This is a genomic window from Mariniflexile maritimum, from assembly GCF_009746565.1.
In the GTDB taxonomy this organism is placed as follows: domain Bacteria; phylum Bacteroidota; class Bacteroidia; order Flavobacteriales; family Flavobacteriaceae; genus Mariniflexile; species Mariniflexile maritimum.
This window is the reverse complement of sequence record NZ_WRPN01000006.1, coordinates 1-195,760: the sequence shown is the minus strand read 5'-3', so window position 1 is coordinate 195,760 and position 195,760 is coordinate 1. Positions and strand designations below refer to the sequence as shown.

Sequence of the window (195,760 nt, the reverse complement as noted above, 5' to 3'; positions counted from 1 at the left end):
TCCATGCGTAAAAAATTGAAAAATAAATACTAAATTTAACCACAAATGAATCGATTTTGAGCGCTTACTTAGCTATGCTCACTTTCATCCGCTGCAAGTGGTTCACTTTGCCCGCCCTATCCAATTATTCCATATATTATCTCCATCCGTATATGCTACTTGAAGTTGTGATGAAACAAAATTCGGGTCATATACATCATTAGGTTCTCTTTCTCTTATGCAATACATTCTATCACTAGTACCATCATAAGCAAATCCTACATTATGAAAAACAACTGGAGTTACATTATTATCTCTAGATGTCAATCCATCAATAAAAATTTCCTGGCTAGTATTTAAAGTTGGACTAGAAAGGTTGGCTAAGTCAATATCTTTACTATAAACTTTTGCTCCTGACGAATCTCCTTGAGTATAAAATAGTAAAAACCGCCCTTGACCATTTACACTTGTTGCGCTTGGCTGACCCACACCCCAATAGGTTGTTCCAGCAAATGATATTAATGGATTCCCTCCCCATTTGACCCATGGCCCCTCTGGACTATCCGCTAAGGCAATTCCAATTTGATTATGATTATTGTCCAATTGATCTGTACCTAAATAAAACATAATCCAAGAGTATGTATGACCATTGTAAGCAAAAGAACCCTGTTTTATATCTGGGTCACAAACATGTTCGTCATCCCATCCAGAACCAGAAGGAGTTAGGGCAACTTGTTGTGATCCCCACACCCAATTAGATCCTGAAAGTGTAGCTTTTCTCCAATAAATATAATCTTCAATCTGTCCACTATTTGGGTTTTTACAATAGTAAATATATCTAACACTACTTGAAGTTTGTATATATGACGGGCAATAATTATAAAAACTTCCTGAGACATCATTAAACTCTTGATTTACTTGGGATTGACCGATTAAGCTATTAAATAGCAATAATAAAGTAGTTATAATTCTCATAATTTTTAGTTTTTAAAAGTTATAGTCATTGAAGACCGTTTAACTGATGGTTAATTAATAAGTTAGTTTAGTAATTTAAAGTTAGTTAGTAATTTAAGCTTTATGGTAAACTCTTAATTCCTTCAATGAATTATTAAAAAAACTAATCGTAAATCCAATAAAACAATGAATTTATTTTGTAATTACAGGCTCAATATACAAATAAAATTGAATAGAACAAACGTTTGTTCTATTTATTTTAAAAAAGATCAATTTCACAATAATAATTATAGTGCTGGTTTTTAGTCGAAAAGAAAAAATATATAAATAACGTGAGTTCGATATAAAAAAGGTGATGTTTTTATAAGAAAAAAGCAAAATGTTGTACCTATGTTGTACCCAAACAAAAAAAACCTCCCGAAAACGAGAGGCTTTTAACATTTTTTTAAAATGTTGTAAAGTACGGGCGGGGAGACTCGAACTCCCACACCTCGCGGCATTAGATCCTAAGTCTATTGAGATTTTGTACAATTATGATCTGTACTGAAATAAGGCAATCAGTTTTTTATACAAATAATAAAATTTCCTTTCAATACACTCTCGTTGCTTTATGCAGAGTGTATTGAAAGGAATTCTTTTTCAAGCCTTTAAAATTATTGGCTAAATGGCTTGAGTTTGTTCTTTCTTCGTTTCAAATCTAATTTGGAGGTTTTGTATATCCTCGCTTATCTTGGTCTCCACTACCTTTGCATAAATCTGTGTGGTTGTTAGCTTGGTATGTCCCAATAGTTTTGATACGGTTTCTATGGGTACACCATTGGAAAGCATTACGGTCGTTGCGAAGGTGTGCCTTGCTATATGGAAGGTCAGGTTCTTTTGTATTCTGCAAACATCGGCTATCTCCTTTAAATAGGAATTCAGTTTTTGATTGGAGATAGTTGGAAACAGCCTTTGTTTGTTTATTGCGTTTGGATATGTTTCATACTTTTTAATTATGTCCAGTGCTTTTGATAGTAAGGGTATCTTAACCGGTACACTGGTCTTTTCCCTTTGGGAATATATCCATTGTTTGCCATCTATCCCTTTACATATATTATCGGTTGTTAAGTTCATCACATCGCCATAGGACAGCCCTGTATAACAACTGAAAACAAACAGATCCTTTATCAATTGCAACCTTTGGATTGTAAACACTTTGTTTTCTATGCTTTGCAGTTCTTCCGAGGTCAAGAAACACCTCTCCTTTCTTTCATATTTTGCCTCAAACTTTATAAAGGGGTCTTTATCCAACCATTCCATTTTAAATGCCAGGCTTACCATTTTTCGTAACCGCTCAATATGTTTCATAACGGTATTGTTGCCCATCTTGTTCTGATGCCTTAAAAAGCGTTCAAAATCTATGATGAACTTATACCCCAGTTCTGATAGGTACATATCGGTCGTTTTGTGTTTTTCCTTTAGAAAGAGAAGGATATACTTATGTGTGGTATAATAGTTCTTTTGTGTGCCCCAACGCAGTGTGTCCTTCATGTGGATGTTATGGTATTCAATGATATCTGACAGTGAATGGCGGGTTTCTGTTTTCCCTAAAAAATGGGCTTTGATAATATCCGAGGTTACTAGACTGTTTCTGCTTTGCAGTTTTTGGTAACATTCGAACAGTCTTGCATAAACTTGCTCTAGGTAGGCATTGACAAGTTTGTTTGATTCACATGTGCCTTTCAGCCTGTTCTTAGTGGTGTCCCAATCTGAAATAAGGACTTTTCGCTTTAGGGACAGTTCTGAGCGTTTTCCGTTTACCGTGATTCTGGCATAAAGAGGGGCTTTCCTGTTCTTGGCACTTGCCAGTTTTAACCAAAACAGGACACTGAAGGTGTTTGAATGTGTCATAATCTTTCATTTTTAAATTAAACTTTAAAAACAAAAGTCAAATCAAATCATTCGGTTACCTTTTTTATGGGTTTCCACAGATGGTAACCGAATAGGTCACTTTTTTTACCAAAGTAAAGCAAATTAAATGTGACCCTTTAAATTGCAAAAACTTGATAATCATTCGATTACCAAGTTTTTGACACTATTTGATATACTAAAAAGTCGGGGTGGCAGGATTCGAACCTGCGACCTCCTGCTCCCAAAGCAGGCGCGATAACCGGGCTACGCTACACCCCGAAATACTCTCAATTTCATTGCGATTCAATATCTGCGACCTTCCCGCCAAGGACGGGACGCGATAACCGGGCTACGCTACACCCTGTATAAAAGTTCGTTAGAACTTAAAATTTTAATTTTCAAAATTTAACCAATTCCAGTTGCTTTTGAATCAAATAAATTTGGTTTTGTTAATGCGGAGAGACGGGGACTCGAACCCCGGCGACAGTTACCCGTCGACAGATTAGCAATCTGCTCCATTACCACTCTGGCACCTCTCCTTAATTTTTATGAACTTATGCAATAAATTTGCGGTTGCAAATGTAGTCTATACTTAACAAGAAAGCAACTATTTTATTTTGTTTTTTTTAATTTTTATTCGGGATACTCTATCCGTAAATGGTAAATGTTTGCCAACTTGTATTTTAACACTTTTTTTATCGATTGGATTTCTTTGAATGTAATGTTTGCATTTAAAAATTGACCTTCTTCTATCTGTTTGCTTATTATCGTTTCAACAAACGCATCGATTTTGGCTGATGTAGGGTCTTTTAAACTTTTTGAAGCGGCCTCAACGCTATCGCACATCATCAATATAGCGGTTTCTTTACTGAAAGGTTTGGGCCCTGGATAACTAAAGGCCGATTTATCTGTCTCGGAAAAATCGCTTTTTTCCTGCATATAAAAATAATACACGACACTGGTACCATGATGGGTTCTAATAAAATCAATGACCCTATCTGGAAGATTGTACTTTTTTGCTATTTCAATGCCATCAATAACATGGGCCGTAATTATTCGGGAACTTTCTTTCGATGAGAGTTCGTCGTGCGGGTTAATGCCCGTCGATTGATTTTCGGTAAAATATGTTGGGTTTTTCATCTTACCTATGTCGTGATATAAAGCACCTACGCGCACCAACATGGCATTTGCGCCTATTTCATGGGCAGACGCTTCGGCTAAATTGGCCACATTTAAGGAATGGTGAAACGTTCCTGGTGCCTTGTTGGAAAGCTCTTTAAGTAATTTGGAATTCGTATCTGAAAGTTCCAAAAGTGAGACATCAGAAACCAATCCGAAAATTTTTTCATAAACATAGATAAGAGGTTGCACAAATAAGGTTGCCAAACCACCCAAGATAAACCAAATAAACATTTCCCAACGTATGGTTTCCACACTTCCTTCATGTATCACAAAAAAAGCAAAATAGGCCACAATATACACCAAGGTTATCTGCCCTACCGAAATAAACAAATTTGCCCGTTTGTAAAGTTCAGAAACCGTTAATATGGTTACAATGCCGGCAAGTATTTGCAAAAACATGTATTCATAACTGTTTGGCACAATAAACCCTAACAGCAATACGGTAATTACATGTGCAAACAGGCCTAATCGCGCATCAAAAAATGCCTTGAATATTAGGGGCAAAATACAGATGGGCACCACGTAAACAAACTTCGAATCATAGTTAACAACCAATGTGGTTATAAATATCATCAATAAAACGTTAAAAAAGATGAAGGTTACCTTGGTATTGTTTTCATACACTTCTTTTCTATATTTCCTTAAAAAAAGAAACAACATCAACAATGCCAATGCCACCAATAAGGTGTAGGCAAACACGATCCAGTAATAACTGGATTTGCTCCACACCTGCGATTCAAATTCAAGTTGGAGCGATTTTAGTATTTGATAGTTGTTAACATCTACAACTTCCCCTTTCGCTATAATTAAAGTGCCTTTTTCAACACTGCCCCGGGCATAGGCAATTTTGTCCATGGCTTCTTGAAGCGCTTTTTCAGTAAACGATTTATTAAAGGTTAGGTTAGGCTGAATGATATCGAAAAACAACGAAAAAAAATCGGTTTTAAACCCAATGGAATTGGTTTTGGAAAGCACTGTTTCAATTACAGGTATAATGGCATCCTGTTTTATAATATCAGAAAAAAAACCGTCTTGCTTCTTCACGCGGTTATCCAATAGGGCAATGATCCGTTTTTCTGAAAAATCATGACTTTCATTGGAAATACCAAAGGCATACAAGGCTTCAATTATTTGCTGCCCGGTTTTGTACAGGTTGTTGCGTATGTTTTTAGGAATCGTATCCGAAAACACCGTTCTAAACTGTTGGGCATAAGCGTTTTCCACCTTGGGCTTAATGCTTGGGTCGATATCGAAATATAAAATGGAATTATCGGTAACCGTTTGTTTTTCGGCTGTTATCTCTGCATCCGATTTTAAGATGGCAAAGTTAAAAGGCGCCAATAAATTTTCAGATTGCCACGGTTTCCCTTTTTCAAAATCGTACTTGAATTTTCCGCTTTTCGGAAACATATATACAATCAAAAACGTTGCACCAATAAACAACAGCCCTTTATATATTAAGGAATGGTTTCTGTACAATTTATTAATAAAGTTATCCATTTATAAAGTTAATGAAGCCAAATGTAATAAAATTATAAGCGATTTCCATTTTTTATAATGATTGAATGGTTCAGGTTTCTGCCAAAAAATCATTATTTTCGCGGGTAATAAGTTTAATCGTTTTGTAATGAACAAAGAAGTCGTAATTGTTTCGGCCGTTAGAACGCCCATAGGAAGCTTTATGGGCACGCTTTCAACGGTTCCTGCACCAAAATTGGGCGCTGTGGCAATAAAAGGCGCCATAGATCGTATTAATTTAGACCCCGCTTTGGTTGATGAAGTGCTAATGGGCAATGTCGTTCAGGCAGGAACAGGTCAAGCTCCAGCCAGACAAGCGGCCATTTTTGCGGGTATTCCCAATACGGTACCCTGTACCACCGTAAATAAAGTATGCGCCTCTGGCATGAAAGCCGTTATGCAAGCGGCTCAAAGCATAGCGGTGGGCGATGCCACTATTGTTGTGGCCGGAGGCATGGAAAATATGAGCTTGATTCCTCATTACTTATATGCAAGAACCGGTACAAAATTTGGACCTGCCCCATTAATTGATGGGTTACAAAAAGATGGATTGGTGGATGCCTACGACCAAAACGCCATGGGAGTATGTGCCGATGCTTGTGCCAAGGAACACCATTTTTCTCGTGAAGCACAAGATGCCTTTGCAATACAATCGTACAAGCGTTCGGCGGCAGCCTGGGAAGCCGGTAAATTTGACAATGAAATTATTCCTGTTGAAGTGCCCCAACGTCGTGGTGAACCCCTTATCTTTAATAAAGATGAAGAATTTACCAACGTTTTTTTAGATAAAATTCCGCAATTAAAACCAGTCTTCTCTAAAGATGGCACCGTAACGGCCGCCAATGCTTCCACCATAAACGATGGCGCAGCGGCCCTGGTGTTGATGAGTAAGGAAAAAGCCCTTGAACTGGGTTTAAAACCTCTCGCTACCATAAAAAGTTATGCCGATGCCGCCCACGAACCGGAATGGTTTACCACAGCGCCCGCCAAGGCACTCCCTAAAGCTTTGCATAAAGCAGGAATAACCATTAAGGATGTCGATTTTTTTGAGTTTAACGAAGCCTTTTCGGTGGTTGGGCTGGCCAACATGAAACTCCTGGGGCTTAACGACAGCAACGTAAACGTAAATGGTGGCGCGGTTTCGCTAGGGCATCCCTTAGGCTGTTCGGGCGCAAGAATTATTGTTACGTTATTAAACGTATTGCAACAAAACAATGCCAAAATGGGCGCTGCAGCCATTTGCAATGGTGGTGGCGGTGCTTCTGCAATTGTTATTGAACGTTAATCTATATTATTTTTTTATTGTTATTATTTATTGGTTATGAAGCTTAAGAACGAACATTTCATCACATCTCTAGAAACATTTTCAAAATAAATGCATAAAATAATTAATAAAAATAGCCAATAAACAATCGTTTATGCACTACGGAATTTGTAATTTAAGCATTGTACCCCTTAGAAATGAACCTGCCGATACAAGCGAACTTGTGTCGCAAGTTTTGTATGGTGAAATTTTTAAGATTTTGGAACAACGTAAAAATTGGAGCAAGATTAGACTTTCTTTCGATCAATACGAAGGCTGGATAGACAGCAAACAATATATTGAAATTACCGAAGACACCTATCTGCAATTGGAAAACGGCCCCTTAAAACTATCGCTGGATTTGGTCGAGTTTATTGAAGATAATGAGGCCCAATTATATCCTATTTTATTGGGTTCAACATTAAACGGCCTTTCCATTTTAAACCACAGGTACGATGGCCACTTTACAACTTCCATAAATGCAAAAGAGAACATTGTATCTACGGCATTTCTATACTTAAATTCGCCTTACTTATGGGGCGGAAAAACACCTTTTGGAATTGATTGCTCGGGGTTTACACAAATGGCCTATAAATTAAATGGCCATAAGCTACTGCGCGATGCCTCACAGCAAGCTACACAAGGGGAAGCCTTGAGTTTCATTGAAGAAAGCGAACCCGGAGATTTGGCGTTTTTTGATAATAATGAAGGGGTGATTACCCATGTTGGCATTATAATGAAAGACAACTACATCATTCATGCCCACGGAAAAGTGCGCATTGACCGCCTGGACCATTCGGGTATATTTAATGTGGACAAAAAAATGCATACCCATAAATTACGGGTAATCAAAAAAATAATTTAAGCAAAAAAAAACAGCCGCAAATTACGGCTGTCTTCCTATATAAAATAACTTTTTTAGTTTCCTGCTTCTAGAGCTTCCACTTTGGCTTTCATTTCGTTATGTTTTGCCGTTTCACCAATAATGCTATAAATATTCATTAAGGTTTTGGCGGCACTTATGTTTTTGGAATCAATTTCGAGTGCCTTTGTTAAATAAGGAATGGCACTTTTATAGAGTTCCTGGCGTTGAACCCTTAATTCATCGTACCTTAAATCGTCTTTTTTGGAAGTCCCCAAACCGTTCATTTCCTTGATGATGGATTCCTCTTTTGATAAAATTAAGGCAGAAAGGTTGATATAGGCATTAATGTACTTGGGATCCAATTCAATAGCTTTCTGATAATAGGCCCGTGCTTCCTCTGGATGCCCGGATTCTCCAGAAATAACACCTAAATTATATTGCAATTCTGGGTTGTTGGGGTCCATTTGGGTTGCTTTTTCCAATAAATTTTTAAACTCCTCTGTTTTGCCCATTTTATAATAAATATTTGCTTCGGACAATAGCAGGTTTATATCATCTGGACTTTCGGCACGTGCCGCTTTCATGGCCTCTAGTGCTTCATCATCTTTTCCCTGGCTTACATAAATTAACGCTATGTTTTTAACAATTTCAGGTTTTTTTGATTCGGTTATGCGCTCTCCCGGTTTAATATGGCTTTTAGCTTTCACGTATAGATCGCGTGTGCTTTTATCCAAAACTTCTTCTTCATTCGTTTCTTTGTTGATGGCGAAGTATTGTTTTTCAATGCCAGTATAACCTAAATCTTTAAGTTCCTCATAAATAGATAAGGCTCTGTCGTACTCCTGAACATTTACAGCGGTAGCGGCTGCATAATAAAGAAACACGGTATCTTTTGTGCTTAGGCGATAGGCTTTTTCAAAATATTTTGAAGCAGAGGAATAATCTTTGTTTTCATAAAATTTATTGCCTTTTGTTAAAATACCATTCACCATGGTTTGCTTTAATTGGGCAATCTCGGTGCCGTAGCCGCTGGTTACTTTTTTCAAATCTTCCAAGGCAGTTTCAATATCGTTAATAGAAGCGGCGCCACCGGCATATAATGCTTGTGCATGCAAATAATGATATTGATCTTTAAGTTTATCATCCATAGATGACATCATGGTTTCGGCTTGCTTCAAAGCTGTTTTTGCTTCGGCATAATTGTTCCCTTTTAAAGCTTTCTCAGCCTCTTTTAATTCCTTCTTCTGCGCGAATGAAAACGCACTCAGTGAAATGGCTACAGCTATGATAATCTGTTTTTTCATTTTTTGTAATATTTAATTTGTACTATTTATTTAAAGTTCTGTGTTATTTTCATCACTAGTATCAAGAGTTGTGCCAGCATCCAACCCATCGCTATTTTCAATACTTTCTGAAGCATCCATTTCATCTTCATCATGCATTACCTTGGCAACGGCCGCTATGGAGTCGTTGTTTTTAAGGTTAATGAGTTTTACGCCTTGGGTCGCTCTTCCCATAACCCTTAAATCCTTAACTTCCAACCTAATGGCGATGCCCGATTTGTTGATGATCATTAAGTCATCGGTATCGGTTACACTTTTTATGGCCACTAAATTTCCTGTTTTTTCGGTAATTGAAATGGTTTTAACGCCTTTTCCGCCACGGTTGGTAATTCTGTAAACCGGTTCGCCGTCTTCGGGGTCGTCAATGTACGAACGTTTTCCGTAGCCATTTTCAGAAACTACCAGTACCGATTCCTCTTGCGGGTTTTCAATGGTAACCATGCCAATAACTTCATCGTTTTTATTGGCAAGGGTGATGCCCCTTACGCCCGAAGCGCTTCTACCCATTGGGCGGGTTTTTGCTTCTTCAAAACGAACCGCTTTACCCGATTTTAGCGCCAACATCACTTGGCTTTCCCCTGTGGTTAAGCGCGCTTCCAACAACATATCGTCTTCTTTAATGGTAATGGCGTTGATACCGTTGGTCCTGGGGCGCGAATATTGCTCCAGCAAGGTTTTTTTAACCTGACCTTGTTTGGTTGCCATAATGACATAATGACTGTTTATATAATCCTCATCCTTAAGGTCTTGGGTGCATATAAACGCTTTTACAGCATCATCCTGTTCAATATTGATTAAGTTTTGAATGGCGCGCCCCTTAGAGGTTTTACTGCCTTCGGGAATTTCGTAAACGCGCATCCAGAAACATTTTCCTTTTTGGGTGAAAAACAACATGTATTGATGGTTGGTACCAACGAATAAATGTTCCAGAAAATCCTCGTTTCGGGTGGTGGAGGCTTTTTGCCCTACACCGCCCCTGTTTTGGGTTTTGTATTCGGACAGGGAAGTGCGTTTGATGTATCCCGCATGTGAAATGGTGATGACCACTTTCTCATCGGCAATCATATCCTCAATGCTTAAATCGCCTCCTGCATATTCGATGGTTGAACGACGCTCGTCGCCATATTTCTCCCTCACTTCAACCAGTTCGTTCTTGATGATTTCCATACGACGCTCTTTTTTCTCCAAGATGTCTTTTAGGTCGATGATGAGCTTCATAATATCTTCATACTCTGAACGCAATTTATCTTGCTCTAAACCAGTAAGTTGACGCAAACGCATCTCTACAATGGCCTTGGCCTGAATTTCAGAAAGTTCAAAACGCTTTATTAAGTTTTCCCGCGCTTCATCGGCATTTGAGGATGCTCGGATAATGGCTATAACCTCATCAATATTATCAGAGGCAATAATCAAGCCTTCTAAAATATGGGCGCGTTCTTCCGCTTTGCGCAACTCGAAGGTCGTGCGCCTTACCACTACGTCATGGCGGTGTTCAACAAAATAATGAATAAGTTCCTTTAGGTTCAGCAACTGCGGACGCCCATTGACCAACGCAATATTATTTACGCTGAACGACGATTGTAAGGCCGTATATTTGTATAATTTGTTAAGTACGATATTGGGTATGGCATCGCGTTTTAGCACGTAAACGATGCGCATGCCGTTTCTGTCCGATTCATCGCGAATGGTAGCAATGCCCTCCAGTTTTTTCTCGTTTACCAAATCGGCCGTTTTTTTGATCATTTCCGCCTTATTGATCTGGTAAGGAATTTCGGTTACGATGATACATTCGCGCCCTTGCACTTCCTCAATATTGGCTTTACCACGTATGACGATACGACCGCGACCCGTATGGAACGCCTCCTTAACGCCATCGTATCCGTAAATGGTACCGCCCGTTGGAAAATCGGGGGCTTTTACGTGTTTTATCAATTCATCAATTTCAATACCGTTGTTTTCAATATAGGCAATGGTGCCGTTTACAACCTCGGTTAAATTGTGCGGTGGCATGTTGGTTGCCATTCCCACGGCAATACCCGATGCACCATTAACCAAAAGCCCCGGAATACGCGTTGGTAACACGGTGGGCTCTTGCAGGGTATCATCAAAATTCAGTTTGTGGTCCACAGTTTCCTTGTCGATATCTGCCAGCATATCCTCAGAAATCTTGCGCATACGTGCTTCGGTATAACGCATTGCCGCAGGACTATCGCCATCAATCGAGCCAAAGTTACCTTGGCCATCTATCAACATATAACGCAAACTCCACTCTTGTGCCATACGCACCATGGCATCGTAAACCGATGTATCACCGTGTGGGTGGTATTTACCTAAAACCTCTCCCACGATTCTTGCCGATTTTTTGTGCGCTCCAGTAGCCCTAACCCCTAATTCGTGCATACCAAACAGTACGCGTCTGTGTACGGGCTTCAAACCATCTCTTACATCTGGTAGGGCACGTGACACAATGACCGACATTGAGTAGTCAATGTAAGCCGTTTTCATCTCATCTTCAATATTAATAGGGATCAATTTTTCTCCTTCTGCCATAAATATTTTAATTAAGTTTTTATGTGTTTTTCAAAACATGCTAATATACGCATTTCAATAGTCATGGTAAGTGTTTTCAAGCTGTTTTTTCGTGTTTTTTATTAACAATTAACGCTGCTTTTTTCGTTGATAAATAAGCCTTAAAAAACTTTGATTTTATAAAGTTTTTTTTGTCAATTAGCAACTTTCATAAGTGATTTTTAATTTTTTTTTAAAAGTTATATGGTATCGCCCCATTTCATTGGTGTTTTTCTCAAAAAAAATTCTTGTAAATGGCGATTTCACACATTTTAGGGTATAGTTTTTGCCGTTAGTAAAATGTTTTAGTATTTTTAATGCAGAAAGGAAACAAATTATGGATGATAATTTTTCACCAAGAGTAAAAGACGTTATAGCTTACAGCAAAGAAGAAGCCCTGCGCTTAGGCCACGATTTTATTGGAACGGAACACTTAATGCTTGGGCTTTTACGCGATGGCGATGGTAAGGCCATAACCATTTTGAACGCGTTGGACGTTGATTTAAACCACCTACGGCGCAAAGTGGAAATATTAAGTCCGGCAAACCCCAATACGGCCGTGGCATCGAACCAGAAAAAAAACCTGCACTTAACAAGGCAGGCAGAGCGCGCGCTAAAAACAACCTTTTTAGAGGCTAAACTTTTTCAAAGCACATCAATAAATACAGCGCACCTGTTGCTCTGTATTTTAAGAAACGAGAACGACCCCACTACAAAACTTTTAAACAAGTTGAAAGTTGACTACGATAATGTTAAAGAACAATTCAAATTTATGATAACTAACGATAGTGACTATAGAGAACCCAAAGCCGAATCGTTTCAAGATGACGACTCGCATATTGAGGATGAAGGCTCCAAAGATATTTTCAACACGCCCGCAGGTAAAACCAATAAAAAATCCAAAACACCCGTATTGGACAATTTTGGGCGCGATTTAACGGCCTTGGCCGAAGAGGGCAAACTCGACCCCGTAGTTGGAAGGGAGAAAGAAATTGAACGCGTATCGCAAATTTTAAGCAGAAGAAAGAAAAACAACCCGCTTTTAATTGGCGAACCCGGTGTGGGCAAATCGGCCATAGCCGAAGGGTTGGCACTGCGCATCATCAAACGGAAAGTTTCCAGGATCTTGTTCAACAAGCGCGTTGTAACCTTAGATTTGGCCAGTTTAGTAGCGGGCACCAAATACCGCGGCCAATTTGAAGAGCGCATGAAGGCCGTAATGAACGAGCTTGAGAAAAACGACGACGTTATCCTGTTTATCGACGAAATTCACACCATAGTTGGTGCAGGAGGTGCTACGGGAAGTTTAGATGCCTCCAACATGTTCAAACCTGCGCTGGCACGTGGTGAAATTCAATGCATTGGCGCCACAACCTTGGATGAATACAGGCAATATATTGAAAAAGATGGTGCTTTGGAACGCCGTTTCCAAAAAGTAATTGTAGAACCTACCACTGTTGAAGAAACCATTGAAATCCTAAACAACATCAAGGCCAAATACGAAGAGCACCATAATGTTGATTACACCCCCGAAGCCATTGAAGCCTGCGTGAAATTAACAAGCAGGTACATGACCGAGCGTTTTCTGCCCGATAAGGCCATTGATGCCTTGGATGAAGCCGGATCGCGCGTACACATAACCAACATTGAAGTGCCCAAACAAATCATTGAGCTTGAAAAAGAACTTGAAATTGTTAAGGAAACCAAAAACTCGGTCGTTAAAAAACAAAAATACGAAGAAGCCGCAAAACTTAGGGACGACGAAAAACGCATTGAGAAAGAATTAGCCATTGCCCAAGAAAAATGGGAACAAGACACCAAACAACACCGAGAAATTGTTACCGAAGATAATGTTGCCGATGTGGTTTCGATGATGACAGGCATTCCCGTAAACCGGATTGCACAAACCGAAATCAACAAATTGGCCGAATTGCCAAAACTCATTAAAGGCAAGGTTATTGGCCAAGACGAAGCGGTAGCCAAGGTTGTAAAGGCCATTCAGCGCAACCGTGCAGGCCTAAAAGACCCAAACAAGCCCATTGGCTCGTTTATATTTTTAGGTCAAACCGGGGTGGGCAAAACGCAATTGGCGAAAGTACTTTCCAAAGAATTGTTTGACAGCGAGGATTCGCTTGTTAGGATAGACATGAGCGAATACATGGAAAAATTTGCCATTTCCAGATTGGTTGGCGCACCTCCAGGCTATGTAGGCTATGAAGAAGGCGGCCAACTAACCGAAAAAATACGTCGGAAACCATACGCTGTTATTCTTTTGGATGAAATTGAAAAAGCGCACCCCGATGTATTCAACATGCTCTTGCAGGTACTTGATGATGGCTATTTAACCGATAGTTTGGGACGGAAAATTGATTTTAGAAACACCATCATCATCATGACCTCCAATATTGGTGCCCGAAAATTGAAGGATTTTGGAACCGGTATCGGCTTTGGTACGGCCTCGCAAAAATCGCAAGAAGATGCCAACGCAAAAAGCGTTATTGAAAACGCCCTAAAAAAATCGTTTGCACCAGAGTTTTTAAATAGAATTGACGATGTAGTGATGTTCAATGCCCTTGAAAAAGAAGACATTGACAAGATTATTGACATTGAACTAAACAAACTGCTGTTAAGAATAAAAGATTTAGGCTATATTTTAAAATTGAGCGACAAAGCCAAGGATTATATTGCCGAAAAAGGGTTCGATAAACAATACGGCGCACGCCCCTTAAAACGGGCCATTCAAAAATATGTTGAAGATGCTTTAGCGGAAGAGATTATTACGTCGCATGTTGAAGAAGGCGACGAAATAAGCATCGATTTGGATGAAAAAACCCAAGAACTGAACATCAGCATTAAAAAAGCCGAAAAGCCCACCGAATCGTAGCAGGCCCCTTTTTTTTAAGGACTTTACGAAAACCGGGATGGGACTGTTTGCAAAAACGCTATTACGAACGCAGTAAAACAAACTGTTGATTAAGAACGAAGCAACCTGTAAGTTGGTGTTACGCAACTAACAGGTTGCTTTTTTATGAAAAAATGTGGAATACCACCCCGGTCTTCTACCACCTCTCGGGAGGAGGGCAATTAGAGCGTGCCGTTAAATGCCTTTTGCAACAGGCTGTTAAACAACAACTCGCTTTTTTGTAGGGCGTCTTGGGCTTGTTGTTTTTGTTGTTCTATAACCTGTACACGCTCTGCAAATTGGGTTTGGAGGTGGATTGGGGGATAAATAAATTCTAAACTTTCAAGAGGTTTTTGAGTAATTTTTGGTTGCCCCGAAAAATCTGCAAATCTATTTAAATTATATTTTTTAAAAGCTTCAAAACAAAAAATAAGATTCATGCTTTGTTTAAATGTTTTAATGTAAATGGCATTATCTGTAACCCATATTTTCCCATTTGTAATATGAACGCTACCACAATAAGCACCAACTCTACCAATTATAATTGTAGCATAATCAACCAACCAATCCTTAGAATAGCCAGTAATCCCATTACCACCATAAGTAGGAAACCTAAAACTATCATTTAAGTTCTTAGTTGGATTATATCTACCACTTGAATATTTGAATAAATCTTTTCCTAAATAAACATCCCACCCCATCGGGTTCGTAACAGGGTCACCGAACATATCCAAAAAGAGGCTTTGGGTTAGGGCGTCGTATTTGGCGATAAGTTGTTGGTTTAGTTGGCGCAGGGTGTCGGCTTCATCTAAAATGGCGGCGATGCGCTTTTGGGTTTCTAGGTTGGGGAGGGGGATTTCTAAGTTTTCTAAAGAAGCTCTAGATATATGGGGTATAGTTGCTCCAGTACAATTTTCTCGCAAATAATTAAACTTTGATTGCAAGAACCTTCCACAGTAATTTGGGTGAATAATTTCAACTTTTTTTGGTGTTAATTTGGCTAAAGTACTACCTAAAACACCTTCTAAATTATATCCTATTGTACCAGCATTTGCACCATCCCAAGCAATTAAAATATCATTTTTATCACACAACACATTCTTTGGGTCTATTTCTGCATATTTCCAATTAAAATCATTTCTTAAGTCTTCAATTTGAATATACCGCTCACCAAAATTAGATTCTTTCGCTTTTTTACCCTTTTTAATATTAAAAATATCCTTTACTACCATTACCAAATCATCTTTCCCCAATTAAACTAATTCCATACCTTCTTAATTAACAGATTGCTTCGTGCCTCGCAATGACGGTGTGGCTACTCGCAATGACGTCATTACGAGGGAGGCACGACCGAAGTAATCTGTTTCATGTTAGTTCTTTTTCATAAGATTGCATCGTGCCTCGCAATGACGGTGTGGCTCCTCGCAATGAAGTTGTCGTTCTTGCCATGACTGTTTTTTTCAACTTTTTTTGGCTTCTTTGGGCACGCGAAACAACAAAATAATGCCTATCAAAAAAAACGCGAACAAAAACAGGATGGCATGCCGCATGGTTTTCATTTGATCGACCACCGCAAAAATGGACATTCCAATAACAATCCCTATTTTTTCGGCCACGTCATAAAAGCTAAAGTACGACGTGGTATCATCGGTTTTTGGCAAAAATTTGGAATAGGTCGATCGTGCCAATGCCTGTATGCCGCCCATAACCAACCCCACCATAAACGCCGCAACGTAAAATTGCATGGGCGTAACCATAAAATAAGCATAAAAACACAGGGCCATCCATATCGCATTAATAACGATAAGGGTATTGATATTACCAAATTTTCCCGAAGCACGCGAGGTTGTTTCGGCGCCAAAAATAGCCACCAACTGTATCAATAACACGCTCACTATCAGGCCTGTGGTTTTTTCACTTTCACTGGCCCATAAAATTTCCTTTTCCCCAAAATACACGGCCATCAGCATAATGGTTTGTACGGCCATACTAAATACAAAAAAGGCATACAAATAGCGTTTCAGCCTTAAATTGCCTTTTAGTTGCTTCCAAACCAATTGCAGTTCCCTAAAACCGTTCAAAACAACCGACCTTGTAACCTTATGGCCTGAAGAAACCCCTTTTGGCAACACATAAAACGTATATTGGCTAAATAAGGCCCACCAAACACCAACCGTTATAAACGACACTTTCATGGCCTTTATGGATGCGGCATTTTTTTCGGCTTCGGTAATGCCTATATCAAAGCCAAACCAGTTGGGTTTCATAACCATGGCAAGGTTTAAGAGCAATAAAATAACACTTCCTATATATCCAAATGAAAACCCTTTGGCGCTTACCTTATCTTGCTGTTCAGGAAAGGCAATGTCGGGCAAATACGAATTATAAAACACCAAACTGCCCCAAAAACCAATTAAGCCCATAAAATAAAACGTGATACTGGCGTAAATATGTTCTAAACTGAAAAAATAAAGACCAATGCACCCAACACTGCCAACATAACAAAAGAATTTCATGAAACTTTTTTTGTTGCCCACATAATCGGCAATACCAGACAGAATGGGCGATGTAAAGGCAACCACCAAAAACGTGAATGCGGTAACTATGGAAATTAAAACCGTGGGCTTCATTTGAAAACCAAATGCCGAAATCAATTCATCCGCGCTTGAAAACAAAGTAGCGTAAAAAAGCGGAAATATGGAAGATGCAATGGTTAGGGCATAAACCGAATTGGCCCAATCATAAAATGCCCAAGCGTTCAATAATTTTTTACTGCCCTTTTCAGGTTGGTCCATGGTAATTAATTAGGTTTAAAAACTTATTATTCAAAAAAAACCGTCAAGTTTCAATCTTCATTTGAAAAATTGAAAACCATTGAAATAAAATGAGTATTTCAATAAAAAAGCCACTCCTTTTTAAGAGCGGCTTCAAAGTAAACAAATATTTTTATTATAATTTATTAAATGATTATTTAAATGAGGTTACACCAAATTTTTCGGCTTCGGCCTTCGCTTTAGGTGCCAAGGCTGTTAAATTTGCTATGCGCGATTCGTTTGAAGGGTGCGTGCTTAACAACTCTGGTGGTGCTTGACCGTTGGCTAGGGCGCTCATACGTTTCCAAAGTTCGGCGGCTTCGGCGGGGTTGTAGCCTGCTATGGCCATTAAATAGAGCCCAATTTGATCGGCTTCGGTTTCATGGCTTCTACTAAAGGGTAGCATTACGCCCACTTGCGAACCAACGCCGTAATATTGATTGAAGGCATTTCTGGATTGCTCGTCTTTAATAACAACATTTCCGGCAATGGCCACACCTTGTTGCACATAAGCGGCGCTCATACGCTGTTGCCCGTGGTTGGCCAATGCGTGTGCCACTTCATGCCCCATAATAGCGGCCAAACCTGTTTCGCCTTTAGCAATTGGCAAAATACCCGTGTAAACAACTATTTTTCCACCGGGCATGCACCAGGCATTAACGGTTTTATCGTCCACCAAATTATATTCCCATTTATAGTCGTTTAAATAACCTGCGTAACCATTTGCAGTTAACCAACGTTCTGCGGCAACGGCAATTTTTTGGCCAACTCTTGTAACCATAGCGGCATCGGCGGTTCCCTTTACCACTTTGTTCTCACTTAAAAATTGGTCATATTGTGCAAAAGCCGTTGGAAACAGTTGTGAATTTGGCACTAAAGCCATTGTTTTTTTTCCTGTGAAAGGGTTTACGGCACACGACACAATGAATGCGGCACTCCCTAACATAACGAATATGTTTTTTAGTTTCATGGTATTGGTTTTAATTATTAATAAATGTACAAAATTTGCTGTTTCCTTTTAAGACACGCCTGCAAATAATTGGTCACTTCCATTTTTTATATCACAATCAAGGTGTTATGTTTTAACATATCATACGACAAATTTAGTAATTCGGACTTTCAAATAAGAAAACAAATGAAAAGATTATTGACTTTATGCATTACCTTATTTCTTTTTTACTGTAATGGGCATGCCCAAAAAGACTCCAAAGCAAGTTTCGAGGTTACAAAAACCGATAAGGAATGGAAAGCACAACTTTCTGAAACCGCTTACTACGTGATGCGAAAAGGGGGAACGGAACGCGCCTTTTCCAGTGAATTGAATAAAAATTATAAAAAAGGTACCTACGTTTGTGCGGGTTGCGACACCCCTTTGTTTAAAAGTGACCATAAATTCGATTCGGGTACCGGTTGGCCCAGTTTTGATAGAGAAATAAAAGGAAACGTTGCGTTTTCCAATGGCTCGCTGTTATACGGCATTGAAGAACACTGTGCCACCTGTGGCGGGCATTTAGGACATAAATTTAATGACGGCCCAAAAAACACCACGGGCATTAGGCATTGTATTAACGGTGTGGCACTTAAATTTATTCCTGCCGAATAAATTTTAAAGTATATTTGGTTTTTTTAATTTCAATAACATTATGGAACATTATTTAACAAGTGCCATCAAACAGTTTGAATATTATAAAAGCTTGGGCGACAAAACGTTTGATAGGCTTACTTTTGAAGCATTGCAATGGCAAAGCAGTGAGGCTTCCAACTCGATTTCAATCATTGCAAAGCATCTTGTAGGCAACATGTTAAGCCGATGGACCAATTTTTTAACCGAAGACGGCGAAAAAACCTGGCGCCAACGCGATGCGGAGTTTGAGGACAGTTACACATCCAAAGAAGATTTAATAGCCGCATGGGAAAGCGGTTGGCTATGCTTGTTCAAAGCTTTAAAATCATTAGAGGCTCCTGATTTAGAACGGATTGTGTATATTAGAAACGAAGGCCATACGGTTACAGAGGCCATTAACAGGCAACTGTGCCATTATGCGTACCATATTGGGCAAATTGTGTTTTTGGGAAAACTTTTGAAGGGAAACGACTGGGAATCGCTATCCATTCCGAAAGGAAAATCGACCTCCTACAACCATGCCAAATTTGAAAAAGAAAAAGACATTCGCCACTTCACGGATGGTGTTTAGCTGAAATTGGAACCCTATTTAACAATGAAAATTAACTAAAAAACGGTTAGCTCCAATCAAGGAAGTTATTCGTTAGTCGTTGTTCGTCAATCATTCCGCTTCTTTCAAACGCCGCTTAAACGGCCTAATTATCAAGCGTGCTTCCCTGTCAAAACGCACATAATTATACACCCAATTTACAAAAACCACCATCCTATTTCTAAATCCTATTAAGAAAAAAAGGTGAACAAACATCCAAACGTACCAAGCAAAAACACCTTGAAATTTGAATTTGGGCAAATCAACTACCGCTTTGTTTCTTCCAATAGTTGCCATGGCACCTTTATCCTTATATTCAAAAGGCTTCATGGGTTTCTTTTCAATTAAACGCACCATGTTGTCGCCCAACTGTTTTCCTTGTTGAATGGCAGGTTGTGCCATCATGGGCAAACCGTTAGGAAACTCATTGGTAACCATGCAGGCTATGTCTCCAACAGCAAAAATATTCGCAAATCCTTTAACTTGGTTAAATTCATCAACTAAAAGCCGTTCGCCCTTCGTTATATATCCACTAGCATCCAAACCTTTTATGGTAGCGCCTTTTACACCTGCTGCCCAAATTAGGGTAGCAGTTTCAAAGGTTAAATCGGTGTTAGTCGTTACTGTTTTCCCATCGTAACCTGTTACCCTGAGGTTTTTCCAAATATTAACACCTAATTTTTCTAAAAAATCTTCAGCTTTTTCAGAAGCTTTCTCACTCATGCCATTTAAAATACAATCACCCGATTGAATGATGTGTATTTGTGCCAAACGTGTATCCAAATCGGGGTAATCTTTAGGAAGAATGCCTTTTTTTATTTCTGCCAGTGCACCCGCCAACTCAACTCCTGTTGGACCACCGCCTACGATCACAAAATTCATAAGGGCATTACGTTCATGCAAATCGGAAGTTAGTAACGCATCCTCAAAATTTTCAAGAATTAAGCTTCTTAAATTAAGCGATTGTGGTATGGTTTTCATGGCCATACTATTTTTTTCAATTTCAGCATTTCCAAAATAGTTGGTTTTAGAACCCGATGCCACCACTAAATAGTCAAATTTAAGTTCGCCAATATTGGTAATCACCTTATTTTCAGCAGCAACTATTTCTTCAACATGTGCCAATCTGAAATGAAAATTAGGAAAATCCTTAAGTACTTTACGAATGGGATACGCAATTGAATCAGGCTCTAAACCGCCTGTTGATACTTGATACAACAAAGGCTGAAACGTATGATAGTTATGTTTATCCAATAACACAACCTGCACTTCTTGTTTTGATAATTTTTTTGCCAACGCTATGCCAGCAAAACCGCCACCAATAATTACAATGCGCGGAAAACTTGTTTTTGGTATGTTCATAAACTAATGCTTGAAAGCAAAGGTAACAAAAGATATAAATTTATAGATTTCTAAATTCATTATTAAAAATAGGTTTCGTAAATTCGTAGCCTGAAATTAACGATTAAAAAAATCTCATGAGTAAATACGATATTATTGTTCTTGGAAGTGGGCCCGGAGGCTATGTTACGGCTATTAGAGCATCGCAATTAGGCTTTAAAACGGCCGTTGTTGAAAAAGAAAATCTTGGTGGCGTTTGTTTAAATTGGGGCTGTATTCCCACAAAAGCACTATTGAAATCTGCCCAAGTTTTTGAATATCTTAAACATGCCGGAGATTATGGTTTAACCGTTAATGGCTATGATAAGGATTTTAGTGCGGTTGTAAAACGTAGCCGAGGTGTGGCCGATGGCATGAGCAAAGGCGTTCAATTTTTAATGAAGAAAAACAAAATTGATGTTATTGAAGGCTACGGCACGCTAAAACCAGGCAAAAAGGTTGAAGTTGATGGAAAAGAATACAGTGCCGACCATATCATTATCGCCACTGGAGCACGTTCGCGCGAGTTGCCTAGTTTGCCACAAGACGGCAAAAAAGTTATTGGCTACAGGGAAGCCATGAGCTTACCAAGCCAACCCAAAAAAATGATTGTAGTGGGTTCTGGCGCTATTGGCGTAGAATTTGCATATTTCTATAATGCTATGGGAACCGAGGTTACCATTGTAGAGTTTTTACCAAATGTGGTGCCTGTTGAAGATGAAGATGTATCAAAACAACTTGAAAAATCATTCAAAAAAAGCGGTATCAACATTATGACTTCTGCCGAAGTAACCAAAGTTGATACTTCGGGCGAAGGCGTGAAAGCAACCGTTAAAACCAAAGATGGCGAACAAGTTTTGGAAGCCGACATTATATTAAGTGCCGTTGGCATTAAAACAAACATTGAAAACATAGGACTGGAAGATGTAGGCATTGTAGTTGACCGCGATAAAATTCTGGTAAACAGTTTTTACCAAACCAACATACCCGGTTATTACGCTATTGGCGATGTTACACCTGGTCAAGCGTTAGCGCACGTCGCTTCTGCAGAAGGCATTTTGTGTGTTGAAAAAATTGCAGGATTGCATGTGGAAGCCTTGGATTATGGAAACATACCGGGTTGTACCTACGCCAGTCCAGAAATTGCCAGTGTTGGTTTAACCGAAAAACAAGCCAGAGAGAAAGGGTTTGATATTAAAGTTGGAAAATTCCCGTTTTCAGCATCTGGAAAGGCAAGTGCCGGCGGTAACAAAGAAGGTTTTGTAAAAGTTATTTTTGATGCCAAATATGGTGAATGGTTAGGTTGCCACATGATAGGTGCTGGCGTAACCGATATGATTGCCGAAGCTGTTTTAGGCAGAAAACTTGAAACCACCGGACACGAAGTATTAAAAACCGTGCACCCACACCCTACCATGAGTGAAGCGGTAATGGAAGCGGTGGCCGATGCTTATGGCGAAGTAATTCACTTATAGACTTCATAGATTATTAGATATAGAAAAGGTTTCAGAAATTCTGAAACCTTTTTTTATTAAATACAGGTTTAAAATTCTAAGATTCTAAAAACCTAAGATACCTTATAAAAAACTTTGGATAGCCAACTCATAACTTTGCATCCCAAAACCAAGAATGACCCCTTTAGCATGCACCGAAATATAAGACTGGTGCCTAAAGGCCTCACGACCAAAGGTGTTGGAAATATGCACCTCAACCACGGGCGTTTCAATGCCTTTTACTGCATCGCCAATTCCAATGGACGTATGTGTGTATGCGCCTGCATTAAGTATGATACCATCGCAGTTAAAGCCCACTTCGTGCAATTTGTCAATAATAATGCCTTCAACATTCGATTGGAAATAGTCTATTTGAACCAATGGAAACTTGCTTTTAAGTTGCTCTAAAAAGTCGGTAAACGATAAACTGCCGTAAATATGGGGTTCGCGCTTTCCCAACAAGTTTAAATTAGGCCCGTTAATGATGATTAGTTTTTTCATATTTCAAAAGTATAAAAAAAAGACATAAAAAAAACCGAAGGGATGAACTTCGGTTTTTTAGGGACACATACTTAATCATAATTGAAAAACCACACCTAAATTAAATGCCGACGTGGCATTGAATACGCTAAAATCTGCATTGAATAAATCAATAAAACCATTATATCCTTGATACTGGATATATAATTGTGTAGCATCGGCAATATCAAATTTATAACCTATACCTGCGCCCAAACCTGCATCAAAAGAACTTTCTATTGCATCTTTAATATCAATTTCCCCTCCAGGTGTATCGCCTTTAGCACTTGCCAAAAACCCCACGGTAGGACCAAAATTTAAGAACCAGTTTCTGTTGGAACCAAAATGCCAATTGGCGTGTAAAGGAATTGCTATATAGTTCAACTTATCAATATAATCTTGACCCGATGACGTTATTTTAGTCCCTTTTGAATCATAAACCAAACCGGAACGAAGACTCCATCGGTCGTTAAAATAATACTCTGCTATAACGCCAACATTAAAAGCGGTTCTAACTTTATTATTCAGGTTTTCTGAACTTGTATAGTTGGACAAATTTAAACCCAATTGTGGGGCTAATGTAAAATCGCCCGATTTATTTTGAGCGCTCAACGCTGTAATTGCCAAAAAGCAAACGACAACAAATAAAGGTTTTTTCATAAATAGTTTTAATTATTTGATTATTAATAGTGAACTCATTTATTAAACACTCCCAAAAGCAACCAAAATCATTAAAAAGTTTGCTTCAATAAATTAGTTACTTTTACAGGATGAAATGGGAACAAGCACTAAAAGATTATCAATTATACCTAAGGATTGAACGTGGTTTATCGCAAAACTCCATAGCTAATTATGCGTTTGACATAAAAAAACTAATGGCGTATTTAGAAGCACATGCTATCAAAGAATCGCCCCTTACCATTTCAACCGAAACCATTCAGCAATTTATTTACGAAACCGCCAAGGTGGTAAACACCCGTTCGCAATCGCGTTTAATATCGGGCTTGCGCAGTTTTTTCGGTTATTTGGTTTTTGAAGATTACATTGCCTCCAATCCTTTAGATTTGATTGAATCGCCAAAAATAGGGCGCAAACTTCCCGACACGCTTTCTGAAAAAGAAATAGACGCTTTAATACAAGCCATCGACTTAAGTAAGCCCGAAGGTGAACGCAACCGTGCCATGCTAGAAACTTTATATGGCTGCGGGTTGCGTGTTAGTGAATTGATCCATTTAAAACTTTCCGATCTGTTTTTTGATGAAGGCTTTATTAAGGTTACGGGAAAAGGCGACAAACAGCGTTTTGTGCCTATTGTAGCCATAACCCAAAAATACATTAACATATACCGAAATGAGGTTCGTTGCCATATTAAAACTTCCCATGGGTTTGAGGATACGCTATTTTTAAACAGACGGGGCAAACAGCTTACGCGAGCCATGGTGTTTACCATTATTAAACAACTTGCCACCAAAATTGGACTTAAAAAAAGTATTTCGCCGCATACGTTCAGACATTCTTTTGCCACGCATCTCTTGCAAAATAATGCCGATTTACGTTCCATACAACTTATGCTGGGTCACGAGAGCATTACCACCACCGAAATTTACGTGCATTTAGACAAAGGACATTTAACCGAGGTTGTTGAAAAATACCATCCGAGGCGGTAAATGGGTGTTGAGTTGTTGTGTTGTTGAGTTGTTGAGTTGTTGAGTTGTTGAGTTGTTGAGTTGTTGAGTTGTTAGCAAAATTAAAAAATCCATCTTAACTCTTGACTCTTGACTTTTGACTTTTGACTTTTGACAAAACAAAAAAATCCGGCATAAAGCTGGATTTTAATTAATTTATTGTGGGATTCCTGCTTTCGCTGGAATTTTATTTTGCAATGTTAACAGCTCGGGTTTCCCTAATTACAGTAACCTTTACCTGCCCCGGATAGGTCATATCGGTTTGTATTTTTTGTGAAATGCTGAATGATAAATCGGCCGCCTTTTGGTCGTCCACCTTTTCGCTTTCCACAATCACCCTTAACTCACGGCCTGCTTGAATAGCGTAGGCCTTTTTAACACCGTTAAACCCGAAAGCAATATCTTCCAAATCTTTTAAGCGTTGGATATAGCTATCCAAAACCTGACGACGTGCACCAGGACGCGCACCTGAAATAGCATCGCATACCTGAACAATGGGTGCCAACAGCGATTTCATTTCAATTTCGTCGTGATGCGCTCCTATGGCGTTAACCACTTCATCCTTTTCCCCATATTTTTCAGCCCATTGCATACCAAGTATGGCGTGTGGGGTTTCCATATCGGTTTCAGCATCGGGCACTTTACCAATATCGTGCAATAAACCAGCGCGTTTGGCTAGTTTTGGATTTAAACCTAATTCAGCAGCCATCACACCACAAAGTTTTGCCACTTCGCGCGAGTGTTGCAATAAATTTTGTCCGTAAGACGACCGGTATTTCATCCTACCTACCATTTTGATAAGCTCTGGATGCAGGTTGTGAATGCCCAAATCGATAACGGTACGTTTACCAACCTCTATTATTTCCTGTTCAATTTGTTTGGTTGTTTTTTCAACAACTTCTTCAATGCGAGCTGGATGGATTCTGCCATCGGTTACCAATTTATGCAACGATAAACGGGCAATTTCGCGTCTAACCGAATCAAAACACGATAAAATAATGGCCTCTGGGGTATCATCAACAATTATTTCTACACCAGTAGCGGCTTCAATGGCACGAATGTTTCTTCCTTCACGACCAATGATGCGACCTTTTACATCATCCGATTCTATGTTGAAAACAGATACGCAATTATCAACTGCTTCTTCGGTTCCAATGCGTTGGATGGTATTGATGATGATTTTTTTGGCATCCTGTTCGGCCGTTAATTTAGCCTCTTCCATAGCACTTTGGATAAAAGCCATGGCATCATTTTTAGCTTCGCCCTTTAATGACTCTACCAGTTGCTCCTTGGCGTCTTCGGCCGAAAGGCTAGAAATAATTTCTAGTTGTTGTACTTGGTTTTTATGGAGTTTATCGATCTCTTCTTGCTTTTTTTCCAGCACTTCCAATCGGTGGTCATAATCCTTTTCCTTTTCTTCTAGGCTATCGTTTAGTTTTTTGCTTTTGGCCAATTCATTTGATAGCTGCGACTCCTTATCGCGGATGCGCTTTTCAACCTCCGCCATTTTTTTGTCACGGGCCAGTATTACTTTTTCGTGTTCCGATTTAAGCTCAATAAACTTTTCCTTGGCTTGAAGTATTTTATCTTTTTTTATTGATTCACCTTCGCTATTAGCCTCTTTCAGAATGAGCGTTGCACTTTTTTTAGCTTCCTTTACCAGTTTGGAAGCGTTGTTTTTTTCCAGAACCTTGGCAATGATAAAGCCTATGACAAGTCCTAGCACTATGCCCACGGCTATTAATATAAATTTATCCATTCGTGTAATTAGTTAATTTTAGTATATAAAAAAGCCTACATCAGTTTGAAATTTTGTATAAACTCCTTAAAAACAAGTTTAGGGCTAACAAGCTGATCAAGGATCTGCGGTACTGAAATAAATCCAGCGGATGCAGCTTGCTTTTACAACTTAAACTCACCCTTTTTAAAGAATTAACGTTGAGTTTATCAAAAAAAATAACTAATGTAGGCAGTAACTTAGTTTATTTTAAAGAACGTTTAAGAGACCAAATGAGCTTGCAACAACTGGTTTAAAGCATTTAGTTTTTCTTCTACATGCTCGTTTACATACTCTTTATCAATAGCTTTCTGTTCAACTTGGGAGGCAAATTGCAGGGCGCACATGGCCAGTACATCTTGCTTGTCCCTAACAGAGTAACTTTCTTCAAATTGCTTAATCATGGCATCAATGTCTTTAGCGGCTTTTCGCAAGCCTTCTTCTTGGCTTGCATCAATGGTTAGGGGGTACACCCTATTTGCTATAGACAATTTTATTTTAAGCTTTTCCGCCATTGGATTTCTAAGTGCTTAATCGGACAATTGCGCAATACAATGATCAATATCCCTAATTAATGCGTTTATTTTAAGCTTGGTTTCTCGTTTATTTTCGTCACTACCCAGTATCGAATTTGCTATTTTAAGCGCTTCATACTTTTCTTCCCAAGTGGCAATATGCTGTTTTTGGTTTAGAATTTCTTGCTTTGAAGCCTCCAGTTCTTGACTTAGTTTAGAGTTGGCATGCTTCAATAGCTCAAGTTTTTGTAATACTTTGTTTATTTTGCTTTCTAACGAATGTACAATATCTTCAATATTACTCATTTGCAAATTTCAATACTTATCTCACAAAGTTAACATACCTGTCTATAAATTACAATTGTTTTTCAATAAAATTTAAAAATTCTCGTTATTGCCCTAAATCGGGGCTAGCGACCTGATTTTTGTTTTATTCTTTTGCCCATTCATATCTTATTGATATTTTAGCAACAACTGTATTCATTATGCGATTCATCCTATCCCTCTTTTTAAGTGCGACGCTATTTGTAAATGCGCAAAACAATTATCCACAAGACTATTTTAGCTCCCCATTGGAAGTACCGCTTATTTTGGCTGGCAACTTTGGGGAACTGCGCTCCAACCATTTCCATTCAGGACTGGACATTAAAACCCAACAGCGTGAAGGCTTAAGGGTTATTGCTCCCGCCAATGGGTTTGTAAGCCGCATAAAAGTAGCCCATTTCGGCTACGGAAAGGCCCTGTACATTACCCACCCCAATGGTTACACAACGGTTTATGGGCATTTACAAAGCTTTTCGCCCGAAATTGAGGCCTTCATCAAACAAAAGCAATATGAACAAGAATCTTATGAGGTTGAAGTGTTTCCTGCTGCCGATTTACTGCCCATCACAAAAGGCAACCTGATAGCTTACACGGGCAATTCGGGTGGTTCCGGCGGGCCGCATCTGCATTTTGAAATTCGCGATAAAGAAGAACGCCCCATGAACCCCATGCTTTTTGGCTTGGATATAAAAGATACCACCAAACCCGTTGTAAGCGCATTGTTTGCCTTTCCTTTAGATGAAAACGCTTCCATAAACAAAACAAATACCAACCAAAAGTTAAGGCTCATTCCTTTAAAAAATGGCGATTACAACGCAGAACCTGTTGAAGCTTTTGGCAATATAGGTTTTGGCATTGAAACCACCGACAGGCAAGACCTAGCAGCCAACGCCAATGGGGTTTACAACATACAAACCTTTTTTAACGGCAGTCAAAATTTTGAAGTCGATTTTAGCGTGTTCTCTTTTGATGAATCGTCCTGCCTTAACCAATATATTGACTACGAACATTATGTAACCAAACGGCAACGCATCCAAAAATTGTTCAAAAAAAACAACCCATTAAGCATGCTGAAGCCCATAATAAACGACGGCGTTTTAAACATTGCAGACAGCATCTCATCCATTTATAAAATACGCGTGTCCGATTTCAAAAACAATGAAACCTTTGTATCCATTAACATTAAAGGGCGTAAGCCAACCAACACAAAGCCACAAACACCTAAAACCACTCCTTATTATATTACGGCTTCCCAACATACCAGTTTAAAATCTGGAAATATTGCCGTAGATTTTTATCCTGAGACCTTTTACGAAAACTTTTATATGGATTTTAACGTGAGGAACGACACCCTAACCTTGCATAAGGATATAGTACCTACCCGCAAAAACTTCACCATTAGCTATGATATTAGCAACTACAAGGATGCCGATAGGGACAAACTATTTATTGCCCGCTTGGTAGGCTTCAAAAATTACCCCGTATATTCTTCAACCAAAAGAAACGGTAGTGTTTTATCAACAAGCACCAAAACCTTGGGCACCTATGCGCTCGCTACTGATACGGTTGCGCCAACCATTTCGCCATTAAACTTTAAGGACGGACAATGGTTGAGCAATTTCAGGTTTTTAAAAATTAAAATAGACGATGCGCTTTCGGGCATATCAAACTACCGCGCCACGATAAACGGCAAGTGGATTTTAATGGAATACGACTATAAAACTAACACATTAACCTACGATTTTAATGATAATACAGCCATAGAAACCAAGAACAATTTAAAAGTAATCGTAACCGATAATGTTGGAAATAGTGCTACTTTTGAGGCATTGTTTTACCGAAAATAAAAAATTATTTATCCATTTGAAAACAAAATTTCAAGTTTCCATTGCGCTATTGTTTGCCACGCTATTTGTAGGCTATGGCCAAACAGCTACCATAAAAGGTGTTATTTTAGATGAAACCAACACGCCCATTTTAAACGTAAACATTAAAGCCGGCAACAAGGGTACCGTAACCAACGCCAATGGTTTTTATTTGTTGGAAATTCCAGCAAACACCGATGTTTCAGTAGAATTCACCCATCTTTCCCATAAAAAAGTGGTGGCAAAATTCAATTTAAAAAATGGCGAGGATTATGAGTTTAACCCTGTAATGAGCACTTCCGTTGAACAAATAGCCGCTGTCATGGTTACCAACAAACGCCAAAAGGAGGTTGCGGGCATTGTTAGCCTAAAACCCGAAACCATACGGAAGATTCCGGGTGCGAATGCAGGTGTTGAAAACCTATTGCTCACGCTTCCCGGTGTGAGCAACAACAACGAATTAAGCACACAATACGCGGTACGCGGTGGCAATTATGATGAAAACTTAGTGTATGTAAATGATATTGAAGTGTATCGTCCGTTTTTGGTACGCTCGGGCCAACAGGAAGGCTTAAGTTTTGTAAACACCGATTTGGTACAAAACGTCGATTTTTCGGCAGGTGGTTTTCAAGCAAAATATGGCGATAAATTATCGTCCGTTTTAGATATCACTTACAAAACCCCCTATCAATTTGAAGTGAATGCCGATATAAGCTTGCTTGGTGGCAGTGTTTCGGTTGAAAGCATCAGCAAAGATTCTAAATTTTCGGGCATTGTTGGCGTGCGTTACCGCGACAATAGCCTATTGGTAAAAGCCAAGGAAACCGAAACCAATTACAAACCTGCATTTGGCGATGCCCAAGGGTATTTTACCTATATGTTTTCCAGTAAATTCCACTTAAGTTTTTTAGGGAACGCATCCCTTAACAAATACAATTACCAACCACAAACAAGACAGACCAATTTTGGCACTTTAGCCGACCCCATTGCGCTTTTGGTGTTTTATGAAGGTCGGGAAAAAGACCGTTACCAAACCTATTTTGGGGCTTTTAAAGGCACTTATTTTGTGAATAACGATTTAACCTTGAAAGCAATCGCCTCCAGATACCACACCACCGAAGAAGAGTATTTTGATATTTTGGCACAGTACCGATTGGGTGAAGTAAACACCAATATTGGTGATGAAAATTTAGGCGACGTTGAATTTAGCCGCGGTGTTGGTAGCCAATTAAACCATGGTCGCAACGATTTGGATGCCCTAATTACCAACATTGAACATAAAGGCGATTTTAAAATGGGGGAAAACCGCTTCGAATGGGCTTTAAAATACACCAATGAAGATATTCGCGACCGCCTTATAGAGTGGGAAGTTATCGATTCTGCTGGATTTTCCATTCGTCCGCCCAAAACGACACCTGTAAACGAGCAACCTTATATACCATATAGCGGCCCTTTGGAAGCATTTCAAAACGTAAGGGCCGCCAATTACACAACCATAAACCGCTTGCAAGCATACGCCCAATGGAGCAAACGCGCCACCATAGGCACAAGCGACGTTTGGTACAATGCGGGAGTTCGGGTGCATAATTGGTCGGTAAGCGACAAAAACACTGCCTCCAAATCAAACCAAACCGTTTTCAGTCCGCGGGCACAATTCGCCATAAAACCCTATTGGGAAAAAGACATGCTTTTTAGAATAGCGGCCGGTTTATACTACCAACCACCATTTTACAGAGAACTGCGTGATGCAAACGGCGTTGTGCAACCAAATGTAAAAGCGCAACAATCGTTTCACTTGGTTTTAGGAAACGAGTATAGCTTTAAAATGTGGGAACGCCCCTTTAAGCTCACTTCCGAAGCCTATTATAAAAACCTGAACGATGTTAACCCTTATACACTTGAAAACGTGCGTATTCGCTATGCTGCCAACAACAATGCCAAGGCTTATGCATACGGCTTGGATATGCGATTAAATGGCGAGTTTGTTCCGGGCACCGAATCGTGGTTTAGTTTTGGCTATCTAAAAACTGAGGAAAACATTAATAACCAAGGCTATATTGCCCGCCCCACCGACCAGCGTTTAAAATTTGCAGCTCTTTTTCAAGATTATGTACCCAACGTACCTAATATGAAAATGTACTTGAACTTGGTTTACAATACAGGGTTGCCCGGTGGATCGCCCAGTTATGCCAACCCCTACGACTACCAAAACCGCTTGCCCGATTACAAACGTGCCGATTTAGGTCTGCAATTTGTTTTGGTGGATGCCAATAAACAATTTAACAACGGTTGGAAAAAACCGTTCAAGGAACTCTCGTTTGGGTTTGAAATTTTCAATATGTTCGATGTGCAAAACGCTATCACCAACACGTGGGTACGCGATGTTTATACCAAACGCCAATATGCCATACCCAACTATTTAACCCCCCGTGTGTTTAATGTGCGTACAACCATGAAATTTTAAAACGGTTGTTTTGTATATTTGGTTAAGGGTATTTGGTGTTGGTTCAAAAAACAAACAACAGGAGTACCTTTTGTTATGTTATCATAAAAAACACAAATGCTATGAGAACATTTATTGCCTTTCTGCTTCTAGCAACAATAACCCATCATTCTTTTTCCCAAAACTTTTCAACTAAAAGTGGCGGCAACTGTTATCGTTTGGAAATACCAAATTACATGGTTAAAACCTACAATTTGAATGATGTTGCCACCTTGCAATACAACAATATCGTAAAAGAAGCCTATGTTATTGTTATTGAAGATTCAAAGGACGAGTTACAATCTTTAAGCATGGTGTTTCAAAATGCTAGAGAATTTTTAGAAAACTTTACTAAAGACTATCAACTTGAAACGCAAAACAGAACCCTTTCCGAAATAACGGAATTTGAATCAAACAAAAACCAACATGCACAAGTTGAAATGAGCTGGTCTAACGAAGATGGCCATTTTTATATGCTGATAACCACCGTTGAAACCAAAGAACATTTCTATAAAATTTTGTGCTGGACCATTCTTGAAAACAAAGACTTATTGAAAAATGATTATTTAACCATTTCAAAATCCTTGGTGGAATAAAAAAACAAAAAAACTTAGATTTTATGATACTTGCTCTTGTTATATGAAATGGATGCAAATAGTTTGTAATCCACAGAACTAACAAAAAAATTAACGCATCAAAAGCTCGATATTTAATGGCAAAAGAGACTATTTATCAGCTATTTTAAAGTCTGAAAACCAATTAAAATCCAGCAGGCAACAAAACCGTATAAAAATGAATTGCTGTTGTAAGCCTACCCACTAAAACCCTCCTTGCCAATTGTCTATTTGGTTTTTATTTGCTATATTATGTCCGCGTACTGAAAAAGCATGACCAAAAAAACAAAAAAAATACTCAAAATTATATTCATTATTGCAAGCATATCCTCGTTGTGGTTCGTGCCCTGGATTTTGGTCAAGGCTTGGATTTTACCGCTTCCCGACACGGTTCAAGAACAAGTAGATGAAGCCCTTGGATATGGGTTTGACGGCATGATCGTTTATGTGGACCAAGCTGGTAAACCGCCGGCGTTTTATACAGGTGGCTGGAAAGACCGAAAAAACAAAATACCGGCCAACCCAAAATCGTTGTTCAAAATTGCAAGCATTAGCAAGTTATATGTTGCCGTTTCTATTACCAAATTAGCCAAGGAAAAACGCTTGTCCTTAAATGAAACCCTTGCCCATTATTTCCCCGAGCTTGTAGGCAGAATTGAAAATGCGGAAAGCATTACCTTGAAAATGATGGTACAGCATCGAAGCGGCATTCCCAATTTTACCAATAATCCGGCGTTTTGGAAAGATGAACAAAAAAACGGCAAAAACGCCCTTGAATTTGCCCTCGATTTACCAGCTAGTTTTAAACCCGATGATGGCTACGAATATTCAAACACAAATTATTTGCTGCTTCGTAACATTATTGATAAGGTATTAGGATACAGCCATGAACACTATATTAAAGAGAAAATATTGAAACCATTGAAACTGAACAATACGTTTTTTTCGCTTAACGAAGTGGATTTAAAGGATGTTATGAGCGGCTACTATGTGGGTGTTGAAGACGATTTTAAGACCAACGAAAATGGCATGTTGGCTACGGCAGAAGACGTGGGCCTGTTTTTGCGTGCCCTAAACGATGGTCCCGTATTCGATGAAGGGGAACAAGAAATATATCCTTATGTTTATGAGCACGGAGGCCTAGTTCCTGGGTATCAAAGTCTTGCAGAATACCATAAGGACATCAATACGGTTGTGGTTCAATTTATCAATACAACTAATTTTGATGGCTATGAGTGGAACTTATCGGAAATTATCATTAACCGCATCGTTAAAATACTGAAAAAAGAAAAAAGCGACTAACATAATATCCTTAAAAAAGCCAATTGTATTTTCAACACAAAACGTAAAAGTTCATAAACAGTTAACGGCATAATGATTGCCAATTTTTTTTTTACTGAAAACTGCCAATGCACCTTAATTCTAATTTCTATCCGGTATCTGTTTTAAAATTTCCAGTACAAACTTCCAATATTTTTGCACCGATGAAATTTGGGCGCGTTCATCGGGCGAGTGTGCACCTTTAATGTTCGGCCCAAAACTAATCATATCCATATCAGGATAATGTTGCCCTAAAATGCCACATTCCAATCCGGCATGGCATGCTGCAACGTGCGGTTCTTCACCTGTTAGGTCAGTATAAATTTGGGTCATTATTTTTAAGATGGGCGATTCCATGTTAGGGGTCCACCCTGGATAGTCGCCCGAAAAATCGACTTCACAGCCTGTTAATTCAAAGGTGGCGCGCAACGTATTTGCCAAATCCATTTTAGAACTCTCTACCGATGAACGCGTTAAACAGGAAATTTTAATTTTGCCATTTTTTACCACTACCCTAGCGATATTATTGGAGGTTTCAACCAAATTGGGAATATCGGCACTCATGCGGTACACACCGTTTTGCGCTGCGTACAGAGCTCTGGTAAGTCCTTCTTGAATCCCTAAATCCATGATTTTTTTTGGTGTTTCGCAGGCTTCAATAACAATTTTTAAATCGGGTTCCTTGGTTTTTAATTCCGCTTTTATAGCTTCGGCATGTGCGTTCATCTCCAACAAAAACGTTTCTTTGTGCATGGCATCAATGGCTACAATCGCTTTACTTTCTCTTGGTATGGCGTTGCGCAAACTACCGCCATCAATTTCAGAAATGCGCAATCCGAAGTTTTCAAAGCCATCAAACAACAAGCGGTTCATAAGTTTATTGGCATTACCCAACCCTTCATGGATTTGCATACCCGAATGTCCGCCTTGTAACCCTTTTACGTTTATTTTAAAGCCTATTTTGAACTCGGGTGTTTCCTCTTCAACATAGGTTCTGGTAGCTGTAACATCAATACCGCCGGCACAACCTACGCCCAATTCATCATCTTCTTCGGTATCTAAATTTAAAAGGATTTTACCTTCTAGCAAACCGCCTTTCAAGCCTTTTGCCCCTGTCATACCGGTTTCCTCATCAATGGTAAATAAGGCTTCAATAGCGGGATGAGCAATGGTAGTGCTTTCTAAAATTGCCAGTATGGTAGCAACGCCCAAGCCGTTATCGGCACCAAGGGTTGTGCCATCGGCATGTACCCAATCGCCAGAAATATACATTTTGATACCCTGTGTATCGAAATCGAACGCGGTGTCGTTGTTTTTTTGGTGCACCATATCCAAATGCGACTGCAATACCACGGTGGTTTTATGTTCCATACCCGCTGTGGCCGGTTTTTTGATGATAACGTTACCAACCGCATCCTCAAAGGTTTCCAAGCCTAGGTTTTTTCCAAAATCTTTTATAAAAGCGACCACTCGGGCTTCTTTTTTTGAGGCGCGCGGTATGGCGTTTAAATCGACGAATTTATTCCAAAGTTGTTGGGGCTTGAGCTGTCTTATTTCTGAATTCATGATGCTTTTATTAAGTTTTGCAAAGTTACTAAAAATCACTTTAAACAGTACCAAACCATTGCTATTACTCCTGATGGTAGCGGCATCCTTTTTGCGAAACATGGATGATATGCAATAACCTAGTGAAAACCAGTAAATTTGATAAGATACCGAAACAAGTTCGGGACTGTTTCGCAAAAAGATATAGCGGACAGCAGGAAGAAACCTTAATAAATAAACACCTGCCATAGGGTACAAATTTTTATTACTTTTGATGCATGCTGAAAAAAACAAAAACCATTATTGCATTTTCGATTATTCCACAGTATTTTTTGGTGAAATGGCTGGCCAACTACCCCGATTTTGTGGAACGATTTTATAGCAACGGTATTTACCCGTACATTTCGCAAACATTCAGGTTTATGTTGGGTTGGCTGCCGTTTTCGTTTGGCGATGTGGTGTATGCGTTTGCAATTATTTATATGGCGCGGTGGGTTTTTAAAAATTTTAAGCGTTTAAAAACAGATACAAAAGGGTGGTTTTTGGATGTGTTTTCGGCGATTTCGATGGTTTATTTTGCATTTCACTTGTTTTGGGGGCTGAATTATTACCGCTTGCCACTGCACAAAAGTTTGCATTTGGAAGCTGATTATACCACCGAGCAACTTATAAAAGTAACCGAAACCCTTATTTCAAAATCGAATATGCTATACAGCGAAATTGCCGGAAACGACACGCTTAAAATTGATATTCCCTATTCAAAATCGGTTATTTTTGAAATGGCACCAACAGGTTATGCCCATTTAAAAAACAGCTTTCCGAAGTTGGAATACCACCCAAAAAGCATTAAAAAATCACTTTTTAGCTATCCGTTAACCTATATGGGTTTTAGTGGGTATTTGAATCCGTTAACGGGCGAAGCGCATGTTGATGGGTTGATTCCCACGTATTTATTTCCAACAACAACCACGCACGAAATGGCGCACCAGTTGGGTTTTGCCGCTGAAAATGAGGCGAATTTTATTGGGTGTTTGGCCGCCATAAACCATGATGATATTTATTTTAAATATTCGGGTTACACCTTTGCATTGCGCTTTTGCCTTAATGAAATTGCGCGTCGTGATGAAGCGGTTTTTGATACACTTTACAACACGGTTAACAAGGGCATTTTAAACAATTATAAGGAAGCCCGCGATTTTTGGGATAGCTATGAAAACCCATTGGAACCGTTCTTTAAATTAACGTACAGCTCGTACCTAAAAGCCAATAAACAGGCAAAAGGCATGGAAAGCTACAGCTATGTGGTGGCGCTTTTGGTTAATTATTTTGAGAATACTAACATTTAAAATTACTTTTGTCATCACATGAACAAACTGATAACAAGCCCCCAAAATCCATATATTCGACAACTGGTGCAATTAAAAGACAAATCGCGCGAGCGCAAAAAAAGCGGTTTGTTTTTAATTGAAGGAATAAGGGAAATTTCGTTGGCATTAAAAGGTGGTTATGCATTGGAAACACTCTTGTTTTATCCTGAATTATTTTCGGAAGAACAGCTTAATAATTTAACAACCAAACAGCTAAACACTATTGAGATTTCAAAAGAAGTTTATGAAAAATTGGCCTATCGCGATACTACCGAAGGTGTTCTTGCAGTTGCGAAATGCAAAACCCATAATATTGACGATTTAACATTTGACACGAAAAACCCATTAATTTTAGTTGCCGAAGCACCCGAAAAACCCGGAAATATTGGTGCCCTTTTACGAACCGCCGATGCCGCCAAGGTTGATGCGGTAATTATTGCCAACCCCAAATCCGATTTGTACAACCCCAACATCATTCGCTCTAGCGTGGGTTGTGTTTTTACCAATAAAGTTGCGATTGGCACCACTTCAGAAATTATTACCTTTCTAAAAGAAAAACATATCGCTATTTATTGTGCAGCGTTACAAGCTTCAAAAAATTATACTACCCAAGATTTTACCAAACCTACCGCCATTGTTGTGGGAACGGAAGCGACCGGTTTGAGCGACGTGTGGTTAAAAAGTGCAACACAAAACATTATTATTCCCATGCAAGGCGACATCGATTCCATGAACGTGTCGGTTGCAGCGGGCATTCTTGTTTTTGAAGCGAAACGGCAGAGAAATTTTCTCTGAAAATTTATCAATAATCAAAACACAAATCCCAAGCCCTATCATTAACAATTGAAATTTGAATTTATAAAAATCGAAAGTTTTACATGACAGCTAACACCCTTTTCTACATCATCATCGCCATCATCAGCATCAATTTTATTGTTGACAAAATTATCGATGCCTTGAACGCCAAACATTTTAACGATGCCCTTCCTAAAGAATTACAAGATGTTTATGATGAAACGGCCTATAAAAAATCGCAAAAATATAAAGCCATTAACTATAAATTCGGCTTAGTAACATCCACGTTTTCAATGGTTTTAACTTTAGGCTTTTTATTATTTGATGGGTTTGAGTTTGTTGATACCATCGCACGAGGTTTCAGTGAAAACCCCATCATTGTCGCCCTTATTTTCTTTGGAATAATCATGATTGGTAGCGACATCATCACAACCCCATTTTCATATTACAGCACATTTGTAATTGAGGAAAAATTCGGTTTCAATAAAACCACCAAAAAAACCTTTTTTATGGATAAACTAAAAGGTTGGTTGATGATGGCTTTTGTTGGCGGCGGAATTTTAGCATTAATCATTTGGTTTTATCAATGGGCCGGCAGTAATTTTTGGCTCTATGCTTGGGGCTTGGTAAGTGTTTTTGTGGTGTTTATGAATATGTTTTACTCCAAACTTATTGTACCGCTTTTTAACAAACAAACACCGTTGGAAGCGGGCAATTTGCGCCATAAAATATCAGAATACGCCAACAGCGTCGGGTTTAAGCTCGATAAAATTTTTGTGATTGATGGCTCCAAACGGAGTACCAAAGCAAACGCCTATTTTTCGGGCTTTGGAAACGAAAAACGCGTAACGCTTTATGATACGTTGATACATGATTTGGAGGAAGATGAGATTGTAGCAGTGTTAGCCCACGAGGTAGGACATTATAAAAAGAAACACATCATTTTCAATTTATTTGCCTCGATTTTGCTTACTGGGTTCATGCTTTTTATCTTATCGCTTTTTATTTCAAACCCCCTATTATCACAGGCGTTGGGCGTTGAAATACCGAGTTTTCATATTGGGTTGATCGCTTTTGGGTTGCTTTATGCACCCATTTCAGAAATTACGGGATTGGTTATGAACTGGTTTTCAAGAAAATTTGAATACCAAGCCGATGCTTACGCAAAAAACACATATAAAGCAGAGCCGCTTATTTCATCATTAAAAAAACTATCAAAAAATAGTTTGAGCAACTTAACACCGCACCCTGCGTATGTGTTTATGCACTATTCGCACCCTACCCTTTTGCAGCGTATTGTAAACTTGCGCAAATAGAAAAACCTTTCAGATTTTGGTTTATGAAACAAAACCTGAAAGGTCTTTAGAGTTTATAAATTAATATGCAATCCAATATTTACATTTCTTCCACGCGTGGAATAGCCATTTAATTCCTCGAATTCCTCATTTAAAATATTCGTGATGTTGGCAAACAGGGTTACTTTGTTATGGATTATTTTCTGACTGATATAAAAATCGAAAAGACTATAGGATTTTAAATTTACAATATCGTTTTGAAAGGTGGAAGCATTATAAACAGCATCCGAACGGTCATCATTAAATTGATAGGATACACTTAAAAAAGTAGCTTCAGAAAGCTCGTATAAAAGGGTTGCATTTACTTTAAGCTCTGGAATGCGCAACCTTAAATCTTCTTCAACGTGGGTGTAGGTCGCATTTCCTTTAATTTTTAAATTATTTAACAGACTGTAATCGGCACTAAATTCCACACCGCTTGCGGTAAATGAATCGGCTACGTTTTGGTATTTATAAACAAAATTACCTAAATCGACAAAATCAATAAATTGGGTTTCCTTTCTGTTAAAATACACCACGCTAAAGGTTGCTTTTTGGGTTATATTAAGTTCTGCGCCCAATTCCACGGTTTCATTTTCTTCGGGCTTCAAATCAATATTGCCATAGGTTGGTTCAAACAATTGGTACAATGATGGCGTGATGTATGCCGTACTGTAAGTTGCCAACCCTTTAAGATAACCAAAACCCAAATGTTTTTTATAAGAAGGATTTAAACTATATACGGTATGCGAACCATATTCTGAATGGTTGTTTAAGCGGGCGCCCGCATTGATGTTCAATCCAAAATTGGAGATATAAACCACATTTACATACGGGTCGGTGCTGGTAAATTTAGAAATATCGGGGTTAATGCTTTGTTGCAGGTTGGTACTGCCATACGGTATTGCTAAACTTTCCATGTTGTTTTTTTGAACATTTAAGCCTAAAACCGTGTAAAAGTCCTCATTAAACTGGTATCTATTAAACACGTCGGCAATCATGCTTTCTGCTTTATAAATGGCAGGATAGCTAGAACTTACGGCATCGCGTTTCGTATTATTATAGGCTGCATTTAGGTTGATGCTTCCGTTTTTATAGCTAAACTCTGGCGCGATACCAACACGATATTGATTGGTTTTTGTAACGTCCTTCAGTTCCAGGCCTGAGTACAGATCATCAAAATCGGCCTTAAAATCGTCAAAACTTCCGTATAGGGTCATTTTAAACTGTTCAGAAACCCGATACCCTAATTTCAGGTTACCGTTTATGGAATTGAAGGCATCTTTATCCGTTTCAATTGATTTTAACGACGATAGCCCACTGGTATATTGGTTGCCAAAACTTGCCAAATAACTAAAATTATGAAGTGTACCGTTAACGGACACCGAATTTCTAAAATCCTCAATGGCATAGCCTTGGTTGTTTTGGGATTGGTTGCTACCTATAACGCTTTTAAAATTTGCCGCAATCACATTTTTTGAAGCTTCCTTAAGCTTAATATTAATAACGGCCGTAGCTGCCCCCGAGCCATACAAGCTACTGGAAGCGCCTTTTAATATTTCAATACTTTCAACTTGATCTGCATTTAGCAACCGTAAATCATAATCGTTGGCAATTTGCGATGCATCGGTTAAAGCTACACCGTCAATAAGCACCAAAACCTGCCTGTTTCTTCCACCACGAACATAATAACTTAAGGTTTGTGCGGCATTGCTTTTGGTGCCGTTAATCTCTATTCCGGCCGTGGCATTAAGTATTTCGGCAATCGACTTGCCTTGTAAATGCTGCAATTCAATTTGTGTGATCTTGGTAATAACCTTACCCGAATTTTCACGTTTTAGCTTAAATCGTGAATCTGTAATAACAACTTCATCAAGTTGCTCAACTTTAGTTGAATCAATAACGCTTCGAAACCCTTCGAACGCGACCGGAAAGTATTGCACACTTTTTTGTGCAAAACCAACCATGGACATCCCTAAAAACAGGACACCCAAAACATGTGTTTTTTTGTTCATTTTAATGACTAATAAATCGAGAACCGCATGGCAAATCATACGCAAACTTTTATCCCGAAAGTTTAACTTATTTGTTTTGAAAATGGCAGGTCTCCTGACTTGCGTCCTCATGTTGGTCTTCCCAAAGAAAAATCTTCAGTGACATTGAAGTTGAACATGAAGCGTTGTAGCTTACAGTTGCGGGAACAGTTCAAGAATGTAGAGAAACGAATATGTATTTTAGATTTCAGAATTTTTTTTCAAAATTCGTTAATCGTTAATCATAAATCGTCAATCTTTTCACTTGATTCCCTTTTAATCGACCCAATACCCCACTGCTATTGGGATAAAGTACGTCGAACCAAATTTCAGCGCAAAGATACTTATAATAGTTAAGATTGAAGATAGAAAACTTACTTTTTCTTGGTAAGTTTATAAGCCAAATAAATAAAGCCCACCAAAAAATGGGCAATTATAATTCCTGCTACTATATATATTGTTAAATTTGACCCGTCTCGCATACTTGCAGAATTTCATCAAAAATAATGGCAATGAAAAAAATGAACGGTGACTTTTGTTACACAAAAAGCAATAACTTAAACTTTGTTGTGTTGTTGTTTTTGGTTTTCGTGTTTCATTGCAAAAACGAACCCAAAAAACAACCTGAAAATATCCTTGAGGGCAATCCGTTGGAACTTAAATATGCCACCGGTTTTTCAGTGGAAGAATACAACGGTTATAAAATTTTGGAAATAAAAAATCCGTGGCCAAAAGCCGAAAATAAGTATCGCTACTTATTGGTTAAAAACAAAAAAACACGGGTTCCAGAAGGCGATTTTAATGCAACCATCAACCTTCCCATTAAAAAAATAGTGGTTACCAGCACCACGCATATCCCTGCCCTGGAACTTTTGAAGGTGGAGCAAACCTTGGTTGGCTTTCCGGGAATTGATTATATTTCTTCAGAAAAAACACGGAAACGTATTGACAACAATTTGGTTAGGGAATTAGGTAAAAACGAAGGCATTAACACCGAAGTTTTGCTGGCATTGCAGCCAGATGTTGTGATTGGTTTTGGGGTTGATGGTACTAACCGAACCTTTGAAACCATAAAAAAATCGGGCGTTCCGGTTATTTTTAATGGCGACTGGGTTGAGGAGTCGCCACTTGCAAAAGCTGAATGGATAAAGTTTTTTGGTGTTTTGTTCAACAAGGAAAAAGAAGCCGATTCTATTTTCAAAACTATAGAAATCAATTATTTAGAAGCAAAAAAACTAGCTTCAAAAGCGCAAAACAAACCGACTGTTTTAAGTGGTGCCATGCACAACGATATTTGGTATTTACCTAACGGTACGAGTACTGAAGCACAACTTTTAAAAGATGCCAACACTAATTATTTATGGAACGATTCGCAAGGAACGGGCAGTTTATCGCTTAATTTTGAAACGGTTTTCGTAAAAGCTAAAGATGCCGATATTTGGTTAAGTCCGTCAAATTACGAAACGTTAGAAGCCCTTAAAAATGGCAATTCGCACCATGCACTATTTAAAGCATTCAAAAATAAAAGCATCTATTCTGCAAACAATACCAAAGGTGCATCGGGTGGTGTTTTGTATTTTGAACTGGGCACGACCCGACCCGATTTGGTTTTAAAAGACATCATTAAAATTTGTCATCCAGAACTACTAAAAAATGATGACCTTTACTTTTTTAAACGTTTAGAATAAGTGCCAAATTCAAATACATACAAATTTTCATTTTTAGCATTAGGTACCTTGCTTATATTATGCTTTTTCGCAAACATAAGCTTAGGTTCCGTTTATATTCCTTTTAAAGATGTTTTTTACAGCCTAATTGGTACCACCACCGAACAAGAAACCTGGCAAAACATTATTCAAAATTACCGATTACCCAAAGCGATTACCGCTATTTTAGTCGGTTCAGGTTTGGGTATTTCTGGGCTATTAATGCAAACCCTTTTTAGAAACCCATTGGCAGGCCCATTTGTATTGGGTATCAGTTCGGGGGCTAGTTTGGGCGTAGCATTGGTTATTTTGGGCTCATCGGTTTTTGGCGGTATTTTTGCAACGTTTTTAATTTCAAAATGGAGTATTGTATTAGCAGCTAGCTTGGGCAGTTTTTTGGTGCTGCTCGCCGTTTTGATGGTTTCTATAAAAGTACGCGATACCATGGCAATCCTCATCATTGGCCTTATGTTTGCAAGTATTACGGCCGCTATTGTGAGTGTACTTTCTTATTTTGGTTCCGCACAACAGTTACAACAATATATTTTTTGGGGCTTTGGTAGTTTGGGCAATTTATCGTGGGATGAATTGGCCATTTTCTTTGTAATTTACTGTTTTGGCATTGCAATTTGTTTAGCATCCATAAAATCGTTGAACACCTTACTTTTAGGCGAAAACTACGCTAAAAGTTTGGGGTTGAACATTAAAAGAAGCAGGTTGGCCATCATCATTTCAACCAGTTTATTAGCTGGTACCATTACAGCTTTTACAGGCCCCATTGCGTTTATCGGGTTGGCAATTCCGCATTTAACACGTCAGGTTTTTAATACTTCCAACCATAAAATATTACTGCCCGCCGTATTTTTGTTTGGTGCCATCGTGATGCTTGTTTGCGACAGTATTGCGCAAGTGCCGAATAGCGATTACACCCTACCTATAAACGCCATTACCTCGTTAGTGGGTGCGCCGGTGGTGATTTGGCTGTTGGTACGAAAACGGAAAATGGTGTTTTGAATTGGACGTGTTAGAGAAATTAGATTGTTAGACTATTAGATTTTTAGATAAAACTTAATGAATTAGTGGAGAAAAAACACCAACATATCATATTAAAAACCAACGATTTAGCTATTGGGTATCAATCTAAAAAGTCACAAACCCTTGTTGCTTCAAATATAAATATTGCATTGCGCCAAGGCGAATTGGTAGGTTTGGTTGGGGGTAATGGTATTGGAAAATCGACTCTATTACGAACACTTACCCATGTTCAAAACGAATTAAAAGGCAGTGTTTTTATAAACGGCAAGAACATAAAACACTATCCTGCGCTTGAATTGGCCAAAGTGATGAGCTTGGTACTCACCGAACAGATGATGTCCAAAAATCTTTCGGTTTTTGAGCTGGTGGCATTGGGCAGGCAACCCTACACGAATTGGGTTGGTAATTTATCTGAAAATGATATTGATATGGTTAACAAAGCCATCAACCAAACCAATATTTTAGATTTAAAGCACAAAAAATGTTTCGAGTTAAGCGATGGCCAACTTCAAAAAGTGATGATTGCGCGCGCCTTGGCACAAGATACCGATTTGATAATTTTAGACGAGCCCACCTCGCACCTCGATATGTACCACAAAGCCTATATTTTGAAACTGCTTCAAAAATTGGCTAAAGAAACCCATAAAACCATTTTGTTTTCTTCACACGAAATAGATTTGGCCATTCAATTGTGCGATACCTTAATTGTGATGTCTGAAAACAATGTGGTGTCGAACACACCTTGCAATCTCATTTCAAAAGGCACTTTTAATACCTTATTCCCAAAAGATTTAATTGCTTTTGATGAACTTACCGGAAGTTTTAGAGTGAAGAAGTAGTGTTGAACCTATCAAAATCGGTCGCGGTTTTCATTTAAACAACCTCTGCGAATCGGTGCAACAACTTTTCAGTCAAAACTTCAGCTTCCCATCTACAAACTTCAAACGAAAACATTTATATTTGATAAATTTTCTATATCATCTATGACCGACTTCATCCTTCAAATTCTAATTATACTCATTTTCACTGTTATAGGTTTCTTGTTGGGCAGCTATTTCAACAAACTAAAGAGCAGGAGCCAACAAAGCACACTTGAAGAGCGCAACACCAATTTACAACAGCAATTAACTGATTTTAAACAATTTAAAGAAGCTGAAACTACAAAACAAAATCAAATTTTCAATTCCCAACTTACCGATTTAAGAGAAACCATTTCTAAAATTGAAACAGAACGCGAAGAAATCCGCAGGGAAAAAGAGTTTTTAAATTCGGAATTAACGCGCAGAAACACCGAATACGAAAACCTGCAACAAGTAAGCTTAAAGCGCGATGAAGAAATTGAATTGCGCCAAGAGCAACTTCGCAAAGATTTTGAGCTATTGGCAAACAAGATTTTAGAGGAAAAATCGGAAAAATTCACCCTTCAGAATAAAGAAAACATCAAGAACATTTTAAACCCGCTTCAAGAAAAAATCAAAACCTTTGAAGAAAAAGTCGATTTAACCCAAAAGGAAAGCATCAGCATGCACTCAGCCCTAAAAGAGCAATTATTGGGCTTAAAAGACCTAAACCAGCAAATGACAAAAGAAGCCACCAACCTAACCCGCGCCTTAAAGGGCGATAGCAAAATGCAGGGAAATTGGGGGGAATTGGTTTTAGAACGCGTTCTGGAAAAGTCTGGTTTAGAGAAAGATAGGGAGTATTTTGTACAACAAAGCTTTACCTTAGCAGATGGAACGCGCGTACTGCCCGATGTGGTATTGCACTTACCCGACCATAAAAAAATGATTATTGACAGTAAAGTGTCCTTAACCGATTACGAACGTTTTGTAAACGCGGAAGATGATGATAAAGCCCCATTTTTAAAAGCGCACATCAACTCTATTAGAAAGCATGTTGACCAACTTTCTGAAAAAAATTATCAAGATTTATATGATATAGAATCGCCCGATTTTGTACTCATGTTCATACCCATTGAACCCGCATTCGCCGTGGTTGTGAATGAAGACAATAGTATTTACAACAAAGCTTTTGAAAAGAATATTGTTATTGTAACGCCTTCTACCCTGTTGGCTACGCTTCGTACCATCGATAGTATGTGGAACAACGAAAAACAACAACAAAATGCCATTGAAATTGCACGACAAGCAGGTGCTTTATACGATAAATTTGAAGGTTTAATGAGCGACCTAATTGGTATTGGCAAAAAAATTGATGCTTCCAAAACCGATTACAATGCGGCAATGAACAAACTTTTTGAAGGTAGTGGCAACCTCATAACCAGCGTTGAGAAATTAAAACGATTAGGGGCCAAAGCTAAAAAATCGCTACCCGAAAATATTTTAAAACGAGCAGAAAAAGAAATTGAATAAACTTAGAGCGCTATGAAAAATGTCTTAATTAAAATCGGAATTGGTCTTTTTGTAGTCCTTATCGGCTATTTCTGTTTCCTTTATTTTGCGCATTACAGTGATGGTATCCGTGCGGGCGAACTGGTAAAATTCAGCAAAAAAGGGGTAATTGTAAAAACATGGGAAGGACAGATAAGCCAAGGGGTTTCCGAATCGCTCCAATTTGAATTTTCAGTTGAGGACAGTCAAGAGCAAGTAAAGCAAGACCTAATAAATTTGCAGGGTAAATATGTGAAACTACACTATTTTGAGCGCTATAAAAAATTATTTTGGTTGGGAGACACCAAATATTTTATAACCAAAGTAGAAGAAAGCACAAAACCAAATTAAAGAAACTATTGATGCCCTTTTATGGAAAGAAATTACAAAACAACCGAAGCATCCCAAGTAACCATGACGCAGCTCATGCTGCCATCGAACTCAAATTTTAGCGGAAAAATACATGGCGGCTACATTCTTGGGCTTATGGACCAAATTGCATTTGCGTGCGCCTCCAAACACTCTGGTAATTACTGTGTTACGGCATCGGTAAATAAAGTCGATTTTTTAAACCCCATTGAAGTTGGCGAACTTGTTACGCTTAAAGCATCCATCAATTTTACAGGACGTACCTCTATGGTGGTTGGGGTAAGGGTGGAATCTGAAAACATCCAAACCGGCGAAAAAAAACACTGCAATTCATCGTACTTTACCATGGTAGCAAAGAACAAACAAGGTGAAAACGTGCCTATCCCGGGGATTATTTTAGACACCAAAAACAAAGTGCGCCGCTTTGCCAGAAGTATTGCCCGACAAGAACAGGCCAAAAACCGAACCACCGCTTTTAGAACCTCGGAATTTAAAATGGAACTTTATTTGGATTCGTTACAGGGTCAAAATGCAAAGATGGAATTGGTAGAAAACTAAAGGTTTTACTTAATAAACATAAAAAGAGCCGCAGTTGCGGCTCTTTTTATGTTTTTACCCACAATCGTATATTATTTGTTAAGGTACATTTTTCGGCGGGAATAGATTTCGTAAAATTCATCATCCTTCAAACTATCAATAAACAAGATACTTTCGCCGGTACTCTTCATTTCTGGCCCCAATTTTTTATTCACATTCGGGAACTTGTTAAACGAGAAAACAGGCTGCTTGATGGCATAACCGTTTAATTGCGGATTAAAGTTAAAATCTTTCACCTTATTATGACCTAACATTACCTTTGTTGCATAATTTACATACGGTTCGCCATAGGCTTTCGCTATAAAAGGCACGGTTCTGGAAGCTCTTGGGTTGGCTTCTATAATATAAACCACATCGTCCTTAATGGCAAATTGAATGTTTATAAGCCCTACGGTTTTAAGCGCCAAAGCTATTTTTTTGGTATGATCCTTAATTTGTTGCATTACCAAATCGCCTAAATTAAAGGGCGGCAACATGGCATTACTATCGCCGGAATGGATACCACAAGGCTCGATATGTTCCATGATACCAATAATGTAAACATCTTCCCCATCACAAATCGCATCGGCTTCCGCTTCAATGGCGCCTTCAAGATAATGGTCCAAAAGCAATTGATTCCCAGGCATCTGGCTTAACAAATCAACCACATGTTTCTCAAGATCTTCCTTGTTGATAACAATTTTCATGCCCTGGCCACCCAGCACATAAGAAGGCCTTACCAATATTGGGAAGTCCAAAACATCGGCAATCGCCGAAGCTTCATCGGCAGTTGTAGCGATATCGAACTGTGGGTAAGGGATGTTGTTTTCCTTCAATAGATTTGAAAAATGCCCCCTATCCTCAGCCAAGTCCAACGATTCAAAACTGGTACCTATAATCTTAACGCCCCATTTTGTTAATTTTTCGGCAAGTTTTAAAGCCGTTTGACCCCCTAATTGTACAATAACACCTTCTGGTTTTTCGTGCTTGATGATGTCGTAGATATGTTCCCAAAAAACAGGTTCAAAATACAGTTTATGTGCCGTGTCAAAATCGGTCGAGACGGTTTCAGGGTTGCAGTTAATCATAATGGTTTCATAGCCACACTCGGCAGCAGCCAAAACCCCATGCACACAACAATAATCGAACTCGATCCCTTGGCCTATCCTATTTGGGCCAGAACCCAGAACAATGATTTTTTTCTTATCGGTAACCACACTTTCATTAGCTGGGTAGCGGTTGCCATCGGCAGTTTCCATGTCACTTTCAAAAGTTGAATAGTAATAAGGTGTTTGGGCCTTAAATTCGGCAGCGCAGGTATCAACCAATTTATAAACCCGGTTCACGCCAAATTCTTCACGCTTATTATAAACTTGGCTTTCCAAACAACCCAACATGTGTGCTATTTGCCTATCGCCATAGCCTTTTTGCTTCGCTTCCAGCAATAAATCTTTTTGAATGGTATCAATTTTATAGGTGGAAATTTCCTTTTGAAGCAAAAACAATTCTTCATATTGCTTCAAAAACCACATATCGATTTTTGTGATTTCATGGATGCGGCTTAACGGAATTCCCATGGCAATGGCATCGTAAATGATGAACACCCGATCCCAAGATGCATAGGTTAATTTTTCGATTATTTGGTTATAATCTTTGTTTTCCTTTCCGTCTGCTCCCAATCCGTTGCGCTTAATTTCAAGCGATTGGGTGGCTTTATGGAGGGCTTCTTGAAAGGAGCGCCCAATGCCCATAACTTCACCAACCGATTTCATTTGAATGCCCAAAACCCTATCAGAACCCTCAAATTTATCGAAATTCCAACGTGGTATTTTAACTATTACATAATCCAACGTAGGCTCGAATAAGGCCGAAGTGGATTTTGTGATTTGATTTTGTAACTCATCCAAATGGTAGCCAAGGGCTAATTTGGCCGCTATTTTGGCAATAGGATACCCCGTTGCCTTACTTGCCAATGCCGAAGAACGCGACACACGTGGGTTGATTTCAATGGCAATAATATCTTCCTTTTCATCGGGGCTTACCGCAAACTGCACGTTACAACCGCCAGCAAAATCGCCAATACTGCGCATCATGTGAATGGCCATATCGCGCATTCTTTGGTAGGTTCTATCGCTTAGGGTCATGGCTGGTGCCACGGTTATGGAATCTCCTGTGTGGATGCCCATGGGGTCCATGTTTTCGATGGAACAGATGATGACTACATTATCATTGGCATCGCGCAACAGCTCCAATTCATATTCTTTCCAGCCTAACAAGGCTTTATCGATCATGACCTCGTGGATGGGTGAAATTTCTAAACCGCGGGTCAACAATTCATCAAAATCTTCTTCTTTATGAACAAAAGAGGCACCGGCACCGCCCAATGTAAAGGAGGCCCTAATTACGAGCGGAAAGCCAAACTCTTGCGCAATTTCCTTTCCTTTTAGGTAAGAAGTGGCCGTAGCCTGAGGTGCCATAGGTATCCCTATTTTAAGCATCAGTTCCCTAAATTGCTCCCTATCTTCGGTTATGTTGATGGCGGCAATATCCACTCCAATAATTTCTACATTAAAATCTTTCCAAATCCCTTTTTCATCGGCTTCAATGCACAAATTCAATGCTGTTTGTCCGCCCATGGTTGGTAAAACGGCATCAATTTGAGGGTGCTCTTTCAGTATTTTAATGATCGATTTTGTAGTAAGGGGCAACAAATACACGTGATCGGCCATGGAGGGATCGGTCATAATGGTTGCCGGGTTTGAATTGATAAGGATGGTTTCAATACCATCTTCTCGCAACGATCGTAAAGCTTGTGTTCCTGAATAGTCGAATTCGCATGCTTGCCCAATAACAATGGGGCCAGAGCCTATAATTAAAATGGATTTTAGTTTTGGATTTTTCGGCATTTTTACTGTTTAAATAGTGTTTTTATTATTAGTTTACAAAAGTAGTGATTCGTAGATATAAAAAAAGGCGTTACACTTAAGTAACACCTTTAAAATATTAACAATTGTTAATCATTATTTTTTATGTCTTGCTTCAGATGACACAGATAATTTTTTTCTTCCTTTAGCTCTTCTACGAGCAAGTACTTTTCTTCCATTAGCAGAAGCCATTCTTTCTCTAAAACCGTGCTTGTTTCTTCTTTTTCTTTTTGATGGCTGAAATGTTCTTTTACTCATTATCTTGTATCTTTAAAATCTGAATTGTACTTTTTTATTTGCTATTTTGGCTTTCTCCAAAACTGAGCGCAAATATACAAAGACTTTTTACTTTGGCAAATGTTATTTTAAAAATATTTCCAATTAATTTTCTTATCGTAAAATCGCGGTTTTATGCTAGGTTTTTTTTGGTTGAGCGGTGGTTTTTTGTTAAAAATCTATGGATTGATTTTGATAAAAATTTAGTTTCTTTGCAATCTAAAATGAAACATTCAATCTTGAAATTGCATGTTATAACATAACAACCCATAAAATGTACAATAAAATCATTAAACTTATTATAGCTACTGGTATTTTTGGATATGCCATTTATCAATTTATTGAGGGAAACATAGGAAACGGCATCATGTACATTTTGCTGTCCTTAATATTTGTGTTTCTATATTTTAAGAACGAATTTATTTTACTGGCATTTTTAAGATTGCGCAAACAGGATTTTCCGGGAGCTAAAAAATGGTTGGACAAAATTAAAAACCCGGAAGCTGCTTTAGTTAGAAAACAACAAGGGTACTACAATTATTTGCACGGTTTGATGGTGTCGCAAACCAACATGAACGAGGCCGAGAAATATTTTAAGAAAGCCATTATGTTGGGCCTTTCGATGGACCATGATATGGCGATGGCAAAATTGAACCTATCGGGCATTGCTTTTTCAAAACGCCGAAAATTGGAAGCCGAAAAACTACTTCAAGAAGCTCAAAAACTAGATAAACAAGGCATGCTAACCGACCAGATTAAAATGATGAAAGACAATATGAAACGCGCGCAAATGCCCAACCAACATTTTGGTGCCGGCGGTTCAATAAGGGCGCAAAAACGCCGTGGTTAACCCTTCCTTGTAATTGAAAAATTTAAAAATCATATTTTCCAGAGAAATATGATTTTTTTTTGCCTTAAATATTCTTTAGGCAAAATGTGTTTTCCTGCTACAACTACTTTCTTTTTTCTATCTGTTATCTTTTTAAGCATCAAGCACCAAGAAAATATTATTTATATTTAGTCTAAATAAATTTTGCGGAATTCATTTTCAATTCTATATTTGCATCGCTATTTAAAATCAATCTAAATAAAATCATGCAAAAAACAATCACTTTACTAGTATTACTTGCTATGCAAGTATCTTTTTCACAATCAAAAATAACGGGAATAATCACAAACGAGGCCAAGGAAGGTATTCCATTTGCCAATGTTTTAATTGAAGGCTCTACAAAAGGTACATCGGCAAACGAACACGGTTATTTTGAAATTTCCAATGTTTCTGCTGGAAACTACGGTATCCAAGCATCGGCAGTTGGCTATAAATCGGTAAGCAAGACCATTTTTTTAAAAAACAACGAAACCATTTCTGTTTCATTTCATCTAATAAGCGATTCTGAATTGGACGAAATAGAGCTTTTTGGAAATCGCCACAAGCATCCAGACAAAATTGAAGCGCTTACACGATTGCCTTTAGCACCCTATGAACAAATTCAAAGTATTTCGATTATTTCTGAAAAAGTAATAGAGCAACAAGGCAACCTTACCATTTCGGATGCCACAAAAAACGTACCCGGAGTTTACACATTTGCAACCTACGGAAACAAACGCGAAAGTATGTCGTCGCGCGGTTTTAGAGGAATTCCTATTTTGAAAAACGGTGTTCGTGTCCATTCCGATTTTAGGGGAACTGGCATTTTAACCGACATGCAAGGTGTTGACAACATTCAGGTATTAAAAGGGGCCGCCTCCATTACACAAGGTGTAGCAACCGATTTGGGAAGTCCGGGAGGCGTTATAAACATTGTTACAAAAACACCAAAATACTATACTGGCGGAAACGCTTCCATCCGCTTGGGCAGTTTTGGACAAGCACGCACAACGTTTGATGTATTTGGCCCTATTGACAAAACCGAAAATCTAGCCTTCAGGATTAACGGCGCCCTAGAACGTGCCGATAGTTTTAGGTCGGGTGTCTCTTCTGATCGTTTTTACATCAATCCGTCCTTTGAATGGAAAGTGGACCCAAAATCGACCATAACTCTTGAAATGGATTATTTTGATGATAGCAGAACCCCCGATTTAGGTACAGTAAACCTAGCCGAAAATGACATTAATGCTATTTACAACTTACCCAGCAACCAATTTTTAGGCTATGACAATGACAAATCGCTCACAAAAAACGCAACCTATTCGGTGAGATTCAATAGAGATTTAACCGACAAATTAAGTTTAAAAGCCGCTTTGTACACGTCTAGCTTAAATTTGGATGATAAAGGTGCCAGTTTAGGGGCCGTTGTAAAGGATGGTTCCGGAAACGCAATTTACAACCAACGAAAACGTGGCTATTCAACATCTACACGTAATGATGACAACAGCGTTTTACAATTCGATTTGGTTGGCGACGACTTGAAAACGGGCCGTATTTCGCACACATTCCAAGTTGGCTTTGATTACAGAACAACAAAATTCGGCACAACAAACCAAAGCATTTCAACCATCGATACCATTGATGTTTTCACAAACAATACGCGAATGTTACCAAATGTTTTAGCATTTGGAGTGTTAAGTGAATCTGGCTCAGCATCAAGAGCATTAGGCATTGTAGCTCAAGATGTTATCACCTTTAACAAATGGTTGAAAACATTTATGGGCTTCCGTTACAGCACCACACAAACCGATGCTGAAACTGAAACTACCGAAAGTGATGCGTTTAACCCATTGGCGGGAATCATTGTAATTCCTATTGAAAATATCAATGTTTTTGTTTCGTACACCAACAGTTCGTACCCCCGAACAGGTACACGCTTGGATAGTAATGGCAAACAATTGGGCAATGAACGTTTTGACCAATTTGAAACGGGCATAAAAACCAACTGGCTGGAGAGTCGCTTACGCCTAAATTTCACCTTCTTCAAAATAAACAATAAAGATATTAATCTACCTGTTTACGATGAAAACTGGGTTGCAACAGGCTACTACCAAAAAGGAGGAAACGACGAGCGAAAAGGCATTGAAGTTGAATTAACCGGCCGTATTTTAGAAAACCTAGAGCTCATTACCGGCTATTCCTATATTGATGCACAATATAAAGAACACACCTCTTATGTGTATGGTTCTGCACCTTTGAACACGCCAAAACACACATTTAATGCTTACGCAAACTACACGTTTCGTGGTAGTTTGGAAGGCTTATCCGCAGGTGCAGGCATCTATTATACAGGCGACAGACCCATAAATGACTGGAGTTCGGGCGCCGTAACGCACCAAGGCATTGTTCCAAACCAAAAACCATTTAATGTTGCGGCCTATACACAAACCAACCTGCAAGCTGCTTATGTATTTAACGCACACTGGAATTTCCGGTTTTTATTAAACAATATTTTTAACAAAATTGGCTATAACGCTTACAGAACCAGCTACATAAACCAAACCGACCCAAGAAACTTTGCCGGAGTACTAACCTATAAGTTTTAATTGGTAAAAAAATCATCGAAATAATATCTAAAAACAGTCATTACAAAGAACGAGGTAGCATGTAATTTTTTTACAATCAACTTATTGCTCGCGTCTTGCAATGACTAAACACCGGCTTTTTAGACAAACTAATTTTCGATTAACATCTATTTATAATGAAGAAAAAAACCTTTAGAATTAGGAAATTTATTAACGACATCCATTTGTGGTTAGGTTTAAGCAGCGGCATCATTCATTTTTTGGTGTGTTTAAGCGGTACTATTTTGGTTTTTGAAGAAGAAATTAAATCGTTTTTTTCTGAAGAAATCATTGTTGAAGCCACCTCAAAAAAAGCAACCATTGAAAGTTTAACGCAAACATTGAAAACATCAAACAATGGATTTGTAACAGGCCTTACTATACCTTCAACAAACAATGGGGCGTACGAGTTTTTTGTAAAAAAAGATTTAAAAGAGCGCCGTGGCTCGCAAGTATTGGTGAATCCTTACACTTCAAGCATCCACAAAGTTGAGAAAACAAGTGCAGATGCTTTTTTGCTAACCATGTTCAAACTTCACCGCTGGTTGCTTTTTGACGCAGCCATTGGGCGCCCCATTGTTGGAATCGCTACGATTATTTTTTTAGTGCTTGCCGTTTCTGGCATTGTGTTATGGTTTCCTAAAAAGCTTAAATGGAAAAACGTTAAGCAAGGCTTTAAAATTAAAACCAGTGCCAACTGGAAACGTATTAATCACGATTTACACAACACACTTGGGTTTTATGCTTGTTTTTTTATACTCATAATGGGCATTACAGGGTTATGTTGGTCGTTTGATGGCTATAAAAAAGGGTTAGGAAATTTAATAGGTGCTGAAATTTTCAACAGAAAACCCCCAGGATTTAAAACTGAAAAAACACTCAAAAAAAAGAGTATTTCCATTGATGAAGCCATTGCCATAGCCAATAAAACTTTCAATTACAATGGCGAACTTTCAGTGTCCTTTCCAAATAAAAAAAACAATTATTACATGTTCAGAAAAACAAATGATGCGCATTGGTCGCCCGTAACAACCGATAATTTATATGTGGACCCTTCAGGCGCGATTTTGGCAGTTGAACGATTTGAGGATAAACCACTGAACACAAAAATAGCATCGTTAATTCGTCCTATCCATACGGGTGAAATTTTCGGTACGTTGTCAAAAATCATTTATTTTTTAGCCTGCCTAATCGCTACAAGCTTACCCATAACAGGTACTATTATTTGGTTGAACAAACTTAAAAAGAAACGGAAATAAAATTTTTGAAACAAATTGTCAAAATACTGTTTTTAAGCTTTAAGAAGAAGATTAGCAAGGTTTTTAATCTTCTTTTTAAGGCTTCCAGTTTTGAAGTCTGTCAAGATACAAATACGATTCCACGAATTTTCTGTGCGCAGGACCTGACATTTTTTCAACCAAGTTCAAGGCCGAAATGTAGCTCGTTAAATTACCGTTTGAGGAACTGAATTTTCCATCTTCAACATAACTTACCAACGAATCGTTTTGTACTTTTAGTTTAGGGTAATCCTTTTGCAGTTGTTTGCCACCACCAATCCAGGTTACTATTTTTTTGCCATCGGCAATACCGGAAGTGCCTATTAATTGCGCACCACCGCAGTTACTAACCGTGTACTTGGTTTCCTTGTTTTTTTCTTTTATAAAATCAACAATCGCTTTGTTGTGCACTTGGGCATACATATCATAGGCACTAGGCACAAAAAGAACTGTTAATTCCGGACAGTTGTTGAAGGTGAAATCGGGCAGCAGTTTTAAACCTTCTTCCGTAGTGATGGGGTTTGCAGTTTCGGCTATGGTAATCACGTTAAATAGTTGTTTGCCCTCTTCTGAAGGTTTTGCGAACACATCGGAAGCCGCCGTTACTTCGGTTTGCAATACCCCGTTATACATTAAAAGCCCAATGGTTGGTAATTTCGCGTTAAAAGGTTTTAAGTGCTTCGTTAAGGTGTCCGATGCTATTTCGGTGGTTTGTTGGGGTTCTGTAAGACCATTTGTTTTTGACTTATCGGAATGACAATTGTATAAAACACAGGCTATCAACACAATTGCTACTAAAGAGAGCTTTTTCATTTTTAATTATGGTTTCGGTTAAATTCTCAAACAAAAAACAAGCAAATTCGTTAATTGTAATACCCTTTCTCAGGTATTTCAATAGTGTAACTTTTTCCTGTTTTATTGTTAAGCTTGGGCTCTCTCAACCAGGGGTTGTGTATTTTTAGTATTTTGTAATTGATGCCATATTTTTCGGCAAATTTGGTGAAATCGGTAACTTCAGTATTAACTTGAACATTATAGGTAGGTACGTTATTGTACAAATCTTTTTCCCTGAAATTAAAACCATATTTAGCAGGATTCGTCATAATTTCCTTCAATGCCACGATACGGAATACATAACGGCCGGTTTCTTCGCCCAACAATAAATCGTAATAATTGGAAACATTTTGTTCTTTTAAATACTTTGAAATGCCCGAATTTCCGGCATTATAGGCCGCAGCAGCAAGCGTCCAGGAACCTAATTCTTCTTTGGACTTTAATAAATATTTGCAAGCCACCTCGGTTGATTTTGCTATATGGTAGCGTTCGTCCACATTTTCATTTACTTCCAAACCATTTTCTTTCGCAGTAGCTGGCATGATTTGCCAAACACCGCGCGCACCCGCTGGGGAAACGGCGTTGGTAAGTCCGCTTTCAATAACGGCCAAATATTTAAAATCGTCTGGAATACCATGCTTTTTCAAAATAGGTTCTATGATGGGAAAGTACTTTTTGGCACGCTTAAACATCAACAAACCGTTGGATTGCCAATAGGTATTTACCAACAATTCCTTATCCATGCGTTCGTAAATATCGGGACTTTTAAGGGGCATTGCTTCACCGGCAAAATCTAAATTTTCGGGTATTTGAAGCGCATAAACGTTATAATCGTTTATTAACTTCTTCTCAAAATTTTCATCGGTTGGCGCTTCTTGAATTGCGTAAACAAACAACGCACATAAACTTAACAACCCAATAAACGCCAATATTTTTTGTACAGTCTTCATTTTCAACAAGTTTTATCGAAAGTTAAAAATTTTCATTCGTTATTTAAAATTATCTTTGGTAAATTTTCGTTAAACCATTTATACTTATTTATTATCATCACATGCGTACCACCTTTTACCCTTACGCAATTTGAAATGTTTTTTATAGGAAATACCGCATCATTATCGCCATGGATATGCACCAAATTGGTTGAGTAAGCATCCTGTTTCCAGCAAACCATTTCCTTTATGGCCCACGTTAGGTAACCACTATCGGTAACCGAAAGATATTTTTTATATAACTCGAGGCGTTTGGCTATATTGCTACCAAAAGCATATTTTGCCAAAAGCTCGATATTTCCAACCAGTTGCGTGGGCAACAACTTGTAAGCCATGGTTGCTTTTGCCAATCGCATTTTTTGGGGCAACTCGCTGGTTAACTTTATGCTGGATATAATAATAAGTTTTTTAACCTTTAGGTGCTTGCTCATTTCCTGCACCAAAACACCCCCAAAGGAAACGCCTACCAAAACAACATGTTCATGTTTAATTTTCGCAACCATTCGTAATGCATAGTGACCGATGGTTTCGTTTTTTAGTGGCAAAAACCACTCTAAATAATAACTTTCAAACTGAGTGTTAGGCAATTCAATATATTCAAATATTTTTGAGCTTGCTGCCATTCCGGGCATAAAGTAAACTGGTATTGGTTGTTTTGGCATCATTGATACAATAAAATAAAAAGTAATTGCTTATTTTATAAGGCATTAACGGAAATTTTACTTTTTAGTAACGATTATTTTCCGTAAATTTGCATTACAAAATTATGTAAATAGCACGCACTATTTTAAGATTTTCCTAAGAAATAAACATACTTACCATGATTGATGCTGCAGAATTAATAGACAATGATTTTTTACGCCAGTTTGAAATTAAAATCGACAATCATTTAGCCAAAATTGAATATTCCCTGCAAGAACGAAAGATTTTTTTAACAAAACTTATCATTCCAGAAGAAATTAATGCCGAAGATTTTAGCAAGGAATTTTTATCTGCGGTGTTTGAACAAATTGAAGAACGCAATTTAAGTGTGGTGCCTACAAGCCCTGAAATTGCGAAGTTTGTGAGAAGCAATAGAAAATACAAACGCATGCTTCCTGTTGGTTTGCGAATATGATTTTTTAGGTTACGATTTACTAAAAATACAGAATCCGAGGTTTATAACTTCGGATTTTTTTTGTTTTCGCATTTATTGCTTTGTGTAAACCAATGTTATATCTTTTGTAGCAACCACTTGGGTAAAATCTTGATTGTAAACTTTTAGGGCATCATTAAAAATACGCGTTAAAGTATTGCCGGCAAGGGTTGCTGGCCGGTCGTCAATCAAAATCAAGCGCCCTTTCAACGTAAATTGCGCCGCTAAACCAATAATGCCCACATCATCACAAGACACATTAAAAAAATAGGTATCGGGAGTGCCCGTTACCAAACTAATTTGAATGGCAGGGTTAAACGTTTGGTTGGAAGTTACGATGCCATTTGATTGAAAAACCAAGGTCTCATTATTAGAGCAACTTAATTCGTTGAGTAAATTCACGTTCGCAAGGCCATCGTTGTTTAAATCGAAACCGTCGGCAACGTTATAGGCGGTAAGTTTCCAAACACCTTCAACCGTTAAGTCATCATCGGCATCTTGATAGCAACTCGTGAACAATAGCAGGGAAAAACACAAAAAAACGATTATTCTGTTCATATTTGGGGCATGAAGCTTTTCGCTGTTAAATGTATGAATATGAACTTTGTTTATAGAAAAAACAAGTTAAACGGACTATTATTCGGGTTATTGCCAATTATTTACACGTTAATTTGAAAGAACGCCTGCAAACTCAAATCGCACCAAACCATCGGCATCAATTTTTGTTAGGGTTACGTCATGCAAGGTATTTACCAATTCTGGGTTCCATGGTGCTTTTACTTTCACATAATTTTCAGTAAAGCCATGTATGTAGCCTTCTTTGTTTTCGCTTTCAAACAATACGGTTCTTGTGGCACCTAATTGGCTTTCGTAAAAGGCGCGACGTTTTTTAACCGACAAACCACGCAACATTTTACTGCGCTTGTTCCTAACGTTCATGGGCACAACACCTTCCATTGCAACCGCTTCGGTATTATCGCGCTCAGAATAGGTGAACACATGCAAATAGGAAATATCCAATTCGTTTAAAAAGTTATAGGTTTCTAAAAAATGGGCATCGGTTTCACCCGGAAAACCAACAATAACATCCACGCCAATACAAGCATGAGGCATAACTTCCTTAATTTTTGAAACCCTATCCACATACAGTTCACGCATGTAACGACGCTTCATTTTTTTAAGAATAGCATTACTGCCACTTTGTAGCGGAATATGGAAATGAGGTACAAAAGCCCGGGATTTTGACACCAAATCGATGGTTTCGTTTTTAAGCAGGTTGGGTTCAATGGAAGAAATGCGCAACCGCTCGATGCCTGCAACCTTATCCAATTCGGTTACCAAATCCAAAAAGGTGTGTTCGTGGGTTTTGTTTCCAAATTCACCCTTACCATAATCGCCAATATTAACGCCCGTAAGCACAATTTCCTTTATGTTTTGGGCTGAAATCTCTCTGGCATTTTGCAACACATTTTGCATGGTATCGCTACGCGAAATACCGCGCGCCAACGGAATGGTACAGTAAGTGCATTTATAGTCGCAACCGTCCTGAACCTTTAAAAAGGCACGGGTTCTATCGCCAATGGAATAACTGCCCACATAAAAATCGGCTTCTTCAATTTCGCACGAATGTACTTCACCAAAATCGTTCTTGGAAAGATCGTTTAAATAATCGGTAATCTTAAACTTTTCGGTGGCGCCCAAAACCAAGTCAACACCCTCAACATCGGCCAATTCCTGCGGTTTTAATTGTGCATAACAACCCACGGCAGCTACAAACGCTTTGGGGTTTACTTTTTGTGCCTGCTTTACAATACTTTTAAAACGCTTATCGGCATTTTCGGTTACCGAACAGGTGTTTATCACATAAATATCGGCGGTTTCAGAAAAATCCACACGATCAAACCCTTCATCTGCAAAACTTCTAGCAATGGTAGAGGTTTCAGAAAAATTAAGCTTACAACCCAAGGTGTAAAAGGCAACTTTTTTTCGAGAATCCATTTCTTTTAATAACAAGGTGCAAAGTTAATAAAAAAAGAGCGTTCCAACCCGAAACGCTCTTAACATTACAAATAGGTAATCCTTGTTAATAAATTTGAGAGACTCTTTTGTTACTAATAGCAAAATAATCTTTTAATTAGGACACGGCAACGGGCAAAAAGTCACACTTATTTTTTTTTACCAATCAAATTATTAGAATTGGCTAATAAAAACTTTATTTTTGAAGGGTTAAAACATGTTATTTTGGCAATAAAACATCGTGCACATTTAAACTTTTTCATGCTTTTATTATTGGCACAGCTTTGTATGTCCTGCCATGATAAATCTTCAAAAATAGCCAACACAACTGTGTTTCGGTACAACGAGCACAAAAATATTGGCTCGCTGGACCCCGCGTTTTCAAAGGACATTGCCGATATTTGGGCCACCAACCAATTGTTTAACGGCCTTGTGCAAATGGATGATGCGCTAAACGTACAACCTTGCATTGCAAAACGTTGGGAAATTTCAGCAGATGCACTAACCTACTCGTTTTTTTTACGCGATGACGTGTATTTCCATAACGATATTTTATTCGGAAAAGATTCTACAAGAACGGTGAATGCCACCGATTTTGAATATAGCCTGAACCGCTTGCTGGACAAACAAATTGCATCGCCCGGAAGCTGGGTTTTAAGTAAAGTTGAACGTTTTAAAGCAGAAAACGATAGCCTTTTCACCATAAAATTAAAACAGCCTTTCCCTGCGTTTTTAGGACTGCTTACCATGAAATACTGTTCAGTTGTACCTAAAGAAATTGTAGAACATTATGGAAGCGGTTTTCGATCGCACCCCATTGGAACCGGCCCTTTTAAATTTAAACGTTGGGAAGAAAACATAAAATTGGTGTTTAGAAAAAACACCCGTTATTTTGAAACCGATGCAAACGGTAAAAATCTACCCTATCTGGAAGCCGTTTCCATCACATTTCTACCCGACAAACAAAGTGAATTTTTACAATTTGCACAAGGTAATATCGATTTTGTGTCGGGGTTGGACGCATCCTATAAAGATGAAATTTTAACGGCAAACGGACAGTTGCGAGACCTTTACAAGAACGATGTAAACATGATTCGAGGGCCGTACCTAAACACCGAATACCTAGGGTTTTACATGGATACGGACATTCCCGAAATTCAATCGGAACTCATTAGAAAAGCCGTAAACTATGGTTTTGACCGAAAAAAAATGATGATTTATTTGCGTAATGGCGTGGGCATTCCCGCCAACGGTGGCTTTATACCTAAAGGATTGCCCGGTTATAACGAAACCACCGGGTTTGATTTTCAACCGGAAAAAGCAAAACAATTAATTGCACAGTTTAAAAAGGAAACGGGCTTAAACAACCCTAAAATAACCATAACCACCATTGGTAATTATTTAAGCTTTTGCGAATATATTCAACGCGAACTTCAAAAAATTGGGTTAACGGTTGATATAGATGTTATTCCTGCGGCAACCTTAAAAGATGCCAAAGCCAACGGAAAACTCGCTGTGTTTAGAGCCAGTTGGGTTGCCGATTACCCAGATGCCGAAAATTATCTATCGCTATATTACAGTAAAAATTTTGCGCCAAACGGCCCTAATTATTCCCACTTTAAAGATGTACAATTTGATAAATGGTATGAAGAAACCTTTACAATTACCGACACAAAGAAACGCGAACAACTCTATGCAAAAATGGATAGTTTGATTATGAAAAAAGCACCCGTTGTTGTGATGTTTTATGATGAAGTGGTGCGTTTTACACGTAAAAATGTAGTTGGCCTAGGCATTAACCCTATTAATTTATTGGAACTGAAAAAAGTTTATAAAAAGTGATGACCTTTTTATTTTATGCCGATGAGTGGTTATAACCAACCAATTAACCATCATGGCACTTCTGTTGGCTACAACAGTACTTTCCTGTAGTAAAAACGACGATTCCAACAACAACAGTGATCGCGTAGGGTCTCCCGAAGTTTCCATGAACCTTTCAAATGGTTCTTTTAAAAATATGTTGGTGAAATACACCACGTGCGCCCATTAATGGTAAGATATTATTCAGAAACAAAAAAATAAATATCATCATCACCTTTACCGCCATCCCGTTTTGAAGCGAAATAGCCAAATGTACCATTTGAATTTGTAATAAAGCAAAAATCATCTTGATTGCTATTAATAGGCTTGGGTAGTTTTACGGCTTTTTCAAAGGTACCGTGGGTGTTCATTTTACTTTTGTAAATATCGAAATTCCCAAAACCGCCCGGTCTGTTTGAAGCAAAATATAAGGTATTATCGTCTGCAATAAACGGAAACATTTCTTTACTGTACGAGTTCACTTGGCTTCCTAAATTTACAGGTTCGCCAAACGTATTGTCCCCTAAAACAGCTACTTTAAAAATATCCGAACCGCCTTTTGTTGTTTCCTTTCCGCCTCTTAAATTTGAGGTGAAATACAATGTTTTTCCGTCTTTGCTTATTGAAGGATGGGCATAAGAATATTTTGGATTACAAAACGGTAAGGTTTTAAAATTGGTCCAACCCACACCGTTTTTATGTTCGCCAACTTTTATTTGAAAATTATCTTCATCAATGGCGTTATCAGTAAGGGTTGTGGTTATATAAAGTTGTTTTCCGTTAGAAGACATGCTTGCACTTGTGATGTAATTCAGTTTTTCAGCAGGGTCAATTTCAATGTTTTTAATATTTTGAATCGCTCCGTTTTCAATATCACCTTCAAAAACAGTAAGGAGCGGGTTTCCTTGAAAACGCTTCAACCGGTCTTTTTTATCCAATAAATAAGAAGTGAAAATTATTTTGGAATCGTTAACGAGCATCAATCCAAAATGAGGGTATTCATTATTAATCGACACGTTTTTAACGGTGAATTTTTCCGTTTGTGAAACCCCGATACCACTTATTAGAATGATGATGCTTGTTAGTAGTTTCGCCATTTGAATACTGTATAATACTCAAATATACAAAAAACTAATCCCTTCGATACTTTTTGGTCTCTTCAAAAACGTGCTCTAAAATGGCCTTGTCTGCATCTGTAAACGGAATTTCGCGTCTGGCCATAACAATTTCGGCCACCTCAAACGCTTTTTTTGTTAAGTAGGTAGTAAAGCCGCCGTTACCGCCCCAGCTAAAACTGGGTATAAAATTTCGCGGAAAACCACTTCCAAAAATATTGGCACTAACGCCTATAACCGTTCCGGTATTGAACATGGTATTGATACCGCATTTGCTGTGGTCGGCCATCATGAGTCCGCAAAATTGCAAACCGGTTTTCGCAAAACTTTCGGTTTCGTAATCCCACAAACGGACTTCAGCATAATTGTTTTTTAAATTGGAACCGTTCGTATCGGCGCCCAAATTGCACCATTCACCAATCACGGAATTTCCTATATAACCATCATGCCCTTTGTTTGAGTTGGCAAAAAAAACCGCATTGTTCACTTCGCCACCAACTTTACAATAAGGCCCTACGGTTGTTGGCCCATAAATTCGAGCACCCATTTTTACGATACCTTTGTCGCACAACGCGAAAGGGCCACGTATGAGGCTGCCTTCCATAATTTCGGCATGTTTACCAATATAAATGGGACCTTTGGTTGCGTTTAGGGTAACAAATTCCAGTTGGGCGCCTTCTTCAATAAATATATTTTCGGCGGCAATTACATGGTTGCTCGACGGTATGGGTCTTGATTTTCTACCATCGGTTAGCAAATTAAAATCTTCTTGGATGGCCTCACCATTTTTAGAGAATATATCCCAAGTGTGCTCAATTTTAATAACCTCATCAACAAACTCGATGGCCTCGTAGGTTTCAAAATCGACTTCTTCCTGGGTGTCCTTTGAAAAGAAAGCGATCACATCTTCATCTTTAAAAATGGCTTGGTTTTCCTGCAAGTTTTTAATCATTTCAACCAGTTCCAAATTTGGCAGGTATGATGCGTTTATCATCACGTTTTCATCCATTTCAACCATTGGGTATTTATCGGACAAATAGTCTTCGGTGATGGTTGTGGTGGTGGAATCTAAAAACGTTTCCCATTTTTCGCGGATGGTTAAAATTCCAACTCTTATATCGGCGACAGGACGCGTGAATGTGAATGGCAACAGATTGTTACGCGATGGCCCGTCAAAAAGGATGTAGTTCATTTTAAAGCTAAAAGTTAAAAGTTAAGAGTTAAAAATTCGTATTCCAACTCTAAACTTACTGTTTATCAATTCAAAAGTAGAGTAATTGAGTAAAATAAAAAAGCCTTCAATATAAATTATTGAAGGCTTTTTTAACATATTGTTAAGTTTATTTGCTAAACTTGGCATATTTGTTTTTAAATTTATCGATACGTCCGGCAGTATCAACCAATTTGGATTTACCGGTGTAGTATGGGTGCGATGTTCTAGAAATCTCCATTTTAATAAGTGGGTACTCTACACCATCAACCTCTAAGGTTTCGTTGGTGGTTGCAGTAGATTTTGTTAAAAACACATCATCGTTGGACATGTCCTTGAACGCTACTATTCTATAATTACCTGGATGTATATCTTTTTTCATCGCTTAAAGCTTTAATATTCTTTTCAATTTTGGTTTGCAAAAATAAGTATTTTTTACAACTGTACAACACTTTTTTATAATTTTTATTTGCAACAAAAATGTAACGATTTGCTATCTTTGGGTACTCATTAAGAAACTAACACCACAAATATATTATTATGAATAACACTTTAAAATCAATCGCAACCAATTACGGTCTTTATCTAGGCGCTCTTTTAGCGCTATTCACCGTTGTTTCTTATGCCGTAAATCTAGAACTTCTTACCAATATGTGGTATGCTATAGTCATACTTATTGTCATCATCACTTTGGGAATTTTATCGGTTGTCAAGGTTAAACAGGCCCAAAATGGGTACGCCAGTTTTAAGGAGGCATTTACCTCTTATTTTATCACCATATTACTTGGCTTGGTAATCAGTACCTTGGTTTCATATTTACTTTTTAATTTTATTGATACGGATGCCGCTACTGTTTTAAAAGAAAAGACCATAGAAAAAACCGTTCAGATGATGGAAAATTTTCACGCACCCAGCGAAGGGATAGCTGAAGCAGTAGAAAAAATCGAATCGCAAGATCAATTCGCCATTGGCAATATTTTAAAAGGATTGGCCGGTTACCTGGTGTTTTTCAGCATAATCGGCTTAATAGTTGCCGCCGTCATGAAAAAAAACAATCCCGACACAGAATAATTCTGTATTTTTGAAGCATCAATTTTTTGAAAACTTGTTAACCAGATATTGATGGACGAACCATCTAACTGGTATTGAGCTATTTGTTATTTAGATAGATCGCCTTAACAACAAATAACTTAACAACCATTATCGTCAAACTGTTGAAAAACCAGAAGTCCCACAACTAAACGCAGAGTTTCAACTAACGAAAGAAACCAATGGATATATCAGTAGTTATACCGCTACTTAACGAACAAGACGCTTTGGGCGAACTACACGATTGGATTGCAAAGGTTATGCAGTCCAATCATTTTTTATATGAAATTATTTTTATTGATGACGGCAGTACCGATAATTCCTGGCAAATTATTACCCAACTTGCAGCAGAAAACCCAAACGTAAAAGGCATTCGGTTTTTAAAGAATTTCGGCAAATCGCAAGCCCTACACGCCGGTTTTGAAAAAGCCTCGGGCAGTGTGGTTATTACCATGGATGCCGATTTACAGGACAACCCAGACGAAATACCCGAACTTTACAACATGATTGTTACCGGTGGTTTCGACTTGGTTTCTGGCTGGAAAAAAGTACGCTACGACTCCGTCATCTCAAAAAACCTACCCTCAAAGCTATTTAATTGGGCTGCCAGAAAAACATCGGGCATTCAATTGAACGATTTTAACTGCGGACTAAAAGCCTACAAACTAGAGGTGGTTAAAAACATTGATGTAAATGGCGAAATGCACCGTTACATTCCCGTTTTGGCAAAAAATGCCGGATTTTTAAACATTAGCGAAAAAGTGGTTCAGCACCAAGCCAGAAAATATGGCGAAACCAAGTTTGGCATGAACCGTTTTATCCATGGTTTTTTGGACCTTATCACTATTTGGTTTTTATCGCGTTTTGGCAAACGCCCCATGCACTTATTCGGTGCTTTGGGCTTCATTATGTTTGCCATTGGCTTCGGCTTTGCGCTTTATTTGGGTATCGACAAATTATTTTTAAACCCAACGGGCAGGCTCATTACCGAAAGGCCCCAATTTTATTTATCGCTTTCAACCATGATTATTGGCACCCAATTTTTTGTGGCCGGTTTTTTGGGTGAAATTATTTTACGCACAAAATCAGATAAAAAAAGATATTTAATTAAAGCCGAAATAAATTAAAATTAATACCTTTCAAATTCAGAAAATCCCATTTCAAAAAAGTCCTTTATAAAAATTATTATTTTACAATTGATTACTTTTGAAACCTATATTTCAGAGCATTATGATACACATTGAACCAAAAATTTTAGACCGTATCAATACGTGGTTAACCCCAACTTTTGATGCAGAAACCCAAAGCATTATAAAAAACAGCATTGCCTTCAACCCAAAAGATATTCAGGAAAGTTTCTATAAAGACCTCGAGTTTGGCACGGGTGGCATGCGCGGTATTATGGGCGTGGGCACTAACCGCATCAATAAATACACGCTGGGCAAGAGCACACAAGGATTGAGCAATTATCTGCACAAATCGTTTCCTAACGAAACCCCAAAAGCAGTGATCGCCTTCGATTGCCGAAACAACAGTAAATCGCTTGCCAAGGTAGTTGCCGATGTGTTTTCAGCAAATGGCATTGAAGTGTATTTGTTTGAAGATTTACGGCCAACACCCGAATTATCGTTTGCCGTAAAACACCTTAATTGCCACTGCGGCATCGTGTTAACCGCATCGCACAACCCACCAGAGTACAATGGCTATAAAGTGTATTGGCAAGATGGCGGCCAATTGGTACCACCACAAGATGGCGACATTATTAATGCCATTGACAGTTTGCAATATGCCGATATTAAATTTGAACCCAACAATTCGTTGATACATTATATAGGCAAAGAGGTTGATGATGTTTTTATAAACCAATCGGTTAAAAATGCCAGTTTTAACACTCCACAAGATGCCAAGGATAAATTAACCATCGTATTTACATCGCTACACGGCACATCCATAACCGCGGTTCCAGAAACCTTAAAACGTGCCGGTTATAAAAATGTTCACCTTGTAAAAGAACAGGAAGTACCCAACGGAAATTTCCCAACGGTAGCATCACCAAATCCTGAAGAACCCGCTGCTTTGAAAATGGCCTTAGAGCTTGCCGAAAAAGTAAATGCCGATATTGTTATTGGTACCGACCCCGATTGCGACCGATTGGGTGTGGCGGTTAGAAATTCGGAAAACAAGCTGGAATTGCTTAACGGCAACCAAACCATGCTGATGATGACCGCCTTTTTGCTGAAACAATGGAAAGCCCAAGGAAAAATAAAAGGAAAGGAATTTATTGCCTCAACAATTGTTTCAACGCCCATGCTAACCAAAATTGCCGAAGCTTACAACGTTGAAAGCAAGATAGTATTGACCGGTTTCAAATGGATTGCAAAATTGATTAAAGATTTTGACCATCTTGATTTTATTGGTGGCGGCGAAGAAAGTTTTGGTTTTATGGTAGGCGATTTTGTGCGCGATAAAGATGCCGTTACCTCTACCCTTTTAGCCTGCGAAATAGCAGCACAGGCAAAAGCTACGGGCAGTTCTTTTTATAATGAATTGGTAAAACTGTATGTAGAACATGGTTTTTACAAAGAAAAATTAGTGTCGTTAACCAAAAAAGGTATTGAAGGTGCCGCAGAAATCAAGCAAATGATGGCCGATGCACGCGAAAATCCATTAAAAGTGGTAAATGGCGCCAAGGTTTTAAAAATTGATGATTACGAACTATCAACTTCCAAAAACATCATTACGGGCGAAACCTCATCGATTGACATTCCAAAATCGAACGTTATTATTTACCATTTAGAAGATGGTAGTCAAGTAGCGTTAAGACCAAGCGGTACCGAGCCAAAAATAAAGTTTTACGTGAGCGTGAATACCGCTTTAAAATCGAAAGCGGATTTTAACAAAACAGAGGCTTTACTGGATGCAAAGGCCGATGCGATTTTAAAAGACATGAACCTTATTTAATGAAGCAATTTTTTAATATCCTTAGGTATGCAAAACCTTACAAGCGTCATGCGTTAGGACATATTTTATCGAACATTTTATATGCCTTATTTGGCGCCCTATCGTTTATTGCACTTATACCTATGCTCGATATCCTATTCGAGAAAAATCAAGTAAAACCAACCGTTAAGCCCGCTTATGAGGGGCTTTCCTCTTTAAAGGATTTTTATAAAGATTATTTGGCGTACCAAGTAAACCTGTATGCCGAAAACGACCCTCAAAAGGCCTTGCTTATGGTTGTAAGCCTTATTATCATACTGTTTCTTTTAAAAAATATTTTTGGTTATTTGGCAAATTACTTCATGGTATTTTTAAGGAATGGCGTGGTAAGGGATTTAAGAAATGCCGTTTACAAAAAAACGGTTGAATTGCCACTATCCTATTTTTCTGAACAAAAAAAGGGCGATATCATGTCGCGTGTTACAAACGATGTTTCAACGCTTCAATACTCCATGTTGCCCGTTCTGGAGTTAATAGCACGAGAGCCTTTAACCATCCTTTTTACGGTAGCCATGATGATGATCATCAGTTTAAAACTTACTATGTTTGTGTTTGTTTTTATTCCGTTATCGGGCATGATCATTTCCAGGATTGGCAAAAGCCTAAAACGAAAATCGGATCGTGTTCAAACGGAACAGGGCATCATTTTATCCATTCTGGAAGAAACCTTAACCGGATTGCGCATTATAAAAGGCTTTAACGCCGAAGAAAAATTTGATACAAAATTCCAAGATTCTTCAACCCGCTCCTATCATTATTCAAATAAACTATTTAACCGTCAAAATTTAGCGGCACCTACCAGCGAGTTTTTGGGCATTTTGGTTATTTCCATTTTATTATGGTATGGAGGGCAATTGGTTTTGGTCGATAAATCGCTGGATGGCAGTTCATTTATCGCATACATGGGGCTTGCTTACAACATTATGGTACCTGCAAAGGCCATAGCTAGAGGACTATACAACATCAAACAAGGGGATGCCGCTGCCGAACGTATTCAGGAAATTATCGATACGCCCAACCCATTAAAAGATAAGGATGGAGCGGTTATAAAAACAGGGTTTGACTCTGAAATTGTGTTTGACAACATCTCCTTCAAATATGAAAATGAATACGTTTTAAAAGATTTTTCATTAAAAATCCCTAAAGGAAAAACCGTGGCGCTGGTGGGGCAATCGGGTAGCGGAAAGTCAACCATAGCCAACCTAATAACCCGTTTTTATGATGTTAACAAAGGAAGTATTTTAATTGATGGCTTTGATATACGCAATTTAACCACCAGTTCCCTTAGAAACCAGTTGGGAATTGTAACACAAGACGCCATTCTGTTTAACGATAGCATAAAAAACAACCTCAAACTAGGAAAAGACAATGCTACCGATGCCGAGGTTATCGAAGCCCTAAAAATTGCCAATGCCTGGGAATTTGTTAAAGATTTGCCCAATGGTATTGAAACCAATATTGGCGATGCGGGCAACAAACTTTCTGGTGGCCAAAAACAACGCCTAAGCATTGCGCGTGCCGTTTTAAAGAGTCCGCCCATCATGGTTTTAGACGAAGCAACCTCAGCCCTCGATACCGAAAGCGAACGTTTGGTGCAAGTGGCCTTGGAAAATATGATGAAAAACCGCACCTCAATTGTTATAGCGCATAGGCTTTCAACCATTCAAAATGCCGATGAAATAGTAGTGCTGAATAAAGGTGAAATTGTTGAAAAAGGCAAACACAACGAACTCATTGCCAAAAATGGTATTTACAAAAAACTTGTTGACATGCAAAGTTTTGAATAACAACAACTTACTATAAAAACAAAAAAGGATAGAGATTTGGGGGTTCTATCCTTTTTTTTATCCATGTTAGACTTGGGGACGACTAACACCATAAGTAGGTTTCTGGAGCAAACATATAACAAAAAACAATAATCCACAAGAAAAAATGCATTTAATCGTGTTTATTGTGTATTTTATCGATTATATTTTTGCAATCAATTGATTTTCAAGTGTTTGTTATTTTTTGAAAATTTTTCTTCTAACGCCTTTAAACTTTTAGTAATTTAAACCGTCTAAATTAAAACTGGTTTTGTGATTGACGAAACACAATTATTAGAACAATTAAAATCGGAAACCCATAAAGAACAAGCCTTTAAAGCCTTAATAACGCTTTACAAAGAGCGTTTGTATTGGCACATTCGCAATATGGTAAAGTCGCATGACGATACCGACGATGTGCTTCAAAACACCTTTATTAAAATTTACAACAACATCCATAACTTTAAGGGCGACAGTAAATTATTTTCATGGATGTACCGCATTGCCACCAACGAAGCGATAACCTTTATCAACCAACAAGCAAAACGCTTTCAAGTCACCAGCGAAGAAGTTTTGGCACTGGCCGTAAATAAATTAAGTGCCGACGTATATTTTGAAGGCGACGCCATTCAACTTAAATTACAAAAAGCCATTGCCATGTTGCCCGAAAAGCAACAATTGGTATTTAACATGAGATATTTTCAGGAATTAAAATATAGCGAAATGTGCGAAATTTTAGAAACCAGCGAAGGCGCACTCAAAGCTTCCTACCACATAGCCGTTAAAAAAATTGAAGCCTATTTAACCGAAAATTAAACCTTTTATAAAAAATAAAGTCTTATTAATAAGATGAAAACAAACACATTACATACCATAAAAAACACCGGTTTCACAGTTCCAAAAGGTTATTTCGATACGTTGGAAAACGAAATTCTGTGCGATATCAAATTAAAATCGCTTGCAACAAAATCGGGCCATGAAATACCCGATGCTTATTTCGATACCTTGGAAAACAACATCATCAACACCATAAACTCAAAGAAAGAAGTTAAGGTTATCAAACTGGTTACATGGCAAAAAATAGCTTCAGCATCCCTAGTTGCCGCAAGCGTTCTTTTAATGTTCCATGTGTTTTTCAACACCAACAAACCTATAACCATCGACGCCATTGAAACCGCCAGTTTGGAACAGTATATCCTAAATGAAGATTTGGATACCAATGAGTTTGCATCGCTTTTTACAGATGAAGAACTATCGGAAATACATTTAATTAATGATGGTTTTAACTCTCAAACATTGGAAAATTACCTGATTGACAATCTGGAAATTGAAGACATCATTACGAAATAAATCAAAGAAAAAATGAAAACACTTACAAGCATCCTATTCATTCTGGGGTTTTCAATTATCACCTTTGGGCAACCAAACAGAGATAAAATAAAAACCCTAAAAATTGCGTACATAACCGAAAAACTGGATTTAAGCGAAAAAGAAGCGCAACAATTCTGGCCCATTTACAATAGCTATGAAGAAGAAAACTCAAAATTAAGAGGTGATGCTTACCAAGCGCGTAAAAAAATAAATTTTGAAACACTATCCGAAGAAGAAGCCAAACAATTTTTAAAGGAAACACGCTTAAACGAGGCAAAACGACAAGCCGCCGAAAACGATTTTATCGATAGGTTAACAAAAGTTATTTCGGCAAAAAAAATAATCATGCTCCATAAAATTGAAGACGACTTTAAGCGCAAAATGTTTGACGAATATAAAAAACGGGGGCGCAACTAATCAATAAATTACATAAAAAAGCAAAAAAAAGAGGATCTTAAAAAAGCCTCTTTTTTTTTTTGCAAACCAAATGGATTTCTTCAAAACTTAAAGGCAAAAACAATAAACTTAAAAACCAATAAACAAATAAAACATTTAAAACGTAACTTTGCACACTTATTTACAAACCATGCGATTACACAGAAATTTATGCTTTTCGGTTATTGACGGATTGACCCTAATTTTTAATGAAGGCCACTATGCCGATAAAGTGATTCAACAACTTTTAAAACGCGACAAACGCTGGGGCGCCCGCGATCGAGCCTTTGTTGCCGAAACCACTTACGATATAGTTCGTTGGAAACGCCTATATGCCGAAATTGCCGAAGTTAAAGAACCTTTTAACCGCGACAACCTATGGCGCCTATTTGCAGTTTGGGCAACTTTAAAAGGCATCAAATTACCCGATTGGAAATATTTTGAGGAAACACCCACCCGAAAAATCAAGGGCCGCTTTGATGAACTTTCAAAAATTAGGAAATTCAAGGAATCCATTCCCGATTGGATGGATGCCTTAGGCGAAAAAGAGTTGGGAAATAGCCTTTGGACCAAAGAAATCAATGCTTTAAACGAGCAAGCCGAGGTTGTGCTAAGAGTGAACACCCTTAAAACTACCAAAGAAAAACTACAGGCCGAATTATTCGACTTGGACATAGAATCCGATTTTTTGCCCGATTACCCACATGCCCTAAAACTAAAGGAGCGTGCCAACGTATTTACAACCGAAGCATTTAAAAACGGTTTATTTGAGGTACAGGATGCCTCGTCGCAATTGGTCGCCCAATTTTTAAACGTGCAACCCGGTATGCGCGTGGTGGATACTTGTGCAGGCGCGGGTGGCAAAACGCTGCATATTGCTTCCTTAATGGAAAACAAAGGACAAATTATTGCTTTGGATATTTATGAAAACAAACTCCACGAACTTAAACGGCGCGCCAAACGAAACGGAGCGCACAATATAGAGCCCCGCGTTATCGATTCAACCAAAGTCATTAAAAAACTGTACGATAAGGCCGATCGTGTGTTAATTGATGCCCCGTGTTCTGGCTTGGGTGTTTTGCGCAGAAACCCCGATGCCAAATGGAAACTACAACCCGAATTTATTGAAGACATTAAAAAAACGCAACAGGAACTATTGCAGCAATATTCAAGAATGGTTAAGGTTGGCGGGCAATTGGTTTACGCAACTTGCTCGGTATTACCTTCCGAAAACCAAGAACAAGTTCATAAATTCTTAGCTTCCGATAGCGGAAAAAGTTTTACATTTATAAAAGAAAATAAAGTGCTGGCACACAAATCGGGTTTTGATGGCTTTTACATGGCGCTTTTGGAACGTAAACAATAAAATTATGAAACAATTTTACTATTTATTTTTATTAGTTACCGGGTTTGCATTTTCGCAAATTCCTTCAGGCTATTATAGTACTGCAACAGGAACGGGTACTGCCTTAAAAACACAGTTATTTAATATTATCAACAATAACACAAATAGTTCTTCAACTGCCAATTATGGCGATTTGTGGACTTTATATAATGAAACTTCCTTTAAAGATTTTTATTATGACAACGATGGCACCATAGTGGATTTATACACCGAAATCCCAACTGGAACAGACACTTACACATTTACCCCAATAACAAAACAATGCGGAAATTACACTAGTGAAGGTGATTGTTATAATAGAGAGCACGTCATTCCAAAATCATATTTTGGAGGAAGTGATGTATATCCCATGTATTCTGATGCGCATTTTGTTTTGCCCTCAGATGGCTATGTAAATGGAAAGCACAATAACTATGCATATGGCGTTGTAGGCGCTGCAACTTATACCTCCTCAAACGGCACCAAATTAGGTAGTAGTTTAAATTCGGGGTATTCCGCTGGATTTTCAGGAATTGTTTTTGAGCCAATTGATGAATTTAAAGGTGATATTGCCAGAGCATATTTTTATTTTGCTACTTGTTATCAAAACCAATTAGCAACTTTCAAAAGTAATTTTTCAGCAAGTGAAGTGAGCGTGATGTTTGATGGAACCTCGTTCCCAGCATTTGATTCAACTTTTTTAAATATTCTATTAACTTGGAATAATTTAGACCCGGTAAGCCAATACGAAATAAACAAAAATAATGCGGTGTACGCGTTTCAGGGAAACAGAAATCCTTACATAGACCATCCAGAATATGTAACCCAAATTTGGAGTAATCCTTTAACAACAAACGATGCCTCCATAGCCGATTTCAACATATACCCAAATCCGGCCAAAGAAAACACCCTTTACATTACTGCAAGCAACACACAACACATCCTACAAGTTGAAATTTTCAACATTTTGGGCGCGTCTGTATCAAAACAACAACTAAGCAATAAAGCAAAGGAAATTAACATAAGCCAACTAAACAAAGGCATTTACCTCGTTAAGTTCACTTCCAAAAATGGAAGCCTCACCAAAAAGCTTGTGAGGCAATAACCACCAAGGCGATTCAAAAAAGAATCGCTTTTTTTATGTTCAAAACTCGTGGATAACTCCCTAATTAATGGCATTTTTTAAGCTAAAATTTCAACTAAAAAAAGTAAATTTGCCCTTTATTTCAAACAAATATAAACCCATACCTAATGATTCATTTCTTTGGAAACGCAAACAGCACGGTTTTTGCTGTTCAAACCACAAAAGAATTAGCTCCCGAAACCATATCCAAATTGGTATGGCTATTTGGCAACCAGCCTAAAATAGAACAAGCATCCATCGATGCTTTTTTTGTTGGGCCACGTGCCGCCATGATAACCCCATGGAGCACCAATGCGGTAGAGATTACCCAAAATATGGGCATTACAGACATCATCCGTATTGAAGAATTTCAAGCTGTAGCTGAAGATTTCAAAGGTTTCGACCCCATGATTTCTGAAAAATTCAAAGGATTGAATCAAGAATCATTCACCATCAATATCAAACCAGAACCGATACTTAATATTGAAGATATTGCCGCTTATAACCAAAAAGAAGGCTTATCATTAAGTGATGAAGAAGTTGCATATTTAGAAGGTGTTGCCAAAAAAATTGGTCGTCCGTTAACCGATTCCGAGGTATTTGGGTTTTCACAAGTAAACTCAGAACATTGTCGCCATAAAATTTTCAATGGCACGTTTGTGATAGATGGTGTTGAAAAACCAACCTCACTTTTCAAATTAATTAGAAAAACATCTGAAACACACCCCAACAGTATTGTTTCAGCCTATAAAGATAATGTGGCTTTTGTTGAAGGCCCTAAAGTGGAACAGTTTGCACCAAAAACCGCCGACAAACCCGATTTCTATGAAACCAAAGATTTTGAATCGGTTATTTCATTAAAAGCAGAAACCCATAACTTCCCAACTACCGTAGAACCTTTTAATGGTGCCGCAACCGGTTCGGGAGGTGAAATTCGAGATAGACTTGCAGGCGGAAAAGGATCGCTTCCATTAGCAGGAACCGCGGTATATATGACCTCGTATTCTCGCTTAGAAGAAAACCGCCCATGGGAAAAAGCCTTTCCAGAACGCAAATGGCTGTACCAAACGCCAATGGATATTTTAATAAAGGCTTCAAATGGTGCATCAGATTTTGGAAACAAATTTGGGCAACCACTTATTTGCGGTTCAGTTTTAACCTTTGAACATGAAGAAGATGCCAGAAAACTTGGTTTCGATAAAGTGATTATGCAAGCAGGTGGTATTGGGTATGGCAAAAAAGACCAAGCCTTGAAAGACAAACCACAATTGGGCGATAAAATCGTAATTCTTGGTGGTGAAAACTACCGTATTGGCATGGGTGGTGCTGCGGTATCATCGGCAGATACGGGTGAATTTGCATCAGGCATCGAATTAAATGCCGTACAACGTTCCAACCCTGAAATGCAAAAACGTGCTGCCAACGCCATTCGTGGTATGGTTGAAAGCGACAAAAACTACATCGTTTCCATACATGACCATGGTGCGGGTGGCCATTTGAATTGTTTATCGGAATTGGTGGAAGATACTGGTGGAAACATAGATTTAGATGCACTTCCTGTGGGCGACCCTACCCTTTCTGATAAAGAAATTATTGGTAACGAATCGCAAGAACGTATGGGCTTGGTGATTGATAAAGAGCATATCGATATCCTTCAACGTATTGCAGACAGAGAACGTTCGCCTATGTACACGGTTGGTGATGTTACAGGTGATGATAGATTTACATTCGAGTCTAAAACCAACGGCCATAAACCCATGGATTTAGCGATGGAAGATATGTTTGGCAGTTCGCCAAAAACCATTATGACCGATAAAACCATCCAAAGAAATTATAAAGAACTAAGCTATAATTCCGATAATTTCCATGATTATTTAGAACAGGTTTTACAATTAGAGGCCGTAGCTTGTAAAGATTGGTTAACTAATAAAGTAGATCGTTGTGTGGGCGGTAAAGTGGCCAAACAACAATGTGCTGGTCCCTTGCAATTACCGCTAAACAACGTTGGGGTTATGGCATTGGATTATAAAGGAAAAGAAGGCATCGCAACCTCTATTGGGCACTCGCCTATTTCAGGATTGATCAATCCGGTGGCAGGAAGCAGAAATGCCATTACCGAGGCCCTGACCAACATTGTTTGGGCACCTTTAAAAAATGGTTTGCAATCGGTTTCATTGTCTGCAAACTGGATGTGGCCTTGTAAAAACGAGGGTGAAGATGCCCGTTTATATGAAGCGGTTGAAGCCGTTTCGGAGTTTGCCATCGATTTGGGCATCAATGTTCCCACCGGAAAAGATTCGCTTTCCATGAAGCAAAAATATCCCGATGGTGATGTTATTGCTCCGGGAACGGTTATCATTTCTGCCGCTGGAAATTGTAATGATATTAGTAATGTTGTGGAGCCTGTATTTAAGAAAAACGGAGGCTCTATTTACTATATCAATATATCTCAAGATAGTTTTAAATTAGGCGGAAGCGCGTTTGCACAAATATTGAACAAAATTGGAAACGATGCACCAACAGTTAAAAATGCGTCGTATGTAAAAACCGTGTTCAATACCCTTCAGAAATTAATAAAAGACAAACAAATTGTTGCTGGACACGATGTGGCTTCTGGTGGTTTAATTACTACCTTGTTAGAATTATGTTTTGCTGATAATAACTTGGGGGCTGAATTGGACCTTACTGCTTTAGCTGAAAAAGATTCCTTAAAATTATTGTTTGCTGAAAATGCAGGTATCGTTATTCAAGCTAAAGATGCTTCCATCGAAAGTGTTTTTTCGGAAGCAAATATTGATTTTTTCAATATAGGAAACGTAACCAATAGTGATGTTTTAAGCATCATAAACGGCAATGAAGTTTTTACTTTAACCATCTCTCGTTTACGCGATGTTTGGTACAAAACGTCATTTTTATTAGACCAAAAACAAACTGCTAATAATTTAGCTGAAGCGCGTTTCAACAACTATAAAAATCAACCATTAGCATATACATTCCCTAGTCATTTTACAGGGAAATTAAAAGACGTCATTGCGAGTGAAACGAAGCAATCTGCTACCAAGAATGAGATTGCTTCGTCGCAAACTCCTCGCAATGACGAGAAGCGGCCCAAAGCCGCCATTCTTCGTGAAAAAGGAAGCAACTCCGAGCGCGAAATGGCAAACGCCATGTATTTGGCAGGTTTTGATGTGAAAGACGTGCACATGACCGATTTAATTTCGGGTCGTGAAACCTTAGAGGATATTCAGTTTTTAGGAGCTGTTGGAGGCTTTAGCAATTCGGATGTTTTAGGCTCTGCAAAAGGTTGGGCGGGCGCCATTAAATACAACGATAAAGCCAATAAAGTGATACAGGATTTCTTCAAACGGGAAGACACCTTATCGGTTGGGATTTGTAATGGTTGCCAATTATGGATGGAGTTAGAACTTATCAACCCAGAGCACGATGTTCATGGTAAAATGCTTCATAACGATTCGCATAAACATGAAAGTTCATTCACTTCAGTTAAAATTCAAAAGAACAATTCAGTCATGCTTTCAACATTGGAAGGCACAACGCTTGGGGTTTGGATTTCGCATGGCGAAGGTAAATTCAAATTGCCATATTCTGAAGACAAATACCAAATCGTGGCCAAATATGCTTACACAGAATATCCACACAACCCAAACGGTTCCGATTTTAATACGGCCATGCTATGCGATAAAACAGGCAGGCATTTGGTAACCATGCCTCATATTGAGCGCTCGACGTTCCAGTGGAATTGGGCCTATTACCCTGAAGGCAGAAAAGACGAGGTTTCACCTTGGTTGGAAGCCTTTGTGAATGCCAGGAAATGGTTGGAACATTTAAAGTAGGAAGCTGCAAAACCATTTTTAACTCAATGCGACATACGAAGCAATCTGTAAATTATAAACCGATTGCTTCGATTCGTTTTTAACGACGCTTTAAGTTGTTTTTCTAACTTTTTACCATTAGGCTTTATTCCCGAATAAATAACCATACGGCATCCCAACAAAAAGGACCCCGCCAACTATATTTCCTAGAGTAGCAGGCACCAAATTGCTTTCAAAAAAGTGCAACCATGTAATTGGAGCCCCTTCAAAAATAGCAAGTGGGATAAAATACATATTGGCCACACTGTGCTCAAACCCTAAAGTAACAAAGGCCATAACCGGCAACCAAATGGCAAAAATTTTACCAACGGTATCTTTTGCCGCCATACCTTGCCATACAGCCAAACACACCAACCAGTTGGCACCAATGCCTTTAAGAAAGGTTTCTAAAAAGGTATGGCTTGTTTTGTTCATTGCAACGTTTCGCACCGTTTCTGCAAAGGGCGTACTGCCAACAATATGGGTTAAATGCGTAATAAAGTAGGCCACAAAAAGAGCTCCAATAAAATTCCCAACATATACCAAGCCCCAGTTTTTAAGAACCGTATTTATAGTTTGCTTTTTACTTAAAACACTCGGCACAAAATAGGCATTGTTTCCTGTAAAAAGTTCGGCACCCACGATAACGACCAAAATAAGGCCAACGGGGAACATAGCGCCAAAAAGAAACTTGGTTATCCCAGGATTTGTTGCTGCCAACCCTGGCGAACCGCCCCCTACTACAAGAGCCAGTAACCCACCAAAGGCAATGTAGGCACCTGCTAGAAATGCAAGAATCAATGTTTTATTAATTTTGTACGATGCCTTGTTTTGCGCCAGTACATTTACTATTTCAATAACTTCCTTAGGGTTATTCATACGCTGTTTTTACGTTAATTTATTTTCACTTCCCTAAAATATTTTTCTAAAATTTTAGTGGCGGCCTTTAATTCTTCAGGGGTATTTTCACGGGCATCCTTTAATTGGTAATCCCAACCCAAAGATTCCCATTTATGGATTCCCAATTTATGGTAGGGCTGAATTTCAATTTTACGAATGGTTTTATAATCCTTAAAATGGTTTCCAAGGGCGTGCAGCAATTCGGGCGCATCCGTTATCCCGGGAATCAACACATAACGCAACCACATTTTTTTTCCGGAAGCTTCCCGGTATTTGGCAAAATTAAGTGCCGTATCCTTATTCGGCATGCCCGTAAGGGCCAAATAGCCTTCTTCGGTTATGTGCTTGATGTCCAACATCACCAAATCGGCATAGTCATCCAACAATTCTTTTGAAAAATGGTTCAAAATCCTGCCGTTTGTATCAATGTTGGTATTAATACCTTCCTCTTTCAACCTTTTAAAAAACGGAATAAGTGCCTTTGCCTGCAACAATGGTTCGCCACCCGATACGGTAACGCCCCCTTTTTTACCAAAATAGGGCTTTGTTTTTAATGCCATTTGAACCAATTTCTCGACCTCATAGTCTTTGCCCCCAGAAGTTGCTATGGAATCTGGATTATGACAGTACAGGCACTTTAATTTGCAACCTTGCAGAAAAATGACCATGCGAATACCGGGACCATCGTGGGTTCCGAAGGTTTCAATGGAATGGACGCTTAATATGTTATCGTGGGTTTTGATGGCTTTGTATTTAAAGGAACATCCAATAAAATAAGTTTTGCAACCCTTTTATTGGATGTTCACCATTTTAAATTTATAAATTACATGGATTTATGAAATGAACGGTTGATAACATCCAACTGCTGTTCGCGGGTTAAACGCACAAAGTTAACGGCATAACCCGATACCCGAATGGTTAACTGTGGGTATTCCTCGGGGTGCTCCATGGCATCCATCAAGGTTTCCTTGTTTAACACGTTCACGTTTAAGTGTTGCGCGTTTCTTGAGAAATAACCATCCAAAATAGTCCCTAAGTTTTCAATGCGTTCTGCTTCGTTAGCTCCCAACGATTTTGGCACCATCGAGAAGGTATTTGAAATACCATCCTGTGAATCGTCATAATTAATTTTTGAAACCGAATTTAACGATGCAATGGCACCTTGGGTATCGCGCCCATGCATTGGGTTTGCACCTGGAGCAAACGGCACGCCTTTGGCTCTACCATCGGGTGTTGCGCCTGTTTTTTTACCATAGGCCACGTTGGATGTGATGGTTAAAACCGACATGGTAGGTTCGGCATTTTTGTAAATGGGCAGTTTTTTTAATTCGTTGTTAAAATCGGCTACGGCATTTGCAGCTAAAGCATCAACACTATCATCATCATTACCATAACACGGAAATTCACCTTCAATTTTAAAATCGATTGCTAAACCTGCTTCATTCCTTATAGGTTTTACCTTGGCGAATTTAATGGCAGAAAGCGAATCGGCCACAATAGATAACCCTGCAATTCCATAGGCTAAATTGATGCTTGGATTGGTATCTATCAACGCCATTTGCGCTTTTTCATAATAATACTTATCGTGCATGTAATGAATGATGTTCATGGAATCGTTATATACACGGGCCACTTCTTTCATGGCTATTTTGAAGTTTGCCATTACCTTATCAAAATCCAGGTATTCATCGGTATATTCAGGGATACCATTTACCATTAAAGTGCCGGTATTTTCGCAACGTCCGCCATTAATTGCCAACAATAATGTTTTTGCCAAATTGGTACGTGCGCCAAAAAACTGGATGGATTTGCCCAATTCTTGAAAAGACACGCAACAAGCAATACCATAATCGTCTGAACCACGGTTGGTACGCATCAACTCATCATTTTCAAATTGGATGGAAGAGGTATCGATGGAGACCTTGGCACAAAAATCCTTAAAGTTTTGCGGCAGGTTTTCAGACCAAAGCACCGTGATATTGGGTTCTGGTGATGGCCCTAGATTGTATAAAGTGTGCAAGAAACGGAAAGATGTTTTGGTTACTTTGGTTCTTCCATCAGAAAACATACCGCCAATGGCCTCGGTTACCCAAGTTGGATCGCCGGCAAAAATATTGTTATAGTCTTCCATTCTTAAATGGCGAACCATGCGCAATTTCATTACAAATTGGTCGATATATTCTTGAGCCTCCACTTCGCTAATGATGCCTTCCTGCAAATCGTTTTCAATGTAAATATCTAAAAAAGTAGATACGTTACCTAACGACATGGCTGCTCCATCTTGCTCTTTTACGGCAGCTAAATAAGCCATATAGGTCCACTGCACCGCTTCTTGGGCGTTTTCTGCAGGACGGGTTAAATCGAGGTTGTATTTGGCACCCAACTCGATCATTTCCTTTAACGACCGTATTTGTTCTGAAACTTCTTCACGCAACCGAATGGTGGCTTCGGTCATTGGGCCGGTAATATTTTCTAAATCGGCTTTTTTAGCGTCCATTAAAAAATTGATGCCATACAAGGCCACACGACGGTAATCGCCAATAATGCGGCCACGGGCATAATTATCAGGTAGGCCGGTTAAAAATCCCAGTGAACGGAATTTTTTTATTTCAGATGTATAAGCATCAAAAACACCGTCGTTATGGGTTTTAACGTATTTTGAAAATAATTCGGTTAACGCATCGTTTGGCTTTAAACCATGTTCCGAAAGGGCTTTTTGTACAACTTTAAAACCACCAAAAGGCTTCATGGTACGTTTTAACAACACATCGGTTTGCAACCCTACGATCACTTCATTTTCTTTGTCAATATAACCAGCATCAAAAGCGCTAATGGTTGAAACAGTTTCAGTATCAATTGAAAGTACGCCGTTGTTTTTGCGTTCTGCTTTGGTTGCCGCTTTGCAAATATCCCATAGCTTTTGGGTTTTTTCGCTGGGGCCTACCAAAAATTCACCAGTGCCATAATAAGGCGTTATGTTGAGGCTAACAAAATCACGGACGTTTACTTTCTCAGTCCAAATGCCACTTTTAAATTGTTTTACTTCCATCACTCTTTATTTTTTGTGTTGTATTATTCTATTTTTACATGACAAATGTATTGCCTTTATTAACTCAGAAAACTGATATATATCATAAAAAACCCCTAAAAACGCTAATTATCTTACGAAAACGTTTGAAATATGGCCTTAATGAAAAACAAAAAAATAAATAAATTTTGACATGGATAATATGATGCATTTTCGGGTTAATATAGCACACCATGCCTCAACAACCTGTTTAATATTTACAATAAAAAAAGCCCTAAAAAGACATTTATCAGCAGTATTTAGATTTTGAATAACGAGTGGAATTGAGCTGTTTAAGGTTTGGACATGAAAAAACACCCCCTGAAAATGTTTTTTAAGCACTTGGAAAAAATCAATTAAGATTGATTACATGATAGCAAGGCAACAAAAATTAAAACCTCAAAAAACATAAAAATATATGCAATATGATACTTACAAAACATGCTTATATTTTTGTTCTGTACCGAACCTTACTTTACAAAAAGTTTAGAAATACCCTGAACCTTAACCACATAAATTCCTTTGGACAGATTGCTTACATTGATATGTCCCGACACATTTTGAATACTTTTTTCTAGAACCACTTTGCCTGTAATATCTACAATAGTAATTCTTCCTATGGCTTTATCCTTTGATAAAACATTCAAATAATCCCCAATTATTGGGTTTGGGTAAATTTTCAGGTTTTGAACGTCTGGAGTTTTTTGGGATACACTTAGTGCCGGACTTCCCCCAAAACCAACAGTAACACCAACATCTGTGGTTTTATATGGTAAAAAAGTGCCTCCAGAGCCAAACTCTTCAGCTCCAGCATCAAATAAAGCAGCAGGTCTTATACCTCCTAGAATATCTTTATCCAAAAAGGTATAGTTTCCCAATCCGTAATCTATTGCGGCACTACCGCTGCTTATTCTATAAAAATAGGCGGCAGGGACCAACAATCCAGAAGGAACGTTTACGTTTCCGGTGGCTGTAACAGTCCCAAAAGAATCCCAAATTCCCGCTTGCTTCATATTATTTTCGTATTTTGATAATGCGCCCGTAAGCTGTGTTACAACTTGGATGGCTCTATTTGTACTTTCGTTGGCTATTGTGGCATCCAGAAATATGATATTGTTGCCTAGTATCACATTGTCGGGCGCAACACTTTGTGAAGCATCAAATTTAGTCCCAACTCGTATTCCATAATCACAATTTACAAACGTATTGTTTATAATGGTTGTATTTTTTACGGGCAAATAACCATTTAAAACACCATCTGTCCTGCCGTTTGCAATATTAATACCTCCAACTCCGTTGGACAGACTACCATTTTCATACCTAGATCTAACGTCTTGAATATAATTATTGTAAATCTTGTGGCCTTCACCCATTACCCGAACACCTGCACTAAACGGGTTACCATTTGCGAAAAAGAAGTTGTTAAATACCTCACAATTATTACCGTGCCTGAGCGTTAAAGCCCCTTGATAATTTTCAAAAGTATTGTTATAATATTTATTGCTCCCGCTTTTATTGGAAATCACCTCAATTTCACCACTAAAATTATAAAAATAGTTATTATAAACTTCAGTAAATGAATCCGATAAAGAGGTTGCGCTATTACCAATCCTAATGGCATCTTGGTCGTTATCTTCGTTTACAGCGTTTATGGGCGTTCTTCCAGCAAAATAATTATGGTGAATTTTAGTATAATCTGCCGCGGAAGTGTTTCTGTTATCGTTAATAATACTGCCTATACCATACTTACCAATGAATGAACAATAGCTTATTTCATTGTATTGACCTTCGATAAGAACCCATTTATAGGTGCTGGTTTTTTGCGATTCCGTTCCGTTATAGGTATCAATCTTGATGTTTGTAATCTTACAATGATTACAATCTGTGTTTGAACCTTTAAATTCAATAATGGGGCGACTGGTGTCCAAATTTGAAGGGTTCTGGAACACGAGCCCCTCAACAACTATGTATGAACCTCCCATTCTAATCCACGATTTTCCTTCAATGAATACACTGCCTGGGGCTTGAGCCTTTATAGTTATTGGGGTTGCAGAAGTGCCATTTTTTGCAAAATTAAGTTGAACATTGGTCCACGTACCAGTTGCTAAAGTAATGGTGGTTCCCGGCACAGCATTGTTAATAGCGGTATTTAATTCTGCATTTGTGGTCACCGTTTGGGCTTGCAGAAAACATCCAAAAAACACCATGTAAATCGCTGAATAAGTAGTAAGGGCATTCATGCATTTTAGGTTTAACTTAAACAAAAAATTGGTTTGCCAAACTGGATAACCAATTTAGCAAACCAAATATACTAAAATAAACTAGAAACACTAAACGGAATTGCAACTAAGTTGAATAATGGCATCCAACAGGTTAAAACCATTTAACGCATTGCTTCTTTAATGGCTGCCTGTGCCGAAACCAAACGAGCGATAGGCACTCTGTAAGGTGAGCAACTTACATAGTCCATACCGGTATTGTAACAAAATTCAACCGAACTTGGTTCGCCACCATGTTCACCGCAAATGCCAACCTTCAACTGTGGTTTTACGCTTCTACCACGTTCGGTTCCCATTTTAATCAATTGCCCAACACCCTCTTGGTCCAGTACTTCAAACGGATCGACTTTTAAAATGCCCTTTTCAATATAAACTGGTAAAAATTTACCGGCATCATCACGAGAATAGCCAAAGGTCATTTGCGTTAAGTCGTTTGTTCCAAAGGAAAAGAAATCGGCTTTCTCGGCAATTTTATCGGCCATTAAAGCAGCTCTGGGAATTTCTATCATCGTACCAACTAAGTACTCAATACTATCTTGACGTTCTTCAAAAATTTTACTTGCAGTGCTTCTAATAATGTTTTCCTGCATTTCAAATTCTTTAACCGTACCCACTAAAGGCACCATAATTTCCGGGTTACAAATAATGCCTCGGGCTTTTAAATTAAGTGCCGCTTCAATAATGGCGCGGGTTTGCGTCTCGGTAATTTCGGGGTAAGTATTGCCCAAACGACAACCTCTATGCCCCAGCATGGGGTTGAACTCTTCCAATTCGGCCACTTTATTTTTTACGGCCTGAAGTGAAATATGCATTTCATCGGCCAACTCTTTTTGGGTAGCCAATTGATGGGGCACAAACTCGTGCAACGGTGGGTCCAACAAACGAATGGTTACCGGAAGTCCATCCATGGCCTCAAAAATACCTTCAAAATCAGAGCGTTGCATAGGTAACAAATCTTCTAGGGCCTGTTTTCTGCCTTTCACGGTATCGGCTAGAATCATTTCGCGCATGGCCTTGATTCTGTCCACCTCAAAAAACATGTGTTCAGTACGGGTTAAGCCTATTCCTTGAGCACCAAAATTGCGGGCTACTTTAGCATCTTTAGGTGTATCGGCATTGGTTCGCACTTTCATAATGGCGTATTTATTGGCCAAATCCATAATTTCAGCAAATTCGCCACTCAATTCCGGTTCAACGGTTTCAACTTTACCTTCAAAAATATTTCCTGTTGAACCATTTAACGAAATCCAGTCGCCTTCATGGTACTCGTGACCATCGATAGTAAAGGTTCTGGTTTTATAATTTATGTTTAAAGCCCCGGCACCAGAAATACAACATTTGCCCATACCACGAGCTACAACAGCCGCATGCGAGGTCATACCGCCACGAGCGGTTAAGATGCCTTTGGCCACATTCATGCCTTCCAAATCTTCAGGAGAGGTTTCAATGCGCACCAAAATACTGTTTTTAAATTTTGAGGCCTCATCTGCAAAAAACACTATTTTCCCAGTTGCTGCCCCTGGAGATGCTGGCAAACCCTGTGCAATAACATGGGCCCGTTTTAAGGCTTTGGGGTCGAAAACAGGGTGCAATAATTCGTCTAATTTCGTGGGCTGTAAACGCAACAAGGCTTCTTTTTCGTTAATCTTGCCTTCTTTTAATAAGTCCACCGCAATTTTAACCATGGCTGCTCCCGTACGTTTCCCGTTTCGGGTTTGTAAAACCCATAATTTTCCGTCCTGCATGGTAAATTCCATATCTTGCATATCGCGGTAATGGTTCTCTAGGATTTGTTGGTACCCATTTAGTTCTTCAAAAATGGAAGGCATCAATTCTTCCAAGGAAGGATAGTTTTCCAAACGGTCGGCTTCATCTATTTTAGCCAATTCTGCCCAACGTTGGGAACCTAATTTGGTAATTTGCTGAGGCGTTCTTACCCCTGCAACCACATCTTCACCCTGTGCATTTATGAGATATTCACCGTTAAAAACATTTTCGCCCGTACCCGCATCACGAGTAAAACAAACGCCTGTTCCCGAATTATTTCCCATATTGCCATAAACCATGGCCTGAATATTTACTGCGGTTCCCCATTCGGCTGGATACCCGTGCATGTTGCGATAATAAACGGCCCTATCGCCATTCCAACTATTAAACACAGCAATAATGGCGCCCCAGAGCTGTTCCCATGGGTCGGTTGGAAAACTGTGGCCCGTTTGTTTTCTTACCGCATCTTTAAAATCGTAAACCAAATCTTTTAAATCTTGAATGGTAAATTGGGTATCCAGTTTAATACCGCGTTTGTCTTTTAGGTGATCCATAATTTCCTCAAATGGATCTACATCATCCTTTGAGGCCGGTTTCATTCCTAAAACCACCCCGCCGTACATTTGTATAAAACGCCGGTAGGAGTCCCATGCAAACTGCTCGTTATTGGTTTTTTTTATCAGCCCCAGTACCACATCGTCGTTCATGCCCAAGTTTAAAACGGTATCCATCATACCGGGCATGGAAACCCGTGCTCCAGAGCGTACAGAAACCAAAAGCGGATTATACTTATCGCCAAAAGTGCATCCCATGGACGATTCAATATTGGCTATGGAGTCTTCAACTTCTTCTTTTATTAGTTCTATAACTGCTTCTTTTCCCAATAAATTATATTCCGTACAAACTTCGGTAGTAATTGTAAAACCCGGTGGTACTGGTATGCCAATAGCGCACATTTCGGCCAGATTAGCACCTTTGCCTCCCAAAAGATTTTTCATTGAGCTATTGCCATCGGCCTTTTTATTGCCAAACTTAAATACCCTAGCTTTTACATCGTGTATTAGTTCCATAATATTAAGATTTACATATAATTAACGCATCAAGTTATAAACTATTAATTTCTATTTTAATGACTTATGTCATATTCCCAAAAATATTATTTAGCGTGCATTATCATAATAATTAGCCTCTTTTATGTTGCCATATTTGAAATTCTTATTTAATTTCATACTTTGCAACACTAGAAACGTATCAAAAACAATTAATGGCAGCTATTACTAGGATTTTTGACCTTCCATATCATCAATTAGAAACCTATAATTTAGAAAAGGCTTTTACCACCAAATATGATGGGAAATGGAAAGCGATTTCTACCAAGGAGTTTGTTGCACAGGCCAATGCCATTAGCCGGGGCTTGCTACGTTTGGGCATTAAGCCGAATGATAAAATTGCCGTTATTTCCTCGACCAATAGAACCGAATGGAATGTGCTGGATATTGGCATCCTGCAAATAGGCGCACAAAACGTGCCTATTTATCCAACCATCTCTTCCGATGATTATGAGTATATATTGAACCATTCTGAATCACAATATTGCTTTGTCTCTGATATAGAAGTGCTAAAAAAACTAAATACCATAAAAAAAAATACGGCTCTTAAAAATGTTTATACGTTTGATGCCATTGCAGGCGAAGACCATTGGACTGCTGTTTTAATTTTGGGTGAAGACCCCAGCAACCAAGAGGAAGTTGAATTAAGAAAAAACGCCGTAAAACCGCAGGATCTAGCAACCTTAATTTATACCTCGGGCACCACCGGAAAGCCCAAGGGCGTGATGCTTTCGCACAATAATATAATATCCAATATTTTAGACAGTGAAAAACGCGTGCCTTTTCATTACGGGAAATCGAAAGCATTAAGTTTCCTGCCGGTTTGCCATGTGTTTGAGCGCATGATTTTATACCTATATATGTACTGTGGCGTAGAAGTATATTTTGCCGAATCCATTGAAAAAATGAGTGACAACCTTAAGGAAGTAAAACCCAATGTAATGACGGCTGTTCCGCGGTTATATGAAAAGGTTTTCGACAGCATCATGGCTAAAGGCGCAGAACTTAAAGGCATCAAAAAAATGTTGTTTTATTGGGCCGTAGATTTAGGCCTTAAATTTGAACCTTACGGACAAAACGGGTGGTGGTACGAACTGCAATTAAAACTTGCCCGAAAACTCATTTTTAGCAAATGGCAAGCTGGCTTAGGCGGCAGTCTGGAACTTATGGTTTCTGGAAGCGCAGCCTTACAGCAACGGTTAACCCGCATTTTTGCAGCAGCCAATTTACCAATTATGGAAGGTTATGGGCTTACCGAAACATCGCCCGTTGTATCGGTAAACGATATGCGCGATGGTGGCTTTAGAATAGGTACCGTTGGAAAAATTATTGATAACGTAGATGTTAAAATTGCTGAAGACGGCGAAATACTGGTAAAAGGCCCCAACGTGATGCTAGGGTATTACAAAGACCCCGAAAGAACAGCCGAAGTAATGACAGGCGATTACTTCCATACAGGCGATATTGGCGAATTTGATGCCGATGGTTTTTTAAAGATAACCGACCGAAAAAAAGAAATGTTTAAAACCTCGGGCGGAAAATATGTAGCGCCCGCACTTATTGAAAATGAATTTAAACAATCGCGCTTTATAGACCAAATAATGGTTATTGGCGAAGGCGAAAAAATGCCAGCGGCTTTAATACAGGTCAATTATCAGTTCGTTAAGGAATGGGCAAGACGCCATAAAATTAATTTGAACACAACCGAAGATATTGTTTCCAACCCATTGTTGCACGAGCGGATCCAAGCGGAAATTGATACCGCCAACAAAAATTTTGGCCATTGGGAACAAATCAAAAAATTTGAAATCACCCCAGATATCTGGAGCATCGACGCAGGTCACCTAACGCCCACATTAAAACTGAAGCGTAAGGTTATCAAAGAAAAATACGCCAACCTTATTGAAAAAATATACAGGTCGTAAAGTTTTTTAATCTCCAAATCATATTTTAATTTCGTTAAAATAACGTTATATATTATGCATGCATAATATATTTTTATATATTTGAAATTAGCTACCAAAAACTATGAAGGAAAAAACCATTGATTACATATTAAGAACAACATGGCTTGCAGTACAAAAAATGTACAACGAAGAAGCCGCAAAATTTGGAACAACCATGGCAACTGGCTTTACCTTATTAAGCGTTGACCGCGAAAAGGGCACCCCCTCAACCGCCCTTGGCCCCATGATGGGCATGGAAGCCACCAGTTTATCGAGAATATTAAAAACAATGGAAGAAAAAGGGTTGATTGAACGCAAACCAAACCCCGAAGATGGCAGGGGCGTAATCATTCACCTTACCGATTTCGGACTTGAAAAAAGAGATTATTCAAAAGAGCGTGTGCTAAAATTCAATGAAACCATACGCAAAAATATTTCAGAAGAAAAATTAAACAACTTTTATGAGGTTGCCGATTTAATAAATGAACTTATTTCCAACAAAAAAATATACGACCAAAACGACAAGTAAAATAACATGAGCAAACGAAGAATTAAAAAAGTGGCCATTATTGGCTCTGGCATTATGGGTAGCGGTATTGCATGTCATTTCGCTAATATTGGCGTAGATGTGCTGTTGCTAGACATTGTCCCACGTGAATTAAACGACGCAGAAAAAGCCAAAGGTTTAACGCTTGACAACAAAGCAGTTAGAAACAGGTTGGTTAATGATGCCTTAGCTGCTTCATTAAAATCGAAACCCTCGCCTATTTACCACCAAAGTTTCGCAAAACGCATCACTACCGGAAATTTAGAGGATGATATTGCAAAAGTTGCCCATGTGGATTGGATTATGGAAGTGGTTGTTGAACGCCTTGACATAAAAAAGCAAGTGTTCGAGAAATTAGAAAAACACCGAACCCCGGGCACTTTAATAACTTCAAATACGTCGGGCATCCCTATTCATTTTATGAGCGAAGGGCGTTCGGAAGATTTTCAAAAACATTTCTGTGGCACCCATTTTTTCAATCCGGCACGTTATCTTAAATTATTTGAAATCATTCCAGGGCCAAAAACCTCGCAAGAAGTTTTAGATTTTTTAAACGGCTACGGCGAACAATTTTTAGGAAAAACAGCCGTCATAGCCAAAGATACACCTGCTTTTATAGGAAACCGCATCGGCATATTCGGCATTCAAAGCTTATTTCATCAAGTAAAATCATTAGGATTAACGGTTGAAGAAATTGACAAACTAACAGGCCCCGTAATTGGAAGGCCCAAATCGGCAACCTTTAGAACCGTTGATGTGGTTGGATTGGACACCTTGGTACATGTGGCCAACGGTATTTATGAAAATTGCCCAAACGATGAAGCCCACGAACTTTTTAAACTGCCCGATTTCATCAATAAAATGATGGAAAACAAATGGCTAGGAAGCAAAACAGGACAAGGTTTTTACAAAAAGGAGGGTAAGGACATTTTGGCCTTAGACTTAAATACCCTAGAATATAAGCCTTCAAAAAAAGCAAGTTTTGCTACTTTAGAATTAACAAAAACGGTTGATAAAGTCATCGACCGATTTAAAATATTGGTTTCAGGAAAAGATAAAGCAGGCGATTTCTACAGAAAGAACTTCGCTGCCATGTTTGCCTATGTTTCCAATAGAATTCCTGAAATTACTGATGAATTATACAAAATAGATGATGCCATGAAAGCCGGATTTGGTTGGGAACATGGCCCTTTTCAAATTTGGGATGCCATTGGCGTGGAAAAAGGCATTGAAATGATGAAAGCTGAAGGTTTGCAACCTGCCGCTTGGGTAAGCGAGATGTTGGCATCAGGAAGCAACTCATTCTACACCGTAAAAAACGGAGCGACCTATTTTTACGATATTCCGAAGAAATCACAAGAGAAAATTCCGGGTCAGGATGCCTTCATTATTTTGGATAACATACGAAAATCAAATGAAGTCTTTAAAAACTCAGGCGTTGTTATTGAAGATTTGGGCGATGGCATTTTAAACTGTGAATTCCAATCTAAAATGAACACCATTGGTGGCGATGTGCTGGCTGGTTTAAACAAAGCCATCGATTTGGCCGAAAAAGATTTCGCAGGCTTGGTTATAGGTAATCAAGCAGCCAATTTCTCGGTGGGCGCCAACATAGGCATGATTTTTATGATGGCCGTCGAGCAAGAATACGATGAATTGAATGCCGCCATTAAATATTTTCAAGACACCATGATGCGCATGCGATACTCGGCTATTCCAACAATTGCCGCTCCTCATGGCATGACGCTTGGTGGTGGTTGCGAATTATCCATGCACGCCGATATGGTGGTAGCTGCTGCCGAAACCTATATTGGTTTGGTAGAATTTGGCGTGGGCGTTATTCCCGGTGGCGGTGGTTCTAAGGAAATGGCTTTGCGGGCATCGGATACGTTTAAAAAAGGCGATGTGGAACTCAACACGCTTCAAGAGTATTTCCTAACTATAGGTATGGCAAAAGTAGCAACTTCGGCCTACGAAGCCTTTGATATGGGCGTACTCCAAAAAGGAAAAGATACCGTTGTAGTGAACAAAGACCGCCAAATAGCCACTGCAAAAGCCCATGCCAAATTAATGGCAGATGCGGGTTATACACAACCTGTTAAACGAACCGATGTAAAAGTGTTGGGCAAACAGGCGTTGGGCATGTTTTTGGTGGGAACCGACGCAATGGAAGCGGCCCATTATATAAGTGAACACGACCAGAAAATTGCCAACAAATTGGCTTACGTGATGGCTGGTGGCGATTTATCGGAACCAACGCTGGTAAGCGAACAATATTTACTGGATTTAGAACGTGAAGCTTTTTTAAGCTTATGCACCGAGCGTAAAACCTTGGAACGCATCCAACACATGTTAAAAACGGGGAAACCACTAAGAAATTAGACACATTAGATTCTCAGATTTCCAGAGTATTAGAAATCTAAATGGTCTAAAAATCTAATCGTCTAAAAAATCTAAAAAAATGAAACAAGCATATATAGTAAAAGCATACAGAACCGCAGTTGGCAAAGCTCCAAAAGGTGTTTTCCGATTTAAACGTGCCGATGAGTTGGGTGCGGAAACCATCCAATACATGATGAAAACATTGCCCAATTTGGATGTAAAACGCATTGACGATGTGATAGTTGGCAACGCGATGCCCGAAGGTGCGCAAGGTTTAAACATGGCGCGGTTTATTTCATTAATTGGCCTAAATAGTGTTGACGTTCCCGGGGTTACCGTAAACCGTTTTTGTTCTTCAGGCCTCGAAACCATAGCCATTGCAGCGGCAAAAATTCAATCGGGAATGGCCGATTGTATTATTGCTGGAGGTGCAGAAAGCATGAGTTCGGTACCTATGACGGGCTTTAAACCAGAGCTGAATTACGATACCGTAAAAGCTGGACATGAAAACTATTATTGGGGCATGGGCAATACTGCCGAAGCGGTGGCAAATCAGTTTAAAGTATCTCGCGAAGACCAAGATGAATTTGCATACCATTCGCATATAAAAGCGTTGAAAGCACAAGCTGAAAACCGGTTTCAAGATCAAATCGTTCCAATTGATGTTGAACAGGTTTTTATAGATGAAAATGGCAAAAAAGCGACCAAATCATACACCGTAACCAAAGATGAAGGCCCACGTGCTGGAACAAGTTTGGAAGCTTTGGCAAAATTACCTCCCGTATTTGCCGCTGGTGGTAGCGTAACCGCAGGTAATTCATCACAAATGAGTGATGGTGCTGCTTTTGTGATGGTTATGAGCGAAACCATGGTAAAGGAATTAAACCTAAAGCCCATTGCGCGCTTAGTAAATTATGCCGCTGCTGGTGTAGAACCAAGAATTATGGGTATTGGCCCTGTAAAAGCCATACCAAAAGCTTTAAAATTAGCCGGCTTAAAACAAAGCGACCTAGAATTAATTGAACTTAATGAAGCCTTTGCATCGCAATCGTTAGCGGTTATTAGGGAATTGCATTTGAACCCAGATATTGTTAACGTTAATGGTGGTGCCATAGCATTAGGGCATCCTCTGGGTTGTACGGGAGCAAAATTATCGGTTCAATTATTTGATGAAATGCGTCAACGAAACATGGCAGGTAAATACGGAGCGGTAACCATGTGCGTTGGTACCGGACAAGGGGCTTGTGGAATTTTTGAATTTTTAAACTAAGATTCAAGATTATTAGAACCAAGAAACAAGACGAAGCATAACTTCAAAAAACGAAAAGGAACTAGTAAAAGTTCAGATAAACACTTCAATAAATACTAGAAGATGGTTTAGGATCTGCTTTTGAATGGGAAACTCAATTGCATGCAGCTTTTAATGAAAGCTATGTTTCAGAGGAAAACTTTAAAGAATTAGAACAAAAAATAAAACAAATACAAAATGATTTCAAGTTTTAAATCAGGACTAAAATGATAAGTCTTGTTTCCTGATTCTTGAATCTCTAAATCCAAAATAATATGGAATCAACAGAAAAAGACATTTTAAGAGGTGGCCAATTCTTGGTGAAAGAAACAAACTGTGACGACATTTTCACCCCTGAAGATTTCACGGAAGAACAACAAATGATGAAAGAAGCGGTTAAGGAATTTGTTGACAGAGAGTTATGGCCCAACAAAGCGCGTTTTGAAACCAAAGACTTTGCATTTACCGAAGCATGCATGCGAAAAGCAGCCGATTTAGGCTTTTTAAGCGTTGCAGTACCAGAAGCCTATGGCGGTTTGGGCATGGGGTTTATCTCCACCATCTTGGTATGCGACTACATTTCTGGTGCCACAGGTTCATTTAGTACCGCTTTTGGTGCCCATACCGGTATTGGAACCCTTCCTATAACCCTGTATGGTACCGAAGAACAAAAACAAAAATATGTACCAAAGTTGGCTTCTGGCGAATGGTTTGGCTCCTATTGTTTAACCGAACCCAGTGCTGGTAGCGATGCCAATTCCGGAAAAACGAAAGCTGTTTTATCTGCTGATGGAAAATATTATAGCATTACTGGTCAGAAAATGTGGATTTCAAACGCAGGTTTTTGCAGTTTAATGATTGTATTTGCGCGCATTGAAGACGATAAAAACATTACAGGTTTCATTATTGAATACGACAAGAACAACCCTAATGGCATTACTCTGGGTGAAGAAGAACACAAATTAGGCATTCGTTCATCATCAACCCGACAAGTGTTTTTTAACGACACCAAAGTACCGGTTGAAAATATGCTTTCAACGCGTGGCAATGGTTTTAAAATAGCCATGAACGCCTTAAACGTGGGTCGTATTAAATTGGCCGCAGCCTGTTTGGATGCGCAACGTCGCGTTATTTCAGAATCGGTTAAATATGCCAACGAACGCATACAATTCAACACCCCAATTGCCAGTTTTGGCGCCATCCAACAAAAAATTGCAGAAATGGCCACCAATTGTTGGGTAGGTGAAACGGCTACCTACCGCGCCTCAAAAAACATTGAAGATCGCATCACCATACGGCAAAACAATGGAAAAGATACGCACCAAGAAGCTGAATTAAAAGGCGTTGAGGAATATGCCATTGAATGTTCCATTTTAAAAGTAGCCGTATCAGAGTTCACGCAAAAATGTACCGATGAAGGTATCCAAATTTTTGGTGGCATGGGCTTTTCCGAAGATACACCTATGGAATCGGCATGGCGCGATGCCCGTATCGCTCGAATTTACGAAGGCACCAACGAAATTAACCGCATGTTAAGCATTGGCATGCTTATTAAAAAAGCCATGAAAGGCCATGTTGATTTGTTAGGGCCAGCCACAGCAGTTGCCAACGAATTAACTGGGATTCCATCTTTTGACATCCCAGATCATTCAACCTTGTTTTCAGAAGAAAAAAGCATTATTGCCAATCTTAAAAAACTATTCTTAATGGTTGCCGGTGCTGCGTTACAAAAATATGGTGAGGAAATTGAAAAACATCAACAATTGATGCTGGCCGCTTCCGATATTTTAATCCAGATTTATTTAGCGGAATCTGCCATTCTACGAGCGGAAAAATTGGCCAAAAAAGAAGGGGAAGATCAAGTAAAAGAACAAATAGCCATGGCCAAATTAAACTTGTTCCATGCTATTGATATTATTGAAACCGCCGGGAAACACTCCATCATTTCATTTTCCTCGGGCGATGAACAACGCATGATGCTTATGGGCTTAAAACGTTATATAAAATATGTGAACATGCCTAATATTATAGAATTACGAAATATTATTGCAAGCAAAGTCATTAAGGAAAACAACTATTGCTTTTAAACAATTCAGACTAACTCACTTTTAAAAGCGTTTCAGGATTTATTTTTTGAAACGCTTTTTAATTTTAAGTATTTTAGTAAAAAATTAGCTAATGACATACCGTCCATATATCCTATTGCTCTTTCTTATGGTGCCACTATTTTTTTCTGGGGCCCAAATTCTTTCAGAAAAAAACAAATTCACAAAACAAGATACCTTACGTGGTAGCATCACCCCAGAACGCGCTTGGTGGGATGTAACCTATTATCATTTGGATATTGCCGTGAATCCGGAAAAAAAATACATTTCAGGAAAAAACACCATCCACTATAAAGTATTGAAAAGCAATACCGTGATGCAGATTGATTTGCAGCCACCTTTAAAAATGACCAAAGTGGTTCAAAATGGAAAAACCTTGGAAGTAAAACACGAAGGCAATGCCCATTTTATCAATTTAAAGGAAAATCAGCCCATTGGAAGCATTCAAAAGTTAGATGTTTATTATGAAGGCAACCCAAAAGAAGCCGTAAACGCCCCTTGGGATGGCGGTTTTTCGTGGAAAAAAGATGCGAACGGCAACCCTTTTGTTGCAACATCCTGCCAAGGTCTGGGCGCCAGTGTTTGGTGGCCCAATAAAGACCACATGTACGAGGAGGTGGACAGCATGCTAATAAGCGTTACCGTACCAAAAGGTTTGATGGATGTTTCAAACGGCAGACTTAGAAACATTGAAAAACACGAAACCACCACCACTTACCATTGGTTTGTAAACAACCCCATTAATAATTACGGCGTGAACGTGAATATTGGGGATTATGCTCATTTTTCCGAAATATATGATGGTGAAAAGGGCCCTTTGGATATGGATTACTATGTATTGAAAAACAATCTTGAAAAAGCCAAAATCCAATTTAAAGATGCACCAAAAATGATGAAAGCCTTTGAACATTGGTTTGGGCCCTATCCGTTTTATGAAGACGGCTATAAACTGGTTGAAGTGCCCTATTTGGGCATGGAGCACCAAAGTTCGGTAACCTATGGCAATCAATACAAAAATGGGTATTTGGGAAGCGATTTATCACAAACAGGTTGGGGCTTAAAGTTCGATTTTATCATCGTACATGAATCGGGGCACGAATGGTTTGCCAATAGCATTACGAATAAAGATATTGCTGATATGTGGATTCATGAAAGCTTTACGGCTTATTCTGAAAATCTATTTTTGGATTATTACTACGGAAAAAAAGCTTCATCCGAATATGTAATAGGAACCCGCAAACGCATTGAAAATGACAAACCAATTATTGGAGCCTATAATGTAAATAGCGAAGGTTCTTCCGATATGTATTATAAAGGTTCAAACATGCTTCACACCTTAAGGCAGCTTATTGAAAATGATGAAAAATGGCGGCAAATTTTACGTGGCATGAACAAAACGTTTTACCACCAAACGGTTACCACTAAGCAAATTGAAGATTTTTTATCAAAAGAAACAGGCATTGATTTAACCGCATTTTTTAATCAATATTTAAGGACTACAAAAATACCGACTTTAGAATATGCCATTAAAAACAACGAATTAAGATACCGCTGGACCCAAATTGTTGATGCTTTTGATATGCCAATAAAAATAATAATTAACGGAAAGGAACGGTGGATTTATCCAAAAGCAGAATGGAAAACGCTTTCTTTAAAATCAAAAAATGCTAGTTTTGAAATAGATCCCAATTTTTATGTGTATTCAAAAAAATTGTAGCGTTTTAGAAGAAGAGAAACTATTCCACCCGTTTCAAGCCTTCAACATCCTCAATTCTAATTTGTTTGCCCATAATGGAAATTAATCCTTCTTTTTTGAATTGGGACAATACCCGAATGGCCGATTCGGTTGCAGTACCTACAATGTTTGCAAAATCTTCGCGCGACAACAAAACACTTAACGTTCTATCGGGGTTTACCCCAAAGTTGTCCTGAATATAAACCAAGGTTTCGGCTAAACGTTGCCTTACCGATTTTTGTGCCATGTTTACAATAATATCATCGGCCTCTTTTAAATCTTGCGCCATTTCCTTTAGTACATCAAAAGAAAATTTAGGGTTGCTTTGTAGGTCGCCAATTATTTCTTGCTTTGGCAAAAAACACACTTCCATATCGTTTAAAGCAACAGCTTGCAAGTTAGAAACCTGGTCGGTAACTAAAGAGCGCTGACCAATTAATTGGCCCTTCACAACAATTTTAACTATTTGGTCCTTACCGTTTTCACTTAATTTTGATAGTTTGCAGATACCGTCCTTAACACAATATACGCCGTTTATGGCTTCACCTTCTTCAAAAATAACCTCGCCTTTTTTAATAAATCTGGAGGTCTTGCAGTTGGAAATACGAACCAATTCTTCCTTACTTAAAGATTTAAGCGCGTTAAACTGCTTTATAATACATTGTTCACACTTACCCATATTCATTAATTGAGGTTTCACAAAATTAATCAAAATAACACAAAGTACCCCAGTAACATGTCTTTTTAATGCAATACTAAAAAGGGAATATCTTTATAATAACTAATTTCCTTTACCGTGGGGTGAAATAAAATTTTATGGAAATAATTTAAGTTTTTTGCTAACATGGCAATCATGTTTATTTCCCTGTTATCAACAAATTTTTGCACAGCATCTTCGATGTGCTTATTGGTTAAAAAATGAAAACTGTGTGGGTAGTTTTCAAAATAATCGTTTAAATAATCTTTGTTCCGTTGCTGTTCGTCGGTTAGCGCATCACCAAACCTATTAATGTGCAAAACCCTAACGGCTGCGTTGTGGGTTTCCATAATATCTGAAATGGGCTGTAAGACCTTGGTTTTACAGAAAATTGAAAAATCGGTAGGAAAAGCTATTTCTTTGGGTTTTACAAATTTTGCGTTTTCAGGCACTACAATTGTGGTGCATTTTACTTTGGTAATAACGTTGCCCGCATTGCTGCCAATAGGTAGTTTTTTTAAACAAGATTCCCCTTTAGTTCCCATAACTATAAGGTCTATATGTTTTTCTTCCACTTGTTTTCTAATGGAATCTATCATATAGTTACTATCTGAAATTGTAAAAAAACGGTGCTTTGGATTTATGGGAAACGATTCGTTTATTTGATGCAAAGTTTCTTGCAAACGCACTTTTGAAGGCTTTACAAGCAACTCATAATCCGATTGTTGATTTGCGCCGTACGTTAAGTTTTCGTCCTCAGAAGTTGAGGCCGTATTAACGTGCAACAAATAAAAGTTGCATGCCGACTTGCTGAAAAACTGGAGCGCATACTCAATGGCATTCCATGCGTTTTCAGAGAAATCGGTCGGTACTAAAATATTCTTCATGCTTATTTGTCTAGTAAAAACAAAAGTAATGGCATGAATTTTAATGAAATATGACCAAAATCATAACGCCGGCATTATGGCCAAAAAATCACTCTATTTGCTGCAATTTATTGAGGTCTAGTATCTTGATGTCCCTACCTTCAATTTCAATAAGGCCCATTTCCTTAAAACTTGATAAGGTTCTAATCAAACTTTCCAATGCGATACCTGCAACACTGGCCAAATCGTTTCTTGAAATACGAATGGATTCTTGGGGTTTTCGGTTTAATTTTTCAGCAAATTTAAGTATGGTTGTTGCGGTTCGTTTTTTTACCGAGCTGTAAGCCATTTGCAGCAATTGGTCCTTTACGCCCGTTAGATCGTCGGTTAGTAATTGAATAAGTTCTAAGGTTACTTTATGGTTGCTGTTTAACACGTTTTTTAGTTCGTTTTTGGAAATAGCTACCAATTCGGTATCCTGTATGGCTGCGGCGGTTTCTTGGTAAGGTATGTTTTGGGTGAACGAAGTATAGCCAAACAAATCATCTGCTTTATGCAAAGCGGTGGTGAGGTCTTTGCCCTGTTCGTCCAATTTATGGCACTTAACCAATCCTTTAATGATTAAATAAATGTTGTTTGAATTTTGCCCTTCTTCATAAATAACATCGCCAGAGGCCACATTAATTGAGGTGCCATTATCATCAAAAAAGTTTTTTAGGTCGTTAAGGGTTCTAAGCTCATCATCGTTTTCAATGGCGTTTTCCTGTGCATGATTGCTTCTATCTTTCAAAATGGCCGCTTTTGCCAACCTGCTTTCTATGGCGCTTATTAGTTCATCTTCCTCAAATGGCTTGGTTATATAATCGTCGGCTCCCAAATCCATTCCCTTTCTAACGTCCTTACGCTCGGTTTTTGCCGATAAAAAAACAAACGGTATGTGCTTGGTTTTTTCATTTTTTGAAAGTGCGTCCAAAACGCCATAGCCATCAAGTTCTGGCATCATGATGTCGCAAATGATAATATGTGGCAAGGTGTTTTTTGCCAGTTCCAAACCAATTTTACCATTGGGGGCGGTAATAACATCATATTGGGAAAGCTCTAATAATTCTGCCGTATTTTCCCGTAAAACGACGTCGTCTTCTATCAATAATATTTTTTTCATTGCTTTGCTTTATTTGGTAAAATAAAAGTGAATTCACTGCCAACGTGCTCTTTACTTATAAAACTTATAGAACCTCCTAGGTTTTCTAAATGGCTTTTTACAATGTTCAGGCCAATGCCTGTGCCTTGTGTAAGCAATGCATTTTCGGCCCTAAAATAGCGATTGAAAATGCTTTTTTGGTCGTTTTCGGGAATACCAATACCGTTATCCTTTATAATGAAGGTGCTATACGTTTCATCTTGCGTAATTTGAATATCAACCAAGGTGTTTTCCGAAGAATATTTAATGGCGTTGTGCACGAGGTTTGATAGTGCCAATTCTACGATTTTTTCATCTTGGAACAGCGCATAGTCGTCAATATTTTCAGGATAATTGATGGTTTGGCCTTCCTTTAAAAGCATGTTGGCGTTGTAAACTACCTCATTAACCACTTTGCTTATTTTAAACGTACTGAAATTGTAGGTTATTTTTCCGGTTTCTAATTTTTCAATCGATAAAAAGTCGTTCAAAATATTATTAAGGTAGTGCACCTTTTCTGAAATTGTTTTGATATGCTTATCGCGCCTATCCTGTTGTTCGGACAATTTATATTTTCCCAACAACATGGCAGACGTTAAAATACCGCTTAATGGTGTTTTAAATTCATGGGAAACCAACGACAAGAATTTGGTTTTCAACTCATTGAGTTCCTTTTCCTTTTTCAGGGCCTCTTTTGTTTTGTTCTGGGCCTCGATGCGCTTTTTTATTTCGGCATCGCGCTCAAGGTTTACCATTTTTAAGGCTTCAACGGTATTGCTAAGTTCTTGAGTACGTTCGCTTACCTTTTTTTCTAGTTTGGTATTGAGTTCCTGCAATTGGAGCTCGTGTTGTTTCCGAATTGAAATATCAATAACCAAGGCCATCACAAACGAATTTCCGTCAATCTTTAATGGGTTTAGGCCCACTTCAACCGGAAATGCACTGCCATCTTTTCGCGCTCCAAACAAATCGCGCCCTTTACCCATTTGCCTGCTTTCTTGGTGCTTTACAAAACCATGAAAATAGGCACCGTGTTTGGCATGGTACTTTTGGGGAATTAACAGTTCCAGTTGCTGGTTAACAATTTCTTCTTTGCTGTAACCAAACATGGCCTCTGCAGAGGCATTTGTGGCAACTATTTTTTGCGTGTTATCCACCACAATAACACCCTCGGAAACGGCTTCAAATAAAATATTAAAAATGTCCTTACCGTCTTTAAACATTATAGCAAAGCGTTTTTGTAATTATAAAAGACCCCAGAATTTGTACGCAACCCGTAAACCCTACTCTCTGGGGTAGAGAACCATTTTGAATTTCTAATGTGCTATAATACATACCTAATTTTTGAAGCGGTGTAAAAATAGCAAAAACATGACAAATATCATATTTAAAAGCGCTTCAATTCATATTTTTGCGACAGGTATATTTGAGCGAATAATAAATGGACAAACACACGTGTTTTCATTGTGGATTGGATGCCACTGCATCTAAAATCACTTTTGACGATAAAGTATTTTGCTGTAATGGTTGTAAAACAGTTTATGAAATTTTTTCTGCAAACGATTTAACCTGTTATTACGATTTACAGCAAGCCCCAGGCGCTACCCCAAAAGACATTGAGGGCAAATACAATTTTTTAGAAAACACCAAAATTATAGAGCAACTTTTAGAATTTAACGATGGCAGCACACAAATAGTTACCTTGTACATTCCCCACGTGCATTGTAGCTCGTGCATTTGGATTTTAGAAAACCTCAACAAATTAAACCCAGCTATAAGCGCATCGATTGTAAATTTTGGCAAAAAAACCGTTCGCGTAACGTTTAATGCCGAAATGCTTTCGCTTAAAAACCTAGTTGTTTTATTAAGCAGCATTGGCTACGAACCTTTTATAAGTTTGGACGATTACAGCGTTGGGAAAAAGCACATAGACCGCTCCTTAATCTACAAATTGGGCGTTGCGGGTTTTGCCTTTGGCAACGTGATGTTTTTATCGTTTCCGGAATACTTTCAGGTAGGCGAATTTTGGCTGGAACAATTTAAACCGTTTTTCAGGTGGCTCATGTTTGCCTTTTCACTTCCCGTAGTGTTTTATTCGGCCCAAGATTATTTTGTTTCGGCCTATAAAGGACTGCGCTCCAGATTATTGAATATTGATGTACCCATTGCTCTGGGCATCATTGTTTTATTTACAAGAAGCACCATTGAAATAATTTTCGATTTGGGTTCCGGTTTTTTCGACAGCTTAACCGGTTTGCTGTTCTTTTTGTTGCTCGGGAAATTCTTTCAGCAAAAAACCTATGCTTTTCTTTCGTTTGAACGCGATTACAAATCGTATTTCCCCATTGGCATTACCAAAATAACTTCCGAAGGCAAGGAAGAAGCCATACAAGTGTACGATATTGTAAAAGGCGACCGACTTTTAATCAGGAACGAGGAACTGATACCGGTGGATTGTATTTTAATAAAAGGACGTGCCCGCATTGATTACAGCTTTGTAACCGGCGAATCGAGAACGGTTTCAAAACAATCGGGCGACAAGCTTTTTGCCGGCGGAAAACAATTGGAAGGCAGTATTGAGGTGGACGTACTGAAATCGGTTGAGCAAAGTTACCTAACGCAACTTTGGAGCAACGACGTATTTAAAAAAGACAAATCGCTGGCATTTAACAACATAACCAACACCATAAGCAAGAATTTTACCATTGGCATTTTGCTCATTGCCGTTGTTGCCACCACTTTTTGGCTGGTAGTCGATTCCAGTAAAGCCATCAATGTGTTTACTTCCGTATTAATTATTGCATGTCCATGTGCTTTGGCGTTGGCGGCACCTTTTACCTTTGGAAATGTTTTAAGAATTTTAGGCAATAAAAAGTTCTATCTTAAAAATGCTTCGGTTATTGAGCAGTTGGCGAAAATAGACACGCTTATTTTTGATAAAACAGGCACCATAACGGCCCACAAGGAAACGACCGTAAACTACGATGGTTTACAGCTTTCAGAAGATGAAACATCGTTATTAAAAAGCACCTTACGCGGATCAAACCATCCTTTAAGTAGGTCGTTGTACGCCCTTTTGGATGCCCACGACATCGTAACTTTAGATGATTTTGAGGAGCATTTGGGCAAAGGCATACAGGCCAATTATAAAAACAATACCATAAAGGTTGGGTCGGCCGCTTTTGTGGGTCATGCCACAGATGCCGCCACTTTAAATACCGCTGTTCACATTAGCGCTAACAACCAATACAAAGGCAAGTTCACTTTTTACAATGCCTACCGAAAAGGCTTGTCGCATTTGTTCAACGTTCTAAAAAAAGACTACGATTTGGTTATTCTTTCAGGCGACAATGAAGGTGAAAAAGAAAATTTAACGAAACTTTTGCCAACAAAAACGAAATTGCTTTTTAACCAAAAACCAGAAGATAAATTAGAATACATTAAATACCACCAAAGCGAGGGTGCCCATGTGCTGATGATTGGCGACGGCCTAAACGATGCTGGAGCCTTGGCACAAAGTAATGTGGGGATAGCCATTTCAGAAAACGTGAATGTGTTTTCACCTGCCTGCGATGCTATTTTGGATGCCTCGAAATTTAACCATTTGGGCGACTTTATCAACATGTCCAAATGGGCCCTAAAAATCATCAAATGGAGTTTTGTACTGTCCTTTATTTACAATAGTATCGGGCTTTATTTTGCTGTTACCGGGCAATTATCGCCTGTGGTAGCCGCTATTTTGATGCCCTTAAGCTCTATAAGTGTTGTAGCGTTTACCACCGTTGCAACCAATATTGTTGGCCGAAAAATACCTATATAATTCGTTGCAGCACAAGAATTATATTGAAAATGGAGTACTTTTAAGCAGGTTCCATTGGTTATTAAAAACCTGACGATAAGAAAACAATAAAAAACATGACAAATGTCATATTTTAGATAATTTGATGAAACTATTTTTGAACCGTAACTTCAAGTAGGTATGAGTGTTATTTATATTTTGTTGGCTGTAAGCGTTACAGTTGCTATCGTTTTTTTTATTGCCTTTATTGTAGCAGTAAAAAGAGGGCAGTATGACGACAGTTATACCCCATCTGTACGGATGCTATTTGAGGACGAACTTGTTAAAGTTAAAAAACCAAAAAAAATAAATACTAACCAATTAAAAGACTAACAATTACAACTATGGAAATGCAACAATTTCATTACGATAATAAAATCGTTAAGAATTTTATTTACGCAACTATATTATGGGGAGTTGTGGGAATGACCGTTGGCTTAATGATAGCCTATCTTTTTGTTTTCCCAAATTACATGGAAGGTATTTCATGGCTAAGCTTTGGTAGATTAAGACCCTTACATACCAACGCCGTTATTTTTGCCTTTGTGGGAAATGCCATGTTTGCAGGTATTTACTACTCGCTTCAAAGGTTGCTTAAAGCACGTATGGCAAGCGACCTACTAAGCAAAATAAACTTTTGGGGCTGGCAACTTATTATTGTTGCTGCAGCCATTACCTTACCCTTAGGCTACACTTCATCAAAAGAATATGCCGAGTTGGAATGGCCCATAGACATTGCCATTGCCCTAGTATGGGTGGTTTTTGGTGTTAATATGATTTGGACCATCTTAAAAAGAAGGCAACGCCATTTATATGTTGCCATTTGGTTTTATATCGCTACGTTTGTTACAGTTGCAGTCCTTCATATTTTTAATAGTTTAGAGCTTCCGGTAACAACCTTAAAAAGTTACTCTGTTTACGCCGGTGTTCAAGATGCCTTGGTACAATGGTGGTATGGGCATAATGCCGTGGCATTCTTTTTAACAACACCGTTTTTGGGCTTAATGTATTACTATGTTCCCAAAGCGGCCAACAGACCAGTGTATTCATATCGACTTTCAATTGTTCACTTCTGGTCGTTAATCTTTATCTACATTTGGGCAGGTCCGCACCATTTGCTATATTCCGCATTACCAGAATGGGCACAAAATTTAGGAGTTGCTTTCTCTGTTATGTTATTAATGCCATCTTGGGGTGGTATGATAAACGGTCTTTTAACCTTGCGAGGGGCATGGGACAAAGTTCGCGTTGATCCGGTATTAAAATTTATGGTGGTAGCTATTACCGGTTATGGTATGGCAACCTTTGAGGGGCCCACCTTATCATTAAAAAACGTAAACGCGATTGCGCACTTTACCGACTGGATTATTGCACACGTACACGTTGGCGCCTTGGCATGGAACGGCTTTTTGGCTTTTGGTATGATTTATTACCTAATCCCAAGGTTATTTAAAACAAAACTACACTCTATTGCCCTTGCAAACCTCCATTTTTGGGTGGGTACCCTAGGTATCATCATGTATGCCCTACCGCTATATGTTGCAGGATTTACCCAAGCAAGTATGTGGAAGCAATTTAACCCTGATGGCACCTTAACCTACGGAAACTTTTTAGAGACCGTAACCGAAATTATGCCTATGTACTGGATGCGCGCCATTGGTGGCACCTTGTACATCACAGGGATGCTAATATTAGTTTATAACGTAATTGTAACCATTAAAAAAGGAAGCAAAGTTGAAGACGAATTGGCCGAAGCACCAGCACTGGAGCGCGTTACCAAAAAACGAACTGCTGGCGAAGGATGGCATACCTGGTTAGAGCGACGCCCAGTACAATTAACCATTTTGGCAACTGTGGCTATCTTAATAGGTGGTATTGTTCAAATAGTACCAACAATTATGGTAAAATCGAACATCCCAACCATAGCGAGCGTAAAACCCTATACGCCTTTAGAATTGGAAGGACGAGATATTTACATCCGCGAAGGTTGCGTAGGCTGCCATTCTCAAATGATTCGCCCCTTTAGAAGTGAAGTAGAGCGTTATGGCGAATACTCAAAAGCAGGCGAATACGTTTACGACCATCCATTCCTTTGGGGAAGCAAGCGTACCGGTCCGGATTTACACAGGGTTGGAGGCAAATACAACGACAATTGGCACTTTAACCACATGTACGATCCACAGGCCATGAACGATAAATCGATCATGCCACGTTATCCATGGATAATTAAGAATGAATTGGACAAATCGAATACAGAGGCTAAAATGAAAGTTATGGTAACCCTAGGTGTTCCATATACCGATGAGGAAATTACCAATGCCCAGGCCAATATGCTGGCTCAAGGAACAAAAATTGAGCAAAGCCTTTATACCGATCCAGATTTCGTGAATTCGTATGAAGCAGACAAAAAATATGCTGCCGAAAACGGTGAACCATTCGTTGAAATGAAAAATCGTGAAATCGTAGCTTTAATAGCCTATTTACAACGCCTAGGCACCGATATTAAAGTTGAAAAAGCAACAAATTAACCACTAAACCTAATAACATGCTAAAATTTGTAAAAGGCTATATGGATAGTATAGATGGAATAGAAATTTTTCCCATCATCTCCTTGCTTATATTCTTTACCTTTTTTGTGGGTCTTTTTTACTGGGTATTTACCGCTAAAAAAGAGTATATAAAAGACGTTAGCAATCTTCCATTAGACAACCAAAACGACCAAATATTATGAGAAATTTAATTCCATCTTGGGTACGGGTGCCCATTGTATTCTTTATCATTTTCGGAGTTGTAGAATATGTTATCGATTCTGGCTCGAAACCGGCATTTATTGTATATCCTGCCGTAATGCTATTTCTCTTCCTCGTACTTTTAATCTTAATCGCTATTGAAGCCATTGTAAGCGCACTTGAAAACGTGATGCTCCATAAGTTAGATGATGAAGCAAAAGCACGCTTTCTGGCCGAAAAAGAGAAATCGTTCAATTTTAATTGGATAAAAAACCTATACAATAAACTTGTGGGCGAAAACAAGCCCATTGAATCGGAAGGCGAAATTGTGCTAGACCATAATTACGATGGCATTAAAGAACTTGACAACAACCTGCCGCCTTGGTGGATTTGGGGCTTTTATGCATCCATAGTTTTTGCAGCAGTTTATCTTTTAAGATACCATGTTTTTAATGGCCCTACACAGATTAATGAACTCGAAACAGAGATTGCTGAAGCTAGAACTGCCGTTGAAGCCTACAAAAAAACGGCCAAAGATTTGGTTGACATAAACACCGTATCCTTACTTACCGATGCAGCCGACATTAATGCCGGTAAAGCAACTTTTGAAGCCAACTGTGTGGCATGCCACATGGCCGATGGCGGTGGTGGTATAGGCCCTAACCTAACCGATGACCATTGGATTTTAGGTGGCGGTATTAAAAATGTGTTCCATACCATTTCAGAAGGTGGCCGTTCCGGAAAAGGGATGATCGCTTGGAAAGCCCAATTGAAACCATTGGAAATGGCCCAAGTGGCAAGCTATGTGTTAACAAAATTACAGGGTACCACGCCTGCCAACCCCAAAGAAGCCGAAGGCGAGGTTTGGGTAGATGAAAACGCAGCACCTGCTGAAACAAATACCGCTCAAGTTGACACTTTGGCAACCAATGTAAACTAACACGAGTTTAAGAGCCAAGAATTATTATAACAAGAGTAGAATAGACCAATTCTTGGCTCTCTTTTAAATAGAAATAAAAAATGGAAACCCCAGATAACGAATCATTTAGAGACTCCATAGGTACCGTAACGCAAGAAGGAAAACGCGCTTGGGTTTTTCCAAAAAAACCTAGTGGAAAATTCTACAAATACCGAAAATGGGTTAGTTACTTTTTATTGGCATTTTTCTTGTTGGCGCCTTTTGTGAAAATAAACGGCAATCAGTTTTTAATGTTCAATGTGCTTCAACGCCGTTTTAACATCTTCGGTTTTCCGTTTTGGCCACAAGATTTTTACCTATTTGTAATTTCCATGCTTATCGGGGTGGTTTTCATCACGTTATTTACTGTTGCTTTTGGTAGGATTTTTTGTGGATGGATTTGCCCCCAAACCATTTTTATGGAAATGGTTTTTAGGCGCATTGAATATTGGATTGAAGGCGACCGGGGCAAACAAATAAAACTGGCAAAACAACCTTGGAACGCTGAAAAAATAAGAAAAAAAGGATTGAAGTTCGCTATTTTCCTATTGATTTCATTCCTTATTTCCAATATATTTCTAGCTTATTTAATAGGAAGCGACAAACTTATCCAGTACATTTTGGATGGGCCTTTTAGCCATTTAAGCACCTTGTTTTCGTTACTTATTTTTACGGCCGTTTTTTATTTTGTATTTGCTTGGTTTAGGGAACAGGTTTGTATTATTGCCTGTCCTTACGGCCGTTTGCAAGGTGTACTTTTAGACACCAAATCGATTGTGGTTGCGTACGACCATAAACGGGGCGAACGCGATAACGGCAGAAAAAAATGGCGAAAAAATGAGGACAGACAAGCGTTGGGCTTTGGCGATTGTATTGATTGTTTTCAATGCGTACATGTTTGCCCAACGGGTATCGACATAAGAAACGGCACCCAATTGGAATGTGTAAACTGTACCGCATGCATTGATGAATGTGACAGTATTATGGAAAGCGTTAACCTACCAAAAGGATTGATACGTTACGCCAGCGAAGACAATATTGAAAAGAAAGAACCTTTTAAGCTTACAGCCAGAATGAAAGGTTATATAGCGGTACTTACCATTTTAATTGGTTTATTAACGGGCATGCTATTTTTAAGGAATGATGTTGAAGCCACCGTTTTAAAACTGCCCGGGCAGTTATTTGAACACAAGGCAAATAATATAATTAGCAATGTTTACACCTACAAACTGGTAAACAAAACAACCAACAATATTGAAAACGTAAGCATAAAACTGCTTTCGCATAAAGGCACTTTAAAATTGGCCTCGTCCAATAATAATTTTGTGGTGCCTAGTCGTGGCATCGCTCAAGGCACCTTGTTTGTTGAGATTAACAATGCCGCTTTAAGTGGCGACCGAAATAAGATAAAAATTGGTATTTATGCCAATGGTGAACTGATTGAAACCACTACGGCCAACTTTTTAGGGCCACGAAGTTATAGATAAATTGCAACTCTTTTTGGCCTTAAAACCCTGAAAGCGTTACGATTTGCAACGATTGAAACAGTTAAAAATGTGCTACCTTATGGGTTTAAAATGGCCCTGGCTAACAGGTGCATTAGGGATTGAGGCATTGTTGGAGCTACTTGAAAAGAGCGACTGCCGAAAGCCCGACCCGAAGGAACGAGGGGAATGCCATTGTAAAGTTAGAAGTTAGAAGTTAGAAGTACAAAGTTGGAATTGGCCGTTTCTTGAAAATTAGCCCTCGGGGTTTGAAAACAAGTAGTAACTAAAAACAGGTTCCTGCCTACGCAGGAATGAACGATATGAAAATTAATTGGGGTACTGGAATTGTAATTGCATTTATTGGGTTTATTAGCTTTATACTTTACTTTGTTATTAGTATGAATTTTAACGCAAAGTACGACCATGATTTGGTGACCGAAGATTATTATGCTGAGGAGTTGACCTATCAAGATGATATTGATAAACTTGACAATGCTGAAAAACTTGATGAAAATATTACTTATAAAAAAACCGACGAAGGCTTGTTGATTAGCTTTCCGAAAGCCCTAGATATTACTAAAATTACCGGAAAAGTGTTCCTATATAGACCATCTAACAAACAATTAGATTTTGATACTGCTATTTCATTATCTAAACCTTATTTGCTCATACCTGACAACCGTTTGGTAGATGGTCGTTGGAACATTAAAATAGATTGGCAATATAATGGAATTTCTTATTTATTTAAAGAATCTATAAATTATTAACATGCTTGTAACGGCATTTGTTTTAGGATTGGTGGGCAGCTTGCACTGTGTGGGCATGTGTGGGCCTATTGCTTTTATGCTGCCTGTGGACCGAACAAATGCATACAAAAAAATATCGCAAATTACTGTTTACCAAGCTGGAAGGCTTTTTGCCTATAGCTTAATAGGACTTGTTTTTGGGCTTATTGGCAAGAGCCTTTATATTTTTGGGTTTCAGCAACAGCTATCAATTGCCATTGGTATTTTAATGATTTTATTTGTTGTTGTGCCGTCATCGGTTTTCAATACTTATAATTTTTCCAAACCTATTTATCGGCTTATTTCAAAAGTAAAATCGGCTTTGGGCGCTGCCTTAAAGAAAAAAACGGCCGATACGTTTTTAACCATTGGTTTTCTTAACGGGTTTTTGCCTTGCGGATTGGTATATATGGCATTGTTTGGCGCCATTGCGAGCGGCAACGCTTTAGAGGGCAGTTTGTACATGGCAACATTTGGTTTGGGCACCGTACCTTTAATGACCACCGCAATTTATTTTAGCCATTTTTTAAAAGGTGCAGCCAGACAACGCATCCAAAAAATAATTCCTGTATTTGTGGTTATTATTGGCATCATTTTTATATTTCGTGGGTTGGGATTGGGCATTCCTTACCTCTCGCCCGCCCCTGTGAACGAGCTGGTTACCGGAGCTATGGAATGTCATTGATTTGAATACACCACTTTAAACCTAACGTGGCCGCTTTGTTTATAATCTGAAAATTTCGTTTAGTAGCAACCACTTTTCACCTTTTTTTGCGATTGGCACTTTTTGTTGGTATTTCCACATAAGCGTTTCCCATGCCTGAACTTTAGGGTTGCTGGCATCTAATTGGGATTTCGCTTCAAAAGAAAACGAATCATCAACTTCCATTATCATGAACAGCCTGTTGCCTTTGTTATAGATTTCCATATTAATTATTCCAGAGGTTTTAATACTTTCCAAAACCTCGGGCCATACTTTTTTATGATGCTCTATATATTCTGCAATTAAACTTGGGTCGTCTTTTAAATCGCAGAAAAGGCAATAACGCTTCGTTTTCATTTTCAATACAACTACGAATTAATAACTCTTTTAACCCTATAAGCATAAAACCCATAAAAAGCTACGAACAATAAACAAATAAGTGGCAGTATAAATGAAAAATGAATTTCAGTAATACCACCTGTTACTATATCTCCAAAAACTTCGGTTCCATTAACGGTATCACCAAAATCCATGATAGCTGCTTGAATTTTTGGTAAAAAAGCACCTCCAACAATGGCCATTATTAGTCCGGAAGATGCCAATTTTGCCTCCTCGCCCATATCCTTTAGGGCAATACCGTAAATTGTAGGAAACATAATGGACATGAACACCGAGACCAAAACCAAACAAATTAAGCTTAATATGCCTGTGGTTAAAATAACACCTAAGCACAACAATGAACCCGCAAGCGCAAAAACCGTTAACATTTTTACAGGATTAATTTTACGCATAAGTGCAGTACCTATAAATCTGGTTGAAACAAAAAGTAACATGGCAGAAATATTCCAATAGGTACCATCAATTTTATGGTCAACCGGTAAACCTTGATTTAGGTATTCAACCAACTGAAAAATAGCAGTCCAACACATGATTTGTGCGCCAACATAAAACATTTGGGCCAAAACACCCAAAATATATAATTTATTTTTAAATATAAGGGACAACGATTGTTTAATTGAAAGGTGTTTACCCAAGTACATGGCGGGAATTTTTGTTTTCCATATTATTAAAAAAACCAGCAAAACAAAAAGGCCTACCCCTATGTACGGTGTACTGATAACATCCAAATCGTGGGCTTTAATTTTTGCTGCCTTTTCGGTTCCTAAGGCAACAATTTCAGAACTATTGGAATAATCAACGGACAGCAACCTATCTAAAACCATAAACTTGGCAATCATCATTCCTGTAAGCGACCCTAAGGGGTTAAAGGATTGTGCCAAGTTTAAACGTTGCGTTGCGGTAGAAGGATCACCCATTGAAAGTATTAAGGGGTTTGAGGTGGTTTCCAGAAAACCAAGTCCGCAGGTAATAACAAAAAGCGATATTAAAAAATAGTCATACCTACCCTGTAAGGCAGCGGGATAAAATAAAATAGCCCCAACGGCATACAGCGCAAGCCCAAATAGAATACCAGATTTATAACTAAATTTTCTAATAAAAAGTGCCGCTGGAACAGCCATGACACCATAACCAAAATAAAAAGCAAACTGCACGTTGTAAGCCTCTTGATTGGATAGTACCATTACTTTTTTAAATGCGGCCACCATAGGATTTGTTAAATCGTTTGCAAAGCCCCATAAGGCAAAAATTGAAGTAGTAGCGATAAACGGTATCAGTAATGCTTTAGGAACAACGGGGGTTTTTATTGTTTTATTCATTGATGGTTTCGTTAGGTGTTTCAATTATTCGGTTAAAAGAGCGCGGTCTAGGTGCACATAGCCACCATCTATAAATATATATTGCCCTGTGGTGTGCGATGCCCTATCGGAAATGGTAAACAAACAGGCATCGGCAATTTCTTGGGGCGTTGTCATTCTATTTTCCAAAGGAATTTTTTTAACAATTGATTTTAGTTTTTCTTCGCCGTTTTCCAAGGTTTTAATCCATGTATCATAAGCTGGCGTCCAACTTTCTGCAATTATTAAAGCGTTTACACGGATGCCTTCTTTAATTAAATCGACAGCCCACTCCCTGGTTAAACCTAAAACGCCTCCTTTAGAAGCAGCATAACCTGACGTTCCGCCTTGCCCTGTCATACCCACTTTTGAGCCAATATTTAATAGGTTTCCTTTTGATTTTTTGAGGTAAGGCAAGCAATATTTTGTGGTAGCGAAGTAACTGATTAAATTAAGTTTTAACGACTGCACAAAGTCATCAACAGATGCCTCCAGCCCTACACCATCATTAACACCAACGTTATTAATTAAAGCATCAATACGTCCATATTTATCTGCAATTACTTTAACTGCTGCTTCAATTTGCTCTGGTTTGGTAACATCGGTTTTCACGAAAAGGGCGTCAACACCTTTGGTTTGTAGTTCTTTTTCATAAGCAAACCCGCGGTCGTTACGGCAAATAATGACTGGTATGGCGCCTTCATTCGCTAAGGCTTGCACAATGGTTTCACCTATACTACCTTTTATACCCGCAGCACCCGTAACTACGACTACTTTATCTTTTAAATGTAAATCCATATTATAGATTATAAAATTTTATAGCGTTTGCCCCCATGATATTTTGTTGCTCATGGGCGCTTAATTTTGAAATGAAATGGCCTACCAATCCTTTTACTTTTGAATAATTTCCTGCCACCAAACACACAGGCCAATCAGAACCAAATAGTAAACGATTGACACCGAAAGCTTCTAAAACCAAATCCATATATGGGTGGATTTGTTCGGGTTTCCAATGGTTATAATCGGCTTCGGTTATCATGCCGGAAAGTTTACAAAACACGTTTTCTTGCTTTGCTATTTCCTGCATTAAAACCGCCCAACCATCATAAAAACCATCTTTTATATACGGTTTTGCAATGTGGTCGATGATGAATTTCTGATTTGGAAAACGTTTTACAAATTCTAAAGTCGACCCCAATTGATGCGGAAAAATTAAAATATCGTAAGTATAATTATGTTTTTCAAGCAATGAAACGCCTCTTAAAAAATTGGGGCGAAGCAAAAAGTTGTGGTCTGCTTCCGCTTGAACCACATGCCTAAAGCCTTTCAGTTTTTTTTGATGCCTGTAAACTTCCAACTTAGCGTCAATGGTATCGTTTCTCAAATCAATCCAACCCACAACACCTTTAATAAAATTGTATTCTGAAGCCAACTTCAACAGGAAATCGGTTTCTGCCGGGTTTTGGTCTGCTTCAACAGCTACACAACCATCAACACCGTTTTCTTGATATACTTTTGCTAAATCATTGGGCATAAAATCCTTTCGGATAACTGCCATAGCATCATCTATCCAAGCGTGTTTTACAGGATGGTATTGCCAAAAATGTTGATGACTATCTATAATCATGTCCCCGAGTAAGCTACTACGTTTTGTTTTGAAACCCCTAAACCTTCAATACCCAGTTCCATCACATCGCCCGGTTTTAAATATACGGGCGGCTTTAGGCCCAAACCAACGCCAAACGGTGTTCCTGTGGAAATGACATCGCCCGGAAGCAGCGTCATAAACTGGCTGATATAGCTAATGGCTTCTTCAATGTTAAAAATAAAATCGGAGGTAGAACTGTTTTGCATCATTTCACCATTTAATTTCAACCACAAGTCTAAATTATTTGGGTTTTTAACCTCATCTTTCGTGGCCAAAAATGGGCCTAGGGGCGCAAACGTATCGCATCCTTTACCTTTACACCATTGACCTTCTCTTTCAATTTGAAAAGCACGTTCGCTCACATCGTTATGCAACACATACCCAGCAATGTGATTATATACTTCTTCTTTAGAAATGTACGATGCTTTTTTGCCCATAACAACGGCCAGTTCCACTTCCCAGTCGGTTTTTGTACTTCCTTTTGGAATAATAACATCATCATTAGGCCCTACAATGGCCGTGGTTGATTTAAAAAACAGTACAGGTTCACTGGGCACTTTCATACCTGCTTCGGCAGCATGTTTTGCATAGTTTAAACCGATGCAAACTAATTTTGAAGGACGACAAATGGGGGAACCCAACCTCGTTTCTTCAGAAACTTGAGCGCATTTTGACTCGTTTATTTTTAACCACTTTTCAAGCCTTTCAATGCCATCAGTTTCAAAAAATTGTTCGGTATAATCTTCTCCAAAAGTTGATACATCTATTCTATTTCCGTTAGGCAATTGAACTCCTGGTTTTTCTTTTCCAGCTTCGCCAAATCTTATAAGTTTCATTTTATGTTTATTTGTTGAATTGTTTATCCGTTTAGTTTTATAAAACCGCCATCTATTGGGAAATCGGTTCCTGTGATGAACGATGCTTCATCAGAGCATAAATACAATGCCAAATCTGCTACTTCTTGTGGCTTGCCCATGCGACCAATGGGTTGGGTTTTTGATAGTTTTTCAAACATTTCTGCTTCTTTTCCGGGGTAATTGTTCTTTAAAAATCCATCAACAAAAGGGGTGTGAATACGTGCGGGCGACATGCAATTGCATCGAATGCCGTAGTTTATGTAATCTTTTGCTACCGAATAGGTCATGGTTAGGGTCGCGCCCTTTGACATGGAATACGCAAACCTATCATTTAGCCCTACCGATGATGCGATGGATGCCATATTTAAAATAACCCCTCCATTTTTCTTCATGTGCGGAATGGTTGCAAAAATGCAGTTATAAACACCTTTTACGTTCACGCTGTAAACGCGGTCTAAATCTGCTTCGGGCGTATTTTCAACATTGCCAATATGGGCAATACCTGCGTTGTTTATCAAAATATTGATGCTGCCTTTTTTTGAGATGTTATGAATAACTTTAACAACATCTTCTTGATTTGCCACGTTACATTGGTGTACCTCCGCTAAACCCCCATTGCTTTCAATTTCATTTTTTGTGATTTTTGCATTATCGCTATCCATTTCTAAAATGTGAACATAAGCACCTTGTTCCGCGAAGGTTTTTGAGATGGCCTTACCTATACCGCTTCCTCCACCCGTAACGATTGCTATTTTATTTTTAAGACTAAATTTCATTTTTTTATATGTGTTTTTAAATAAAATATGCCCTATAAACTTTAAATTACAGTAAAATTAACCATCGCTTTAATGACTTTGTTTTTGGGGTCGAGCCAAGAGTTAAAATTCTCAATCATTTCGGTAAAATTTACTTGATGCGTTACAAAGGCTTTTGTTGGAAATTTATTTAGGTTTTGAATTACAAAATCAAAATCTTCCAGGGTGGCATTCCTGCTGCACATAATGGTTGATTCTTTGGCATGAATAGCCGGATGGCTAAATACCAACTCACCTTTAGACAAACCCACCAAAACATAGCGTCCGCCATGCGACATATAATTTATGCCATTTTCAAGGGCTCTTTTATTGCCAGTACAGTCGAAAACAGCGGTTGCTAAATCGCCATTTGTAATTTTGGAAACCTCTTCAACAGCGGTTTCAGATACTTTTATAACATGCCTTACGCCTATTTCATTTTTAACGAACTCCAATCGTGCCTCATCAACATCTAAAGCAATGACTTCAGCGCCTTTAATTTGGGCTAATTTCATCAAACCTATACCAATAGGGCCACAACCAATAACTACAATGGTTTCTCCGGCAAGCACATTTGCGCGCCTAATAGCATGTGCGCCAATGGCTAAAGGCTCTACAATGGCCATTTCTTCATAGGAAAGTTCTTTAGCAGGGATTAACAAGTCGGTTCTTACTGAAAATTGTTCTTGCATACCGCCATCGGCATGTACACCCAACACCCTAATATTGCTACAACAGTTTGTTTTTCCTTGTGAGCACGCCAAACAGGCACCACAGCTTACATAAGGCATCACAATAACGTTATCTCCCACTTTTAATTTTTGTTCATTTTCACCAATATCCAATATTTCGGCAGCCAATTCGTGCCCTAGAATTCTTGGATATGAAAAAAATGCCTGATTCCCGGAATAGGCATGTAAATCGGTGCCGCAAATACCCACGCGGTGTATTTTTAACAGTGCTTGATTATCTTGATTTTTAGGAATGTCCTTTTCCTTTAATGTGAATTTGTTTGGTTCTTCACAAACAATATACTTCATATTTAATAAGTTAACTTTATTCTTCCGTTTCAATTTGAAGTGAAGCCGATGAAACGCCCCCTTCTGCTGAAACCTTTAATTTTATGTCCTCATTCTTTTTGTTCGATTGGATGATAACCAAACATTTTCCGTTAAAGGCGTTTATTTTTGAAGCTTTAAACGATGACAAATTTGCTTGGTAGCCATTATCGACCCCAACTATTTTTCCGCCACCCGATACTTCAAAATGAACTAAATTGTTGGCTTTGGGAACAAAATTTCCTTTTTCATCCAAAATGTTGATGGTTACATATACCAAATCGTACCCATCACTTTTTATAATGTCCCTATTTGAAACCAATGCTATTTTTGATGGTTCGCCGGCAGTATGGATTTCTTTTTCCAAAACCACTTTGCCATTTTTTCTTGAAACCGCTTTTAAGGTTCCTGGTTGGAAATTAACCTGCCAACACACGTGCAAATCATCAGCTTGTTTCGATTTAGCGCCTAAAGATTCGCCATTTAAAAACAGTTCAACCTCATCGGCATTGTTGTAATAGGCCCAAATATCGACTTCTTTTCCTTCTTCCCAATTCCAATGTGGGAACACGTGCAAAACAGGTTTGGTAGTCCATTCACTTTGGTACATATAATACACGTCTTTGGGGAAACCTGCCAAATCGACCACCCCAAAGTAGGAACTTCTTGCAGGATAGGGGTATGGAATGGGTTCGCCCAAATAATCGAAACCGGTCCAGATAAACAATCCGGAGATAAAATCTTGCTTCTTAACGGTTTTCCAGGTTTCCTCATGGGTTGCGCCCCAATAAGCAGACACGTTATCATAGGCTGAAGCGGTAAAATCGGCATTGCCATCAAAGGGCTCGTTATGTGCCGGCGGCCATCTTCTTATGCTATCCGAAGGCATATCGTATTGCCCCCGTGTTGCCAAAGCCGACACACTTTCAGAAGCTATGATTTTTTGGTTGGGAAACCATTTTGGGAAATTTTCATAATCGGTATGTTTGTAATTGAAGCCCAAAAGATCTAGTGCACCCGATTTATAGATGAAATTTTTATCGGGATTATTTTCGGTCAACGCACAGGTTACGGGTCGTGTTGCATCTAATGCTTTAACGATAGCGACCAATTCTTTAGCGATGATGGTGCCCGTAAAATCGAATTGCTCGCGAATTTCATTGCCAATACTCCACATCATCACCGAAGGATGGTTTCTATCGCGTTTAATGAAATCTTCCAAATCTTGCTTATGCCATTTATCCCAATCGAGGTTATAATCGGCTTTTACTTTTTTCTTTTTCCAAACATCAAACGCTTCATTTTGAACTATAAAACCCATTTCATCACACAGTTGCAATAGTTCTTTTGAAGGCGGATTGTGCGCTGTTCTTATAGCATTCACGCCCATTTCCTTCATTATTTGTAGTTTTCTACGGATGGCATGCACGTTGGCAACAGCCCCCAAAGCGCCATTATCGTGGTGCAAACAAACCCCTAAAATTTTGGTGGCTTTGCCATTTAATGAAAAGCCTTTTTGGGCATCAAAGCTAAAATACCGGATGCCTAGTGGTGTTTCGTAATTGTCAACCAACTCGGAATCTTCATAAATTTTGGTAACCACTTTATACAGATAAGGATTTTCTAAGCTCCAAAGGGTTGGGTTTTCAATTTCAAGCTGTACCGATTTGGTAAACGCTATTTTGGGAAACAGTTTTTCAAGGGATGCATTTCGGCCCACTTCGTTATCATCCGCATCGAAAATGGCGGTAACCAATTTGAACTTTTTTATCAATCGGGAATCGTTCTGGATGGTAACTTCGTAATTAATGGTTGCTTTTTTATTTGATACCTTGGGTGTTGTAACAAACGTTCCCCAATGCGATACATGTAATTTTTCAACAGCTACCAACCGTACATTCCTGTAAATGCCAGAGCCCGTGTACCACCGTGAGTTTGGCTGTTCGGAATTATCGACCTTTACCGCAATGATATTTTTTTGTTCGCCGTAATTTAAGTGGTCGGTTAAATTGTACATAAACGAACTATAGCCATAAGGCCGCTTTCCTAAATATTTGCCGTTTATCCATACTTCGCTGTTTCGGTAAACCCCGTCGAACTCAATTGCAACCGATTTATCAACCCACGCCTCGGGAACGGTAAAGGTTTTGCGGTACCAACCTATGCCTGTGGGCAGTGCGCCACCTTCGGGTCTTGCTGGATTTTCTTCGCTAAATTCGCCTTCAATACTCCAATCGTGGGGTAAATGCAGCGTTCGCCAATCGGAATCTTTAAAGTCATCTTTTATGGCTTCGGGGTGGTTACCCAATTTAAAGTGCCAATCGAAATTAAAATCCTCAACAATTCGCACATCCTTTTCCTCTGGTAAACATGCGGTAAACAAACATAGTACAGTGCCTAGTAAAACAAATTGTTTTAATAATACTTTTTTCATTTTTAAAATATTACTGAAATTCAAACGATTCTAATCGCAATCCCTTCATTTGGTGTGATTCTAATGTTATTTTATATGTTCCCGCATTGATATAGCCCCCTGTTGTTGTATTTAGGATGCGCCATTTTTCATGGGCCATTGGAAATTCTATTTCATCATTTTTGAGCAAGGTTCCATTGGCGTCTTCAATCGTTAGCCGCACCTTAATTGGGGCCGTATGCAGGTTCATAAACCGGTAGCGCATCAAATAAATATTGGCAACGCCCGGATTTACCGTAAATGTAATACTGTTTTTTGTATTTTCGGTAAATTCTATGTAATCACTGCTCTTAAAAAAGGCTTTTTTTATTCCAGTTCCTGTTGTTTTGGCTATTTCTGCTTCCAATTTTAGAACGGTTCGTTCCTCTTGTTCTTCCCCCATAACATAAACTGGCACAACAACTATTGAAAACATATTTTTGTTCTCTTGATGGCCTTGAGGACCAAACGTTACTTTTTCACCTTTTTTTACTTGTTTTTTTAGCAGTTGGAATTGATTTCCTTTTGAATTTTGAATCGTATCGGGAAGTTTCTCAAAACCGATAAGCCAAGGCCATGTTTCGTTAATTTTTGAATCTAAAATAACATAAACCGTGGCGTTTTCTTTTGAAATGAACGATCCTGACACATCGGTTTTAGCCGAATTTGAAAACCGAATATAATCGGCCCCAAAAAGTTCTGAAGGCAATTTGTTGAATTGCACGTTGGCATTTAGATACTGTTTGCTGTTGGTATCCAACCACGAGCCCAATTCAAATGCAACAGTTGCAGAAACATCCAAGATATTTTTTGGCGATGGTTTAACTGGTTTTACAGTTTTATCTTTTGTTGCTATGGCAATGGCCGAAATGATAGCTTGACCTGACGCCACATTTGGAAAAGAAATTTTCAGTTTCCCGTTTTCACTTTTGGCGTGGACCACTTTTTTTAATGCGGTATCGTGTCCAACCTCGCTCCAAATATCCAAATCCTTTAAAACAACTTTTCCATTTATTGCCACGTCAAACAAACGCCAATTTTTGCAATCCATTCCGCCTCCTGTTCCGTACCAAGGTTCCGTAAAATAGAGTTCTACTTGATAGTCGCCATCGGGAACAGGAAATTCGTAACTTAATGTATCGGTGCCATATCTAAAATTTTGAAATAAATTCCAATCTTTAGTGCCTACAATCGGGTCATTTGTAGAGCGTTGACTGGCATAAAAAGCTGGTAAATTATCGAAATTATCAGTCCATGATAAAGAGCCCCAAGTATGGTCATCCGTTTTATGAACATCGGCTAACCACGTATTGCCATAGGTGTCTTTATAATCATCGCCGCCACTATTAACGCGGTATAGATAATTAAGGTAGGATGCCGGTTTTAAAATATCGTTTGATTTGGAAACCAAACCATCAAAATGGGGGGCTTTTGGTAAGTTGTTCAAAACGATATAATCCTTTGCCACCGCTTCACCATTTACATAACCAATGGCGTACAGAACATTATATTTTATATCAACATTGTTCCATTGAAAATGCTTTCCTAATCCAGGGTTTTTAAGTTTTCCTAAGGATTCATGATTCACATCATTAAACAATTCCACCGCGTCGCAGTTTGAATACACGTCAATACCACTTTTAATTCCAGCATTTACCCAACGATTTGCCCACGAATGCGATACAATATAAACCATCGGATTTTTTTCCTTAGAAACATAATTGGCGCGATACATATAAAACGCATCCAGAGGTTCGCCCCAAATGGTGAAAATGCCCTTGTAATTTACCGGCCCAACCTTATCAATATCCCGAAAACCTTCACCATTTTGGGTACGCCCAGGATTTTCATGGGAATACAACAACCAATGGTACTGCCCAACGATTTTATCGCTTACGGATTCTGCCTCACGGACTTTTATTTCCATCAACTGTGAAAAGCGGTTTTCACTCAGTTCGCCTTTTTGGTTGAATGCGCCTTCGGAATGCAAATCGGCCGTTCTCCAAGCACCATATTCACCGTTTAAAAGTTGTTCGGTTAATTCTTCACCGTAATTAAAGGGGTTGCCACCGTAAGTCCCTGACCAGTTTTGAACCACGTTCCAATCCGTGCCCTCACCGCCATTACAAGTGGTAACGATGCGTTGTTTGGCCGAGGTTGGGTCCAATTCCCGAATGATTTGAGTACATGCTTCCGCAAATTCCTTTGGGATGGTGCTTTCGTTTTGCAAACCCCACATCACCACGGATGGATTGTTCCGTCGTTCTTTAATCCAGTCCTTCAACAAGGTTTTAAAATTTTCTTTAAATTCTGGTGTATCGTACCAAATATGTGCCGAAAACTGGCTCCAGAACAAAATGCCTGCTTCATCTAAAAGTTCTTGGTATTTTAAATTATGGGGTTGGTGCCCTTCGCGAAACGCATTATAACCAGCCGCTTTAACTTGCTCTATCCTTGTTTTTATTTCGGTATCGGAAAAGGAATGGCTCTTTCCTATTAAATGTTCGTATTCGCAAGTGCCGTTTATAAAAACAGGTTCATCATTTAAAAAGAAGCGATTATCATCGCCTTCCCTAGTTACTGGCCAGCTTACCCAACGGATGCCATAAGGTGTGGTTAAGGCATCCATCAAGGTTCCGTTTTCATATATTTTTGTAGAAAGCTGATATAAATACGGATTATCGGGTGACCATAATTTAGGATTTAAAATTTCGGGTAGGGTTTGCTTTATTTCTTTTGAACTTGACACGTTTTTTACTTCATTTTTAACTGAAGCCACTTCATTCCCATCTTCATCTAAAAGTGCATTGACAACCGTGATATTTTTTGATGAATGACCATAGTTCTTAAGTTCCGTGGAAACATGCAGAAGGGCTTTTGCTTTTGAAGTTGTATCGTCGTTCCAAATATGGACACCGAAAGGTTCAATCCTAACCTTATTGGTAATGACCAATGAAACGGGCCTAAAAATGCCCATAGGTTGCGAGCCTTCGGAAAAACCCCATTCCCCCGAACAGCCACCGCAAACCCAAGGCAAATCGGCTATAAAAGCAGGATGTGCCGCTTTTACAACAATGCTGTTTTCTTTTTCAAAACTAACAGCATCTGTAATATCCAATGTAAATGTGATGCGTCCACCTTTGTGTTCGCCAACCTTTTTTCCATTTACCCAAACGGTGGCATACGAACCAACGCCTTCAAAAAACAAAAAATGTTGTTTGCCTTTATTTGAGCTATCTAATTTCAATGTTTTTTGGTACCAGGCCGTGCCATGCAAATTACCATGCGGCATACGGCGATAGCCATAATATTGATCCCAGTTGTGCGGTACGGAGACGTGCTTCCAATGGGCATCTGTTTTTAGGTTATTCACAAAATCGCTTTCAGTTTCCTTTAAACTATCCAATACAATGGTTTTCCAATCTGGATTTAAGGATATTGTTTTGCGCACATCACGCCCCTGGCCTTCACTTTTGCATGAAAATAAGGCGATAAAAACTAAAACGGTTATGTAATGTATATACTTCATATTAATAGAAAAGCCAATCGACGGCATCCTTTTCATCATCCCCAATCAACCCAACATCGCGCGATGTTATGGTTTGGTTGGCATCAATAAACCCAAGAATCAAGACACGGCCTTTTCCCAAAACCAATTCGTTTTCTCCCTTTTCAAATTGATAGGTATGGATGTTAACGCGTGGCAAGGCCTTCAATTTAATGGCGTTTGCCAAAACAACTTCCGCTTCGCCGCGCGCATTTCCTGCGGCATTGGTTTCCAAACTTGGCGGAAACAAAAAGCGTTTTTGGTCGGTATTGAAATAGCCCACCACCAATTTTACCGGTTTGTCATTTTTGAATTTAAGATGCGTTCCTTCCGAATTTTGGGTATCGGCAACAAACGAAATGCCCTTTAAATTTTGCAGTTCTGGTGCTATTTCCAAAATTTCAGATTCTGGAATGCCGTAAACTTGGGTTCCTTTTTTTACATTATAAGTCCCTTTGCTTTCACTTAACAAAGCAACCGCAACTTGCTCCCAAGGTTTTCCTGCCTCTCTTGCAATTTTTCCATCCTTGGAAGCTTTTAAAAGACTGATATTACGTTTAAAATTGGCCAATTCCCGTTCATAATGTGGCAATAACTCTTGCCAGGTTTTATTGTTTCCGTCGTCGCCACCAATGGGGATCCTACGTTGGGCGGTTTGCATGCTATTGGCATACCAATAGGCATCTTTGGTTAAATTAACCAACTCTTGATAATGTTCTAAGCTTTTTTCCAAATGCGGCAGTGCCTTGTCTAAATCCGAAATGTCATTGGAATAACCATAGCGCAACACCAACATGGCGGCTTCTACCTTTTCTGAAAAGAAATTAGCAAAGGCATTATAACAATGCACATCGTTTTTCAATCGCTGAAACTCTGCTTTGTCCTTTGTTACTTTTTCAGCAGCTTTATCAATGGCCTCCGCCGCTAGTTTACCATGTTGCACAATCTCATCAATGATTTGGCGCGGGGTTTCGCCCACATGGGGTTGGTTTTCCCATTCCTTTTTGGCGTAATCCAACAGAATTTCGCCAACAGGCCCGCACGACTCGTAAAACCCGGGATACACACGCCATTTATACGGATTTACCAATTGGCTTTCAAACATGCCCAAGAGCAGGGTTTGTCGGTTCCCTTCGGTTATTCCGAATCTGCGCAAGGTTTTTGGCGCTATTTCACCTGTTTCTTCATAAGCTTTTAAAATTTGATTACCAGCTTCGGCATCAGTTCCGAATTTATCTGACAATTGTTTACCCCAAAACTTCATTTCATCTTGTCTATCCCTTTTATCGTTCCAAGCATAGCGCGCCCAGGCTTTGTACCAAATCCAATCCCGATCCATTTCCAATAGTCGTGGTTCGGTTTTATCGGGTGCATAGGGCCAATCCCAGTAGGAGGTTTGCGGGTACAAATGCAGTGCGTTGGCACCATGTACCTTGTGCATGGCGTTTACGGTTTTTTGGATAAAATCTGGCGAGCCATAACGGAACGGTTCCAAATTTGCCAAAATATGGACGTTTGAAATGTGTATGGAGCCCAAGGCGCTTAACGCTCTGTGCGTTTCTGCCCACGGGCCGCGGGGTTGGTACGTGGTCAAGGATTCGCCGGTGTACTTGCTCATGGTGTATAAATTATTGTACAAAGGCAAGGCTTTTTCCATAACCAAGGGCGCATCGGTGTCGTGCGACCTTAAAATAATGGGCGGTTCCGCCGTTTTTCCCAAGACCTTTAAGCCGTTTTTCACGCCCGGAATGATGGTTTTTGTAAACCATTCCACATCATCATCCACGGTGTTCATGGCTTCGCCCAAAGCAACCAACAAGCCCACGTTTGGGTATTTTTCAATAAAAGCGGTGATTGATTTTTGCGTATAATCGGCAATTACGGGCGTAATGGGCCTAGATCTATCTTGGGTCTTGATGTTATAATGTTCCGCAAAAGGCTTGGAAACGATGATGTTGTAAAACATTTGAATGACCCAAATTCCGCGCTTATCGGCTTCTTCGGTAATGAACTTAAAGATGTCCTCGTTTTTTTTGAAATCTTCTTCGCTCACTTCCAAAGCAAAAGGGTAATCGTCCAGTTTTACCAACGATGCAAATGGGTGGCCGTTCCATAAGTACAAGGAATTGTACCTGTTTTCAACCATCATGTCCAAATACTTTATCCAAAGGTCCCTATCATAAAACCATGGAAAATTTTCGGGGGTATAGGGGTATTCATAAACATCCCTTCCTTCCAAATAAGCTGTTTTTTGGAGGCCGATGCAGGTACCGCGAAGCACCATTTCGGGGCCATCTTCCATATTAATTCCGGAAGGCAACGCGCCACTTTGGTTGATTTGTTCAGCCAACTCCAAAGTGCCATACAAAGCACCCGAAGCATCTGAACCTTCAATGGAAATGGTATTGCCCTTGGTTTTTATCTGAAAACTTTCTTTTTTAGAAGTGTCATTTCCTTCTGAAACTATAATGACCCTATCCTTATTATTTTCGGGGGTTTCTGAAAAAACAGAAACTTTATAACCCTTATCTGTCAATGCTTTTGAAAGTTTTTCAACACCAAACTTGATTCTTGGTGATGCTGAACCTTCAACAATGCTTATGTTCCTTTCATTTGAACATGAAACCAACAGAATTATCAGCAGGAATTTTAGGTACCTCATTATTTACTGGTTTTTGATTCGTTATTTTTAAAAATTTTCTTTAGGTAGGCTACGTTTGCACCGTAATTGCCTACTACATCGCGTACCATGCTGGTGTCCCGGGAACGCTCCACAGTGAGCCAACCTTTCCAGTACATGCCATCCAAGGTTTTTTTGATGGCAGGCAAATTGATAGCTTTGTCGTTTTCCAACCAAGCCCCATCGGTATTTGATGCGTGAATTTGCCCAATATTATCACGCCCCAATATTTTAAGTTCCTTGGAAATATCGCGCCCGTTTTCAATGGCATTGGCAAAATTGAATGAAATTTTAATATTCCTGTTATCAATTTCCTCCAACAATTTCTTTTCCTCGGAAGCCGATAACGAGGTTTCAATGGCTATAATACCGTTTATCTTTTCTACCGCTTTCCCTGCCCAACGCAAACGCTCAACAATAGCGGGCCTTAATTCTGGGTTTTTCACCAAATCGCCTTCTGTTCCCAATGGCAAAAAGGCCACTTCCACATTAAAGGTTTTCATCACTTCAATACAATCGGAAACCATTTTTTTATAGCTTTCGCGTTTTGCAAAAGACTGTGCGTAAAACCCGGACATCGCAATAGCGCTAATACCCACACCCGTTTCAATCATTTTATCCTTAAAAACCCTCACGCTGGCAGTATCTCCATTTACAAACTTACTATCAAACGTTTCCCGATTGCCCAAACCGCCCATATCCATCTCGATGCCATCGGCGCCAATGTCTTTGGCACGTTCAAACGCACCAAGTTTTTGGCGTTTTAAAATCATCCAATCGCAAACGGCCACTTTATAGCGCTCTTGTGTTGGCCCTGGCCAAATGCCATCTATTATAGGGAACGACACCAATTTTGTCGGGTCAATTTTTACATATTTTATTTTTTGCCTGCGCCAAGTGTAAATACAATGCAACATTCCATCGGACCCTTGAATGATGGCTGGATATGAATATTGACTGATTTTTGAATCCTCTAAAACCAAGGACGCCTCCCAATGAATGCCATCTTTTGAAAGCGCAATATTCAATGGGCTTCTATAACCTTTTGTTTCCCCTTCATCTGGCCAAACGTGATTGTAAATCAACACATGTTGCCCATTTTTCATGGTAACCGCGTCGGTACCAGAGCTGTTGTTGGGCATATTCAACAGTTTTAAATCGGACCAGGTTTTACCATCATCGTCGGACCAGGTGCTGAACAAATGCCTGTTTCTGGTTCTGCCAATTTGTTGAAGTTTTCCGTTTTTATGGAACAATATGCTCGGTTGAATGGCATTGATGGAGTCTTTTCCTTTAGGAAGCGTGTCGCCCATTTTCCACGTTTTACCAAAATCGGGGGTGGATTCCATTCGTAAGTTCCAGCCGTGTTCTTCGGTGCTCGATGGCAAAAGCAGCGTGCCATTTTCCAATAGAACGGGTTTATTTTTTATTGGCCCCAAAAAGCCCTCAGGCATTTTTTCTGGTTTTGACCACGTGTCTCCCCCATCGGAGGAACGCATGAGCATGCCCCACCAAGTGGATGGACTGGGCCCTACTTTATAAAACAGCATTAAATCGCCCTTTGGAATTTGGTACAGTACAGGGTTCCAGGTTGGGTATCGCAGGGTATCGTTCTGTACGCCGTTTGCAACCTCAACCCCTTCTGTCCATGCGCCATTTTTGCGTTTGCTTACCCAAATACCAACATCAGGATGCCTTTCGTGCGTACCACCAAACCATGAGGCCACCAAATCGCCGTTGGTCGTTTCTACAATGGTTGCCGCATGGCAAGACGGATAGGGTGGATTTTCATTAACAAACTCCTCTACTACAATGCCCTCTTTCCATGTTTTGTCTGCCAATGCCATTTTCTTTTCTATAACCGGTTTACAACTTCCTAAAAATAAAGCACTTAACAGTATCAGGGTAGTTTGCATTCGTTTCATTTTCATCTCATTATTAATTTAATTCTGAATTATTTTAGTTTACATGGATTGAATAAGTACCCGATTTCAACTCTAAAACAAGCTTGTTTGCCTCTGTTCTATAATTTTTTGAACCCTTATCCAATCGGTCCTTATTGATGCTTACTTTTGAAGGGTTGGTGGTTGGCACATACACCAATGCACTTGTATTTGCAGGAATGGTAATATGCCATTCCAAATGGTTTTTAGACTTTTTCCAATGACTTTTGATAAGTCCGTAAGAAGATTTATACGAAGCATTTACATAACTAAGCCCCGCTTCAAAATCGGGTTTCATAATGATTTGTTTGAAGCCGGGATCCGCCTCACTCGATTTAATGCCTGCCATATTTTCGTAATACCAAACCAATAAATCGCCCAACAACATTACGTGGTTTTGGGAATTCATTTCGGGATCGGCCGTATTGCCGTTCCATAATTCCCAAATGGTAGTGGCGCCGTTTTCAACCATATAGCCCCAGCTAGGGTAGGTTTTGTTTGACGCTAGTTTGAATGCCAAATCCCCTCGCCCATTTTCTGTTAAGGTCCGCATTAAAAACTGTGTGCCAACAACACCGGTACTTATGTGTCCGTTTTTCACAACCTCAACCTCGTGTGTTAAGTTTTTGAATACCTCATTTTTTAAATCGTCTGGCACCATACCAAACGCTAAGGGCAACACATTGGCCGTTACGGTATTATTGGCATAGGTGTTGTTTTTGTTCAAATATTTTTTGTTGAAGGCTGTTTTAATGCGTTTGGATAAATCATCAAAATGTACAATATCGTTTTTGTCGGCACCCATAATGGTTGCAAACTTTTTCATGGTTTGAAGCAGGTGATAATAAAACGCACTCGACAACACTTCGCCATCGGTTAAGCGCGTTGGGTCTTGCGACCGGATAATTTCCAACGATTCCGGTGGCACGCACCAATCGCCGTATTTATCCTTTGCTATCAAATCATTTTTCAAGTAATTCGCTTCCATATAATCCATCCATTTTTTCATGTAGGGATAATGGTTTTTAATCACGCTTTCATCAGCAAATTGCTTGTACAACATATCGGCCACTTTAATGTAGGCCCCTTGCCATGTTACGCCGTCGCCGTAATAACGCCAAAAGGCCGGTGCCACATCGGGAATGCCACCGTCCAAGGTTTGCGAAAACTTAATATCGTCCAGCCATTTTGCGTACAAGGTTTGGTTATCGAACAAGAAACTTTCGCCGTAAGCTCCCGTAGTTCTATCGCCCAACCAAGGTTGACGCTCATTGCGTTGCGGACAATCAATGGGCATGCCCTTATAATTTCCGCGAATGCCCCAATAGGCATTTTTGAAAATTTGGTTCATGGTTGGGTTGGAACAGTCGAACGTTCCCGTGGTTTCCATGTCATCATAAACCACTTTCCCTAAGAAGTTATCCAAGGTTGGTTTTGTTTTAAAACCCGAAATTTCCACGAATCTAAACCCATGATATACAAATTTTGGTTCCCAAATTTCTTCACCTTCGCCTTTTAAAATGTATGTATCGGTAACACGGGCATCACGTAAATTGGCAATATAAAGCGCGCCGTCTGCTTTTAAGGATTCGGCAAATTTCATTGTGATGGTATCGCCCCGATTTCCTTTCACTTTTAGTTGCAACCAGCCCACCATATTCTGGCCCATGTCTAAAATGTAAGTGCCATTTTTGGTTGCAGTTATGGAAATTGGCTTCACCTCACCCATCACCTTCATATTTGGGGTCATTTGCGCTTCCGGAAAGCCGCCCGGTTCTTCAACCCAAGTTAAATTTAACCAATTGCTATCGTCAAAATTATTTGTATTCCAATTCGGTATTTCATTTCTGGCATCATACACTTCACCATCATATTCGTTGTTTGCCCGAATGGGGCCGTTTGGTGTAAACTTCCAAGTTTCATCGGTTTTTATGGTTTCACTTGTGCTATCCTCGTATTCAACATCCAGTTGCAATGCCATTTTAGGAAACCCAAAACTTTTGATTTTATAGGGTTTGTATTCTTGTCGCATGGCAAAAAAACGACCGTTTCCTAAAATAGTACCTAATACATTTTCGCCTTGTTTTAATTGGGAAGTAACGTCAAATACATTGTACTTTACGTTCTTGGTATAATCAGTAGGTACTGGTGCCAAAACCTGATTTCCGATTTTTTCCCCGTTGATGTAGAATTCATACAAACCCATGCCCATTAAATAGACTTTGGCTTTTTTTACGTTCTTTTTTAAATCGATTTGCTTTCTAATATATCTAGCTGATAATTTTGAAAACTGGCTCACACTATCGCCCGGAAACAACTGGTTATAACCAATCCATCGCGTTGATTTCCAATCGGCATAGGTTAAAATACCCATGCTCCAATGTGCGGTATCACTCCATTCGGTTTCGCCTTTATTCGTCCACACTTTTACTTTCCAATAGGCTTCATCCTTACTATCCAATTTTTTTCCTGAATAGGTTATATTTATTGACGCATTGCTTGATACTTTGCCAGAATCCCATAAATCGGCATGGTTATTTTTTAATTTTTCGGCAGAAGAAGCTACCAAAACTTGATATTGGGTTTGCTCCACTTCTGTTTCATTTGTAATGATTTGCCAACTCAATCGTGGCTGCAACACATCAATCCCTAACGGATTTGTGAGCATTTCACATTGAAGATGATGCAACTTTATATCACTTTGAGCCATCGCCGAAAATGAACAAAGCAGCAAAACGACATATTGAAATATTTTCTTCATTTGTATATTTTATTTTGAAATGAGTTTTTCTAATTTTTCAGATGAAGCTATTTCCTTTCCATTCCTGAAAATCTTAAACCCTTTTCCCTTGTTATATTTTTCACCTGTTTTGTCCCAAAGAATGGTAATTATATCGCCATGGTACAACACATTATCCAAACAAAACCAATCCCATTTTTCTTGGGGAACTAAGGGGTTGACCTCTATTTTTTCATCGGCTCTTGGGCGTAAACCTACCAAGCCTGTAATGATTAAATCGTTGAAGGTGGAATGGTTGTAATAGCGACTGCGTTCCCTATCGCCCATAAGCCAGTAGCCCGTGGTTTCATCCAAATACTCGCCAATGTATGGGCGACCACGGTAATATTGCGACTCTACATACAAGTTCATTTGTTTGAAATAATCCTCCTCAGTAACCACCTCTTGGTTGTAATTGTTCAACACATTGGCCATGGCGGTTAAGGTTTGCGAGGTGGCAAAAGGCCAAACGGCACCATCCCATTCGCAGGTGCCTGTGCCGTGGGTTCTAAAACGCGGACTTCTACGTTCGGCAGTTGTTAAGCCAAAAGGCGCCGAAAACCCTTGCTCGTCCGTTACTTGTGCCCAAGCTTTTTCAAAGCCTTTATTTTTTTCTGGAAGATTGAAATACCACGGAATAAAACCAATGGCCTCACGCACATTGGAAGAGGTATCTTTTTCTGTCAACGTTTCAAAAAATTCATCCTTGGCATTCCACAAGCGTGTTTCCACCAAATCTTGAAGTTTTTCAGCTTTATTTTGAAAATAGGCCACCTGCTTTTTATCACCTATGATGGCCGCTATTTTGGATAAGGCTTCGGCATTCCCGAACATATAACTGTTGATGGTGGGCCGTACATTTTGCACATGGCGCCCGCCGCTTAACGATTCTTCCATGCCATCTTTCACATCAATTTGCCAAAACAAGCCGTCGGTTCTACCCCTGTCTTTTTCCCATTGCGCATATTCATCAACCAAATCGGGAAACATATCCAACAGGAATTTTTCATCTTTATTCACCAAATAGCGGTTGTACAGCGCATTGGCCGTCCAACTGCTAAACGTCATGAGCTTTTTCATGCGCTTGCCTTCATTGCCCCTGTACCACAACTTCACGTTTTGCGCGATAAATTCTGGATTGTGCACCCATCTAAATTCATAAATGTGATGCCCCAACGCACAGGAAATCAAATTGTATTTATCGGCATAGGAACGATCGACCAAAAACTCGGTAATGGCATAGCCTTGTGGTGTGTTGGTGATGTGCTTACGCAAACTCCACCAACGGAAATAATAGATTTCCTCAAAATTTTGTTGCGGACATTCAAACAATGGGATATTGGTTTTCATCCAAGCCCAAGCACTATCGTTCGGAATGGCCTTGGCAATGTTTTCATCTTCCATGGAGTTGAAATAATCCACATAATGCTTGAAATTTTCAACTTTTAAAACTGATGCTTTTTTTTGTGCAGTCATAGACGATTTACAGCTGCTAAAACCTATTGCAACAAGGATGATTATTAATTTGATATGTTTAATCTTAAAATTCATTTTGTGTCTAACCTGAAATTATTTGGCATAAAACTTATACGCTGTTCCTGCTTTCATGTTTATATCATACTCATAATATTTTGGAAGCTTAATTTTTTTGATTTTTGCCTGTTCTGAAATAATGGGCTTTTTTACTTCCACATCATAAAACAACGGATTTGGGTTGTTTCCTTTCGCTTTTTTAAGTCCGTTTCCTCTCAAAGGCGTTTCACTTCGTAACCTACAATTACCACTCATTTTGGGTTGAATCTTTACTTCTGAAACTTTATTGTTTTTCCAAATGATGTCAACTTCATAAGCACCCCTGGCCATCAAACCTTTAATTTCGCCATTTTTCCAAACAGATGGTAAAGCAGGCAATACATGAATGGCGCCTTCGTGACTTTGCATCAGCATTTCGGCAATACCGGCGGTACAACCAAAATTGCCATCTATTTGAAACGGTTGGTGGGCATCAAGCATATTCGGATAAGTACCACCTCCTTTTCGCTGATCGGCAGTTACTAAGTGCAACTGGTCCTGCATCAATTTATAAGCATGGTCGCCATTAAGCAATCTAGCCCATAAATTCACTTTCCAGCCCATGGACCACCCGGTAGATTCGTCTCCCCTAAATTTTAAGGAGGTTTTAGCCGCTTGGAATAATTCGGGCGTTTTAAAAGGCGATATTTGATTGCTTGGGAACAAACCGTACAAATGCGATACATGACGGTGATTATCCTCAGGATCGTCCCAATCAATCAACCATTCCTGTAGCTGTCCGTATTTTCCAATGTGCATCGGTGGCATTTTGGAAAGTGCAGCGTTTAATGTTTCCGCGAAAGCCTTATCTTCATTCAAAACCTTAGTTGCTTTCATCACGTTGGTAAACAAATCGAAAACCAACTGGTTATCCATGGTGGTTCCTGCGGTAATGGTTGATTTCCCCTCTTCGCCAGCATGGGTATTTTCGGGCGAGCTTGATGGCACCACAACCAAATAGCCCGAATTTGGGTCTTCAACCATAAAATCCAAAAAGAAGCTTGCGGCGCCCTTCATCAGTGGGAAAATGTCCTTTAGATAATTTTTATCGCCCGTATATAAATAGCGTTCCCACAAATCCTGGCACACCCACGCGCCACCCGTTGGCCACATGCCGGATGCCGCATAATCCACAGGGCCCGTAATGCGCCAAATATCGGTGTTGTGGTGCAGTACCCAACCGTTGGCATTGTACATTGTTTTAGCGGTTTCCTTTCCTGTTTCGGCCACTTCCTTGGCCATTTGGATAAACGGTTCGTGCATTTCGGACAGGTTGGTCAATTCGGCTGGCCAATAGTTCATTTCGGCATTAATGTTCATGGTGTATTTGCTTTCCCAAGGCGGAAACAGCATATCGTTCCAAACACCTTGTAGGTTGGCCGGTTGCCCCCTGGGTTGTGAACTGGATATCAAAAGATAGCGTCCAAACTGGAAATAGAGGGAAGCCAACTGCGGGTCGAATTGGCTGTCGAATTTTTTAATGCGAACATCAGACGTTTCTTTAGAAGCTTCGGTAGTTCCCAAATTTAAAGAAACCCGGTTGAAGAATTTTTGGTAATAAGCGACATGGGATTTTTTTATAGTTTCAAAATCCTTTTCAACTGCTTTATCTAAATAGGCTTTACTTTTAGCAATTTCATCTTCAGTAATATCTTGATAATTTTTGAAATTGGTAGCTATTGATATGTACAAGGTAACCTCATCTGCTTTATCAATACTTACGATTCCGTTACTTACAGAACTAGCGCCTCCTTTATTTTTAGCTTGCAATCTTCCCTGAAACTTAACGCGGCCTTTTTGACCTTCATAAGTGCTTGAAACGCCAGACAAGGCCATTTGATTATTTTCCGTGGAAATGACCGTTTTATCAAAAGGGCTGTTCATAAACACATTGCAGGTGATTTGCCCTGGCTTGTTGGCAGACAACTTGACGGCAACCACTTGGTCTGAAAAAGCGGTAAGTATTTCCCGTGTATAGGTAACGCCATCAACTGTGTACCGTACTTTGGCTGTGGCATTTTCAATATCCAAATCGCGGTAATAATTGGTGTAATTTTGATGCCCCGGAAACGAAAGATAAACGCTGCCAAAGGTTTGGTAGTTCATGCCGTTATTGGTTTGCGACATGATATCTTTAGTGGCTAATTCTTGGGCTTCGGCGTATTTGCCTTCAAAAATCAACTGTCTTACTTTTGGGAGCGCCTCAAAGGCTTTATCGTGCGCATTGTTGTTTGGCGAACCCGACCAAATGGTTTCTTCGTTCAATTGTAAACGCTCAACCGCAGGGTCGCCAAAAACCATGGCACCCAAACGGCCGTTGCCCAATGGCAAGGCTTCATTCCAAATGGAAGCTGGTTTATCGTACCACAGTTTTAACGCGGTTGAAGTTTGGGCAACAACAATCTGACCTCCAAAAATCAGTATTGCCAAATAAAAAAATATGTTCTTTTTAATTTTTAACCTCATCTTTTTTATGGTTTTCTTCTCCAAATAATTCATATAATCTATCGATATTCTTTAAAGCATTTGCAGGTAATTTTTCGCCTTTGTTGCCAAAAACGAACAACTTATCGTAAGGCTCTACGGTACATGTAGATTCATCTATTTCGCCTTTTGCATTCTTCACTTTATCCAAATCCAATCCTAAATATTTTGCCATGAATGGGTACATGGCCTTGCGTTTTGATGCGCCATAATCATGACCTTCTTCTGCGAAATGGGCATTTGCCAACAGCGCTTTTTTATCATAAAACCCATACGTTCTTTGGATAAAAGGCAACTCCAATTCCGGAACAGCAAGTGTCCAATCCTTATCATCGGAAATGATCAATTGTGGTTTTGGTGCGGCCATGGCAGCAATTTCAGCGTTATTGGTGCCGTTGCCGCATAAATGGATGCCGCGACCGCTTTCGCAAGGGCAACCACCCGAAAAATGGGACGATACCATGACAACGGGCACAGAAACCGTAACCCTATCATCCAATGCCGCCAGAAACATGGTGTGCGAACCGCCGCCCGAGCCGCCTGTTACGCCAACACGATTTTTATCGGCGTATTTTAAGGTCAACACATAATCCAGAAGGCGCATGCCGCTTAACACCTGTACCGTAGAAGCGATGCTATGGCGATGTGTTTCTGCGGGAAATTGTAGCTGGGATTCGCCCCAGGCGAACAAATCGAAATTAACAACAATGGCGCCCATTTTGGCCAACATGGCGCTTCGTATTTGTTCGCTCTCCCGATAGCGTCCATCACCAAAATGCCCATTTGGCATGATGATAACCGCCGCTTTTTCCTTTAAGGGATAAGGCTTATAAATAGACCCTGTTGTGTAAACGCCCGGTAGGATTTCCAAGCCTATATTTTCAATACTATAACCTTTGTAAATCCTTTGTTTTGTTAAAATGGGTTTTGAATTTGGTCTTGCCGGTGCCTTACTCAAACCCAAGGAGCTTATCATACAGGCTTTTAAATCGGCTTTTCGGGCTTCCCAACTGTTTTTATCTGCGTATAGATGTGATAAAAAAGACAATTTGGTTGCTGCCTTATCCGTTGAAACTTTATGATGCTCAAATTTCCTGATTTGGTAGGAGCCATCGGGTTGCTTAAAATAGGTTAGTCCAAAAGGCACCAAAACATTGGCCAAGGACACTTCCAAGTTGCCCTGCTCAATGCGCCAATGGGCATAATCCAGTTCCTTATCCTTTAATAAATCCCTATCATCAACGACTTTTATATTGAAAATGGCTTCAATCTTTTTGATGGTTTCAATAACGGGCGCTCTATAATTGGTGTCGGAGGTTTGGGCATATAAAAGCGTTTCAAACGACATTAAAAGCAGTAAAGCAACAATGGATTTTTTAGTGGTCATGTATGCAGTTTTGTTAACATTATAATTTAGATTCTATGGTATAAACCCCCGAACCCAAGGTAAAAAATGGCATTTTATCTTCTTCCTTAAATTTAACTTTTTTAAAGATGTTTCCGTTTATGGTAATCGCATTATTTTTTGGTGCCGGCAATTTGATTGTGGCAGAAGTGTTTGCCGGAATTTCAATTTTTAAAATTAAAACGTCCCCTTTCTTTTCCCACCCTGAAACTATTAACCCATACACCGATTTGTAGCTTGCCTTTACAAAGGTCATATCGCCCACAATTTCCGGTTGAATGAAGAAGTGCTTAAACCCCGGATTTGCTTCATCGGGAACAATGCCCGCCAAACTTCTGTAAAACCATTCCTCAATTTGTCCCATCATAAAATGGTTCCATGAATTTCCTTTTCTGGGGTCCCATTGCTCGGTTAAGGTGGTTAATCCAAATTTAATTTGAAATCCGTAACCCGGTGTATCGTAATGGTCGTTCATTTTATACATGGTGTCGTTTTCATTATTTCTCGCCAACGCTTGAAATAGATAACGGTTTCCTACATCGCCTGTTGTCAAGCGGTAACCCCTGTTTTTTATGTCGGCCAATAAATGGGCCATTACCGCTTCTTTATATTGCGGTTCAACAATATCCATAAACACAGAAACTGCATTGCTAAATTGGCTTCCCGTGCCGTATTGCTTGGTTTCCTTATTGAAAAACTTTTGATTGAAAGCTGTTTTAATGTTGAAAGCCAAGGTTTCGTAAGTTGAAATATCCTCCGTTTTATTTAGATGCTTTGCCGCTTTGGCAAACAAATGTGCTGCGTAGTAATAATGACTTGTTGCAGAAAGGGCAATAGGACTATTTTTTGAATACCCCGCAGCATGCTCGCCATAGTCGTACCAATCGCCCAACCCATAATCAAGGATATAATCTTCAGATTTAGAAGTTAAGTAATCAATATACCTTTTCATAACTGGATAATAATCTTTTATCAAACCATCATCGCCATAATAGTCGTAATACATCCAAGGCAGAATAACGCCTGTAACGCCCCATTCCGGCGAATCGGTAAAATCGCCCCCAAACACCACATATTCGGGCGCAATGTTTGGAATCAAGCCGTTTTCCCGTTGCGCATCGGCCATATTTTGCATGATACTTAGAATGTAGTTTTGCATGTTATAATTATACATCAATCCCGGGCCATTTAGGTGTGCCTCTTCCAACCAGCCTAATTTTTCACGATGCGGGCAATCCGTCAACACCGCTTGAAAATTGCTTTTTATGGCATTATTGATAAGCTCGTGCGCTTTATTGAAAATATCGTTGGAACATTCAAAAGTACCCGCTTCCCCTGCTGAATTATAAATAAAGTTAGAAGTGAGCTCCAAAACCGTTGGGAATTTGCTATCCTTTTCTTCTTTATAATAGATGCTATCTATTTGAATGTATTGATAGCCATAATATGAAAATTTAGGTTGCCAAGTTTCTACACCTTCACCTTTTAAAGTGTATTGAAAATAGTATGGCTTTCCGGAACGGCCTTGGTTAATGCTGCCATCGTTGTTCAAACCTTCGCCAACCCACAATGTAACGGTTTGACCTTTTTTTCCTTTCACTTTTAGCGTTGGAAACCCCGACAGGTTTTGTGCCATATTGAAAACGTAAGTGTTTGGTGAAACCTCATGGACTTCTTTGACTCCATATTGCTTTTGAATGCTTACGGGCGGCGCAGTTTGTGCCTTCAATGCACCCTTTGGCGCTTCTTGAAGCACAACAGGTTTCCAATGCGAAGCATCAAAATTTGAAGTATTCCAACCTATTTGTTCTAAATTGGCGTCATAATCTTCACCACCAAACATGCTATTGTAGGTAATGGGACTTTCGGAATATTTCCAGGTTTCATCGGAATTTACACTCGTTTCAGAACCATCTTCATACCTTACCTTCATTTTAAAAAAGAGCGTTGGTGGCCCAAAACTGACGAAAAACTTGGAATAGCGTTCTGCCAATACATTGTACATGCCATTTCCCAAAACCACGCCAATAAGGTTTTCCCCTTGTTGTAAATCTGCCGAACTCAGTTCATAAGTATTGAAATGAACGGATTTATCATAATCTGTCCATAATGGTGCAAATTCACTGTTGCCAATTTTTTTTCCGTTGATAGTCAATTCATAATGCCCCAATCCCGAAATATAAACCACCGCATCTTTGATTTTTTTTGAAACTGAAAACGGTTTGCGAAGCATGATACTTCGGCGAGACAACGGATGCGATGCGTTGATAATGGAATCTTTTTTTGCTTTTTTGAAGGTTGCCGTATGGTAATTTCTGCCTTCCGGCAAATGGCTGTTAGCCTTGGTAATGGCACCAATCCAAGTAGAATTTAAGCTGGATGTTTCGGGTGCCAATCTAAACGAAGCTACATCACTCCAATGGGATGCTTCGTTTGTATGTGTCCAGATTTTTACTTTCCAGAAGTATTTTGACTCGCTTTCCAAAAACTTTCCTTTGTATAAAACTAACTGACTTTCGTTTGATTTCACTTTACCGCTATCCCAAACATCAGCTTCATTGTTTTGTAGTTTTTCCTCGGAAGAAGCCACCAAAATTTGATATGCTTTTTGTGAAACATCAAAATTTTTAGATTCAAGCTGCCAACCTAACTTGGGCTGTTCCTTAATAACCGCCAACGGATTTACAGCCATATCGCAGGTTAAATGCGTTACAGCGGTTTGCCCATTCATTGTGATTACCAATGAAACGCCAATAAAAAACAGGATGGATCTTAAAAAATTCAAGCTATAACTTTTTGGTAATTAATGATTTTATATTGAAAACAGCCTCGGGAATACTTGCTCCCGTAAAAGGCACATCATCATAATCGGGGGTATCAACAGGGGTGTCCGGATTTGGGTAATACCGTTGCCCACCTGTGCGGAACATGATACGCGAAATACCATCTACGGGTTGGAAAAAGATACCGCGCGTTGGTTCACTTCCATTAACGGAAACCGTATAGGAACGCAACGACGCCTCTAAAGACACTTTGATGGTATATGCTTTCCCCGCTTCATAAGATGTAATATTTCTTAAACGGTAGCCTGCCTTATGCTTTAAAATTCCATCCGAATCAAACATACATTGAATGGCTGGCATGCCTTGTCTGTTCAAAAATTCCACTTGCAGCAGGCCATGGTTGTTTTGCTCTGGCACAACCGTAAAAGTAGCTTCCATTTTTTCTGCAAACGGGATGACGCGTTCCACACGCGGATAATCAAACGGATCTTGGTCGCGTAGCGTTAGCTGCTTTTCAGCATTTTTAGTTTCTATTTTTGCGGCGCCCCATGATAGATCGTAGGTATTCCAAAGTTTTAATTCGTCGCCATTTGGAAGGCTATTGAACACATCGTTTACATCTACCAAAACTTCCGAAGTAATGGGAACAGGTACTGAAGCCACCCAAATATCTTCCTTGTTCATACTATACGTGAGCCACATATTTCCATCTGGCGGTGTGCCATTGCCTTCAACAATACCGCGCACATATTGTGGCCCGTGCGATTTATACGCACCACCATAACGTAGGCGCGAAATTTCACCATGCACCAATAGCAAATCGGTATAATTTAAACCATCTTTACTGGTGGAAACTGCCAATGGCCAACGGAATTCGGACGGATTGTAAACCGTGGCGTATTTGTTATCCGATGTTTTTTGTCCCCAAATTTTGGCATTGCTATTTACAAAACCTGGTGCCCTTACAGCATCGTATTGCCATGTTTTTCCATTATCGGTACTCATGGACGTTAAGGCGTGCTTCCATAAGCCAACCACACGCCCGTCTGGAATATGATAAAAACTAAAGGCTTTATATTCTTTTTGAAGCGGAATCAATGGGTCGTCCCTATCGGCTTCTTCAACCCATTGTTGCATCATTAATGGTGTTGCCAATAATTCTTCGCAGGCTTTTTTAAAACCTTTGTCCTTACTTTTGGTATAAAACGGGTAGGCCGATTTTGAAGTGTCCCAGGATTTATTATGGCGAATAAAATAAATAGGTCCTAAACTACCGTCTTTATAAATTTCACGAATTACGCGACCGATACCTTTACCATCATTGGGGTCGTCGTGCGGTTTCATCACAATGCCGTAATAAGCCAATGTGAAAAACCGATTGTCCGAAGATGTAAAAAAGCCCATCCGTTGGTGCATCACCGCTTTTAAGTTTTTAGCAACGGCATCAACCCCTTCCTTAACATATCCATCCGGAATGTTGTACATGGGGAAAACCACCTGCGGAAAGCTCCATGTTTTTCCGTCCTTTGAGGTTTGTAAAAACGACTGACTTGGTGGAATATGCTCGCCAACAGGATCGCTTAAATATTGCACGAAAAAGGTATCATTCCAATAGGCAATGTTGGGTGCGTGATTATAGGTCCAACCAAAACCATCGGCTTTTTCAGGATGCTCCCGGCTTGCGCGCATAATTTGAGTGGCATGCACACCAACCGCTGGACTTAATTGCCCATGGTGGTAATCGATATTTGATAGTGTTTTACCAACATACTTTATGGTGTCTTGTTGCGCAGAAACGGCAATAAATGAAAAAATCATCATTATTGCCACCAATACGACATGCTGTTTTATATATTGAAATTGTTTCATTACTTTTCTTTACTTTTTTCAATTAAATTTTTTAAAACCTTTTTTGAAATGGTACCAATCGTGCCATGTTTATGACCTTCTGGAAGTTTTATTTCAGGGGACACATCTTCAAAGGTTTTAAAATCGGATGTTCTTACTGCTTTATAGTTCATATCGCCATAATTATCATAGTAAATCAACCATTTACCATCTATTTTTAATACGGTTGGCCCTTCCGATTTGAATCCTGTGTAGGGTTCTGAAATGTTATTAAAAGGCCCTAAAGGCGATGTTCCGAAGCCAACTTTTAGGTTTCGCATGGGTCGTGTATTGTCTTTTATAATTAACACATAATCATCTTTTGCACGCTTTACAATCACGCAATCTATCACACTAAAACCAGGGTCTAAAAACAATTTCGTTTCTGAAAAAGTTTTAAAATCCTTCGTTGTTACATAATACATCCTATGGTTATTATCTTCATCCTCAATGCCTTTTTCAAATCGAAACGGGATGGTTGAAGCCCAAATAATAATGTATCGGTCTGCAATGTCATCATAAAAAATTTCGGGTGCCCAAACATTTACCACAGAAGGTTCATGTGCCATAACGGGAATGTATTGTTGCTCGCTCCAGTTTATTAAATCTTTTGATGACGCATAACCAAAACCGTTGCCGCCCTTCCAATCGGTAGTCCAAACCATGTGATAGGTGCCATCTTTTCCTCTGGTAATGGATGGATCGCGCATCATATTGCTGGCACCAGTTTCAGGCTTTAAATACGGCCCTTTTAAATCTTCCCAATGGTAACCATCTTCACTGTATGCTAAATACAAACCTTCGGTGGCGGGCTCTCTAAAAGACGTAAAAATATACAGGTCTTTTTTAGGCGCACAGTTAAACAAGGTAGGCAATAGCATAAGCAATAACAGTTTTTTCATGCTTTTTTTAATTTGTTTTGATTTCTGAATGTAAATCCTTTCCTTTTTTAACAATCGTTTTTACATGCTCAAATACATTGTTTTTCAAGAAAATAGATTTTGTTCCTGCACCATTCGCTTCTAAAAACACATCGGTTGGATACATTTGAAAATTGTTATTTATCATGATGTTTGATGCATTATCCAATTTTATAACAGGCGTATCTTTTATTGGTTTTGCAGTTGAAACATTTTCTAAAATGATGTTTTTAGAATTCAAAACTTTAAATGCTGCTCCCATTTCTGCGTTTACCTTTACATTATGAAGCTCGATATCGGTAGCCGTGTCGATTGAAAAACCTTGTTTCGCCTCAATATTAATGTTTGAAAACGTTAGGTTATGAATGGGCATTTCTGGAATTCCGATGATGCGACAGGCTGTATTCACATTGGTTGCCGTTACGTTACTGATATGAATATTCCTGAAAATTGGTGTACGCTCGGTTACGGGTTCTTCAACGGTGTTTTTATCGTAGAATAAATTGAACATGAAGGCTTCTTCCTTGATATTGTTCATCACGATATTGGAAACGCGAATGTCTTCAACAACACCACCCCTACCACGTGCCGCTTTCAAACGGATACCTCTATCGGTGCCATCAAACACACAATTGGCAATGGTTATTTTTTTAATGCTGCCTGACATTTCACTACCAATAACCACGCCACCATGACCGTTTAACATGGTGCAATTTGTTATGGTTACGTTTTCAGTGGGTGTTGCCCATTTCCTGCCATCGGCATCACGACCCGATTTAATGGTAATACAGTCGTCGCCCACACTAATATGGCAATTTGAAATATGTACATTTTTGCAGGACGTTGGATTGATACCATCGGTATTGGGCGAATACGGATTGAAAATAGTTACGCCATCAACCGTAACATTATCACAAAACGCTGGGTTGATGGTCCAAAACGGTGAATTTTGAATGGTTACACCTTCAATGCGCACATTTTTACAGTTGAAGGCTTGGAATAATGGCGGCCGATGGAACAAATAGCTTCTGGTTCTTTCGTAATAAGGTTCGGTTTTTAAATCTTTGTTGGCTTCCTGGGTCATTTTTTGGTACTTGGTAAGTTCCAATTTTTCCTTGGAAGACTCAATACGCCAAATTTCCTTCCACCAAGCCTCTCCTTGTCCGTCGATGGTGCCACGACCTGTTATGGTTACATTTTCAACATCCTTGGCATACAACAAGGGCGAGAAACTTTGCATAACCGTGCCTTCCCAACGCAATTGCACAAAAGGTAAATAATGGTCGAAGTTTGTTGAAAAACGCAACATCGCACCAGCATCCAAATGAATGGTAATATTATTTTTCAATTTTAGCGCGCCTGTTAGGTATTCCCCAGCAGGGAAATATATAGTACCGCCACCTTGCTTTTCAGCTTTATCAATCGCTTTTTGAATGGCTTCGGTACACAATTCGCCATGGTTGTTTCCGCCTTCTTCTAAAATATTTAACCAACCATTTGTTGCCGAAATCACAGAAACAAAGGATGTTAAAACACTTATACATAAAATTAAATATATCCTTTTCATGGTCGATTATCCTTTATTTAGACGTTAGCATAAGTACCCAATCGTTTCCATCAACTTGTGCTCCTGAAGGTTTAAAATCTTGTGTGCCTTCGTTTTTAAAAGTTCCTATTTTGGTAGTTTTTCCGTTTCTTGGGTTGTACCATGCTGCCTCTACTTCTTTACCTTTAATTTTTCCCATGTTTACAGAAATAGTCCGACCGTTGTAAGTGTAAATCAAGGCATAATCGTCTCCTCTGGTTGCAGCTTGATAATCGTACTTTTCACCTTGATTGGCCACCAAACTTTCATCGGGAATACGATTGAAATAATCAAATTTCAAAATCAAATCTTTAACATATTGCATTTGATTTGCTCCTGGATCATTAATAGCTTCAACCCAAGGCTTTTTATTCCCGTAAGCGGGATTATCGCCAGGGCTAAACATCTGCATCACAGCATTATGCCCATAGGTGAAGCCAGCACCACCTGCAAAAACCGACCAATAGGCGTAACGGCGCACATCGTTATCGTTCCAAAGTGGTTGCAAGGTGTCGTGTAAGCCTTGTGGAATGCCTTCGTACGAAGGTTCGCCATCTAAAGTTGGTTTGGTTGGTTTAAGGTTGAAATCTGTTTTTATGAATTTATAATTATCCTGGGCAAACATTCTGCCTTCCGTTTCTTGGTCGTAACGGCGGTGGCCAGATTGGAACATATTGAAATCCAACCAGTTTTCATGGTGATAATTATCGGAAGAATCGGTGCGCCCAAACGGATGAAAGGTGATTAACCAATCTGGATTTTTAGCATGTAAAATGTTGCCGATAGCGTTCCAAATTTCCTTGTTTTGTTCACCAGGCGTATCACCACCATTCAGCCAAATAATGTTTTTTCTGTTTTTAAACCTGTCCCCTAAAAAAGTGGCGTACGCCTTTGCTTGCTCTAAATTTACTTTCCCGCCTTTAACCGACGTTCCCCAAATGGGCACTAGGCCTATGTACAAATTGTTTTCTTCGGCAACATCTAAAGCATAATCTACATGGTCCCAAAAATCGTAAGCATCTGGATTTTCAAAATTATTACCTTCAGTAATTAATGGTTTTGACACATCTTTATTTACAACTGCCGAATCACCATAAACATTAGCCATTTCTTCAGAATGCATGGTCATTATTTGAATAACATTGTATCCTTTATCTTTTCTATCGGCAAAGTATTTTTTAATCTCGTCTCTGTTTAATTTTTTGAATGTTAACCAACCTGTATCGCCTAACCAAAAAAATGGTTTACCATCTTCGGTTTGAAAATAATGTCCGTTTTCAGACACTTCTAATTTTTGCATCCCAGTTATTTCTGGTTCAACTTGTTCTTTTTTAGTTTCTTTACAAGACACTATTTGTGCAGCAACAAATGCCATAACTGCAAAAATTTTAATATGGTTTAGCTGGTTCTTCATTTTTAAATTATTTCTTTTTTATATAAACTACGCATGATTTATCACTTGTTTCTGAAGCGGCAATAGTCTGTTTTTTACTGCCTTGAACGATGTTTTTGGACATTATTTTGCCGGTGCTGGCATCTATCCAAAATACTTCAAATGTGCCTTTGTAATTGGATAAATCCACTTCAACTGTTTTGGTATTTCTCAAATAATAAATATACGCCTCGCCTTTGTGTTCCAAACACCAAAAATCACTGTTGAAAGTTTGATTTTCAGAAATTTGCATTTTAGAAATCGATCCATAAAAACCTGGAATCTCTATTTTCGGAATATTTGCCAATGAACCACCTGCCATTAACACTGCCCATCCAAATCGCGATGAAGCATCCGTTGAATACAACACCGCTTTTTCAGGATATTTTGTTCGATATTCGCGCACCGCTCTATACACTTGTGCTTCCGTTTCCTTTCCGACATTCATTTTACGGGCATGCTGACGAGGTGCCAAGTTTTTACCGCCTTCAGGAGCATAAACGCTGCCATCTTCTTTGTAATGCCAATACCGAATATCAATTAAATCGACTGTTTTATGGCGTTTTGCATCATTCAAAATTGCATCTTGTACATCTTTGGTGGCACTCAACCCGATAATACCATTACCGGAAGTGTCCTCTTTATATTTTTGAACTTCATCCAACCAAAATTCCATAAAATGAAGCGGGCCTGTATATTCAGCACTTGTTAACTGAATGACATTGCTATTGTTTTGAAAGTTTTCCAACGATTTTCTAATAAATCCTTGATGCAGTTTTTTTCTCGTTTGATTGGAAACATCATAAAACTGTTCTGCCATAAAAATACGCTTGTCGCCTGCATAAGGTACCGGTTCTGGGAAACCTGTTTCATTCACATTATTTGCAGAACGCCACGGTGAACTCGACCAATGCGCACCTGCCTCAATAATATTATGCTGAAAATATTGCTGATTGATTAGTAATTGACCGTTTGGTTCTGCTAAATCTGCAAAACGGCTTAAACGCTGCCAGTACCAATCGTTGAATTTGGTTAAATCGTATTTACTTAAATGGTCCCAAGCCAAATCCTTCCCCGATCTGGCAAAAGGTTGTTCATAAAATGGTGCCCAAACATCGGCATCTATCCTGCGGGTACGCTCGTGGTCGTCCATTCTACGCTCGTACCACAAACCGTAATTATGCTCTAAAGCAACAATATTTTTTGAACTGAAATTAGCAACTACATCCTTTAAATCATCTGTAAATCCTGTGCCCGTTTTTCCGGGAACAAATCGTGTGACGTGCGGGGTTGCACTTTCCACATCATGGTCACGCAGGCTTCCACGCCACCACATCACGTTGGCCTGTTTGCCCGTAATCACTTGGCCATTAAAGGTTAACCAGCCATTTTCAATGGTTACTTTTGAAGTATTTTCGCTACTTCGACTGCGTTCTGTACTGGTTTCACGGAACGATTTCAACTTTAAAGCATCAACAGATTTTATATTTGAAGCATTTACAGGAATGGTATTCATTTTTGAAACGTCTTGAATCCAGTCCTTTAAGGTTTTTTTAGGTTGTAGCGCTTCTTCATTGAGTGCTTCGGCTTGTTCTATGGTTGGACTTGAAGATGGTTCTGTGCCCACATCGAACACATACGGATTCATGGGAAGTTTTCCCAATCTGTTTTCCAACTGTGCATAAAATAAACTTCTTGGGCTTATGTGATTGTTAACGTCTTTCCAATGGCCGTTGCCACCCATAATACCTCCCCAAACACCAAATGCCCAATTTTGAGCTGTTGGCGGACTGTAATTATCAATTTTTGAAGCCGATGATTCCCAGATAACGCTGTTGGCGGCGGTCCAGCCAGCGCCTCTGCCCGTTTGTTCCCGATTATGAAAACTGATGGCATTTCCATCAATATAAACAACATCAAACAACACGCCCGTTGCCCAAGACCCAATTGCCCCACTATTGTTATAGGGTAAATACGATTCACATTGCACAAAGGCATTGGGGCCTGTGGTACCGAAACCGCCTACCGCAAAATCGTGGTACCCATATTCCGAATAACAACGCTGAAATAAGGTTTGTTGGCCTTCAGTATAAAAAGTATTTCTTCTAAAAGCTGCAATTTCTGAAATAGGTTCGGTAGCGATACAATCTTCAACCGTAATTTGTTGTGATGATTTTAATAAATGAACGGCACCACCTGCTAAATGTTTAAAATTCACTTGACGCACCCAAGCGTTTTTTACATGTGCCATAGAGATGCCAAACCAACGGTGAAGTTCATCTTTTACATTTGTTTTATCGAAGGTGGATTGCATACTTAAATTTTCAATGCCAACATGTTCAATTCTACCTTTCCAGGAATATATCATGACTTGTGAGTTTCCATATTTGGCACTTAAAGTCATGGTCAATGGTGCATTTAACGAAACTTCATTCCCGCTTATATTTGTAACCACCCGATTCCACGTTATATCCCAATCCCTGGGTTTCCAACCAATCCAACCGGTTTCGCCACCAAAATCGTTCATTTTCAATTCCTGAATCCAAGTATCGGTTAAAGGTTGTTTGATGAGGATGTCATCTGAAATTTTTAATTTGGATGTATTTTTTAATTGAATTTTTTGAGTCCCTAAAGGCGTGTAAGCTGTATTGAAATCTAAAGTGTCCTGATATGTTCTATCATCAATACCCAAAACCCTGATGATGGCTTCCCGTTCAACACCTGTTCCCAAAAGGATGGTTTCATTTTCAGCGTTTCCACTTCCCCTTAAAACGACGCCAGAATTTTTAATGTATAAGGTACCGCTTATTTTGAAAATCCCTTTATCTAAAAGCACGGCGCCCCTAAAACCTGAAGCATTGGGTTTTAAATGACCCACATAATCAATGGCTGCTTGTATTTTTTGGGTAGCATCGGCCTCTTGTTTTGGAACAAATATTTTCGCTTCAACCGTAGGAATCGATTTTTCTGAAGCCATATATCCTGCATAAGAAAAATCGGGAATTTGATTTCCTAAGCTATCAGGAACATTAACTACTTTCCCTTGCTTATTCTTAACAATATCCGGAAATGTTGTTTGGGAAAACCCCCAATTCACAATAAAAAACAACAGGATACTAGATAAGGTAAATGTATCTTTTCGATTAAAAATTATGTTTTTTAAAGCACTGAAATTCATTTCCAAGTGGTCTTAACAATTACTTTTTTTTAAGGTTACTGTAACAATCCGTTAGGCCATTTTGCCAAGGTATCCGTATTGTTTTCAGGTTTTGTCCAATCTACTTTCGTAGTGGTGTCGATGCCATTTATATATTTTTCAATATTGGTATAGCCATCACCATTTATATCTTTATTAGCATCGGAAGCATCATTAGGATTTAAACCATTGGCTTTTTCCCATGTATCCGGCATACCATCGCCATCTGAATCTTTATATGGTTTTCCTTTGTAAACAGGATACCCTCCAACTTGTTCTGGACTCGTTATGATGCCTTTTTTATAGGAATTTGCAGGTAAACGTCTTTTAATAAATGCTTGACCTATGGTATTTTCCAATCCGTCTTTATATTCAATTTTCCCAGTTCTAACGTAATTAATTACACGAGCATCAACTGCATCACGTTTTGGTAGTGTTGCGCCTACATTATTCAAAACAAACTCATAAGCATCTTCCGTTTTCATAATTGTAAGATGTGGCATTTCAAATGGCTTATCTTGTTTAATTAATTCTAAATACGCTTTCGCTTCTTCATAAGAGCGATTTTCAATTTGCACACCACCGTTCCAGTTATTGGCTGAAACTTCTGGCGAGCCAACTACAAAATTACCAGACACATACGCGCGACCAAAGGTTTTTGGTTCCATGTAACCCGATTCTGGTTTTAAAATTCGGTATCGAATTGGCTCATCTTCTGGAGTAATTGGTCCTGGCTTAAAATAGTTGTTGATGATGTTGAACATAGAACGGTAATCACCACCATCAAGTGAACGATTCCACCAATTAAACAACACATTATTTATAAAATTGAAGCTGCCATACATACCAATGGACGGATTTCTGGAAATATTATTTGCCCATAAATTACGAATAAATGTGCTATTTAAACCACCAATAGTACTTCCGAAGGCATGATTGTAGGTATCTAAACCTTCTGAAGAAATGGTGTTTTGAATGGTGACATTTACCGCTGGCATTTTTTCTAATTTTGATTTTTCATTCGCTTGAAATTGATGTCTGTATAATGAAATGTTTTCATCTAGACCCCAACTTACAGAACAATGATCGATGATAACGTTTCCAATGACATTACCACCTAATGCATCGTCTCTTCTAGTAACATCTGTCGCACCACGACGAAAACGCATGTGACGAATGATGATGTCGTGCGTATCTAACAACAACGATTCGCCCGCAACACAAATACCATCACCCGGTGCTGTTTGACCAGCTATGGTTATATAAGGTGCACGAACACTTATTGGCTTTTTTAATTGAATGATACCGGCCACATTAAACACAATGGTTCTGGCGCCGACCGCTTCGCAAGCCTCACGCAGCGTCCCTTTTCCGCTATCTTCTAAACTGGTAACCACAAATATTTTGCCGCCACGACCACCAGGGGTAAAGACGCCTCCACCTTCGGCTCCTGGAAATGCAGGGATAGCTGCTTTAATTAAATCTCCCGGATATGCTGCCCAAGGAATGTAGGGGCGACCTTGTTTTGATTCTTCTTCTATAATGTGATAATTGCTTTCCCATATAGCCTGCAATCTTTTTTCTTCTTTAGCTAAAACAGAATCCGTTTTTGCTTGAAGTGCTTCAGGAATGTCTGGATATTGCGCACTTACTTTTTGGGAAATGGTGCAAAAGAAAGTTACCAGTACTGCGCTCCTTACTATTTTTTTTAAAGAATAATACATTTTTGAGGGTTTTTAAACTATTGATTTTAAACCGTATATTTTAATTAAAACTTAGTTTTTAGCTTTTTCACGTGCTTCAATACGCTTGTGCCAATCGTCGCTTTCTTTATTCAAATCGTACCCTTGAGCCGACAAATAATTGTTTATTCTACCTTTATACTTTCCAAACCATGCGTGCTTTTCTTTTGATGTACCTGCATCCATAGCATGTTCGCGCGCTTCCACTAAATTATCGTAAATATACTTTTTTTGCGCTTCGGTTAAATTTGGCAACATATCTTGAAAAGCGGCGTAGGTTTTAGGCACCACACCATAAGTCATTCCGTCCTTTACGGCATCAACTTTTTCAGGTGTTAAATGTTTACTTAAAACACTTATATATTTTTTATGCAACTTGTTAATCGACTTATCGGTTTTAGATTTTAGCTTTTCAATTTTAGAATCCAATTTTTCTTTAGGTAAATCGCTGTTCTTTAAAGCTTCAATTTTAGCATCCCTGCCATCGTGAAGCCTACTTAAATTTCTGTATTGTTCACCAATAATAGTAGTGAGTGTTTGCTCTTTTTCGGTATCCGATAGCTTCAATGCTTCCACAATTTTAGCAGCACGCTCATTGGTTACCTTTATATACTCTGGATCTAAATGTTGCTGTGCATTTAGATTACAAAGTGTTAAAACTAAAAGTACTACACCTAAACTTACTTTTTTCAACATCATTTCTTTAGCTTTTATAACTGAATCTATTTTAATAGCGGTTCAGTTAAAGTTTCTTTATTATTATTTAAATCTTTCCAATCTATTTTTTTCTTCGGATTTGTACCGTTTATATAATCTTCAATATGGGTATAACCATCGCTATTTTTATCAGCTTTAGCATCAGAGGCATCATTAGGGTTTAAATCATATTTAATTTCCCAAGCATCTGGCATACCATCTTTATCTGAATCTAAATAAGGTGTACCTTTATATGCTGGGTAACCGCCCACTTGGGAAATATCAGTAATTATGCCATCTTTATACGAATCGGCTGGTAAACGTCTGTGCTTAAATTGGTAAAAGGAATTGGGGTCTAAACCTTCCACATATTCCGGTTTTCCTGTTTTTACGGTTCTTACAATGCGTTCATCTACAACATCTCTGATAGGTAAAGTAGCACCTACATTTTTTAACACAAAATCATACGCTTTTTCGGCAGTCATAATGTTTCTAAACCAAGGCATGGGGAACGGTTTATTGGTTTTCATGGCTGGGAAATAGGTTCCAGCTTCTTCAACACTCATTAATTCGCCTTTTTTGTTTTCCATTTGAACGCCGCCGTCCCAATTGTTTGCCGTTACTTTTTCATTACCCTCAACAATGTTGCCATTTACATAAGCGCGACCAAAAACCATGTAATCCAATTTACTTCTACCTGCTTCGGGCTTCAAAATTCTGTAGCCAATGGGGTCTTCTTTTGAAGTTACGGAACCTGGTTTAAAATAGTTGTTTATGATGTTGTAAGTTGCTGTATAATCGCCGCCGTCAATAGAACGGTTGCTCCAGTTGAAAACGATATTATTTACAAAATTGAAAATACCGTTCCATCCTATGGAAGGATTTCTGCCGGCATTATTTGCCCACATATTTCTAATGAATGCACAATTTTCGCCGCCTAATGTACTTCCGAAGGCATGGTTGTAGGTATCCAAAGCTTCGCCAAAGAGACTGTTTTGAATGGTGATGTTAACGGTTGGTTTTTTTTCATCTTTGTAATCGGCACCCGGGCTGTACATGTGCCTGTAAATAGACATGTTTTCGTCCAATCCCCAAGTGGCAGAAATATGATCCAGCATAATGTTTCCAACAGGATTTCCACCAATGGCATCGTCCCTTCTGCCAACAAATGTTTCACCTCTTCGGAAACGCATGTGGCGAATAATCACATCGTGGGTATCGATCCAAACCGATTCACCTGCAACACAAATACCATCACCCGGCGCTGTTTGGCCTGCAATGGTAACATAAGGTGCCCGAATAATTAAGGGCGTTTTAAGTTTGATAATGCCCGAAACATTAAAAACAATTATTCGAGCGCCTCCTTTTTCGCAGGCTTCACGCAGGGTACCTGCACCATCATCTTCAAGACTGGTTACTGTATAGACATTGCCACCACGACCACCAAAGGTGTACATACCACCACCTTCGGCCCCTGGAAATGCCGGAATTTCAGCCTGTGGTAAATCGGTTGGCCGTCCTGCCCATGGCAAATAGGGCTTTCCTTCCTTGGCTTCTTGTTCAACAATTAATTTTGCTTTTTCCCAAGCCTCATCAGAATGTTTATAGGCTTCTGCTTTAATGGCTTCTTCTTTCGCGCGATCATCGGCTGTAAGTTGCGGGTATTGTGCATAGCCATTTGAAATTCCTAAAAACAGCATCCCCATAATCAAATTTATCCTTTTCATCTAACTTTTATTTTACAATTTATAAATTGAAATCCGTTATTCTACAATTAGCTGCAAATTTTAATTATACAACTTGAATTTAATATTTTAAGTTCTTTTTAAAAAAAATTACCTGTATTTAAAACAAACACAGGTAATTTTATTTTAAACACTTCTAACCTTTTTATTTAAGCGGATCGAAAGTGCCTCCCCAACCTGTTGTTTGTTGCAAATAGGGCGCTGTATCCAGTAAATCTTGGTAAATACCGAAGAAATAATATTCGTTATACCATTTAAACGAGAATGTTGTTGGATCGACATTATCGCGAACAATAACACTAAAATGATTTTGGTATAAATAATCTACATATCCGGAATAAGTTGTTATTCCGGGTGGATAAGTTGTAGCATCCCTATTGATTACGGGTGCCGATGCCCCTTTAAAAGGATCTGTTGCCCCAACATAATCGGTGGTTACATTCGATTTAGCTATGGTATAATATCCTTGTCGTCTTGAACCTTCAATGGGTGTTTGGTTTAATCGGGTACACATTCCAAAATCATCATTAAAGAGCAACCATCGTCTTAAGTCATGGAAGCGTTTATTTTCATAGGCAAATTCTACTTTTCTCTCGTTGATAACAGCAGCAAAATGCTGATCCCTGGTACTAACATTAGCTAATCCATAATCACCATCGCCATTTGTAATACCCGCTCTGGCACGAATGGCTTTAATATAGCCTTTACCTTCTGATAGACTGTTGATGCCTATTGCTGATTCGGCTAAGTTTAAAACAACTTCTGCAAAGCGTATTTCCATTTGATCGGCTCCTACATATCTAAAACCTGCCAATTCACTTGTATTATCGTTGGTAAACTTTCTTAAATAAATACCGGTTGCATTTGCGGTAGTTTCGGTTGATTTTAATGTTCCTGAAGCATTTGTTTTCCAGTAGTACGTCCAGTTTTTGTAATTTGGGTTTTCCTTATAGGGCCATATAGCTCCATTATAGGAGAATGTAAGGTAAAATCTTGGATCTCTATTTTTGTAAAATTGGTTTGGATCGCCATTAACATTGTAAGGCGTACCATCACTCATTGGAAAGGCATCTACAATAGCTTTTGTTGGCGAATTGGTACCATCGGCACCCAAGTCTCTTGGACGCGATTTTCTTTCGGTGGCATTATTTTTAGCTTGTTGGCCTCCGGTAGCATCGTTATTAAATCCATACGCAAAAATAGATTCCATGTTATTATCTTGAAACCACATGGTTTTCCAGTTGGGGTTTAAGCCTTTGCCCGCAGCCAGACAAGCATTATAAGCTGCTAAGTTTGCTGCATAGGCACGTTGCCATCTTTCAACATCATCATTTCTGTTGAACAATGGACTTGCCCATGTTAACAGCACTCGACCTTTTAACGCAGCGGCGGCTTGCGCTGTAATTCTGCCTGCTTGCGCCGCAGTGTATGGCCTTCCGTTGGTTAATAGCGTTTGTGCCATATCCAAATCGGATACGATTTGATCAATTGTTTCGGACGATGAACTTCTAGGTACTTCGTTGTTTTTATCATCTATATTTGGGTCTTGAGCCGTTAGAATTAATGGCACACCACCATAGAGTCTTACTAATTCAAAATAATTCCATGCTCTCCAAAAATAAAGCTGACCCTTAATTTGGTTTTTGAAATCTTCTTTAAGGCCTGTATATTTATCTACATTATCCAGGTACAAATTACTATATCTAATCCTTGTCCAAACATTATTGGCACTTGAGCTGCTTGTTAATTTTGCGCCTATGGATTTAATAGCATGGGCGTTGGTTGCCGAAATTTGTGCCCAGGCTTTATTAATATCCACTTCACCTGCTACCTCATCAGTGGCTTTGGTAAATAACTCGCCATTACCTGCTTCGGCCGCAGTTAAGGAATAGGAAGCCAAATTTTGGTCTTTCACAGGCATACTTGAATAATAAAGATAATCGAGATATTGTGTAGCCAAAATTTCATCTTGATAAATTTCAACACCAACACTGGAGAATTCTTGTTTAGATTCAATAAAATCTGTGCTACAGCTACTTAAAAACAAGCTTATGCTTATTAAGACAGTAAACAGACTGTTAAATTTTATATTTTTCATTTTATATACTTTTAAATGTTCTTAAATCAAGTTAAAATCCTACACTTAGTCCCAAAGAGTATGTTTTAAGTATTGGGTATCTATCATACGTGCCATCTGGGGGCAATCCATAATCTTTATATGGGTTAAAAAGAATGAATGGATTTATGGCCACCAAATTCAGTTTAAAACTGCTAACACTTAACTTTTCTGCAATGTTTTTTGGCAATGAATAGCTTAGATTGATGTTTCGGATATTCATCCTTAAGCTACTTACTTCCCAAAATTCAGAAGGCACCATGTTTATGCTCGAATTGTTGCCATGCATATTAGGAATGGTTCCTGTTGGGTTCAATACTTCATCATACATATTTGCCCAAAAAGCAGGTCTATTTTCGGCATTTTGAACTATTCGATCACGAGCAATTCGGTTTCTAGCGGTACCGCTTACCAAATTATAACCTCCCCAATCTACACTTAGTACTGTATTTAAGCTAAACTGCTTGTAAGCAAGTCTGAAAGTTGAAGAAAAACCTGTTGGCCCTTTTGAGCGTTTTTTTAATTGAACTTGATCATTAACATCAACTATTCCGTCTTTCTCTGCAAAGGTTCCAGTTGCAGGATCCCAAGCCCCTCTTACATCCCTATAATAAAGCATGCCAGGTTTTAATTGACTTACCGTTTTGCCTAAAATTTGCGTTATTCCTGTATCGGCTATGTAATTATCTATATCAGCCTGTGTTTTGAACATACCTACATAGTCGTAGCCCCAGGTTCCAATGTCGGTTGATTGTCCGGGCTTGTTTTCCCATGGTCTAAAATATGGCGTATCGGCAAAATCTCCTTTAATTAATTTATTGTTGGACCAACCAATGTTAAAGTTTGCCCCATAGCTAAAATCTTTACCTACGTTATCACTCCAACCTAAAGAAATCTCTGTACCCCAAGTGTCAAACTCGCCATAATTTACTGGTGTTGTTGCTCCGCCCACTGTAAAAGGGACTGCTTGGTTTAAATTAATAAAGATATTGGTGCCTATATTGTAGTAAGTTTCGATGTTTGTTGACAATCTGTTATCAAGAAATGCCGCTTCAAACCCAAAGTTTGTTTTTAACTCATCGCTCCAATGTATGGCAGCATTTGCTGGAGAACTTGCCCTTAACCCTGGGGAAACGCCTGCATCACCTCCAAAAACGGCCCCTTTATCAATTTGAAAACCAAACTTTTGAAGATAAGACCATGCTTTTACATCATCTTTACCTAACAAACCAACCGAGCCTTTAAATTTAAGGAAGTCGATGGTGTTTGATTTGAAGAACGCTTCTTTGGATATGATCCACCCACCAGATACAGAGTAAAATTTACCCCAATAATTATTGGGTGCAAATTTAGCTGAGGCATCCGATCTGAAAAGGAATTCTGCGAAATACTTTTCGTCATAATTATAGTTTGCCCTACCAATATACCCTAAGTCGCCCGATTCGCCTGCCCAGTTAAAAGTATTATCTAGGGCACCCGTTGCTTGCCATAACATTCCTGTGGACCATATTGGCGCGCCTTCTTTAAGAATTCTATCTTTATTATAAGACGTTTCTGATTTTTCTATTGCAAAAAAGGCTGAAACACTATGTTTCCCAAAGTCTCGAGCATACGAAGATTGAAACCGTGTTTGCTCCCGTCGATTTGTAATGTTATCAATAAGAATCCTGTCCCCATTTTTAATTTCTGTCGATCGTCTTTGGGTATTAACACCTAAAGGCCCTGAACCACTTTCGTAATATATAAAATTATCGTTAGGACTTCCGTCGGGGCCATTAAATTCGTATATAGGATATCTAAATCCTAATTGATTACCTCTACTATGTGTTTCTAAGCGTGAATAAGAACCTCCTATTTTCAAGCCTTTAATAAATGGTATTTCATATTCAACATTGGCATTTACCGTTACGTTGGCATCAGCTGTTTTAGCTAGGTTGTTTAAACGTTGGATTTCCTCGTAGTGATACCCCAACAATGCAGAACTTTGTGAACCTGCAAGTTGTACGGGCAAACCATTGATGTACATTGGTAAAAATGGTGCCCTATTTTGTAATTCTTGAAAGTCGTCCTCTTCATCTTCGCCCCCTACTTTGTTGAAGGTTTTGCTTTGATCGGTAAAATACCCCGACACTTGAAAATCGGCTGTGAAGCCTCTTGCCAACGTAACATTCGATCCTGCTCTAAACGACCATCTATCATAGTTTAATGTTCCTAAATTTCCTTCTTGGGTATAATAGGAAATGCCCGCAAAATAAGTACCCGTATCGCCACCGCCAGTTATATTGGCATTATGTCTTTGTGAAATAGCAGACGTCCAATTATCTTCCAAGAAATCATAATCAAGGGTTTTGAAATATTCTAGTTCGTTGGGTGTGAAAAAATAAGTTCTATTTGGAGTTGGACTTGCAGGGTCGTAAGCCTGACCCGCACCTCCAGGGCCGTTTAAAATATTAAAGGTTTTTCCATATTCATAAGCATTCATCATTCTAGTTCGGTATGTTTCATCAGCTATCGAATAGTTTCCAGTATATGAAAATTTTGCTGGCCCTTTTTTGCCTCTTTTAGTTTTAACCAAAACAACGCCCTGTGCAGACCTTGAACCATAAATGGCCGCTGAGGCATCTTTTAGGAAAGAAATACTTTCAACCTCGGAAGCGTCCAAATTATTAAACTGTGTGGAATCGTTGAATCCTGTGTCGGGATCTATTTGAATAACACCATCGATAACATATAATGGACTATTGCTACCACCATCTTTAGCGAATGTTTGAGGATTACGGATTGTAATTTGTGCTGCGTTACCTGGTCTTGCTTCACCTCCTGATACGCTAACACCTAACACACGGCCAACAAGTGCCGAGGCTAAATTTCCAACTGGCAGATCTTCAATCTCACTCATCTTAACCGTAGCAACAGAACCTGTAACTTCTTGTCGTTTTTGAGTACCATAACCCACTACCACTACCTCATCGAGGGTAGAAGTGTCTTCTTGCAACGTTACATTTATTAAAGTTTGCCCCTTAACAGCTACCTCGAGTGTTTTCAATCCAATAAAAGAAAATACAAGGGTTGCATTGTCCTTTACGGGAATTTTGTAATTTCCATCAAAATCGGTAACTACACCATTAGCCGTACCTTTTTCAACGATGTTTACACCAGGTACTGCAACTCCTGCCATATCCACCACTGTTCCAGTAACGATTATTTTACTACTCGTATTTTGCGCAAAATTTGACAGACTTAATAGCCCGAACAACAACAAAATACACGCATTGGAAAATGTTTTTTTCATACTTGTTTGTTTAGTTTAATAATGTTTAGTTTTTGAAAAAAGATAGTAATCGATTACACCGATACTATATTTAAAACGTAAAGATGGCAATATAAATAATAATTCAGTAGTAATTTTGGACGGCGACCAATTTTATAAATGTTTTTTTAACACTTTCATACATGTTCATTTATAAAAAAAGTATTTAAAGTACGGCGTAAAGGTGGCTAAAGGCCGTATCAATAGGGCATCCAGACAGTCATATCGCCCTTTAACCTATTGCCCCAACTAAAATAGGGCACCAAGTTTATCTGCACCATTTCTTTTTCCTTAGCAATGGGTCGATATAGGATTTTATTCCAATCGTTAGGCTGTACAAACGCCTTTGCTTTTATTGCCAGTACGGTTCTGTTGGCAATAGTTTGCTTATGGGTTTCAAAATTTGAATGTATATCCAATGTAATTTGGTTTATATCGGCTTGTTGGGAAATATCCTCCGATTCCAAGCAGTAAACCAGCGGCCCTCTTTTTACGGCCACTTGGTTTTTGGTCTCTTCCACCAATGGGTTGGCTTGCATCAATTGTACGTCCATTGGCATGTTCAATTCAATAACATCTCCCCTCTTCCATTTATTTGAAAGCTTCGTATAATTTCCTGAAACAACTTCTTCGGAAATTAAATGTCCGTTTACAGAAATTGTAGTGCCTTGGCTCCATCCCGGGATTCTAAGAAACACGGAATAATCCTCTTTGGGTGCATTTATGATTTTTAAAACAACTTTACCTTCCCAAGGGTAATTGCTTTGTTGCTCAATTTCAATCTTATCACCGTTTAGGGTTTGTGATTTTAGATGATTGCTACCATACAAATTTACATACAACCCTTCCTTTGAAAAATTATAAGCGTAATTGCTAACCTGTGCCAAGGTACGCGTTACATTGGGCGCACAGCAATTGGACCAGGCAATATAACCTTCGCGGGCATTGCCCCAACGTTGTTTAAATGGTAACTTTTCGGAAACGTTTAAGGGGTTGTTATAGCAGAATTCCGTGCCTTGAAGACTGATGCCCGACAGGACGCTGTTGTATAGCGCCAATTCCATCACATCGGCATATTTGGCATCGGCAGTTAATTGCAGCATGCGCCAGTTCCAAAGCACATTGCCAATATTAGCGCAGGTTTCGGTATGCGCCGTGGCATTTGGCAACTGAAACGGACGGCCATAAGCTTGATGTATTTTTTGCACTTCATCAGGATTGTAGGAGGTTCCATCTGGCGAAACCCCATCATACAAGGCACCGCAGGCTCCCGTAATGTACATTTTTCTATAGGCAACATCTTCCCAAATAGATTTTAGGTTTTCCATTAATTTTTCTTCGCCCGTTTCAGCATATAAATCGGCAATACCTGCGTATAGATAATTGGCTCTAACTGCATGTCCCATAGCGGTGGTTTGTTGCCTAAACGGAATGCGATCTTGGTTATCATCGGTACCATCGTTCGTGACGCCCCTAATATCAATTAAATTATTTGCCAATTCCAAATAACGCGGGTCTTTTACGGTGCGGTACATTTCTATAATACCCATGTAATGCGACGGGCAAATGGCATTTCTGGCCAATTCGGGGGATGCTTTCTTATAAAAATCGTATAAATAATTAGCAACACCCTTGGCTACCTCCAAAAAATTGGTTTTTCCGGTAGCCCGGTAATGGATACATGCCGCCGTCATTAAATGCCCCATGTTGTACTTCTCAAAACTCAACTGCTTTTTAAGTTCTTCAGGGCCCAAAGTTCCCCAACGTTCTTCAATCAAAACAGGCGTGTTTATATAACCGTCTTTTCTTTGGACCTTGGCAAACATAGCAATAGCTTCATCCATTTGCTTATCCAATTCAGGATGTTTAGTAATGGCGTAAGCCGAAGCCATCCCTTCCAATATTTTATAAAAATCGCCATCATGAAACGAGGGCCCTGCATGTTTACCTTTCATTTCGCCTGAAGCAATTTTGAAATTGGCATAAGCATGCGAAATGGAATCGTTATGGTACAGATCCCACATATAGGGCAAGGTGTTTTGAACTTCCACATCAAATTGTTCTTTCCAAAAACCATTTGTCCATGTTACATCCTGAAGATTTACACTTTGCAATTTGGTGTATGGACTTTTGGAATTGGCAACCAAACCCTTATCTTGGGCAAAAAGTAAGACGCTGGCTAAAAGAAAGCTTATAAAAATGCTATTTTTTATCATTTGAACTATTTTATTTAACGTAAACATTTATGAGGCGTGTCATCGAATCGTTATCGGCATCTTTTACTGAAATTTCAAAAGAAGCCATGCCTTGTTTTAAGGCTTTAAATTGAAGCGTCTCCTTCCTTAAAGTTATGTTTCCATTGGAAACTTTTGAAAAACCATAAACAGGTTTCTTTTCGAAGCCCTTAAAATAATCAGCTAATGAAAGCTCTAAGGTTTCCCCTAAAGTTACAAAAAAATGGGGTTGCGTCATCCAATGTAAGTATGCTTCAAGTTGGGTGTAACCGTTTTTATCATCATCGTTATTGGCATCTGAAAAATCATTTTTAGCTGAATTTTCATTTAAGCCCTGTGCTTTCTCCCACCAATTTGGAAGCCCATCATGGTCTGTATCCCAATGTTCAGGCCGGGTGTCGCTTTTAAATTCTGGCCATCCGCCAGCATCCTCAACGGTATCGATCATACCCGGCAATCCGCTTTTACTGCCTTTAAAACTGTATGTTCCCTTTAAGGTTTCTTCTACAATACGATTGTCGTGCCTATCAAAAAAGGGTTGATTTGCCCCCACATCCGACAGTACATTTTTATAAGCTTCGTTGGCCGATTGCGTGTTTACAAACGATTCAAAAAACGGTGCCTCAACAAAGGTTTCATAATCAACAACAGCCTTGTTTGTTAATTTGAACGTTCTACCCTTTTCCTGCGTTTTTTCATTAAAATGACCGGGCATCACATTGCCTTCAAAATAGTATTGTTGTTTTCCCTTGCCAACGCCTTCATGTTGGGCGTTCAGGGCGAAAAATATATCGGAAGATGCTCCTGGTTTATAATAATTACTTACAAAATTGACTTGGTTGGCGCCACCGTCGGTTGTTCTGTGCCCCCAATTATATACCACGTTATTTCTTATATCAATTTTCCCGGAATAAAAACCATCGCCGTTCAATCCGCCGCCAATGCTCCAATTCCTGCCATAATTATGTGCCAATAAGTTGTGGTGAAAACTGCCAATATCGCCACCAATGGTAGCTGCGTAACCGTGCATTTTACCAGCTTCGTATTTATCATGTCCCGCTACATTTAAAGCTTCGGAAATTAAGGTACGCTGTAAAGTAATGTTGTGTGCACCACGCGAACTGAACGATTCATCAATGGTCCAACTAATGGAACAATGGTCTATAATACTATGGTTGGCACCCGTAAGCCCCATCCCATCAAAGGTGGTTCCAGAGCCAATACGAACTTTTAGGAAACGAACAATACCATCATCGCCCGTTAAACCAACGGGGGCGCGACTGATGGTAATACCCTCGCCGGGAGCGGTTTGGCCAGCAATGGTAATATAAGGCTGGTTGATAACCAACCGCGATTTTAACGGGATGTTTCCAGACACATTGAACACAATGGTGCGTGGGCCAATATCTTGATTTACAGCATCGCGCAAACTACCGGGGCCATCGTCATGCAAATTGGTTACCTCAACCACTTTGCCGCCACGGCCACCAATGGCAAAACGGCCATAACCTTCCGCACCGGGAAATGCCAGTTGTGCCGGTTTAAACTTCCAAACATTGCCTTGGGTTACGTTGCCTGTGCGGTCCACTTCATCAACACGCCAATAATAGGTTGCCATGCTGTAGAGGTTGTTTACCGACAATTCATTTTTAGCTAGGTTGCCCTTAAATGTTTTTGAATTTTCATTGGCTACAGAAACGGCCTTTTCATCGTCACCAAAATATACATGATGCGCTACTGCTTCCTTTGGAGATTGCCATTTTAACATCAAATGGTCATCACAAACAACGTGTTCATCGGCATGTTCCGGAAATGGTGAATGTGCTTGTTTCTTAATATCTGGTGTATCAATTTCAAAACCATTAATGACCAATGGCGACCTATCGGCGTTTGAAGCTACTTCAAAACGAACCACAACATCTTTGTTCGCTTCGGCATTAAACGTCACATACGCTGTTTCAGCTTCAATTTTTGCAAAAACGCGGTTGCTTGGGGTGATGGTTTTTACCTGCTCGTTATTCACATAAATGGTTATGGGTGCAAATGATTGTTCACCAACCTTATCAAAAGTATTATGAAAGGTTAATAATGAATGTTTTCCTGCGCTTAATCCACTGATTTTAAATGTTAAAGATTCATTTGAAACCAAGCCATCACTTACCAAACGCGCATAATGTGGCGCACTCATCCCGAGTTTAAACCATTTTGAAGTGACATGTCCTTTTAGCTGAATAGTTACGCCATTAATTGTTTTTGCATCTTCCTTTAGCGCGTTTATAACCCATGATTTGTAGTAGGGATCGCTAACTTCTTCAGTTCTTCGTCCTGAAAAATCAAAATCGACCTTCACAACCTGTTTTTCTGTGGTTGGCAGGGTTTGACATGGCGCATTTAATACAAAGAATATTGAAATGCAGGCTATTTGCACTATGTTTTTAATCATTTTTATTTAATTCAAATTCGTTTTTTCTTCAATTGAAAGTTCCAGTACATTCTGGATATCGTGTTTCCTTTCCTCAGGAATAACTTTTAAAAGTTGAAGCTTACCGTTTTCAAGTTTTGCCTCAATGGTAGTATTGTTGGAGGCGTGCAACTTAAAATGCACGTTCCAATTTTTTGGCCATGCAGGAAACAAATATATTTTTCCGTTGGCTTCCTGCAACAACATATCCTGCATGCCAATCATGCCGGAACCGCCCCAATTGTGGTCTGGAACCCAATCGAAACCTGGGCCCCAAAACGCAGGAAAACGCCTGCCGGCATTGGCCATTTTTAGTAGATTGTATTTTGCAGCTTCACCGGTTAAACCCAACCGGGCCGCAAAAATATTATCCTGCTTCCAGCCAATATGACTTCTAAATTTCAACACATCTTCATCTAAAAAGTAGGTGTTTTGGGCCACTTCCAAATCTGGTTTTCCAACGCCATACAATTCCCAAGGAAATACAGGGTATAACTGTGCCGCTTCGGTATTGTTGAGGCGCTCCCAGGATTTTGCAGGCGATAAAACGGTTTGGTGATCGATTTCCCTGAAATTTAACGGCGGGATTTTATTTTGGAATGCTTTTAGATACGCCACTTCTGCCTTTGTTAAACTTTCACTTGAAACTTTTAATAGCTTTTCCGATATTACCTTTAAAGCTGAAATAGTACTAGTGGCGTTGTTTGCCATTTTATAGGTTTCTGCCCCAGAACCGGGGTACAACACCAAATGCCCATTGGCATCCAAGGTTTTTCTTCCGCGTTTTTTGGCCAAATATTGATAATGTTCATCAAAAAATCGCAAGCAACTTAAAATGAAGTCATTGTACTTTTTAACGTCTTTATTTGCGTACTCGTTTTGTTCCAACATCATGTTACAAAACTCGAATACGGTGTCCCATTGGTATTCCAACCAGGCGTTGTATTGCATACCGGGATCGTAATCTTCGGGTCGTTTCCACTCGTATTCAGCGGGGTTTGGCAATCCGAAATTTTCCAATTGCTCGGTAAACGCTGCACCTTTATGGTTCCAGTACACCTCGCTTCGCAATTCGGCGTTTTTTTGAAGTGTTACATAATAATCCAATTGCGCATCCATCATATCAAAATCGCCACTTTTCAGCATCGGAAAATATACCAAGCGTTGGTTTTGTTGCGTCATGGTGCCACCGCCCCAATTTCTAAAATCGGGCGTGAAACTTAATTCAGAATTAGTAAAAACAGGATCGTAAGTGAACAAACCGCCATTAAATTTGGTTGGGTATGTTCCGTAGGCATTACAGCCCAACATATAGCGAAACAATTGGTAATTCTGCCCTATTTGATAAACGGAATCCTGTTCTTTTGAACCATTGTTTTGCGTAAAAATAAAACTGCGCTTCCAAAAGTTGTTCCACCATACTTGGGTATTCTTCTCTGCCTTTTTTTCTTTGGATTTGTATGCTGAAATTTGATCTTTCAATCCGTTGTTCCAATCCAGCGCATTTTCAGATTGATTGGTGTGCAAAAACAGTTTTAGTTGATGCTTTTTACTTGGTTTGATACTTTCCAAACGAAAGCCTTTAAAATCGGTATCCTGGTAAACCCCTGAATATGTCCCCGCCTTTTTCATATTTAAACCCGTTATAAACCCACCAAAAGTTAAATGTTTCAACGGATTCATCATTTGGCCTTTAACCGATTCCATTTTTTGCTGTTTTACGGCCACATCAAAAACGGTTTGTTCCCTGTTTCTATGATAAAATTTAAGGCCCCCATTTTCAAAAGCAATGGAATCTTGATAGGTAATGATATCGCCCTGTGGCGCCCATTTATAGGAATTGGCATTGTTTTCCTTTCCTTTTACGTCGCGGTTTTTATAGCGCCAACTTTCATAGGAAGCTATCATGTTTACAGGAACATCACTTTCAGCATCCAAATGGATAACAGGGTTAAAAACATCTACCCAAAGCTTTATTTTGGTATTATTTTGAGCAACTGTAACATAACCGTCCTTTAAAACCAATTCTTGACGAAACCCTTCGTTATCCTTAAATGGATTCGGTTCTAATTGAACTTTTACACGCCCTAATTTCAACAAGGTATTATGCTCATCAAACGTGCCGCTTCTTGAAACATAGAAATATACATTGCCGTTTTCAACCCAAACGTTCAACCCAATATCGCCACCGCCTAACGGCATCGATTCGGAGGAATTTTTGCTTTGGGCTGTCCAAACTTGATTATAACTTTCAAGCACAGGAATTTGCGCTTCCGCGGAAAGCGTAAAAACCAAAACCATGAAAATTATGAGGTGTTTCATTCTTAAAATCAATCTTTATACCAGGTATCTGTTCTGAAGGACGACAGTGGCAAGCCACCAACGCTAAAAATTTCGGCCGTGGTAAAATCCTTAAACAAATACCGAACCGCTACGGGTTTTTCCACTTGGGGCGATGAGAGCAATACCGACTTACTTCGCAAAACCGCTTGTGCTGGATAAAACACTTGGTCCTCGCCCGCCATTTCAAAACCTACAACTTCCTTATTATACGCCGTTATACCGTTTGGCACATTGTTAAACGACACGGTTACGGTGCTTCCTTTTATTTCCATGGTGTTGAACTCCGGACTTTCAAATTCAAAGCCGCTCATGCCATAGGTTTTTGCCAGGGCCAAATACGCCAATCGGCTGCCGCCTTTTTGTTTATCTACGGGGTGGATATTGTCCTTTTCACCAATATCCATTATAACTGCCATGGCAGCGTTTGGTATTTCTTTGGAAGCCTGCCATTGTGCTTCGCGCAAATAAGCCGAATTGTATTTTGCCAAATAGGTGTTTTTATGGTAACGCGTATAATCAAACGGGGCGATTTGAACGAAATAAAAGGGAAATTCACCTTGGTTCCATAAACCTCTCCAACCTGATACCATTTTTTTGAACAAGTCCTTATATTCAAATGGCCTGTCGCGGTTCGATTCGCCTTGGTACCAAATGGCGCCTTTAATGCCGTAACCAATGGTGGGCGATAGCATACCGTTGAACAAGGTGGTCGGTTCGCGGTTTGGGGCTTCCTTAAAATCTTCCTTTTTTGTGGGAATGCTTATGTTTTTAAAGTCTTTAAGCATTTCGGCATTCATCCAAGCTTCCACATTGGAGCCGCCATAGGACACTTCTATCAACCCCACAGGAACGTTTAAAACTTTTTGTATCAAGCTTCCAAAAAACCAAGCGGTTGCGCTAAAATTTCCTGTAGTTTGTGGTGAGGCCACTTGCCAACTGCCTTCAAAATCATCCGTAGGCGACAATACGGTTGCCCTTGGCACGCTTATAAACCTGATGTTGTTGTTTGCCGAATTTACAATGGCTTCATTACCGCCCAAAACCGGTTGCCCCGTAAATCCCTTTAATGGCATTTCCATATTGGACTGCCCCGAACACAGCCAAACTTCGCCAATAAGCACATTTTTAATGGTTTTGGTTTCCAAGCCTTCCTTAATCACAATTTCAAAAGTGCCGCCGGCCACAGGTGTTTTTACTTTTGTTGTCCATTTACCTTGCTTATCAACATTTACTTGATATGTTTTAGAATCCCATGAAGTTGTAATCGAAAGGGTGCCGTTTTTGGTTGCCCAACCCCAAATGGGCGTTTCCATTTGCTGTTGCAACATCATATTATCGGTAAACAAGGCTGGTAATTTTATTTCGGCATATAGCTGAAACCATGCCGAAAAGCAAAAAATGGCAATACTAATTAGTTTTTTCATGTTACTTTCTTATTTCTTTTTTAATGGTTATTTTTCCTAGTAATCCTGCTTTCAATAGTGGATTTCCTTCCAATCGATACGGTGCGGTGGTCCAAGTTAAACGGTCTTTTTCAGGTAGTTTTTGGTCGCCCATCAAGCGGTTTGCCCAGGTATTGGTCACTTTTATTTCCAAGGTATTTTCCCCTTTTTTCAGGGCTTCGGAAATATTGACACGGTATGGAAACGTCCAAATAATGCCACAATTTTTTCCGTTTAAAATGACTTCTGCCAGGTTGTTGATGTCTTCAAAATCCAGATACAAATCTTTAGTTTCAGATGTATGCAATTGGAAGGTTTTTGAATAGCTAACGGTTCCTGAATAATATGCAATGCTATCATTTTCAGAAGTGCTCCAATCAAACAGTTTATTGATTTTTATTGGGTTTGAAGGCCCGTTGAACGCTTTATCAAATTGAAGGATCCAATCTTCATTTAAGGTTTCAACCGTTTCAAAATCCGACCAATTTTGTTTTCCGTTTGAAGATTTCTCTCTTGTTGGCGCTTTAAAAATAATGAAAAACGATTCATTTTTATCAAATTGCAACGGCATGATGGTGCGTCCGTTTTCAATTTTCCAGTTTTTAATTTCCGTTTCAACACCTGTTATGGGATGGTATAAATAAGGCGTTCTTCCTGAAATTCTAAAAGATAAAATCCGATTTACTTTTTCTTCCAATTGATTGGATAAAAAATAAATATCGCTATCGGCATTTCTTCGATGGGTCCATGCCATGCTTTGCGGTTTTTCATTTACCAAAACGTCTGGAACAAATCCTAATTTCTCAAAAGTTTGTTCTACATAAGGCAACTTTACCACAATTCCTTTTCCTAAGGGCCATTGTTGTGTTCCGTTGCCATTCCATAATTCGTCAATCACGTTTTGCCATTGTTCTTTTTCTGAAGATGATAAAAAACCGGTCATTTTAGTAGGTTTTTCAGCAATGAAAATGGTTGCGCCTTCTTTTACTAAGGCCAACATTTTTTGGGCCACTTCCAAAGACATGATATTATTGGGCGATAATTTTCTGCTCCCCAGAAACAATAAGGCACTGTATTCAATACCGCCCCTAAAAACCACTTTGCCGTTTATTACTTTGGCGTCATTCAACAATACATCGGCATTAAACGAGGTATATTTATAGCCATTTAAGGCATTTGTCCATGCGGATAAATCGGTGCTGTTTTTTGAATAGCGCACTTCCTTTGGCATGTTTGCGGACGGTTGCCCCATATTTTCTAATCGTGCTTTTTCTGAAGCTATGCGCTGCTCGCCAAAAATATTCGGGATAGACGGCACCAACCTATCGGGCAACACCGACCTTGACGGAATATCTTCACCTGTAAAAACGGCCAAATCGATAACAGGATGTCCTTTTTGAAGCTGAAACTGTACATTTTTACAATAATCGAAAAACGCTTTGCCGGGTTTCCACCAGGTTTGGTCGCGCTGAAAAAAGGTTCCAATGGGGTCCAAAGTCATGCCCGGTTTTCTATCCAACCACGGATTATGGACAAACACGTGATAAAAAAAACGGTTGATGCCCAAGGCATAATTTCTATCGGCCAAGGTTTTTAAATTGCCCGGATGCTCGTCCCAGTCCATGCGAAGTTGCGTAAAAGCTTCCGCTTGAATAATGTCCTTACCGTAAATATGGCCGCCAGAAATGGCATCCAACATATCAAAAGGTTTATCGTGCGTGGGGCTTCTAAACCAAAATTCGCCGCTTGGGTAATCAATGTACTTAAAATGCAACAAGGCATCACTTGTCATGGTGGGCGCCACGTTTTCTGAACTGCATTTAACGCCTGCTTTTTTAGCTTCATCGGCTAAAGTTCCAAAGAAATTATCGGCAATTAATTCGGAAATGGTTTTTCTAACATCGTATAGAATACTTTCCGAAGTTTGTACATCATTTAACGGAATGCCCGCCATCACGGGTAAATATGCAACAATATCGTAACCACGGCGCTTTTTAAATTCATCTCGAAAAACGGGCGACCAATTTTGGCTGCCACATTCCCAACTATCCATATGCAGGATTTCAACAACTTTTGAAGCCAGTTCCGGGCCAGCAGTTCTTAGCATTTCGCCAAACCATTGGTCCAGCTGAAAACGAATGGCTTCGGGGTTAAATTTATCAACCTCCAAGCCTTTTCCTGCACCACCCGTGGCGTTTTCATGGCCTGTGGAGGTATGCCCAAAGCGTAGGATACGCCACGTTCCTTTTGAAATTTCCCAGTTTAAAACGCCCTTGTTATCCATAAAATGGGAAATGTTGATCATTTTGGAAGCATCAACACAATCTTCGTTTGTTATTTTATTTTCCGTTGTTAAGGAACTAACGCGCCAAACAGCCCCCGATTTGCCTTGATAATTATCAATTAAAGGCTCGTTGGAAAGGATGATTTTTGCCACCTTCAAACCTTGGTTCCATTTAGCTGAATCTAAATCTTCAGCTCCAGGTTCGGTTCCTTCAGGATTATAAACAAACCGGAAATATTTGGCCGTGGTTGGAACAATGCTATGGGTGTAAAAGGCATCGGTATCTTGCCAACCGTGGCGCGGTGTTTCCAACCTGCCCAAACTTTTAAAATTTATACCATCATCGCTAACTTCAACCAATAAGCGGTGTGCTTGGTAATTATTCCCTTGGGTTTCAATTTGAATGGATTTACAAGTAAATGGTTGTTCAAATTCATATTGGACCCAACCAACTTCGTTTAACCTGAATTGTGTTTCTTCCTTTGAATTATCGGTTAAAAACACCGCAGTTTCGTTATTCGAGGTGGTTATTTTAGGTTGAATGTCTATGGACGTTTTAAAAGCTTCATTAACAGGAATTGCAAAGGTAGCGATGTCTTTATAGTAAGTTTCAAAATGTTGGGGAACTGGCAGTTTTAAATTTCTCGTACTATTTTCAGAAACAAGCGTATCGGCCCAAACTACTTTTTGCATGGATAGTTCTGGCGTAATCCATGGCCCGCCGGCAACGGCAAACCCATCGGCGGGATGGAACGCTATTTTCAGCCCCAACCTGTCCGCTTCGGTCAATGCCCATTGTACCATGTCCCAAAATTCTTTGCTCAATTGTAAAACGGGTGGGTCCATCAAAGGTGGGTCGGTTGGCCCTTTAATGGTCATTAAATAAGCGCCTCTTAAGCCAGCACTTTTCATGGCTTCCAAATCGGCCGTAATCCCTTCTTTGGAATAGGCACTTTTCAGCCAATACCAATACACCCACGATTTTGCGGTTTCTTGGGTTGGCTTAAAATAAGATGTACTAATCTCTTGGGTTTCCTTGCATGAAAACATCCATAGAACAACCAAAAACAGGAACAGGTATTTTGTTGTTTTTTTCATTTAATATTGAAATGTGTTCAGGGCTTTTTTCAATCCTTCTTTATTCGATTTAAACGGCACTAAATAAAAACCGTAGTCGTAATTTTTAGATGGAATTTGATATTTTTCCAAGGGTGCCGCTATGGGCGACCAACTATCGTTACCGCCAATGCCCATCTGGATTAAATCGATATTTACGGTTAAAAATCCTGCATCAACCAAATCGAACGTGTGTTTGGCTTCGCTTAAATTTTCTTGGGTATAGGGCCAAACGCCCATGCTTAAGGGTTGCTGTTTTGCAACTATCAACAATCCTTCGTTTTGATTTGTTGTTGAGCAGGACAACCAACGCACCTCGGTTCTATTGCCGTTTTCCTGTGGCATGACGTAGGGTTCGGTGAATTTTTCCAACGGAAGCGAAAAACGTTCAATAGTAAATCCGTGATTGCGGTCGATGTAGTTTTCCAACGCACCTTTGCCGTACCATGAAATTTGTTTGAAATTGTTTTTAATGCCCATTTGCATACCTATTTTTGGAATGTTTGGTAATGCTTCCGAAGCTTTTAGTTGATAACCCACTTCTATAATGCCATCAGGTTTTATGGCATATGAAACCCTTACTTGAGCACTGTCTTTTATTACTTCATAATTAGAAATGACAAGTACTTCATTGCCTGATTTTTCAGTTTTAATTGAAATTAGTTTCGGTTTTGCTTCATACCAAGGTTTTAAAACTTTGTTTGGTTTCCAACCTTTCTTATCGTTATCGGTTAACGGACGGGTGAAATTTGGTAATAACGGCGCGAAAATTTGTTCTGTTCCGTTGAAAACATAGGAAGTTAGTGCGCCGTCTTTTTTATTGATATCGATATTGAATAATGCTCCTTTTATTGAAATAATTTCATTTGATTCTATAGCTAAAATTGACTCTTTATTTTTTGAAAGATATGATACAACATCTTTCTTCTGTAATAAAAATTGATCTTCCGCAACAACAAATCCTTTTTTTGCCCAAATTTCATCGTGGGCCAATTGAAATTGAATATTTAAAAAATATTCTGCGCCCGATTTTAACTTTGGCAGAAACTTTTCAATATTGAAAACCGTTTCTGTTCCTGCTTCTACTTTAAAACGATTTAACTCAACTTCCTTAATAACATGGCCCTTTTCAAGAATTTGCAACACAGGTATGTAATGTTCCAACGATTGTGTGGCCTGACGGTTTTTGATGGTCAATTGGTTTCCATCCAAACTACAGGTAACCGGTTGATACACCCATTTGTTCTCGTACATCGCTGCTTTTGGCCGGCCATCGGAAGCGACAATACCGTTAATGCAAAAATTACCGTCGTGCAGTTTTTCACCAAAATCGCCACCATAGGCATAAAATTCCTGTCCGCTTTTTTTATCTGTTTTTAACAACCCTTGGTCTTTAAAATCCCAAATACAACCACCAATAATTCGTGGTAACGAACGAAACTCATCCCAAAGTTCTTTTAAATTTCCTGTGGAATTTCCCATAGAATGTGAGTACTCTACAAACAAAATGGGGCGTGTATCCGCCTTGGCATCCACTAAAAACTTGGGGGTAAAAACACCGGGGTAAAATCGACTCACCATATCCACATAAGGTTCATCCTGTGGGTTTTCAAAACGGTGGGCGTGGTCAACTGTTTTGGGGTATCTTGGGTCGCGTTCATCAATGTAACCATCCAATCTTGGGTTGCCTTGCGCAGGTTCATAATGTACGGGTCTGGTAACATCAAAATCGTGGGTCCAACTGGCCATGGCTGCATGGTTTGGACCTTTTCCGGCTTCGTTACCCAAACTCCAAAATACCACACTGGGGTGGTTTGTATCGCGTTCAACCATACGTGCCATACGCTCTAAATACGCATGCGTCCATTGGGTATCATTACTTAATTTTCCGCCTAAACCATGTGTTTCTAAATTAGCTTCGTCCATAACCATCAAACCATACGCATCGCACAACTCATAAAAATAAGGGTCGTTTGGATAATGGCTAGTTCTTATGGTATTGAAATTGAATTGCTTAATGGTTTTTAAATCATCCTCAATATCTTGCCGTGTTAAGGCTTTTCCGCGGATGGGATGATGATCGTGACGGTTTACACCATAGATGTATGTTTCTTTTCCGTTGATTAAAAGCTTGCCATTTTCTTTGGAAAATTCAATAGAACGAAAACCGACCTTACACGATTTTACTTCTGAAATGTTGCCGTTTTCATCTTTTAAAACCATCACCAAAGTATATAAATTGGGTGCTTCAGAACTCCACTTTTTAGGGTTTTCAATCTTTTTTTCGAAGAAACCAAAACGCACATTATCCAATCGCGGATAACTTTCATTAACAATTGCTATGGCCAAGGTATCGATAGGTTTGTTGAAAAGCGGTTCGTTTTCAGCATTGTACAATTGAAATTCAAACGAGGCTTTTTTCACATTTGCACCCGTTAGGTTTTCAAGTTTCGGACGCAATTGAAACACGGCATCTTCATACTTTTTATCCAATTTTGTTTGATAGAAAAAATCCTGGATGCGCAATTTTGGTTCGGCCATAACGAACACTTCGCGCTGAATGCCACTCATACGCCAATGGTCTTGGTCCTCTAGATAGGCCCCATCACTATAACGCATCACTTGAACCGACAATATGTTTTCACCTTCCTTTAGATATGGTGAAATATGAAACTCGGAAGGCAAACAACTATCTTCGCCATAACCCACAAATGCGCCATTTAACCATACTTGGAATGCTGAACTTACGCCACCAAAATGTAAGGTTACCGTCATGTTGTTCCAGTCACTTGGCACTTTAAATTTGCGTTGATAGGAGCCGATACCATTGGTATCCTTAGGTACAAACGGCGGGTTTACGGGGCGAAACGGATACACTGCGCTTTTATAAATGGGAATATCATAACCTTTTAATTCCCAATTGGAAGGCACATCTATTGTATCCCAATTCTTGACTTCCTGTTTGTAAAAATCTTTAGGAGCTTGCTGAAGATTTACCGCATATTTAAAATCCCATGTACCATTTAGCATCAATAACCTACTTTTCTCCCGGTTACCTTCCAAAGCATCGGCTACGGTTTTATATGAATAGGCCGTTGCCCTTGCCGGCTGCCGGTTAATGCTGGTTACCAAAGGATCTTCCCATGGTGCAAAACTGTATTTTTTGGGCGTTTCTGGAATGCCAGCAGGTTCGCCACTAACGGTTTGGGATGTTGCCATCCAAAAACCACCAATCAAAAAACATATAAGAATGTTACTTTTTTTCATCATCAAGCTTTACAAAATGCAAATTACTTTTACCAATATCCTTAGAGGTTGCTACCGCGATACCACGCTGTTGTTTTTTGTTTACGGCACAATAAAAATGATACACAATACCATTATCTTTCACGACGAAGGATTTATGTGCGAATAAGTTATCATAATCTTCGGTTGAATTGATCAAATCATCGCCTTCCCAATCTTTCCAATGTATTAAATCGTTTGAAACTGCAAAACGATTAAAAGCACCTTGGTCCCAACCGGTCCAAAAAGCACCAAAATAAAACATCACCCAGGTATTGTTGATTCGTTGGATAAAAGCATCGCCCGAAATACCTTTATGATGATTAATCAACGGTTTATCGCCATAACGCTCCCATTGTTTCATATCGTTGGACACTGCCATGGCAATACGTTCCGCACCTTTAGCAGGATTGATACTATCGCCCCGCGCATTGTAATACATGATAAATTCATGCCCCGTTTCTTTAGCAACATCGCGAATTACCGAACTTTTGTACATGGTGCTATTGTCCCACCATTTAACGTTTGAATCATGCGGAGACAAAACGGGTTCTGGCAGCCGTTTAAACTCGTGTGCCGTGGTTGGTAAGTTTTCAGAATAAGCCATGCCCATTGATAAAATACCTGCTTCATAACCAGTGGTATTGCCGCCAAAATAACTCATCCAATACTTATCATCATATTTCTTCCATTCATAAGAACCGCCCCACGTGGGGTCTTGCAAAGCAATGTATCCAGCTTTTTGGTTCACATCCCATTCCGTACTATCTTTTGAAAACGACATCACTTTCCCTAAATGTTTCCAATGGAGTAAATCATCACTTTCTGCCAACCAAGTTTCATAACCTCTACCTTCAAAAATCAAATAGGTCATATACCATTTTCCATCTTTTTTGAAGACACTTGGACAATCCATTTTATAGGAATTATCGGTTGGCACCATCACCAAGCCGTATTTATAAGGTGTTTTAATTTCGTTGTAAATCTCTAGCATGACATCGTTTGTGATATCACGTTTTTTATATTTTGAAGTTCCACATCCAATAAAAACTATTGAAATTGAAATAATGATTACGTTTTTTAATTTTCTCATTTATTCTATAACTTTTGAAGTCTTTCAGCCAGTGCTTCTTTATTCAATTTAACTTTTACCATACCCATAGGATGAAATCTTCTTTTCAAATCGATGGCAGCATATACAATGGTGTAAATATCGTTTCCTTCGGGAATTAAACATAAAGGTGTTCGCATGATGTCCCACCATTTATCAACTTTGGTTTCAATTGGTAAATAGCGTGCTTCCGACCATTTTAAACCATCTTTAGACAAACTATAGGCCATCATATTAGGTAAATGATGCCCCCAACCATCAGGACCGCCATCAAAAACAGCGATGTATGTTCCATCGGGCAACTGACTGACAATGGGATTTTCAACAAAAAAAGGATGCATCGATGTTATGGGGTTTATTGTTGCATCTAAACGTTTCCAAGGGCCTTCTAAGCTATTGGATTTAGCAAGTCCTACAAACCAGCCTTTTCCTGATTTCTTAGGATAATCGTCCCAAGTTTTAAACGGATACGCACCACTATAAAAACCTAACCATTCATTTTCACCCACTTTATATGGAAAAAAAGAAGCGACACCTTGACGGCCTTCCCATGGCTTTGAATTTAAACCAGGTTCAATAATAATGCCTATATCTTTATATGGGCCACCAATGCCTTCTATACCATCAACAATAGATTCGCATCGCCAAATACGCCCAAAAGAATGGTTTGGCTCAATCTCTTTATGAACGGTATATGCCAAATAGTAGCCATACCATTTATTTGCCACTTCATTAAAAACAGGCATGTACGACCAAATAGCTGCACGCCTATCGTTCATGGGGTTATCATCTTCAGTAATGGCATACGTTCCACTCGCTTGTAAAATGGTAGATTCACGTTTCCAGTTGATGGCGTCTGTACTTGTCCAATGCCCAATTTTAGTTTTTACACGATCGTAATAGGCTTCAACCCCAACTTCTCCAGCGCGTTCTGTTGGAAACATATGATACCTATCACCAACTTTTACAACACGACCACCTTCAAAACCACCTTGAATGCCTTCGGTTCCAGGCATGCCTTCATCAACTACTGGTGAATTTTGACCGCCAATAATTTCAAATAATGGTTTTTCATCTGAAAAGCCTTCCACTATAAAAGTTGGATTCCAAAGCCTGCCATCTGGACATTCTGCATTTCGAAAATTCAATGTTTCATTTGCTTTTATAACGCCCAAAACGGTGCATATACCAGATGTATTAATAACATGTGTTCCCTTTGAATATGGCATAGCATACACATCTACAAATGACAAACCAGAAATAGTTAATCCATTTTGTAAAACAAGCTGCGCATTTTTATCTTCTTTGATGTTTGAATTTTCATCTTTAAAAACACCAACAATCACTTTAACTGGCTCATTAAATTTCAATTTTAATGGATTATCAGTTTTATAAGGTAATTTAATACCTGTTAAACCTTTTAATTCGGGTGCTAAACGAACAACATTATGCTTGCTTCCAGAAAAAACGTGTGCATATTGTGATGCAGTAAAGGTTTGATAATGAGAGCCAACCATTTTATAAGAAGCTGGTTGCCAACTCGGAATTGCGTTTTGAGAATTCCCCAAAAGACATCCTAAAGTGCTTACTAAAATAAATATAAACCTCATTTTAATCATCGTATTTATAATGCTTTGTAATTAATATGATATGGTGTATTTGGTTGAATTTCCAATTGGTATTGGTGTTTTCCTAAAATAGTTATGTTACCATAATTTGAAGTTGGTTTACTTTTACTGTTAATGATTAAAGTACCCATGCCTTTTGAAGCTTTTACTTTAATTTCGTTTGTACTACAATATAATGAAACATTTCCGTTTGGTGTTGGCACTTTACCTTCTATCCATTGTAAACCGCCTAAATTTGGTTTAATTTCATATTCTGCATACCCTGGTTTTGTTGGTTTTACACCCAAATAATATTTTCCAAAAAGATAAATTGGGCTAGCACCCCAAGCGTGACACAGGCTTTTTCCATAAGGACGTCCGTACATTTCTAAATGGTCTTTTCCACTTTGCTTTGGGTCGTATTTTTCCCAAAATGAGGTGGCATCATTTGCTAACATACCACCCCAATAATCTCGAATTTCATCCAACACGAATTTTTGTTCGCCCATAGCACATAAGGCTTCTAACTCGTAAAATCGCATATATGGTGTGGTGATTTGCAAAATAGCATCATTAAGCAACACCTTGTTTTTTACGCTTTGTTTTTGTTCCTCATCAAAATAATTGAAAAAGATACCAAACATATTGGCATATCTGGTAACCATGTCTTGTATTTTTCCATCAATACGCTGATGCTTCATAACGTTTTCTTTTTCATCCCAAAATACATCAAACAAATTGGTTTTTAAGTCGTTGGCTAATTTTTGATAGCGTTTTTGGTCTTCAGTTTCACTTGCTATTTCGGCACTTACAGCCATAGCTTCTAAACTTCGCACTAAAAGCATTTGTTCAAAACTTACTTCGCCTGTTTTTGGCAAACCATCTGCCCAATCAATAAACACCCAATCTCCTTCCAATGGTTCTAGAAATCCGTTTTTATTTCTTCTGCCCAAACAGTACTCCATAAGCGTTTTCATTCGTTGATAAAACGTCTTTATAAACTTGGTGTCGCCCGTATATAAATAGTAATCGTAAATACCCACAAACCAATACAACGAATAATCCATGATGATATTGATGTGTGCCGTTACGGGTTCTTTGCCGCGAAGTGCCAATAGGGTTCGTTCTACTGATGGCGAATCAAAAAACAAATAATAGTTCATCAAATAACTTTGATAGGCATCACCAGACCATATCCAACGGTCGCGTTTAATGCCATCGATAAAAAACTCGCGCGTGGTTAAGTGCATGGTGTATGCCGAAACATCCCAAATATTGTTCAATAAATCATCGGATGACTTGAATTTTCCACGATAGTTTAATGGTAAATATTCATAAAGCATGGAAATGGCATCGTACTGAACTGTTGCATCTGCTTGTACTTGCACATATCGGAATGCTTTGGATTTGTTATGTATATATGTTTCTTGCTGACTGCCATCAAAATAAAGATAATCAAGTGTTTCACATTTATCGGTATCTAATGCTTCCTCACGAGATTCACCATAATATAATGCCAACTTTCCTTTGCCTTTTAAACCATGTATTTGGATGTAACCAAAGGTTTCTTTTCCAAAATCTACCAACTCTCCAGCACCAACTTTTTCTGTTTTTACAGCATTCCAAGGTTCGGTTGTGAGTTTAAATTCTGAAGGTTTATTTTCAGGCGCATCAAAATTCCAAGAACCAACAGGCATCCACGGCGTTCCTGATTGTTGTGCTTTGCCCGTTTCATCAATCCACAATTTATCTTCATTGGTTACTATCCAAGAACTATTTGATTTTACATATTTACCATCAATATAAATAGCGGGTAACACTTCTTGGTTGTAAACTTTTAAAGCTATTTTATGCTTGCCTGCTGGTATTTTAATTGATTTTGGCTGCCCATAGATTTGTACATCATTCACCAGTAATTGAAAAGAACCTTCTGAATAAATTTTTACGTCATCGGCTTCCGGAATATCTACTTCAGTTTGAAAGGTTACCAAAGGATATGGACTGTAATAACGCCAAAGCGGCGGAAAAACCGCTTCCCGCTCTGTGCGCCTTACTTGCATTTTATTGCTTAACCATATTTCGTAATCGCCCGGATACCATATCCATGTTGAAACAGAAGCGGCATTTGGCAAAAAAGATTTATCCATCAGTTTTATTTTTTATGATACTACAAAAACGGTTTTAAACAGTGTCTCCGTATCTTTCTTTTGTTATTTGTTGCAATGTTTTACCACGGGTTTTGGGTGTCCAAATAGTTCCTATTACTAACGCAACAAGAAGCAAACCTACCATCATGTAGGCCGCCGTATTAAACCCCTCGCCATTTTCGCCGTAAATATGAACAAATACCAATCCCCATATTGCCGCTATGGCTCTTACGGCAAAGAACATTACCCCTTGCGCCCCCGCACGATATTTGGCTGGAAAGAGTTCCGAAGCCCAAAGCGCATAAAATGCCTGTACACTGATACCCGCGTGAATACCCCAAAGAATAGTGAACGTCCATAACGCAGCATAATTTTTTATTCCTATAAAAATGAGGATACACCATGCAACGACCCCTATAAACGTGCCGATAAAATACAACAGGCGCTGATTTACTTTATCGACTATCATGGCAAAACCGAAATAAGTTACGGCTATAATCACGATCCATTGTACGGCCGATACCATATTAGCCTGTCCGTTGGAAAGGCCGCCAGCATTTTCATAAATATGTTGTTGAAAGAAACCCATCACGGAAGCAACCATGTTCCAAGAAACGTAAATACCTGCAAGAAAAAGCATGGTGCGCATATTTACCTTGTTTTTGAAAAGTAATCCAAACGACGCAAAAACACTCGGTTGCTTCTCTATGCCTTGAGCTTGCTGAGCATCTTCCCAATCTTTTGATTCATTTAGTTTTCGTTGCAAAGTCCATGCTATAAACGCTACAATAAACAACGAACCGAAAATAAGACGACTGCTGAACACATTGACCGCTTCAAGGCTTGCGTCGTTTCCTAAAAATAATGTCGCCATTTTTTCCACATAGCCAAATAAAGCACCGGCTGCAGCATCGGCTTTACCGGGAGCAAGTAACATTCCCAAAAGCAAAATGATTGTTGGACCGACTCCCCAGGCAAACTGAGAAATTCCCATATTACGTCCGCGATTATTCACTTCTGAATTTTCAGAAATATAAGTCCACGACGCAGGAACACCGGCTCCTACCGAAATGCCCGTAACTAGAAAGCCCATTAACAACATTGGGAAATTGACCGTGAAGATGATAATTGCAACCCCCAACATATATACAAGCATATTGTAGGTGTAAATGGTTTTTCGACCGTATTTGTCGGCAAGAAAACCACCGATAATCGCTCCAATGGCAGCACCAAAACAGTTGGCACTAATGGCGTTAAGCCAACCAAGATGTCCTTCGGTAAGCCCGAGATAATTTTGCCAAAGCGTCAATCCGCTTGCGCCGGCTACAATGGCACCCGCATCCAAATAATTTGTAAGCGATACAGCTATTGTGCTTTTTAAGCTTCCTTTTTTATGTTCCATTTCTTATTTCTTTAATATTTATAGTACATCTTGACTATTGTCCAGTTTAATATTGAAGGCAAATCTTCGGAAGTGCCCTAATTTATATCAATATGCATTGATGGTGGGTTATTGCTTCCATCGTTCGTGTTTTTTATCGTCCTGAATCTGTTTTTCAATTTTGAATTTATAAATATTTTCAATGTCCATTAAAAAACAAATACAATCCAATCATCGCCATTATAAGTGCCCCCCAAAGGAATTTTACTTTTGGAGAAAGTTTTGCTTGAGTATAATTTAAGGTGCTTTTGTATGGATTACTTTGCTTGTCTAAATACGAAACAACAATTATCATTAGAGATAAGAATACGAAAATGTAAAAAGACAACAGTAAAAAATGAGGCCAGATTTTAACCCCTAATGTTGGGTCGTTTGGAAATATCCATAAATACAAAACACCAATGGTTAAGCTAAGTAGCGTACCAAAAATTAAAATACTATTGGCTGCTTTTGTGGTTGTTTTTTTCCATAAAACACCAAATAAAAAAACAACCGACATAGGTGGCGCGATAAAGCCTAAAACAGATTGAAAGACATCGAACAAATTCAATCCTTTAATACTGTCGATGGCCATAGTGATGAAAATGGAAATAACAGCCCCAGAAACAGTAACCAAATGCCCGATTTTTACAATTTTTTTCTGACTCGCATCGGGTTGAAATTTTTTCACAAAAATATCCATGGTAAATACCGTACTTAATGCGTTTAAAGCAGAATCGATAGTACTTACCAATGCCGCAATAAGAACCGCCATTACCAAGCCTTTCATGCCTGTTGGGAATAATTCTGTAACCATGGTCATGTAGGCTTCATCGGGATTAGCCAAGTTGGGAAATAGAATAAAGCACATAATACCGGGAAGTATAAATAACGGCACATCAATTATTTTCAACCAGGCTGTAAAATTGGCCCCTAACTGGCCCTGTTTTATACTCTTAGCACCCAACACCGATTGCACCATCGATTGATCTGTGCACCAAAACCAAATACCCATAATAGGATACCCCAACAATATGGCAACCCAGGGGTAATTGGCATCATCACTTGGCAGAAACAGGTTCCAGTAATGAGATGGTGTTTTTTCAGTTAAGGCACCAATGCCCCCTATTTTATTTAACCCAACCCATACTAAGGCAAATGATACAATTATTAACAATACCATTTGTATTACATTGGTGTAAGCAATCGTTTTTAGTCCACCTGCCATGGTAAAAAAACCAGCAATAAGCAACAATATAATTACCGAAGCCCACATTGGTAAATTAAGTATTTGCTGAATCAACACACCACCTGCAAACAAGGTTAACGACAACCAACTTAATAAAATGGTTACAATGGTGTACCAAGCCAAAATATTTTGGGTTGAATTCCCAAAACGCTTCCCCATAAATTCAGGTAGGGTTTGCACTTTGGCACCTAAATATCTGGGTGCAAAAACAACAGCCAATAAAAAAATGAATATAAACGCATACCATGAAAAATTTCCTGCAACAACACCTGTTGTGTAGCCAATACTTGCCGAGGCAATTAACATGGAAGGCCCTACATTGGTGCCCCACATATTAAAACCTATACTGGTCCAATTTAAGGAGTTGCCCGCAAGAAAATAGTTTTCATCGGCTGGACGTTTTTGCCTGAAACTAATCCACGCACCAATGCCTATTAATCCCACCAAATAGATTCCAACAACAGCAAAATCAAGAAGTTTTAATTGGTCGTATATATTCATTTTTTTAGTTTAAATAGTGGTGAATCATTTTGGCTCGTTGGTTTTATTGAAAATTAATTTCAAAAATATCATACATAAACATTCACATTTTTACCTTCTTTTATAAATGGTTCTGCCCAATAAAGAGGTGCTCCATTACTTTTTAAAATAGGTTCTGCCGAATATTGAATAAGCAATACCCGACGCGATTTATTGGTGGTATTTGAACCGCTTCTATGAAAACAGGTACTTGAAAACAAAGCAACATCGCCCGCTTTCAATATTGCTGGAATACCCGGATTGTTACCGAAATAACCAATTTTATCGTTGGTTCCTTCTTGCAATACGTGGTTTATACGTTTTTTGGTTCCGGCATCTTTGTATGGCAACAGATAAACGGTACCGTTCTCTTCATTTACGTCATCTAACGGACACCAAATTGACAGGTATGGTTTGTGTTCAAAATCCAAATACCCAGAATCTTGGTGCCATGAAAACGTCATGCCTTTATCGGCCGCTTTTACTACATACTGCTCTAAGAACAAAAACACATCATTACCTAAAATGTCGCGTGTAATTTGTTCCATTTCCTTGCCAAAAATAAGGTCTTGCATCGTTTTACTATCCTTATAGCGCAACGCAATGAAATAGCGTTTCCCTTTGTGGTTTATTTCATCAACTTCCACACCTTTACGATCCATCTCATCATCTTTTTCCTTTATAAATCGTTGACATTCAACTCGTAATCGCTCTATCAACTCTTGCGGTATCGCATTTTTTACAATGCAAAAACCATCTTCTTTAAACTGATGTATTTGTTCGCTTGTTAAAACTGCACTCATAGTTATTAAGTTTTAAGTTGTTTTGGTTTTGTTGTTAAATGAAATGGAGAAGTTTCCAGATACCCTTAAAGCTAGCGTCGATTTTAATGATGCTGGTTTTTTTAAAATCCATATCATCGGTACAGTTTACAGCTTCTGGATAAAGAGGAATTTCAGCCCCTTCTTTAACCCAAACAGGCATATCTTCCATAGTTGCCCCAAAGTTTCTTAACCATTTTTCGCCTTCAAATGCTTCACCAGTGAAAAAATGGATCCAGTTTCCCTTTGGCAAGTACACATCTCTTTTGTTTTCAGAATTCATCATTGGAGCAACTAAAAAATCGTCTCCAAAATAATATTGATTGTCTAAATGCCAACACATATTATCTTCTGGATGGTGCATCAACAATGCGCGCAGTACAGGAAATCCTGTATAGGTTGTTTTTTCTCCTTGCGCGATAATGTACGGAAGCAGCGCATAGCGAAGTTTCCACCATTTTCTAATAGTAGAAGCAATATTTGGATAGTAATACGGTTCACGTTTTGAAGTACCATGGTAACGAATATGGGATGTAAAAACACCGAATTGCGTCCAACGCACATATAAATTGTCTGGAATTACCGAATTCATAAAATCTGGCACACCATGAAACCCAGGCACATCATGACTCCAAAAACCAAAACCAGACAATCCTAAATGGAGGCCTCCTTTTAGCGAACCCGCCATTCCATCCCAAGACGCTGCGGCATCGCCGCCCCAATGAATGGGATAGCGCTGGCAACCTGCCCAACCTGCCCTTGCCCAAATTAAACCATCGCCCGTTACTTCTTTTGTTACTTCAAAAACTGCTTTTTGGTATAATAGCGCATACAGATTATTCAGCGATTCTGAGGTCATAGTATGGTAATTGGCGTCTAAATGGATTTCCTCGCCAAAGTCGGTTTTAATACAGGCAACCCCCATATCCAATAGCTCACGCAACAAATTTTTGTACCAATTTACTGCTTTCGGATAGGTAAAATCAATAGTGCCCGCATAATCCAAATTACTAAAGTTGGAGCCGCCTTGCACCGTCTGTTCATTTAGGGCGCCTATATAATTGTTCGTTTTGGCTTCCTCATATTGTTCAGCATGTTCTGAAATATAGGGCATTTGCCATAAACTTACACGGTACCCATTCTTTTTTAAGTTTGAAACAAATCGTGTGGGGTATGGAAAACGTTCTGAGTTGAATTTCCATTCACATAGCCAATCGGTTTTAAACCATCCGGTATCTAAATGAATGACATCGCACGGAAAATCTTCTACTCGTAACCTATCACAAATTTCATTTACTTCGTCTTCAGAAAAATAGGTCATTCGGCTCATCCAGATACCATAACTCCATAATGGCGGCACGCTTGGGAAACCCGTTAAATTTTTATATTGATGAATGATTTTTTCAGGCGAATCTTCACCAATCAAAAAAATGTCCAAAACAGGTTCTTCTACCAATAATTGAACGGATCTTGTAGAAAAATCGGCCATTGAAAACTTGCTATAAGTTGAGGTATGCAAAAACAGCCCATACATTTCGCTCGATAAATAAAACGGAATGTTTTTATAGGTTCGTTTGTTGTTTACGCCTTGGCCATCTTGATTTTTTAGTTGAAACGTATGCCCAGATAAATCCATTTTTGAAAATCGTTCGCCTGTACCAACAAATTTTTCGTCCGGCTTGGCATGAAATGAAATAGATGCTTTGGTTGGCACATCGTTTTTTTCAATAAACGACAAACACATGGCATCCATTCTGGCTGGAAAAAACTGGTCGTAGGCACTTACCGTTACCGCTTTTTTTCCATCGGGATAAAAAATGGCTTGCATCGATTCTTGAGGTGCCGGTAACAAATCGCTCCAATGGTCAATTTCAGGATTTGACAAATCGAAAACGGCTCGTAAAGTGCCATTAACGTCTATAACTTTCCATTTTTCAGATGATTTGTGGATATTCAATTTTATTTCTTGAATATCATCAGCTATTTCCAACATTGCAGAGGTTTCAGCTATTTCAGTATCAAAACCAATGCTAATCCTCATTATTTTTTCACCTAAAGCACGCAGGGAAATACAATAATTTTTTCGAGGAATTGCCATATCTGGCGCGATATCATTGGATGGTAATTGGCATTGAAATGGTACCGTTAAGGCAACACCAAGACCATTTTCAAAAATATCGATTGGCTTGCAGGCTTTCCAAAGTCTGGAAACCTCTGCATCCAAAGGCAGGTTGGTATTAAAATCTAAGAAATCGAAAAATTGATGGTTGGTTTGTTTCATCAGTTTAATAAATCTTGCTACAAGTGAGGTTAATTAGGGTCTAGCTTATTAAAAAACACCCATGTTTCGTTTGGTTTTGTACCTTCAATACCTGTTTGGTATTTTTTCATCAATGCATTCCATTCAATAACACGTGGATTGTTTTCGGTTGTTTTCGGATTTAATTCATCCAAACTGGCACCTTTAGGAACACTTATTACCAACATTAACTGGCGGCCATTTTTAAACACTTGTAATTGTTGAAAATTGGCATTGCAAAAACCTTGTGCAACTTCTGGCCATTTCTGGAACTGGGTTTTGTGATGGTCTAAATACGCTTGCTGAAGTTTTTCATCTGCCACCAAATTGGCCGTTAAAATAAAATCATCCCACTCTTGTGCGGGTTTTGAATTTTCACATCTTTCAAATTTGGTAAAATTATAAACTGGGTTTTGGTAACTTTTTACTTCAGCCTGTGGGCAAAGCAGTGCCAACCGGTTTTTTAATTTTTCAACACTGTTCATTTTTCCATAAATCACCAAGTGGTTTTCCCATTGGTAAAATCCTTGATTGATAATTCGGAAACTTTTAACCAATTTCGCAATTGCAGCCATATCAAAATCGGTTCCTACCAATTCAATAACCGCATTTTCGGGCAGTTCCTGTAGTTGCCAATTTTTATCGATTACCACCTCATTTTCTAAATATTTATAAGGATTTCTAATACCCGCATTTTTTTTAATCGCTTCATCTACATACGGACTGTTATGTTCCCAAACATTGCCAGGGCCATTGTTGTTTTTCAATATTTTTTCTACTGGAATCCAGTTGTTTTTTACCGAAAAAAACGAAGACCCTTCATCGGTATATAAATAAAGCCATAAATACGGATCGTGTGCATACGGACTGTGATAAACGTTATTGATATAGTTCTCTTCAATGCTACTGTTGGGTTGCGATGACAATGTGTAAATGCCCGCTACATCGTGCAAATGTTTTGCATAGTGATGAATTTTATTCGCGGTTATTTTATTGTTGCGCATAACGCTTGATGATGGCGTCCAGCCCCAACCTAAACTAATACCTGTGTATGAAACATCGGAAATTTCATTGTGTGCAATGGTTATGTTTTTTACAAATCCGGCAGCAATTCCAACCGTACCCCAATCTTCATTTGCTACATTGGTTATTAAATTATCGGTAATCACTTCATTAGAGCAAACATCGCGTTCATCTTTAGGATTATAGGGTAAATGGGCTTCAAAAGATTCATCGGAAAACACGCCTACATTAATGGCAGTTCCCCCAATATCCTTAAATAAATTACCAATAATGGTATTGTGGTTCGTGCCCTTATTCAAGTCTAATCCGGTGGATGCTAAATGTTGAAAATTACATGCTTCAAACTTTAAATTATTGGCAAAATTCACCTCAACAGCTGCTCTGGGACGTCCAACCCACGCCTGATTTTCCAAACTGGCCTTGTCGAGCGTTCCTGGTATTTTTAATTTATAGGCATCCAATAAATACATGCCCGTTTGCAAGGGCACGTGGCCATTTTGAGAGGGCCGAAGCCAATTGGCATATTCAAAGGAAATGCCTTTAAAGGATATGTGTTTCACAGGAAAATCGGCATTGCCTTTAATTTCAAGTAAATTTTCCAGTACAGGTGCCATTACTTTAACCGAATTTATATCTTCACCTGCACGTGGATAATAGTAAATTTTTCCGTTATCATGGTTTAGATACCACTCCCCGGGTTCGTTCAGCATGGACATGCCATTATTTAGAAAGAACGCTGAATTTCCGTTATTTTTTGAAATCCAAGGTGCCGGCCACGGATGCTCGCTTTGAATTCTACTTTCTGGTTGAAGAAAAGATACCTTAGCACTATCGCCTTTTACCATAATATCCTTAATACGAAGGTTGGCAATGGCCCACCACTGCACAATGAACATTTCCATGCCGGGTTGGAATACGATGGATTTATCTTTAAATGGAATCCAACAGGTTTCAGAGTTTTTATCCCAAGATAAAATTCGTTCCATCTTAGTGCCCGAAGTGCTTTTTGCCCTAATGGCCTTTTTTCCGTTTACCCATAATTGCCTGTAATCAATAATTTTTCCTGCCTTTTTAGGTGCATCGGCAACCCAAACCGTTCCTGCCTTTAAACCATGTATGTTTCCTTCATATTTTTTCCATCCATTTATTTGTACGCCCCCATTTAAAATGGGTTTTGCATTAAATTCTGCTTCAATAATTGTTGGGCTTTCAGGAGTTCCAGAATCTTCAGGCCTTATAAAAACCGGCTCATCTAAATAAAAAATTCCGTCCATCAATATAATATGGATGCCATCTTTTATTGAGGGATCGTTTAGTCGGCGCAGTTCCCTAGCTTTTCTTATGGCCATATTTAGTGTTGCGAGCGGACTTTCCTTTGTTCCTAAATTGGTATCGTTCCCATGGTTGCCAACCCAAATTTCAGTGGCATTACATGAAAATGCCATAATAATAGCCATGAAAAATAGTGCAATTTTTGTACTGTTGGTATCTTTCATTTTTTTGTTTCTGCTTTATTCAATTTAACCCTTAACACTTTTTTTTTGAGATTTGTTAAAACTAAGCAACCAACCTCAATAGTAAATTAAGTAAAACTAAATTTGTTTTCAATAGATTTTTAACAATTAGCCTTAAAACACTTGTTAAAAGATAGCTAATATTTACAATTTATTAATAAAACAATGGTATTTTCAAGCGATGGTCAATTTTATAAATGGTTTTTGAAGCGCACAAACCATGTTTTAAGCCCAAAGCATATCGTTTAGGCGGATTGATTTCCAACTAAAAGAAATGTACATGACAGCTTTTTTCGTTTTAAAAAACGCACGATTGTATTCCGTATTCCGATTTAATAGCTTCTATTTTAACGGGTTTTCCGGTTTTTAGTGCTCGATCCATTGCTTGAAGAAGAGCTACCGTGCCGATACCTTCCAACATGTTTGGGTAAGCTGTGAAATTTTGTTCAATGCTATCAACAAAATATTCAAGATAATTCTGGTACTCGCCCGCATGATGGCTTTGCCCTTCAAAACGGTAGTAGTATTTAAGCTTTTCATCACCCCAATATATTATTTTTTCTTCCCCTTCCTTGCTAGTAACCGAGTAGCGCAACTCATGATAATCTGCCTGACTAGCCCCATGCATACCGCGGAGCACACAAGTTAACGTGCTATCTCTTTTGGTAGGTTGTGTTGGTGATGAATAAACACCGCTTACCCGAGCCACGCGCCCATCTTTAGCCTTAAAAATAAAGTGCATAGTGTCCTCGTTCTTTAAACCAGCCTCTTGGCCGTTTGTACTTATCATTCCATAGCCCATAACCTCTTCAATATCTGGTAAATACCATCTAATAAAATCTACAGGATGACTTAAACCACCATAAAGCCACTTAAAAGATTTTAATAATGACCATTCCTTGGCCAGAAACCAACGGTTGTCTGCGTGGTAATGTGCTTCGATAGTAATTAAATTACCTATAACGCCTTCCTCAAATTCCTTTCTTTGCTTTTTCATGGGTTCGGAAAACCGCGAGCTTTGTCCTATAAAAACCTTTTTTCCTGTTTGTTCGCACAAGGTTATCAGTTCTTTGGCCTTTGTTAAATCGTCAATAAAAGGTTTGGTGCAAACCACGTGTTTTCCATGCAATAATGCCAGTTTAACATGTTCGGCGTGTAAATGGTCGGGCGTATAAATGGCTATAATATCGATGGAATTATCTTTCAACAATTCATCATAATTTGTTGTATATGGGTAAAAATCAAATTCCTTGGCCCTTTGTTTGCAGAGTTCTTCATTGATATCGCAAACTTTTACCAAATGAATTTTTTTACTTTGTAAAGCTGCAGACATGGTGCTACGCCCTTCTCCCAAACCTAGTATCGCTAATTTCAACATATTGTGAATCCAATTTTTAAAACATATAATTTTTCCTATAAATCTATATGTCCAAATAATACCTTTTTTAAATTGGTAGCTAATATTTACTTTTTTATACTATAAATATGTTATTTTTAAACGATGGTCAATTTTATAAATACTATTGCTTTAATAAAATGTGAGCTATAATTTATATTTGTATTCCCTTTTTAAAACTTCAATATGGAAAATCCAACTAAAAAAAATATGTTCACCAAAAAAAACAAAACCGGAAATCATGGCATTTGGTGGCATAAAGATAATTTGGGCCCTTTAAAAAACTTGCCATATATAAGGCAATTTGGAAGCATGAAATTCTCTAAAGTACGAATGGACGATACTATGCGCCCGCATTTGAACGACGGTATTGAAATCCATTTTGTAATTAGCGGCAAATACAATTGGGTTGTTGAAGAAAAAGAAATTGAACTTTTACCAGACAATTTATCGGTTACAGCACCTTGGCAATTGAACGGAAGCCCTATGGGGAAAATGGATATTGGACAAATAAACTGGATTGTAATTAAACCGGAGACCTATGAATTGGACTCGGAACTCAAATTAGGCTCGTGGACCAAATTATCAAAAAAATTCCAAAAAAAATTAGGCTATTTGATAACCCAACAACAGCATATAGTTATTGAAAAAGCCAAAGTATTTAAGAAATATTTTTCAGAATTGGAAAAAGAACTCTTAAACCAAGATGAAGGTTTTGAAATTATGGTTGGGAATATTATTGAAAACTTATTTATTGACCTGTACCGATCTCTTGCCCTAAGAGCCCAAAAAAATGACGAAGAAGACAACTTTATTGGGAAATTAACCCAAATAGTGACTAACGACCTGAACAAAAAATGGATCATTGATGATTTGGCCTATATGTTTGGAATGGGCAAAACCAAATTTACCTACGAAGTGAAAAAACTTACCGGCTATCCCCCCAACAGTTTTATAATAAATCTAAAAATAGAAAAAGCCATTGAGATGATGCAAAAAAATGAGTTCACAATGCCCGATATTGCTTATGCCTGCGGGTTTTCATCATTACAACATTTCAATTCAACGTTTTCACAACGTATTGGCATAAGCCCAGTTAAATATAAAAACTCAAATTAAACAACTCAGCGCTATTGCAATTAACTTTTAGTGGTTTTTATTCAAAATTATGGCTTTTCTAATTTTCCATTGCTCTTTCTGTTGTTAATGTATCATTCTAAAGATAGTACTCCAAAATTTTAGTTTGATGTTCTGTATTATATCCTATTTGCATTTTTTTTAAATGGAAGTTCAAGTAATAAATGCAACATCAAACCTTTACCCATCGTTTTTATTTAGCTCCGGGCGGACAATATTTTTTTAAATAATTGGTAAATAAGGTTCGCAAATGCTGGTTAGTGCCTTCGCCTTCCCTTATACTATGCGTGCGGTTTGGATAGGGCATAAACTGGAATTGTTTGTTGTGTTTTACCAATTCATTAACCAACAATTCGGCGTTTTGGTAGTGTACGTTATCATCGCCCGTTCCGTGAATGTAGAGTAAGTTTCCCTCAAGGTTTTTGGCGTAGGTTATGGGCGACCCGTTTACAAAATCGGCCCTGTTTTCTTGTGGTAAACCCATGTAGCGTTCTTGATAAATGTTATCGTAGGTTAATTGATTGGTAACTGCGGCAATGGCAATGCCCGTTTTGTATATTTCTGGATACTGAAACATTAAATTTAAGGTAGCTGCTCCGCCACCGCTCCAGCCCCAAACGGCAACACGGGTAGGGTCTATAAACCCCCATTTCAAAATTTCTTTTGCTGCCATGGCTTGATCTTTAATATTGATGATGCCAATATTTCTATAAATACTTTTGCGCCATGCGCGCCCTTTGGGTGCCGGCGTGCCACGATTATCCAATGAAACATAAACATACCCATCATCTGCCATGTTACCGCTATAAAGCCTGTTGCTGCCAATGCCGTAAGTATCGGTAACGGTTGCTGTTGCAGGTTCGCTATACACATAAAACACTAAGGGGTATTTTTTTGAAGGATCAAAATTTGTTGGTTTTACCATCCATCCATCCATTTCAATACCATCGGCGGTTTTCACTTTAAAAAATTCTACTTTAGGTTTTTCTTCTAGTTTGGAAATATTTGCTTGTATCCCTTTCGCCTCGTCAATAGGCTTATGGTCTGAAAACGAAATTAATTCTGAAGCGTTTTTTGTGAAATGATTTGAAAAACTATGAATTGCGTAAGTTCCGGTGGGCGATACGTTATAATCGTGTGTGCCTTGTAATGCTTTCGGGCTTATTAATTTTAACGTTCCTTTTCCGTCGAGGCTGGTTTTATACAGGTAACTTTGCGTTGCATTACTGGGAGATGCCATAAAATACACAGCCCCTCCTTTGGTATCAACCAATTTTAAATCGGTAAAATCATAGTCGCCTTTTGTAATAAGCTGTTCCTTGCCATTCTCCAAAGACACATTATATAAATGGCGCCAACCATCTTTTTCGGTAGCCCATAAAATACTTTTTCCGTTATTTAGCCAGTTGTATTTATTGGTAAAATAAACATCGTATTTATAACCTTCATCATAAACATCCACCCAAGCAGCATCTATTTCTTCATATATCATTTTTGAAGTTCCTGTATTAGGTTCAGCAACAAATAATTTACTCTCGTTTTGTTTTCGGTTTAACTGCTGAATCAATAATTTTTTGGTTGATGGGATAAACTCCATACGCACCAAATAATGTTGGCGCGCATCACCCGGAATGTTCATCCATGTAGTTTTAGCATCGGCAATCGTTACGGTTCCTACTTTACAAGCAGAAGGAGATTCGCCCACTTTGGGATATTCTATGGGTATAATTTCAGAATATATGGCATCGGTATTATTGATCATGTAAAACTTTTTGATGTCGCTGGCGTTAATTTGCCAATAGGCAATCGATTTGCTATCCGGACTCCAACGAAAACCGTCGCGACATGCAAATTCTTCCTCATAAACCCAATCGAACGTACCATTAATTAACGTAGTAGAACCATCAAATGTAAGCGGTTTAATTGTTGCGGTTTTTAAATCTTCAACATACAAATTATTTTCGCTCACATAGGCAACTTGGTTGCTATCGGGCGAAATTTTGGCAAACATAAGCGACGCTTCGGGCAACGACTTTCCTAGTTGTTGCAATGTGCCGGTACCTAAATTTAAAACCCAGTAATCGCCCCTGGTATTTAATCGCCACACCTTTTGGGTATTGGTGAAGAGCAATACCTTTTTTTCATCATCGGAAATCTTAAAATAGCTAACATCCAATGGTACGCTACTGCCTGAAGGCGTTAATTGTTCTTTTGAAATTAAAATTCTCGAATCGTTTGCAGGCAAGGTGTAAAGCATAATATTACCGTTTTGTATGCGGTAATAAGCATTGCCATCTTTGGACCACATAAAACTGCCTTGGGAAAATACCAGGCAGGATACCAACATAAAAAAAGAAAAAAAGTAAAAGGCTTTTTGCTTAAGAAGCCCTTGGAAACCAAAATTTGAAATACGCATAAACGTGAGTTTTGACAGGTTAAAAAGTAACTTATAAAAGTTTTTCAATTTAATAATTTATTTTAAGTTGGAAGCCGTTTTAGGATAGGTTTAACCGACGTTTTTTTTAACAATGCTGTTCACATTACTGTAAAATAACACCATAAAAAAAGCCCTGTAAAACAAGGCCTTTAAATTTTATTTTTTATGAAGGTGGCAAATTAAATAATAAGCATCGCATCGCCATAACTGTAAAACTTGTATTTTTCCTTTACGGCTTCTTCGTAGGCCTTTTTAATAAAATCATGTCCCGCAAACGCAGAAACCATCATTAACAAGGTTGATTTTGGCGTATGGAAATTGGTAATCATGCAGTTGGCGATACTGAAATCGTATGGAGGAAAAATAAATTTGTTGGTCCATCCTTCAATTTCGTTTAACTGCCCATTTGAAGATACCGAACTTTCAATAGCGCGCATTGCGGTGGTTCCAACGGCGCAAACGCGCTTTTTGTTTTGGATGCCCTTGTTTACAATGGCTACTGCTTTTTCGTCAATTTTAAGCTCTTCGCTATCCATTTTGTGTTTTGAAAGATCTTCAACCTCAACGGGGTTAAAAGTGCCCAAACCAACGTGCAAGGTTACTTCGGCAAACTTTACGCCCTTAATTTCCAAACGTTTCAATAAATGTTTTGAAAAATGGAGACCTGCGGTTGGTGCTGCTACGGCCCCTTCATTTTTTGCGTAAATGGTTTGGTATCGCTCTTCATCTTCAGGTTGAACTTCGCGCTTAATATATTTTGGAAGCGGTGTTTCGCCCAATTCGTTTAGTTTTCGGCGGAATTCCTTATACGACCCATCGTATAAAAAACGTAGGGTACGCCCCCTGGAAGTTGTATTGTCTATTACCTCGGCAACTAAGGTATCATCGTCGCCAAAGTACAGTTTGTTGCCTATTCGTATTTTTCGTGCCGGATCGACCAGAACGTCCCACAGGCGCTGTTCTTCGTTTAATTCCCTTAATAGAAACACTTCAATTCGCGCCCCCGTTTTTTCTTTGTTTCCGTATAATCTGGCAGGAAATACTTTGGTGTTGTTCAATATTAAAACATCATCTTCATTAAAATAATCGATAATATCCTTAAACATTTTGTGTTCGATGGTTTGCTTTTTTCTGTCTAAAACCATTAAACGCGATTCGTCTCTGTTTTCTGCTGGATATTCTGCTAATAATTCTTCTGGTAGGTGAAAACCAAAGTGTGATAACTTCATGTATAAATAAGTTTATGGGTTTATTGTTTATGAGTTTAAAACCAATGCTTAAAATTATAAACGGCTGCAAATATACAATGTGCAGATAGGGGTTGTCAAGTAAATGGATGATTATTATTTACTTATTTTAAAACCGATGCGTTCTAGGTCGCTCCAAAACGTTGGATATGATTTTGAAACCACTTCGGCATCTTCAATAGCAATAGGTGTTTTAAGTGCTAAGGGCGCAAACGCCATGGCCATTCTATGGTCGTTGTAGGTAGCGATTGCCTCGTTTGGGCACCCAGAAGCAAGGGAGCCCGCACCTGGTTGAAAAAGTGTATTGGGTTTTAAGTGCAGCGATTTGTCTGTAATATCAACGCTTCCGCCCAATTTTTCAATTTCGGTTTTTAACGCCACTAACCGGTCGGTTTCTTTAATTTTTAAGGTGTGAAGTCCTGTTAAATCGCAAGCTATTCCCAAAGCGAAACAGGTTACGGCTATGGTTTGGGCAATATCGGGAGACGATTGAAGATTTGCATTTAACGATTTTTGATTGACGGATTGCGATTTTTTGAGAATTATCGAATGGTTTTCAAAGGTTGTTTCAACCCCAAAATGTTTGTATATTTCTACTAATGCAGAATCGCCCTGTAAGGAATTTTCTTTGTAAGACGAAAGTGTTATTTCCGTTCCAGCATCACTTAATGCCACCATACTGAAATAATAGGATGCCGAAGACCAATCGGATTCCACAGTTAAGGTGTTGGTTTTTAGGGTTTTGTTGTTTGGTTTTACCGTAATTGCATTTTCGATAAAGGAGGTTTCAACACCAATTTCTTCTAACAAACTTAAGGTCATTTTTATATAGGGCACCGAAGTTATTTCGCCTTCAAGTGTTAATTCCAGTCCGTTTTCAAGCTTTGGGGCAATAAGCAACAACGCAGAAATGTACTGGCTGCTTACGTTTGCTTGTAGCGACACCTTATTGTTGGTGAGTTTTTTGCCCTTTATTTTTATGGGTGGAAACCCTTCGTTTTCAACATAACGAATATCTGCACCTAATTGTTTTAACGCTTCAACCAAAATTTGAATAGGGCGTTCCTTCATCCGTTTTGAACCTGTTAGCGTAATTTCTCGCCCTTCTTGAACTGAAAAATAGGCCGTTAAGAATCGCATGGCGGTACCAGCGTGGTGGATGTCAATAATATCAGAATTTGAATTTAAAGCACTGGTCATCAACACACTGTCATCAGAATCCGAAACGTTTTCCAAGGCAATTGACGGGTAAAGTGCTTGCAACAATAATAACCTGTTGGTTTCAGATTTTGAACCCGTTATGGTGATTTGTGACTTTCTATTTAAAGTGGAGGTTTTTAAAAGTAGATTCATTTTATTTCAAGGACATTCACAGAAAGGCGTAAAGATACACAGAGATTTTTTATCCACAACCCTTTCAGGGTTTAAAACCCTGAAAGGGTTAAATATCATTTTAATTTCTCATTATTATGGTGCCTATCGTGGTCGCGCTTGGTTTTTAAATCCAATTTTTTATCGAAGGCTTTTTGCAAGTCAACGCCGGTTTGGTTTGCCAAACACAGCACTACAAATAGCACATCGGCCAATTCTTCGCCCAGGTCTTTATTTTTATCGCTTTCCTTTTCGCTTTGTTCGCCATACCTGCGGGCAATAATGCGGGCTACCTCGCCAACTTCTTCGGTAAGTTGCGCCATGTTGGTAAGTTCGTTAAAATAACGAACGCCGTGGTTTTTTATCCAGTTATCGACTTCTTGTTGGGCGTTTTGTATGTTCATGTTTACAAGTTTAAATTAAGTCATCCAATATTTGCAAAAGGATAAAATTATTAATGATTAATTTAGAAAATTATATTACTCATTCCTTATTTTTTGAATCGATGATGATGGTTACCGGGCCATCATTTATTAATGCTACTTTCATATCGGTACCAAATTGACCGGTTTGCACGGGTTTGCCCAAATCGGTCTCAAGTTGCTTTATAAATGTTTCATAAAGCGGAATGGCAACCTCTGGTTTTGCTGCTTTTATATAACTGGGGCGGTTGCCTTTTTTGGTGGCGGCATGCAGCGTAAATTGGCTAACCACCAAAATTTCGCCATTTACCTCCAACAGCGATTTATTCATTACATTATTTTCATCTTCAAAAATGCGAAGGTTTACCGTTTTGCTTGACAACCAGCTTATATCTTCCTGCGAATCATCATCAACAACGCCCAAAAGCACCAACAATCCGTTTGAAATAGATGCAACCATTTCGCCTTCAATGGTAACGCTTGCTTTTAAAACTCTTTGTATGACTACTTTCATAAACCCCTAAATCTACGAGTGGAACTTTTTGTTTTGTACTATTATTTTATCTTTTCAAGTAATTAATCAACCTTACATTTTAGTAAGTTTTTTCCTTTGGTGAAATATACTCAGTGCAATGGGGCATTTATTCCCAATCATCCGTTCTGTAATGTTCATCATCACCTTCCACGATTTGCACATAACTTCGATAGCGCGAAAATGCCAGTTCATCGGCATCCAACGCTTTTTTAACAGCGCAATTGGGCTCGTGGATGTGCAAACAATTATTGAACTTACAATCTTGTTTTAATTTAAAAATTTCAGGGAAATAATCGCCAACTTCTTCTTTACCCATATCAACCACACCAAAACCTTTAATGCCCGGGGTGTCAATAATTTTACCGCCAAAACTTAAATCGAACATCTCTGCAAAGGTTGTGGTGTGCTGCCCTTGCATGTGTTGGGTTGAAATGGCTTTGGTTTTAAGGTTTAAAGTAGGCTCTAAAGCGTTTACAAGTGTTGATTTACCCACGCCCGAATGTCCTGAAAACATGCTCACTTTATCGTGCATCAATGTTTTTACCTTATCTACATTTTTACCCGTAGTGGCCGAAACTCCAATACATTCGTACCCAATTTTTCTGTAAACGTGTGCCAAATACTTTACCTCGTTAAGCATTTCTTTAGTGTAGGTATCCATTTTATTGAACAACAAAATGGTATTTATGGAATAGGCATTGGAAGTTACCAAAAACCGATCGATAAAACTGGTAAGCGTAGGTGGATTGTTAATGGTTATCATTAAAAAAACCTGGTCGATATTGGCGGCGATGACATGGGTTTGTTTTGATAGATTAACCGATTTACGAACAATATAATTGGTTCTATCGTGGATGTTGTGAATAACTCCCGACACTTGATTGTTATCGGTTTCCAACTCAAAATCCACGTAATCGCCTACCGCAATGGGGTTGGTGCTTTTAATACCTTTTAAACGGAATTTCCCTTTTATACGGCACTCGTAAGTGTCGCCCAAAGGGGTTTTAACGGTGTACCAACTTCCGGTAGATTTATAAACGAGTCCTGTCATTAATCAATTAACTATTATACTACAAATTAACAACTTTTCAATTAAAGAAAAATAGTATATTAGTAACATAAATTTAAAACCATACCAAATGAAAAAATTAGTAGTGTGCATGGCTCTTGTATCGTTAGCCTTTATGGATGCAAAAGCACAGGTTGAATACAAAGTTATTACCAGCGTAGAATCGATTGTACCCAGTGGCTTAGGGCGTTCACGGATTATTAGCGCCAATGAGGAGAAAAACTTTAAGGATTACACAACAACACAGACCGATGATGACAACAGTAGAAACAAATCGGATCGGGGCGAGATTCGCGTTAAGGATTTTGACGAGACCAAACTGCTGAATTTTTACAATATTGCCGGTATTCGTTTTCAGAACATTGCTGCCAACGACGCTGTTATTACATCAAAAATAAACACCATGGTTGCTGAAGGCTGGGAGTTGGCCTTTGTTTCCAGCGCGGTAGAAAGTGATGCCGGAAAAGACGATGCACAAGGTATTTTTATAACGCGATATATTTTTAAACGAAATAAATAATAGAAGTGATTTAAACTTTTCACAGAAAAAATAAAAGGGTTGCCGATATTTGCGTTACCACACGTAAAATATTCAAAAGCAACCCATTATGTACACAGTACTTGACAAAGATACGATAGAATTGGAAATTATCCCATACATACCATTGACAAAAC

General features: G+C 38.9%; 134 protein-coding genes, 2 tRNA genes, 1 other RNA gene and 1 riboswitch. Of the genes, 52 read left to right on the top strand and 85 right to left on the bottom strand.

Annotation, left to right across the window (positions count from 1 at the left end; translation table 11 throughout):
* Nucleotides 1-102 precede the first annotated feature (102 nt).
* The 5 genes from GQO80_RS10115 to GQO80_RS10095 form a co-directional block, all read right to left on the bottom strand.
* Nucleotides 103-954, bottom strand: coding sequence for a glycoside hydrolase family protein (locus GQO80_RS10115; protein ID WP_157208233.1), 852 nt, complete (start codon nt 952-954; stop codon nt 103-105).
* Between the two features lie 639 nt (nt 955-1,593).
* Complete coding sequence (locus GQO80_RS10110) at nt 1,594-2,823, bottom strand: site-specific integrase (protein WP_157208232.1); 1,230 nt, start codon at nt 2,821-2,823, stop codon at nt 1,594-1,596.
* Nucleotides 2,824-3,027: 204 nt separating this feature from the next.
* Nucleotides 3,028-3,102 (bottom strand) — tRNA-Pro (locus tag GQO80_RS10105).
* Nucleotides 3,103-3,278: 176 nt separating this feature from the next.
* Nucleotides 3,279-3,362, bottom strand: a tRNA-Ser gene (locus GQO80_RS10100).
* 94 nt (nt 3,363-3,456) lie between these two features.
* Nucleotides 3,457-5,505, bottom strand: a complete 2,049-nt coding sequence (locus tag GQO80_RS10095; protein ID WP_157208231.1) for an HD family phosphohydrolase — start codon at nt 5,503-5,505, stop codon at nt 3,457-3,459.
* A gap of 127 nt (nt 5,506-5,632) precedes the next feature.
* Here GQO80_RS10095 and GQO80_RS10090 point away from each other — a divergent pair, with 127 nt between their 5' ends.
* Both GQO80_RS10090 and GQO80_RS10085 read left to right on the top strand, forming a co-directional pair.
* The gene (locus tag GQO80_RS10090) at nt 5,633-6,808 is read left to right on the top strand and encodes an acetyl-CoA C-acyltransferase (RefSeq protein WP_157208230.1); all 1,176 of its coding nucleotides are present in this window, start codon (nt 5,633-5,635) and stop codon (nt 6,806-6,808) included.
* Nucleotides 6,809-6,941: 133 nt separating this feature from the next.
* A complete protein-coding gene (locus GQO80_RS10085; RefSeq protein ID WP_157208229.1) occupies nt 6,942-7,691 on the top strand; it encodes a C40 family peptidase in 750 nt (249 codons plus the stop codon).
* A gap of 53 nt (nt 7,692-7,744) precedes the next feature.
* Here GQO80_RS10085 and GQO80_RS10080 read toward each other — a convergent pair whose 3' ends face one another.
* Nucleotides 7,745-8,995 (bottom strand): tetratricopeptide repeat protein, encoded by a 1,251-nt coding sequence (locus tag GQO80_RS10080; protein WP_157208228.1) that lies wholly within the window; start codon nt 8,993-8,995, stop codon nt 7,745-7,747.
* Nucleotides 8,996-9,025: 30 nt separating this feature from the next.
* On the bottom strand, nt 9,026-11,584 hold the full coding sequence (gene gyrA / locus GQO80_RS10075; protein ID WP_157208227.1) for a DNA gyrase subunit A: 2,559 nt from the start codon (nt 11,582-11,584) through the stop codon (nt 9,026-9,028).
* Between the two features lie 355 nt (nt 11,585-11,939).
* On the opposite strand from gyrA, the gene GQO80_RS10070 reads away from it, so the two are divergent.
* The gene (locus GQO80_RS10070) at nt 11,940-14,486 is read left to right on the top strand and encodes an ATP-dependent Clp protease ATP-binding subunit (RefSeq protein ID WP_157208226.1); all 2,547 of its coding nucleotides are present in this window, start codon (nt 11,940-11,942) and stop codon (nt 14,484-14,486) included.
* 200 nt (nt 14,487-14,686) lie between these two features.
* Here GQO80_RS10070 and GQO80_RS10065 read toward each other — a convergent pair whose 3' ends face one another.
* The 3 genes from GQO80_RS10065 to GQO80_RS10055 all read right to left on the bottom strand — a co-directional run bounded on the left by GQO80_RS10065 (nt 14,687) and on the right by GQO80_RS10055 (nt 18,287).
* Nucleotides 14,687-15,736, bottom strand: a complete 1,050-nt coding sequence (locus GQO80_RS10065; RefSeq protein WP_232333153.1) for a restriction endonuclease subunit S — start codon at nt 15,734-15,736, stop codon at nt 14,687-14,689.
* 228 nt (nt 15,737-15,964) lie between these two features.
* The gene (locus GQO80_RS10060) at nt 15,965-17,299 is read right to left on the bottom strand and encodes an MFS transporter (RefSeq protein ID WP_157208224.1); all 1,335 of its coding nucleotides are present in this window, start codon (nt 17,297-17,299) and stop codon (nt 15,965-15,967) included.
* 172 nt (nt 17,300-17,471) lie between these two features.
* Entirely contained in the window at nt 17,472-18,287 is an 816-nt protein-coding gene (locus GQO80_RS10055; RefSeq protein ID WP_157208223.1) for a M48 family metallopeptidase, read from the bottom strand.
* A 165-nt stretch (nt 18,288-18,452) separates the two neighbouring features.
* Here GQO80_RS10055 and msrB point away from each other — a divergent pair, with 165 nt between their 5' ends.
* Both msrB and GQO80_RS10045 read left to right on the top strand, forming a co-directional pair.
* Nucleotides 18,453-18,920 carry a peptide-methionine (R)-S-oxide reductase MsrB gene (gene msrB, locus GQO80_RS10050; protein WP_157208222.1) on the top strand — a complete coding sequence of 156 codons (468 nt, stop codon included), beginning with the start codon at nt 18,453-18,455 and terminating at the stop codon, nt 18,918-18,920.
* Nucleotides 18,921-18,960: 40 nt separating this feature from the next.
* On the top strand, nt 18,961-19,512 hold the full coding sequence (locus GQO80_RS10045; RefSeq protein WP_157208221.1) for a DUF1572 family protein: 552 nt from the start codon (nt 18,961-18,963) through the stop codon (nt 19,510-19,512).
* A 90-nt stretch (nt 19,513-19,602) separates the two neighbouring features.
* Here the strand turns inward: GQO80_RS10045 and GQO80_RS10040 are convergent, their stop codons facing one another.
* Nucleotides 19,603-20,892 (bottom strand): NAD(P)/FAD-dependent oxidoreductase, encoded by a 1,290-nt coding sequence (locus GQO80_RS10040; protein ID WP_157208220.1) that lies wholly within the window; start codon nt 20,890-20,892, stop codon nt 19,603-19,605.
* 116 nt (nt 20,893-21,008) lie between these two features.
* Here GQO80_RS10040 and lpdA point away from each other — a divergent pair, with 116 nt between their 5' ends.
* Nucleotides 21,009-22,385: a dihydrolipoyl dehydrogenase gene (gene lpdA, locus GQO80_RS10035; protein WP_157208219.1), complete on the top strand. Its 1,377-nt coding sequence runs from the start codon at nt 21,009-21,011 to the stop codon at nt 22,383-22,385.
* A gap of 102 nt (nt 22,386-22,487) precedes the next feature.
* Here lpdA and GQO80_RS10030 read toward each other — a convergent pair whose 3' ends face one another.
* Together GQO80_RS10030 and GQO80_RS10025 are read right to left on the bottom strand one after the other, a co-directional pair.
* Nucleotides 22,488-22,904, bottom strand: coding sequence for a type II 3-dehydroquinate dehydratase (locus GQO80_RS10030; protein ID WP_157208218.1), 417 nt, complete (start codon nt 22,902-22,904; stop codon nt 22,488-22,490).
* Nucleotides 22,905-22,979: 75 nt separating this feature from the next.
* Nucleotides 22,980-23,582: a porin family protein gene (locus GQO80_RS10025; RefSeq protein WP_157208217.1), complete on the bottom strand. Its 603-nt coding sequence runs from the start codon at nt 23,580-23,582 to the stop codon at nt 22,980-22,982.
* Between the two features lie 110 nt (nt 23,583-23,692).
* On the opposite strand from GQO80_RS10025, the gene GQO80_RS10020 reads away from it, so the two are divergent.
* Nucleotides 23,693-24,589 (top strand): site-specific tyrosine recombinase, encoded by an 897-nt coding sequence (locus GQO80_RS10020; protein ID WP_157208216.1) that lies wholly within the window; start codon nt 23,693-23,695, stop codon nt 24,587-24,589.
* A 205-nt stretch (nt 24,590-24,794) separates the two neighbouring features.
* On the opposite strand, the gene rny is transcribed toward GQO80_RS10020, so the two are convergent.
* From rny to GQO80_RS10000, 4 genes are all read right to left on the bottom strand, one after another.
* The gene (gene rny / locus GQO80_RS10015; protein ID WP_157208215.1) at nt 24,795-26,366 is read right to left on the bottom strand and encodes a ribonuclease Y; all 1,572 of its coding nucleotides are present in this window, start codon (nt 26,364-26,366) and stop codon (nt 24,795-24,797) included.
* A 59-nt stretch (nt 26,367-26,425) separates the two neighbouring features.
* Nucleotides 26,426-26,551, bottom strand: a non-coding RNA gene (gene ssrS / locus GQO80_RS10010) — 6S RNA.
* A 54-nt stretch (nt 26,552-26,605) separates the two neighbouring features.
* The gene (locus GQO80_RS10005) at nt 26,606-26,899 is read right to left on the bottom strand and encodes a cell division protein ZapA (protein WP_157208214.1); all 294 of its coding nucleotides are present in this window, start codon (nt 26,897-26,899) and stop codon (nt 26,606-26,608) included.
* 15 nt (nt 26,900-26,914) lie between these two features.
* A complete protein-coding gene (locus GQO80_RS10000) occupies nt 26,915-27,205 on the bottom strand; it encodes a hypothetical protein (protein WP_157208213.1) in 291 nt (96 codons plus the stop codon).
* Nucleotides 27,206-27,384: 179 nt separating this feature from the next.
* Between GQO80_RS10000 and GQO80_RS09995 the strand changes: the two genes are divergently transcribed.
* The 4 genes from GQO80_RS09995 to GQO80_RS09980 all read left to right on the top strand — a co-directional run bounded on the left by GQO80_RS09995 (nt 27,385) and on the right by GQO80_RS09980 (nt 33,486).
* Nucleotides 27,385-29,070 (top strand): M23 family metallopeptidase, encoded by a 1,686-nt coding sequence (locus GQO80_RS09995; RefSeq protein WP_157208212.1) that lies wholly within the window; start codon nt 27,385-27,387, stop codon nt 29,068-29,070.
* Nucleotides 29,024-31,552, top strand: a complete 2,529-nt coding sequence (locus tag GQO80_RS09990; protein WP_157208211.1) for a carboxypeptidase-like regulatory domain-containing protein — start codon at nt 29,024-29,026, stop codon at nt 31,550-31,552. The genes GQO80_RS09995 and GQO80_RS09990 overlap by 47 nt, the downstream gene beginning before the upstream one ends.
* A 101-nt stretch (nt 31,553-31,653) precedes the next feature.
* A complete protein-coding gene (locus GQO80_RS09985) occupies nt 31,654-32,166 on the top strand; it encodes a hypothetical protein (RefSeq protein WP_198037758.1) in 513 nt (170 codons plus the stop codon).
* Between the two features lie 291 nt (nt 32,167-32,457).
* Nucleotides 32,458-33,486: a serine hydrolase domain-containing protein gene (locus GQO80_RS09980; protein ID WP_157208210.1), complete on the top strand. Its 1,029-nt coding sequence runs from the start codon at nt 32,458-32,460 to the stop codon at nt 33,484-33,486.
* A gap of 120 nt (nt 33,487-33,606) precedes the next feature.
* Here GQO80_RS09980 and GQO80_RS09975 read toward each other — a convergent pair whose 3' ends face one another.
* Complete coding sequence (locus GQO80_RS09975; RefSeq protein WP_157208244.1) at nt 33,607-35,070, bottom strand: aminoacyl-histidine dipeptidase; 1,464 nt, start codon at nt 35,068-35,070, stop codon at nt 33,607-33,609.
* Nucleotides 35,071-35,327: 257 nt separating this feature from the next.
* On the opposite strand from GQO80_RS09975, the gene GQO80_RS09970 reads away from it, so the two are divergent.
* The 3 genes from GQO80_RS09970 (at nt 35,328) to GQO80_RS09960 (ending at nt 38,527) form a co-directional block, all read left to right on the top strand.
* Nucleotides 35,328-36,395: a DUF3810 domain-containing protein gene (locus tag GQO80_RS09970; RefSeq protein ID WP_157208209.1), complete on the top strand. Its 1,068-nt coding sequence runs from the start codon at nt 35,328-35,330 to the stop codon at nt 36,393-36,395.
* A gap of 18 nt (nt 36,396-36,413) precedes the next feature.
* A complete protein-coding gene (locus GQO80_RS09965) occupies nt 36,414-37,211 on the top strand; it encodes a TrmH family RNA methyltransferase (RefSeq protein WP_157208208.1) in 798 nt (265 codons plus the stop codon).
* 83 nt (nt 37,212-37,294) lie between these two features.
* Nucleotides 37,295-38,527: a M48 family metallopeptidase gene (locus GQO80_RS09960; protein ID WP_157208207.1), complete on the top strand. Its 1,233-nt coding sequence runs from the start codon at nt 37,295-37,297 to the stop codon at nt 38,525-38,527.
* Nucleotides 38,528-38,580: 53 nt separating this feature from the next.
* On the opposite strand, the gene GQO80_RS09955 is transcribed toward GQO80_RS09960, so the two are convergent.
* Entirely contained in the window at nt 38,581-40,560 is a 1,980-nt protein-coding gene (locus tag GQO80_RS09955; protein ID WP_157208206.1) for a TonB-dependent receptor plug domain-containing protein, read from the bottom strand.
* 67 nt (nt 40,561-40,627) lie between these two features.
* A riboswitch (cobalamin riboswitch) is annotated at nt 40,628-40,920 on the bottom strand.
* Nucleotides 40,921-41,090: 170 nt separating this feature from the next.
* On the opposite strand from GQO80_RS09955, the gene GQO80_RS09950 reads away from it, so the two are divergent.
* From GQO80_RS09950 to GQO80_RS09925, 6 genes are all read left to right on the top strand, one after another.
* The gene (locus GQO80_RS09950) at nt 41,091-42,266 is read left to right on the top strand and encodes an ABC transporter substrate-binding protein (RefSeq protein ID WP_232333152.1); all 1,176 of its coding nucleotides are present in this window, start codon (nt 41,091-41,093) and stop codon (nt 42,264-42,266) included.
* Nucleotides 42,267-43,298 carry a FecCD family ABC transporter permease gene (locus GQO80_RS09945; protein WP_157208205.1) on the top strand — a complete coding sequence of 344 codons (1,032 nt, stop codon included), beginning with the start codon at nt 42,267-42,269 and terminating at the stop codon, nt 43,296-43,298. It begins immediately after the preceding gene.
* A 65-nt stretch (nt 43,299-43,363) separates the two neighbouring features.
* Nucleotides 43,364-44,158 carry an ABC transporter ATP-binding protein gene (locus GQO80_RS09940; protein WP_157208204.1) on the top strand — a complete coding sequence of 265 codons (795 nt, stop codon included), beginning with the start codon at nt 43,364-43,366 and terminating at the stop codon, nt 44,156-44,158.
* 144 nt (nt 44,159-44,302) lie between these two features.
* Nucleotides 44,303-45,691, top strand: a complete 1,389-nt coding sequence (gene rmuC / locus GQO80_RS09935) for a DNA recombination protein RmuC (protein ID WP_157208203.1) — start codon at nt 44,303-44,305, stop codon at nt 45,689-45,691.
* A 12-nt stretch (nt 45,692-45,703) separates the two neighbouring features.
* Nucleotides 45,704-46,060 carry a 6-phosphogluconate dehydrogenase gene (locus GQO80_RS09930; protein ID WP_157208202.1) on the top strand — a complete coding sequence of 119 codons (357 nt, stop codon included), beginning with the start codon at nt 45,704-45,706 and terminating at the stop codon, nt 46,058-46,060.
* A gap of 21 nt (nt 46,061-46,081) precedes the next feature.
* Nucleotides 46,082-46,636 carry an acyl-CoA thioesterase gene (locus GQO80_RS09925; RefSeq protein ID WP_157208201.1) on the top strand — a complete coding sequence of 185 codons (555 nt, stop codon included), beginning with the start codon at nt 46,082-46,084 and terminating at the stop codon, nt 46,634-46,636.
* Nucleotides 46,637-46,707: 71 nt separating this feature from the next.
* Here GQO80_RS09925 and carB read toward each other — a convergent pair whose 3' ends face one another.
* Both carB and rpmH read right to left on the bottom strand, forming a co-directional pair.
* Nucleotides 46,708-49,560 (bottom strand): carbamoyl-phosphate synthase large subunit, encoded by a 2,853-nt coding sequence (carB, locus tag GQO80_RS09920; RefSeq protein ID WP_157208200.1) that lies wholly within the window; start codon nt 49,558-49,560, stop codon nt 46,708-46,710.
* 114 nt (nt 49,561-49,674) lie between these two features.
* Entirely contained in the window at nt 49,675-49,836 is a 162-nt protein-coding gene (rpmH, locus tag GQO80_RS09915) for a 50S ribosomal protein L34 (RefSeq protein ID WP_076700048.1), read from the bottom strand.
* Between the two features lie 292 nt (nt 49,837-50,128).
* Between rpmH and GQO80_RS09910 the strand changes: the two genes are divergently transcribed.
* From GQO80_RS09910 to GQO80_RS09900, 3 genes are all read left to right on the top strand, one after another.
* Nucleotides 50,129-50,704 carry a DUF2892 domain-containing protein gene (locus GQO80_RS09910; protein WP_157208199.1) on the top strand — a complete coding sequence of 192 codons (576 nt, stop codon included), beginning with the start codon at nt 50,129-50,131 and terminating at the stop codon, nt 50,702-50,704.
* Nucleotides 50,705-50,949: 245 nt separating this feature from the next.
* Nucleotides 50,950-53,328 (top strand): TonB-dependent receptor, encoded by a 2,379-nt coding sequence (locus GQO80_RS09905; RefSeq protein ID WP_157208198.1) that lies wholly within the window; start codon nt 50,950-50,952, stop codon nt 53,326-53,328.
* A gap of 155 nt (nt 53,329-53,483) precedes the next feature.
* Complete coding sequence (locus GQO80_RS09900) at nt 53,484-54,605, top strand: PepSY-associated TM helix domain-containing protein (RefSeq protein ID WP_157208197.1); 1,122 nt, start codon at nt 53,484-53,486, stop codon at nt 54,603-54,605.
* A gap of 75 nt (nt 54,606-54,680) precedes the next feature.
* On the opposite strand, the gene GQO80_RS09895 is transcribed toward GQO80_RS09900, so the two are convergent.
* From GQO80_RS09895 to GQO80_RS09885, 3 genes are read right to left on the bottom strand one after another with little or no spacing between them, the layout of a single operon-like run.
* On the bottom strand, nt 54,681-55,436 hold the full coding sequence (locus GQO80_RS09895; RefSeq protein WP_157208196.1) for a DJ-1/PfpI family protein: 756 nt from the start codon (nt 55,434-55,436) through the stop codon (nt 54,681-54,683).
* A 50-nt stretch (nt 55,437-55,486) separates the two neighbouring features.
* Nucleotides 55,487-56,407, bottom strand: coding sequence for a lytic transglycosylase domain-containing protein (locus GQO80_RS09890; RefSeq protein ID WP_157208195.1), 921 nt, complete (start codon nt 56,405-56,407; stop codon nt 55,487-55,489).
* A 32-nt stretch (nt 56,408-56,439) separates the two neighbouring features.
* The gene (locus GQO80_RS09885; protein WP_317163233.1) at nt 56,440-57,111 is read right to left on the bottom strand and encodes an alpha/beta hydrolase family protein; all 672 of its coding nucleotides are present in this window, start codon (nt 57,109-57,111) and stop codon (nt 56,440-56,442) included.
* A gap of 155 nt (nt 57,112-57,266) precedes the next feature.
* Between GQO80_RS09885 and GQO80_RS09880 the strand changes: the two genes are divergently transcribed.
* A complete protein-coding gene (locus tag GQO80_RS09880; RefSeq protein WP_198037757.1) occupies nt 57,267-57,563 on the top strand; it encodes an N-acetyltransferase in 297 nt (98 codons plus the stop codon).
* A gap of 72 nt (nt 57,564-57,635) precedes the next feature.
* Here the strand turns inward: GQO80_RS09880 and GQO80_RS09875 are convergent, their stop codons facing one another.
* Nucleotides 57,636-58,139, bottom strand: coding sequence for a hypothetical protein (locus GQO80_RS09875; protein WP_157208194.1), 504 nt, complete (start codon nt 58,137-58,139; stop codon nt 57,636-57,638).
* A gap of 108 nt (nt 58,140-58,247) precedes the next feature.
* Nucleotides 58,248-59,579: a tRNA (N(6)-L-threonylcarbamoyladenosine(37)-C(2))-methylthiotransferase MtaB gene (mtaB, locus tag GQO80_RS09870; RefSeq protein WP_157208193.1), complete on the bottom strand. Its 1,332-nt coding sequence runs from the start codon at nt 59,577-59,579 to the stop codon at nt 58,248-58,250.
* 306 nt (nt 59,580-59,885) lie between these two features.
* On the opposite strand from mtaB, the gene GQO80_RS09865 reads away from it, so the two are divergent.
* Together GQO80_RS09865 and GQO80_RS09860 are read left to right on the top strand one after the other, a co-directional pair.
* Nucleotides 59,886-61,439 carry an ABC transporter substrate-binding protein gene (locus GQO80_RS09865; protein WP_232333154.1) on the top strand — a complete coding sequence of 518 codons (1,554 nt, stop codon included), beginning with the start codon at nt 59,886-59,888 and terminating at the stop codon, nt 61,437-61,439.
* Nucleotides 61,440-61,491: 52 nt separating this feature from the next.
* The gene (locus GQO80_RS09860; RefSeq protein ID WP_157208192.1) at nt 61,492-61,647 is read left to right on the top strand and encodes a hypothetical protein; all 156 of its coding nucleotides are present in this window, start codon (nt 61,492-61,494) and stop codon (nt 61,645-61,647) included.
* Between the two features lie 10 nt (nt 61,648-61,657).
* Here GQO80_RS09860 and GQO80_RS09855 read toward each other — a convergent pair whose 3' ends face one another.
* From GQO80_RS09855 to GQO80_RS09845, 3 genes are all read right to left on the bottom strand, one after another.
* Nucleotides 61,658-62,554 carry a TolB family protein gene (locus GQO80_RS09855; RefSeq protein ID WP_157208191.1) on the bottom strand — a complete coding sequence of 299 codons (897 nt, stop codon included), beginning with the start codon at nt 62,552-62,554 and terminating at the stop codon, nt 61,658-61,660.
* Between the two features lie 34 nt (nt 62,555-62,588).
* Complete coding sequence (locus tag GQO80_RS09850) at nt 62,589-63,764, bottom strand: GlmU family protein (protein WP_157208190.1); 1,176 nt, start codon at nt 63,762-63,764, stop codon at nt 62,589-62,591.
* Nucleotides 63,765-63,912: 148 nt separating this feature from the next.
* Nucleotides 63,913-64,164, bottom strand: coding sequence for a type B 50S ribosomal protein L31 (locus GQO80_RS09845; protein WP_157208189.1), 252 nt, complete (start codon nt 64,162-64,164; stop codon nt 63,913-63,915).
* A gap of 158 nt (nt 64,165-64,322) precedes the next feature.
* Between GQO80_RS09845 and GQO80_RS09840 the strand changes: the two genes are divergently transcribed.
* From GQO80_RS09840 to purL, 10 genes are all read left to right on the top strand, one after another.
* Nucleotides 64,323-64,853 (top strand): DUF4199 domain-containing protein, encoded by a 531-nt coding sequence (locus GQO80_RS09840; RefSeq protein ID WP_157208188.1) that lies wholly within the window; start codon nt 64,323-64,325, stop codon nt 64,851-64,853.
* A 200-nt stretch (nt 64,854-65,053) separates the two neighbouring features.
* Nucleotides 65,054-65,998, top strand: coding sequence for a glycosyltransferase family 2 protein (locus GQO80_RS09835; protein ID WP_157208187.1), 945 nt, complete (start codon nt 65,054-65,056; stop codon nt 65,996-65,998).
* Between the two features lie 103 nt (nt 65,999-66,101).
* Nucleotides 66,102-67,832 (top strand): phospho-sugar mutase, encoded by a 1,731-nt coding sequence (locus GQO80_RS09830; protein WP_157208186.1) that lies wholly within the window; start codon nt 66,102-66,104, stop codon nt 67,830-67,832.
* Nucleotides 67,832-69,658 carry an ABC transporter ATP-binding protein gene (locus GQO80_RS09825; protein ID WP_157208185.1) on the top strand — a complete coding sequence of 609 codons (1,827 nt, stop codon included), beginning with the start codon at nt 67,832-67,834 and terminating at the stop codon, nt 69,656-69,658. Before GQO80_RS09830 ends, GQO80_RS09825 begins: the two co-directional genes overlap by 1 nt.
* 291 nt (nt 69,659-69,949) lie before the next feature.
* Nucleotides 69,950-70,492, top strand: a complete 543-nt coding sequence (locus GQO80_RS09820) for an RNA polymerase sigma factor (protein ID WP_157208184.1) — start codon at nt 69,950-69,952, stop codon at nt 70,490-70,492.
* Nucleotides 70,493-70,525: 33 nt separating this feature from the next.
* Nucleotides 70,526-71,026, top strand: coding sequence for a hypothetical protein (locus tag GQO80_RS09815; protein WP_157208183.1), 501 nt, complete (start codon nt 70,526-70,528; stop codon nt 71,024-71,026).
* Between the two features lie 12 nt (nt 71,027-71,038).
* On the top strand, nt 71,039-71,464 hold the full coding sequence (locus tag GQO80_RS09810) for a hypothetical protein (protein ID WP_157208182.1): 426 nt from the start codon (nt 71,039-71,041) through the stop codon (nt 71,462-71,464).
* 169 nt (nt 71,465-71,633) lie between these two features.
* On the top strand, nt 71,634-72,848 hold the full coding sequence (locus tag GQO80_RS09805) for an RsmB/NOP family class I SAM-dependent RNA methyltransferase (RefSeq protein WP_157208181.1): 1,215 nt from the start codon (nt 71,634-71,636) through the stop codon (nt 72,846-72,848).
* 4 nt (nt 72,849-72,852) lie between these two features.
* Nucleotides 72,853-73,971: an endonuclease gene (locus GQO80_RS09800; protein WP_157208180.1), complete on the top strand. Its 1,119-nt coding sequence runs from the start codon at nt 72,853-72,855 to the stop codon at nt 73,969-73,971.
* A 146-nt stretch (nt 73,972-74,117) separates the two neighbouring features.
* Nucleotides 74,118-77,843 carry a phosphoribosylformylglycinamidine synthase gene (gene purL / locus GQO80_RS09795; RefSeq protein WP_157208179.1) on the top strand — a complete coding sequence of 1,242 codons (3,726 nt, stop codon included), beginning with the start codon at nt 74,118-74,120 and terminating at the stop codon, nt 77,841-77,843.
* Between the two features lie 117 nt (nt 77,844-77,960).
* On the opposite strand, the gene GQO80_RS09790 is transcribed toward purL, so the two are convergent.
* The 5 genes from GQO80_RS09790 to ppdK form a co-directional block, all read right to left on the bottom strand.
* A complete protein-coding gene (locus GQO80_RS09790) occupies nt 77,961-78,740 on the bottom strand; it encodes a formate/nitrite transporter family protein (protein WP_157208178.1) in 780 nt (259 codons plus the stop codon).
* A 14-nt stretch (nt 78,741-78,754) separates the two neighbouring features.
* The gene (gene pflA / locus GQO80_RS09785) at nt 78,755-79,468 is read right to left on the bottom strand and encodes a pyruvate formate-lyase-activating protein (protein WP_262885570.1); all 714 of its coding nucleotides are present in this window, start codon (nt 79,466-79,468) and stop codon (nt 78,755-78,757) included.
* A 116-nt stretch (nt 79,469-79,584) separates the two neighbouring features.
* Nucleotides 79,585-81,810 (bottom strand): formate C-acetyltransferase, encoded by a 2,226-nt coding sequence (pflB, locus tag GQO80_RS09780; protein WP_157208176.1) that lies wholly within the window; start codon nt 81,808-81,810, stop codon nt 79,585-79,587.
* Nucleotides 81,811-82,298: 488 nt separating this feature from the next.
* Nucleotides 82,299-84,068: a chondroitinase-B domain-containing protein gene (locus GQO80_RS09775; protein WP_157208175.1), complete on the bottom strand. Its 1,770-nt coding sequence runs from the start codon at nt 84,066-84,068 to the stop codon at nt 82,299-82,301.
* A 143-nt stretch (nt 84,069-84,211) separates the two neighbouring features.
* A complete protein-coding gene (ppdK, locus tag GQO80_RS09770; RefSeq protein ID WP_157208174.1) occupies nt 84,212-86,944 on the bottom strand; it encodes a pyruvate, phosphate dikinase in 2,733 nt (910 codons plus the stop codon).
* Between the two features lie 194 nt (nt 86,945-87,138).
* On the opposite strand from ppdK, the gene GQO80_RS09765 reads away from it, so the two are divergent.
* The 6 genes from GQO80_RS09765 (at nt 87,139) to GQO80_RS09735 (ending at nt 96,968) form a co-directional block, all read left to right on the top strand.
* Complete coding sequence (locus tag GQO80_RS09765; protein WP_157208173.1) at nt 87,139-88,908, top strand: AMP-dependent synthetase/ligase; 1,770 nt, start codon at nt 87,139-87,141, stop codon at nt 88,906-88,908.
* A gap of 103 nt (nt 88,909-89,011) precedes the next feature.
* Nucleotides 89,012-89,458 carry a MarR family winged helix-turn-helix transcriptional regulator gene (locus tag GQO80_RS09760; RefSeq protein WP_157208172.1) on the top strand — a complete coding sequence of 149 codons (447 nt, stop codon included), beginning with the start codon at nt 89,012-89,014 and terminating at the stop codon, nt 89,456-89,458.
* Nucleotides 89,459-89,464: 6 nt separating this feature from the next.
* Complete coding sequence (locus tag GQO80_RS09755) at nt 89,465-91,858, top strand: 3-hydroxyacyl-CoA dehydrogenase/enoyl-CoA hydratase family protein (RefSeq protein ID WP_157208171.1); 2,394 nt, start codon at nt 89,465-89,467, stop codon at nt 91,856-91,858.
* A gap of 79 nt (nt 91,859-91,937) precedes the next feature.
* Nucleotides 91,938-93,128: an acetyl-CoA C-acyltransferase gene (locus GQO80_RS09750; protein ID WP_157208170.1), complete on the top strand. Its 1,191-nt coding sequence runs from the start codon at nt 91,938-91,940 to the stop codon at nt 93,126-93,128.
* A 293-nt stretch (nt 93,129-93,421) separates the two neighbouring features.
* The gene (locus GQO80_RS09740) at nt 93,422-95,233 is read left to right on the top strand and encodes an acyl-CoA dehydrogenase family protein (protein ID WP_157208169.1); all 1,812 of its coding nucleotides are present in this window, start codon (nt 93,422-93,424) and stop codon (nt 95,231-95,233) included.
* Between the two features lie 91 nt (nt 95,234-95,324).
* On the top strand, nt 95,325-96,968 hold the full coding sequence (locus GQO80_RS09735; protein ID WP_157208168.1) for a M1 family metallopeptidase: 1,644 nt from the start codon (nt 95,325-95,327) through the stop codon (nt 96,966-96,968).
* 19 nt (nt 96,969-96,987) lie between these two features.
* Here GQO80_RS09735 and GQO80_RS09730 read toward each other — a convergent pair whose 3' ends face one another.
* The 4 genes from GQO80_RS09730 to GQO80_RS09715 form a co-directional block, all read right to left on the bottom strand.
* The gene (locus GQO80_RS09730) at nt 96,988-97,665 is read right to left on the bottom strand and encodes a Crp/Fnr family transcriptional regulator (RefSeq protein ID WP_157208167.1); all 678 of its coding nucleotides are present in this window, start codon (nt 97,663-97,665) and stop codon (nt 96,988-96,990) included.
* Nucleotides 97,666-97,730: 65 nt separating this feature from the next.
* Entirely contained in the window at nt 97,731-98,570 is an 840-nt protein-coding gene (locus GQO80_RS09725; RefSeq protein ID WP_157208166.1) for a universal stress protein, read from the bottom strand.
* 88 nt (nt 98,571-98,658) lie between these two features.
* Nucleotides 98,659-99,711: a response regulator gene (locus tag GQO80_RS09720; RefSeq protein WP_157208165.1), complete on the bottom strand. Its 1,053-nt coding sequence runs from the start codon at nt 99,709-99,711 to the stop codon at nt 98,659-98,661.
* Nucleotides 99,708-100,952 carry a PAS domain-containing sensor histidine kinase gene (locus tag GQO80_RS09715; protein WP_157208164.1) on the bottom strand — a complete coding sequence of 415 codons (1,245 nt, stop codon included), beginning with the start codon at nt 100,950-100,952 and terminating at the stop codon, nt 99,708-99,710. Before GQO80_RS09715 ends, GQO80_RS09720 begins: the two co-directional genes overlap by 4 nt.
* 218 nt (nt 100,953-101,170) lie before the next feature.
* On the opposite strand from GQO80_RS09715, the gene GQO80_RS09710 reads away from it, so the two are divergent.
* The 8 genes from GQO80_RS09710 to GQO80_RS09675 all read left to right on the top strand — a co-directional run bounded on the left by GQO80_RS09710 (nt 101,171) and on the right by GQO80_RS09675 (nt 110,211).
* Nucleotides 101,171-103,549: a heavy metal translocating P-type ATPase gene (locus tag GQO80_RS09710; protein ID WP_157208163.1), complete on the top strand. Its 2,379-nt coding sequence runs from the start codon at nt 101,171-101,173 to the stop codon at nt 103,547-103,549.
* 159 nt (nt 103,550-103,708) lie between these two features.
* A complete protein-coding gene (gene ccoS / locus GQO80_RS09705; RefSeq protein ID WP_157208162.1) occupies nt 103,709-103,900 on the top strand; it encodes a cbb3-type cytochrome oxidase assembly protein CcoS in 192 nt (63 codons plus the stop codon).
* An 11-nt stretch (nt 103,901-103,911) separates the two neighbouring features.
* Nucleotides 103,912-106,095 (top strand): cytochrome-c oxidase, cbb3-type subunit I, encoded by a 2,184-nt coding sequence (gene ccoN / locus GQO80_RS09700; RefSeq protein ID WP_157208161.1) that lies wholly within the window; start codon nt 103,912-103,914, stop codon nt 106,093-106,095.
* Nucleotides 106,096-106,112: 17 nt separating this feature from the next.
* Entirely contained in the window at nt 106,113-106,298 is a 186-nt protein-coding gene (locus GQO80_RS09695) for a CcoQ/FixQ family Cbb3-type cytochrome c oxidase assembly chaperone (protein ID WP_157208160.1), read from the top strand.
* Nucleotides 106,295-107,236 (top strand): cbb3-type cytochrome c oxidase N-terminal domain-containing protein, encoded by a 942-nt coding sequence (locus GQO80_RS09690; RefSeq protein WP_157208159.1) that lies wholly within the window; start codon nt 106,295-106,297, stop codon nt 107,234-107,236. Before GQO80_RS09695 ends, GQO80_RS09690 begins: the two co-directional genes overlap by 4 nt.
* A gap of 80 nt (nt 107,237-107,316) precedes the next feature.
* Nucleotides 107,317-108,741, top strand: coding sequence for a cytochrome c oxidase accessory protein CcoG (ccoG, locus tag GQO80_RS09685; protein ID WP_157208158.1), 1,425 nt, complete (start codon nt 107,317-107,319; stop codon nt 108,739-108,741).
* A gap of 320 nt (nt 108,742-109,061) precedes the next feature.
* Nucleotides 109,062-109,508: a FixH family protein gene (locus GQO80_RS09680; protein WP_157208157.1), complete on the top strand. Its 447-nt coding sequence runs from the start codon at nt 109,062-109,064 to the stop codon at nt 109,506-109,508.
* A 1-nt stretch (nt 109,509) separates the two neighbouring features.
* Nucleotides 109,510-110,211, top strand: coding sequence for a sulfite exporter TauE/SafE family protein (locus tag GQO80_RS09675; protein WP_157208156.1), 702 nt, complete (start codon nt 109,510-109,512; stop codon nt 110,209-110,211).
* A 39-nt stretch (nt 110,212-110,250) separates the two neighbouring features.
* On the opposite strand, the gene GQO80_RS09670 is transcribed toward GQO80_RS09675, so the two are convergent.
* The 41 genes from GQO80_RS09670 to GQO80_RS09470 all read right to left on the bottom strand — a co-directional run bounded on the left by GQO80_RS09670 (nt 110,251) and on the right by GQO80_RS09470 (nt 186,849).
* Nucleotides 110,251-110,586 carry an L-rhamnose mutarotase gene (locus GQO80_RS09670; RefSeq protein ID WP_157208155.1) on the bottom strand — a complete coding sequence of 112 codons (336 nt, stop codon included), beginning with the start codon at nt 110,584-110,586 and terminating at the stop codon, nt 110,251-110,253.
* Nucleotides 110,587-110,597: 11 nt separating this feature from the next.
* Nucleotides 110,598-111,947: an L-fucose:H+ symporter permease gene (fucP, locus tag GQO80_RS09665; RefSeq protein WP_198037756.1), complete on the bottom strand. Its 1,350-nt coding sequence runs from the start codon at nt 111,945-111,947 to the stop codon at nt 110,598-110,600.
* A gap of 24 nt (nt 111,948-111,971) precedes the next feature.
* Entirely contained in the window at nt 111,972-112,763 is a 792-nt protein-coding gene (locus GQO80_RS09660; protein ID WP_157208154.1) for an SDR family oxidoreductase, read from the bottom strand.
* 1 nt (nt 112,764) lies between these two features.
* Nucleotides 112,765-113,592, bottom strand: coding sequence for an amidohydrolase family protein (locus tag GQO80_RS09655; protein ID WP_157208153.1), 828 nt, complete (start codon nt 113,590-113,592; stop codon nt 112,765-112,767).
* Nucleotides 113,589-114,449 carry a fumarylacetoacetate hydrolase family protein gene (locus GQO80_RS09650; protein ID WP_157208152.1) on the bottom strand — a complete coding sequence of 287 codons (861 nt, stop codon included), beginning with the start codon at nt 114,447-114,449 and terminating at the stop codon, nt 113,589-113,591. The genes GQO80_RS09655 and GQO80_RS09650 overlap by 4 nt, the downstream gene beginning before the upstream one ends.
* 23 nt (nt 114,450-114,472) lie before the next feature.
* Nucleotides 114,473-115,246, bottom strand: coding sequence for an SDR family NAD(P)-dependent oxidoreductase (locus tag GQO80_RS09645; RefSeq protein WP_157208151.1), 774 nt, complete (start codon nt 115,244-115,246; stop codon nt 114,473-114,475).
* Nucleotides 115,247-115,287: 41 nt separating this feature from the next.
* On the bottom strand, nt 115,288-116,304 hold the full coding sequence (locus GQO80_RS09640; protein ID WP_157208150.1) for a zinc-binding alcohol dehydrogenase family protein: 1,017 nt from the start codon (nt 116,302-116,304) through the stop codon (nt 115,288-115,290).
* Between the two features lie 16 nt (nt 116,305-116,320).
* On the bottom strand, nt 116,321-118,756 hold the full coding sequence (galB, locus tag GQO80_RS09635; protein ID WP_157208149.1) for a beta-galactosidase GalB: 2,436 nt from the start codon (nt 118,754-118,756) through the stop codon (nt 116,321-116,323).
* Between the two features lie 10 nt (nt 118,757-118,766).
* Nucleotides 118,767-122,303: a malectin domain-containing carbohydrate-binding protein gene (locus GQO80_RS09630; protein ID WP_157208148.1), complete on the bottom strand. Its 3,537-nt coding sequence runs from the start codon at nt 122,301-122,303 to the stop codon at nt 118,767-118,769.
* 1 nt (nt 122,304) lies between these two features.
* A complete protein-coding gene (locus tag GQO80_RS09625) occupies nt 122,305-124,983 on the bottom strand; it encodes an alpha-d-galacturonidase (RefSeq protein WP_157208147.1) in 2,679 nt (892 codons plus the stop codon).
* Nucleotides 124,983-126,926, bottom strand: coding sequence for an exo-alpha-sialidase (locus GQO80_RS15860; RefSeq protein ID WP_232333150.1), 1,944 nt, complete (start codon nt 126,924-126,926; stop codon nt 124,983-124,985). Before GQO80_RS15860 ends, GQO80_RS09625 begins: the two co-directional genes overlap by 1 nt.
* 34 nt (nt 126,927-126,960) lie before the next feature.
* Nucleotides 126,961-129,705 (bottom strand): glycoside hydrolase family 78 protein, encoded by a 2,745-nt coding sequence (locus GQO80_RS09615; RefSeq protein WP_157208146.1) that lies wholly within the window; start codon nt 129,703-129,705, stop codon nt 126,961-126,963.
* Between the two features lie 9 nt (nt 129,706-129,714).
* A complete protein-coding gene (locus GQO80_RS09610; protein WP_232333149.1) occupies nt 129,715-131,199 on the bottom strand; it encodes an MGH1-like glycoside hydrolase domain-containing protein in 1,485 nt (494 codons plus the stop codon).
* Between the two features lie 93 nt (nt 131,200-131,292).
* Nucleotides 131,293-133,761 carry a glycoside hydrolase family 95 protein gene (locus tag GQO80_RS09605; protein ID WP_157208144.1) on the bottom strand — a complete coding sequence of 823 codons (2,469 nt, stop codon included), beginning with the start codon at nt 133,759-133,761 and terminating at the stop codon, nt 131,293-131,295.
* Nucleotides 133,745-135,166 (bottom strand): acetylxylan esterase, encoded by a 1,422-nt coding sequence (locus GQO80_RS09600; RefSeq protein ID WP_157208143.1) that lies wholly within the window; start codon nt 135,164-135,166, stop codon nt 133,745-133,747. Before GQO80_RS09600 ends, GQO80_RS09605 begins: the two co-directional genes overlap by 17 nt.
* 19 nt (nt 135,167-135,185) lie before the next feature.
* Nucleotides 135,186-137,969: a glycoside hydrolase family 78 protein gene (locus GQO80_RS09595; protein WP_157208142.1), complete on the bottom strand. Its 2,784-nt coding sequence runs from the start codon at nt 137,967-137,969 to the stop codon at nt 135,186-135,188.
* 1 nt (nt 137,970) lies between these two features.
* Nucleotides 137,971-139,836, bottom strand: a complete 1,866-nt coding sequence (locus tag GQO80_RS09590) for a sialidase/neuraminidase family protein (RefSeq protein WP_157208141.1) — start codon at nt 139,834-139,836, stop codon at nt 137,971-137,973.
* Entirely contained in the window at nt 139,836-140,756 is a 921-nt protein-coding gene (locus GQO80_RS09585; protein WP_157208140.1) for a glycoside hydrolase family 43 protein, read from the bottom strand. The genes GQO80_RS09590 and GQO80_RS09585 overlap by 1 nt, the downstream gene beginning before the upstream one ends.
* Before the next feature lie 7 nt (nt 140,757-140,763).
* Entirely contained in the window at nt 140,764-142,341 is a 1,578-nt protein-coding gene (locus tag GQO80_RS09580) for a glycoside hydrolase family 28 protein (protein ID WP_157208139.1), read from the bottom strand.
* A gap of 13 nt (nt 142,342-142,354) precedes the next feature.
* Entirely contained in the window at nt 142,355-143,773 is a 1,419-nt protein-coding gene (locus GQO80_RS09575) for a glycoside hydrolase family 140 protein (RefSeq protein WP_232333148.1), read from the bottom strand.
* Nucleotides 143,774-143,780: 7 nt separating this feature from the next.
* Entirely contained in the window at nt 143,781-146,969 is a 3,189-nt protein-coding gene (locus GQO80_RS09570; RefSeq protein ID WP_198037755.1) for a DUF6298 domain-containing protein, read from the bottom strand.
* 35 nt (nt 146,970-147,004) lie between these two features.
* A complete protein-coding gene (locus tag GQO80_RS09565) occupies nt 147,005-148,711 on the bottom strand; it encodes a polysaccharide lyase (protein WP_157208138.1) in 1,707 nt (568 codons plus the stop codon).
* A gap of 51 nt (nt 148,712-148,762) precedes the next feature.
* On the bottom strand, nt 148,763-149,428 hold the full coding sequence (locus tag GQO80_RS09560; RefSeq protein WP_157208137.1) for a DUF3826 domain-containing protein: 666 nt from the start codon (nt 149,426-149,428) through the stop codon (nt 148,763-148,765).
* 23 nt (nt 149,429-149,451) lie between these two features.
* On the bottom strand, nt 149,452-151,152 hold the full coding sequence (locus tag GQO80_RS09555; protein WP_157208136.1) for a pectate lyase family protein: 1,701 nt from the start codon (nt 151,150-151,152) through the stop codon (nt 149,452-149,454).
* A gap of 163 nt (nt 151,153-151,315) precedes the next feature.
* Nucleotides 151,316-153,268, bottom strand: coding sequence for a RagB/SusD family nutrient uptake outer membrane protein (locus tag GQO80_RS09550; protein WP_157208135.1), 1,953 nt, complete (start codon nt 153,266-153,268; stop codon nt 151,316-151,318).
* A 31-nt stretch (nt 153,269-153,299) separates the two neighbouring features.
* Nucleotides 153,300-156,578 carry a SusC/RagA family TonB-linked outer membrane protein gene (locus GQO80_RS09545; protein WP_157208134.1) on the bottom strand — a complete coding sequence of 1,093 codons (3,279 nt, stop codon included), beginning with the start codon at nt 156,576-156,578 and terminating at the stop codon, nt 153,300-153,302.
* A gap of 218 nt (nt 156,579-156,796) precedes the next feature.
* Complete coding sequence (locus GQO80_RS09540; protein WP_157208133.1) at nt 156,797-158,812, bottom strand: aceric acid hydrolase; 2,016 nt, start codon at nt 158,810-158,812, stop codon at nt 156,797-156,799.
* Between the two features lie 10 nt (nt 158,813-158,822).
* Complete coding sequence (locus GQO80_RS09535) at nt 158,823-161,273, bottom strand: pectate lyase family protein (RefSeq protein ID WP_157208132.1); 2,451 nt, start codon at nt 161,271-161,273, stop codon at nt 158,823-158,825.
* Between the two features lie 6 nt (nt 161,274-161,279).
* Nucleotides 161,280-163,613, bottom strand: coding sequence for a DUF5703 domain-containing protein (locus GQO80_RS09530; RefSeq protein WP_157208131.1), 2,334 nt, complete (start codon nt 163,611-163,613; stop codon nt 161,280-161,282).
* Nucleotides 163,614-163,621: 8 nt separating this feature from the next.
* A complete protein-coding gene (locus tag GQO80_RS09525; RefSeq protein ID WP_157208130.1) occupies nt 163,622-165,058 on the bottom strand; it encodes a sialate O-acetylesterase in 1,437 nt (478 codons plus the stop codon).
* A 1-nt stretch (nt 165,059) separates the two neighbouring features.
* Nucleotides 165,060-168,458 carry a glycosyl hydrolase gene (locus tag GQO80_RS09520; RefSeq protein WP_157208129.1) on the bottom strand — a complete coding sequence of 1,133 codons (3,399 nt, stop codon included), beginning with the start codon at nt 168,456-168,458 and terminating at the stop codon, nt 165,060-165,062.
* Nucleotides 168,459-171,746, bottom strand: a complete 3,288-nt coding sequence (locus tag GQO80_RS09515; RefSeq protein ID WP_198037754.1) for a glycoside hydrolase family 2 TIM barrel-domain containing protein — start codon at nt 171,744-171,746, stop codon at nt 168,459-168,461.
* Nucleotides 171,730-172,854, bottom strand: a complete 1,125-nt coding sequence (locus GQO80_RS09510; RefSeq protein WP_157208128.1) for a glycoside hydrolase family protein — start codon at nt 172,852-172,854, stop codon at nt 171,730-171,732. Before GQO80_RS09510 ends, GQO80_RS09515 begins: the two co-directional genes overlap by 17 nt.
* A 5-nt stretch (nt 172,855-172,859) precedes the next feature.
* Nucleotides 172,860-174,482: a hypothetical protein gene (locus tag GQO80_RS09505; protein ID WP_232333147.1), complete on the bottom strand. Its 1,623-nt coding sequence runs from the start codon at nt 174,480-174,482 to the stop codon at nt 172,860-172,862.
* A 14-nt stretch (nt 174,483-174,496) separates the two neighbouring features.
* Complete coding sequence (locus GQO80_RS09500; protein WP_157208126.1) at nt 174,497-176,626, bottom strand: alpha-L-rhamnosidase-related protein; 2,130 nt, start codon at nt 176,624-176,626, stop codon at nt 174,497-174,499.
* A 34-nt stretch (nt 176,627-176,660) separates the two neighbouring features.
* The gene (locus tag GQO80_RS09495) at nt 176,661-178,028 is read right to left on the bottom strand and encodes an MFS transporter (RefSeq protein ID WP_157208125.1); all 1,368 of its coding nucleotides are present in this window, start codon (nt 178,026-178,028) and stop codon (nt 176,661-176,663) included.
* A 178-nt stretch (nt 178,029-178,206) separates the two neighbouring features.
* Nucleotides 178,207-179,796: a sodium:solute symporter gene (locus GQO80_RS09490; RefSeq protein ID WP_157208124.1), complete on the bottom strand. Its 1,590-nt coding sequence runs from the start codon at nt 179,794-179,796 to the stop codon at nt 178,207-178,209.
* Between the two features lie 68 nt (nt 179,797-179,864).
* Nucleotides 179,865-180,617 carry a phytanoyl-CoA dioxygenase family protein gene (locus GQO80_RS09485; protein WP_157208123.1) on the bottom strand — a complete coding sequence of 251 codons (753 nt, stop codon included), beginning with the start codon at nt 180,615-180,617 and terminating at the stop codon, nt 179,865-179,867.
* 34 nt (nt 180,618-180,651) lie between these two features.
* Nucleotides 180,652-182,916 carry a glycoside hydrolase family 31 protein gene (locus GQO80_RS09480; protein ID WP_157208122.1) on the bottom strand — a complete coding sequence of 755 codons (2,265 nt, stop codon included), beginning with the start codon at nt 182,914-182,916 and terminating at the stop codon, nt 180,652-180,654.
* A gap of 29 nt (nt 182,917-182,945) precedes the next feature.
* Nucleotides 182,946-185,453 (bottom strand): right-handed parallel beta-helix repeat-containing protein, encoded by a 2,508-nt coding sequence (locus GQO80_RS09475; protein WP_157208121.1) that lies wholly within the window; start codon nt 185,451-185,453, stop codon nt 182,946-182,948.
* A gap of 316 nt (nt 185,454-185,769) precedes the next feature.
* Complete coding sequence (locus tag GQO80_RS09470; protein WP_157208120.1) at nt 185,770-186,849, bottom strand: Gfo/Idh/MocA family protein; 1,080 nt, start codon at nt 186,847-186,849, stop codon at nt 185,770-185,772.
* 204 nt (nt 186,850-187,053) lie between these two features.
* On the opposite strand from GQO80_RS09470, the gene GQO80_RS09465 reads away from it, so the two are divergent.
* Complete coding sequence (locus GQO80_RS09465; RefSeq protein ID WP_198037753.1) at nt 187,054-187,986, top strand: helix-turn-helix domain-containing protein; 933 nt, start codon at nt 187,054-187,056, stop codon at nt 187,984-187,986.
* Nucleotides 187,987-188,197: 211 nt separating this feature from the next.
* Here the strand turns inward: GQO80_RS09465 and GQO80_RS09460 are convergent, their stop codons facing one another.
* The 6 genes from GQO80_RS09460 to rsgA all read right to left on the bottom strand — a co-directional run bounded on the left by GQO80_RS09460 (nt 188,198) and on the right by rsgA (nt 195,067).
* Nucleotides 188,198-190,420: a S9 family peptidase gene (locus tag GQO80_RS09460; protein ID WP_232333146.1), complete on the bottom strand. Its 2,223-nt coding sequence runs from the start codon at nt 190,418-190,420 to the stop codon at nt 188,198-188,200.
* A gap of 200 nt (nt 190,421-190,620) precedes the next feature.
* On the bottom strand, nt 190,621-191,670 hold the full coding sequence (gene queA, locus GQO80_RS09455) for a tRNA preQ1(34) S-adenosylmethionine ribosyltransferase-isomerase QueA (protein WP_157208119.1): 1,050 nt from the start codon (nt 191,668-191,670) through the stop codon (nt 190,621-190,623).
* A 114-nt stretch (nt 191,671-191,784) separates the two neighbouring features.
* Entirely contained in the window at nt 191,785-193,041 is a 1,257-nt protein-coding gene (locus GQO80_RS09450; protein ID WP_157208118.1) for a 3-phosphoshikimate 1-carboxyvinyltransferase, read from the bottom strand.
* A 95-nt stretch (nt 193,042-193,136) separates the two neighbouring features.
* Entirely contained in the window at nt 193,137-193,463 is a 327-nt protein-coding gene (locus tag GQO80_RS09445) for a nucleotide pyrophosphohydrolase (protein WP_157208117.1), read from the bottom strand.
* 79 nt (nt 193,464-193,542) lie between these two features.
* Nucleotides 193,543-193,995, bottom strand: a complete 453-nt coding sequence (gene dtd / locus GQO80_RS09440; protein ID WP_157208116.1) for a D-aminoacyl-tRNA deacylase — start codon at nt 193,993-193,995, stop codon at nt 193,543-193,545.
* Between the two features lie 127 nt (nt 193,996-194,122).
* Nucleotides 194,123-195,067: a ribosome small subunit-dependent GTPase A gene (gene rsgA, locus GQO80_RS09435; protein WP_157208115.1), complete on the bottom strand. Its 945-nt coding sequence runs from the start codon at nt 195,065-195,067 to the stop codon at nt 194,123-194,125.
* Between the two features lie 88 nt (nt 195,068-195,155).
* Between rsgA and GQO80_RS09430 the strand changes: the two genes are divergently transcribed.
* Nucleotides 195,156-195,605 (top strand): hypothetical protein, encoded by a 450-nt coding sequence (locus GQO80_RS09430; protein WP_157208114.1) that lies wholly within the window; start codon nt 195,156-195,158, stop codon nt 195,603-195,605.
* The last annotated feature ends 155 nt before the right edge of the window (nt 195,606-195,760 follow it).

Coding starts and splice junctions, on each gene's coding strand:
- GQO80_RS10115 (WP_157208233.1), bottom strand. CDS start 954: ATGAGAATTATAACTACTTTATTATTGCTATTTAATAGCTTAATCGGT.
- GQO80_RS10110 (WP_157208232.1), bottom strand. CDS start 2,823: ATGACACATTCAAACACCTTCAGTGTCCTGTTTTGGTTAAAACTGGCA.
- GQO80_RS10095 (WP_157208231.1), bottom strand. CDS start 5,505: ATGGATAACTTTATTAATAAATTGTACAGAAACCATTCCTTAATATAT.
- GQO80_RS10090 (WP_157208230.1), top strand. CDS start 5,633: ATGAACAAAGAAGTCGTAATTGTTTCGGCCGTTAGAACGCCCATAGGA.
- GQO80_RS10085 (WP_157208229.1), top strand. CDS start 6,942: ATGCACTACGGAATTTGTAATTTAAGCATTGTACCCCTTAGAAATGAA.
- GQO80_RS10080 (WP_157208228.1), bottom strand. CDS start 8,995: ATGAAAAAACAGATTATCATAGCTGTAGCCATTTCACTGAGTGCGTTT.
- gyrA (WP_157208227.1), bottom strand. CDS start 11,584: ATGGCAGAAGGAGAAAAATTGATCCCTATTAATATTGAAGATGAGATG.
- GQO80_RS10070 (WP_157208226.1), top strand. CDS start 11,940: ATGGATGATAATTTTTCACCAAGAGTAAAAGACGTTATAGCTTACAGC.
- GQO80_RS10065 (WP_232333153.1), bottom strand. CDS start 15,736: ATGGTAGTAAAGGATATTTTTAATATTAAAAAGGGTAAAAAAGCGAAA.
- GQO80_RS10060 (WP_157208224.1), bottom strand. CDS start 17,299: ATGGACCAACCTGAAAAGGGCAGTAAAAAATTATTGAACGCTTGGGCA.
- GQO80_RS10055 (WP_157208223.1), bottom strand. CDS start 18,287: ATGAAACTAAAAAACATATTCGTTATGTTAGGGAGTGCCGCATTCATT.
- msrB (WP_157208222.1), top strand. CDS start 18,453: ATGAAAAGATTATTGACTTTATGCATTACCTTATTTCTTTTTTACTGT.
- GQO80_RS10045 (WP_157208221.1), top strand. CDS start 18,961: ATGGAACATTATTTAACAAGTGCCATCAAACAGTTTGAATATTATAAA.
- GQO80_RS10040 (WP_157208220.1), bottom strand. CDS start 20,892: ATGAACATACCAAAAACAAGTTTTCCGCGCATTGTAATTATTGGTGGC.
- lpdA (WP_157208219.1), top strand. CDS start 21,009: ATGAGTAAATACGATATTATTGTTCTTGGAAGTGGGCCCGGAGGCTAT.
- GQO80_RS10030 (WP_157208218.1), bottom strand. CDS start 22,904: ATGAAAAAACTAATCATCATTAACGGGCCTAATTTAAACTTGTTGGGA.
- GQO80_RS10025 (WP_157208217.1), bottom strand. CDS start 23,582: ATGAAAAAACCTTTATTTGTTGTCGTTTGCTTTTTGGCAATTACAGCG.
- GQO80_RS10020 (WP_157208216.1), top strand. CDS start 23,693: ATGAAATGGGAACAAGCACTAAAAGATTATCAATTATACCTAAGGATT.
- rny (WP_157208215.1), bottom strand. CDS start 26,366: ATGGATAAATTTATATTAATAGCCGTGGGCATAGTGCTAGGACTTGTC.
- GQO80_RS10005 (WP_157208214.1), bottom strand. CDS start 26,899: ATGGCGGAAAAGCTTAAAATAAAATTGTCTATAGCAAATAGGGTGTAC.
- GQO80_RS10000 (WP_157208213.1), bottom strand. CDS start 27,205: ATGAGTAATATTGAAGATATTGTACATTCGTTAGAAAGCAAAATAAAC.
- GQO80_RS09995 (WP_157208212.1), top strand. CDS start 27,385: ATGCGATTCATCCTATCCCTCTTTTTAAGTGCGACGCTATTTGTAAAT.
- GQO80_RS09990 (WP_157208211.1), top strand. CDS start 29,024: ATGTTGGAAATAGTGCTACTTTTGAGGCATTGTTTTACCGAAAATAAA.
- GQO80_RS09985 (WP_198037758.1), top strand. CDS start 31,654: ATGAGAACATTTATTGCCTTTCTGCTTCTAGCAACAATAACCCATCAT.
- GQO80_RS09980 (WP_157208210.1), top strand. CDS start 32,458: ATGACCAAAAAAACAAAAAAAATACTCAAAATTATATTCATTATTGCA.
- GQO80_RS09975 (WP_157208244.1), bottom strand. CDS start 35,070: ATGAATTCAGAAATAAGACAGCTCAAGCCCCAACAACTTTGGAATAAA.
- GQO80_RS09970 (WP_157208209.1), top strand. CDS start 35,328: ATGCTGAAAAAAACAAAAACCATTATTGCATTTTCGATTATTCCACAG.
- GQO80_RS09965 (WP_157208208.1), top strand. CDS start 36,414: ATGAACAAACTGATAACAAGCCCCCAAAATCCATATATTCGACAACTG.
- GQO80_RS09960 (WP_157208207.1), top strand. CDS start 37,295: ATGACAGCTAACACCCTTTTCTACATCATCATCGCCATCATCAGCATC.
- GQO80_RS09955 (WP_157208206.1), bottom strand. CDS start 40,560: ATGAACAAAAAAACACATGTTTTGGGTGTCCTGTTTTTAGGGATGTCC.
- GQO80_RS09950 (WP_232333152.1), top strand. CDS start 41,091: ATGAAAAAAATGAACGGTGACTTTTGTTACACAAAAAGCAATAACTTA.
- rmuC (WP_157208203.1), top strand. CDS start 44,303: ATGACCGACTTCATCCTTCAAATTCTAATTATACTCATTTTCACTGTT.
- GQO80_RS09930 (WP_157208202.1), top strand. CDS start 45,704: ATGAAAAATGTCTTAATTAAAATCGGAATTGGTCTTTTTGTAGTCCTT.
- GQO80_RS09925 (WP_157208201.1), top strand. CDS start 46,082: ATGGAAAGAAATTACAAAACAACCGAAGCATCCCAAGTAACCATGACG.
- carB (WP_157208200.1), bottom strand. CDS start 49,560: ATGCCGAAAAATCCAAAACTAAAATCCATTTTAATTATAGGCTCTGGC.
- rpmH (WP_076700048.1), bottom strand. CDS start 49,836: ATGAGTAAAAGAACATTTCAGCCATCAAAAAGAAAAAGAAGAAACAAG.
- GQO80_RS09910 (WP_157208199.1), top strand. CDS start 50,129: ATGTACAATAAAATCATTAAACTTATTATAGCTACTGGTATTTTTGGA.
- GQO80_RS09905 (WP_157208198.1), top strand. CDS start 50,950: ATGCAAAAAACAATCACTTTACTAGTATTACTTGCTATGCAAGTATCT.
- GQO80_RS09900 (WP_157208197.1), top strand. CDS start 53,484: ATGAAGAAAAAAACCTTTAGAATTAGGAAATTTATTAACGACATCCAT.
- GQO80_RS09895 (WP_157208196.1), bottom strand. CDS start 55,436: ATGAAAAAGCTCTCTTTAGTAGCAATTGTGTTGATAGCCTGTGTTTTA.
- GQO80_RS09890 (WP_157208195.1), bottom strand. CDS start 56,407: ATGAAGACTGTACAAAAAATATTGGCGTTTATTGGGTTGTTAAGTTTA.
- GQO80_RS09885 (WP_317163233.1), bottom strand. CDS start 57,111: ATGATGCCAAAACAACCAATACCAGTTTACTTTATGCCCGGAATGGCA.
- GQO80_RS09880 (WP_198037757.1), top strand. CDS start 57,267: ATGATTGATGCTGCAGAATTAATAGACAATGATTTTTTACGCCAGTTT.
- GQO80_RS09875 (WP_157208194.1), bottom strand. CDS start 58,139: ATGAACAGAATAATCGTTTTTTTGTGTTTTTCCCTGCTATTGTTCACG.
- mtaB (WP_157208193.1), bottom strand. CDS start 59,579: ATGGATTCTCGAAAAAAAGTTGCCTTTTACACCTTGGGTTGTAAGCTT.
- GQO80_RS09865 (WP_232333154.1), top strand. CDS start 59,886: ATGTCCTGCCATGATAAATCTTCAAAAATAGCCAACACAACTGTGTTT.
- GQO80_RS09860 (WP_157208192.1), top strand. CDS start 61,492: ATGGCACTTCTGTTGGCTACAACAGTACTTTCCTGTAGTAAAAACGAC.
- GQO80_RS09855 (WP_157208191.1), bottom strand. CDS start 62,554: ATGGCGAAACTACTAACAAGCATCATCATTCTAATAAGTGGTATCGGG.
- GQO80_RS09850 (WP_157208190.1), bottom strand. CDS start 63,764: ATGAACTACATCCTTTTTGACGGGCCATCGCGTAACAATCTGTTGCCA.
- GQO80_RS09845 (WP_157208189.1), bottom strand. CDS start 64,164: ATGAAAAAAGATATACATCCAGGTAATTATAGAATAGTAGCGTTCAAG.
- GQO80_RS09840 (WP_157208188.1), top strand. CDS start 64,323: ATGAATAACACTTTAAAATCAATCGCAACCAATTACGGTCTTTATCTA.
- GQO80_RS09835 (WP_157208187.1), top strand. CDS start 65,054: ATGGATATATCAGTAGTTATACCGCTACTTAACGAACAAGACGCTTTG.
- GQO80_RS09830 (WP_157208186.1), top strand. CDS start 66,102: ATGATACACATTGAACCAAAAATTTTAGACCGTATCAATACGTGGTTA.
- GQO80_RS09825 (WP_157208185.1), top strand. CDS start 67,832: ATGAAGCAATTTTTTAATATCCTTAGGTATGCAAAACCTTACAAGCGT.
- GQO80_RS09815 (WP_157208183.1), top strand. CDS start 70,526: ATGAAAACAAACACATTACATACCATAAAAAACACCGGTTTCACAGTT.
- GQO80_RS09810 (WP_157208182.1), top strand. CDS start 71,039: ATGAAAACACTTACAAGCATCCTATTCATTCTGGGGTTTTCAATTATC.
- GQO80_RS09805 (WP_157208181.1), top strand. CDS start 71,634: ATGCGATTACACAGAAATTTATGCTTTTCGGTTATTGACGGATTGACC.
- GQO80_RS09800 (WP_157208180.1), top strand. CDS start 72,853: ATGAAACAATTTTACTATTTATTTTTATTAGTTACCGGGTTTGCATTT.
- purL (WP_157208179.1), top strand. CDS start 74,118: ATGATTCATTTCTTTGGAAACGCAAACAGCACGGTTTTTGCTGTTCAA.
- GQO80_RS09790 (WP_157208178.1), bottom strand. CDS start 78,740: ATGAATAACCCTAAGGAAGTTATTGAAATAGTAAATGTACTGGCGCAA.
- pflB (WP_157208176.1), bottom strand. CDS start 81,810: ATGGAAGTAAAACAATTTAAAAGTGGCATTTGGACTGAGAAAGTAAAC.
- GQO80_RS09775 (WP_157208175.1), bottom strand. CDS start 84,068: ATGAATGCCCTTACTACTTATTCAGCGATTTACATGGTGTTTTTTGGA.
- ppdK (WP_157208174.1), bottom strand. CDS start 86,944: ATGGAACTAATACACGATGTAAAAGCTAGGGTATTTAAGTTTGGCAAT.
- GQO80_RS09765 (WP_157208173.1), top strand. CDS start 87,139: ATGGCAGCTATTACTAGGATTTTTGACCTTCCATATCATCAATTAGAA.
- GQO80_RS09760 (WP_157208172.1), top strand. CDS start 89,012: ATGAAGGAAAAAACCATTGATTACATATTAAGAACAACATGGCTTGCA.
- GQO80_RS09755 (WP_157208171.1), top strand. CDS start 89,465: ATGAGCAAACGAAGAATTAAAAAAGTGGCCATTATTGGCTCTGGCATT.
- GQO80_RS09750 (WP_157208170.1), top strand. CDS start 91,938: ATGAAACAAGCATATATAGTAAAAGCATACAGAACCGCAGTTGGCAAA.
- GQO80_RS09740 (WP_157208169.1), top strand. CDS start 93,422: ATGGAATCAACAGAAAAAGACATTTTAAGAGGTGGCCAATTCTTGGTG.
- GQO80_RS09735 (WP_157208168.1), top strand. CDS start 95,325: ATGACATACCGTCCATATATCCTATTGCTCTTTCTTATGGTGCCACTA.
- GQO80_RS09730 (WP_157208167.1), bottom strand. CDS start 97,665: ATGGGTAAGTGTGAACAATGTATTATAAAGCAGTTTAACGCGCTTAAA.
- GQO80_RS09725 (WP_157208166.1), bottom strand. CDS start 98,570: ATGAAGAATATTTTAGTACCGACCGATTTCTCTGAAAACGCATGGAAT.
- GQO80_RS09720 (WP_157208165.1), bottom strand. CDS start 99,711: ATGAAAAAAATATTATTGATAGAAGACGACGTCGTTTTACGGGAAAAT.
- GQO80_RS09715 (WP_157208164.1), bottom strand. CDS start 100,952: ATGTTTAAAGACGGTAAGGACATTTTTAATATTTTATTTGAAGCCGTT.
- GQO80_RS09710 (WP_157208163.1), top strand. CDS start 101,171: ATGGACAAACACACGTGTTTTCATTGTGGATTGGATGCCACTGCATCT.
- ccoS (WP_157208162.1), top strand. CDS start 103,709: ATGAGTGTTATTTATATTTTGTTGGCTGTAAGCGTTACAGTTGCTATC.
- ccoN (WP_157208161.1), top strand. CDS start 103,912: ATGGAAATGCAACAATTTCATTACGATAATAAAATCGTTAAGAATTTT.
- GQO80_RS09695 (WP_157208160.1), top strand. CDS start 106,113: ATGCTAAAATTTGTAAAAGGCTATATGGATAGTATAGATGGAATAGAA.
- GQO80_RS09690 (WP_157208159.1), top strand. CDS start 106,295: ATGAGAAATTTAATTCCATCTTGGGTACGGGTGCCCATTGTATTCTTT.
- ccoG (WP_157208158.1), top strand. CDS start 107,317: ATGGAAACCCCAGATAACGAATCATTTAGAGACTCCATAGGTACCGTA.
- GQO80_RS09680 (WP_157208157.1), top strand. CDS start 109,062: ATGAAAATTAATTGGGGTACTGGAATTGTAATTGCATTTATTGGGTTT.
- GQO80_RS09675 (WP_157208156.1), top strand. CDS start 109,510: ATGCTTGTAACGGCATTTGTTTTAGGATTGGTGGGCAGCTTGCACTGT.
- GQO80_RS09670 (WP_157208155.1), bottom strand. CDS start 110,586: ATGAAAACGAAGCGTTATTGCCTTTTCTGCGATTTAAAAGACGACCCA.
- fucP (WP_198037756.1), bottom strand. CDS start 111,947: ATGAATAAAACAATAAAAACCCCCGTTGTTCCTAAAGCATTACTGATA.
- GQO80_RS09660 (WP_157208154.1), bottom strand. CDS start 112,763: ATGGATTTACATTTAAAAGATAAAGTAGTCGTAGTTACGGGTGCTGCG.
- GQO80_RS09655 (WP_157208153.1), bottom strand. CDS start 113,592: ATGATTATAGATAGTCATCAACATTTTTGGCAATACCATCCTGTAAAA.
- GQO80_RS09650 (WP_157208152.1), bottom strand. CDS start 114,449: ATGAAACTTATAAGATTTGGCGAAGCTGGAAAAGAAAAACCAGGAGTT.
- GQO80_RS09645 (WP_157208151.1), bottom strand. CDS start 115,246: ATGAAATTTAGTCTTAAAAATAAAATAGCAATCGTTACGGGTGGAGGA.
- GQO80_RS09640 (WP_157208150.1), bottom strand. CDS start 116,304: ATGAAGTATATTGTTTGTGAAGAACCAAACAAATTCACATTAAAGGAA.
- galB (WP_157208149.1), bottom strand. CDS start 118,756: ATGAAAAAAGTATTATTAAAACAATTTGTTTTACTAGGCACTGTACTA.
- GQO80_RS09630 (WP_157208148.1), bottom strand. CDS start 122,303: ATGAAGTATATACATTACATAACCGTTTTAGTTTTTATCGCCTTATTT.
- GQO80_RS09625 (WP_157208147.1), bottom strand. CDS start 124,983: ATGAGGTACCTAAAATTCCTGCTGATAATTCTGTTGGTTTCATGTTCA.
- GQO80_RS15860 (WP_232333150.1), bottom strand. CDS start 126,926: ATGAAACGAATGCAAACTACCCTGATACTGTTAAGTGCTTTATTTTTA.
- GQO80_RS09615 (WP_157208146.1), bottom strand. CDS start 129,705: ATGAAGAAAATATTTCAATATGTCGTTTTGCTGCTTTGTTCATTTTCG.
- GQO80_RS09610 (WP_232333149.1), bottom strand. CDS start 131,199: ATGACTGCACAAAAAAAAGCATCAGTTTTAAAAGTTGAAAATTTCAAG.
- GQO80_RS09605 (WP_157208144.1), bottom strand. CDS start 133,761: ATGAGGTTAAAAATTAAAAAGAACATATTTTTTTATTTGGCAATACTG.
- GQO80_RS09600 (WP_157208143.1), bottom strand. CDS start 135,166: ATGACCACTAAAAAATCCATTGTTGCTTTACTGCTTTTAATGTCGTTT.
- GQO80_RS09590 (WP_157208141.1), bottom strand. CDS start 139,836: ATGAAACAATTTCAATATATAAAACAGCATGTCGTATTGGTGGCAATA.
- GQO80_RS09585 (WP_157208140.1), bottom strand. CDS start 140,756: ATGAAAAAACTGTTATTGCTTATGCTATTGCCTACCTTGTTTAACTGT.
- GQO80_RS09580 (WP_157208139.1), bottom strand. CDS start 142,341: ATGAAAAGGATATATTTAATTTTATGTATAAGTGTTTTAACATCCTTT.
- GQO80_RS09575 (WP_232333148.1), bottom strand. CDS start 143,773: ATGAAGAACCAGCTAAACCATATTAAAATTTTTGCAGTTATGGCATTT.
- GQO80_RS09570 (WP_198037755.1), bottom strand. CDS start 146,969: ATGAATTTCAGTGCTTTAAAAAACATAATTTTTAATCGAAAAGATACA.
- GQO80_RS09565 (WP_157208138.1), bottom strand. CDS start 148,711: ATGTATTATTCTTTAAAAAAAATAGTAAGGAGCGCAGTACTGGTAACT.
- GQO80_RS09560 (WP_157208137.1), bottom strand. CDS start 149,428: ATGATGTTGAAAAAAGTAAGTTTAGGTGTAGTACTTTTAGTTTTAACA.
- GQO80_RS09555 (WP_157208136.1), bottom strand. CDS start 151,152: ATGAAAAGGATAAATTTGATTATGGGGATGCTGTTTTTAGGAATTTCA.
- GQO80_RS09550 (WP_157208135.1), bottom strand. CDS start 153,268: ATGAAAAATATAAAATTTAACAGTCTGTTTACTGTCTTAATAAGCATA.
- GQO80_RS09545 (WP_157208134.1), bottom strand. CDS start 156,578: ATGAAAAAAACATTTTCCAATGCGTGTATTTTGTTGTTGTTCGGGCTA.
- GQO80_RS09540 (WP_157208133.1), bottom strand. CDS start 158,812: ATGATAAAAAATAGCATTTTTATAAGCTTTCTTTTAGCCAGCGTCTTA.
- GQO80_RS09535 (WP_157208132.1), bottom strand. CDS start 161,273: ATGATTAAAAACATAGTGCAAATAGCCTGCATTTCAATATTCTTTGTA.
- GQO80_RS09530 (WP_157208131.1), bottom strand. CDS start 163,613: ATGAAACACCTCATAATTTTCATGGTTTTGGTTTTTACGCTTTCCGCG.
- GQO80_RS09525 (WP_157208130.1), bottom strand. CDS start 165,058: ATGAAAAAACTAATTAGTATTGCCATTTTTTGCTTTTCGGCATGGTTT.
- GQO80_RS09520 (WP_157208129.1), bottom strand. CDS start 168,458: ATGAAAAAAACAACAAAATACCTGTTCCTGTTTTTGGTTGTTCTATGG.
- GQO80_RS09515 (WP_198037754.1), bottom strand. CDS start 171,746: ATGATGAAAAAAAGTAACATTCTTATATGTTTTTTGATTGGTGGTTTT.
- GQO80_RS09510 (WP_157208128.1), bottom strand. CDS start 172,854: ATGAGAAAATTAAAAAACGTAATCATTATTTCAATTTCAATAGTTTTT.
- GQO80_RS09505 (WP_232333147.1), bottom strand. CDS start 174,482: ATGAGGTTTATATTTATTTTAGTAAGCACTTTAGGATGTCTTTTGGGG.
- GQO80_RS09500 (WP_157208126.1), bottom strand. CDS start 176,626: ATGGATAAATCTTTTTTGCCAAATGCCGCTTCTGTTTCAACATGGATA.
- GQO80_RS09495 (WP_157208125.1), bottom strand. CDS start 178,028: ATGGAACATAAAAAAGGAAGCTTAAAAAGCACAATAGCTGTATCGCTT.
- GQO80_RS09490 (WP_157208124.1), bottom strand. CDS start 179,796: ATGAATATATACGACCAATTAAAACTTCTTGATTTTGCTGTTGTTGGA.
- GQO80_RS09485 (WP_157208123.1), bottom strand. CDS start 180,617: ATGAGTGCAGTTTTAACAAGCGAACAAATACATCAGTTTAAAGAAGAT.
- GQO80_RS09480 (WP_157208122.1), bottom strand. CDS start 182,916: ATGAAACAAACCAACCATCAATTTTTCGATTTCTTAGATTTTAATACC.
- GQO80_RS09475 (WP_157208121.1), bottom strand. CDS start 185,453: ATGAAAGATACCAACAGTACAAAAATTGCACTATTTTTCATGGCTATT.
- GQO80_RS09470 (WP_157208120.1), bottom strand. CDS start 186,849: ATGTTGAAATTAGCGATACTAGGTTTGGGAGAAGGGCGTAGCACCATG.
- GQO80_RS09465 (WP_198037753.1), top strand. CDS start 187,054: ATGGAAAATCCAACTAAAAAAAATATGTTCACCAAAAAAAACAAAACC.
- GQO80_RS09460 (WP_232333146.1), bottom strand. CDS start 190,420: ATGCGTATTTCAAATTTTGGTTTCCAAGGGCTTCTTAAGCAAAAAGCC.
- queA (WP_157208119.1), bottom strand. CDS start 191,670: ATGAAGTTATCACACTTTGGTTTTCACCTACCAGAAGAATTATTAGCA.
- GQO80_RS09450 (WP_157208118.1), bottom strand. CDS start 193,041: ATGAATCTACTTTTAAAAACCTCCACTTTAAATAGAAAGTCACAAATC.
- GQO80_RS09445 (WP_157208117.1), bottom strand. CDS start 193,463: ATGAACATACAAAACGCCCAACAAGAAGTCGATAACTGGATAAAAAAC.
- dtd (WP_157208116.1), bottom strand. CDS start 193,995: ATGAAAGTAGTCATACAAAGAGTTTTAAAAGCAAGCGTTACCATTGAA.
- rsgA (WP_157208115.1), bottom strand. CDS start 195,067: ATGACAGGACTCGTTTATAAATCTACCGGAAGTTGGTACACCGTTAAA.
- GQO80_RS09430 (WP_157208114.1), top strand. CDS start 195,156: ATGAAAAAATTAGTAGTGTGCATGGCTCTTGTATCGTTAGCCTTTATG.